This is a genomic window from Paenibacillus sp. KN14-4R (genome assembly GCF_052180255.1).
GTDB lineage: Bacteria > Bacillota > Bacilli > Paenibacillales > NBRC-103111 > Paenibacillus_AM.
Map to the genome: position 1 here is coordinate 3180981 of NZ_CP197466.1, position 230686 is coordinate 3411666.

Here is a 230686-nt window from a genome sequence, read left to right on the forward strand (position 1 = left end):
CCATTCAGAGCTTAGGAAAGTGGACAGCCACCTGCCAATTCCCATGGACATGTAAATAATAAAGCCGGAGAAACAGGAAATAATGGCGATGGAAAGCAAGCCGATACGGATTTTACGTAATCCATACATCATACCCACACCAAATCCATCAAGTGATACGGCAATGGCAAGCACAAAAAGTGACAAGATAGGCAACATAGATACATCCCCCTAAAGAAAGCATTTCAGCATTTCTCTCTATCTTATGGAGGTTCATTTGTCCATGGTGCCTATTTTTCGATTATTTCTGGCAGTTTGTACAAATATGCGTGCCACGACCAGCAACCACATATTTGGTAATCGGTGCTCCGCATTTTTTACATGGTTCGTCTTTACGACCATATATTTTGAACTGATGCTGGAACATGCCCATCTCGCCCTGTCCATTCACGAACGATTTAATCGACGAACCACCTACTTCAACAGCATGTTTGAGCGTTTCAACAATTGCCGTGTATAAAGCCTTCCGTTCATCAGAGCTTAAAGATTTCGCTTCACGTTCAGGGTGAATCCCCGCTAAGAATAACGATTCATCCACATAAATGTTGCCGATGCCAACAATGCGTTCTTGATTCAGCAGCAGCGGCTTGATCTTGGTGGAACGATTCGCGATTGCATGGGTGAAAGCCTCTAGTGTAAAAACATCCTCAAGAGGTTCTAGTCCCAGTTTATTAAGTGGAGGCTTCACAAATTCCTCACCCTTAGGAAATAAATGCATCGTACCGAATTGACGCACATCTTTATATCGAAGCTCGGTTCCATCTGTGAACGTAAACAAGACATGTGTGTGCAATTCCACAGGTTCATCCTTCGGATACACGCCATATCTCCCCTCCATCCGCAGATGAGACACGAGTACAAAGTCATCAAAAATAATGCGAAGAAACTTCCCTCTGCGCCCGACTGCTTGGATCGTCTGTCCTTGCAGCAAAGCAGCGAATAGCGCCGGGTCATCGGGTAGCTGGATAATGCGATTCAGACGAACTTCAACAGAAGCAACCGTCTTGCCTACAACAAGCTCGGTGAGCGTTCTTCGTACGGTTTCAACTTCAGGTAGTTCTGGCATCGGGTCACCTCACCAATTCGTAATCATGTGTTCAAAATTTAGTCGTTACAGAGAAAAGAAGCACTTTCGGCCGCTGTTGAAATCGTGAATTTTGATTAGGTTAAATAGGGTATTCACTTTTTCAAAGGCGAACGCTTCGCTCCTACAGTACTTCTATTCTCTTCCACTTTACGTTTGTAAACTTATTCCTTATTTAGCTTCGTACCAATTCAGACCGAAACTGACGTCAGCTTTGAGTGGTACATCTAGTTTTAATGCGGATTCCATCACTTCAGGTACGATTTGTTTCATGAGCTCCAATTCATGCGGCGGCACTTCGAATACCAATTCATCGTGTACCTGTAATAGCATGCGAGATTCGAGTCCTTCTTCACGCAGTCTTGCTGCCATGTTTACCATCGCGAGCTTAATAATGTCTGCTGCTGTACCTTGGATCGGTGTGTTCATCGCGGTACGCTCTGCAAAAGAACGAAGATTGAAATTCGATGCATTAATTTCTGGTAAAATACGGCGTCTTCCAAGCATGGTCGTCACATAGCCATTCTTACGAGCTTCAATAACCACATCATCCATGAATTTACGAACCCCGCCGAATACAGCAAAATACTGCTCGATAAACTTCCCAGCATCTTTACGTGTAATGTTCAAGTTCTGCGATAAACCATAATCAGAAATACCGTATACGATACCGAAGTTAACAGCCTTCGCTGAACGACGCATGTTGGAATCCACTTGATCCTGCGATACGCCGAATACGTCCATCGCTGTTTTCGTATGAACATCTAGGTTATGTTGAAATGCTTCAATTAATTTAGGATCTTGCGAGATATGGGCAAGCACACGCAGCTCGATCTGCGAATAGTCTGCAGCAAGTATGGACCAACCCGGTTCAGAAGGGACGAACACTTTACGAATTTGGCGTCCTTCTTCCATACGAATCGGGATATTTTGCAAGTTCGGAAACTGTGACGACAATCTGCCTGTTGCGGCAATCGTCTGTCTATAGTACGTATGCACTTTGCCTGTGCTGGTACGCACTTCCTTCAGCAGTCCTTCTACATAAGTCGAGAGGAGCTTGGACAATTGACGATAATGTAAAATAAGCCCGATCGCATCGTGATAAGGTGCTAGTCGTTCCAATACTTCCGCATCGGTGGAGTAGCCGGTCTTAGTCTTCTTTTGAACAGGTAAGCCTAACTTTTCAAAAAGAACTTCACCTAACTGCTTCGGTGAGTTGATGTTAAATTCTGTACCCGCAAGCTCGTAGATACGGTTCATGATCTTGTCCAACTCAGCAGCGAAGCCATCGCCGAGCTGCTTTAATGCAGCAGTATCTACCTTGATACCCTGCTGCTCCATACCGGCAAGAACGCCTGTAAGCGGTAGTTCCAGCTCATGGAAGAGCGGACCCATGCCGCTGCTTGCGAGGGCTTCGCTCATCAGCCCTGCTAGATGAGCGGTCACCTGCGCCTTGCGACACAAATGTGACGCAAGGGCTGCTTCTTCCGGCAAGCGGAACTTGGTTCCCTTGCCGTATACATCTTCATCGGCGCGCAAAGCAAGCGCGCCGTAACGGGCTGCCATGCCGCTAAGCGTTAGACTCGACTCTGTCGGGTCGAGCAAATAAGCGGCAAGCAGCACGTCTTGCGTCACGCCGCGCAGCGTGACGCCATGCCAGTGCAAGGCGATGTCAGCTCGGTGAAGGTCGCATACGACCTTCGCCGCATTCACATCGCCGAGCCAGGCGCGCAAGCCTTGCGCGCCATCCCCTTCGCCGCACAGCGCCGCGAAAGGCACGTAAAAGCTCATCGCCGCAGTGTGGAGCGCGGCGCCCAGCACTTCCCCTTGGTGAGGGTTGTCACCAATCACCTCAATATGCAGCGCTTCTACTTGCGGCAGCGCCGCAAGTAGCGCTTCGAAATCTTTTTCGCTGGAAACGATCGTAATCGAAAGTTCTTCCATGCTATCTAATGAAGCTTCGCTTTCTGCATCTGAGAAATCGAGCTTCGCAAGTAGCGATTTAAATTCCAACTTGCTGAACATATCCTTCAGCGCTGTACCTTGAAAACCGTCAAACTGCAGGCTTTCCCACTCCGCTGCCATCGGAACGTCTCTGTAAATTGTTGCAAGCTGCTTACTCATCCGGGCATCTTCCGCGTGAGCTGCAACCTTTTCACCAATTTTACCTTTGATCTGGTCAGCATGAGCAAGGACTTCTTCCACTGTGCCGTATTCATGTAAGAACTTAAGCGCTGTTTTCTCTCCTACACCTGGAATACCAGGAATATTATCCGATGTATCTCCCATTAAACCCTTTAGATCAATAATTTGCTTCGGTGTTAATCCATACTTCTCCTGAATCTCCACAGGTCCAAAACGATCTACCTCAGAAATTCCCTTACGTGTAATCGCCACAGTGACATGATCAGAAGCAAGCTGCAGCATATCCTTATCTCCGGATACGACAAGCACCTTTTTCCCTTCTGCATCCGCCTGACGTGTTAACGTACCAATAATATCATCCGCTTCGAACCCATCAAGTTCATATTGCTCGATCCCGAAAGCTGTAATTAATTGTTTCAGAACTGGAAATTGTTCAGACAGTTCAGGTGGAGTTTTCTGTCTGCCACCTTTATATTCGGTATATTCTTTATGTCGAAATGTTACTTTACCTGCATCAAAAGCAACTAGGAAATGTGTTGGTTTTTCTTCTTCTATTAAACGCAGCATCATTGTTGTAAAGCCAAACAATGCATTCGTATGTAAACCACTTGAGTTGCTCAACAAAGGCAATGCAAAAAAAGCACGATAAGCAATACTATTTCCATCAATGATGATTAATTTTTCCATTAGGAGCACCCCAATTTATTCATACTATGTCCATCATAGCATAGCTGAAGTAAATCCCAAAGCAGACATTGATGCCCAAAGTTCTTCATAAACATAATGTAAGAAAAATATTTCGGTATAAGATAGAGGAGGAGCTTCGATGGGCCCCTTTTTTACCCAGAGTGGCAAAAAAGTTGTTTTTTTTGACATGAACAATACGTTAGTGGATCGCCGTAAATGCTTTGACATGGCTTTTCATGAGGTGCTTCAAGATTTTACAGGCAGATGGAAAGATGGAAATGCAAGTTGGAATCCCAACGATGTGCTTCAAGTGTATAAACTGGAATGGAGCAAACACCGGAAATCCCACATTAAAGGTTCCTCCCAAGCTGAGGATATGCGAATGCAGTGCCTAACTAAGGCACTTGAGCCATATTCGTTTAAACTTACTCCTACCTTTATGAAGGCATTCTTTAATGCGGTTGATGATGCAGAGGAAAGTTATGTGACCTTATTCCCTGGTGTTGATGATACACTTCGGGCACTCTCGGAAAAATATACACTCGCCATCATCTCCAACGGTTCCCGCAAACGACTTGAGAAAAACTGGAGTCAACTTAAGCTGGGTAAGTGGTTTACTCATGAGCGTATCTTCTCCTCCCAGCAAGATGGCTACCGCAAACCGCATCCCGCTATTTATGAAAGTGCAATGAAAGCAATGAACTGCAGCCCCTCACATGCGATTATGGTCGGTAACTCTTGGAAGAATGACGTTCTTGGCGCAACAAAGTGCGGTATGGATGCCATCTGGATTCATCCCAATCATATGAAAAAAATATCACAGCGCAAAATTGGTAAGCAGCGCGTTATTATCATTCGTGCCCTCCGCCTCTTGACTCAAGTTCTATAAGTTTTACATTCCGTTAATGAAACTTTGCCTTGGAGTTAACATTTCATTGTTAAGATAACCCCTGTAAACAAAAAACAAGGGGGAACATTCAAATGATGTTCAAACAATCCAAAGTATTCGCTGTTTCAATGAGTATCGTATTATCCATGGGATTACTTGCAGGCTGCGGCGGCAAAGAAGAGGCTAAAAAGAATGAGTCCACTCCGACAGCAAAAGTTGAAGAAATTTCCGGTACAGTTACAGCTTCAGGTTCCAGCGCACTTCTACCACTTGTTAAACAAGCAGCAACTGAGTTCCAAGACAAAAATCCAAAAGTAACAGTTAACGTAACTGCAGGCGGTTCAGGTACAGGACTTAAGAACGTAGCAGACGGTACTTCTAATATCGGTAACTCTGATGTAGAATCTGGTGCTGAATATAAAGATAAAGGTTTAGTCGACCACATTGTTGCGGTTGCACCTTTCGCACTAATCGTGAACAAAGATGTAAATATTGAAAACTTGACGAAAGCACAAGCTGCAGACATCTTCTCCGGTAAAATTACAAACTGGAAAGAAGTTGGCGGCGCTGACAAAAAGATTACAATCGTGAACCGTCCAGACAGCTCCGGTTCCCGTAAACTTGTGAAGCAAATCGTTCTAGGAAGTGCTGATTTCGCAAAAGGCGGAGTTGAACAAGAAAGCAGCGGTGCTATGAAAACAGCAGTTGCTCAAACTACTGGTTCAATCGGTTATGTAGATTCACCATATATTGATGCTGAAGTGAAAGCATTGAAATTCGATGGCGTAGCTTACTCCAAAGAAACAATTAAAGACGGTTCCTACAAATTGTTCGGTATCGAGCACATGTATACAAAAGGTGAAGCAACTGGCGCAGTTAAAGCATTCATCGACTACATCCTAAGCCCTGACTTCCAAAACAAACGTATTGAAGAGCTTAAGTTCTTACCTGCTACATTCCTTAAAAAATAATCCGTAACTCCCTATAGCAAAAAGAGCAGTGGCCCCCCACCGCTCTTTTTTGCTGTATAGAAAAATCTTCATTGGAAGCGACTCAGCGTAATCTAAGTCATGGAGAGCGCAGCGGTCGCCTTTGAAACATGAGTCCCAACCTACCAATCCAATCTAAATCTAATCAATGGGACTCATTTTCAACAGCGATGGAAGGACTTAGATAACGCGTCGTCGCACTATCAGACATTTTTCGAAATTTAACACTCCGTTTACAAAACCTTAAAGTGTCGTTTACAAATATCTTTTATGATGTTCATGACATTAGCTCAATTAAATACATGAAAAGGGGGATTCCTGGTTGAACTCGATCTCAGAAAAGCACCACCAGCAGGGGACCACCACGAAATCCAAACGTTCACAATCTCAAACTCGCAACGATCAAATCATGCGATACATCTTTATTGGAAGTGCCATCATTGTATCTGCCGTCATTTTCTCCATTATTGGGTTTGTTGGCCTGCAAGGACTCAAAACATTCCAAGGTGTTTCACCAATTGAATTTTTCTTCTCAAAAGAATGGAATCCAAGCAACAATGAGTTCGGTGCCTTACCCTTCATATTCAGCACTTTGCTGCTTACTTTTTTATCAATCGTATTTGCTGTTCCCCTTGCCGTATCAGGGGCTGTGTTCATGGCTAAGATCGCTCCTAAGTGGGTACGTTCCATCTTACGTCCAGCAACAGATTTATTCGTAGGTATTCCATCTGTTGTGTACGGTTTAATCGGATTAACGGTCATCGTACCTTTTATCGGTAAAGTCGTAAACGGAACTGGATACGGGATTCTGCCAGCGGCAATCATTCTCGCCATTATGATTTTGCCAACCATTCTATCGATTTCTGAAGATGCGATCCGCGCATTACCACCCAGACTGGAAGAGGCTTCTCTTGCGCTTGGAGCGACGAGATGGCAGACTATCTGGCGCGTCCTTCTCCCTGCTGCAAGACCTGGCATTATTACAGGAACTGTTCTTGGTATTGGACGAGCAATCGGTGAGACAATGGCTGTATTCATGGTTATCGGTAACTCACCACAAATGCCTAAATCCTTAATTGATTCAACAACTGTGCTCACAACCGCGATTGTCAAAGACCTGGGAAATACGAATTATGGAACAACTTGGAACAATGCGCTCTATATGATGGCATTGTTGCTCCTTCTCATGTCCCTTGGACTCATTATTATCATTCGTGTTGTGGCCAAGAGGAGTGAACTGAAATGAAGAAGAGTAAACTAACGGATCGTATTGCGACCGCTTATTTTTGGGCAACAGGTCTGATTATCGCCTTTATTCTTGCTTGGTTCTTAATTCGAATCATCGGCGACGGGCTCCCTCACTTATCATGGAAATTTCTCACATCCAAGTCGCAAGACATTGTATCTGGCGGCGGGGTTGGACCACAGTTGTTTAACTCTTTCTATATCTTGTTCCTGTCCTTGCTTTTCTCCTTGCCAATTGGGATCGGAGCTGGTATCTATTTAGCTGTTTATGCACGAAACAATAAATTTACAGATCTCATTCGGATCTCTGTTGAAGCCTTATCTTCCGTTCCATCCATCGTTTTCGGTTTGTTTGGTTTCCTAATTTTCGTTAACTTGATGGGATTGAAAATATCCATTATAAGTGGTTCATTAGCCTTGTCACTTTTGAATTTACCTGTACTTGTTCGGGTGACGGAAGAATCTATTCGTACAGTTCCTGAATCATATTGGGAAGCTAGTCTTGCACTTGGTTCGACGAAATGGCAAGCCATTCGTAAAGTGCTATTGCCTGCTGCCCTGCCTAGTCTCATTACAGGTATTACACTTGTTGCAGGACGTGCACTTGGTGAAACAGCAATCTTAATTTATACCGCAGGTTTATCGACTTCACGGCATTTCCCGGATTTCAATCCGATGGCAATGGGTGAGACGCTTGCTACGCATCTTTGGTACATTCAATCCGAGGCGATCGTTCCCGATGCCAAACAGATTGCCCAAGGAAGTGCTGCACTATTGCTTCTCGTCGTTCTAGTCTTTAACTTACTCATCGTCATTCCTAGTCGAATCTACCAAAGAAGACTATCGGGAGGTAAATAATTATGTCTATTCATGTAAAAGATCTAAACTTATTTTATGGGGAGCATCAAGCCCTTTTTGATATCAATTTAAACATTCCTGATCAATCCGTAACCGCGTTAATCGGCCCGTCTGGCTGCGGTAAATCCACTTTCTTGCGGACAATTAATCGCATGAATGATCTCATCGATAGCGTTCGAATTACTGGCGAAGTAAATGTAGACGGTCATAACATCTATAACGCGGACACGGACATTGTATCGCTGCGTAAACGTGTCGGTATGGTATTCCAGCGTCCGAATCCTTTTCCAATGAGTATTTATGACAATATTGCTTACGGCCCGCGTATACATGGTATTAAGAAGAAAGCGGTACTTGATGAGCTTGTAGAACGCAGCTTGAAACAAGCCGCACTTTGGGATGAAGTTAAAGATCGCTTGAACAAATCGGCTCTTGGTTTATCTGGTGGTCAACAGCAGCGTCTCTGCATCGCCCGCTTGCTTGCGGTTGAGCCTGATGTCTTACTCATGGATGAGCCTACGTCTGCACTTGATCCGATCTCAACATTGAAAGTAGAAGAACTAACACAGACATTGAAAGATCGCTATACGATCATTATTGTGACGCACAACATGCAGCAAGCCGCACGTATTTCAGATACCACATCGTTTTTCTTAAATGGCATACTTGTGGAAACGGATCAAACGGATAAAATTTTCACCAATCCAAGTAATCAGAAGACCGAAGACTACATTACAGGTCGATTCGGTTAATAAAAGGGAGGTCCATCATGGATAACAGGTCTTTATTCCATCAATCGGTAGCTGATTTACAGTCACAATTGCTCAATATGGGCAGTGAAGTACAGCAATCCATTCGTCAAGCTGTCGATGCCTTAGCAAGATTGGATGTTGAACTCGCGAAAAAAACGATTGCACATGATGATGCCATCGACCAAACGCTGCTGAACATTGAAGAAGTCTGTGTTCGCCTTATTGCTCGTCAACAGCCGATGGCTTCTGACTTACGTATCATTCAAACGGCAAGAAAAATCGCAACTGATCTTGAGCGTATTGCAGATCATGCCGTTGATATAGCTAAGATCGTTCTCCGTCTTGCTGATGAGCAGCTCGTTAAACCGCTTGTCACAATCCCGCAAATGGCGCAGATTACAATTGATATGCTTCATGACAGTTTAAATTCTTACACACAGCGTGATGTGAATTTGGCGGCATCCCTTGCAGAGAAAGAAGAACAAGTTGATCGTCTTTACGCAGAATTGCTTCAAGAGCTTATCTTGATGATGGGCAGTGATTATGCACGCAATCGTCAACTCTCTCACCTCTCCTTCGTCGTTCATTACTTAGAACGTGTAGCGGATCATGTAACAAATATTGGCGAAGACGTGATTTATATGCTTACAGGCAAACGTAAAGACTTGAACATTTAACTTCTATTCGATAGCCGCTTGAGGATTCTTTCTTGGGATCTTTAAGCGGCTATTTATTTTTTATATTTCGTTTACAAATACCTTTATTTCCGTTGATCTTTTATTCGTACTATGAGTGGGAGTTATTTCATAATTGGATTAACATGAGGGGGAATTTGCTGCGTGCTCTTTTACAAACGAACATTAAAAGCACGAATGATTTGGAGTTCTTGCTTGATCTTGCTTATTATGGGTTGTGTTAGCTTGTTTAATCGAAGTCAATTTCTAACTCTGCAAGATACGATGGGACTACAGAATCACGAGAAAAGCAAACAGCAATTGGTCATGGAGCTTAAAGTGAAAATGAACGAGTTAGAGACAATCAAAAGCACCGTCATTATTACGAAAAATACGGAACTTGCTCCAAAATTCAACGATGTAAAAACCAAAATCGAAGAACTAATCAAGCAAATCTCACAAACCGCATCCAGTCAACAAGAAACGAATATGATCGCACAAATAACTGAAAACACGAATGAATATACGACAACTTTTGAAGCTGTGACTCGGATTCTGAAAAGCAACTCACTAAGTTCCCAAGACAAAGAACACGCATTAGAGAGTAACTTTAACTTATCTCAAATTCATAAGGAATATTTTTTCCAGATGATGGATAAATTTTATGCAATTTATTCAAATTCTGCTGAGCAAGCTCAACTCACTGCAGAGCATACCGTCAATGAAGCTATTTATTTTGCTATGCTTGCTTTTATCCTAGTCATCGTTGTCTCTAGCGGTATAACATTCTTACATATTCGCTCTTTCATGCGACCGATTCAACGGCTCCAGGCGGCAGTGAAACGGATTGCTCAAGGAGATCTTACCCATCGAATAAATAACGATTCCAAAGACGAGCTTGGCGATTTATCTCGCAGCTTCGATCTTATGATTGACCAAGTACGAAGCATGCTAAATCATACACAGGTAATCGCTTCATCACTTGCTGGACATGCTCAGACGTTTCATCATTTTTCACAAAGTACAGCATCTGCGAATGCCGATATTGTTCGCGCGATCCAAGCTATCTCTGTCGGCACTGACGAACAAGCACAGCATACCGAAACCACTTCACTAACTATCACAGACTTACAGCAAGATATACATAACATGACGGAATATGCACTCGATATGCAGCAAAAAAGCTATAGCGCCATTCAAACGACAGAACAAGGCTCTCAATCTGCAGAACATTTGCAGCAATCAACTCAACAAGCTAAACAAATTTTACAACAAATCATAGCCGTTATGGAGACACTTCATACCTCTTCAACTCAAATCGAAGTCATTGTAAATACGATTCAGAACGTATCTACACAGACCCAGATACTGTCCCTTAACGCAGCGATTGAAGCATCGCGAGCTGGTCAGCAGGGCCGTGGATTCTCCATCATTGCCGAAGAAGTCAGAATGCTCTCGATGCAGACCAAGGATTCGTCTCAAACCATAGTGGACATTATCCAAAACTTACAGCAACAAATTACCGAATTATCACAAACTCTTACTGACGCAGACCGTATTTCAAACATTCAACAAAATCATGTTCATGACTCCCTACAGTCATTTCATGCCATTCAACAAGTCATGTTGGGCATGTCGCAACAAATTGATCAAATGCAGCAACGCACACAAGATATTCGCATGAAAAATACATCCATTGTTGATGCAATTGTTCAAGTCGCAGGCATCGCACAGCAGACAGCTGCTGGAGTCGAAGAAGTCAATTCCACATCCTGTGAACAAGATTCAGCGATTAGACACATCGCCAAACAGGCTGAAGATATTTCATCGTTATCTGTGCAACTTTTCGATGAAATTAATAAATTTACAATTGTTGAGTCTAATCATAGAAAAGAAGCTGCAGATTAAACTGCAGCTTCTCTCTATTTTGTGACCCCTATTCCGTTACTCGCTTAACCTGATTTTGCACAATCAACTTATAGCCTACACCACGAATGGATTCAATTTGCACGGATTGCTGACTCATCTCCAGCTTCTTACGAAGTGAGCTTACATGTACATCCACTGTACGCTGACCGCCAAAATAGTCAAAGCCCCACACGATATTCATTAGATCGTCTCTAGATACGACAAACCCTGGTCGTTGAGCTAAGTATAACAGCACTTCAAATTCTTTGGGACGTAATGAAATCGACGTATTGTGCAGAATAACCTCATACTTCTCCGGATACACATAGAGATCCCCGATGATAATCACTTTATCATTGGATTTAGCTAAGTCATCTGACATCAATTCATCAGACTTTGTCCGTCGTAAGACAGCAGACACTCTAGCAAGCAGTTCTGCGACGCCAAATGGCTTGGTCATATAATCATCTGCACCATGCTTAAGTCCTTGCACCACTTCTTCTTCCGCATTACGAGCAGTCAGAATAATAACAGGTGTACGTACACCTTTTTGACGTAGCTTGGTCAAAATCTCAAACCCATTCATACCAGGCAGCATAAGATCCAATATAATTAAATCATGCGCTTGCTGCATGGCAAGTTGAAAGCCTTCCCCACCGTGCTCGACCACTTTTACCTCATAACCATCTTGCGTCAGATTATAGGAAAGAAGTCTAGCCAGTGTCGGCTCATCTTCAATTACTAATATTTTTGGTGTCATGGGATAATCCCCTAACTATTATTAATAGAATCTTCATATATATTGTCATCATAACATCTGAATGTAAATTTTGTGTAAACTGAATTGTAATCGTCATGTAAATAAAACATAGCTTTCCCTAAAAATACTAGTGTATAACTGGGAGCTCTATCGTAAATTTCGTTCCAATTCCAATTTCACTTTCCACTTGTATAGTACCATTATGCAACTCTACCAGATGCTTTACAATAGATAACCCTAAACCTGTGCCACCTGAACTGCGAGAACGTGCCTTATCCACTCTATAGAATCGTTCAAATACACGTGGCAGATCCTGTTTCGGAATACCAATACCCGTATCCGAAATCGTGATTCGTATACGTTCGTAATCCGATTCCTCCTCTTGCTCAGCTCGAACGGGCTCAGCTAGAATACGAACTTTCCCGCCTTCCATCGTATAATTTACTCCATTCGATAGTAAGTTGATTATGATTTGTCTTAAGCGGTCTTCATCCGCTTCTAAATAAAGATCCCCTTCTACGCGCATCTCAAGCTGAATCGATTTCTGATCAGCCTCTGCTTGCATCATGTGCATAGATCCTTCGACAACCGTCATGAGCGAGACAGGTGCGAGCTGAAGCGGAACACGCTTGGATTCAATTTTGGACAACTCTAGAATATCACCAATCAAACGGTTCAAGCGCTCCGATTCATCGTAGATAATTTTCAAAAATGCCTTCGCCGTATCTTCATCCTTCATCGCGCCGGCAAGTAGCGTCTCTGCAAAGCCTTTAACCGAAGCAATCGGCGTTTTTAGTTCATGGGACACGTTCGCCACAAATTCGCTGCGCATCTTCTCTAATCTACGAATCGCTGTGATGTCGTGAAGCACGATCAGGACACCCGACCAAATATCATCACCTTGAATGATTGGGATTGCATTCACTTCCAGGATACTTTCAGCTGGGTAGTAGAACACCATCTCTTCTCTAATCAGCTGCTGTTTCTCCATGCAACGTTCAATCAATTGAATCAGCTGTGCTTGCTGCTGTGCTTCATCATATCGCTTACCTAGAAGCTCTGAGGCAGCAAAACCAAGTATCGACTCCGCAGAAGGGTTTAAGAGCGCAATCCCTCCCTCACGATCCACCATCATGACACCTGCTGACATATTACCCAGCACGCCTTTCAGACGGCTTTCATTCTCCAGAATACGATTCATTTGCTGCTGTAAGCTGTCTGACATTCGATTCACCGCATGTCCAAGCTGCCCAACCTCATCTTTACTCCTTATGTTCACTCGAGCTCGATAGTTCCGATTCGTAATTTGCTGCGCAACCCGCGTAATTTTCTCAATGGGGCGAGTAATTCCCGCTGCAATTCGATACGAAATAAAACTCACGATAATAAACAAAATAACCATCCCAACGATGAGATAAACCCAAAGCTGATTAACCGTTGACTCCACCTCAGCTAAGCTCATTGCGATACGTAGAACACCAATAGATTCACCATTTGCTTGATCAACCGAAATAGCCGCATACAGCATGTTTTGTAGAGTGGTGTCACTGTAACGTTTGTAAAAACCGATCTGATGTGCAAGTGCATCTACAATTTCAGGCCGATCTTTGTGATTATCTAGCGTCCTCGGGTCTTTCTCTGAATCACCGAGCACTTTCCCATCTTTGCGTATAAATGTGACCCGTGCACCCGTATATTCACTTAATTTCTTCGTTTCTTCTGTATAAATACGGATGAGACTTTCATCATTTCCAGCCCGATTCCAGTTGCCTGTTATTGAAATCACTTTAAGCTCTCGAATGAGATTATTTTTCAGTTCACTAATATGAGATCTCTCAAATATAGTCGCCATAAAGACACCCGCGCACAGCATGGAAAAACCTATTAATACGATTAATAAAAGGGTCAGCTTCACACGGAATTTATTCATACTATTCAAGCTCCTTGGCAGTTATTTGTTTAAACCTGTAAAAAAATCTACCTATCATAGTAACCCGTGCATTTTAGTTTATCCAGTTAATTTTATGTAAATCATCTCAACTCAAAGGAAAACCCGACTGCATATGCAGACCGGGTCTCCTCAGCACTTCTTCTTTTATTTAAAAACAGGCTCTTTGAAGCTTGCCAACTTCTCTAGTGAATCTTTCTCTACATCAGCATGTAAGGAATTTCCATGGGAATCCATTGTTACAATCGCAGCGAACCCTTCTGTATCCAAATGCCACATGGCTTCAGGAATACCGAACTCCATGTAATCAACACCATCAACTTTCTTGAAACACTTCGCATAGAACTGAGCAGCTCCACCGATCGCATTCAAATATACAGCACCATGTTCTTGTAGTGCAGCAAGTGTCTTAGCGCCCATACCGCCTTTTCCGATAACAGCACGGATACCGAACTTACGGATAATATCACCTTGGTAAGGCTCCTCCCGAATGGAAGTTGTCGGTCCTGCTGCTTTTACCTGCCACTCACCTGCTTCCGTCTTACCCATTACCGGTCCACAGTGATAAATAACAGCACCATTCAGATCAACTGGTGCGTCGTGATCCATCAAGTACTTATGCAGTGCATCACGGCCTGTGTGCATCGTACCATTAATAATCACAACGTCTCCTACGCGAAGGTTACGAATATCTTCTTCTGAAATCGGCGTCTGCAACACAATTTCACGACGAGATCCAGCATCTGCTGACTCCGCCTGATCTTCAATAGCTGGACTAGATTGCATCGGTGTTTCTTGACCTTCTGGGTATACCCACTCTTGAATTTCACCTGTAACCGCATTCAAAATAACACCTTGTCTGCGGAACGCCCAGCAGTTATAAGCAACGGATACGAAGAAAGATGCCGGTAAACGGTTCATAACACCAATTTTACAACCTAGGAGGGTTACTTTCCCGCCAAAGCCCATTGTACCAATACCAAGCTTATTCGCGTTCTCAAGCACATACTCTTCAAGCTTACGCAAATCTTCATTTGGATTTACATCATCCGCCGTACGGAATAACTGGTGTTTTGCTAGCTCATAGCCGCTTGTGCGATCTCCGCCGACACCAACACCGATAAATCCTGCCGCACAGCCTTGTCCTTGTGCTTGGTATACTGCATGCATGATACACTTGCGAATACCGTCTAAATCACGGCCCGCTTTACCGATTCCTTCAAGCTCAGCAGGCAATGAATATTGAATGTTCTTATTCTCGCAGCCGCCGCCTTTAAGTATAAGCTTCACTTCAATATCGTCACGTTCCCATTGTTCAAAATGAATCACAGGTGTTCCCGGACCTACATTATCACCGGAATTAGCACCTGTTAGTGAATCCACCGAATTAGGACGCAGCTTGCTTTCCTTTGTTGCATTTTTAATTGCAGAAATGATCTGCTTTTTCATTTCAATTTGGTTTGCTCCAACTGGGCAGTGTATAATAAACGTGGGCATACCCGTATCTTGGCAAATTGGAGATATATTATTCTCTGCCATTGTAATATTGTCCGCAATCGTCGATAATGACAAGGCAGATCTAGTACCCTCGTCTTCCTTTAATTGAGCTTGTTGGATCACTTTACGAACGTCCCCTGGCAAATTCGTCGAAGTTTCCACAATTAGCTGATAAACACTTTGTTCAAAATGCTGCATAATTGCTGTTCTCCTCTCATTTACTACACTTGTGTTAGTTTTTGAACTGTTTTTAATTATAACATAATTCTCTCAAACCAAGACCGTCTTATACTAAAAAAGGAGTACGATTTCATGCGTAAAATGTTAGCTGCTGCTCTACTGCTTAGTATCGTCTGTATGAGCATTTTTACCACGCCTAGAGCGTCCGCAGGAGAACCTGCTGTGTATTATCAAGACCAAGTTGCTGTACTTATGTATCATCATCTTCACAAAGTTGACAAGAGCTCATCGACAATGACACCGGAATTGTTCGAACAACAGTTGGATTATTTACTTGCCAAAGGCTACAATTTCATTTCATTGGATGACTTTAAGCAATATCTCGATGGAGGAACCGTCCCAGATAACGCCGTTCTTGTTACTTTTGACGATGGATATGAAAGTTTTTACGAGTATGCCCTGCCTATCCTAGCCAAACGACATATCTCTGCCGTCAATTTCTTGATTACAGAAACACTTGCGAATCCGAAGGGCTATAATATTCCATTCTTGAATGTGCAAGAAAAAGAATACTTAGTCTCCAGCAATAATTTCATCTATACAGGTTGTCATACAGATACCATGCACATTAAGCTCCCAGATGGCGAAGCTTCTCTAATCGGCCGTGTTACAAAAGCCGATGGTACAAAAGAGACCGAAGCTGAATATAAAGATCGTGTTGTCAACGATATTAAGGGATGTATCAGTAAAGTAAACGACCCGCAGCATCGTGCGCCAGTTGATTATCTCGCGTATCCATTTGGTATTGTCGATGATCTTGCAGCCAGTTATGTGAAACAAGCTGGCATTAACTATGCATTCACGATCGTACCGGATATGGCGACAAGAGAGGCGGATCGCATGCATATCCCTCGGATCAATGCAGGAAGCCCGTGGATAACACCGCAATTGCTAGATTTTACAATTAAACAAAGAATTGTAGCGAAAGAGCAGCAAGAATACCAAGTGCCGCTCGCTAAATCCTTAACTGAACTTGGAGCAACTGTTCAAGATGATAACAGTGTGCTCACTGTCAAATGGAACGACCAGCAATGGACAATAAAAGCAAATAACACTTTCATCGAACGCGCGGATGGTACAAAGTTAAACCTACGTATGCCAGTTAACGTGAAGCAAGGTCATTTTATGATGGATTGGCGCGATGTCGAAGCGATGCTTGGCAAGCCCATAATGTATCACCCAGATAAGGAGCGCATTACCTTACGAACTGTACCGCAAATGTTAACTCCTTAAAAAGGATGTGGACTTATGACAAGTGATTTCTTAGCTTATATGTATCGTCTAAGATATATTGAACGATGGAGTCTGATGCGAAATGTCGTCAAGGAGAACGTGGCGGAGCATTCCTATCATGTTGCGACCCTGACACATCTATTATGTTCCATTGCCAATGCCGAATTCGGACGCAATCTTAACAGTGGCTTAGCCGTGTCCATGGCCTTATTCCATGATGCGACTGAGTCTTTCACTGGAGATATACCAACACCCGTTAAGCACCACAATCCAGATATGCTCAGCTCCTTTCGAGAAATTGAGCGCTTAGCAGCCGTCCGGTTGCAGGATATGATTCCACCGAAGCTTCAACCTATTTACGAGCCATTACTTACGCATTCAGGTGAAGATGAGGAATTAAGAGCTTTTGTAAAAGCAGCTGATCTGCTCGATGCCTACCTAAAATGTGTAACCGAATTATCTGCAGGTAATCGTGAATTTGGCACTGCGAAGAAACAAATCGAACAATCGCTTCACCAGCTCGATTTGCCTGAAGTCGACTATTTCCTCGAACATTTCGCGCCAAGTATGGAGAAGACCCTTGATGAGCTGTCGGAGTGAGGTAAGTGCATTTGCACTATAGATCAACACCGCTGCGCGAATAACATGTTCCTCCAATCGCTGTTGACCTCGTGTTCCTTGGATTAGGTTACGTTTGGTGGAACACTCGGTCAAAGGCGACCACTTCGTTTTTACGGAATCATGTTATTCGTTTCGCTTAGTACTTGTTGCAACAGTTTTCATCCTTTACTACTTGAATTGAAATGGCCCCTGCATGATTTTGCAGGGGCTTTTTGATTACCAGATAGACATTCCGTGAGAGACGGAGAACACGATTGCAACAGCAGACGGAAGAATATAGACGACACGCAGTCGCTTACCCACAACTGTCCTGTATCGCACCAAAAAGCCCCTGCATCAGCAGAGGCTTCTCATTTATCATTTTGTAAATTACAAAGTTACAACGGCAGTTACATTGCGAACGGATTGAGCAGATTTATCAAGCGCTGCTTTCTCTTCATCAGTCAATTCAAGTTCGAATACTTTTTCGATACCACCAGCACCAAGAAGTGTAGGAACACCCATAAACAGGTTATCATAGCCATACTCGCCTTCAAGAAGAGCGATTGCTGGGATAATACGTTTCTTATCTTTAAGAATCGCTTCTGCCATTTGTACAAGGGATGCTGCAGGTGCATAGTAAGCAGAACCGTTACCTAGCAAGTTAACAATTTCACCGCCACCCGTACGTGTACGTTGTACAATAGCTTCAATACGATCAGCAGGGATCAATTTCTCAATTGGGATACCGCCAACGTTGGAGTAACGAACAAGTGGTACCATGTCATCTCCATGACCGCCAAGAACGAAACCACGAATATCTTCAACCGAAACGTTAAGCTCTTGAGCGATGAATGTGCAATAACGAGCTGTATCAAGCACACCAGATTGACCGATTACACGGCTCTTATCGAAGCCAAGTGTGTTGTATGCTACGTAAGTCATTGCATCAACTGGATTGGAAAGAATGATAACGATTGAATCTGGGCAATATTTTTTTACATTCTCACATACAGACTTCACGATTCCTGCATTCGTGTTCACCAAATCATCACGGCTCATACCTGGTTTACGAGCAATACCAGCTGTAATGATCACGATATCAGAACCAGCAGCATCTTCATAATTGGATGTACCTACAATGTTGGAATCAAAACCTTGAACTGGGCTTGCTTCCATCATATCAAGTGCTTTCCCTTTAGTTGGGTTTTCCAATTGTGGAATATCAACGAGAACAACGTCTCCAAGTTCTTTTTGCGCAAGCATTAATGCAGTAGTTGCTCCTGTAAATCCAGCACCGACAACCGTAACTTTATTTCGACGAATAGCCATGTAAGAAACCTCCCATTGTTAACTGACTAATTAATATATTTATACTACATGTTTTTGATAATTTCGTTAGCGAACTCGGAGCATTTAATTTCAGTAGCGCCTTCCATTAGACGAGCGAAATCATAAGTAACTGTTTTGTTACCGATGGATGTGCTCATACCTTTATAGATCAGGTCAGCCGCTTCTTGCCAGCCTAAGTGTTCAAGCATCATAACGCCAGAAAGCGTTACAGAACCTGGGTTAACAACATCAAGACCTGCATATTTAGGAGCTGTACCATGTGTTGCTTCAAAGATCGCATGTCCAGTCAAGTAGTTGATGTTAGCGCCAGGTGCGATACCGATTCCGCCAACTTGTGCTGCTAGAGCATCAGACAAGTAGTCACCGTTCAAGTTCAATGTTGCGATCACATCGAAATCAGTTGGACGAGTCAATACTTGTTGTAAAGCAATGTCAGCAATCGCATCTTTCACGATTAGCTTGCCAGCTGCTTCTGCTGCTTTTTGAGCCGCATTCGCTGCATCTGTACCTTGCTCTTCTTTAATGCGATCATATTGTGCCCAAGTAAATGTTTGCTCGCCAAACTCAGCTTCAGCAAGTTCATATCCCCAGTTCTTGAACGCGCCTTCCGTGTATTTCATAATGTTACCTTTGTGTACAAGTGTTAAGGTTTTACGACCATGTTTAAGCGCATATTCAATTGCAGCGCGAACAAGGCGCTCAGAACCTTCTTTGGAAACTGGCTTAATACCGATACCAGATGTTTCTGGGAAACGGATTTTGTTAACGCCCATCTCATTTTGCAAGAAAGAGATCATTTTCTTAACTGCTTCTGATCCTTCTTGGTACTCGATACCCGCATAAATGTCCTCTGTGTTTTCACGGAAAATAACCATGTCAACAAGCCCCGGACGCTTCACTGGGGAAGGTACGCCATCAAAATAACGAACAGGACGAAGACATACATACAAATCCAATTCTTGACGAAGGGCTACGTTCAGGGAACGAATTCCGCCGCCAACTGGCGTTGTCAATGGTCCTTTGATCGCTACGATATACTCGCGGATTGCTTCAAGCGTATCGTTAGGCAACCAGCTATTATATTTATTAAATGCTTTTTCGCCTGCATAAACTTCGTACCAAGCAATTTTCTTCTCGCCGTTATAAGCTTTCTCAACTGCTGCGTCTAAAACGCGTTTGGATGCTGCCCAGATATCCGGACCTGTTCCATCACCTTCGATAAAAGGAATAATCGGGTTGTTCGGAACAACAAGTTGTCCATCCTTAATCGTGATTTGTTCGCCTTCTGTAGGCAATTCATAATTTTCAAACTGTGCCATGTAGGGTGCCTCCTCTAAATTTTCTAACTATTTGGTAGAGCTGTCTTGAAATTCGTGTCCCTGCATTCATTATAGTATAAAAGTACAGATTGCCAAGCCTATCCCTATACATAAAAGCGAAACTGCCCGTGAATAGGGTCAAAATAAATCTCTACCGATCTTCCATCGGTATGTAATGCTGATTCGATAATCCTGTATATTCAGCTCTTGGGCGAATCAAGCGGTTGTTATCATATTGCTCTAGGATGTGTGCTGTCCAACCGGATGCACGAGAAATTGCAAAAATCGGTGTAAACAAATCACGAGGGATTCCAAGTGATGTATAGCAGGAAGCCGAGTAGAAATCTACGTTTGGCTTAAGGCCTTTCTGACCTGTAACCAGTTCTTCAATATGAATCGACATCTCATACCAGGAAATATCACCTGTTAATTGGCCAAGTTGCTTAGACATCTTCTGCAGATGCTTCGCACGCGGATCACCGTTTTTATAAACACGATGTCCGAAGCCCATAATTTTTTCCTTATTATTCAGTTTATTATTGATATAAGAGTCCACTTGTGTAGGTCCACCGATTTCCTCTAGCATTGCCATTACAGCTTCATTGGCTCCACCATGCAAAGGTCCTTTTAAAGCACCAATTGCTGATGTTACCCCAGAGTACATGTCTGAGAGCGTTGCCACAGTTACGCGTGCAGCGAATGTGGAAGCATTAAGCTCATGATCCGCATGAAGAACAAGCGCTTTATCCAATGCTTCAATCGCAATAGCATCTGGTTCGTTTCCTGTCATCATGTATAAGAAGTTAGCCGCAATGGATGGATAGCCTTTGGAAGCAATCGGCTCTTTGCCTTCGCGAATACGATAGAATGCCGCAACAACTGCAGGCAATTGTGCTTGTAGGCGAATCGCCTTACGCACGTTAGCTTCCTTACTCATATCACCTGCTTCTGGATCATATAAAGCAAGACTCGAAACCGCTGTCCGAAGCGCAGACATCGAATTCGCATCTTTTGGATACGTTTTCATTTGATCGATGACAGGTTGCGGTATCGTGGAGCTGGCATTCAAATCGCTTTGAAGCTTATCAAGTTCAACCTGTGTTGGCAACTTACCGAACCACAATAAAAAAACAACTTCTTCGAAAGTTGCATTTTCAGCAAGCTCATCAATATCGATACCTCGATATGTCAATATTCCATCAATAATTGAACTAATGGAAGAAGTTGTAGCTACAATCCCTTCCAATCCTTTTGTTGCTGTCAAAGGAATCACTCCTATCTTTCGCTTAATAGGCAAACTTACGTTAAGTTAGTTATCACATAATATTAATAATAAAGTATTTCGAGCTTTCTGTGAATGCGTTTAACATAAATTTTCATTATCAGTGGCATAAATTTTGCTTCTAGCAGCAACAAATCCAATTATTTTCTGAAAAATAATTGGATGCGTCCATTCGAGATTCCCTTGCGAATGAACAATAGAATAAGGGCTTGAAAGATAGGCCGGGTTAGTGGAAATAACATCAATAACCCAAAGATATCTGAGATAAACCCAGGAATAATGAGCAAGATCCCCCCAACCAGAATACAGATACCTTCTAGAATGGATGAAGCAGGCATCTGTCCTCTGCTTAATTGCATACGTGCATTGAGCCAAACTTTTCTTATTTCACGTTTCACAAAATAAACACCAAATATCGCACTGAGCACGATTAGTAAGAAAGTCACACCCGAACCGATCCATTTCCCAACCCAATAAATACTAATTAATTCCATTACAGGCACAATAATCAGCCATACAAGCGGGACACGACGCATTAAAAATAAACCTCCTCCATATTATCGATTCATAAGTGCATATAGTTCAGGTAATTCCTTATCTAACCGTGCAGGTCGAAATGCCCGATTCACCCATACATGGCGCGTTACTCCGCTGACAAGAAGCTCTCCTATAGGCTCAATAGGTACATGCTGTTCTAGCTCTCTATCGGCTGTTAAATCCTCCGAGATTCGACGGATCTGACTGCTAAATTCCACTTTAATCGTTGTATACGATTGAATACGCGTATAGATTGCAATTCGATCATCGTAACGAGCTGGCGTGTGAAACTTCATTTCAGCCTCTACAACTGGGAGCAATAAACCCTTCTGTTCAACTATTTGATAGGGATAGCCCATTTCTCTGATAAGCTCCGTCCGACCGATCTCGAACCAGTTCAAATAGTTAGCATGATAGACAACCCCCATCTGATCTGTTTCTTGATAGCGTACCCTTTGTTCATGTTTAAACCACGGTATATCCATTTGATCTCCTCCACATATTTTTAAAAAAGAGCGAATACAGAGGAACTGCTCCTCTATATTCACTCTCCATTATCATGTCATTGCACGATTTCTCATGCTATTCACTTATAGTACTTTACAACGACCCGAGTAGATAACACCCAGTTCAGGGTACAACGTCACATCTTCTCCGTCTTTTAAGCAACTCATCACGTTGGCAACTCCAACGATAACAGGAATACCTAGAGACACTGCCACAACAGCAGCATGAGATGTAATGCCTCCTGCTTCAGTTACAAGTGCACTTGCTTTTTCAATTGCAGGCATATAGTCCTTATCTGTTGACGGTGCAACAAGAACATCACCTTGATTCATTTTGGATACAGCTTCAGCTGCATTTTGTGCAACACAAATTTTACCGCGGATGGACTTAGAACCGATTCCTGTTCCTTTTGCTACCATCTCGCCAACTTGGTGCACTTTCATAATATTCGTCGTTCCCGCACGTCCAACTGGAACACCTGCTGTAATAACAACGATGTCGCCTAGGGAGATACGACCTGCATTCAACGTATACTCCACTGCATTATCAAATAGCTCGTCCGTTGTGTAAACAGCAGGCGTTTGAATCGTCTCAACACCCCATACAAGTGTCAAACGACGCATAATACGCTCACTTGTCGTCACAGCCACGATTGGCGATTTCGGACGGTATTTGGATACCATGCGTGCTGTATATCCACTTTCCGTTGCCGTTACGATCGCACCTGCATTCAATTCAAGAGCAGAGTTAGCAACAGCTTGGGAAATGGCTTCTGTAACTGTTGTTTGCTGTGCTTGAGCTTGACGAATGAAAATTTCACGATATTCCAGGCTTGCTTCCGCACGTTCAGCGATTCTTGCCATCGTTTGAACAGATTCTACTGGATATTTACCAGCAGCTGTCTCACCAGATAGCATGACTGCATCACTACCATCGAATACTGCGTTGGCTACGTCACTTGCCTCAGCACGAGTTGGGCGTGGGTTGCGTTGCATGGAATCCAGCATCATTGTTGCAGTAATAACCGGTTTGCCTGCTACATTACACTTTTTAATCATTTGCTTTTGAACGATAGGCACTTCTTCAGCTGGAATTTCTACACCCAAATCTCCACGCGCAACCATTAGACCATCAGATACTTTTAGAATTTCATCTAAGTTCTCAACGCCTTCTTGGTTTTCAATCTTCGAAATAATTTGGATATGCTCCGCGCCATGTTTCTCAAGCAATTCACGAATTTCCATCACGTCGCTTGCTTTACGAACGAAAGAAGCCGCGATGAAGTCCACATCTTGCTCGATACCAAATACGATATCATTCGCATCTTTTTCTGTGATGCCTGGCAATTTTATTTGTACGCCTGGTACGTTAACGCCTTTCTTGCTCTTAATTGTACCACCGTTAGTAATTAAGCATTTGATGTCAGTTGCACTAATTTCAACAACAGATAGGCCAATCAAGCCATCGTCGATTAGAATCGTGGAACCAACAGAAACGTCTTTAGGTAGGTCTTCATACGTAATCGAAATACGGTTTTCATCACCCAGAATTTCTTCTGTAGTCAATGTCACGTACTGATCTTGAACTAGCTCGATAGGTTCTACTTTCAGCTTACCTGTACGAATTTCCGGTCCTTTAGTATCCAGCAAAATTGCTACAGTCTTGCCTACTTCTTTTGCAGCTTGACGAATGTTCGTGATGCGTGCTCCATGTTCTGCAAAATCACCGTGTGAAAAGTTCAAACGAGCGACATTCATGCCTGCTTCAATTAATTTTTTCAAATTCTCCAGGGATTCACTTGCCGGTCCGATAGTACATACGATTTTTGTTTTACGCATTATTTCCCTCCTGAGTAAATGTGTAACGACCGATTGATCTAAATTTCTCATATCGGTCTTCTTTTAGCTGCTCCTCGCTCATGTCAAGCAGCGGCTTTAGATGCTCTAGAATAGCTGATTTAACAAGTTCCGCCTGCTGCGCCAAGTCCTTATGAGCTCCGCCCTGTGGCTCAGGAATAATCCCATTTACGATAGTACCTAGCTTATAAATATGATCTGCCGTAATTTTCATCGCTTCAGCCGCTTGCAGCGACTTCGATGCATCACGATAAATAATGGATGCGGCCCCTTCAGGACTGATGACGGAATAAATCGCATTTTCCAACATGAGCACACGATTGCCGACGCCAAGCGCCAACGCACCCCCACTACCGCCTTCTCCAATAACGATACAAACAATCGGTACGCGAAATGAAGCCATTTCAAGCAAGTTGCGTGCAATCGCTTCACTTTGTCCACGTTCCTCAGCAGCATTACCTGCAAAGGCACCTTTCGTATCGATAAATGTAATGATCGGTCTCCGGAACTTGTTCGCTTGACGCATCAAACGAAGTGCCTTACGAAACCCTTCCGGATAAGGAGAACCAAAATTTCGGGCAATATTATCTTTTGTATCTTTGCCTTTTTGATGCCCAACAACTGTGATGGGCAATCCATCAAGTTTGGCCACTCCGCCGACAATCGCTAGATCGTCGCCGTATAATCGGTCACCATGCAATTCTACGAAGTCAGTGAATATTGCTCCAATATAATCAAGCGCGGTTGGGCGCTGGGGATGTCTTGCAATTTGCATTTTTTGAGAAGCTGACATATTTGCATAAAGATCAGCTTGAAGAACGACATAACGTTCTTCTAATCGTTTAATTTCTTCGGTAAAATCGATTCCCTTCTCTTCACCGAATTTTTTAAGCTCATCGATCTTCGATCGAAGCTCAGCTAAAGGTTGTTCAAAAGACATTTCTCCCGCCATGTTACTTGTCTCCCTTCAAACTATGCAAATCTAACAGCTTAGCTAGAGTAGTGCGCAAGTCTTTTCGATGCACAACCTTATCTACCTGGCCATGCTGTAAGTTAAATTCAGCTGTTTGGAAGTTGTCAGGCAACTTTTGGCGAATGGTTTGTTCAATTACGCGGCGTCCCGTAAATCCGAAGGATGTACCCGGCTCCGCCACGATAATATCGCCTAACATAGCAAACGACGCAGATACGCCACCAAATGTAGGGTCTGTAATAACAGAAATAAATAATCCATCTTGTTCATTTAATTTAGAGACAGCAGCACTTGTCTTTGCCATCTGCATCAAACTCAAAATACTCTCTTGCATTCTAGCTCCGCCAGAAGTCGAGAAAATTAATACCGGAACCCGATTTTCAATTGCATATTCAATCGTTCTCGTAATTTTCTCACCCACTACTGATCCAAGCGATCCCCCCATGAAATCAAAGCTCATTGCTCCAATTGCTACAGGGATACCATCAATTTCTGCTGCGCCCGTTACAATCGCATCACGCAGACCCGTGGCAGTTTGTGCTTTTTCCACCTTTTCCGTGTAGTCTGGGAACTCCAATGGATCTTCGGAAATCATAAAGGAATCTGACTCTACAAAGCTGCCCTCATCAACGGTCATCAAGATCCGCTCAAGCGCATTTAGCTTGTAGTGGAAACCACAGGAATTGCACACTTTCAAGTTCTTCTCTAATTCTTTGCTGTATTGAATTGTGCCGCACTGCGGGCATTTATTCATTAACCCTTCAGGAATTTCACGCTTCGTCCGCTCGGAAGGAATTGTCGCGTATTTTCTCTTTTGGAAAAGATCCTTTAACACATGGACACCTCACTGGATCAAAATCTGTAGAAAAATCATTATTACTCAGTACTCACGAAAAAGACATGTCTGAGGGTCAGACATGCTGCATAAATGACTATCTATGTAAGATGGAATTTAATACTTCCTGAACTTCTTCAAGTTCCCCCTCAGGAACTAAAATTTCAAACTGGTTTTTTGTCATGCTAATGGCACGAACCTGAACGAGGAAGCCTTCATTCATCAAATCTTGCTTTATACGCTCAGCGATTTTAGCCGTTGGAGCAATATAAATCACCGTCCACATTGCAAAAAACCCCCTCGTTTCATTCCCAACATCGTTCATCGCTCACCCAGCATAAGCTTGTTCATTGTCAATATAATAACATAATTTCTCTTTTTCCCGCAAGGAAGCAGCATGCTCGATGCGTAAGGGGAATAGTGGAAAAGGTCCTATCCGAGGGGGCAAACATAGGACTTATGCACTAATTTTCGGAATATTCTCGATCAATCGATAGCTAGCTAGAATAGTTCGCTGCACGTTCATTTTGATGTGCAATACGCGCGGATGCAGCAGCAGCAAGCGCAGCGACTAAGTCATCTAAAAATACATGAATGCTAGTCTTATCATCGTTTAACGTTCGAATGATTCCGATTTTCTCTTTATCCAAATAGCCAAAAGAAGTTAATCCGATCATTCCGTATACATGAACAATACCAAGCGCAAGTGTCTCATCAACTCCAAATAAACCCTCATCCACTTCCATGATGGATTGCAGCGGCTGTGGCAGCAACTTCTGTTCCGCCAGTTCGTCCAAGGCAATTCCTGTGTATAAAGAGTACTGCACTTCCCGTTTGGCAAGCACCGACATGACACTCTCAACACATGCTTCCAGCTGAAGCAAATCATTATAAGGTCTTTGTAGCTTGTACACAATTTCTGCGACCTCTGCCACGGTAACCCCTCGTCTACCGAGTAATTGTAAAATGTCTTCTTGTCCCATATAAAAGCCTCCCCACACGGCAAATAATTGTTTAGATTATAAAACTTATGCGGGAGAAAGGCTTTTTATTTCACGACAACACAGTCTTTACCTAAAATATTTTCGATCTGCTGAAACAAGCCCGGAGATGGCTTAACCCGGTAGTTCTCACTAAGAGCAAGTGATCGCCGGCTACTCTCATAAAATAAGATAACGGGTAATGGACCACTGTGCTGCTGAAGCAATTGCTTAAGAATTTCCAGCTGCTCAGGTCGTTCATGTATACTTGTAATTTTAATATACACCTTTTGCGATTTGATTTCCGTGGAGAACCTCACACCCGCCTCAGAAATTTGTGGCCTGGTTTGCTCAACAGCTGGTTTCGTCTGTGCTGCCAATTTGTTCGTTAATTCAGTTGGGCTTTTTTTATTATAAGATGGCTTCCACTGTTTCAAGCGTTGTATAGCTGCAGGATCGTCCAGCTTACAGACATCATCTGCAATAATTTTTATCTCATCCTCATCACCAAGCTGGAGCTTTCCTCTGACGAGAAGCAGATTGCCTTTCTGAACAGACGAAGCCGCTGCTTTCCAAGTGCGTGAGAAGAGAACTACCTCTATTTTTTCAACCCGATCTTCCAGTTCCATGAACGCCATTGGATCGCCTTTTTTCGTCATAATCGTCTTACTGGATGCGACCATACCCGCTACGAGAACATCTCCGTGGTCAGGATACTCTAGTAGTTGATGGAGGGGATCAACTTCCAGCTTAAGAAGCTCCTCCTCATAGGTATCAAGTGGATGGCCTGATAAATACAGACCAAGGAGTTCACGCTCAAACTCAAGTACTTGACCTTGCGTATAGGGCTTTAGATTGGGATACTCCACTTCCCAGTTCGGTTCTTCAATAAAGCCGAACAGATGAAGCTGCAGATCGTCCCGTTCCTTGCGCCATTTGATCGCCTGCTCCACGGTCTCATCGAGCATTGCGATAAGCTGTGCACGGTGCCCCGGCAAGCTGTCCATTGCGCCACTTTGGATCAGCGACTCAATCACTCGCTTGTTACACACACGCAAGTCCACCCGTTGACAGAAATCGAGTAAGGAAATAAAAGGCCCATTGCTTCGTTCCTTACGAATCGCTTCGATCGCCTGTGTTCCCACGTTCTTGATCGCAGCTAGACCAAAGCGAATCGCATTTTGCTCCGTTAACGGCGTGAAAGTCACACCACTCTCATTGACATCAGGCGGCAACACCGCAAGTTTCATCCGTCTACACTCATCTACATATTCTGCAACTTTACGATGACTGCCCATTACAGCTGTTAGCATGGAAGCCATGAACTGCCTTGGATAATGTGCTTTTAAATAGGCCGTCTGAAAAGCAAGTACACCATATGCCGTCGCATGCGCCCGCGGGAAGCCGTAATCGGCAAAACGAACAATCATATCGTATACATAATTCGCTTCATCCTCACGGTACCCTTGCGAGACAGATCCCGATACGAAATGTGCACGCTGTTCATCGAGAATTTCGCGCTTTTTTTTCGATACGGCACGCCGCAATAAATCCGCTTCACCTAGCGAGAAACCCGCCATCTTGGAGGCAATCTGCATAATTTGTTCTTGATACACGATAATGCCATACGTATCTTGCAAAATCTCGATTAAACTCGGGTGCGGATATTCTACCTCGATTAACTTATGTTTACCCGCAATATATTTCGGAATAAACTCCATAGGACCTGGGCGGTAAAGTGCAACCACAGAGATCAGATCCTCAAATTCGGATGGCTTCATATCTTTAAGGACGCGCCTTACCCCTGCTGATTCCATTTGAAATACGCCTGAGGCCTCTCCTCTACCGAGCATTGCATAGGTTAAGCTATCGTTATCCATGTCTACTTCTGTCCACTTCAGTCTGATTCCCAGCTCTTCCTGAATCCACTCCATCGTCCGTTCAATAATAGATAGAGTGCGAAGGCCAAGAAAGTCCATTTTGAGCAAACCAATAGCCTCTAAATACTCCATCGAATATTGGGTAAGAGGTGTTCCACCCGTACCTTCTTGCAGTGGAACATAATGTGTGAGTGGTTCTCTAGAAATCACCACACCAGCAGCATGCGTAGACGCATGTCGCGGCATACCTTCTACCTGCTTCGCCATATCCAGAAGCTCAGCTGTACGTGGACTTGAACGAGTCAGCTTTTCCAAATCTGAGCCGGGTACTAATGCTTCTTCTAGTGTAATACCAAGTGATCGTGGAATAGCCTTTGCTGCTTTGTCCACATCATTATAGGGCATATTTAATACACGCCCGACATCACGCACAGCCGCTTTGGCTGCCATCGTACCGAACGTAATAATCTGTGCGACATGCTGATCGCCATATTTATGAACGACATATTCAATGACTTCGTCTCGCCGCTCATCACTAAAGTCAATATCGATATCTGGCATCGTAATCCGTTCAGGGTTTAAGAAACGTTCGAATAGAAGCTTATATTTAATCGGGTCTACATCTGTAATACGCAGTACGTAAGCAACAAGGCTCCCCGCAGATGAACCCCTGCCCGGTCCTGTCATAATTCCTTTACGATGTGCAAAAGCGATAAAGTCCCATACGATTAGAAAATAATCCGAAAATCCCATTCGTTCGATAACGCCAAGTTCATAGGCAAGTCGCTCCTCTGCCTGCTTACGAAATGTTCCATCTTCTTCCGTCCACTCCGGCAATGTACCATAGCGGGTCACTAATCCACTTTGACATAACTGCTGCAAATACATCGCTGCATCCATGTCATCTGGAATTGGCTTAAAACTTGGTAAAATGGATTCCCCAAATTTCAATTCCAGATGACATTTTTCCGCTACTCGAATTGTGTTCGCGATCGCCTGCGGCACATGAGGAAATAAGCGGCACATCTCCTCTGAACTTTTTAAATACAATTGCGAACTTCCGAACTTTAATCGATTCTCATCCTCAACTGTCTTACCTGTTCCAATACAAAGCAATATATCTTGAACCTGTGCATCCGGTTCTCTAACATAGTGCGCATCATTCGTCGCAATTAAAGGAATGCCTGTTTCTTCTGATAACTCGATCATAGCCGCCATGACTTTCTTCTGCTCGAGCAGACCATGATCTTGTATTTCGAGATAAAAATCGTCCCCAAAAATCGCATGATATCGCTCAGCAGCAGCTTTGGCTTCATCCTTCCGATCATGCAGTAAATGTTGGGAGATTTCACTGCCCAAACAAGCACTAAGACACACTAATCCTTCTGAATACTGTGCTAAATGCTGTGGATCAATCCGTGGTTTATAATGAAATCCTTGCAAATGAGCGATGGAACAGAGCTTCATCAGATTCCGATAGCCCTGACTATTTTTTGCAAGCAAAATGAGATGATAAATAGGCTGTTCTTGCCGACTTGCTTTCACTGCAATAGAACCTGCCGTGTAGTAGACTTCACACCCAATAATGGGTTTAATTCCTTTTGCCACACAGGCTTTATAAAAGGCAATAGCCCCATACATGACACCGTGATCTGTGAGCGCAAGTGACTTCATCCCAAGCTCAGCAGCCCGGTCTACAAGATCTTGTATACGTGCAGCTCCATCCAACAGGCTGTATTCGCTATGTACATGTAAGTGCACAAATTCGCTCATTGTTCTATCCTCCGTAACTCAACCTTATCTTTCCTCTTATTTTATCATAATTGTGAACCCTCGTCCCATAAGATGATAGTATGAAACCAATCCATGGAGAAGGTGAACGAACATGTCATTCCTGACGAAAGTAATCGTCGATTTCTGTGTTGCATTTGGGGTCGTACTTGGCGGCTCCATGCTTGCTGGCATTGCGGCTGTGATAACCCTTCAATCGCCTACAGTCAAAATGCTTCTAATTGCTGAAAACATTAAAATTTGGGCGATGGTAGCAGCGGTTGGAGGGACGATTGATCCAATTCGTTATATTGAAAGCAATTTTCTTGAAGGCAACATCACACCCGCGCTCAAACAAATACTGCTTATCGTAGCAGCCTTTATCGGCGCTCACATCGGAACGACATTGATTGCATGGATATGCCGTGGAAGCGGGCAATCGTGAATAATCACCCTCCTATAAGTTGGAAATCACTACTTGCCTCTTTCAGCTTATTTGTATGTGGAACCATTATCGGAGCTGCTCTATTCATGAGCCTTCATCAATACAATTTCGATAAGCTTGTGAATGAGAACGATAGACTCCGTCGTGAAAATAAAGAGATCCAGGATGATAACAACAATCTAATGAAATATCAGAAGAACAACTCATTAATCAAGCTGATTAACGTGTATTACACAAATGATTCGAATGAGAAATTAAGCGACAATGTCCAAGAAGAACTAGAGAAACGCGTCAAGACAGAACTCAAGATCATCCGTGGGCAAAAAATATCATCGGCTAAAGGTGCCACACCTATCTATGAAAGGCTTATCTCTGATAAAACGTTCTATAACGTTTTTGAAAAGAACTATCGCGTGCATGTCAAGTTCATAGAGCTGATCGAAACGGAATTAAATGTATGGTTTACCGCCAAAGAAGCGCCTGTCAACCCACCTCGCTAATCGTGAAAATACGGTGACAACTAGTTGCAATTGTGAGATAAAAGCACTAGAGTAAAAGAAAAACACCAAAGGATGATCTTTGATGCTTGACGCCATTCGTATGATTTTATTCGTACTCATTATCATTACGCTCGTATTATCTGTCTATTATTCTTTCCGTTATCGTAGAAGTACAGACCCGAAGAAGCGCGGCATAAATGCTGCTCGAATGAATATTTGCATGGGTTTCATGCTCGTCCTCATCTCGATCACACAACTCTTCTTTTTTTCAGATACGAATGTACGCCGTATTTTCGGCTCTGTGTGCTTACTGCTCGGTTTGTTTAACTTATTCTCCGGCATCCGTAATCTCAACTACTTCAATCGTAATCAAGGTTAAGATTGATCGATAAATTGGGCAGTTAGTATCGCTTTGGCAACTAACACACCACTATGGTGGATCGCAACGTCGATCTTTCCAAATTTACGTGAAACTTCGATTATTGTTGGACGAATTTCAATTTCATCTTCAATTTGCAGCGGCCTCACAAAGTAACTCGACATATTGTCGAGTACGAGGTCGCCTTTTTTATATTCTTGCACAACACGATAAGCTGCTTGAGTCATTAACGACATGAGAACACCTTCTGAAGCGGTTCCAAGATGATTCGTCATCTGTGGCGTGATTAAACCGCTAAACACGAGGTCTCCCTTTTCATCCTGCTCCTCTTTAAATCCATCCCACATGAGCGCTTCGAATGTTTCCCCATGTTGAGGCTGCTTCTGCATGTGCTGCATCGCTTTGAGTACATCTTGTCTAGAGATCACACCAATAATTTTACGATGATCGTCAACAACAGGCAGCAGATCAATCCCTTCCCACACCATCATGTGCGCTGCTGATGCAACCGAAATATTCCTGCTCACCGTAATCGGATTGCGTGTCATCAGCTTATCCACGGTTTGATCACTACTGGCTCTAACCATATCCTTCGGTGTTACCATCCCGATAATGCGCTGTGATTCATCAACAACGGGAAAACGACTGTGTCCTGTTTCTTCTAATAAACGCTGCCAATCGCTGCGTGTTGAATGACTTTTTAGCGTATACAATTCACTCGGCGTACTCATTAAGATATCCTCTACTAACATAATCTTCTTCATGATGAGGCGATCGTATAAAGCTCTATTGATCATAGAAGCTACAGTAAAAGTATCATAGGAGCATTGAATAATTGGCAATTCCAATTCATCAGCCAGTCGTTTCGTTTCTTCAGAAGTCTCAAATCCACCTGTAATCAGGACTCCTGCCCCATTTTGAAGCGCTCCTGTGTGTGCCTTATAGCGATTACCTACGATAAGCAGAGAGCCTGGTTCAATATAGCGCATCATCGCATCTTGCTGCATGGCACCAATGACAAATTTATGCAGCGACTTTTCCAGCCCGCTTGCACCACCGAGTACTTCCCCCTCGACGATATTCACCACTTCACCAAAAGTCAGCTTATCAATATTGTGCCTCTGTTTTTTCTCTACACGAATGGTGCCAACCCGCTCCTTGGTTGACACCAGCCCGATATTTTCCGCCTCTTTAATAGCGCGATAAGCAGTCCCTTCACTTACGCCTAGGTATTTGGATATTTTACGAACGGAGATTTTACTGCCTAAATTTAAGCTATTTATGTATTGCAGAATCAATTCATGTTTGGTGATCATTTCTGGATTCTTCTCACTCATCTGTTACACCCCAATAATAATCTCTGTTCTAGTCTGTATGACCTATTATATCAAATCCTAATCATGATACTCTAACAAAAAAAGCAGCATTGCTGCTACTTTCGTACTTGAAGCATTTTTCTCTTTCCTAAAATCCGCTGTTCGGTTTGCCATTGCCTCATTTTGTGTATATTACGAACTTGTTTCTTTTTCTCATCCACTGCAACCATTTCCTGAAAATTGGCAGCGATAATAAGAAGAGCGAATAGGAGCCATACCCCATTAAACACCGTATTCAGTGTCCAACTCGCTTCAAATATCAAATGAGGAATCGCATAAAGCAGCATCCCAAGTGCTAAGCAAAAATAAATAACTCGCTTCAATCCTTTCATAACTTCCCCTCCCAACTGAACTTGTACACTTCTCATACTTGTACACTCCATTGTATGAAGGGAACATCCGAAACATGCTTTGGACTTAGGCGTGATGGACATTAAATCTTTCAATATGTAAGGTTAAAAAGCCAATCTCATCTTCAGCAACAGGTTGATGAAGACGTTTTTCAATAGCTTCCGACAAATGCTTTGCTTTTTCATATGAAACCGTATATTCTTCTTTAATTTTAGACAGTAAGGGGTTGTGAATCGTCTTCTGCTTGCGCACACGGTCAATTAAACTTTTCAGATGGGATATAAAACGAATCGTCGAGAAGCTGCTTTCAAAAAAGATCCCAATCGCCCTTGCTTCCTCAATGACCTGCGATACAAGGCGTACAAGTTCCAGGGAATCGACTGTTCTTGATTTAGTCCGAGAAGCATGGAAATGCATAGCGAGAAAGGCGATTTCATCATCTGGCAGCACGACATCCAATTGTGTATTCAAAAATACGACCGCTCGTTTGGCAATATCATATTCTTCACTATATAAATGCTGAATTTCATAGGCAAAAGGATTCGTGATCGCGATTCCTCGTTTTGTTCGCTCTACTGCAAAGTTGATATGATCAACTAGCGCAGCATGGATTGTTTCCGAAAACTCGCCTTCCAATTGGCCTTGGGCAAAAGCAATCACTTCTTCGGTCACCCCAATAATTTTGGAGTCGACCGCAGAAAGCACTTGTTCGTAATGTTCGAGTACTTCAGAAGTATGGATTAGAAATTCCTGCGAAATCTCAGATTCGTCAAGCTTCATCCCTGGAGTACGCTTAAACCCGATTCCTTTTCCAAAAACGATCGAATTTTTACCTGTAGAAAGCTTCGCCATCACGACATTATGTGATAACACATGTACAATTTTTCTCGTAATCATACAAGTCCCCCTACCCGATATGTAGACAACCTTTTTTCGATTCCATCCTTAATTAATTCCGAATCTGTCCCGAATACGATATGTAAATTACCTCTCCCCATCTGCATGACCCCGAAGGCTCCAGCTTTCTTCAGTTCAACTTCATGAACAATAACATCATATTTTAACCTCAATCGAAGTCTTGTAATGCAGGCTTCTACTCCCATAATGTTGTTCATACCACCAACTTGCTTCAGCACAATTGTGACTCGCTCCTCGGTTGTATAAGCTCTCTGCTCAGCAGGTATTTCTTCCATGTTTGAATCCTCCGCAAATTCCCGTCCTGGTGTTCTGAAACGAAATAATTGAATGAGTACACGAAATACAAAATAATAAACAACGGCATAACATATTCCTACTAGAAGTAATATTGCCGTATGGCTACCTAAATTCCAATTCAACAATAAATCGATAAGTCCTGCTGAAAATCCAAAACCAAGTTTAATTTCCAACAAATAGACAACTACCATCGAAACCCCTGTTAGAAGGGCATGAACTGCATATAAAACAGGCGCCGCAAACATAAATGAAAACTCAATGGGCTCCGTCACACCTGTAAAAAATGATGTTAATCCTGCACTTAGTAAAATAGGAACGACCACTTTACGTTGGTTCTTATGTACGAACTTCATCATAGCAAATGCTGCTGCAGGCAGACCGAACATCATCACAGGGAAAAAGCCTGTCATAAACATCCCTGCACTGGGATCTCCCGCAAAAAATCGTGTCATATCCCCATGAACAATTTCACCGGAAGTATTCGTATAATCACCAATCTGAAACCATGAGATCGAATTAATAATATGATGAAGTCCTGTTGGAATAAGTAGGCGATTTAGTAATCCATAAATAAAGACGCCCAAACCACCTGCTGACAAGATTTCCATACTTAATAAGCGAATCGCGTGTTGAATCGATGGCCAGATGAATCCCATACCGACACCAACCATAACCATCGTAAGAGAAGATATGATCGGAATGAACCGTTTCCCTCCAAAAAAACCAAGAACCGCAGGTAGTTTAATATTCTTATAATTCCGATAATAGTAGACGACAATAAGTCCGGTCATCATACCTCCGAGAACACCCATGTCCATGCGTTCGACCACTTGACCATCTGCACCTACGATATCGAAACTGGCTAATACTTTACTAAATACTAAATATCCCACCGTTGCAGATAAAGCTGCAATTCCATCACCAGCAGCGAAGCCAATCGCAATCCCAATCGCAAAAAGCAGGGGTAAGTTATCAAAAATAACCTCTCCTCCTGCATGACATACTTTTACTATTTGCTGCAATAAGCCGTTCTCGAACGTCATTCGACCTATTCGCTGTAAAATGGCTGCTGCAGGCAGCACAGCAATTGGAATCATTAGCGACCTAGCAATCGTCTGTAAAAACCCTAATATTCTCAATTTAATTGTCATAAGCTGCCTCTCACTTTTCTTACTTCACAGCTCCAGCTGTAATACCGCCTGCGATTTGTCGTTGGAATAACACGTAAACGATGAATACCGGAATCATCGAGATCACAAGCGCTGCAAATAAAGGACCATATTCAGTCCGATACTGCATCTCCACCTGCATCACGGCAATGCCTACGGGTAAGGTGTACTTTTCTGGACGACTGACGAGTACCACCCCATAAATGTATTCATTCCAGATGGTTAAGAAGTTCATAATGGCTACAGACATTAGACCTGGCTTCGATAAAGGTAGCATAATTTTGAAAAATGTTCCATACAAAGAAGATCCATCAATCGATGCTGCTTCTTCAATCTCCCTTGGCAATGTTTTGAAGAAACCAACTAGAACAAAGATGCCAAATGGCAATTGATAGGCTGCATATACGAGAATGAGCCCAAACAACGTATTGTTCAAATTTAGCGAGCTTAATAGGAAAAATAATGGAACAAGTCCCATGATGAGTGGAATCATAAGTGCGGATACATACATCAGGAATAAAAAACCTCTAAGTTTAAATGCGAATCTAGCAATTACATAGGAAGTAGAAGCTGATAATATCAGGGCAAGCAATGTACTACACACCGTCACAATAACGGAATTAATAAGAAAATTACTGATGTTGTAGTTGTTCCACACATTCGCAAAGTTCTCCCATACGAGAGGAATATTAGGCAAATCCCAAGGTTTCCCTAGTACAAACTGCTGATTGTTTTTCAATGAACCCATCAAGGTCCAAAATAGTGGGTACAGCACCATCAGCGCCCAAAATGCTAAAAAGATATATAATATGCCTCGCAAAATTTTATTCATCCCAGCACCCCCCCATTACATCTCGTGAACTTCTCTGCGTAACAATCTAGATAGAATAGCGGTTGTAATCAGTGAAGCCAATAAGATCAGAACACCGATGGCAGCTGCATAACCCATATGGGATTGTCTAAAGCCCATTTGATATAAATAGGAACCCATAACTTGTGTCGCATTATCTGGTCCACCTTCAGTCATGATCCACACGATAACAATGGATCCATTTAATGTCGTAATCGTAATATGAAGAATCGATGTCTTTACTTGTTCCCAAATAAGCGGAAGTGTTACTTTTGTGAATTGCTTACCACCTGTCGCTCCATCAATCTCGCTAGCTTCATACAAATCAGAGGGAATCGATAAGATGGCGGCAATAAGCAGCACCATATAAAAACCAATTCCCGCCCAGATCGAAGGTATTAATAACGACCAGATCGAATGAGAATTACCGAGCCATACCGTATCTACAGGTTTAAGTGTAAATAGAGAAAGGAAGCTATTGAGAAACCCGAGCGATGGGTGATAGACAGCCCGCCACAATACAGCAATAACCGCTACGGAGATAATGTTCGGAATGAAGAAGATCACTCGAAAAAAAGAAGCTCCCTGCACACGCATACGTGTTACAGCTACAGCAAACAACGTTGCAAGCACCACAATTCCGATTACTTTTCCAATGACGAGAAAATAGTCATTCAGTAGTCCCGTGAGAATGATCGGATCACTTGCCATTTCCTTGTAATTATCAAATCCGATAAATTTCATACTCTCCGAACTACCCGACCAATCAAAGAAGCTAACATATAAACCGCGAAGCAATGGATACACGGTGAACACACAGTAAAAAATAAATGTCGGTAATAAAAAGATAGTCATAAACAACATACGATGCCGTTTGGCTGTCTTCAGGCTTGATTTCTTCGTTACCAGAAGCGTATTCTCCGCTGCTCCCATCTTAGGACTAGACATATCTTAACCTCCGGTTCAAATGGAATTAGAAGAGGATAAGGGAAAAATCGCCCTTACCCTCAAGCTATTGATTCCGCCTTATCAAATCTTATTTCTTCGCTTTATTAGCTACATCAACCAGACGTTTAATCACTTCATCCGCCGTAATTTTCTTGGATGTGAAAGCAACGAGCGCATCGTTACGCACTTTTTCATAGTCTTTATTTACTGCTATAACAGGTGCCACGATTGTATTCTTGTCATTGAAGGATTTAGCTGCATCTTTCGCCATGGATCCAGCTTTGGACGTTTCCAAATCTGCTTTTAAGTTCATTGGAACGCCAGATAGCTCCGCCCATTGAACAGCTGATTTTTCAGTAAAAATATACTGAACGAACGCTTTAGCAGCTTCTGGATTTTTCGCTTTCTTCGCAATTGCCATTTGACTTGTATAAGGAACAACAACAGATGGTTTACCAGCATCTTGTGTGATCGATGGAATAAAACCGAATGTGAAGCCTTGTGGAATGTTAGCCTTCATTTCATTCTCAACCCATAGACCGTTCGGAATAAATGCATCTTTGTGCTGCAAGAACAGCATTTGGGAATCCGTGTGATTAATACCAACAAATGCTGGATCGATAAGGCCTGCATCACGAACTTGCTCCAATTTTTTCAAAGCTTTCTTGTACGGATCAGAGGAAAATACAGTTGGATCAAGCGCTTCGATCTTCTTCAGGATAGAAGCATCGCCATTATTTTCCGAGATGATTGCTGAATCTAAGAAACCGCCACTGATGTAATACGGATACATGCCTGTGTAAATGTATGGATTCACGCCTGCACCTTTAATTTGCTTCGCCACTTCCAAAAAGCTTTGGAAATCAGTTGGTGTTTTCCATCCTTTATCTTTGAACCAAGCTTTATCATAGAATGTTCCCCAGGAGCCGAATACAAGCGGAATTGTGAATGTTTTACCGCTGTAATCAATCGGCTTAGCTAACAACAAGTCTGAAATTAACTTGCCATCTGTATTTTTAGCTCCCTTGAACCAATCTGTAATATCCAGGAGCTGATCGTCTTTTACCATTTGTGCTTCACTGGAACCCGCTCCGTCAATGTACACGACATCCGGTGGATCTCCTTGAATCCAACGAGGTTGCATTTGATCGTTGATTTTCGGACCTGCAGATTGTTTGATTTTCAAATTCGGATGCAATTTACCGAACTCTTCAACCATCTTCTTCCACCAAGCATCTCCATAACCACCAACGAAGTACTGAATCTCGAAGTCTCCTTTGAGGTTATCTGCCGCTCCAGTAGGTGTTGCAGCTGGCGTTGCAGCCGCTGTTGCTGCTGGTGTAGGTGTAGCTGCTGCAGATGTCCCAGGTGTTGAAGCGGCCTCTTTAGTACCACAACCAACACTAACAGCAAGCAAGGAAGCGATTACTGCCCCAGATAATACAACTTTTTTCTTTTGCATCTTTCTACTCATCTCCCTTTTATTCGAAAATTTGCTGTCACTCATACCGCCTCACATGGGTTCGTTTCAGTCAAAATAAACACAGAAAAAGGGCATAGTTAAGAAGAATAGTATTCTTCATAACTAATGCCCTTTCGGTAACATGTTATTGGTTTAATATGAATTTATCACGATCATACATGAAATATATGGAAGCGTCAACAAAATTATCAAACCCAAACCCTTATTATGCTAGATCCTGGAATGGAGCAGCAATGATCTTTTGTACATCTTCCATCATCACCGACAGGCGACGTTCTGCATCGAATAACTCTGCAATTACCGGATTAAGACCTACAACTTCGAACAATTTTTGAAGTTTTTGCATTTCCTCTTCCTCAGGCATCTGACCTGTCATCATTTGATTTTGCAATTCAGCTTGACGCGTTCTGAAATCTTCCAGCATCTTTTTAGAATCTGCATCCGCTTCTACCTTTTCTTTTGCCGCGTGCATGGCTTGGTACTCCGGGCACGATCTAATTGCTTTTGCTAGTTCATAAGCTTTGTCATGTAAATTCATTGTTAAATCCTCCTATAAAATAATTTGGATAACTCCAATTAAGCAGCCAAGTACGACACCGAGCCACGTAATTGCACGAAACTCTTTTCCTGATAGACTCAAGATGATCATCTCAATTCGCTCAATCGGAAAGTTGGCAACTTGTTTTTCCACAATCGCAGGTAAGTCAATCGCATGAATCACTTGATCCATTCTTGATTCTAGGAATAGAAGTGCTTTATCTACCATACCAGGGATTCGTGTAGACAGCCAATTCGTACGCTCTGGGGTGAGCAGATCACACACTTTCATATCACCTGCGCGATGAACCCATGATTCCCAAGGCATAAAGTTGTCCATCTGCTGCTTCGCCCAGTCTAGACCCTCCCCATTAGACAACCATTGCAATACAGATTCTACTGTCATTTCCTCGTAAGTCGTTATTTTGCGAAGCAGGAATTTCTGTATGCTCTCTTGCACAGAAGGTGCATCCAATTGCTCGAACAAGGCGGTACGTACCTTATTCATCATTTTGTCTTCATCCATAAACATACCCGCAAGCGCGCCTAAAAATCCGCCAGACTTCTCCAGAAATTGACCTGAAATACGACGAAGCATGCGTTCACCGTTAAGCGTATTCAGCTCTTTCTTCAATTCTTGAACAAGAGAAGTCACAAGCACTTTAGATATACCTAATTTGCGCTCTTCATCCCAATTCGGTACGCATTCCCGCAGCTGCTTATGCGCGATGCCACCTGATGACCATAACCGGTCTACAGCTTCATGAGTACGTCCTCTTAACCAACCTGCAAGCTTTTCCTCCCATGCTGCAACTTCCGCATCAGGCAAAAACTGCTGCGCAAGTTCACGAATGGTCCGTTCTTGCCTGCTGTATGAAGTAAGCCCCTCTGTTAACTTACGTTCAATCATCATTCGTAATTCAGGACTACGAAGCGCACTTTGAAGCCCTTCTGAGGTTACAAGATATTCACCTACTACATTACCAAGGGATTGTCCAATCTCATCCTTACGTTTTGGAATTAGACCTGGTGTAAATGGTAACTTGCGCCCAAATACGTAGATGGGATGACGTGGATGAAACAACATTTTAATTGCCAAATGATTGGTTACACCGCCGATGAACCCAGCAATTGCGATACTCGCTACATTTGTCCATAAAGGATTCATTTCATTTTTCCTTCTTTCTTCTACAAACACCCTAGGCGCGCCAAGCACAAAGGGATCTATGTCCTCATATGATGAAGGAGTAATGGGGCACTTATTCCCGCACCTTATTTTATCACAATACAAGGTGAGCTGCGAAACATGTCATTTGCTTCGAATGCTTTCAATCTACTTAAACGAGGTGGACCATGAAGTCTATATCTACAAAATTTACAAATCGACTTGTCGGTACCCTCGGTATTATGGCAGCTCAAAGCAGAAGTAGAAGATGTGACTTCCCTTTTGCCGATGGCACTTTTTACAAAGGACTTTCTATTCACAGTCAAGCAATCGGTATAAAAGCTTTCGTATTTTCACCACTTGATATTGATTGGAGTCACAAGCAGGTAACGGGATTTTACTGGGATACGCAATCACAAGCTTGGCAGGAGCAACAGTATCCATTACCTGAACTAATCTATGACCGCTGCTTTTACTCAACACGTCTTATTTACGAACAATATCAGGTACAACGCATGAAGCTTTCCCAACTACCGGGGATACGCTTCTTAAGTCATGGACTTCCAGGAAAATGGGAGATCTATCAGGCGCTCCTTCAAGATCCACAGTTTCATCCCTTCCTACCCACAACCGCTAAACTCTCATCTTCTCAAGATTTGTTTGATTGGATAATTACAAAAGGTGAAGCTTTTATGAAACCAAACGGAGGCAGTAAGGGGCGCGGCATCGTGCGGATCATAGCTACATCTGATATTCATCAATCGTTTTTAGTAACAGGGAGAAATTATCGCAATGACCTCTTAACTCATACTTTTTCGGACTATACTGCTTTATGGAAATGGATTCAATCATTCGTTGGTAAACGTGATTATTTAGTTCAAGATGCTTTAAGTCTACACACCGATGATGGAATCCCATTTGATGTTCGCTCCTTAGTACAAAAAAATGGTTGTGGACAATGGCAAACAACGGGGATGGCGATTCGATGCGGGGCAAAGGACAGCATCACGGCTAATCTGCACGGTGGTGGTAGTGCGATCGCACCAATTCCTTTTTTACGAGAACGTTATGGGATAAAGAAATCTCAACAGTTAATGAAACAACTTGCCATCTTATCCAATCGAATACCAGAACACTTAGAGCATTATTTCGGCAGATTAGCTGAGCTCGGTCTGGATTTTGGGATAGACGCAAACGGACACATATGGATCGTCGAAGCTAACTCCAAACCTGGGCGATCTGTGTTTACGCAAATACACAACAAAGAAGCGCAGGAACAATCGCTTGAGTGTCCGATTCATTATGCCCATTATTTAATGCATCAAAAAGGCAACACGCCTTGGAGATCGCATCAGATCGCAACAGTTAGTCGCTAATCGCATCATGTTTAGGAGGGTAATCTACAATGAGTTTGACAACCTGCACCATCCATACCACACTCAAGCCAAGCAAGATGGTCTACGTATCCAATGATCTAGCACGAACACTACATCTTACAAACTCTAAAAATATCCTCGTCCGATTCGGCTCTAAATCGTTTACCGCTCCCTTAAGGGTAGTGAAAAAAGCCGGACTACATTTATATCTGTCGATCTTAATGTTTAATACGATCAAAATCCCACGGACGGGGAACTGTTATGTGGTTTCTACGAATGGAAAAGAGATTAGTCTAGGTCCACTCATCGGAATATTCACTTCACATTCCGGCAATAGCTTATCACCTTTCGGAGGTAGAACCGCATTTATTCGTCAGATCATGCGCACAGGCAATGACAAGTCATTTTTTGTGGCATTCGGGCCCAATGATGTCGATTGGCAAAACGAGACCATAAACGGGTATATCATGCGTCCAAATGGCGCTTTTGTTCGTAGAACAGTCCCACTTCCCGATGTCGTCTACAACCGCCTTTCTTCACGTAAGATTGAAAAGCAACCCTCAATGGAAGGATTTAAAGAACGCTTCGAGCGACGTGACATCCCCCTATTTAACTGGAGCTTTTTTGATAAATCCGATGTCTATGCTTTGCTTGAAAAGGATGAACAATTTAAACATGTGCCTGAATCCGTCATTAATCCATCACCAAGTAAACTAAAAGAAATGCTGCAGATTCACCGATTTATCTATTTAAAACCATCTGCAGGATCACTCGGAATCGGGATATATCGGGTTACCTACCACCCACATCGCGGTTATTTTGTCCGGTATCGTAAAAATAACAAAAACATACTTCTTCGTTTCGCCAAATTCGATGACCTTGTACGGATGCTCGGCATCAATCGCGGCATGTTAGGTCAATACGTTGCTCAACAAGGCATTCGTCTCATTGAAATTGATAATTGTCCGATCGACTTCCGGTTTCATATGACCAAAAACATGGATGACGAATGGGTTGTAGCTGCAATTGGAGCTAAAAAAGCTGGAAAAGGAAGTGTAACGACCCACATCCGAACTGGCGGCTCGTTAATGACTCCCCAACAAGTATTGGAGCAGGTCTATGGAAATCATGCCGAATCCGTATTAAGTAATGCCAAGAGTACCGCAATTCGGCTCGCTGAAGCACTTGAACAAAATTATCAACATCGCTTGGGTGAACTGGGATTTGATCTAGGCATTGATCAGCGAGAACAGATTTGGATGTTCGAAGCGAATTCCAAACCTGGCCGATCCATCTTTAAACATCCGTCTCTCAAAGCGGAAGAAAGGGCATCGTTAACGAATATTTACGAACACTGCCTATTCCTAAGCAAATTCCGCGTAAGGAGGAATGAATAAGTGTCTGCAGACTCCTTACATGAGAACTCATCTACGCCAAAGATCGGTATTCTAACAGTTGGGGATCGATCCGATCAATTCCAAGGAAATCGTTCGAATTTTATCGATCTTATTCGAATTGGTCAATCCTATGGTGCGAAAGTATACGTCATCACTGCCGAGGATTTGAACCTTAGCAATTCTCGCATCCATGCTTTCTGCTATGATTTTCAGAATGAAGCTTGGTTTCGCCAGTGGATGCCGATGCCGCAAGTGATCTACAATCGAATTCCATATCGTCATCAAGAAATGCAGCTTGAAGTCCAACAAAAAATTCATGCCTGCACGAAGAATAAGCATCTTTATCTCTTTAACCCCGGATTCTTTAATAAGTGGTCGCTATATAAATGGCTTAGTGAATCCAATGAGACGAACGATTATATCCCAACTACACAACAACTAACTACTTCGAGCGAAATAGAATCTCTCATTAAATTGTTCCCGATCATCTATTTAAAACCGGTTCGAGGTAAAGCAGGTAAAGGAATCATGCGTGTAGAGCGTAAATCATTATATCCCATGGCGCCCTTATACAAACTCACCATTCAAGACCAAACGAAATCACAGCATTCGATGCATACATCAATGACAACACTCTGGAAAAAAATACAAAAGTATCAAAAAAAGCAGGAGTACATTATCCAACAGGGGATTGACCTAGCATGCAATAAAGAACGACCCTACGACCTGCGAGCCCTGATTCAAAAAAATTCTAAAGGAGAATGGAGTGTTACAGGGATTGGTGCCAGATTAGCTGGCGCATCGAGCATTACCACGCATGTGCCAAGAGGTGGCTCTATCGAAGATCCAGAGAAAATGCTGTCACAGACATTTGGCAATGAGCTTGCGCAAAGCATTTTGAAACAAATGAAATCAACAGCCCTATTCATCGCAAAGCACATTGAAAAAACAGCGGGGCAGCTGCTTGGGGAAATGTCCATGGATCTCGGGATCGATAAATCGGGCAAAACATGGTTCTTCGAGGCCAATTCCAAACCCATGAAATTCGATGAACCCCATATTCGTAAAAAATCGCTTGAACGCATCATTAGGTACAGTCTATTTTTAGCAAAAAAGAACAAAAAGAAAAGGTGATCACAGGGATGTCTGAACAAACGCTCGGCATTATCGCCGTTTATCTGGACGGACATAAACTTGAGGAAATGAGCTACTACAAAAAGCTGAGCATCTATGCCAATCAAATGGGACTTTCCATCGCCTTATTTACACCATTGGGATATTCTTCAACTAGACGTGAAGTTCACGCCTACGTGTATGATATCGATCACAAGAAGTGGACTCGTAAATGGATGCCTTTTCCTTCCCTGGTTTATGATCGCTGCCGCTATCACGGTGCAGAAAAGTATCGTATGCTGCTTGCATTTCGTAGTAAACATAAGCTTAATTACCTGGCGAAGCCCCTCGCAAATAAATGGACTTTACATCAAATTATGTCAGAGGATCCCTTCATCAGTGAAATGTTACCCCATACTAGACAATATTCCACGACCGCTGCTCTTCTCTCCTTCGTACTGAAACATAAGCTAATTTATCTCAAACCAAAGAGTGGAACTGGCGGTCGAGGTATTATCCGAATCGAACTTAAAGATAATCATACATGCGTAATTGAGGGTAGAAACAAGAACCGTACGATTATGACTCCACAGCGTATTACAATCAAAGAGATTGCGAGTAAACTGACACCTTGGAAATTAGATGATCGTTATGTGATGCAGCAAGGAATTGACCTACGACTTCAAGATGGTAGAGTTCATGACTATCGGCTGCTCATTCAAAAAAATGGAGAAGGTCGTTGGGATATAACGGGATGTGCAGGTAGAATCGGTCCTCATCGCAGCATCACATCGAATCTACATGGCGGTGGTACGGCAATAGCGATGGATAAATTACTAGAACAGCGGTTTGCTTCCAGGGAAAAAATAAACGAGATCAAAAATAATGTGTATGAATTAGGTTATCAGACAGCTGAGTTTCTAGAGAATCGGTTCGGTCGACTTTGTGAACTTGGTATTGATATCGCAATTGATCCAGATGGTGGTGTCTGGTTGCTTGAAGTCAATCCAAAGCCTTCGCGTGAAGTGTTTTCCCGGATTGGCGAGACGAAGACATACCAAAAAGCTGTCAAACGACCACTGGAGTATGCAAAGATGCTGCTTTCAGAGGGGCCTTTTATTGAAAACTAACGATCAAAACAAAAATCCCACTTCATTATTGAAGTGGGATTTTTTCAAACCCTCTTAGAAAAACTTTGAGCCTTCAAAGTGGGATCTATGGTAATATATTTATTTTTCAAGATGAGTCAAAATATCCTTAAAGTCATGAATCCGCATATGAGATCCATCAAGCTCGCCAGATGAACGGAAAGACGCATAATCACAAGCAACAACAGTCAGTTCATTTTTAAGCCCTGCTTCCACATCGGACGAGCGGTCTCCAACCATCCATGCAGACTTAATCTGATGCTTGTTCAATAAATGTGCAACAAGATCAACTTTCGTAGATGTCATGTATTCACCCGCACTATAAAGGTCATCGAATAATTCCGCAATCCCTTTCGCAGCTGCGACACCGCGTACGTAATGCTCCTGCCCATTCGATGCGATAAATAACTTGATTCCGCGATTGCGAAGCTCCTTTAGAGTCTCCTCTACGTGATCATAAAGCTTACCGTCACCTTCTGCCAAACCATCTAATTCATACTGGCCCATCAATTCCAGAGCACGTGCACGTGTAGCTTCTGATGCGCCTGGAAGCACTTTTTCCCAGATATCATCTAGAATCATACCTAGACAGCTAAGCATAATTTCCACTGGTGGCGTTGGCCCTTCAAACATTCCTTCACTGCGAAGCGTATCAAAAATCCTATGATGAACTCCGACGAGTAGTGTTTCCGTCTGAAATAAAGTTCCGTCCAAATCAAAAATCATAGCTTCAGGCGTTGCGTGCTGACTAGTCTGCATAAGTTAAGGCTCCTTTATATAATCTAATTTTGTTGCCTGTCTTCTTCTCCTCCTTTATCATGTCGGTTCCCCGTATTCTTGTCAATCCCTTCCATGGATATATTGAACTTTAGAACGAAATAAGGTATTATTATTTATGAAAATAATTTTCTTTTTTATTTAAAATAATTGTAAAATCTTTTCTCGGGTCAGGTGCCAATTATGTCTTCAATATTGACTGCAATTCAGGAAAAACACGAAGGATTGAACCGTCAGGAGCAAAATCTAGCTCGTTATATCCTCGATCATTCTCAACAAGTTGTATCCATGGGAATTACAGATTTAGCTGAACAATCTCAGACGAGCACGGCCACGATATCGCGGTTTTGCAAAACGTTTCATTTTCAGGGATTTACTGATTTCAAAATGAAACTCTCAACCGAGCTTGCTCAATTACCGAGCGGTGGGTCTTATCAAGACATCGTTGCAGGAAATCCCATTGATCGGATCGTGAATGCCGTAGAAGCCAATCATTTACGCTCCATCTCAGATACGACAAGACTGATCGATTATAAACAGCTTCAGCTCGCTGTCGATGCCTTAGCCAATGCCAATCAAATTGATTTATACGGTGTAGGTACTTCGTCCATCGTTACTCAGGATTTCTATCAGAAACTGGCACGCATTGGAAAACGTTCATCCGCCTTTCCTGACCCACACATGCAAGTTACCTCTGCTTCTGCTTTAATGCCAGGTGATGTTGCGATAGCGATTTCTTATTCAGGCGAAACACCAGAGACCATTCATTCTTTGCAATGTGCACAAGAACGCGGGGCTACTACTATATCGCTTACCAAGTATGGATCGAACACTTTGAATAATATTTCCGATATTCGCCTCTTTTCTTCCACATTGGAAGAAGGTATGCGACGCGGGGATATGGCGTCACGTATCGGTCAATTGCATGTAATCGATATTATTTTCACATGCTTAGTAAGCGAGCATTTCCATGAGTTAGTACCCACCTTAGAACGGTCCTATCAAATGGTTAAAAAATATACAAACAAAGGGAGAGACAACAAATGATTATCCACATTTTTGACAGTCAGCAAGAACTAAACCAAACAGGTGCAGGTATTATTACAGCACTTATCCAAACAAAACCAAATGCTGTTCTAGGTCTAGCTACTGGCGGTACTCCTGTTGGAATCTATGAGGAACTTGTTAAAAATTATAATCTTGGACGTGTTTCCTTCAGCCACGTAAAATCGTTCAACCTTGATGAATATGTTGGTTTGCCGGAAGATCACCCTGAGAGCTACCGTTCTTATATGAATCATCATTTGTTCGACCACGTTGATATTCAAAAGGATCAAACTCACGTCCCTAACGGTAATGCTGCTGATGTTGATGCGGAATGTGAAGAATACGATGCAAGAATGGCAGACGTAGGTCAAGTAGATTTGCAGATTCTAGGAATTGGCCACAATGGTCACATTGGATTTAATGAACCAGACCGCGAACTAACGGCTGGCACACACCAAGTGGAGCTTAAAGCAGAAACTCGTCAGGCAAATGCTCGTTACTTCCCTTCCATGGATGATGTACCTACGCACGCGATTACAATGGGTGTAGGTTCCATTATGAAAGCAAAATCGATTATACTGATTGTACGTGGTGCGGATAAAGCAGAAATTGTGAAACGTGCACTTTACGGTCCAATCACAACAGACTGCCCGGCAAGCTTACTTCAAACGCATCCGAATCTTATCGTATTGGTCGATAAAGAAGCTGGGAGGGCTTTAGTTGAGTAACAATCGAGAATGGTGGATCATTAACGCAAATGTTGTTTTGGAAGAAGAGGTTCTCAAAGGCGGTGCAGTAAAAATCGTCGGCGAGCGAATTGCTGGTGTTTACCGCAAAGGGGATGCTGCAATCGCTTCTTCTTCACAGGAAAATCGTATAGATGCTAATGGAAGCTGGTTGCTTCCTGGATTTATTGATGTTCACGTGCATGGTGGATATGGGGCTGACTTTATGGATGCGAAAGCAGAGTCTCTGGACACGATTACTCGTTTCCACAGTTCACAAGGAACAACTTCCATTGTTGCAACTTCAATGACAGCTCCACGTGAAGCAATTTCGGATGTTCTTGCTTCTGTTCATGCTTATAGACAAAATGAAATGCCTTATGCACAAGTTGTAGGTGTGCATCTGGAAGGTCCTTTTATTAACCCGAATAAAGTCGGTGCGCAAAATCCAGAATTTGTCGTTTTGCCGCAAATTGAATGGATGGAAGCTTGGCACGAGCAATACCCTGGACTAGTCAAAATCCTGTCCCTTGCCCCAGAACGTGAAGGCGCACTGGAGATGATCACTTGGCTGCGTGATCATGGCATTGTCGCTTCAGCTGCACATACAGAAGCAAATTATGAAGAGATCGAAGCTGCTCGTCTACATGGACTTAGCCACTCCGTTCATATGTATAATGCGATGAGTCCTCTTCATCACCGTGAACCAGGCACTGTAGGTGCCATTCTAACGATGAATGATATATCTGCTGAAATTATTGCAGACGGTATTCACGTACATCCAGCTTGTACTCGTCTTCTCGCTGCAATGAAGCAGCAAGATAACTTACTCATGATCACTGATGCGATGTCAGCAGCTGGTTTAGATGATGGTATTTATCAACTAGGTGGTCAAGATGTTCTCGTAAAAGGCGGCGTTGCGCGTCTTAAAGAAGGCGACTCCTTAGCAGGCAGTACGTTGACAACAATTAGAGGGTTCCGTCATCTCGTTGAAGATGTAGGACTAACTGTACCAGAAGCAAGTCGCAGAGCGTCTGGTAACCCAGCCAAGCTGCTTCGCTTGAATGATACGATTGGATCTATTCGTGGCGGTAAGCTAGCTGATCTCCTGCTCGTATCGGAAGATTTAGAATTACAACAAGTTATTATTAAAGGAAACAAAGTGCACGGATAAATAGAAGGCAAAACAAAGAACCGTTAATGACTGAGCAAGATCATGTCATAACGGTTCTTTGTTTATTCATTGCCGTTATTATTCTTATTGATACTGCTGTCATCTTTCTTTGTGCGAAGAGCATCTATCGCTTTTAGCAAAATGGGAGGTATAGGCACGCCAACCTTCGAGCTATTATCCGCAATTAAGATCCAACCATTAGCTAAATAATAATAAATGCAGCCGGTCATAATAGCATCTTTAGTTCCTAGTAAGATGTCGAGATTGTGAGCCATAATAATGATCAAGATTACAATTACATTTTGAAAAAAAAGTCTGCTATCTAAAAACGATCTCCAACCCATCTTCTGCTTCAATAAAACGATGGTTTGTGTCGTGTATTCTGCAAACATCGTAAATAACAAGAATTGTAAAAGGAATGACCACTGACCAAACCAATCTGTCATAACAATTCCAAAAGCTGCAGCAATACTATTAAAAATAATCATATACATGAATCATCCCTCCTTCTACTTTATACGAATAGAATATGAGGAAATCCTTTGATTGCGCCAACGCTTGTACATTATATGAAGATACAATTTCCGTCTCTTATATAAAAAAGAAGCTCAGCATGACGCCGAACTTCTTCCTTCATAGGCTTTATTAGATAAGGATTATGACAGGACATAAACCTCTACGTTCTGGAACCCGAATTTTTCCGCAATCGAAGATGAACCTGGTATATAGATGTCAATGCGGTTTCCTTTTATCGCACTGCCCATATCAGCTGCTTTAGCAATCATCCCTTTACCTGGTAAACCGCTGGATGAATATCCTGTAATATACACGGAAGAGCCTAGTGGAATCACATTTGGATCAACTGCAATCGTGCCCAGTCTTAATGGATTACCGAAATAATCCACAGGACCCCATTGTCCATTTTCTTTCAGATCTGCAGAGTAAGCAGTTGCGCGAATGGAAAGTCTTTTCTTATATTTCTTATCGCCATTTGGAGTGGAAATCATATTGGATGATGTTTTTCCTGAATTTTTTGCTGATGCAGTTGATACTTTTGCTTTCTTTTCTACCGGCTTGTTTTGTTTTGGGGCAGGTGTTGCTGCTGCCTTTACAGAAGGCGTTGGCTCAGGTGTAGGTGTAGGTGCTGCTGCAACAACAGCAGTAGCCGCTAATTCTTCAGCGTGTGCAAAGTTCAACTTTTTCAAAAATAATGAGGCAAACACATCTAACACACGATCATTTTCTACTTGGATGCTATGTATTTGCATCGTTGGATCATTTTTCAGGCTAGCCAGCAGCACATCATCTGTTTCGGCCTTTACAGGTGTGCTCGTTGCTATCAATGATGCACCTAATGTCAAACTAAGAATCGTATTTATAATAACCTTTTTCATACTCTATCTCTCCCTTTCTTGTCCCTACGAGGTTAGTTGTCGGGTTCGGGCTCAAGGAGTCGGCCCTGTGATCTATGGATCACTTCACCCCAAACGATTAACGAATCTTTCGATCGATCATCGTATAAAATCATCCCCCGCACTTTCGTTAAATGAAAGTTTCGGTGAATACAAACTAACATATATGTCAGAGAGAGGAAATACACAGGAAATGGAAATTTTACTTTCTTAATAAATGATGAAAATGCAAAAAAAGCAGTAAGGACAAGGGCTCCCCACTGCTTATTGTAAAATTATATATCTGCCAGATAACTTAAAGTTTCAGACTATACTCACGGTTTACTCAGGTCATTCTCATCATTCTCTAATGTTAGATAAACTAGTTGTATTCGCACCGCTTCATATTAGAATACTTTCTGCTGATCTCGATCTCCCTTTAAAAGCTCAACCGCTTCACGGAATCGCAATGAATGTACAATCTCACGTTCACGAAGAAATTTTAATGAATCTTGTAGATCTACATCATCCGTCATATCAATTAACCACTGATAGGTAGCTCTGGCCTTCTCTTCTGCTGCTATATCCTCATAAAGATCGGCAATCGGATCTGCTTTAGCTGCAATATACGAAGCCGTCCATGGTACCCCAGAAGCATTCTGATAGAATAGGGCTCGATTGTGATTGGCATAATGATCACCAAGCCCGGCTTCCATTAATTGATCTACTGTCGCATCTTTGGTGAGTTTATACACCATTGTAGCAATCATCTCCAGGTGTGAGAACTCTTCCGTTGCAATATCAGTCAGTAATCCAATGACTTTATCCGGAATCGTGTATCGCTGATTCATATATCGAAGTGCTGCGGCCAATTCTCCATCTGCACCTCCATATTGTTCGATCAAATATTTAGCCATGCGGGGATCACATTTGGAAACACGTACTGGATACTGCAATTTCTTTTCATATACCCACATTCAGTGTCCTCCTCTAACATCAATAAGAGATCCCACTCACACTTGCCAAGGCCATGGAGGCTCTATCCACTGCCATGACTCATATCCTGCTCTTTGGCCAAATGGATTGAGTGGACCAAACTCAGCTTCGAATCTACGCGCAAGTTCCATCCGATTTTGACTAAACTGCCGAATTTGATCAATCGCCTGTTGATCACAGGGATGCGTGTCTAGATAAAGCGTTAATTCAGTAATAACGAAATCAACAGCCTGTAAATCTTTAAGCATGATGTAATACTTATCAGGAAGCTCCCTTGTCATATGGTGCGCTCCTTTCTCCTAATCTCATGTCTGACTGGCCTCATAACCCGAATACAAGTCTGGCCACAGTGTGCCACGCTTCAGCGCTTCATAAGGGGAGAACTGCGGCAACCCCGGAGGTTGAAACGGAATAAAGAGCTGTGGCGGTGTGTAGAATTTCTTCTCAAGAATCGGGGGGCATGGATCAAAAGCCGAGATGAACGGTCGATATGTCCTTACTTGTGAATTGATCACAATAAAATCCTCCTTACTTTATCCCACTATCACATATATAAGCGTTTGACCGCCAACTTATGACAAAAACCAACTTGTACCACCAAAATAAAAGAACCCGCTTCTCGCCATGTGACAAGTAACGGGTTAAATCATATAAGCAAGGTTAAGGTTTAAGAATCGATATCATTCGGTAACGGCTTGCTTTCAGCGGGGTGAGTCACTTCTTTAATATACACACGCATAATGCGCAAATGATCGGACTCCCCTACTTCAAAAATGTGATTGCCATAAGTAATCTTTGTTCCTTTGACCGTCAATCCTTCCAGCTTTTTAAACAACCATCCACCAATCGAATCGACTTCATCATCTTCAATTGTCGTACCTAAAAGGTCATTTAATTCTTCTATAAGCAGACGGCCATCAACGGAAGTTAGATCACCGCGCACTTCCATAATAGGGCGTTCATCGATATCAAACTCATCGTGAAGTTCACCGACAATCTCCTCTAAAATATCCTCAAGTGTCAATATCCCTGCCGTACCACCATATTCATCGATAACTATGGCAAGTTGTGAGTGCTTACGCTGCATGAGCTTGAGTACACGACTGATCTCCATTGATTCAGGGACGCTCAAGATCGGACGAATATAATGACGCATATCTTGCTCTTCATCAGGATCAGCTGTAAGCAGATCAGTAATATGTACGAATCCGACAATGCTATCCTTGTCATGCTCACCGACTGGATAGCGTGTGTGCTTCGTTTTATAAATCATACTAAGATTATCTTCAAATTTATCATCCAGCAATAAACAATCCATATCTGTCCGCGGCAGCATCACTTCACGAGCGATCCGATCGGAGAATTCAAATATGTTATCAAACAAAGCCAGCTCATCCTTATCAATCATACCGCTCTTTGCGCTTTGATTCATTAGAATACGAATTTCTTCCTCTGTATGTGCCGCGTCATGCTCATTAACTGGATCTAGACCAATCCAACGCAATAACATATTAGCAGCTCCATTAAGCAGCCAAATGGCAGGCAAGAAAAGCTTATAGAAGAAGAGCAGCGGACCAGATAACCAGATAGAGGTTGCTTCCGAACGCTGAATCGCAATCGATTTGGGTGCGAGCTCACCCATTACAATGTGAAGAAAGGTGATGATCCCAAAGGCTAATATAAATGAAATCGTATGAATAACAGTTGGAGATTCAATATGAAACGTATGCAACAGTGGTTCAATGAGCAGCTTAGAAATCGCTGGCTCCCCAATCCAACCAAGTCCAAGTGAAGCTAATGTAATACCTAGCTGAGTAGCAGATAAATAAGCATCCAGCTTTTTCGTTACCGCTAATGCATATTTGGCTTTTGCATGGCCTTCATTCACCAACTGTTGCAGACGAGATTCACGTACTTTGACCAATGCGAACTCTGCAGCTACGAAAAAACCGTTAAGCAGAACAAGCCCAATTACAATAAACATGTTAAGTAATATAAGTCCAAGGTCAAATGTAGTATTGCCCAATGAGGTGTTCTCTCCTTTATGATGCTAAATTACAGCTTGGCGTTGTTTGAAATCTACACCTTGATAATATGCATGTGCGACTAATAAATTCGGACCGCAGCAAGATGCCGCCTCACAATAACAGTTTACCATTTGATTCAAAGAATGACTCTCCCAACGCGAGAAAATTTCATCCAGTGACTCCTTATAAATATTACCTTGTGCAGGTAAATCTGCAAAATCAGTAATATACACATCACCCGTAAATAAGTTCACATTCAAGCGATTACGTCCATCCGGATCATTACGAACCGTTACATTACGCTCACTGCGCAATCTTTTAATAATTTGGTAATCCTGCTCATTCGTGCTGCAAGCATAGAACGGAAGCGTTCCGAACAGCATCCACATTTCTGGATTGCGAGCATCAAGAAGTTCATTCATACTGCTTCGAATCTGATCCAAGTTAATCAATGGTAAATTAGCTGCAAAAGAGCTTGGATACATCGGATGTACTTCATGACGTTTACAGCCCATCTCATCAATCAGTTTATGAATACCGGCTAACTTTGTATATGTCCGGTAGTTGATCATCGTTTCAGCGGAGATGTACATTCCTGCTTTACTTAGTTCAATCGTATTCTCCACCATGCGATCGTACATCTTAGAAGCAGTATTAAGACTTACCTCATGATTGGCACGGACAAATCCAACAGCATGGAAGTCCTCCGCATTTAAGTAGTTGAATGAAATGTGCATCACATCTAAGTAAGGTGCAATTTCTTCGTAACGAGCAAGATCCAGCGTCAAGTTGGAATTAATTTGAGTGCGGATCCCTCGGTCAGAAGCGTATTTTAAAAGTGGCACAATATATTCTGTTACTGTCTTCTTACTGTAAGTTGGTTCTCCGCCAGTAATCGAGAGGGTCTCTAAATGTTCGACCTCATCTAATTTCTGAAACAATATGCTTAGCGGCAGTTTTCCAGGCTCACTCATCGTCAATGTATCCCCTACCGCGCAGTGCTCACAACGCATGTTACACAGGTTGCTCATTGTAACCTCAACAGAGGTTAGGACATGCTTTTGATGCATGCTGTAAGATCGAATCGGATCCCATGGATCATAAATCGTCGATATTGGTTGTTTGTTATTTACTATTTGCGAGTTTAATTTCATTTTCATTCACATCCGATTTTTTCTGATTACTATTTCTATATTTATTCTTTTTATTGTACCTAATGCGAGGTAAAAAATAAAATAAGCTATTTTTCAGACCGGCGAAGCCATTTGGGCGCCCACCAATTCGCCTTTCCCATCAATTTCATTAATGCGGGTACTAGAAGGATACGAATGATAGTCGCATCGATTAACACAGCAAGTCCGAGTCCAATCCCTACCGCCTTCATAATTTCGATATCTGTAAAAATAAAAGAACCCACGACCACAATCAATATAAAGGCAGCGCTCGTTATTAAGCTTCCAGTCTTTTTCAAGCCTTCCGCCGTACTTCGATCATTATCACCCGTAGACTCATACTCCTCTTGTATACGAGAAATAAGGAACACTTCATAATCCATCGATATACCGAATACAACACAGAAGATGATAACAGGTAGCGTTGCATTTATACTGCCAATCGCTGTGATTTGAAACAGATTAGCTAAATGACCTTGCTGGAAAATAAGCGTTACAATTCCTAAGCTTGCACCCAAGGACAATACATTCATTAGAACAGCTTTGATTGGCAAGACGATTGAACGAAATGCAAACATCAATACAAGAAATGTAACTGCAAGTACGCTGCTCACGACGAGTACAAGCTTGCTTTGAATCCGATCAATCACATCATATCGATAAGCAGGTGAACCTGTAACAATCGTTTCTAGTCCATCTTGAGATAACGCTCTTAGAATTGGGACAAGACCTTCCGTCTGTGCACCCGGTTCTGTATTGGGTACTACAACTATAAGCATCAGATTGCCCCGCACTAGCTTTTGCGCTTCTAGCTGTTTCTGCATCTGGGGATTACTCAGTGCGAATACGGCATCCTTGTCCGACATCCCCTTAACAGTCTGAATGTAGCTGCGGACTTCCTTCACATCTGAATTCTTTTCTATTTGATCCACATACGCTCGAACTTGATGAATGGTTTGTTCATCCCAATAGTTATTCGTTGCCTTGACGATAATTTGAAGTGCATCTGTTTCCTTCATATCATAAGTAGACTTCATTAATTCAGAGCCATATCTGGAACCATAAGAAGGTGGCAGCACTTCCGCTGTCGGCACCCCCAGTTTTGCTCCTGCAAGTGGTGTAATGGCATAAATAAGCACCGATGCAATAACAACTGTCAATAGAATTGGACGCTTCATAACGCCATATGCAATCTTCTCCCAAAAAAGAGAAGGTTTCTTCCTGCGCCATACACTAGGTATGATCTTCAACTTATTGATCCGATGTCCCAGCACAGCAAACAGTGCCATCAACATCGTATTAGCCACGAGGACAGACATGGATACCACAATAATTCCACCAAGACTTAAACTACGGAAGAAATTCATGTCAATGAATAGCATGCCTAGTAAACCGATTAATACCGCGATACCTGAAAAAAATATCGACTTCCCTGCAGTCTGGCAGGTCATTGCAACAGCTTCACTAACCGTATCCTGACGTTTGAGTTCCTCCCGAAACCGACTAACCATAAAGAGTGCATAATCAATTCCTACCGCTAACCCTAGCATGGATACAAGATTCGGTAAAAAGTTAGATAATGCGTACCCTTGTGCGATAAAATATGTAATTCCAAGTGTCATCGACACACTTACCATTCCAACTGCAAGCGGAAGCAGAGCACCTGCAACTGTCCCGAATACAAGGAGCAGCACAACAAATGCAATTGGTAATCCGATCATCTCAGCCTTGACAATATCACTTTGACTTGCTTTTTGCATATCATAGAGCGATGCAGTCCCACCAGTAACATAAACATTCATTTGATCAGGTGCTTTGACTAGCGCTGTGAGATCTGGGTAATGCTCGAGAACTTCTTCTGTTTGTAACCGCAGCATGACATCGACGGTCTGAACGCCTTTCTTGTTCATTCCTTCCTCACTACGCGGAGTCTGAGAAAACTCGATATTTTCAACATAACTATTTACCCTTAGATCAGACAAGTTACTCATAATTGCCTGCTTCTGTTCATCTGTTGTCAGATCTAGTGACTTACTTTCGTAGACCAGATGAAGAACTGAACCCGGGAAACCAAAATCATCTCGTAGCGATTTAATTCCGATGTCAGACTGACTTCCAGTTGGTGTAAAGCCATTATCTTTAAGTAAACCAGGAGCTTGTACCGCAAATATAGCGGATACTCCGAGTAATACAATCCAGAAGCTCAGCACAAACCATCTGAACTTATACATCCAATATCCCCACTGCCAAAATTTACCCTTAGCTGCTGTTTCTCTCACGGTATGCCTCCATTACATGAAGTAAATCACGTTGTATTTACTTAGGTTTGATCATTTATCTAGTAGTGGACAAAAAAACCTGGTTGCCCAGGTTTTCGAATGATTAGACAATATTATGCCATTTGTGGATTAACTTCTGACACCATAACAGACAATTTTTTCGATAAGTCCACTTCATAAATTTGAGTCACTGGCTGCCCATACTCATCAAAAAGCACACGGACAATTGGCCGCTGAGGAGAATCCGTATTTAAATCGGCAACTACTCCCACTTCACCAGATGACAATTTCAAAGTTATACCGATTGGATAGATCGCAACCTTTTTCCTAAAAAGATTCACCTTCGTGATGTCGTATAACTTGCTTGCATCTGAAAGAATAATTTCCATTGCAACATGGGGAAGCATCGCTTCACGATACACACGCTGGGACGTTAATGCATCATACGAATCTGATATTCCGATCCACTGAGCAAATTCGTGGATATCCTTACCTTCTAAATTACGTGGATACCCGCTTCCGTTCCATCGTTCATGATGCTGAAGCGCACAATGTGCTGAAAGCAGTGGAATATTCGGTTCATCCTTCAGTATCTGAAAGCCGAAAATCGTATGCTTCTTCATCTCTTCATATTCAAGATCCGATAGCCTTCCTGGCTTTTTCAGTATTTCCTGGGGAATTTTCGTCTTACCAATATCATGTAGTAGTGCACCTAGCCCTAGTGTCTGAAGTTCTTCGCGATTGTAGCCGTAAGCCAGCCCAAGCATTGTAGAGTAGATACAAACATTCAATGAGTGTTGGAACAAATATTGATCCGTTACACACATATTTGTCAGCATAACCATAGCATTATTATGGCTGCTTAGATCATCAAGAATCGAATTCATTAGCCCATTAAACGATTTACCCAAGTGATAATAAGGTAACTTCGCGTTGCCATCCATATCATTCATCAAATTCCGAAACGTTTGGCGAATTTCACTAAGGGCTTTGGCTTTTAGCTCTGGCTGAAGCATTTCACTTACCATAAGGTCTTCGGTTAACGGATCTTGAATATAAAGGTAGTCAATTCCATTAACCTGAAGTCTATTCAGTAGGCGTTGTGTTAACTCCACATTCTCAGCGAGTAAGACGATACCTTCCTCATTATAAATGCTTTGGCTGAGCTTCATGCCTGGTTGACACATGCTAATTGGCATCAATCTCATTTCCTAACCCCCACGTCCAATTGATTCTTTCTAACTTAGAGTAACGGATTAGATGGGGAAAAATCAATACGAAAACCGTCACTTTTCGACAACAGCAGGACTAAGTTCCTACCTTACTTCGTTACAAATAGATAAATGATAAAGAAAGCTGCTAATGCAAAACGATAATAGGCAAAATAAGTAAGCTTCATTTTACCTACTAACTTAATAAAAGTCACAACTGCAAGTAACGCTACAATGAAAGAAACGATAAATCCAACTCCGAAAAATCCGATCCAACTTGTATCAAATTCTTTCCAGCTTTTCAGCAATGAATAACCCGTAGCTGCGAACATAATCGGAATAGCCATAATAAATGTAAAATCTGCAGAAGCTCTGCGACTTACTCCGCCTAACATCCCTCCTGCGATGGTGGAACCTGAACGGGAGAACCCTGGCCAGAGTGATACAATTTGCCATAAACCAATTTGGAAAGCTTGCTTGTATGATAATTCATCAATATCATCAATAAGAGGTTTTGTATGTTTCTTGTTCTCACCGAGGATTAATAAGATACCTCCGAGAACGAGACCGACGATTACGGTATACTTCGAGAATAAATACTCTTCAATAAAATGATTAAAAATAAATGCCAATAACATAACCGGAACGATACCTGCTAAAATATGCAGTAAATTCATTTTTTTCTTTTTGTGCTTCTGCACGCCAACACGGATACCGAATAAATCTAAAATTCTTCTCCAGTAAACGAGCACAACAGCCAAAATCGCACCAAGCTGGATCACGATTTCGAATGTTTTCATCATTTTCTCATCCTCAGAAATGCCAAGCAATGCTTGCGCGAGAATCATGTGACCCGTGGATGAAACAGGTAAAAATTCAGTTAAGCCTTCTACGATTCCAATGACCACCGCTACCCAATAATCTAACATTCTCTACCTACCTCTACCCTCAAATAATTTAGATTTGTACTCCGTTCTTAAACGTACCATATTTTTGAAAATAGTACAATTTGTCAAGGACTAAGATTTATCCATCCAGCGTTTCGTAGAAGCTTGTGAAATTTCATCTGATAACTGCAGCTGTGAACAGAGCACATCCCGTAAAAATTCAGGTAATAAATATTGGATATTCGTGCCCCTGCTTAGCGATAAATAGCCAACTCCAAACGTAAACATATCAATGGTTCCGATTGTATAAACTTTCTCTAATGAAAAAGATTCGCCTCCAACTCGTATGTCCGTTATTCGCTCCATAGGAGGCCTTGTCGAATCGTATTTTACATTTATTCCATCCAGACACAACATGCCAAGCACTTCGCCGCGGAATCCAAAGCCTCGAATTGGTTTGTGCGTAAATTCAGATAGAAGTGATTGTTCCAAGGCTTCAAGTAAATCATTTCCAGTTAATAAAAGACAACAAGGATTGATCGGACCCGGGCAAATATCTAGCAGATCTCCTTTTGTAACCACACCTGCTGGAAGCCCCCTTAGAAGCTGCCCCGCATTTACAATCCCAATCTCAGCACCCGTCCAACGTCTGAGTCCTGCAGCAAGTAAGTTACCAAGTGTTGATTCCTCATACCAATTGATATCCAAAGATTGTGAAAGTTTAGCTGCTTCTCGCTCTAGTACACTTCTTGCGTCAATTCCAGCTTGTTCAATAATAGCTGCTATCTCAGCATCATCGTCCAGATCAGCAGTGTCTTGTAAACGCCCAGTAACATGCACAATTTTACGAGTCACTTGATCGAATGATACATGAACCTCACCGATATATTCTCCGAACTTTCCTGCTGCACATAAATAAGTTGAACCAATGAGTCTTGGCTCTTCAATGACATGGTGGGTATGCCCGCCTAGAATGAGATCGATGCCCTCTACCTCTTGTGCTAAACGCTCATCATGACGAATGCCCAGATGAGACATGACAACGAGAAGATCTACTTGCGGACGCAAGACTTGAGCCCAATGTGCAGCACTTTCGAATGGATCATCAACCTTCCATCCCAATTCCTCATAGAAAGCCGTAAAATTAATTGTAAGTCCAACAAGACCAATACGAATACCATTCTTAACAATTATCATATAAGGAACCATCCAAGCTGGAATTTCTCCACTCTTCATTTCCTTCATATTACTTCCAATGACTGCAAACTCCGCATGCTCTTCATAGCAAGCTTGTAAATCAGCTCTCGTAAAGGTTAGCCCTTCATTATTACCGAGCACGGCCGCCTCATAATGAGATGCATTCAGCACCTCTATATTTGATCTTCCGGATGTACCCTCCGTCTGTGGGAACATGCGATCCATATGATCCCCAATATCTAGCAGCAGTAAGCGTTCTGTGCCTATGCGCTCACGCATCTCCCTCACATATTGAGTGATTTTTGGCATTTGTTCGAAGTGACTATGTAGATCGTTTGTATGTAAAATAACTAGCTTCGAAATGTCTTGTGACAATGCTATTCACCTCCGTAAATCTAGGCTCATTATACCATCTCCATATCAATTATGCTTCTAATTGTGTTATGCTCACATTGTTGGAAATATGCAACAATAAATGGTTTGGAGGAGCATACGGACATGGAAATCCCACCACGTTATTCCCGTCATATTCGTTTTCAACAAATAGGTGAAACTGGTCAGCTGAAATTAATGCATGCCCGGGTTGCCATCGTTGGGATGGGGGCACTCGGTACAGTTTTAGCTAATCATATGGTGCGTTCAGGAGTTGGCTATATCCGATTAATTGATCGAGATTTTGTAGAAGAGAGCAACCTCCAACGTCAAATGCTCTACGATGAGGAAGATGCACGGCAAAACATACCGAAAGCAATAGCCGCAGCAAATAAACTTAGCAAGATTAATTCCCTTGTTCAGATTGAACCGCATATTGCCGATCTCAATCCTACTAACGCTGAAAACTTATTAACTGGGGTCGATCTCATCCTAGATGGCACGGACAATTTCACGGCGCGTTTCTTAATCAATGATGTCGCTGTCAAACATCAGATTCCATGGATATATGGCGGAGCCGTTGCATCACGTGGCGTATCCTTTACAATCATTCCTGATCGAACACCATGTTTAAGATGTCTATTTCATAGTGCACCATCTGTTGGAACAACTGATACCTGTGATACAGCTGGGGTTATAGGACCTATCATTCATGTGGTCGCCTCTTTCCAAGCTGCAGAAGCTACGAAGCTGTTGGTAGAAGCAACCGATCATCTTCAATCCAAAATGAATCAATGGGATATGTGGGAAAATCATTTTAGCAGTATAGACGTAACGAAAGCAAAGAAAGCGGATTGTCCTGCATGTGGCGAAAAAAAATTCGAGTATTTGGATGCTATTATGGAAGAAGAGTGGATCCAAACCTTATGTGGCCGTGACTCCGTGCAAATTCATCCGATACATGCTGCTGCCCTTTCACTTGAGAAGATCGAACAGAAATTAAAGCACTTGGGTACGACTACACGCAATCGATTCCTATTGAAGTTTGCTCCTAATGATCATATAAGAATGATGATTTTCCCTGATGGTAGAGTTATGATTCAAGGTACTGACAACATTACACAAGCAAAAAGCTTATATGCCAAGTATTTAGGTATGTGAGACTTGATTCTACTTTCAAAGTTAGCTCATTATTACATCTAATAACTTATAAGAAATACATTGCTAGAAGGAAAAAGAACTGTTATTCTTGAATATGTGATAAAATGTTAAAACTATTCAGAAATTACAGAAGGTGAACCGCTTGAGGATTCCTGTATTCGATCTACATATCGGAGATCAACTAACTGAAGATATTTATAATTCATTTGGTCTTCATTTATTATCAGCCAAAACGACAATTAATTCGAATGATATCGCTTACCTTCTAAAGCATAACATTGATATGGTAAGTATTGAACCTCGTGTTAATTACTCCGAAGATCAAGATGTTGTATCAGAGATTGCTGACTCTAGCCAAACTGATATATTCATCGACAGCACGTATACCGATCATAGTTCATACTTCACTACTGCAGCCTTTGAAGAAGCGATTTCTGGAATCAAGGATCTTTTTGAACAGACAAGCCTTCATAACCATCTGGATGCTTCAAGTGCTGATGCCTCCTTCATCCCCTTAATCACAACGGTTAAAATGGAAAAAGATGTCGTTGCACTCCTTCTTTCCTTAAACAGCGATGATGATTATACCTTCCAACATAGTGTACAAGTGGGATTAATCTCTTACTTCATAGCTACTTGGATGGGTAAGACGGAAAGTGAAGCGAAGCATATCAGTAAGGCCGGCTACTTGCACGATATCGGGAAAAGTAAAATATCAAAGGATATCTTGATAAAGCCTGGCAAGCTCACAGATGAAGAATATGAGGAAATGAAAAATCATACGGTCTATGGATACGAGCTCATCATAGGTTCAATGGACGACGAGGAATTAGCTATCGCTGCTTTGGAGCATCATGAACGTATGGACGGCTCAGGGTACCCACACGGTAAGAAATCATCAGAAATTAACCCGATTAGCAACATTGTCGCTGTGGCTGATATTTATAGCGCAATGATCTCTAATCGTAGTTTCCAGAAGAAAAAAGACTTATTGTATGTACTTAAAGAACTATATCGCATGAGTTTTGGACAACTTGACCCTTATGTGGTTCACGTGTTCATCAAGAACATGGTACCAAACTTTATTGGTAAAAAGGTAACATTGGAAACCGGCGAAATCGGTACGATTATCATGATTAATCAGACGGATTTCTTCAGACCGCTTATTCAAATTAATAACGAGTTCATTGACTTAACGCAGAACCGAGAATTAGAAATCCAAATGATCCATATGTCTTAATAATAAAGCCCTGCTAATTTATATTAGCAGGGCTTTTATTTGGAACTAAGCTTAACCGATCGAACCTTCCATTTCGAACTTGATGAGACGGTTCATCTCAACTGCATATTCCATTGGTAATTCTTTTGTAAATGGCTCAATGAAGCCCATAACGATCATTTGCGTAGCTTCTGCTTCTGTTAATCCGCGGCTCATCAAGTAGAACAATTGGTCCTCAGATACTTTGGATACAGTTGCTTCGTGCTCAAGTGTAATGTTGTCGTTCATGATTTCATTGTAAGGAATTGTATCAGATGTGGACTCATTATCTAAGATTAGAGTATCACATTTGATATTGGACTTCGAACCCTCTGAGTTACGTCCAAAGGAAGCAAGACCACGGTAAGTTACTTTACCACCATGCTTGGAAATCGACTTGGAAACAATAGTTGAAGTTGTGTCCGGAGCTAAGTGGATCATTTTCGCACCAGCGTCTTGATGCTGATCTTTACCTGCAACCGCAATGGAAAGTACGGAACCTTTAGCGCCGCGACCTTTCAATACAACTGCTGGATATTTCATCGTTAGCTTGGAACCAATGTTACCATCAACCCATTCCATCGTCGCATTTTCTTCAGCAACCGCACGTTTTGTAACCAAGTTATAAATATTCGGTGCCCAGTTTTGAATCGTTGTGTAACGAGCACGAGAATTCTTTTTACAAATGATCTCTACAACTGCAGAGTGCAGGGAGTTCGTAGAGTAGACAGGAGCTGTACAACCTTCTACATAGTGAACGAAGCTATCTTCATCCGTAACGATAAGTGTGCGCTCGAATTGACCCATGTTCTCGGAGTTAATACGGAAGTATGCTTGAAGCGGAACTTCACATTTCACACCTTTTGGTACATAGATAAAGCTACCGCCAGACCATACAGCAGAGTTAAGTGCTGCAAATTTATTATCTGTTGGTGGAATGACAGTACCAAAGTGCTTTTTAAAGAGCTCCGGATATTCGCGAAGTGCAGTGTCAGTATCTGTAAAGATAACACCCTGATCTTCTAAATCTTTTTGCATGCTGTGGTATACAACCTCAGACTCATACTGAGCGGATACACCAGCAAGGAATTTTTGCTCAGCTTCAGGAATACCTAGTTTATCGAAGGTCTCCTTAATTTCCGTCGGCACTTCTTCCCAAGTCTTACCCTGCTTCTCAGATGGTTTTACGTAATATTGAATGTCATTGAAATCAAGATCATTCAAATCACCGCCCCAGTTCGGCATAGGCATTGCAAAGAATTGCTCTAGTGATTTAAGACGAAAATCGAGCATCCATTGCGGTTCGCCTTTCATTGCAGAAATTTCAGCAACGATTTCGCGAGTCAATCCCTTACCAGACTGAAAAATCGATTTATGCTCATCTCTAAAACCGTACTTATAATCTTCCATTTCAGGCATTGATTTAGCCATCGGTTTAACCTCCTATTACGTTATTATATTCACCAATGTTCGGCTTGTTTACTACTCTTGTGATCGTTCGATTCCTTTGCGAAGTGCATTCCAAGCAAGTGTTGCACACTTAATACGTGCCGGGAATTTATTCACACCTGATAAAGCAGCGATATCTTCATACTCAAACTCAATATCCTGACCCTTCATTAAGCCTGAAAAATTATCCGCTAAAGCAATTGCTTCCTCAAGTGTTTTACCACGCACTGCATCAGTCATCATGGAAGCAGAGGACATCGAAATGGAACATCCTTCTCCATCGAACTTCGCTGCTTTTACAATGCCATCTTCGATCTGCATTTGTAGAGAAATTTTGTCACCGCATGTCGGGTTGTTTAAATCAATTGTTACTACTTCGCCATTTTCAAAACGACCACGGTTATGTGGACGCTTGTAATGGTCCATAATCACTTGTCGATATAAATTATCTAAGTCCATGATCGAAGTACTCCTTTGTGTGAAGTAAGGCTGATACGAGTCGATCAATATCTTCTTCTGTATTGTATAAATAGAAACTTGCACGTGCTGTAGAGGAAACACCCAACCAGCGCATTAACGGCTGACAGCAATGATGCCCTGCACGAATTGCAATTCCAAGTGAGTCAACAACAGTAGATAAATCATGCGGATGCACATCATCTAAATTAAAGGTAACTAGACCCGTACGATTTTCTTTTGGACCATAAATGGTGATTCCTTCGATCTCAGAAAGACGATTCTGTGCATAAAGCGCAAGTTTACGATCGTGTGCTGCAATGTTATCCATCCCAATTTGCTCAAGGAAATCAATTGCTGCACCAAGTCCCACTGCACTTGCAATCATCGGTGTTCCCGCTTCGAAACGACTAGGCGCATCTTTCCAAGTGGAATCTTGAAGATCAACAAAATCAATCATTTCACCGCCAAATTCGATTGGCTCCATGTTGTTAAGCAGCTTCTTCTTTCCATACAATGCCCCAATTCCAGTAGGTCCACACATTTTGTGTCCAGAAAACGCATAAAAATCACAATCAAGTTCTTGAACGTCTACTTTCATGTGAGGTGTGCTTTGAGCACCATCTACAACCATTACAGCCCCATGACGGTGTGCAATCGCTGCAATTTCACGAATTGGATTCGTTAATCCAAGCACGTTAGATACATACGTAACCGATACAACTTTCGTACGATCTGTTACTGTTTTTTCTACATCATCAAGTGAAATAGAACCATCTTCTTGCAAAGGGATATACTTTAATGTTGCCCCCGTTGCCTTCGCCACTTGTTGCCATGGGATCAGGTTAGCATGATGCTCCATCGGTGTAATGACGATTTCATCACCCTCACCGCACACACTTCTCGCATACGAACCTGCAACTAAATTCAGTGCTGTAGTCGTACCACGAGTAAATACGATCTCTTCTTCAGAGGATGCGTTCAGGAACCGTGCTACCTTTGCGCGGGCTCCTTCATATGCTTCCGTTGCACGAGATCCTAATGTGTGCACACCACGATGTACATTGGAGTGATCGAATTCTTCATAGTGCTTCATCGCTTCAATCACGGAAATGGGCCTCTGTGAAGAGGCGCCACTGTCCAAATATACAAGCGGATGTCCATTTACTTCTTGATGCAGGATGGGGAACAACTTACGGATTTCCGAAGTGTTCATTGACCCAACTTCCTCTCCACCGTACGTTGTAATTCTTCCTCGATCACCGCAATAGGAACTTCAGATACAACCGGCGCAAGGAAGCCGTAAATGATTAAGCGTTGTGCTTCAGCTTTTGTAATACCACGTGACATCAGATAGTGAACTTGTTCTGGATTCACTTGACCTACGCTCGCTGCGTGACCCGCTTTTACATCATCTTCATCGATAAGTAGAATTGGGTTCGCGTCGCCACGAGCTTTCGGACTAAGCATCAGCACTTTTTCCGTCTGCTGACCATTACATCCTGTTGCCCCTTTTTCAATCTTTGTGATACCGTTGATGATCGCAGTTGCGCCATCTCGCATAACAGCACGCGTAATCATATCACTATTGGACACTTTACCGAAATGCACGGCACGTGTTGTAATGTTTAATTTTTGCTCATCTGAACCTACACAAATGACTTTTGTATCGGAATTTGAGCCATTTCCTTTAAGAATAGCTGTTGTATCGGACATCGAATTACCGCTGTTCATTTCACCAACTACGAAATTCACAGTTGCATCATTCTCAACAATAGATCTACGGTAAGTCAAATCTGTCACATGAGCACCTAGTGCATGAATCGATGCCACATTTACAGTAGCACCAGACTTAACAATAACTTCGACAACACCATTTTGAACCATATTACGGCTGCTGCCGATGGACTCAAAGTTTTCTACATAGGTAACAGAAGAATTTTCTTCCGCTACAATGAGAACGTGAGGTACGAAGTTTGCTTCACTATCGTCTGTTACGAATAAAGCTTGCAACGGAACTTCAACATTCACGTTACGAGGAACGTATAAGAATACGCCACCGCTCCATAATGCTGCATGAAGTGCTGTCACTTTATTCTCGTCTTTAGCCACAACGGACATAAAGTGTTTCTTCACGATATCACCATGAGATTGTAAAGCCGATTCTAGGTCTGTAAAAATAACCCCTTGTGCAGCAAGTTCATCCGCAACTTTATGATAAACAGAAGCGGAGTTACGTTGGATAATTACGTTATTACCCGCTGCTAATGCTTGTAGAGACTCTGGCAGCTCTTGAATGGAAGCAAGCGGAGCTGCAGATTTATGAGTACCGTAGGAGGAAACCTCCCAACGATCGATTCTTGTTTTTTCTAAAACGGGTAGTTCCAATGTTCCAGCCAACTCTAAAGCTTCAACACGAAGGGTTGTCATCCATTCCGGTTCGCCCTTAGCTTGAGATAAGTCGATTACGGCTTGGCGGTCGATTGGAAGAATAGTTTGTGCAGTCATTTTCTTTTCCTCCAATTTAACTGTACTTCGGTGCTGTTGTGTTCATTGGTACTTTGAACTCTTCTTCTTCTTGTCCAACTGTTTCGTCTTCGATTCCGAGTTCTTCTTTAATCCAATCATAACCATCTTTTTCTAGACGTTGAGCAAGCTCAGGACCACCGGATTTCACGATGCGACCTTGCATCATGACGTGTACGAAATCTGGTGTGATGTAATCAAGCAAACGTTGGTAATGCGTAATGATCAAGAATGCACGATCTTCGCTGCGCATTGCGTTTACACCATTAGCAACAATACGAAGCGCATCGATATCTAGACCTGAGTCAATCTCGTCCAAAATAACAACGCTAGGCTCTAGCAATAGCATTTGCAAAATTTCGTTACGTTTCTTCTCACCACCGGAGAAACCTTCATTGAGGTAGCGGTGCATGAATTCGCTATTCATCTCAAGATCTTTCATTTTCCCTTCCATTTGACGAATGAATTTGATCAATGAAATTTCGTTACCTTCTTCGCGGCGAGCATTGATAGCAGAACGCAAGAAATCTGCATTTGTTACGCCTGTGATTTCACTTGGATATTGCATCGCAAGGAAAAGACCTGCACGTGCTCTTTCATCTACAGCCATTTCAAGGACGTCTTCACCATTTAAAGTAATCGAACCTTCCGTTACTTCATATTTAGGGTGACCCATCAGCGTAGAAGCAAGTGTACTTTTACCTGTTCCGTTCGGGCCCATGATCGCATGGATCTCTCCACCCTTAAGTTCTATATTTAAACCTTTAAGAATTTCTTTTCCTTCAATTGTTGCTTTAAGGCCTTCTATCGTTAATGTGGGTGCTTTTCCCATTGTGTAACCTCCAGCTTTTAAATTAGTGTTATTTGATAATCATTATAATTTGATTCTCAATGATTCTCAACTATTAAATATTATTATATATCCAAGATGAAAAGCAATAAACGTTATTTTTCACCTATTTTTGACAAAGCTGCCTCGATTGCTTCTACTTGCCTTGAGAAATCATCATCTGATAAAACAGGCTCTAATATTGAACCTTCCTCTAGATGGTCGAACTCAATCCACGACTTGCAACCCAGGAAATCAGCGGATACAGATAATTTAAGCGGTACTGCCAACTTGTACACGCGCAGTAACAATAGATGAAGCGGCTTACTTCGCTTCCATCTTAAACGTTCCTCTGCAAAAGCTTCGGTCCATATATGAAATGGAAGCAGTCGAGAAAGTAAATCATCGTCCATGATCTCAATATCTTTTTCAACTTTAGCCAAACATGTAATCTGCACTTCTTCTTTCTCTGTCTGCATGCCAGCTAGCGTGTTGTCTATCCGATCTTGATAAGTAGCTTTGAGTAAATGTTTGCGCTGATGCTCGAAGGTTGGATACAAATAAAACATCTCTGATTTCACTTGGAATTCTCTCGTTTCCTCTGCAATTCCGCCCTTACGCATCAAACAAATTTGCTCACCCGACTCCAGAGCAGAAATAACTACAGCCCACTCTTTGAGGGCGATTTTTTGGGACATCCAACCACCTCCAACGTGATTACTTTCATAGTTTCATACCGCAGATTTATGTATCTCTTATTATACTTGTCTACTCAACTTCATAGCAAATGACAGCTTGGCATTTTTATTCTATACTATGATTTAAATCATTTTTTATATGAAGGGGAGGAATTATAGGTGACTCAATATCATCCTTTATCAGAGTCTGATGCCATTTCTTTTGCAAAATGCTTGTCAAACATTTTCCCATCCGATTCTGAACTTGTATGTCACGAGATCGGAGATGGAAATTTAAATTTAGTTTTTCACATCACTGACACAAAATCAGATAAAAGTGTGATTATTAAACAAGCGTTACCCTATGCTAAAGTTGTAGGTGAGTCTTGGCCTTTGACGCTGGATCGTGCACGTATCGAAAGTGAAGCGCTCATCGCTCAAGCCCAAGTGTGTCCGACACTCGTCCCAGAAGTGTATGCGTATGACCCTACACTTGCTGTGACCGCAATGGAAGATTTGAGTGATCATGTTATTATGCGCAAAGGATTGATGCAAACCGTACGTTATCCGCTGTTTGGTGAACATATCGGAACTTTCCTTGCTCGTACACTCTTCTACTCCTCTGATCTCGGAATGAATCAGCAAGATAAGAAACGCCAAGTTGACAACTTTATTAATCCTGACTTGTGTAAAATAACTGAAGATTTAATCTTCGATCACCCTTATACAGATGCCGATACGAATAATTATGAACCTCATCTACAAGATGAAGTGGATCTTATACGTAATAATGAAGCTTTACTCCTTGAAGTTGCTATCCTTCGCGAGAAGTTCTTAACGTCCAGCCAAGCCCTTCTTCATGGTGATCTGCATACGGGTAGTATTTTCGTAACTCCAGAATCAACGAAAGTCATTGATCCTGAATTTGCTTATTATGGTCCGATGGGATTCGACATTGGTGCGGTATGTGCGAATTTAATGCTTAACTTTGCTGCACAAGAAGCTTGGAGTGCAGATTCAGATGCTTGCAAGAATTATCGCAGTTACTTAACGGATACAGTGAAAGAAGTGTGGACGGTGTTTGAACGAGAATTCCGTGCCCTTTGGACCGAACATGGTGTAGATCGGATAGCAAGAACGACTGGTTACCAAGATCATTATATGCTGCAGCTACTGCGTGATACAGTTGGATTTGCAGGATGCAAAATGGTTCGTCGTGTCATCGGACTTGCCCATGTTGCAGATATTGACCAGATTGAAAATTCAGAAGTGCGCGAACGCGCGCAGCGAATTGCCCTTCATCTCGGACAACAGTTCATTCTTCACCACCGTGAAGCCAATTCCATTGACGATATTGTTGAACTTGCATTAAAATGCGTGATATTAGAAAAAACCGTCTCTTAAGTTACGGCAAAAAAGGAGATTCATACGATGAGCACAACACCAGAGGAACATCTCTCTCAAACTACAGCTTTGCAATCCCTGATTTGGACTGGTGAGAAGCTGGATTTATTAGATCAACGTCTACTACCAGAGGAAATTGTGTATTTGCCCCTTACAACTGCAAATGAAGTGTGGGAAGCCATTCGCCATCTTAAGGTACGTGGTGCACCAGCTATCGGCATTGCTGCTGCATACGGTGTATATTTAGGTGCACAAGGCTACACGAGCCAAGATCCTAACGGGCAAGATCGTGCTGCCTTTTTCCAACATACCCTTCAAGTCATTGAAGAGCTCGCAACTTCAAGACCTACAGCAGTCAATTTATTCTGGGCCCTTGATCGAATGAAAGCTCATGCTGCACAAATGCATGATGCAGGGAATTCAATTGCGGGTATGCTCACAGGTCTATTATCTGAAGCTATTGCAATCCATGCTGAGGATGAAGAAACCAATCGCAAAATTGGTGAGTTCGCACTAGAACTTTTTGAAGATGAAATGGGCGTTCTTACGCACTGTAATGCAGGTGGACTTGCTACAGCAAAATATGGCACTGCTCTAGCTCCTTTTTATCTTGCACATGAAAAGGGATGGAAGATTAAAGTCTATGCTGACGAAACACGACCTGTACTCCAAGGCGCACGCTTGACCGCATTTGAACTTCAACAAGCTGGTGTTGATGTCACATTAATCTGCGATAACATGGCAGGCGCGATCATGGCCAAGGGTTGGGTTCAGGCTGTTATTGTGGGTGCAGATCGAGTAGCTGCCAATGGTGATGTCGCAAATAAAATTGGAACTTATTCTGTCGCTGTTCTTGCCAAGGCGCACGGAATTCCATTCTATGTCGCTTGTCCACTATCCACAATCGATCTAAATACGAAGACAGGTAAGGACATTCCAATTGAAGAGCGTCCAGATGAAGAAATTACGCAAGGATTCGGTAAACGTACTGCACCTGCTGGAGTGAAAGTATTCAATCCGGCATTTGATGTCACACCCAATGAATATGTAACGGCTATTATTACGGAAAAAGGAATCGTGCGCGCTCCTTATCCGGAGCAGCTTGCTGCCCTTTTTAATTAGCATACAAAGCGCCTAGATAGGCTGCTAGCAGTCTGAAATAAAGACAGCAAGCAAAATCTAGGCGTTTTTTTCATGAGTATACGTGTGATCACCCTTCATTCTCACTGGCTAATAATAACTTAACCGCATCACGTCCACTCATGCCTGCAGTGATGCCCATTGCCTCTGCAGCATAAGTGACAGATTCCAAGGGTGCACGAAGTAAATCTTCAATCGTTCGAACACCAACAGCCCTTCCAGCAAGAATATGTCGGTCTTTCAACTTTTCATTCAAGAGTCCAACATCTAGTGCCCCACACATAATATATCCTGTTTGAGTTGACACGACTAGGAGTGTTGTTTTTGGTAATTGAACTTCAATCGCGATTGCTGTGTGTCCATCAAAATCAAGGGGGTCCATACGAACCATTAATGCACCACGTCCTTTCGAGCAGTTTCAGTGCATTATATGTTTGTCGGGTTCAATCGGTTAAATCCCTACTTTATGACTATCTTTCCTACTAAAGTTATAGTTAATCTCTATATATAGTTCGAAGGTCATGTTATATTAGATATGCTAAAGAGAATAAGATATAAAAGGATGTTGTTTGAGTATATGGAACCAGCTAACAAAGATCATTCAAAATCACTCCATCTATTTACCGTTGAGATTTTACTTGAAGCACCTAATAATCACATCGCTGTAGAACAACTGCTGCATGTATTGAATCAAGCAAGTTGTGTACATGATTACAAGGTGCAATCTGGGATAAAAATCGGGGATTTGGTTGAACAAATTCGACCACAGAACACCACATATCCAACTTTACCCCTTTCAAAATCAACAATTATGTCCAAAATCTCCAACCAAGAACAACAGACATCAATTCTAAATAAAATTGATCAATTAAAGCAAAACAACACCCTTGTCCGATTCTCGATTATTAAAGAAAAAGGCGTTAAGTTAAGTCTTCCCTGTCGAATTCTTAATTACGATCCAGAACTGCAAAATATTACAGTCTATCATGTGGATGAAAAGAAAGTATATCTACTACAATTAAACGAAATTGATGATTTTTCCATTGTCTCATAAAAAAGCAGGTACCCTTTTAAAATCAGGGTACCTGCTTTTTTATGACAATTGCTTCAATTCTTGTTCCGATGAAAGGAGTGAGGCCAAATGCTGCTGCAACATAAATCCCATTCGTTCAGCAGTGATTGGTGGGGAGAACCAGTAACCTTGAACCTCATCACAATGATTCTCATGTAAGAAAGTTAACTGTTCTTCGGTCTCGACACCCTCAGCGATTACTTTTAAATTTAAATGACGAGTCATCGCAATAATTGTAGATACAATGGCTGCATCATTCGGGTCCTCCATAATATCTCGAACAAATGAACGATCAATTTTTAATTTATCTATTGGGAATTTCTTTAGATAATGAAGCGAGCTATAGCCCGTTCCAAAGTCATCTATAGCCACCGTGACCCCCAGTTTTTTGAGTTCCAATAAGGAAACAATCGCATTCTCCACATCCATTGTCATACTTTCAGTTATTTCTAACTCCAAATATTTAGGTTCAAGTCCTGATTGCCCAAGAGCTTGTGCAATCTTTCCTTTAATATTGTGCTGTAGGAATTGTCGCATGGACAAGTTAACGGATACGGGAACATGAAGAAAACCTTTATCCTGCCATTCTTTATTTTGCCTACAAGCCTCGAATAGAGCCCATTCACCAATCGGTACAATTAAACCCGTCTCTTCCGCAAACGTAATAAATTCCCCTGGAGGAACAATTCCTTTCTCCGGATGATTCCAACGAATCAAAGCCTCAGTACCTATAATTTGCCCACTATCGATATCAACCTGCGGCTGATAATGAAGTACAAATTCATCTTGAACGAGTGCTCTGCGCAAATCACTTTCTAATTTCAAACGTTGTAAAGAGAATGATTGCATATCAATATTAAAAATAACAATCCCGCTCTTCTCTTTTTCCTTCGCCCTTGTTAATGCAATATTCGCATTTTTCATTAAATTCTCTGCATCATCGTCATATGCGTTTTGTAGCACAATGCCAATAGAAGCTGTAATATGTAATTCTAGTTCTTCCAAAGAAAATGGCTGTTCAAGGACCTTCTTAATACGATCCGCCAATTCGAGTGCATGTTGGCTGTCCTGAACATTCGCATAGTAAATCGAGAATTGATCCCCTTCAGACCTTGCAAGGAAATCCTCATCTCCTATACATCTTGTGAAGCGTTCCGCAAGCTGAAGCAGCAGCATATTACCATACTCAAACCCAAAACCTTCGTTGACTAAGCGAAACCCATCAATATCTACAAACAAGACCGCCAACTTCTCATGTGTTTGTTTATTGGCCTCAAGCTTGTTGAACAACTCTTCACGGAAAAGTCTCCGATTAGGTAACCCCGTCATATCATCGTAAAATGCCATGTGACGAATCTGTTCACCAGCACGTTTACGATCAGTACTATCTTCACAAATTAAAAGAAAGCTATGTACGACATCTTTTAAAAGGACAGGAACAGCTCGTGTTATCATATCACTACGATAACCTGTCTTATGTAATAGAGCCGTTTCGAACGTTTGTATAACCCCTTCACTTGCTCTAACTAATGAGCTTTTCGTTACCTCACGATATTCACTAGCAACATAAGATAAAAAAGAGGTGCCAGTTAAATACTCTGTTGGGTATCCCAAAACTTGTTCAGCTGCAGGGTTGACCTGTAACAACTGGCCTTCCACACTACATAAACCAATTGCATTCGGACTGTTTGAAAGCAGTGAATGAAACAACTGCTTTGTCTCTTCATAACCACGATCAGCTTCTGAATGGTTTACTTGTTCATTGGATTCCTTCTTCCTTGGAACCAAAAGTAAGATGGCAAGTGCACATGAGGCAAACGCATAAACTAAAGCTGCCTGGGGCTTGAAGAAGAAAGAGCTGACTACTACTACCAGAACATAGCAAGCTCCATAGAACCATTTCATCGTTATACCTCCTATGGCTGATGTAAGTGCTATATAAAATTGCAATCTCGATAAGCGAGAAGCACATTTGAAGTTAGATGAAATGAATATTGTAAAAATACGAACTTATCCTTGCTTAATTTGTAATATTAATTCTACGCATCCATTCTATCTCCTGCTTTATTTATCGAAAAAATTCAATGAAACGTGTAAAAAAGTCGAAAATTGCCGAAAAACTAACAACTTTCGACTTATTTCTACGTGATTCGCCATTTATTTCTTCTTCCAAGCAGCGATCGTTAGAAGTGTCCATCCTAGCAGGAAGAGTACACCACCGACAGGTGTCAGGAAGACAAAAAAATGAATTTCTGTCATGCTGTATACGTACAGACTCCCTGAAAAAAGAATGATACCTGAGAGTATAGACCAACCCGCTGCAGGTACAAGCTTGCTTTTACCCAGTTTTTCACAAGCAAATGCAATCGCAAGTAGTCCCAGTGCATGAATCATATGATAGTGCACACCCGTTTGAAACGTTTCCATCAGCTTCTCAGAAAGTTTCGATTGCAACCCATGTGCACCAAATGCGCCCAGCGCTACTGCTAAAAATGCATTAATCGATCCTAATAGGATAAAAATTCTAAACATTACTTTACCTCGCTTTGTTGATAAATTAATCCCACATCATGCTGTCCAACAATAAGCTTAATCGGTTCAAGTATGACTCTGGTTATTTCCGGTTTACTTAATAGATCAATTTCAATATCGACTACTTTATTGCGGGTTTGCTTACCTTCGCGCGTGTCGTTAACGACTTCAAATTGTTTCAAGCCAAGCCCATGTGTCACGACAGAGCTGCCCATCATAATAAGAGGTGTATCAATCTCACCATGTTCGAACAATACCTCACTAATAATCTCATCATCCATATCGACAATTTTCACCCATTGGCAAATACGACATTTCATCATTATTCCTCTCCTAACCTATAAGCTTATGATTTTTTATCCCCACTTATATGTTCTCTAAATGTCGAAAATTCCCTGCTAGTTCACGAATGACACACCAGCTTTTCAATTTTGATTCTATTGAGACTGTATGTGCAGGGCTTGATGAAGGAAGTTTATGCAACGTGAGGCCATCTAAGTTCAGATCTACATGCTTATTAAATAAATCATAGGCCTTGCTGCCATTGAAAATAAGATGACGAATCTTCGGGTATTGTGTTAGTAAACCTGCAAAATCATTTGGGATCGGTTTTTGAATGTTTACATCCAAGCTTCCTACCCGTTCACAATGACTTAAGACATCCCAAAGCGCGATACCTTGGGATCGAATAAATGCAAGCCTGCCCTCGTAATTTCCAGCATCCTCCTCACCAAACATACAAAAGATCATTTTCCAAAAATGATTCCGTGGATGTGCATAATACTGTTGTAATCGAAGTGATTCTGCACCTGGCATCGAGCCTAGAATCAGTATGGAGCATTGTTCGTGAATAATAGGCGGAAATGACGAGAGCATAGCTTGAGCCTCCTTGGAGTCATAGGTTACTCGAATTTTTTCATGGCTTCTTTCAGTGCATCTCCTAAAGACGAAGATAAGGTTGTATTATCGCTGTACTGCTTAATGAGCTTGGCTTGTTCGTTCTTTTTCACACGTCCGCTTTGCTCACCTAACATTTCAATCACATTACACTTCCGGCACTGCACGTATTTACCAGCTTTACCTGTGTGCAGTTCCATCTTCTTACGGCACTGTGGACAGCGCTTGTTGACGACTGGCGCTTCTGCCGCGCGACGGTAATCACAAGTACGACTGGAGCATACGAGTGTCTTGCCGCGCTTGCCGTTACGTTCTAATAAAAATTCTCCGCACTCGGGGCATTTGGAATGAGTAAGATTATGCGGTTTATAATCGATGTCACTATCCTTAACTTCCTGCACAAGTTCTCTTGTCTGATCTCGAATGCCTTGGATGAATTGTTTGCGATTTCCTTTGCCCTTAGCAATACGCTCCAGTTCTTGCTCCCAATCGGCAGTAAGTTCAGGGGAACGCAATTTGGCTGCAACTAATTCAATCAATTGCTTCCCCTTACCTGTAGGCACGAGATTATTTATTCGACGTTCAATCGTATCACTTGAGATGAGTTTCTCAATAATATCAGCCCGCGTAGCTGGTGTTCCTAGATTATGCTTTTCCATCTGAGATAAAAGTGTAGCTTCTGTAAATCGACCTGGAGGCTTGGTTGATTGCTCGGATGTAGAGCATGATTTTACATTAAAATTCTGACCTTCTCGAAGTTCAGGAAGCTGCTGTCTCGACGTGTGGCGGTCATCCGAATCAAGCTCCTCATCATCGCTAGAATCCGAGTCTTGTGCATTTCCATAAACCTCTTTCCAGCCGCTGTCCTTTTGTACTTTACCTTTGGCATAGAACTGCTCACCCGCAGCGCTGATCGTGAGACTTGTCTCTTCATACCGATAAGAAGGATAGAATAACGCAATAAAGCGACGAACGATCAGATCATATAGCTTTCTCTCTTCCGCGCTTAATGCATTCAGGTTCACAAATTGCTCCGTTGGAATAATTGCATGATGATCCGTCACCTTACTATCATCTGCAATTCGCTTCGTTACTTGAAGTGGCTTACGGAGAACCGCTCTAGCTAATGTTGCATACGGTCCAACTGCCACACTTTCGAGTCTACTCTTCAGTGTCGGAACCATATCTGATGTAATATATCTGGAATCCGTCCGAGGGTATGTCACAATCTTATGTTGTTCATATAGCCGCTGCAGCACATTCGACGTCATTTTAGCAGAGAATCCAAGTCGCTTATTCGCATCTCGCTGCAATTCAGTTAAATCGTATGCTAGGGGATGAGGCTCGGATTTCTCTGTTTTCGTTAATTTACTTAAAGAAGCCGATACCTTGCTTGTATGACTTACGATCGCATCTGCTTTTAATTTATCGAATATGCGCGCATTACCCTTCCCATCACGCCACTGCGCTTGTACATTACCTAAATCAACATTTACAGTCCAATATGGAATCGATTTGAAGTTGTTAATCTCTCGCTCTCTTTCCATGAGCATCGCAAGCGTTGGTGTTTGTACACGACCAGCTGATAATTGTGCGTCATAGCGACAAGTTAGTGCACGCGTAACATTAAGCCCAACGATCCAATCCGCCTCCGCACGGCATACTGCCGATGCATACAAATGGTCGTAATCACGTCCAGGTTTTAAATGTGCAAAACCATCACGAATGGCTTTATCCGTCTGAGAAGAAATCCATAAGCGTTTAAACGGCTTGCGCCATCCTGCCATTTCCATAATCCAGCGAGCGACTAACTCACCCTCACGTCCTGCATCCGTAGCAATAATCAGCTCAGCAAGATCAGATCGTTTACATAACTGAGCTACCGCTCGATATTGATGCGACGTTTCTTTCATGATCTTCAGTTTCATTTTATCCGGCATGATCGGAAGGTCTTCTAAGTTCCAGGTCTTATATTTCGAATCGTAATCCTCAGGCGTAGCTAGTTCAATTAAATGACCCAGTGCCCAAGTCACGACATAATTCGGTCCTTCTAAATAGCTTTTATTCTTCTGATTACAACCCAGAACGCGCGCAATCTCCTTCGCTACGCTCGGTTTTTCACATAGTACGAGTGATTTCATAAGATCTCCTTGTTATGTTCAAGTTCATTGCTTTTACCCAAAGTCCATTATAACACAGACCTACAATTCGGCAGATCATTTGAAACGCGCTAAAAAGGAATTAAAAAGCACCTGCTCGCAAGACGATTAGTTGGATACTAACCTTTGCGAATAGGTGCAGTACATTCGAATGCTCCAATTTGATGCTTCTACCTTCTCTTACTTTTCTTGGTCTTCATCCTTGACTGATCCCAATCTCTCCAGCGGTGCTTCCTCTACATGAACACGAGGTGCGAATTTATAACCACATGTTGGACAAAAATTAGTATCTACTGGAAGAGAAGCGCCACAAACGCAATCTTTTTCATTCTTCAGTTCTTTAATTTTCTGTTCAAGTGCTGTTATTTCCTGATTCACATCCGTAATTTGTCTACATAACGCAATAACCGATGGTTCCGAACTTAAAAAATCCTCAGATAAATAAGCTTGGAAGACAGTTTCTCCAATACTTTGATTCAACTTATCAATTTCTTTCTTTTTCGAACTAATTTGGGCACTTAGACGAGTTAGCTCTACTGTTTCTTTTGCCTTCTCAGCTGCTTTAGCAGCTCCCTCTTTCACTTTACCGAAAAAACTCATATGATTTCCCCCTCTTATTCTGATCTTGCAAAAATCAATTATATATTAATTTAAATAATAACCGATGAAAAATCCATCCTCTCCCGCTCACATAACCCCCTTAATCTTGAATATATTGAATAACAAGTCATGCTATGCCATGAATTATAGGGAGGTGCACCGTGATTAAGCCGCTTTTTACCGTTTCTCGCGAAGATTGGTCGCTGCATCGTAAAGGGTATCAAGATCAAACACGTCACCAACAAAAAGTACGCGAAGCCATTAAGAAAAATTTACCCGATCTTGTAACCGAAGAAAGCATCATCATGTCCGACGGAAAGCAAATCATTAAGGTGCCAATTCGTTCATTAGACGAATATCGTCTTCGATACAACTACAACAAAAGCAAACATGTAGGTCAAGGTGATGGTGACTCTCAAGTAGGCGATGTGCTTGGCGTTGATCCAACACCTACTCCTGCATCCGGTAAAGGAAAAGGGGAGGCTGGTGATCAAGCAGGCGAGGATTATTTTGAAGCAGAAGTGCCACTTGAGGAGCTCCAAGCAATGCTTTTTCAAGAACTGGAACTGCCTAATCTCCAAAACAAAGAAAAAGACAACATTCAGAACCTCGACATCGTCTTTAATGATATTCGAAAAAAAGGAATTATGTCCAATATCGATAAAAAACGCACGATTCTTGAAAACCTCAAACGTAACGCAAGTTCCGGTCAACCGGGCATTCATGGTATTTCCCCTGATGATCTTCGTTTCAAAACGTGGGAAGAGACCGAGAACCCGCAATCCAACGCACTTATTATTGCGATGATGGATACTTCAGGATCGATGGGTTCTTTTGAAAAATATATTGCTCGCAGCTTTTTCTTCTGGATGACGCGCTTCCTGCGGACGAAATATGAACATGTCGAAATCGTGTTTATTTCTCACCATACCGAGGCGAGAGTTGTATCGGAAGAAGAATTTTTTACAAAAGGGGAAAGTGGTGGGACGATCTGTTCATCTGCTTATCAGACTGCTATTGATCTGATCGATCGCAAATACCCACCTGCAAAGTACAACATTTATCCGTTCCATTTCTCAGATGGAGATAACTTAACCTCAGATAACGATCGCTGTGTCAAATTGATCACCCAACTTATGGAGCGATCAAATATGTTCGGATATGGAGAGGTCAATCAATACAATCGTTCTTCCACTTTAATGTCCGCTTATCGCAACATCCATAATCCTAAATTCCTACACTATATCATTCGTGAAAAGGGAGAAGTGTACAAAGCGCTTAAAACGTTCTTCTCTCCTAGTAAACTGGGGGTGTGACATGTCTACAAACGGAATCAATGACTTGGAACAAGCAATTGAAAATATAACCGACATCGCTGCCAATTTCGGACTGGACTTTTACCCCATGCGCTATGAAATATGCCCAGCAGAAATTATTTATACCTTCGGTGCTTATGGTATGCCTACCCGCTATTCGCACTGGAGCTTCGGTAAAAATTTTCATCGAATGAAAATGCAGTACGATTTTGGATTAAGTAAGATCTATGAGCTTGTCATTAATTCAGATCCCTGCTACGCCTTCTTGTTAGAAGGAAATTCTTTGATTCAAAATAAATTAATCGTCGCACACGTGCTCGCGCATTGCGATTTTTTCAAAAATAATGCTCGCTTCTCGAAGACAAATCGGAATATGGTGGATAGCATGGCTGCCACAGCTGAACGCATTCGCCAATACGAAATTGAATACGGTGCAGAGGAAGTTGAGCAGTTTATTGATGCCGTGCTGGCGATTCAAGAACATGTTGATCCAATCTTAACAAAACCCTACTTGGGAGAGGCAGAACTTCGTAAGCAGCGTCATCGTAATGGCAGGCATACAACGATTAAGCCAATTCCAGAACGGCAAACAGGGTATGAGGATTTATGGAATATTGATAGTTCTACCAAGAAAGAACCGGATAATACACCTGTGAAAAAACAATTCCCAGCATCACCAGAGAAGGACCTGCTCCTGTTTATCCAAGAATACGCCCCTGATCTCTCCGATTGGCAGCGTGACATTATGACCATGCTTCGTGATGAAATGCTCTACTTCTGGCCACAGATGGAGACGAAGATCATGAATGAGGGCTGGGCATCCTACTGGCATCAGCGCATTCTCCGTGAATTGGATCTGACAGAGGAAGAAACCATTGAGTATTCAAAGCTCAATTCGTCCGTCGTCATCCCCTCTCGGAACAGTCTGAACCCTTATTACTTGGGTTTAAAAATATTCGAGGACATCGAAAAACGTTGGGATCGAGATAAGATTTTTGAAGTGAGAGAGGTCGAATCGGATAGCTCATTTATTCGAAATTATATGACGAAGGAACTTGTTGATGAATTAGACCTTTACATTTTCGAAAAAAAGGGTCCTGAATGGAAAATAACCGACAAAACGTGGGAGAATATTCGAGATCAGCTCGTTTACTCCCGTGTAAATGGCGGTTTCCCTTATATTGAAGTCCTTGATGGTGACTACCAGCGTAACGGCGAATTGTTTCTCGTTCATTCTTATGAAGGAATGGAGCTTGATTTGAAATATTTAGAAAAAACTTTACCTTACATCCAGCAGCTATGGGGAAAGACTGTCCACTTGGAGACAATGATAGAGGAGAAGAAAGTGCAGTTTACCTTCGATGGAAAGAAACATCAACGGAAGTTTGTTTGAGTGGTTTGGAACTGTGTCTCATTGTTGAGCACAGTTTTTTTGTTTTGACAACATATTAGTTCATTCATATATCAAAATATACATTGACTTTCCATATATTGAGTATTAATCTATTAGTAGATTCATAGATTTCCAAATTACATATTTTATCATATTGATAAAGGCAAACCCACTGAAAAGTGGCGACGCAAAGCTATAGGGACTAAGGCGATTTTCGCTATGTCAGCCAGTTACCGGTATTGAGGTTTAACGTTTATTACGTTATTACAACCCTTCTTTACTAGGTAAAGAGGGGTTTTTTGTTTGTTCTAAGACTCATATTGATAAGGGCAAATCCATTGAAAAATGGAGACGCAAAACTATAGGGGCTAAGACGGTATAACCGTTATGCCAGCCAGTTGCCGGTATGGAAGTATTACGTATATGCGTAATTTCAAACCTTCCGTTCGGCGAAGATTTTCTATAAATCTAGCAAAATCGGGAGGTTTTTTATATGAAACGTGTTATTGTCGCAGCTTGTGCTGCTATTGTACTCTTAAGCAGTGTGACTGCAATTAAACCTGTCAATGCTCAAAGTGACGCATTCGCCCTTGTGAATGATATCGTTACATTACCTACAGATAAATACGATACCAAAGAAGCAGATAATATGAAGGAAAGACTAGCTAAGATCCCTGCAACACTTTTACAAGGCTTAAAGGATAAATCGGTAAAAATCAAACTGGTTAACGGTAAAATTACGAATGAGCCAGAATTGGCTCAATATAAAGGAGTTACACCAAGAGGTTGGGAACAAACTGGACTCACTTGGGATGACGTTCCAGGCGTGAGCACGAATAACGTGATCGTTCGCATTGGTTTCAGTAACAAACATAAAGGTCATAATAGCCAGAATTTAGAGCTTCATGAAACCCTTCACGCTGTTGATCGTATGGCGCTAGGTGAAGTGAGTGCAAGTAAAGAGTTTAATAACATTTTCAAAAAAGAAGCTGACATTAACTATAAAGGTGATGGATACGTATCGGTTTATCCAACGGAATACTTTGCTGAAACAGCTACACTTTATTTATACAGCAAAGCAACACGTGAAAGCCTACAAAAAGACATGCCATTAACTTACGATTTCTTGGACAAGCTTTTTAACAAATAAGGCCTCTTATAAATAAAGAAGTTCCTCTTCATCCTTGTAGGGTGGGAGGAACTTCTTTTTATCTTTTTAGATTAAGGATAAATGCGATCTGGTTTAATTTCTTTCCAAACTTCAGAATCATTATCACGCGTGTAGTCATGATTATTCGTAGCTTCTTGTACATCTCTGTAGTACCATTTGTCTACTAGATTATCTGGCCATTTCTTCGCGTTTTGGTGAATACCTTCGTTTTTCACTTTACGATTTAATACACTATTGATAAATGCCATCGCTTCTGCACGAGTAATATACTGATCTGGCTTGAACGTTTTGTCATCATAACCTTTGATCCAGCCTTTATTTGCTGCAGATGCGATATATTTTTCAGCCCAATGACCTGTGATATCAGTGAATGAATCATTATCTCTTTCATCGAGCTTATCAAACTTAGATGCGATCGTTGCAAACTCTGCTCTAGTAATTTGAGTTCCTGGTTTGAAAATACCACCTGGGTAACCACTAATCACACCAGCGTTGCTCATTGTCGCGATAAATTTATTCGACCAACGTGCGCTTTCTACATCTGTGAAAGATTGTTTAGTTGAGAAATACTCTTTACGGCTGTTATCTTCCATCAATCTGTAGAAAATAGTCGCTACCTCTTCACGGCTAATGTTATTCTCAGGACGAATCGTACCGTCTGGATAGCCTGTTACATAATCAGCATGAAGATCTTTCTCCAGCTTCGGTGGCAATGGTGGTAATGGCGGTAATACTGGTACTGGCGGTAAAGGAGTCACTGTATTATTGCCATTGCCATTTCCGTTACCTCTGTCCGGGTCCGGATCTGGTCTAGTTTGATTCTTCGTATAGAAGAAGGTGTAGCTTTGTTGATCCTTGTCCGTTACCACGTATGTTGCACTTGCTTGAGTCGCTGTATAACCACTTATCGAAGGCGCTATAAGTGTGAATGGTTTTCCAACTTCACCTGATACTTGAGTTGATGTAGCTAATTCAATATTAGTTCCGCTTTCTAGGTACTTTACAGTTACTTTGTGAGTAACAGGTACTACAACATTTTTCGTGTAAAAGAAGATAAACTCTTGTTGCTCTGAATCAGTTACTGGATATGAATTACTTGGTGTTTTAGGTGTATAACCAGTAATCTGCTTAGCAGTAAGTGGAATTGATTTACCTACTTCACCTGGTACTTGAGTTTGTTCAGCTAGTTTCTCGTTTGTACCACTTTCAAGGTACTTCACAGTTACATTACGAGTAACAGTTTTATTCGCTGTATAGTAGAAAGGATATTCTTGGTTTTCCACATCAGTAATCAAGTACGAAGCACTTAATTGTATAGGTGTATAACCATCTATTGCTACTGCCTTCAACTCAATTCTCTTTCCAACCTGATCCTCTACCGGAATTGATAATGATAATGATTTATTAGTTCCTTCTTCTAAGAACTTTACTATTACTGTAGCGTACTTAATTGTTGGTTCTTTCGCTTTGTAGAAGAAAGTGTGCTCACTCCCAGCTCCGATTGTGAAGTTATGCGTCGGTTCTTGTGCTACGTATCCTTCAATTGTTGGTGCTACTAACTCAATCACTTTACCAACTTCGTCAGTTACTGTTGTTGGTTCCATTAATTTTTTATTAGTTCCAGCTTCCAGGTAATTTACGGTCACTGTTCCTTTGTCTTTCTCTTTTGTTTTGTAGAAGAAAGTGTACTCACTTCCAGCTCCGATTGTGAAATTATGCGTCGGCTCTTGTGCTACGAACCCTTCAATTGCTGGTGCTACTAACTCAATCACTTTACCAACTTCGTCAGTTACTGTTGTTGGTTCCATTAATTTTTTATTAGTTCCAGCTTCCAGGTAATTTACGGTCACTGTTCCTTTGTCTTTCTCTTTTGCTTTGTAGAAGAAAGTGTACTCACTTCCAGCTCCGATTGTGAAGTTATGCGTCGGTTCTTGCGCTACGTACCCTTCAATTCCTGGTGCTACTAACTCAATCACTTTACCGACTTCGTCAGTTACTTTTGTTGGATCCATTAATTTTTTATTTGTTCCAGCTTCCAGGTAATTTACGGTCACTGTTCCTTTATCTTTCTCTTTCGCTTTGTAGAAGAAAGTGTGCTCGCTTCCAGTACCGATTGTGAAGTTATGCGTCGGTTCTTGCGCTACGTACCCTTCAATTTCTGGTGCTACTAACTCAATCACTTTACCGACTTCGTCAGTTACTGTTGTTGGTTCCATTAATTTTTTATTAGTTCCAGCTTCCAGGTAATTTACGGTTACTGTTCCTTTGTCTTTCTCTTTCGCTTTGTAGAAGAAAGTGTGCTCGCTTCCAGTACCAATTGTGAGGTTATGCGTCGGTTCTTGCGCTACATACCCTTCAATTCCTGGTGCTACTAACTCAATCACTTTACCGACTTCGTCAGTTACTGTTGTTGGATTCATTAACTTTTTATTAGTTCCTGCTTCCAGGTAATTTACGGTCACTGTTCCTTTGTCTTTCTCTTTCGCTTTGTAGAAGAAAGTGTGCTCGCTTCCAGTACCGATTGTGAAATTATGCGTCGGTTCTTGCGCTACGTACCCTTCAATTCCTGGTGCTACTAACTCAACCATTTTACCAACTTCGTCAGTTACTGTTGTTGGTTCCATTAATTTTTTATTAGTTCCAGCTTCCAGGTAATTTACAGTCACTGTTCCTTTGTCTTTCTCTTTAGCTTTGTAGTAGAAGATATGCTCGCTTACACTTCCGACTGTAATACTTACAGTCGGATTTTCCGCTATATAACCATCGATTGCAGGTGCTTTTAATTCGATTGTTTTACCAGCCTCAGCACTTTCAGTTGTTGGTTTTTGTAACTCTTTATTTGTTCCAATTTCCAGATACTTCACTGTTACTGTTTTTATTACGGGATTAGCCGTAAATCCAAACCATACAATTTTAGAAGGGTTCGTGGAAGTTAGTTCAACTTCTGTTGGATTTTTTCCTTCTTTAAAAGTATAACCTTTAACTGATGGTGCAGGAACAGTGTAAGTTTTACTTAAATCCAGTGCTTCTTGTCCATTTGGTTTAAAACTTTCACTATAAACCTCATGTGCCTTATCTGGTGACTCGACTGGTTCACCTGTTTCATTTACTGGTTTACCATCAGCATTAACCTTGTAACCTTTTACAAGGATTGATCCTTTTCCGATACTTACTTTCGGTACTTCAAACTCCTTTTTGGTTTGAGTAACAGTAGCATCATTATATGTGATTGTTGTCGTTCCATTAGTTGGATACAACTTACCTGATTCAGGATTTTTCTTTGGATCCATTTTTACTGTATAAGTTAACTGCGCTGGTGCGCCTTCAATTATGTTTCCGACTTTCCATGTAAATGTTTCTTTCGATGCGTCCCACACTAGTGTTCCTTGTGAAGTTGTATAATCGGATGCGGTAAGTTCTTTACCCTGCAACTTCAGATTGAAGAATTCCCCCATTGGATCAACAACGACTGCATCAGCTGCTGCATATACGCTTTTACCTGCTAGTTCGGTAAATACTTTATCTAATTCCGAGCTATTGGATGGATAGTAACCATCACTTTGAACATTCTTTAATACATAAGTAGCGTCCTCATTTCCATTTACTTCAAGACCTACTGTATAGATTTTTATTTTCGAATCTTTTACCATTTTAGCTTCTGATATCGTTCCAATTCCATGATCTTTAATTTCATATTTTTCATCAGGAACCCATACTGGCCACCAGCCTGAATTATCCCAATATCCAGGCTTCTTTATAATGCTGTATCCAGATGTCGAATAACTTTTACCTGTACCAATTTTGTTTTTGTAATTAAAATTAGACAATATAAAATTATGTTTACTACCGATCCATTGTGTGTAGTCAGCAGCTTTACTTGCTTGGTAGCTATACGTTGGTTCACCATCACTTAAAAGTACAATCGCTTTATTTTTAGCACTACTTTTTGAAAGCAACTCATTCGCACGTTTTATTCCTGCTTGGATGTTTGTGCCGCCTTCAGCTTCTATTTTATTAATTTGTTTTTTTAAACCTTCAGCTCCTGATGCACCAACAAAACCAGATACATCTTCTACATTCCCTGAAAATGATACTACTGCAACATTCGAAATCGATCCTTTACCCAACAACAGATCCACAAATTTGTTAGCAGCTTTTTTTGCGTTATCCATGCGTGTGCCTTCCATACTTCCAGACCGATCGATTACAATCACAACGTCTGAGCCAATCTTTAAATTTTTCCCCTCAGCTGTAAGTGTGACTTTCCATTCGTCTTTAATTGAAGTTGGCTCTGCTTTTTTCGTCAGGTTAATTGCTCCTGGATTAGGCCAGATAGGACCGTTACTAGGTGCAGTCTCTGCATAACTTTGAGAAAGTGTCCCTGGTAAAAGTCCCAATAGAATTGCAACCGTGCATAACCAAGTTACTAATCGCTTAAATACTAGTTTCATTGCTTTGTTTCCACTCCTTTAATAAATCGAAATAATCTTTTTACAAACAAAAAAATCCGATTGCAATAACATGATGTTATTTGCAACCGGACGATCATTAGTCAATTGACTTTTAGACTCCTGGCTTTGCGACCTAATCTTTCGAGTTAGTGTGCCTATTCAGTTGTGAATTCATGGACTAACAAAATAAAAAAGCCCCGCTGCATCAACATAAAAGTTCGTTAAATGCAACCGGACGATCATTAGTCAATTGACCCTTAGACTCCTGGCTTTGCGACCTAATCTTTCGAATTAGTGTGCCATATTTAATATTTTGTTCATAGTTTTACAAGTATTGCCAACCTATTCTCTACTATATTTTTTAAGTAGTATTTTGTCAACACCTTATTTTCGATTTTGACAAATAAACACCCTTCAACTCCAACGAGTCGAAGGGTGTCATTTTTACAAGATATATAAGTTACTTCCCATAAGCCCCATTTGCAAATGTGGATGGATCATACCATTTATATCCGCCCGACGGTTGTGACCATGGCTCATTTTTCGGTTCGATTGAATTCTGAGGAATTTCATTCTCAGGTCCTGCAGTAATAAGCTTTGTTTCTAGGCTCAGCTCTAGACCTTGCACTTGATCGAAGCTCTTGTACGTTTCATGTTTACCGAGCCAGTTCATGAGATTAATGAGTAGAACCCCGTCATCGCCTTCCTTAAATCCATCGTATGTCGTTTTGACTTTTCCATTACGCTCGTCTTTATACTTCGGTGTGGCATCTTCAACCGCAGAGGAGTCTCCGATAAAAGCCGCTTTTCCTAAACCGACTTTTGCCACTGCAACATATGGGCCTTCTTCAATTCCACCGCCTGCATAATTGCCTTTATCTACTTTATTCCCCCATACCGATGTCGTCTTTGGTAAATAGACAATTCCTTTGGCTTTATTCGGATCAAGGATAGCAAGCGTGCTGCCCGCATGCATCTCAACCGTTTGGACACCTTTCGTAATTCCGAAAGCCTGTGCAGGCTTCTCAACGATAGAAGGTGTTGTAATATCACCAAGAGCATTGTAGCGAAAACGAATGCCAAAATTCTGCCCGAGCCAATCTGAGCTTTGTACGTCTTGCATAGCTGCTGATGCTTTTTCACCTGCATTCATACCTTTGGTTGGATCGTTCCACGCTCCTCTACGGTAACCGTTAAACGATTCATTCCCATCCCAGCGGTTCATATTACGATCTGCGTTATAGTGATCCCCGATGAAAAAGATGCTTCCCCCTTTTTGCACATATTCCAGCATGGCAGCTTGCTCTGTCACTTTAAATGGAATATTAGCTTCGGGAATTACGAATACATCATATTCTTTCAGGTCGTCATACGTAATAGGTGCTGTCTTACGAAGTTCAGAAACAAAATTCCCTTGCTTTGCAACTCCATTCGCAAAATCCGAGAACCCACCATCAATGACCCAATCCGCTGAACCTGCGGTCTGACCATGTGTATTATCGAACAACACTTTTCCTTTTTGCGTACCGACAGCTGCAATTTTTGGAGCAGGATCTGTTGCTTTCTCGGCCTGTGCAGGGACTAAGAATAGGGCTCCTGCTAAAGTGAGGGAGACAGCTAGAGATATGATCGCCTTCCGTTTTTTTGAAAATAGTACCATGTCCAGACCTCCTTATTTACGAATTGTGATATCGTCGAAATTTATTCTTTTATTGTTTGCGCCTGTCACGCTAATTTTGAAACGAACATTGCCTGTTTCATTGATGGTAAAAATATGTGGAGTTAGTGTACTCTCACTCTCATTAACTAAAGCTATCTCTGTCCAAGTTGAACCCCCATCTGTTGATTTAAATAACTTCCATTGAGACCCTGAATCTGCCCCATAATTTGCGGAGTAAATTTCAAATGTGCTGGCACCCGCTACATCAAAATTCATACTCATATTTCCACCCGTTTTAACACGAGCCGAGTTAGTGCCATTTTTCCTGTCATTACTATCATTTGAAGCCATCGCATTATCCATCGTCCAGATTCCAGAGCTCAATGTCACATTAGAACTTGCGTAACCACCTTTAAAATTGCTATTGAAGCCTTCCACCATCACAACCACTGGATCTGGGTCTGGTTTTGGATCGGGATCTGCACCCTTCACTGCTGGTGTAGCTGCACTTTTCACAGCAATACCTTGAGAAATACCAGCTGAAGCAATAGGTGTAATTTCGAAAGTAATGGTTTTACCCAATTCATTTCCTGTAAGAACATAGCTCGCCTTAACAGCTCCAGCAATTTCAACATCATTCGCATACCATTTGAAAATAGAGATGCCTTCTGGATCATTATCTGCATCCTCATACAAATAGCTACCTGTCAGTGTCTGACCGACAATTGTTGATCCCATTACTTTTACATTCTTGGCCACAGGTGCTGTATTCGGTGTAGGTTTAGGATCTGGCCCTGGATTGGATAACACCTCAACGCCTGTAATTACTTCAAGCGATACAACGGCATTGTAATCATCAATTGTACCGGAGATGCGAACCTGTGAATCGATAGATGCATTATCCAAAATCGTTTTCAGACTTGCCGGAGACCAATATTTAGTAGCGTTAGTCGGCACTTGAATCGCATTGCTCGCTTTAAAGTCTACAACACCTTTTTGATCTGCAATAACAAAAACTTCATTCGCATTGCTCAAGGCGTTTTTCGAAGTTAAGATGCCTACAATTGTAACTGGGGTTCCCTTAGCCTTTGTTCTTGCTTCCGCAACTGTAAGCCCTGCAATTGGCTCTGTGACCGTTAAGGTCAACTGTACCTTCGGTGCATAACCACCAACAGTTCCTTCAAAGCTAAATGTGCCTACTGTGTTTGTATCAGCAGTAGCTGGAGTCCATGCAACATTCATCATCTCAGTTGTTCCATCGTTCATTGTAGCTTTCACTTGTGCGGGTAAGGAGTAGGCAGATCCTTTGACAGTACTAGCTGTGATCAGATCAATCTTGGCAATCTGACGATCTTCGGTCATTGCTTTTACTGTTACTACAAAATTCTTCGTACTCGAAGCTGCGCCTCGTTTAACCGTCGCTGTCAGTGTAACGACTGCATCCGGCTCAGTATTTAAAGGACGCTTAATTGCACCATTTATCTCAACGACTAAAGGATTGCTGGAAATCCATGATACGGTTGTGCCGTTCACACCCGTTGTTGGTAATTGGAGTGCTCCTATTACATGTTGTAAATTTACGTTATCTTTCTTGACTATCTCATCTGTCAAAGCCACCAAAGCACCGTTCACCGCGTCTTGATCGGTCATGACTCCTGCCTCAAGTACGAGTACATACACCGCTTCACTTGCATAACCTTCGTCTGTTTTCACTGCTTTAATTTCAAGCACTGTACCCGCTTCTTGCGGTGGAATAGATACGGAGAATACACCTGTCGCAGGATCCGCAAGCCCTGATCCAAGCGTCAACAAGCCTGTTCGTACCGTGACGGTTGAACCTCGTTTTGCAGTCCCTTTTACATTTGAGTCGCTCTCCGTTACGCCATTTACTTGAATTGGGCTTGCATCCACCTTAAATACTTGAATCGTGTATTCTTTTACCGTATCCGTGCCATTCAAAGTGAACGTTGCAACCAGCACCACATTAACATTTTGAGGAAGTCCTGCTCGTGTGATTTGACCATTCGATACATTCACAATGGAAGAATCCGAGCTATTTTTTAACGTCCATGTAATCTGGGTGTTATTTAAGCCTGATGTAGGCAAATGAATGGAAGGTGCCGTTCCATCATAAGAAATACTCACTTGAGCTGCCGCTTCATCAAGCATATCTTGAACTGATTTCGTCTGAGCTAAGACCGTCAATGTAAATGTTTTTTGTGCTTTTGCAATTCCTTTGGTTAATGTAGCTGTCAATTGGACTTTGGCACCAGGTTCGCCCTTGACAGGTCGAGTCACTTTGCCCGCGTCCGTAATAAACGCTGGTAAATTGGAGCTCCATGTAATACTGGAACCATTTTCGCCTAGATTTGGCAATGCCATATCAGATGTGATGCCTGTCGACTCATCAAGGGTAAGTGAAGTTTGATCATGCGCTACAATTTCAGCATCACTTAGTCCTCCAGTACTGATAAGATCCGTAGACAAGCGAGGATACAACTGCGGTTTATTACTAAATACACCAACGATTCCGGTTACAGAAGCGATGTCGCCATTTTTCAGGGTAGTTGGCACACTATATTTTTGTAAAAACACATCGTAACTCGCACCCGACTTCGTCACCGTAAATTTCTGAACTGTCACATTGGAGACCGTGACATTCTCAACCGTTACTAACTCTCCATAATGAGCTGTAAGTTGGTCGAATGTAACGATTTTTGCTGTAGGAGCAGTTTCTGAACTCAGCTTGGTAACCGCTGACTTATCCAGTTCTACCTCTCCCTGATACGTTAATACTTTTCCGCTTATTTCTACTCGATCTCCTATCGACAGAGTAGTTCCACCATCCACCGTAGGTGAGAATGCCAGCAGCCCCCCGGTGTCGTCTTGCACATAGAAGCTTCCCTTAGCTGCATTGGTACTTACAATTGGTGTCGTTGTAACAATTCCTCGTATCTTAGCGGATGTACCATCTGTAAGTTGACGTACTTTCGCAATCGTTAGCAAAGATGGATCTGGATTCGGATTGCTGCCGCCATCATCTTTTTTAATACGTCCCTCGACTAGATAATTGATCGGATTGTTAAAGCTTTTCACAAAGCTTACGAGTGCCTCAAGGTCCTCTGGGCCTGTTACCGGATTATGACCTAGCTGTCCAATTGGTGCATACTTAGCACCTGTCGCAGTATACATAAAATTATTTACAGCTAATGTATAAGTGCGATCGGCAATAATTGGAGAACCATCTAGGAATGTGATCGAAGTCACCTTATTCTGATCGGGATGATACACATATTTGAACCCGCTAATACTGTAATCTGGGCCATACTGCTTGCTTAATTGCGCATTAACGATCTTCGTTAGATCGGCACCTTTAATATCTACCTTCATCACAATGTTGTTAAATGGCAAAATATTATACAGCTGCCCCCAAGTGATGTCCCCCGCACTTAACTTATCTCGAATTCCGCCACCATTCATAAGTGCAAAATCGGTGTTCATCGCAGCCCGCATACTATCTGCAATCAAGTTACCTAACGCGTGATCTCCATTATTCGTGTAACTGCCTTCCATGGCGTTAACGGTATGACCAACCTTTTGTTCCAATTGTGGGCGAACTTTGTCTGTATATTTTGTGATAATTTCATTTACTTGCTTATCTGGTGTCTGCTTGCTGTGATCCGTGTACACGATCTCTGCTTTTTTCTGAATGATATCTTTCGTAACAGGATCAATGAGCAAATCAATATCTGTAAAAGCTTTTCCATACTCCCATGCTTGCACAATCAATTTGTTATTGACTGTTCCATTGGCTAATTTATGGCTATGCCCTGCCAAAATAACGTCAACTTCATTGTCCAAATGCATAGCCATCGTAGCAGCTGAACCAGTTACTTTATCACCCATGCCTTCTGCATCCATATGCGCAAGCACGATGATCGCTTTGACACCTTGCTTTTTCAGTACTTCGGTGTATTTATTTACAGCGTCTGTTTCATCCGTAAAATCAATATCCTGAATACCGGCAGGCATCACCATATTGGCTGCACTGCGAGTCACGACACCAATAAAACCGATCTTCACGCCATCTATTTCTTTTATCGCATAAGGATCTAATACAAGCTGACCGTTATCTTTATATATAACGTTAGCAGCTAATATTGGAAAATGAATTCCATTATAATTCGGTGTCCCTTTGCCTTGTGGATGCACGCCGCCTTTAATCATGCGAAGCATCTCTGTCGTTCCCTCATCAAACTCATGATTACCAACCGTACCCACATCGAATCCGATTGCTTCCATGGTTTCAATTGTTGGCTCATCTTGTAGGAGTCCAGATACAGGGGAACTGCCACCCCATGCGTCACCTGTCTCTACGAAAAGAGTATGCGCTGGATCTAATGCTTTTATCGTTTTAAAATAACCAGCAAGTACATCCATTCTGCCCACAGTTATGTCGGGGATTTTATCGCCATTCAAATCTTCGCTGTAAGTTTGATCAATTTTGCCATGAAGATCGTTAAGCCCTAACACCCTAACGTGGAACGGTGTAGGTACTGGCGTTGGTGTTGGTGTTGGCGTTGGTGTTGGGGTTGGTGTCGTCGTTGGGGTTGGTGTCGGTGTCGTCGTTGGGGTTGGTGTTGATGTTGGTGTCGGTGTCGGTGTTGGTGTTGATGTTTGTGTCGGTGTCGGTGTTGGTGTTGATGTTGATGTTGGTGTCGGTGTTGATGTTGGTGTCGGTGTTGGTGTTGGCGTTGGTGTGCTTGGGGTCCAAGGTGATCCCGAGCCTGAGCTTGATGATGGAGGTGTTGTAGATGGTGTTGCTGAAGTGGAATCCTTTACCTCTTTGTCATTCACAAGCGTTGTAATACCGGATGACAATGTTAATGCTGATGGTGCCGTGGTGAAGCTTACACCTTTTATATGAACAAAAGCATGACCGATCTTACCACTGCCTTTAATTGTTACAGGGGAATGGAATACGGCATTACGAATCATTGCATTCGCATTCATATCAACGATACTCTGCCAAGCTCCTGAATGCATAGTTAAGCTCTCAATCGCAGCACCATTGTTTAATTCGATAATGACTTGTGGTGCATAGACTTGCAAGTTATCAAAGCTACCTGTTAATCGGATTGTGGATTGTGGGGGGGTGCCAACTTCAACCGATACCCTGCCAAATCCACCTTTTGTCAGACTACGTTCTTCAAGTGTACCTCCAGATAACATATGAGTATGACCTACTGAGGTTGTACCTTGAGCTATTACGCGAACAGCACCATTGTTCTTACGAACTTCTACGTCGCCAAGCTGTGAATCTTCCAGAACAATGCTGTTAGGTCCACCGCCACGAATGATCGTTTTTCCTTTTACCGTGACACCTTGTAAGTGAACATTACCTTCCCCCACACTCTCAGCAAGGATGAGATTACCGGGAATCGTAAGTTTATTCAACTTAACTTCGCTGCTTGTCACAATGAGGTTGTCACCTGTAAATGTGCTAAGCGTACCCGCTTGACCATATACGACCGTACGACTTGTTATTTGTTGGACACGATCTAATGTCGAGACTGCCTCGGCACGTGTAATGTAAGTTGTCGGTTGAAATGAACCATCTGCGTAGCCGGTCATGTAACCTTTACTACTTACAGCTCCAATTGCATCTTTACTCCATTGTGGAATAGACAATTCATCTGTGAATGAACGAACTGATTTGCTGCTAGCAGCATCGAGACGAAGGATAGACTTCATGACCACCGCAACTTCTTGCCTGCTTATAAAAGCATTTGGTCGGATCTTCCCATCTTTATCCCCACTTAAATAACCTGCTGCTTTTGCCTTAGCGATATCTGATGCATACCAATCTTTTGCGCTAACGTCGCTAAACACCGCATCAGACTGTGTTTGAAAATCAAACACACGATTTACAAGAGCAAAAAACTCAGCGCGTGTTACATTCGTATCCGGCTGCATGGCTCCATCCGCGTATCCACGCATCAGACCGAGCTCTGCCCATACCTGCATTTCTTTTTCTGCCCAATGCCCCTTGGTGTCAACCGTGGAAGCATGAGCCCAATAAGGTGCCCCTCCTCCAAAGAATAGACTTACTACAATCGTTAGAGCGAGCAAACATCGTGAGGCTTTACGTAGGAACATCTTATTTTCCTCCTAAAAATGAATCTTGTACGAACAGGACAATCATCCTCATCCTACCGTCATTTTATTAGGACATGATCAAATGCATGTAAATAATTTATTTATTTTTCTGATAATAAAAGCGGCATATTTAACATCATGGATTTTTCAAAACATCCACATGCCAAACATGCCGCTTTTTTATCCTATTTTTCACATCACGAAGATAGATAAAATAATTTCATTAATGATCATCCGCAGGCGGTATGAGTAGATACCCTTCATTTAAGGCATCTTCTTCATTCGTTATAAACGTATGCATGCCCATCATCCATGCTGATCCTTCAATGCGCGTTAACACTGCAGGCAATCCGCCAACTTCACTTGTTCCTACAATTACAGCCCTGAATATAGAACCAACTATACTCTCATGCACGAACTCCTTATTCATCGCAAGCTCACCTTTACTGTATAAGGTTGCAAGCTTCGCAGACGTCCCTGTTCCACACGGAGACCGATCAATTCCACCGGGTGGAACAATAACGGTATTCTTCACATCCGCTTCGGGATGCGTAGGGTCTGTGAAAAATTCAATATGAGTCAGTCCCCTAATCGATGGAATTTCAGGGTGCACAATATCTACCTTATGATTAATCGCTTTGCGGATCCGAATAGCAGTCTCCACAATGGTCGAACCATTCGATGGTATAAGTTCAAGATCAATTTTACGAGCATCTATAATCGCATAAAAATTACCGCCATAAGCGATGTCGCAATACACACTGCCTAATCCTTCAACCTCAACTTCCATACTTGTCAAAAGGAATGCCGGGATATTATGAAAAGCAACCTTCGTCGCCTTCCCATCCACAACCGTGATCGCTGCCTCTACTAATCCGGCTGGCGTGTCGAGCTTGAGAGTTGTTATAGGCTCTGATACTTGAATCATACCCGTCTCCACCAGAGCTGTACACACCCCAATGGTATCATGTCCGCACATTGGCAAATAGCCACCCGTCTCAATATAGATGACCCCAATGTCAGCCTCAGGATGGCATGGTTCAACAAGCAAGGCACCTGACATCACCTCATGCCCTCTTGGTTCATACATCAGAATGCGACGAACATCGTCATGCTCACGCTTCATATAGAGCATTTTCTCCATCATGGTATTGCCAATTAACTTAGGAAGTCCGCTAATCACCGTTCTTGTTGGATTGCCTCCTGTATGTGTATCCACGGTTGTAAATGTCTTCTTTGTTCTCACTACATGTTCACCCTCTCTTTAAATCGCTCGAATCGAAGTGGCTCAGGAGAGATCACCGTCTGTGACTGCTCTGTTATCATTTCACTCATTAGCTTACCTGTTACTGCTGCAAGACTAATGCCATCACCCTCATGACCAGCCGCAATATAAAATCCTGGTAGTTCCTTCACTTCCGACACAATCGGCAGATGATCACTCGTCCACGGTCTTAATCCGGTATAGGTTCGCACAATGTTAAAGTCATTTAATTTTGGATAAAAACGCAATGCCCGCCTTGCCATACAGCGAACGACTTCCATATTGCAAGAGGTATCAAAACCGACAAACTCCCGGCTGCTGCCGATCAAAAAGTTCTGGCTCTCCGTCGGCTCAAATACGAGTGCAACGCCGTACTTTGCCGTTAGTTCGTCTACCTTTCGCTCTCCGCCAAACTTCGAGATCAAATACCCGAACTCCATCACTTTACGCATCCCCACTGGCATCTGTCGCGATGCGACAATGAGATGTCCTTTTCGGGGAACAATCGGAATATCGATACCAACCATCTGACCAATGTGCGGAGCCCACACACCCGCTGCATTCACGATCTTCGAGGCCGTCACATCCCCTTCACTCGTATGAATCGTATAGCCATTAGCAGCTTTATTTCGAGTAATCCCCTTAACTTCCGTCCGTAAGTGAATATGGACACCATACTTCTCGGCGGCATCCTCAAATAATGCATAAGTCAATAAATAGGGATTCACTGTTGAATCTGTCGCACATTCTAGGCCACCTGGCAGATCATCTGCAAGATACGGAGACTCAGCACGAATATCTTGTCGATCTAGCATACGAAATGGTAGACCGAGTGCTTTCTGTCTATCCACCCACTGTTTGGCTGCATCCATCTCCTCATCCGTCTCACATACTAAGATGCTTCCTGGTGCCCGATATTCAAAAGAACAAGTCAAATCCTGACTCAGTTCACTAATGATTTGCTGACTGACCAATGACATTTGACTGTCGAATCCAGGATCTTTATCAATAGCAAGTATATTTCCATCACATCTAGATGATGTGCCGCTTGCTAGCTCCCCTTTTTCAATAACGGTTACATCAATACCCTTCTTCCCCAAAAAATACGCAATCGATGATCCGACGATACCGCCGCCTATAATTGCAACTTCCGTATGGATGACATTCATTATTTTTCCCCTTTGCACAAGTTAAGATTTCGTTATGATTGTTAATTGGATAGGATGCAAAATTGATGCCAGTGGTTTCACCGCTATTTGTTTACTTTCCCCGACTTAAATGTATAAATAAATTTACACTTCTATATATAATGTGTATAATTTATTATTATCATATTATTCTGATAAAAATAAAGGGGTGTAATCAATGAAACACAAACTACCTCATTTATTGAGTCTTCTTCGTACAAATTTTACTTACACGGTTGATAACAGCCCTAAGCAGCCATTTAATCCACCCATTCTCGATATGACTACTCTTAACTGTGAGATGTCTGTCCATTTCTATCAGAATGGAAAGCAGCTCTATTATTGTGATTGTAAATCTATTACACCCTCGATAGCAGATCCAAGATTAGCTTGGCGAGCATCTGCAAGTGTAAGTGAGACTGAATCCATTAAGTCTATTATACAACTTTTTCATGAAAACGATTACATTCTTGTTTATAACGAAGCAAACAAGCCACTTGGATTTCTAGCTTCCCACGATATGATGCAAGCACTATACCAATCACATCAACGCCTAGAGGCGTATTTTGAAGCGATGATCGAGACGATGGATGCATCGATCTCCATGATTGATGAAGATGAACGTACAGTCGTATGGACGAAGGGTGCCGAGCAAATTTTTTCGATAAAAGCGCAGAATATTATCGGCAAGCCGATTTCTGACTTCTTCCCGATCCACATGCTACAAACGCTTCGGGCACTAAAAACAGGCGATTCGGTATTCCGTAAGCTGCATCAGCCAAGACCTGATCTCTATGTTCTCATTAATTCGAACCCCATTATGCTCGATGGTCAAATTATTGGTTCAATTGCCGCTGAAAAAGACATTACGAGTGAGGCACGGCTCAACCAAGAACTATTCAATGCAACAGCCAAAGTCCATCATCTCCAGCAGCAAATGGCTCAGCTCATGCCGTCCGCCGATCCATTCATCCACATTAAAGGAACGAGTCGCGCAATCAAGCATGCTATTGAGATGAGCAGTAAGGTCGGATCGACCAAAGCAACTGTGCTAGTTCTAGGGGAAAGCGGCGTTGGCAAAGAACTATTCGCCAAAGCCATACACGACACCCGGGAGAAATCAGATGCCCCTTTTATCGCCATTAATTGCGGTGCAATTCCGCCATCCTTATTTGAAAGTGAGCTTTTTGGTTATGAAAAAGGGGCCTTCTCAGGCGCAGATCACAATGGCAAGAAAGGAAAAATTGAGCTTGCAAAGGGCGGGACTTTATTCTTAGATGAAATTGGTGAAATGCCACTGGATATGCAAGTCAAACTGCTGCGAGTCCTGCAGGAGAAGAAGTACTATTCGGTCGGCGGGACCAAGCAGCTTGAAGCGGATTTCAGGGTCATAGCTGCAACAAATCGGGATCTCGAGCAGCTTGTTAAAAAGGGCCTATTCCGAGAGGATCTCTACTATCGCCTCAACGTCGTTACTGTGGATATCCCACCTCTTCGTGACCGAAAAGAAGATATTATTGAACTTACGCACTATTTCTTATATGAATTCTCAACCAGCTATAACAGGCTAATTCAAGGCATTCCACAGGAAGTCATGCTTGATCTTATGCAATACGATTGGCCGGGAAATATCAGGGAACTTCGTAATACGGTGGAGAGAATCGTCGTATTTTCTGCGGATGGTTCGGTTAAACGTGAGTACCTGCCTTTGTCCATTTATTCACGTAAAAAATCCGAAGATTACGAAGAACAAGAGCATTTTCCAACGGCAGTTGTCACTCTGCAAAAAGAATTAGAAACCCATGAGAAGCAGATCATTCTTAAGGCTCTTGATCTTGAAAAAGGAAATAAGCAAGCCGCCGCCAAGCGTCTGGGCATGTCCCGGGCAACGCTTTATAATAAAATGAATAAGTTGGGGCTTGGAGAATGACTTAAGAGCGTTTGTTGGTAAAAGTCTGGGCACTACGGAGAAAAGAAGCACTTCCGGTCGCTGTTGAATCCGTGTCCCTTGTTTAGATTGTAGGGTGGGGACACTTCTTCAAAAGGCGATCGCTTCGCTCCTACAGTATGACTTTTCTCCTTCGTTCGACTTTTTGAGCTACCTCTTAATCATTTCACAAGCCTTGTGAAAAAACGATAAGTAACATACAAAAAGCATCCCAAAACGGATGCTTTTTGCTTTTGATACACTTATTACCTTCTGAATCTTATAAATTAACATGCTGTCCAACACCGGCTTGCACCGCTCGATCATACAATACTTTCGCTACGACCACGTCCATTGCAGCTAGTCCCACTGATTTAAACACTGTGATCTCTTCATCATGTTCACGACCTTGCTTGATTCCGCTTACAATCTCGCCAAGCTCAGCATGAATCTCATTAGGCGTAAATACGCACTGCTCTATGGGAATGAGTAGATCTCCCGTCTCGTCTAGTGCCGTTTCAATCGATTCGACCACCACTTTATGCGCCTGTACAATTAATTCGGTTGGCAGCTCCTGCATATGAGGTCGGAAGGAGCCAATTGCATTCACATGTAAACCCGATGTTATCGCTGCTGCCGAGAACACAGGCTCACTTGAATTGGTAGCTGTGATTACAATATCTGCACCTTGCACGGCTTGATCAGCTTCGCTTACGACGTTAATCCGTAGCCCTTTACTTCCAACTTCATTCCGAAGCTCCTCTGCTAACGTATGTGCCTTATCCAAATTGCGATTGTATAGACGAATTTCCTCAATTGTCCGCACACACCTCACTGCCTCGATCATCCCTCTTGATTGAGCACCTGTACCAATTACCCCTAGCACCTTCGCATTCTCACGCGAGAGCAGCTTGGTTGCAAGGCCTGAAGCAGCTCCTGTCCGAATAACCGTTAAGTACGAGGCTTCCAATATCGCCAGCGGCTCACCCGTCATCATATCAGAAAGCACCATCAAGCCATAGATCGTCTTTTTGTTAATCTGCTTGTTATTTGGGTACACCGAAACGAACTTCACACCAAGACTTTTTGCTCCAGCAACAAATGAAGGCATGAACAGCGCTGTTCCATTCCCTTCGGCAACAGGAATGAATGTCCGTATCGGTGCAATTGCCCGCCCACTTGAATATTCAGCTAAAGCCATACCTACTGCTTCAATGACCTCATCCATTTTTACAAGCTGCGCTTGATCTGCAGCGGTTAATACTAACATAAGTCCATCCACCTCATCTATTCAGGAACCCTTAGCTCAGTAAAAATCCATCAGCAAGTGGGTCCGTTGGGTCAACTACAAATTGGTGCAATCCTGTAATAAACGCTTTACCTTCTATTTTAGGAATAATAGCCTTAAATTGTGCAACTTCCGTCTGTTCAATCACTTGAGAGATAAACTGACTGTTCATAATCCCTTCATGAACGAACAATTCACCATTTTCATATTGACCACGTGCATGAAGCGCAGCTAGTCTTGCACAAGTCCCTGTGCCGCATGGAGAACGATCAATCTGCTCTTCGGCAAAGATTGTCACATTTCTTAAATGCGAAGAAGCAATCTGAGGTTCATCGGAGATAATGACACCATAAATATCTCGAAGTTCATGCTCGATTGGATGCTGAACTAGCATCTGGCTCTCGATATTTTCTTTAATCGCGCTTCCTATCTTTTGTAATTCAGGTAAATGCTCGATATCTACTTTCACACCAAGATCTGCAGCATGAACAATTGCATAGAAAGCACCGCCAAAGGCAATATCTACACGCAACTGGCGATTATCAGGTAATGTGACCAACACATCGGATGCGAAGACGAACGAAGGAACATTTTCAAAAGAAACGGATTTCACTTCATTTCCTTCAAGTTGTGCATGGGCGATGATCTTACCTGCGGGACTATCAATAATAATAGTTGGATGATCCCCTTCAACTTGCAAAAATCCAGTCTCGATAACAGCCGTCACAACCGCAATAATGCCATGACCACACATCGAACTATACCCTTCGTTATGCATGAACAGAACACCAAAATCCGCATCAGAACTCACAGGTGGTGTAATGACACAGCCATACATCCCATGATGTCCACGCGGTTCATACATCAGCACCCTGCGGATATGATCCAAGTGCTCGCGGAAGTATGCGCGTTTCTCCAATATCGTATTCCCTTTTAACGGCGGTATCCCACCTGTAATAATACGCAAGGGTTCCCCACCCGTATGGGCATCAATCGTCGTAAATAACTGTTTAATTTGCATCGTTTATCCTCCTTTTTGATGTAACTCCCTTTTTTACAATTTACCTTCATATCACTCACCATTATGCATGCAAGTTATGTGCCACATTCTACCCTCGCATTATGGACTAAATGTCTAATCTTTTTTACACGGAATACAAAAACTGTATAACAAATTACGTTTTTCTTTTTACATAGTCACGTTACTTAGCAAAAGTACCATCCGACGTAATGTGGCATTTATTTTGCATAGATGAAATAAGTGAGTTTACATGCAAATGAGGAGGTTGACACATGCAAATAAGAATTGATGATTTACGTGTGCAGTTACGAGAGCAACAGTTAGATGGTTTGTTAATTACAGGTGGATCGAATCGCAGGTACATAACTGGTTTTACGGGAAGTGCTGGTGTTGCACTTGTCACATTGGATCAAGCCATACTCATCACAGATTCTCGATATACCGAGCAGGCAGGGAAACAAGCTCCCTCATTCGAGATCATTCAATTCAAATCTTCATTTACGGAGCAAATTGGGATTGAATGCGAAAAACATGGCGTACAGAAGCTGGGATTTGAACAGGATCATATGACATTCACCAATTATTCAGCTTACAAAGACCACGTCAAAGCTGAACTTATTCCTGTATCCGGTTACATTGAGAAAATTCGGATGGTGAAATCTGAAGAAGAAATCCAATTCATTCGTACTGCTGCCGGAATTGCAGATGCAACCTTTTCACACATTTTGAACTTTATCCAACCCGGTAAATCTGAGAAGGATGTCGCCAATGAAATGGAAATGTTCATGCGTAAGCAAGGTGCGGATTGCTCTGCTTTCGATATTATTATCGCATCGGGTTATCGCGGCGCTTACCCTCATGGCGTGGCAAGTACAAAACTAATTGAAAACGGCGATATGGTTACACTGGACTTTGGTGCTTACTACCGTGGTTATCGCTCTGATCTTACACGTACAATCGCAATTGGAGAGCCACTTGCGCAATTGCAAGAAGTGTATAACATCGTGCTGGAGGCGGAACTACAGACGATTGCCCTGCTTAAACCCGGTGTTCCTTGCAAAGATATTGATACATTTGCCCATCACTACATTGACGAGAAGGGATACGGCAAAAACTTCGGTCACGGGACTGGGCATGCGATTGGCCTCGATATCCATGAAGAGCCATTCTTCTCAACCAAGTCTGAGAAAGTACTCGCTGCTGGCATGATTATGACCGTGGAACCTGGCATTTATCTCCCAGGTATTGGCGGTGTACGCATTGAAGATGATGTACTAATCACATCCACTGGCTCTGAAGTTTTAACACGTTCACCTAAAGATCTCATTATTCTTTAATATCCACATTCTGAAAGGAGGCGATGCGCCACTCTTCGTTCATTTTGAAAGCAGCTTGGTACTACTTACAGATGCGGGTATCCAATAGCAAGTCAAATTAACGGAAAGCAAAGGTGAACCGACAATGAAAAAAAGAGGGTCATTAAGTGTGTCCTTACTCCTTGCATTCAGCTTGGTATTCTCAGCTTGCAGCGGTGGGACGAAAACAGCAACAGATACAAATACGCCAAGTCCAAGCCCAAGTTCAGGAGCTGCTACGGCGGCGCCTAAAGATGGAGCTAAGGAACCACAAATCCTTAACCTTACAGCAGGGCAAGATATTGTAACATTGAATACATTGGGTAACGTCGACAACCCGGCAACCATTGTACAAAACAACATACTTGAAGGACTTTATCGTCTAGATCCGAAGAACTTGCCAACACCAGGTATTGCTAAGTCCCATGAAGTGAGTGCAGACGGTAAAACGTACACGTTCCACTTGCGTGATGCTAAATGGAGCAACGGTAAGCCGATCGTGGCAGGCGATTTTGAATATGCTTGGAAAAAGGCACTTGATCCAAAAACAATCTCCCCTAACTACGCTTTCTTATTGGATGTAAAAAATGCAGCCGATATTAAAGATAAGAAGAAAGACCCTTCTGAGCTTGGTGTTAAAGCAATTGATGATCACACGTTCCAAGTTGAATTATCCTCACCAGTTCCTTACTTCCTGAGCTTAATTACGCACCCGCTCTTCTACCCAATGAACAAAGAGTTCGTAGAAACACAAGGTGCAGCTTATGGACAAGAAGCGAACACCATGATTTACAGTGGTCCATTCGTTCTAGATTCTTGGAAACATGACGATGGCTATGTATTAAAGAAAAACCCTAATTATTGGGATACTGCAAACGTGAAGCTGGAACAAATTAACTTCCGAATTGTAAAAGATAACGGGACTCGCATTAACTTGTATGAAGCAGGTCAAATCGATATTACAGGTTTAACTTCCGAATTCACTGAAAAATACAAAAGCAGCCCTGAATATAAAACTTTCTCTGATCCAGAAATGACTTTCCTTAAAGTCAACGAAAAGAATAAATACTTAAGCAATGTAAACATTCGTAAAGCTCTTAGCTTCAGCATTAACAAAGAAGAATTGACTGGCATTATTATGAACAACGGTGCCAAACCAGCTAACTTCATTGTTGCAAAAGAGTTTACATTTGGACCAGACGGCAAAGACTTCCGTGAAAAGTATGGTGAGTTCAAAAAAGAAGGTTTAGCAGAAGCTAAAAAATATTGGGAGCAAGGTATAAAAGAGTTGGGCGAATCAGCAATCAAGCTCGAGCTCTTGAACTTTGAAGGCGAAACTTCCAAAACAATGGGTCAGTTCTTGAAAAATCAATGGGAGAAAAACCTTCCAGGATTGACAGTTACAATTAACGTTCAACCGCAAAAGCAAAAACTTGCTCTTGAGAAAAAGCTGCAATACGATATCAACAACACAGGATGGGGCCCGGATTATCAAGATCCAACAACATACCTGGATATTTTCCTAGCTGATTCTCCTTACAATGCTTCTGATTATAAGAGTCCAAAGTACAATGACTTAATGAAGAAAGCTAAAGAAAATGCGACAAACCCAGCTGAGCGTTGGAAATTCCTCCAAGAGGCTGAGAAAGTACTCATTGAAGAAGATTGTGTAATCCTTCCACTTTATCAAGCAGGCGTTGCTAGAATGACGAAGCCTTACGTGAAAAACTTTGTTACTCACCCATTCGGTGTATACACAAGTTACAAGTGGACTTCCATTGAAGGCAAAAAAGCAAAATAAGATGACATAAACAATTGCCCCTCTTACATGTTATACGTAAGAGGGGCAATTTTGTTTTGAAATATTAATAAACCCAAGCAAGCGATATCAGATACATGCCAATAAATAAAAGCCCGCCTGACCACAGGAAAGGGTATGTCACAGAGAACTGCAACAATGGACGTGTCTGCACAGCTTGTGGAGCAACTTGCTCGACATATTGTCCAATCTTATCTTTGTGACGATTAAACATCTTAAAACTGCGAATCGTACGATCTAGCATACCACTTTGCAATATCCATAAACTAGCCCCAATCATAAACAGCGCTAAAGACACAAGTGAGGCAATATTAATAAATGTAAACCAAAGTGGTGCTTCTCGAAGCCATGATGCAATAAAGGATACAAGGCTAACACAGATCATTGTAACTGCTGTATGCTTCACATGCTTACTCATGGTGCCCCTCCCAACTCTTATGCCCGATATTTTTGCGAGGAACTGGCTAGATTATAATCATCATCTGTACAATTAACCCAATGACCTGGTTTTACTTCTCTAAAAGAACGACGTTCCTCTTCTCGATTATACAGCGCTTGATCAAAAATAATACGTTTCCGTTTTCTTTCTTGTACCGGATCTGGCAGCGGAATAGCGGAAAGAAGTGATTGTGTATAAGGATGTAATGGATTTTCGTAGAGTTCCGCACTGCTTGCCAGCTCAACAATTCGGCCTTTATACATGACACCAATTCGATCACTAATGTGCTTCACCATAGATAAGTCATGCGCAATGAATAAGTAAGTAAGTCCCTTTTCACGCTGCAGCTGTTTTAACAAATTGACAACTTGGGCTTGAACAGACACATCGAGCGCTGAAATCGGTTCATCTGCAATTATGAATTCCGGATTTACAGCAAGAGCTCGCGCGATCCCAATGCGCTGACGCTGACCGCCACTAAATTCATGCGGATAACGGCTTGCATGCTCCCGGTTAAGTCCTACGGTCTCCAATAATTGATAGACTTCTTCAAGGCGCTGCTTACGATTATCAAGCATACCGTGAATGTCAATTCCTTCTGCGATAATATCCGCTACCGTCATACGAGGATTGAGCGATGAATACGGGTCTTGGAAAATCATCTGCATCTTACGATTCATATGGTTATGCTTGTCTTTACGTCTTATCTCCTGCAAATCAACACCGTTATAATGTACTTTACCTTGTGTAGCCTGATACAATCCGATCATCGTTCGTCCTGTAGTTGACTTTCCACAGCCCGACTCTCCTACTAATCCGAATGTCTCGCCCTTATAAATATCAAAGGTTAATCCATTTACTGCTTTATGGATCATCCCTCTTCCAAGCTTAAAGTGCTTATGTAGTTCTTTCACTTCTACTAATTTTTCTTTGGGGGCAGAATCCTGTTTTGTATGCGTAGTTGAAGATGTAAACAATACTTTACGATTCATTTCTACATTCGGACGAGTAACTGGAGGAGCAAAATCATGCAGTAACCAAGTCGCTGCATAATGGGTATCCGAAATTTGGAACATCGGCGGCTCTTCCATAAAATCAATTTTAAGTGCGAATTTATTCCTTGAAGCGAACGCATCTCCAACCGGCACACGAAGTAAATTCGGCGGTGCCCCTGGAATCGAGTATAAGGTATCGCCTTGAGCGTGTAGTCCAGGCATTGAACCTAATAATCCCCATGTATATGGGTGTCTAGGATCGTAGAATATATCGTCTACAGTGCCCATCTCAATGGTCTTGCCAGCATACATCACGATGACTCGATCTGCCATACTTGCCACGATTCCTAGATCATGCGTAATAAAAATAATCGACATGCCCATCTTTTTCTGTAAATCTTTTAGCAAATCGAGGATTTGTGCTTGAATCGTTACATCCAGCGCCGTTGTCGGCTCATCCGCAATGAGAATTTTCGGTTTGCAAGCCAGTGCAATCGCAATTGCTACACGCTGCCGCATCCCACCGGAAAATTGATGTGGATAGTGCTTGATTCGAATCGCAGGCTCTGGGATGCCGACTAGATGCAGCAGTTCAATGGCCTGGTGCTTTGCTTCGGACTTCGACAATTTTTGATGTTTTTGTACACATTCCATAATTTGATTGCCAACTGTCATTGTCGGGTTCAAGGAAGTCATTGGATCTTGCGATATAATCGAAATTTCGGAGCCCCTAACGGATTGCATTTGTTTTTCAGTGAGTGATAGGATGTTCTGATCATCAAGCCAGATTTCACCATTCTTTATGGTACCAACGGATTTCTGAATCAGACGCATGATACTTTTGACCGTGACGGATTTACCTGATCCTGATTCACCTACAATTGCCAATGTCTCGCCCTTATTTAAATCGAATGAAACACCGCGTACGGCTTTCACTTCGCCAGCATATGTGTTAAAAGAAACCTCTAGATCTTTAACAATAAGGCTTTTGTCCATATGGTAATCCTCCTTTACATTCTTTTGTGAAAAATAGTTCAACATCCAGATTGCAGTCTCACGTTAGCGTCGCATTTTAGGATCTAACGCATCGCGTAAACCGTCACCAAGCATGTTAAAACTAATCATGATAAGGCTGATAACGATGGATGACATAATGAGCATGTGCGGGTAGATTGTCATCATTTTGTGGCCATCATTAATAATGGTTCCAAGTGATGCAATAGGAGGCTGTAGACCTAGACCAATAAAACTTAAGAACGCTTCGGTAAAAATAGCCCCAGGAATAGTAAACATCGATGTGACAATAATCGGTCCTGCTGTATTGGGAATGAGATGTCGGAATAACAGCCTTTTATCCTTAGCGCCAAGGGTTCTTGCAGCCAAGACGTATTCTTGATCGCGAAGCTTCAGAATTTGTCCCCGTACGATACGAGACATCCCCACCCAACCAGTCATTACCATCGCAAGTACAATCGTTAGGATTCCTGGTTTTAGCACCAAGATGAGAAGAATGACGATGATCAAATTCGGTATCCCGACAAGAACCTCACAGATCCGCTGCATGACATTATCAACTTTTCCCCCATAGAACGCGGAGATGGCACCATAAGACACACCGATAATAACGTCAATTAAAGCCGCAAGTATGGCAATTAATAATGAAATTCGTGTCCCTTCCCAAATACGCGTCCATAGATCGCGTCCTAATTCATCCGTACCGAACCAGAAATAATCCGTGACGCCTTTTTTCGCATACTGATCCACACCCCGTATATCATAACCATTGAACCCAAGCCATGGAATATTTTCTAAAATAGGTACTTTTGGCGGAAGCTTCGCACGTGTTAATTGCTGGTCATCAAAACCAAATTTGCTCATGTAAGGACCGAATATGGACATTAATAATAGGAAAAGAATGATAAAAAGTCCGATTAAGGCTACCTTATTTTGGCGGAAACGAATCCAAGCATCTTGCAAGGAGGTGAGCGATTTATTCGTAATTTTCTCTGGGTCGATCATACTCGCATCAGCTGGTACGAATACTTCCTGACTAAATTCTTTCAATTGCGTACTCACAGTTGTTTCCCTCCCGTTAAACGTATTCTTGGATCAATCAGACCATATAAAATATCAACGACAAATATGATGGCAATAAATAAGAAGCTATAGAATAAAGTCGTTCCCATAATAACGGGATAATCATTGGTCATAATCGACTTTGTGAACTGCTCACCAAGCCCAGGAATACTGAAAATCCGCTCGATAACAAGTGATCCGGTCATCAGGCCGATCGCCATCGGTCCAAGCAAAGTCAGAATGGGAATCATCGCATTGCGTAGTCCATGCCTGAACAAAATCGCCATATTACCAAGTCCCTTTGCTCTTGCCGTACTCATATAATCCTGGCCCAGAATATCGATCATTTCTGTGCGCATAAAGCGCGCCATAGTTGCAATAACGAAAACTGACATTGAGATTGTCGGCAATATCGTATGCTTAAAACTATCCCAGAATGCAATAGGCAGCCATTCCAGCCTCACCCCAAACCAATATTGGAGCATCCCCGCAAAGACAAAAGAAGGAATAGATACTCCTAGAACCGAAAATATCATCGATCCATAATCCCAAGGTGTATTATGTTTTAGTGCCCCAATCATGCCTAGCAGCAGGCCAATAGTGACACCGACCACTAGCGCCTGAGCTCCTAAAACGGCAGATGGACCAATTCGTTCACCAATAATTGTTGTTACGGGACGATTTTCAAATTGAAAAGATTTGCCCAAATCGCCTTGTACTAAATTCGTCATGTATTTGACATATCGAATTGGAATAGGCTTATCCAAGTCGTATCTCTCGTACAAAATTTTCTTCTGATCTGTCGTGAGCTTTAGGTCATTAAACGGTGATCCTGGTAGCGTTTGCATTAAGAAAAACGTCAAAGTCGAGATCACTAAAAACGTGACAATCATGTAACCCAGTCGAGTCGCAATGTACTTCACCATACTCACAGCACCCCCATGTACAGTTTTTTTATTTTTGTTATCGCTTTCAAAAAGGCTAACCACCTTTCTACTTAGCAATAGAATATGCAATTTCTATGCCATAACCATTTAGTCATCGTTCCTCCTCTTCCAATTTCTGATGTCAAATTTTATATACACATTGTTTACAGATACATAGACACATTCAGCCATTTTTCTTTGAAATAGACACAAGATTCGACATTCACTCAAGCTGAGTTTGGCTCGCTTTTTGCAATGAACTCATTATGATATTTTGTATGAAAAGGGGAGTCCAATGGATCAGTCATCAATTATTATTTGTCGGTGTGAAGAAATTAGCCTAGGTCAAATCGTCGATACCGCCAAGGAGTATCAATGTTCATCTCGGGAAGTTAAGCTCCGGACACGAGCAGGAATGGGTTATTGCGGGGGCAGAACTTGCCGTTTATTAGTCGATAAAATCATTCAACAAGTATCAGATGCAGCAATTCCACACGAAACAACACTGAAGTATCAGCCACCTGTCCGACCCGTTTCTTTTCAAAATCTGGGAGGTGAACATTCATGAGTTTCGGACGTATTGAAAACCACCCTATCCTTGGACAAATGCGTGATCGTCAAAAAGTAAATATCCTTTTCGATGGAAGATCGTATCAAGGCTTCGAAGAAGAAACCATTGCAGCGACACTGCTGGCTAATGGGATTCGAACGCTACGATATCACGAGGAGAAGGGAACACCGCGCGGAATATATTGCAATATTGGACATTGCTTCGAGTGTCGAGTAACCGTAGATGGAAAAGATGGTGTTCGTGCGTGTATGACACCGATACGTGATGGCATGGACATACGGACAAGTCAATCGCTCCCTACCCCATTTAGGAAAGGAGCGCACAAGTGATGATAGATGTTGTTATTATTGGAGCTGGTCCTGCAGGACTGTCGGCTGCCATCGTATGTGCAGAATATGGGCTTCAGGTAAAAGTAATTGATGAATTCATGAAACCTGGCGGGAGACTGCTTGGACAACTTCATCAAGAACCTTCGGGAGAATGGTGGAACGGGATTGAAGAAGCGAAGAAGATGTATGACCGGGCTATCTCCCTATCCGTAGACATTACACTTGGCACTTCCGTCTATGATGTGAAGCAGGTGGAAACAACTTGGCGCATATACACTTCTGATCAAATCCTAGAAGCATCCTCCTTACTTATTGCGACCGGAGCTGCTGAGGTTGCTGCACCTGTACCTGGCTGGACATTACCTGGGGTTATGTCCATTGGTGCTGCTCAGGTCATGACGAATGTTCATCGTGTACGTGTCGGAAAACGCGGCATTATTATTGGACTGAATGTTCTATCTGTTGCTATCGCCAGAGAGCTTCAGCTTGCTGACATTAATATTGCTGCCATGATGCTTCCTCCTAAAAATGTCGTTACCCAAGACGCTGCATCACCCGCAAAAGTTATGAAATCGTTATTGCGTGTAGCGCATCTTGCCCCGTCTGCCCTACTCCGTTTTGGGAGTAGACTGATGAAATTCGAGCCGCTTCAGCGTCTTGGACTTGCCCTTTACCCAAGTGGTTTATTTAAAATGTGGGGCATTCCAATTGAATTAAAAAAGGCCGTTATCGAAATTTGTGGAGAGACACAAGTGGAAAGTGTTCGGATTGCAACTGTGACAGCAGATGGAGAAATCGTTCCAGGTTCAACTCGTACGATACCTGTGGATTTTGTTTGTATCGCTGGAGATTTATATCCGCTTGCCGAGCTTGCTTCTGTCGCAGGTTGTCCACTGCGCTACGTACCCGAATTAGGTGGACATGTACCATTACACAACGCCAATATGCAAACTCCCCTTAAAGGACTCTACGTTGCAGGAAATATTACGGGTATAGAAAGTGCGAAAGTAGCTAAAGCCCAAGGAAAAGTGGCAGGACTTTCTATTGTCCAAGGATTTAAAGAACAGAATCCAATGATTATTAAAGAACTGGACCTAGCAAAACAACTAGTAATCGAGACTCGCGAGCAAGCGCTCATTCAATTCCATCCTCACGTTGCTGATGGACGAGAAAAACTCGTACAAATGGCAAATAAAGCGATGGAATAGACAAATTGCCATCATCGCCAAAGATCAACATACGACAATGGCAATCATTGCAGCATCAGCTGAAGAACTTGATCGGATGGTCCAGCAGCTCCATCAGGAAACAGGAAAATTTACTATCTAATCTTTCATTCACAAAAAGCTATCCACCTCGTCGTGTCTGACGAGGTGGATAGCTTTTTTCTAATTATTAATTATATTTAATTGCACATGTCTTGATCTCACTATAAAAATCAAGAGCAGCTTGACCTTGCTCTCTTGTATGCGAGCTCGACCATTTAGTTCCACCAAACGGTGCTTGATATTCAACGCCAGCTGTTTCTTGATTCACGCGAACCATACCGACCTCAGCATCGTCCAAGAACCGTAATGCTTGATTCAAATCCTTCGTAAATACAGAAGCGCTAAGACCAAATATCGTTGCATTGCATAGAGCAACAGCATGTTCATAATGATCTGCTTCTAACACAACAGCAACTGGACCGAATATTTCTTCCTGTACCAACGGATGATCGCTGCTTACTCCAGACACAACAAGCGGGGTAATAAAGTAGCCCTCATCTTCCGACACTTTAGCTTTACATTCCGCTAAGACTTGTGCTTGCTCGCGTGCCATCGTCACATAGGCCATTACACTATCATACTGATACCCAGAAGCAACAGGACCAAGATAAGCTTTAGAATCGAGTGCTGGTGCCACAACGATAGTTTCCATTGCTGCTTGCAACGCTGCTGTAAAAGCCGGCATGATCTCGCGCTCTACAATGATACGACTCGTTGCCGTACATTTCTGTCCTGCCGATCGGAATGCACCACTAAGGATAGCTGGGATTGCTAGATTTAGATCTGCATCTTTAAGTACAACAGCTGCATTCTTTCCGCCCATCTCAGTCTGATACTTGATATTGCGTCTAGCGCATATCGAGGCTATTCGTTGTCCTGTAGAAGTTGATCCGGTGAATGAGATTGCATTCAAATTACATTGTTCTAGCAATACATCCCCGATCTTACTTCCTTTACCGATTACTAAATTAATGATGCCTGCAGGCAATCCAGCTTGTGCGAATATTTGTATCATTTTCGTAGCTGTTAAGCATGCATACTCCGCAGGCTTCCAGACGATCGTATTTCCGCACAGAAGCGCAGGTGCTATTTTCCAAATCGGAATTGCAACTGGAAAGTTCCACGGTGTAATAATGCCCACAACACCAAGCGGCACTCGCTTTGTATATTGCAGTACACCCGCTTCTGATGCTGGAATCACACTGCCATTCGCACGCACACCTTCTGCCGCATAATATTTAAGCAAATTGACGCCACGCATCACTTCGCCTTTCATTTCGGTAATGGGTTTCCCCATCTCACGACTCGCGAGAATTGCTAGCTCTTCTAGGCTTGACTCAAGTGCTGACGCCAGACGACCTAGCACATCGCCACGCTTCGCCTGACTCATTCCCGCCCAATTCGGCTGAGCCATTCTTGCAGCTTGTTCGGCTTGGAGCACTTCACTTGCACCTGACAAATGAATAACACCAATTTGTTCCTTCACATTCGAAGGGTTATTCACGATGAGTTCACCATCAGTAGGAGTAGACCACTCCCCACCAATCCAATTCTGACTATGCATCATTTGCAGGCATCCCCAATCTTTGAATTAATTCGTGCTAATCGCAAGGTTCGATTTTGTTGCATATTCAAAAGCAGCCTTAATTGCCACTTCCTCTTCAGGCGTCAAACCTAAACGTGGTGGGCGACAAGGACCTACAGGACGTCCTACAAGCTCCATCGTATATTTAATAGCCTGAACCAGCCTTGGACCTGCATCATAATGGAATAATGGTACGAGACGACGGAACAGCTCTAACGCCTCTGTTAATTTTCCTTGTTGGGATAATTCAAATACCTCTACGCTTTCTCTAGGCATTGCATTAACAAAGCCTGCAATCCAGCCCGTCGCACCGGCGATTGCACCTTCCATCGCCAAATCATCCACACCGACCATCAATTCAAGATCCGTCTCACGAATAACGTCATGCATACGGCGAATGTCACCCGAGAATTCTTTTACAGCAACGATATTATCGAATTCAGCTAATTTCTTCAAAATACGCGGAGTTAAGTCTACTGGGTAGTCGTGTGGGTTGTTATATACGATAACTGGCAAACCTACATTCGCTACTGCTTCATAGTGTGCAATCACTTCTGCTTCACTTGGCTTATAGTTAATTGGTGGCAATGCCATAACACCTGCTGCACCTTTTTCCATCGAAAATCTTACCCACTCCGTCGCTTGCTTCGTTGATGGAGCAGCTGAACCCACAACAACTGGAACACGACCAGCAGCAGCTTCGATCGTCGTTTCAATGACTTTCGCGCGCTCTTCTCTAGTAAATGTTGCATATTCTCCCAATGAACCTGTCGGGATAATACCGTGCACACCTTGCTCGATCAGCCAATTGATATGATCATGTATTCCTCTGTAATCAACCTCATAATCATTTGTAAAAGGGGTAATCGTTGCTACATAAACGCCTGGAAACTTTGCCATCTTGTCATTCTCCTCTCAATTAAGTGGTAATACCTCACTTCACTTTATTGCAAGAATCGTACCTACTTTTTCAAATTGCCTTCATTTTCCGTAAAGAAGAAGATAATATTTTTTCTTCCTCCCGGTACTTTGCAACTGTACGACGTGAGATTTCAATTCCTTTTTTCTGCAGCATATTAGCTATAATCTGATCTGACAGCGGCTTTCGCTTGTCTTCTTCATGGATATAAGCTCGAATCGTACTTTTCACAGCCCTTGATGAAATATCCTCACCCTCTGCGGTCTGAATCCCATTGGTAAAAAAGTACTTCAGTTCATAAATACCCTTCGGTGTATCAATAAACTTATTCTTGATCGCCCGACTTACCGTTGATTCATGAATGCCGAGCATATCGGATAAATGTTTCAAATTCATCGGTCGTAAGCTGCCATTCTCACCTTCAAAAAAGGACATCTGCTCCTGAACAATCGCATAAATCACTCGAAAAATCGTATCATTCCTATATTCCAAGCTGCGCATCAGCCACTGAGCCGACTTCAATTGTTCTTGAATGTATATAGCAACTTCATCGCTATGAGCGCCTTTGACAAGATCCACATATTCTCGATTGATCGTAACTTTGGAGAACATATTACGCTTCATCTCAATGACTAGATTGTTATTTTCAAAAGAGATTTCCGCGTCCACAATAACATTCTGACGTTCATGTTGAGCGCATACGAGACCCGGATGTGGATTCAAAGTTCGTATATATTCTAAAATATTAGACACATTTCTCTCATTTATGTTTAATTCTTTAGATATTCTGTCGTATTTTCCCTTAGCTAGTTCAGTCAGGTAGCCCATTACAATCTCCATAGCACCTACTGGAGCCTCATTATCACGCTTAATTTGAATAGCCAAACATTCCTGCAAGTTCCTGCCCCCAATACCTGCTGGATCGAAGGTGTGAAGCTTTTGGAGAGCGTCTTCAACTTCTTTATGCGTTAAATAAAGAACCTGGGCAGCTTCCTCTAGCGTAACGGTTAGATATCCGGCATCACTTAAGTTCCCAGCAAAATAGGAAATGGCTTTGAATTCTGCAGCTGTATAGGGTGTCATTCGCAGTTGCTGCATGACCCAGTTTTCCAGTGTATCGACATGGATAGCTAAGCTGTTGATGGTATCCAATTGATCATAGCGTTCATTAAAGCGCTTACTTTTTGTTGAAAAAGGATTCTGTTTCCACTCCACTTCGATTAATGGATTCTCACTGGCCCGTTCTTGCAAATATGAATTCAATTCCGCGTTTGAGAGCTGAAGAATATGAATGGATTGCTTTAACTCAGGGGTCATGTATAGTTTGATCTGCTGCTCCTGATTCAAGCTGTAGGTCATGTTCATGCGAGCTCACCCTTTCTCAGCGATAGATGATTTTATTATATGCAATTATCGTGCCAAGTTTAACCAATTTTTTATAGAAAAAGAATTCGTTGTAGTAGTGACTGCGAGTCTTCTCTTTGCAGGTAGCGACTGCGGGTCGTCTAAGTCCTTCCACACGCTGTTGAAATTGTATTCCTCTGATTAGGTTGGAAGGCAGGAATACAATTTCAAAGGCGTGCCGCTCCGCTTTCCATGACTTAGACGTCCCTCCATCTTACATGGGAGAAGTTGCAGCCACCATTCCCCCCATAGACACAAAAAAGCAGCCATTACGGAGACAAATTCATGTCCCGTAATGACCGCTTTTTTTGCAACTATCTTGCTAAGTAGCAGACAAGAGGTTGCTGCAAATGTTTTCTCCTCGTGCGATCTTCAAAGAAGGAGCACAATTCCTACATCAGAGAAGTTACCTTCACTATGCCTCCCTCCCAAAGTGGAAGGGGAGCGGAGGAGAAAGGAGGTACTGGAAGAGCGAAGCGCTCGCCTTTGAAATCGTGAATACACCAACCTAACCTAATCAACTATTCACGATTTCAACAGCGACTGAAAGCACCTTCTTTCTCCGCAGCGCCCACTCCCACTCCCACCTACCTCAGCAACCGCAATCCGTTCAAGATAACAAGAATCGTGCTACCCTCATGTCCAATAACCCCTAATGGAAGCGGTACACCGATGACAAAGTTGGAAATAATCAGCGATGCGATGATCGTCAGCGCGAACACCATGTTCATCTTCACAATCTTCTTCAAACGTCTGCCCAGCACGATCGCTTCATGGATTTTTTTCAGATCATCATTCATCAGAATCATATCCGCAGTCTCCAGAGCAGCGTCACTTCCCATAACACCCATCGCAATACCAACTGTCGCTGTTGCTAGTGCGGGTGCATCATTGACACCATCGCCGACCATGCCGACTTTACCATGTTTGTCTTTCAATTGCTTAATCACATTCAGCTTATCTTCAGGCAGTAATTCGGCGAATACCATATCGTTTTCAATGCCCACCTCTTGCGCAATCGCATGTGCGGTCATTTTCTGGTCACCTGTTAGCATCGCAACCCGAACGCCACTTTCTCTTAGCTTCGCAATAAAGCTTTTTACCTCAGGTCTTACACGGTCCTGCAAACCGATAATACCCGCAATTCCTTGTGAGTTTTGCAGTACAATAACGGTCTTACCTTGTTTCTCAAGATCGTGAATCTGCAAAGCAACCTGCTGATTCTCTTTCAAATCCTCTTCAACAAAACCTGGCTTACCAATTTTCCATGAATCCACGCAATAACTAGCTTCAATTCCCCAACCTGTGTGAGATTCAAAATCCATCGGTCTTCTTATTTCTAACGACATTTCACTCGCTTTTTGGACGATTGCTTTCGCAATTGGATGTGCGGACAAGCTTTCAAGGGATGCTGCAATTTGAATAAACTGCTCCTCCGTGTATCCTTGGAAAGTTCGTATATCGGTTACAGCTAGTTTTCCATGCGTAAGGGTACCCGTTTTATCAAAAGCAATAACTTCGACCTGCGCTAAGTTCTCAATATGCGCGCCACCCTTAAACAACATACCTTTCCTAGCACCATTCGAAATCGCAGACAGTACGGCTGGCATAATGGAAGCAACAAGTGCACAAGGAGACGCGACGACTAAGAATACCATTGCTTTATAAAAAGTTTCATTCCAGCTCCATCCAAACACAAAATGCGGTAAGAACATCAGTACAGCAGTGACAAGTAAAATGACTCTAGCATAAATGCGTTCGAACTTTTCCATAAATACTTGCGATTTCGGCATTTCACTTTGTGCTTCTTGCACCAGACGAATGATTTTAGAAAATAAACTTGATTCACTGCGTTCTTTCACTTCAATGAATAAAGCCCCTTGCCCATTAAGCGTTCCTGCAAATACTTCACTACCTGCCGTTTTATCAACCGGAATGGATTCGCCCGTAATCGAAGCCTGATCAACTGCTGAAATTCCTTCTTTAACAGTACCGTCCGCGGGAATTCGTTCACCTGGTTTTACGATTACAACATGACCAACCTCTAAGCTTTCAATCGGAACTTCAATCTCTTTCCCTTCTTGAAATAAAATAGCCGTTTCAGGCTTCATTCCCATTAAAGCAGACAAGTCTTTGGAACTACGATTCATCGTAAACGTTTCAAGCGCACCACTTAATGCAAAAATAAAGATAAGCATCGCACCTTCTGCCCAGTACCCGATACATGCAGCGCCCACAGCAGCAAGCAGCATTAATAAATTGACGTCCAGATCCTTTTCTTTAAATAAAGTAATTAGACCTTCCTTTGCCTTGGCGTAGCCGCCGATGATATATGCAGCCAAGTACATGAGGTAAACAGGTCCATCCGTATAATGTCCCCAGATCCAAGCAATGGCCATGAGAACACCACTTATTAATGCTCCTGTGATTTCTCCATATTGTTCTATAAAATGAACCCACTTTTCTTTCTTCAACGATAAAGATTGTGTCGATGTTTTTGTATGACTGATTGATTGACTCATTGAGTAACACTCCTTTTAAATGAATTTGACTGTGAATGATAATCGTTATTATTGCCCTTAAAATGGCTCATGCTGTTCCCCCGAAAGGGAACAGCATGATTGAGAATGATATTCATTTTTACTTTAGGCATAATTTTTGTATTCAGGAAACTTTATAATAATTATAATAATTTAAAAATTAATCTAAATCAATATGCGATCGCCTATTGCCTTGATTTATTTGCTCCCCTTTTTCATAATTATAATGATAATCATTATTACTTCCCTTAAAATGGCTCATGCTGTTCCCCTAGATGAGGAACAGCATGAGTGAGAATGATATTCATTGTTGTCTTTATACATAAGTTTTGCGTATAGGCAATTTATAATGCGATTATATGCGATAACCATTTCCAAGTCAATCAAAAAAATCAAATAAATCACGATAGATATGAGATCATATGTTTGCTATAATGGATTGTTGCTGAATCATGAATTGTTACAGCTTAGATCAACTTGGAGGATCATTTCATGCTACAAAAAACCCATAGCCTTGCTGGATTACTTGCTGCAGAGAGTGTTGTCTTATCGATGAACCAACCGCTATTATCATGGGAAGCCGCTGCTGCACTTATGATTGGCTGTATCGCTGGTCCACTGGCTGACATAGATAAACAGGGCTCCACAATGGCCAAAATCTTGTTCCCGTTATCTGCTCTGCTTCGAATTTTGAAAGTGCGCCACCGTACAATGACTCATTCTATCCTTTTTCTCATCGTATTAGGTTTGCTGCTTTCTCCAGTACCAAGTCTTTACAAGTGGTCATTTATTATCGCCTATGCTTCACACCCCTTGATTGATCTACTAAATGTTCAGGGTGTTGCGCTCTTATGGCCATTTAAGTTAAAATTCCGTCTACTGCCGAAATATCTCGCAATAGAAACGGGTTCATCTGGGGAGCTTATCGTTCGTGGTATTCTTATTGGATTCATGGTGTGGAAGGTGGTTGAAATCTTATGATAATGAATGAGAAAATTAAAGCATCTGAGGTCGTACTAACGGGTGTGAATGGTGAGGATTTAGGTATAGTTGCAACCCAAGAGGCGCTGCGTCTTGCCAAAGAATTGAAAGTCGATCTGGTCTGTCTTTCTCTTACCTCAAGTCCCCCACCTTGTAAGCTCGCTAGTCGAGGAGACGTTAAGAATGAGAAAAACAAGGAAAAGCAGCAAGAACGTAAAGCAGCAAAAGGGATGAAAACCAAAGAAATTAAGCTTTCCCCTTCGATTGAAGATCATGATTACGATACGAAAAAACGTCAAGCAGAGCGTATATTAGCTGCCGGAGATGCCGTTCAATTGACCGTTCAAGTTGACAAAAAAAAGACAGAACCCGCTAAGATTCTAGCTGAGCAGCTTCTGCAGGATTTATCTACTTATGGTAAGCCCGAAACGGGCCTACAAATAAACGGAAAACATGTCATAATCGTCATTAAACCGACCTAACAAGTAATTTACAAAGATTGACGAAGCCGAGTATCAGCTGTAAACCATAAGCGATAGCTAAGCATGCTTAGAATAATACTCGCAATTGCAGCTGATGCTGATAGGCTGAAGACGATAAGAATTTGATACCGTACCGCTTCAACAGGATTCGCTCCCGCTACAATCATCCCGGTCATCATCCCAGGTAATTGAACAATTCCGACTGTTTTCATACTATCAATAGTTGGGATCATACTAAATTTCACGGATCGCTGCAAAACAGGATGTACCGCTTGACGCACTGTTGCGCCGAGTGCGAGATACGTCTCAATTTCCCCTCTCATACCTGCGACTTCACGCTTCATCTGATTCAAAAATAGACCGCATGCAACCATTGCGTTTCCAATTATCATTCCACTTAGTGGAATCATATATCGTGCTGTTGGCTCAATAATATGTAAGAGGAGAAGTAGTCCAAGCGTAACAATTTCAGTACAGACAATGGATAAAACAATCCGCCAGAATACTCCCGCTACACCTTTGGCACGCTGGCCAGCATTCCATGCCGCAACTAAGATCATGACCGCAATAATACATCCTATTAATAGAACATGCTGCGTCGCAAAAACAAACTGAAGTACATATCCAACAGCGAGCAGCTGTACAGTCGCTCGAAGTGTTCCGATGAGAATATCCTTCTCTAACCCCAGCTTCTGCTTCATCGAGAGCAGGATCGTAATCCCTACGAATGTAAGTGTTAACGCCAAAGCAAGATTAGACAAGACACTATCCCCCCTCTGATCGTTCTGCCTGTACCCGTGTATACCCTAAGAACTCCCTACCCGCCTCTGTTATTGGCGATGAGTAAAAATTCTCTGTCCGCTGATCCTCAAGCAAAGTTCCTTCTGCCAGAAACCATAGCCGATTACTGCACTGCCTTGCTTGTTCCATATCGTGGGTCACCCAGAGCAACGTTGTTCCTTCTTCTCTGTGCCATTCCAATAGCATATCTTCAATGAGCTGCTTACTATGCATATCCAAGGAAGAAGTCACTTCATCTAGTAGTAAGATAGCAGGCTGAAGCAGCATCGACCGCACAAGTGCCACTCGCTGCTTTTCACCCCCGGACAAATCACTCGCCGGTTTACTCCAAGCCATTTCACTCATACCAGCCCGCTGCATCAAGTGAGTTGCTCTATCTTTTTCGAATGGTCTTTGATGCAGCCTGCTGACAGTGCGTAAATTATCTTCAATCGTCCCAGCCAGCATGACCGGCTGTTGAGCGACATAGCTAGCTTGCTGACGCCATTCACGAGGCACCCACTTGCTCTTATCCTTATTTTGCAAAAGAACTCGCCCCTGATCCTCACAATCCATATAGCCCAATATTCGTAAAAGCGTGCTTTTTCCTTGTCCTGAAGAGCCAATCATACAGATAATCTCTGGCTTCTCTATGGATGCAGAAATCTTAGAAAATAGCACACTCTCCGGCTGGCTTGGATGCATCTTGGCAAGCTGATCCAATTGTAGAATCAATTTAATTAACTCTCCTGTCCTATTTCCCTGAAAATGGGGTTAGACCATCTTCACCATGTGTGTGTATTCATGCTCGCATACCATGAGCTTACCGTCAGCACAGTACCCCATTTTCTCATAAAGTGCATGAGCACCATGATTTTCTTTTTCCACAATAAGAGCGACTTTGTCATGACCTTCGTCTGCAGCTCTTACTTCGAAAGCTTTCATTAAGGCTTTGCCGATCCCTTGACCTTGATATCGATCATCAACCGCAAGTGAATCGAGGTAATACTCGTCTTCACGGGTTTCCTTTTCCAAATACACATCTTTATTGCCTGTTACTTTAATCAAGTGGTCAATAATTGGCTGATCTAACTCGTCCTGTTTACTGCCGTCATACGATAATACGAATCCGACAACATTCCCATCCACTTCTTTCACTATTGTGTTCGTATAACTAAGACGATTGCCTTCACTTTCAAAAAAGGAAGTCAATGCCTCGTACATTCGTTTCACATCATCATATCCGGAAAGTTTATTCGCAATATTATCGATTGCGGTATGCATAAGCGGGATTACAGATTTACTATCAGCTGCTCTTGCTGCACGTATCATGTTGCCATCACTCCTGTAGTATATTCTGAATCATAGCTGGATCTTCGACCATATCAGCCAGTGTATATTCATTAAGCTTCTTTAAGTATACCTGAAGTGCTGATGCAAGTACGTGCTTAAGTTTACATGAAGGCGAGAGTCTGCACGTATTTACTTTTGGATCAAAGCATTCTACAAGATCAAAGTCTTTTTCCGTCTTACGGACAATATCCCCAATGCGAATAGATTTAGCATCTACGGCAAGCTTAATGCCTCCTCCGCGGCCACGCGAAGTTGCGATAAGTCCTAACTTACCAAGCTCATGAACACACTTAATCAGATGATTTTCTGATATTCCGTATGATTTTGCTATATCCCTAATACTTGTCTTCTGTCCTTCTTCCAACACAGCTAAATACATTAGAACGCGAAGTGAATAATCGGTATAATACGTAAGTCTCATTTGTCATTCCTCCACTCTTCACATCTATAAGCCATTGCATCACATTACACAAATTGTAACACATTTGCCACAAAAAGATATATTCACGATCTATCTTTAAAGATGCATTAGTGATATAACTTTAAATGTAAACCCATTACAATCGTACGGAGGCGAATATTCATGTTAGATCAACAAACACGTAACATTATTAAATCGACCGTTCCAGTACTTGAAATGTACGGCAATGAAATTACGAAAACTTTTTACAAACGACTATTTGAGAAGCACCCCGAACTGCTTCATATTTTTAATCAAACGCATCAAAAAGTAGGCGATCAGCCAAAAGCCCTTGCTAATACGGTGTATGCAGCGGCCGTTCATATCGATCAATTGGAAACTATTATCCCCGTCGTCAAACAGATTGCTCATAAGCATGTCTCGCTAGGCATTAAAGCTGAGCATTATCCGATTGTAGGCGAAAACTTGCTTGGCGCTATCAAAGAAGTGCTTGGTGATGCAGCAACACCAGAGATTATTGATGCTTGGGGTAAAGCCTACGGTGTCATTGCAGATATTTTTATTCAAACCGAACAGAATATGTATGAAGAATCCTTGCATAAAGACGGCGGTTGGAGTGGATTCCGACCGTTTATCATAGATCGTAAAGTGAAGGAATCAGCGAACGTTTACTCCTTCTATTTGAAGCCACAAGATGGCGGAGCTATCGCAAAATTCCTGCCCGGTCAATATATATCAGTCAAAATAAACGATGGCAAATATGACCAAATTCGGCAGTATTCCCTCTCGAGCTGTCCTTGCGACGGCTATTACCGAATTGGAGTAAAACATGAGGAAGGTCATACACATGCTGATGGTGTCGTCTCCAGCTTCCTTCACCAACAAACGAATGTTGGCGATGTCCTCCTGCTTACTCCTCCACAGGGAGACTTTGTACTGGATAAGGAAAGTGAACGCCCCGTTCTCCTTCTAGGTGCAGGTATTGGAATCACACCGCTGTTATCCATGCTTCGTCCACTTGCTAAGAAATCAAGGGCGGTCACGATTGTTCATGCCGTACTGAACGGCGCTTATCATCCTTTTGCCGAAGAAATCAAAGACTATGTATTCAAGCATTCAAAAGCAGAAGCAATCACGCTTTATGAAAAGCCGCGCCAAGAAGATCTTGCTTTCGATTATGAGGGAAGGATCAGAGCTGAAGTTCTAAAGTCCGCGCTACCTACAACGGACGTCGAAGCTTATATTTGCGGTCCAGTACCTTTTATGGAAGAAGCTTGTGCCTTGCTCAAGCAATTAGGTGTTCCATCCGATCAAGTTCATTACGAGGTATTCGGTTCTGCTCAAGCACTGGGCGACTTACGTACACAAACGCTTGCTAACTCGGAAGTCTAGACGCTTTCTTCGATATTGTAAACACACCCCGTATTCCCAAGCATGTGATCATGAGGAATACGGGGTGTTTATATGCTAGGAGATCCCTTTTAAGTTCTCAAGATCCGATGTAACGCGTTCGATCATCTCTACAAATGAAGCCAATTCTTCCGAATGTGCAGCCTGGTTCCTTGCGTTGTTAGCTGTTCCTTCAGATTCCACTTGAACTTGTGCTAGCAAGGACGTGATCATTTCCAACTTATCTTCTATTTCCGTCAGTGCTTTTTTGGAATGCTTCGCAAGCTTACGAATTTCATTGGCAACAACTTCAAATCCTCGCCCTTCAACACCTGCTCTTGCCGCTTCAATAGCCGCATTCAATCCTAACAAATGGGTTTGATCAGAGATTTCTCTCATTAAATCACCCATTTCATGAATATGTCCGACTTCATCATTTAGTGAAGTAACGAGCGTATTCGCTTTATCCTGGGACTCCGCTGTACTCATCGCTGTTGTTGCAATAGAATGTGTGCTTTCATTCAACTCTGCCATCATGGATGCCAGTTCTTGCACAGCAACAGAAATGCCGCTTAACATATTCTGCTTTTGATCCGCGATCTTTTGGATTTTATGCTTTTCATCACGCTCATACGCTTCTAATACGAGCTGAGAGTCAAGGTTAAACATTTTTGTCAAGGAATGGATAACACTTGTCCATTTCTCAGGTAGCAATTTCTTAAATTCAGTAATGGAAATATCCAGATAAATCATGTATGTACCTAGATACCAATCTGTTGTCAGACCAATATGAGAATGAATTTTACCAATATGCAGCCTGTGCTCAATAAAAGAATCGTCGATACGGCCCGCAGTCATCGAAAGATAATACCAGACTTGCGTTTCTTTTAGACGATCCAGAGTGCTGTGTTTTTCAATAATCACACGTAGTTCATCGTTCTGAATGATTTTTACATATAGCTGATCCACTACAGCATTCACGATCTTTTTAAAAGAAGCTTCATGCTCCTGTAACAACTGTAAGTCTTGATTGGTAATGCCGATATATTGCAATTGCTGCATTCTTTTCTGTTCAGTAATTGAAATCATTATGACTTAAAGCCCCCTATTCATGTTGTTTACAAAATTTTAACAACACTTTCATTGTAATTCAGAACAAGGGTTTATCCAATCCTAAAACCTATTGATTTTCCACTTGTTTTTGAAAATATTATGAAGATTTCGGAGAAAATACAAATCAATTATACTTTCTATCCCAAATCGCGTAGACACGGGCTTTTGATCGAAGTACAATTGGGCTATATACACGAATTTTCGAATGAAAGGGATGTTAACTTTGCAAGCTGCAGTCATTGATCCATCGATTACAATGCCGCAATTTTTCATCATATTAGTGTTCGTAATGTTGATCGGTTCACTCGTTTCTTTAGGAATTTTGAAGTTTTTCCAAGTAAAGAAACGTTCGGGGACGACCTTCTTAGGATTATCGGTTGTAAGTATGGCTGTGTTTATATGTGTACTGAATTTCTTTTAAAAAAACACCCCTTTGAATGTCATTGGATCACCGAAAGGTTCGCTCCAGTTTCAGATCAAAGGGGTGCTTTTTTTGTGTGATCCTGTTTTTTCCACTGCGATCACTTAGCTCTTATTCGACAGTTGAATGTTTTTATTGGTAGAATGTTTGGAGGGATTCGTGTTCTTCACACGCTTGAGATGTGCCACGATGATGAAAGATACAATAACGAGCAGAAACCATGAAGATATTTTGCTAATCGAGACAAAGTGCCACACTTTCTGTTGATTTGGATACTGCCATGCGCCTAGCGCAGTTGCTATATTTTCGCCAATCCAGATAAAGAAGCCGATGCAAAAAAAAGAAGCTACGAGCGGCATTCGCAATCTCGTCTCGCCCAATTGAAACGTGACATAAGTGCGCCAATAGATGATGAATAACAAACCCGTCAACCACCAACGTAAATCCCATATCCAATGGTGGGTCATGAAATTCAAATAAATAGCAACAGCAAGCGATACTGTCAATAAGGGATTCGGATATCGGTGCAGCTCAAGCTTTAAGAGCCGCCACGATTGGCACAAGTAACTAGCAACCGAAGCATACATAAACCCACTGTAGAGAGGAACACCTCCAACTTTGGTCCAAGCTTCCTGTGGATAAGCCCATGATCCCATCTGGATCTTAAAAAGTTCAAGCGCAAGCCCGATCAAGTGAAACATACAGATAACTTTGACTTCATCCCAAGTCTCAATACCTGTACGAAACAAAATATACTGTGCAAGTAAACAGACAATCAGCATGAGATCGTAAGTCGCAATATAAGGGATATGGATAAACTTAAACACAAGCAAGGCACTAAAAATAATGACAGCAAACAAGCAGGACTGCGCTTCCAGCTTCGTAAATAACATCAGCTGCTTAAATCGATGAGCCATGTGCTTCACGCACCTCTTTCTGGAATTCAAATCAGATACCTATCATGAATTCAATAATAGCTTATACAAGGAGCAAGTAACATGAAAAATAATCAACGAAGAATAGCAATTCTATCCGGATTACTCGCATTATCAGTCGCATTAAGTGGATGCTTTGGTGGTTCATCGTCTAAAGAAGATGGCTCTCAAACATCCAAGAGTGTAGATTCAGTCAAGCCTGACAAGTTGAAAGATTTAAAAATAGCAAATGAGATCGTAGTAAGCCCGGGTGCTGAGCAGGCTCTTCTTGTTGAGGGTATTATGAATAATGACAAGATCGAAAACATCAGTCAAGCCAAGGGAATTACTTACCAATCAAGCAGCCCCGATCTCGTGTCTATTAACGAAGCTGGAATGATGAAAGTTGCTGCCAAGGATTCGAACGGTAAAGCTGTAACAATTACGGCTGCTCTTCATGGTAAAAGTAAGCAAACACTTGTAACCATTAAGGCATCACTTGAAAGCTCAGCCAAATTAAATGGAAATGTTACAGTCGTTACGAATGAAAACGACCGCATGGTCGTCATAAATAAGCAGCGCGCACTGCCAGATGGCTATACACCGCCCGATCTTGTGTATCCAAATGTACCTTTTTCCTTCAAAGATAAGATCGAGAAAAGAATGATGCGTAAAGAAGCAGCTGATGCGTTAGAGCGTCTTTTTGCCGGTGCTGCTAAGGACAACATCAAACTTGTTGGTATTTCTGCCTATCGCTCGTATGCTACACAAAAAGTTGTATTTGCAAACAATGTGAAGACGCAAGGCGAACAGAAGGCTGCTCAATTCAGCGCCAGACCAGGACAAAGTGAACACCAGACAGGTCTTGCCATCGATGTATCGAGTGCGAGTGCTAAATTCCAAATTGAACAATCGTTCATCGATACGAATGAAGGTAAATGGCTTGCCCAGCATGCGCATGAGTACGGCTTCGTCATCCGTTTCTTACAAGGCAAAGAGCAAATAACTGGTTATGCCTATGAGCCTTGGCATATTCGTTTTGTCGGAATCGACGCTGCCAAAGACATTTTTGCAAAAGGAATAACACTGGAAGAATATTTCCAAGATGCTGTACCTGTTCAAGGTAGCAAGTAACCACCCTATCCATACATTCCACAAAAAAGAAGACTTGCCACACTTCTAAGGTTCTCCGTGACCTTAGCCATGTAGCAAGTCTTTTCTTATTGTACAAGAAATTTCACCATTTAAAGTTAGTCCATGAGACATAGGTATTAGTGACCAACAGACTATATAAACACCCTTACTTTGCCTATAAAATGAATAAGTTACCACTTACAGCATGTCTATCGACTCACAGCAACTATTTAAGGAGATGAAACCACTTGAAAAAAATACTATCATACATCATGCCGATAATCCTTGCTTTGTGCATAGTAACCCCTGCCTCTGCGGCGAGCAACGACTCCATTTTTAAATTACCGTCCATTTTTTTAGATGTATCCGACACACACTGGGCGAAATCCTACATTAACCAAGCGTACATGGATGGGTACATTATCGGGTATAAAAATGGAGAATTCCAACCTGAAAAAACAATAAGTAAAGCTGAATTTATGAGTATTTTATCAAGAATCAACAATACAAAAGTGAATGATTCTCAAGAGTTAAAAGAAGTGTCCGGACACTGGGCAGAAAAAGACATGCTTGCGCTGCTTAATAACGGTATTCTTGTTGATCTTGACCTCCTTCATGGATTTAAACCTGATGATCCGATTACGCGTAAAGATATGGCGAAGCTGATCGCAAAGTCACTTGCTTTTAATAACAACACATTCATTCGAACTTTAGATAGCTTTAAAGACTCTTTTGTCCCTTTGAAGGATTATCAGAAGATTCTAGTTGATGATTACAGCCCGTACATCTCGATTGTATTTGGGACAGGCATTATGGTCGGAAAAAATGATAGCAAATTCGATCCAGACGGATTTGTAACCCGTGCGGAAGCTTCCAAGGTCATTACAGATTTTGTGAAAGCAAAAGGAAAGAACATGAACGAATTCCCTAATCTGTTAGATTTAAAACAACTTAACGATATTCTCAAAGGCAAATCTCGTTTCGATAAAGATGACAGCAGCGAGACATTGAAACAATATATGATGTTCGCATTTAATGAAGCAAAATTAAAATAAACACAATAAAAATGGTTGAGCAGGCGACGATCCTGTTCAACCATTTTTTCATTCAGCTTCATTCTTTTCCATCCTTTAATAGGGGGTAGCGGTAGGATAAGGACATAAATAGTTCTGGTTCGGGTACGGGCATGGATAATAAGGACATAAATAGTTCTCGTTCGGGTATGGACATGGATAATAAACAGGAGGATAAGATACATAGTTCGGTTGGTTATTATAAAGAAACGGGGTTAATAAGAGTAGTGGAACTAAATGACCCAACCCTCCATGATGCCCAAAATGACCTTCTGGATGTCCTGCAGTTCCTGGGTGTCCTACGCCTCCTGGATGTCCTACAGCTCCTGGGTGTCCTACGCCTCCCGGATGTCCTACACCTCCTTGGTGTCCCATACCTCCCGGGTGTCCTCCACCATGCATGCCTCCAACAGGTCGCTCATCATACATGGATGACTCAACTGCTGGCTGTTGATAATCTGTATGATCCATCCTCATTGATGTATTAGGTATTTGCTGATTTGCGTTCGTAATTGCCACGAATGCCTCATTCCTTTCCACTTAAGCTGGTCTTTCCTCATGACCATCTTATGTGCACTTGCCCAGTTAGGTGAGCGCCTAGTGGAAAAATGGGCGAGACAAGCTGCTTAACGATTCAACAAAGATCCAACATAACGAAGCAGTTCGTTCGCACAAGCAGGGCAATATCCATGCTCATCTATGAGCTGCTTTGTCACATCATTAATTCGTTTCAATTGTTTCTCATCTGGAGTTTTGGTCGATGTCGTGATCTTCACAATATCCTTGAGATCAGTAAATAGCTTCTTCTCAATAGCCTCACGCAGACGATCATGTGAGCTGTAATCAAATTTACGTCCCTTACGGGAGTATGAGGAGATACGAATTAGGATTTCTTCACGGAATGCTTTCTTCGCATTTTCCGAAATTCCAATCTGCTCTTCAATCGAGCGCATCAATCGTTCGTCAGGGTCCATATCCTCTCCTGTTAATGGATCTGTGATCCTTCCCCAATTGCAATACGCTTCAATATTATCCAAATAATTATCAAACAACGTTCGTGCAGACTCTTCAAACGAATAAACGAACGCTTTTTGCACTTCTTTTTTCGCAATCTCGTCATATTCCTTACGTGCTGCCGAAATAAAATTCAAATAACGTTCTCGTTCTTCCTTCGTAATGGAAGGATGTTGATCCAGACCATCTTTAATCGCCCGCAGCACATCCAGCGCATTAATACATTCCAGATCATGCCGAATCAAAGCACTTGAGATGCGATTGATGACATAGCGAGGATCGATGCCTGACATCCCTTCTTCAGCAAATTCATTTTGCATTTCTTTTAGATCAGATTCCTTATATCCTTCAACAATCTGACCATCGTACATTTGCATTTTTTTGAGCAGATCCATCCCTTGTTTCTTGGAATCTTTCAACCTTGTCAATATGGAAAAGATCGCTGCTGCCCGAAGCGCATGCGGTGCAATGTGTACATGCGACATATCGCTTTGCAAAATGAGCTTGCTGTAGATCTTCTCTTCTTCTGAAACTTTGAGGTTATATGGGATCTGCATGACGATGATCCGGGATTGCAGCGCTTCGTTCTTTTTGTTGGAAATAAATGATTTGTACTCCGACTCATTCGTATGCGCAATGATGATTTCATCTGCTGAGATGAGAGCAAACCGACCTGCTTTGAAATTACCTTCCTGTGTCAGTGACAATAAATTCCACAAAAACTTCTCGTCACACTTCAACATTTCTTGGAACTCCATGATACCTCGGTTTGCTTTGTTTAATTCACCGTCAAACCGATACGCACGCGGATCAGACTCGGAACCAAATTCTGTAATTGTAGAGAAATCAATCGAACCTGTCAGGTCAGCAATATCCTGCGACTTCGGATCGGACGGAGAAAAAGTTCCGATTCCAATCCTTGCTTCTTCTGACACGAGCACCCGCTCAATTTCTACCTTTTCAATATCTCCGCCATATTCCATCTTCAAGCGAATTTGGCAAGAAGGACATAGTGTACCTTCAATGCGAATGCCCAAAACAGCCTCAACTTCAGGGCGCAAATCTTGGGGAATTAAATGAAGGGGCTCTTCATGCATCGGACAACCTTTGATCGCATAGACGGCTCCATTTTCTGCTTTGGAGAACGCCTCCAGTCCCCTTTTTAGCATCGTAACAAGTGTTGATTTACCACCACTTACTGGACCCATGAGCAGCAAAATCCGCTTACGCACATCGAGACGCCTTGCCGCCGAATGAAAATACTCCTCCACCAGTTTCTCAATGGAATGGTCCAGACCGAATATCTCCTGATCAAAGAACTTGTATTTCCGCTGTCCGTTATCCTCTTGAATACCATGCGACGCAATCATCTCATAAACACGCGAATGAGCAGTCATCGTCAAGCTCGGATTGTCGCGAACCATATCAATATACTGGGCAAATGTCCCTGACCATGCCAGTTTTTCTTTTTGGTCACGATGCTCTGCGACTCTTTTGAAAATGTCCATGGGTTCCTCCTCTCGCCTGCTGCAATGTGGAATGGGTCTGGCTTGTGATAGCCCTTGCTTGTGTATTACATACCTATGCGCTAATGCGGATGAAGTTTCTCAAAATTTTATATAAATCCAAGCTAAAAAAGGCGAACATCGCCACTCCCCCTAGAGCCCAAACGGTTTGACCGATCAACTATGGTATAATGGAATATAGGAATCAAAGGGGATTGTAACAAATGAGAGCAGGTGAGTCAGGTGGGGATAAGCAGTGAAACGGAATTGTATGAACCGATCAAGCGCTTCTGGGAAGAACGCGGATACGAAGTCAAAGGGGAAGTCCGACATTGTGATGTTGTTGCCGTCCGCGGTGAGGAACCACCTGTCATTATCGAATTGAAAAAGAGTTTGAACATCCCCCTGCTCGTGCAGGGAATAGATAGATTAAAGCTATCTCCGCTCGTATACGTCGCTATCGAGCTTCCGCCTAAGGGACGGGCGCCGCATCGCGTAAGCTGGTCCGAGCTGCGCACGATGTGCGGCTTGCTCGGTCTTGGGCTGCTCACGGTTCGCTTCTACAAGACAAGGCGCGAGCCCCTTGTCGAAGTGGTGTGCCACCCGCCAGCGATGAGCACGGCGGGTGATGCTGCTAGCCCCGTCCCCGAAGGGCGGGACGCACAGGCTGCTGCGCAGGCCATAGCCAGCGCAGCGGGGCAACCCCCTACCGCAAGCAGCGCAAATGCGCTGGCTTGCGAAGCAACGCTTACGCGCCCCCGTGGCAAGCGGGTGCGCGTAAGCAAGCGGGCCGCCGACCGACTGGCGGCCGAGTTCAACAACCGCCACGGTGATTTCAACGTGGGCGGCTCTACCCGCGTTAAGCGAGTGACCGCTTATCGGGAGCGAGCCCTGCTGCTCGCCTGGACGCTGCACGAGCATGGTCCACTCCCGCTTCGCAAGTTGCGAGAGCAAAGTGCCTGCTCAGATGCAACAAAAATGATGCAGCATAATTACTATGGCTGGTACGAACGACACCAGCGCGGTGTCTACGGCCTCACCCCCGCTGGGGAAGCTGCCTTAACGACATTTGCTCATGTCGTTGAGGTCATTCGCAAACAGCTTCCCTCTCAAACCCAACATTCGCAACCCGCCCCCTAAACGCAACAAGGCAAGCCCGTCCACACAGACGAGCTTGCCTTTACTTTATTCGTGTACTATTACCCAACCATTACTCCTATCGGCTATTCCATATCCTCATTTTCAGCCACATTTGTCAACGCATCCGCCTCTTCCGATTGATACTGGGATTCCCCATCATTCAACGCTTCCGCGCGACTCTCTGCATCCAGTTCCGCATTGGTCACGAACGTATTCAAATCTTCCTGCTGCACTTGATCTTTATCCATCACTTGCACCCCCTTTTCACAGTCTATCCTTCTATGTAACCACTCTAGTATGAGCCTTCGGTACCTTCTTTATGAATCCTTCGACAATTATTTTGTCACTCTACTAAAGGATGATGTATACTATTTTTTAGGATATTGGATAGCAAGGCATGATACGAATGAGGTGAACGTCAAAATGAATACGCCTATCGGCGCTGCATCTTCTGAAGCGATGCACACTCGAAATGCCCCGCAAACGCGGGTCAAAAAAAATACATACCGTAAGCTGTTTATAGCTTGGATCGTCCTGATCTTAAGCGGTGCGAGTTTAACCTTTCTATATACCAATTATTTGAAAAACCAAGTCGCCCGTGATATTGCGCATCAAACCGAGCAGCAGCTTCAAATTGTCCAGCAAGACTACCAGAAGCAGGTCACAACGCTGAAAGAAACGATGCAAGCAGATATGACTCGTATGCAAGCAAAGGTAGATTCGCTTAATGAATTGCTAGCCTTCACCAAAGACAGTGCAAACTCCAAAACAGACAATTCAAATCAACTTTACACGCAACTTGCCGAAGTAAAAAAACAACTAGATGAGCTAAAAGCCAACTTGGACGTGCTCAAATGATTAACCGCGTACAAGGATTAAATCGTGTGATGCTGCTCGCATGTGCCCCTTTTCTCGGTATGCTCATCTTCCTGCTTTTTGCAACATTTTCTGTGCAAGTTCCGATTTCCTACACACAAGCCGAGCTGAGATCAGTCAATCTAGAAAGCTCAGAACTGGAAAATAAATTGGTTACGGCTAACTTAGAAGCCGTCCAAACCAAAAGCATTATTGAACGGTTCCATCAGTTGTATCAACAAAGTACTGCCGATGTCACACAAATGCTCAAAGTTGCAACAGACAATGTTATGCGACCTGCCGCGATTTATGATGATCGTATTACATCAAAGCTCGGGCGAGTTTCCAAACACGCTTCTTCGGCTAATATCGATTTGAAGCTGTTCCCGATCCAAGAAAACAATTACCACGGCTATGCCATGAAAGTAACCCTTAAATCCGACAAAGCCATGCGGATGGCTCTTGGTAAAGACAAGCTTGGCAGCTCCGAGACTACATTAGAAGCGACACGCCGATATGGGGCTTTCGCTGGAGTGAATGCTGGGGGATTTGCGGATGAAGAAAGTACACATAAGCGATTCCCACTTGAGACCACGATGATTGGTGGTAAATACGTATATGGCTTCTTTCCAAGCCGTGAAGATCTAACCTTTATTGGTCTTAGTAAAGATCGTAAGCTGATCGGTGGGAGATTCGGTTCCCAAGCTGAACTGGACAGTAAAAACCCGCTATTCGGGGCTACATTCGTTCCTACATTACTGAAAAATGGTCAAAAGACATCAATCCCAAGCAAGTGGCAGTCTACACCTGCTAGGGCTGCTCGAACGGTAGTCGGGAATTATAAAGACGATCAACTGTTATTCATCGTGACAGATGGGAATGTTGAGAGTGGCAGCTCTGGCGCAACTCTTGCAGAGCTTCAAAACAAGCTGCTCGAATTTGGTGTACGTGATGCTTATAACCTAGATGGTGGCGGGTCGACATCGCTCATTTTTGGTGGTGAAGTCATTAATCGTCCCTCAGATGGCAAATTGCGACCACTGGCTACAAACTTCTTGTTTTTCAAATGATTGTGAGTTATGAGATAAATGTCACAGTAAATTCGCTTTTGTTCATTTTCTTTTCATCAGGTGTTCGATATAATGGGTGTATCAAATTTTGGATGCGATTACCTTGTAGGAGGGTCTTACATGTCAGCAACTTTCTGGATTATGATAACTATATTTCTTATTTTTATCGTTGCGATTCTTACATCATCTTACAACGATGACAAGACAAAGGGCTTGTAAAATCGATTTATTGCACAGTGTAAAAAGCAAACAGGCTGCGAATCCCTAAGGATCCGCAGCCTGTTTTGCATGGACGAGCTACGCTCGATCTTTTAAATCATGCATTTGTTCTAAGCATTCTACACAAATATGGCGTTCTTTAAAATCACTCACGTCACTCATCGTCCCGCAGAACACACATTTCGGACGGTATCTCTCCAAAATAATGTGGTCTCCTTGTACTAAAATTTCAACAGGATCGCCTTCGTTCATCTGATAACGTTTGCGAAGCGATTTCGGAAGAACAATCCTTCCAAGTTGATCCACTTTTCGTACAACTCCAGCCGGTTTCATCATAACCGTTCACTTCCTCCCAAAACATAAACCTTAAACACATAATCGTCTTATTCGTCAAAATTTTTGCAATTCCTTCTTTTTTTGACACGTGTTTAAAATTGTTTCACAGGTTTGAAGATCTGGTGAACTTTTTGTCTTTTTTCTAAAAAACCCTTGTCTACTGCACTATTCCAATCCTGGAAAATCAACTTGACGCAATGCTTCATACACGGTTATTGCGGCAGCATTCGACAAATTCAGCGAACGCACCGCATCCGACATTGGCATACGCATGAGTGTGTCTGGATGCATATCCAGAATTTCTTTGGGTAGTCCCTTTGTTTCCTTACCAAAGACAAAAAAATCGCCATCGCGGAATTCAAAGTCGCTGTACCGCTTGCTTGCTTTCGTCGTTGCACAGAAGAAGCGGCTGCCTGGATATTTTTGCATAACTTCTTCAAAAGAATCGTGATATTCAAGCTTTACGGAGTGCCAGTAGTCTAGACCTGCACGCTTAAGCGTACGATCATCCGTATCAAAACCTAATGGGCGAACCAAATGTAAATGAGTTCCAGTTGCTGCGCATGTTCGCGAAATGTTTCCTGTGTTCGCCGGAATTTCCGGTTCAACGAGTACAATATGAAAAGCCATGATGTATCTTCACCTCTATTTTCATCCTATTATAATTAAGCACCAAAATCAAAAACTTCTATGCTTATTTTTACATCCTTTTAACAAAAAACGAATATTCGCATGATAGATACACGCCATAATTAACTTATCAGAACAAGCAAAGGAGTGCGGCAATTATGAGTCAAAAAAAAATATTAGTCGTTGACGATGAACCTTCCATTTCGATGTTGATTGAATTTAATCTCAAGCAAGCGGGCTATGAGGTCCAGTGTGTATTTGATGGGGAAGCTGTTTTTGATAAGATTCAATCATTCCGCCCTGACTTGATCGTTCTGGATCTCATGCTACCCAAAATGGATGGCTTTCAAGTATGCCGTAAGCTTAGAAAACAGAACAATCTTGTCCCCATTATTATGCTTTCTGCGATGCAAGAACTGTCCGATAAGATTGCAGGCTTAGACCACGGCGCTGATGATTACATGACCAAACCATTTTCCCCACATGAACTTATCTCTCGCATTCAGGCCATTCTGCGCAGATTGAGCACACTTCCTGAAGCCATTGATCATACTACAATTACCCTTGGAAGTATTGTCATCTATCCCGGTCAACGCGAAGTCACGCTTCACGGCAATCCCATCGAGCTGACGCCTAAGGAATTTGAACTGCTCCTATTTCTATGCAAACACCGCGGCAAAGTGCTCAGCCGCCAACAGCTGCTTGTTGGTGTGTGGGACTATCATTTTCTCGGTGATACCCGCATCGTAGACGTGCACATTTCCCATTTACGCGATAAAATCGAATCCAACACACGTACACCTGAACATATTATTACAATTCGTAATGTTGGATATAAGTTAACCGATACCAGCAGGAAAGAATCCTCGCTCGCATAGTCTTCATTCTCATATAAACAACCCTCGTCCAGATATGGAGAGGGTTGTTCTATTCTAACCTCAATCTTAATTAGCTATTGCTCTGGCGAAATTCTTCCATAAATTGTGTAAGTGCCTCACATGCCTCATAAGGAACAGCATTATATGTGGAAGCACGGAGCCCACCCACGCTGCGGTGACCTTTTAGTCCAACAAAACCCTTTGCTTCGGATTCTTTGATGAATTTCTTCTCAAGCTCTTCATTTGCTAGACGGAAAGTAATATTCATCTTAGAACGGCTCTCTGGATCTACACAGCCTTGGTAGAAACCTTCGGAGTTATCAATTGCGTTATAAATTAAGTTCGTTTTATCCAGATTGATCTGTTCAACAACAGCCAGTCCACCTTGATCACGAATCCATTTAAGTACCAAATTCACCATATAAACGGAATAAACAGGAGGCGTATTGTACAGGGAGTTATTATCCGCATGAATACCGTAACGCATCATGGTTGGGATACTCTTCGGTAGATCTTGCAGCATATCTTCACGCACAATGACAACTGTAACACCAGATGGGCCTAGATTTTTCTGAGCCCCTGCATAAATCATGCCAAACTTAGACACATCAACAGGACGACTAAGAATATCAGAGGACATGTCGACAATTAGCGGGACTTTCCCTGTGTCCGGGTAACTTGTAAATTGCGCACCACCAATTGTTTCATTGGATGTTACATGCACATAAGCTGCATCTGGATGAATTTGAATTTCATTGAGAGCTGGAATCCGCATAAAATTGTCTGCTTCTGAGCTTGCAGCTTCATGCACTTCACCGAACAATTTCGCTTCTTTCATCGCTTTCTCTGCCCATGCACCCGTATTCACATAACTGCCGACTTTTCCAGGACGCAAAAAGTTCATTGGAATCATAGCAAATTGCGAGCTTGCTCCACCTTGTAGGAATAGCACTTTATAGCCATCTGGAATTTGAAGTAGTTCTTTAAGAAGCTGCTGCGTTTCTTCATTCAGCGCCTCATATTCTTTGCTGCGGTGTGAAATTTCCATAATTGACATACCAATCCCTTGATACTCCACCAATTGCTCTTGTGCTTGCTGCAACACGCTCAGCGGTAATGCTGCTGGACCTGCGTTAAAATTGTATGCTCGGTTACCCATCTTTCTCCCACTCCCTTATTTTTTATTTATATAATCATTTTTGTATTATCGCTTATAATAGCAAGTTTATGAGATGGCTTCAAGCTTATTCTGAATGATAGAACAATCTCAGAACACGATCAAATGTGTTATAGTATGGAGATGTATATATCTTATAGAGGGGAAAAATGTATGAGAAAAACCAAAATTCAAGAAATTGAGTGGATGCGAGCCTTTGCTTTCTTAGCCGTTGTCATGCAGCATGCGATTGGACATTATACGTATGTGCCTGAAACCAAGCTTGAAGATGGGGTCATTTTCGCATTGCTATTACTACTTTCTAAATTTGCAGTCCCACTTTTTATATTTATATCAGGTTTATTACTCTTCTATAATTATGATGGCAACATCCCATATATCGGTTTTATCCGCAAGCGATTCAAAGATATTGTAATGCCTTTCCTACCATGGGCTGTGCTTTATGCCATCATGTTTCATGGCCTTGATTTAAGCACACTCGCTTCTTGGCAAAAGCTTGGCTTACTCGTGTTCACAGGCACAGCGTGTTATCATCTATGGTATGTCGTCATGACGATGCAGCTTTACTTGATATTCCCTTTCTTACAGCGAGCAAGTATGCGACTCAGACGCGTTTCTGGCCGCATTACGCTGATCCTAACCGTAATATTAGGTGTGCTTTACATCGCTATGCTAGCGCGTTCAGGATGGATCTATGAGACTGCGTATCGCCTTAACATTCCCATACTAACTGACTTTTTCACCGAATATCTTGACCGAAATGCACTCATGTTCCTCTTTTACTTTATTATGGGAGCCGCAGTGGGCATGCATCTTGAGAAGTGGCGAGCATGGCTTATGAAATATCGATGGATCCTAATTAGCATTTATGCAGCGATGGTGCTGGGGATGCTGTATAAAGTGATTGCAGGCTTCAAATTGAAACCTGAACTTGCCATTAACTATAACGATACATTGCTTTTGCAACCTTTGATGGCCATATTCCTCATCATCTCTGTCTTGGCCATGCATGTGATCACGATTCATCTAAGCGCAAAAGCCAATCCTTTTATAAGTAAAATCATCATGATCATCGGTTCTTACTCCTATGTGGCGTATCTCGCACATGCCCTTATGCTCAAATATGCCTATCCGATTGCCGATAGCATATGGCCCGCGAGTGCAGTTACAGCAAGGAACCTTACAACGTTCATCTTAGCAACGATCGCTTCCATAGCAGTTGCCTTTATCATTCGACTTGTTGTTAAACAAGTGACCAACTTGCGGCGTAAACAGCATACTTCGGCTTAAGACAAACAGCGGTTTGTAGATTGATCTACATAACCGCTGTTTTTTACTATTTTTCTAAGACCAGAAGCTGATCTCTTTCTTTTTCCTCACACAAAAAGAAAACCGTCGAGCAAATGCCCAACGGTCTCGATATAGAGTATAAGTACTATCAATTAGCAACCAAAGTACAAGGAATACTCATGCGGATGAATACGGATCGATACTGCTTTTGCCTCATCACGCTTCAAATTAATGTAGTTCTCGATGAAATCCGGTGTGAATACGCCACCTTCAGTCAAGAATTCGTGATCAGCTGCTAGAGCATCAAGAGCCTCATCTAATGTACCTGGAACGGAGCGAATTTCTGCTTTATCTGCATCAGACAGATCATAGATGTTCTTATCGACCGGGCCATAACCAAGTGCAACTGGATCGATCTTGCGCTTAATACCGTCAAGACCCGCCATCAGCATCGCTGCGAATGCAAGGTATGGGTTAGCTGTTGAGTCTGGTGTACGGAACTCAATACGACAGCCTTTAGCCGTTACAGCAGCTACTGGAATACGGATTGCTGCAGAACGGTTACCCTTGGAGAATACAAGGTTAACTGGTGCCTCATAGCCTGGAACTAGACGCTTAAACGAGTTTGTGGATGGGTTTGTAATCGCTAAGAGTGCAGGTGCGTGGTACAAGATCCCTCCAAGGTAGTGCATGGCAAGCTGGCTCAAGCTGCCATAAGCGCCTTTTTCATAAAATAAAGGTGTATCGCCATTGAAGATGGAGGAGTGCACATGCATCCCACTGCCATTGTCGCCAAATAGCGGTTTCGGCATGAATGTCGCTACTTTTCCAAATTGGCGTGCCGTGTTATGAACGATATATTTGTATTTCATTAAGTTATCAGCTGTTTTTGTTAATGTATCGAAGCGGAAGTTGATCTCGCCTTGACCTGCTGTTGCCACTTCATGATGGTGACGCTCAATGCGAAGTCCGCTCTCCATCATAATACGACACATTTCAGAACGAATATCTTGTTGTGTATCAACCGGTGCAACTGGCACGTAGCCGCCTTTTACTGGGATCTTGGAGCCTAAGTTACCGCCTTCTTCTTTGCGGCCTGAGTTCCAAGCGCCTTCATCCGAATCAACAGCATAGTAAGAAGTGTGCATATTGCTCTCATAACGAACATCATCAAAGATGAAAAATTCTGACTCTGGAGCGAAAAATGCATCCGTACCGATTCCCGCACTTTGCATGTAGCCTTCAGCTTTTTGTGCAATAGAACGTGGGTCACGCTCATAGCGCACGCCGTCTGGTGTATAAATGTCACTCATTACGATAAGTGTTGGATGTGCTGTAAAAGGATCAACGTATACCGATTCAGGATCTGGCATCATGACCATGTCGGACTCTTCAATACCACGAAAACCTGGAATTGAGGAACCATCAAATGCTACGCCGTTCACAAATGTTTCTTCATCAACTTCGACAGCAGGCAATGAAATATGGTGTGCTTTTCCACCAAGATCTACGAAGCGAAAATCAACCCACTCAATGTCTTTTTCCTTCATTAAACTTAAAACGTCCTGCACTGACATCGTTAAGCCCTCCTATTTCCGAACATTAATTTAAATATTATCCGAAATGTTTGTATTCTTCTCTTTAATATTGAAGTTATTATAAATCCATTCATTTCTTAGTGTCAATACTTATGTTAGGTATTTTCTAAATTAATGTCAGGTAATCTAACATTGGTTTTAATAATTGATTTTAATTAACAAAAAAAGCTGGATTCCCTCCTCTTGAGAGAACCCAGCTTTTCACTTTTAGCTCCTATTCGTAACGATTATGGTTACGCCATTACAGGTTGTTTGGGTGTATCAAATTTTTTACCGCAAATCGGCGCAAGCTTCTCAAGATCAACAAGCAATTTCGCAAATTGGTCTGGGAATAAAGATTGGACGCCATCTCCTGTCATTGAGTTATCTGGATCGGTGTGCATTTCAATAATTAAACCATTCGCACCTGCTGCAACAGAAGCCTTTGCCATCGGCTCAACAAGCTCACGACGACCTGTTCCATGGCTTGGATCGGAGATAACTGGAAGATGACTCAGTGATTGCAGCACAGGAATTGCTGACAAATCTAGTGTATTACGCGTGTAGGTCTCGAATGTTCGGATACCACGTTCACATAGCATTACGTTCGGATTTCCACCTGCAAGAATGTATTCCGCTGCATTGAGGAATTCATCGTATGTCGCACTGAATCCACGCTTCAACAGAACCGGAGTCTGAATCGTTCCAAGCTTACGAAGCAAGTCAAAGTTTTGCATATTGCGTGTACCCACTTGAAGTATGTCTGCATGCTCCGCACATACATCCACATACTCAGGCGTCATAACTTCTGTAATGGTAAGCAGTCCGTGTTTACGACCTGCCTCTGCCATCATCTCTAAGCCTTCCACCCCGATACCTTGGAAGCTGTATGGGCCTGTTCTGGGTTTAAATGCACCCCCGCGCAGCACTTGGCCACCCGCTGCTTTAACTAGGCGAGCAATTTCATCAATTTGCTCCGGTGTTTCAACAGCACATGGACCGCCCATGATGACGAGATTCTGTCCGCCAATCTCTACACCTTTTATACGTATGATGGTATCCGCCGGATGGAATTCCCTCGAAGCCATCTTGTACGATTTCGAAATCTTCACAACCTGTTCCACACCTTTCATCTGCCGTAACTGATCTGCAAGCTTCGGGTCCACCTGTCCAATAATACCAATGACTGTATGTCCTTCACCACGAGAAATATGTGCCTCGGCACCATTCTTTTCAATGAACTGTAGCAAATCTTGAATTCTATTATCTCCAATTGTGTTCGATGTAATGACGATCATGATTCATTCTCTCCTTTTCCACTTTTATACTTTTACGCTTTTAAGCTTCTACGCTTTTATTTGTTAAAGTTACTATACAGAGTCTTTCCCTAATCGTCAATAGTATTTTATAATAAATGGAAAAATGGTAAATATGTATGAAAAAGAATATCCATCGCTAAAGAAAAAAGGACCCCGTAAGGTCCCTTTTTTCATTCAATTATCATATCCGCAAGTTCTGCCTTGCGCTGACGTCGTTTTTCTTTTCTACGATCCGCGGTCGATTTCAGCATAAACACCACTGGAAAATAAAATAGGACGCCTAATAGAAGACCATCGGCCATACCGCCAACGATTAATTCTAATGAAAATCGGGTAAAACTCGCTAAGAAAGAGGGAAGATGATCCACTAAATAAAATTTGAATGAAGACGGAACAAGCCAAGCTCCCACGATTTTATTCAAGAAGGACATCGGAATGTAAATCACTTTGCCAAAAACAAATCCAATTAATGCGCCAACGAGGGAACCCCTTAGCAAATAAATCAATGGGAAAATGAGAAAAAAGGCGAGTCCTAGCGTCGGAAGAGTAAACATCTCAACCGCAAGTCCAATTGAAAAACCAATCGCTACATACGCAGGTCCATTCTTTGCCCGCTGCAGCTGCATCCATTTGTACTTAAACCAACGCTTCGTAGTTGCCCACGTATATTTGCGCTTCTTCATTACGAATTCCTCGGGCAGCATGCGACTTCCTCTTTCTTCGACCGTAATTATATTTCAGTCTGTTTCTTTTTAACTGCTGGTATTAATTTATCCATATTTACCGTACGTATGATTGGCCAAGTTGCTTCATCTTTTGAATCGAAATTTTCTAAATAGGTGATGACTTCTTTCGTAATTGGTGTTGGTGTTGAAGCACCCGAAGTCACTGCTACCCTACGCACGGAGAGTAACCACTTCTGTTGCAGTTCTGAAATATCGGCAATACGATACGCCTTTACTCCTGCGATCTCTTCCGACACTTGTGCAAGCCGGTTCGAATTGTTGCTCTTCGGATCTCCGACCACAATTACAAGATCTGCTTCTTTCGCTTGTTCGGACACGGCTTCTTGACGAATTTGGGTCGCCAGACAGATCTCATTATGCACTTCCGCATGTGGGAAGCGCTCAAGCAGCTTTTTCATAATATGCTTAATGTCCCATTGGCTCATCGTCGTCTGATTTGTGATGAGAATACGCTCCGCACTTAGATCAATCGCATCGACTTCCTCTGGCTTTTCAATCAAATATACGTGCTCAGGGGCAATACCAACCGCACCTTCTGGCTCCGGATGACCCTTCTTACCGATATAAATGACTTTATACCCCTCACCTGTCTTCTCACGAATGAGATCATGTGTCTTCGTCACGTCAGGACATGTTGCATCGACGATCGTAAGTCCTTTTTCCCGTGCACGTCTGCGGACTTCAGGCGATACACCGTGAGCGGTGAAGATAACCGTACCTTTTTCCACTTGTTCCAATATTTCAAGACGGTTCTCACCGTCTAATGTAATCACATTTTCTTTTTCAAAATAATTCGTAACATGAGCATTATGCACAATCATGCCTAAAATATATATGGGCCGCGGTAAATCCAAATTTTTGGCAGTTTGCATGGCCAGTGCCATTGCATCAACGACGCCATAACAGTAACCCCGCGGAGATATTTTAACCACATCCATAGGTAGTACACTCCTCTTCGCTTAAACCTATCTTATCATTGCCTCTTTATTATATCCTATTGCTCGATGACGGGAAAGGAAAGTGGAAGCCAGACGACAAATGTACTACCTTCATTTTTGCGTGTGAGCACTTCAATGGACCCCTGATGTTCATCAATAATCCATTTGGCGATGGAAAGACCCAGCCCTGTACCTGCTGTTACACCACGGGAGACATCTGCACGATAGAATCGATCGAAGATGAGCGGCACTTCTTCTTTATCCATCCCCATACCCGTATCCGCTATACAAATACCGATTTGATCATTATGTTGCTGGACTTCAAAACTTACAACACCCTCTTCGGTGTATTTAAATGCATTTTCAATGAAAATAAAGAGCAGCTGCTGCAAGTAATCTCGATTTCCTTTGATATAAATATCTTGTGCTTCTTCAAAGCTGCTCGTATGCCATTCTGCCGTGCGAGGAAGCATTTGTGCCCGTCTAGCCACTTCATCGAGCAATGGTTTAAGCTCGATATGCTTCATCTCCATCTGGAATCCAGCATCTGCACGAGCCAGTGCCAGCAAGTCATTGACGAGCCTACTCATCCGCTGCGCTTCACCAGCAATATCCTGCATCGCTTCAAGCGACATGCTTACTCTTTCTTCACTGTCCAGCCCATCTGTCTGTTCAGGATTTTGCATGCTTTTCCACATTTTTTCGAGCAAATCTACATTGCCTCGAATCGTCGTTAGTGGTGTACGCAGTTCATGTGATGCATCCGAGACGAATCTTCTTTGTGCGCGATAAGCCTCATCCAACTCGGAATACATCGTATCAAGCCGTCCGAGCATGCCATTGATTGTCTCGACTAAACGACCTACTTCATCTCGCGGTCCCTCATACGGAATGCGCTTATTGAGGTCCGTCCCTGTGCCGATCTCATTGGTTGTCTTGATGACCTGATCAATCGGTTTAAGTGCCTTCCGTGATAAAAACATACCGATGCTAGCAGCAAGCAAGATGCTGATTCCACCTAATGTGAATAGTATGTTTTTCAAAGCAACTAAATCAAACGGGCTAACAACGGCACTTTGAAGCACTGCAGCAGGACGTCCCATTTCATCCAAAAGAGGCAATGGCGTGTAATAAACATAGAGTACATTGCCCGCCAACGTCACTTTTTTACTAAATTGCTCACCTTGCTGGATTCGTTTGATGTCATCATCAGTTACCGGTAATTTTTGATCACTTTCAAGTAAGACTGGTGAGAGGCTATATCGCTTTGTCGATAAATTATAGACTTGAAATAGCTTATCGATCTCCCGTATATCTTTAAAGTTATATCTTAATTCAACCTCTGTTTCCATCTTCTTCAAATTGTAATTATAGCTCAGATGTTGAGCCATTTTGGCTGTGCTTTCTATTAAGCTTTTCTCAACTACAGCAGATATATAATAATTAAGGAATAAATAGAGTCCCATTCCGAAAATGAGCAAAGTAATCGCCAAGATGCTGGAATACCATAATGTTAGTCGCAGACGCAAGGACATGTCCTAATGCTCCCCTCTTAGTACGTAACCCGCTCCCCGCACAGTTTGAATTAGTCGCTTGTGGCCATACTCCTCCGTTTTTTGACGAAGCAGTGCAATATACACCTCAAGAACATTCGACTCCCCACTGTAATCATAACCCCAGATTTTTTCCATAATGATGTCACGGGAAAGAACCCGCTTCGGATTCTGCAAGAATAGATGCAAGAGATCGAATTCCTTCGCTGTCAATTCAATCAGCTGATTCTCACGAAATACTTCTCGCGTATCCACATCCAAGATCATATCTTCATAACCAAGCTGCTGTGTCTGGTTCTCCACATGCTCACTCCGTCTTCTAAGCAGCACACGAACACGTGCCAATAGCTCTTCCAAGGCGAATGGCTTGACCAAATAATCATCAGCCCCCATATCGAGCCCCTTTACACGGTCATTAATTTCATCCTTTGCTGTCAGCATCAGAATGGGCAAGTCGCTACCACTCTCACGTACACGCCGGCATACTTCAAGTCCATCCACGCTAGGCATCATCACATCTAGAATGAGAAGATTAGGCTCTTCTATCATCATTGCTTTTAAGCCTTCCATTCCATTATTAGCTATTGCCACTACATATCCTTCAAATGCCAATGCGCGACGAAGCATAGCAGTAATTTTATGATCATCATCTACGACTAATATTTTTTCTCTCAATCCCAACACCGTCCTCTATACTGAAAAATAATAGGTCCATTCACATGTTACATTTACTATGCTAATTGTAGCATTAATGCTCTTACACAAAAAGAAGCAGAGACGACAAGGCATACGATCTGCCCCTTCGCTCCGCTTCCCTTGCCTATTAAAATTCACGAGAGACTTCGTGATTATTCAGTAGCTTCTACAGTATTTCTATCTCCAATTTCAATGGATACGTCAATCTTCTTGCCGTCACGCATCAAGCCGAGTGTAATTTTTTCCCCAACTTTGAAACTTTTGATCTTCGTTTGCAGCTCAGCACTATTCTTGATCTTATTTCCGTTAATATCGACTACAACATCATAAGGTCGGATTCCAGCTTTGAACGCAGGACTCTTACGAGTCACATCTGCGACAATAGCTCCATCTGTGCTGCTTAGCTTAAGCTCACTTACCCAATCCTTATCAATATCATTCATGCTAATACCAACGAACGGAACTGGTTCTTTCGGAATTTTCACGTTGTTCTTGAGGTTATCAAGAACGGAAGAGATGATCGATGTTGGAATCGCGAAACCAATCCCTTGTGCCTGCTGACTTACTGCTGTATTGATACCGATCACTTCACCTTTGGTGTTCAGCAAGGGTCCACCTGAGTTACCAGGGTTAATAGCCGCATCCGTTTGAATCAGGTTTTTGTATACATGTGTCGTCTTGCCATCTGAAATCGGAATCTCACGACCTTTAGCACTATATACACCAACCGTTACAGTATGATCGAATCCGTAAGGGTTACCAATTGCAATAACCGAGTCACCAGGGTTCATCTCATCCGAATTACCGATTGGGAGTGTTGGGAAATCTTCCGTTCCTTCAATTTTTAAACAAGCGAGATCAAGCTCTGGTGAATTACCAAGCAGCTTCGCTACGAAAGGCTTGTCATGACCTTCTACGACGATGCGAATTTCATCAGCGCCATCAACTACGTGCTGATTCGTTAAGATATAACCTGATTTCTCAAAAATAAATCCAGTTCCCATCCCTGCCTTTTGTAAAGCGCCACCAGCATTATCTTGTTTTTTCTGTTGACCAGAATTTGGAGTCTCACCACCGAAGAATTGCTTGAACCAAGGATCATCCGCAAATGGATTCCCTCCACCTTGGGAGGCTTTAGGCTTCGTCCATGATTCCACCATGACTACAGCAGGTTGAGAATCTTTTACAATAGATGAAATGTTATTCGGTCTTGAAAGATCTACCCCAGCAGGAATGTTATTACCAGATCCATTACTAGCACTTGTATTATTCGATGAGAGGGGCTTATTTGTACCACCTGTAAATAAATTCATCTTATCTGCTGTAAACATCAATGCACCAGATACGAGTACTCCGACCAAGAACACCGCCGCATAGCTGCGGAAAGAAGATTTCTTCTTCGGTGGTGTCCATGTGCTGTATGGAGGCATTCCGCCACCGCTTGCACCTGCATTGCCTGAATGATTATTACTAAGTAAAGGAATTTGACGCATTGATTGTGGTGGAGTCACTTCCACCGGTGTTGGTTGTTGATTGTTTTTATAAGGTCCATAAGAATAATAAGCAGAAGATGATGCTTCCGCATTTACTTCTTGATCTCCATTATTATTGCGATCTTCTTGTTTCCCTTCATCCGATCCAGGTGTATGAAAAAAATCGTTATAATCATTTCGTTCGTTACTCATGATTGTTTCCCCCCGATTGTGAGTGCTGTGTGCATCACTTGTTTTGTCCTATGTCTATATATTGCACCTCTAACCTTAAGTGTACCTTAAAAATGTCTAAATGGAACCTAAAAAGTAGGTAGCAGTCTAACTTAGCATTTTCCATTTCCAAATAAAAATAACCCTATCCACCTTACTCTCGGTGTCTAGGGTTATTCTGCTTACTAACTATTTAGTTGTATTTTGGTTTTGTGTACCTTTTGCATTGTTCTTTCCTTGTGCTGCTTCAGTAGCAAACTCCGTGTCAGCTGCTGTAGAGCGATTACGATTTTGATTTTTATTCTTAGCCATGTTGAATCACCTCCCCTAAGGAGTATGATTCTCTGTTATTTCCCTTTTTATGACGAAAGTTATGAGGGTTTGCCGTTTACTAAATTACTTGGTGTAAACATCTCCACAGCTAAATCATTAAATGCTTGTTTGCTAAGCGATCCTGTCCCCTGTTTTACAATGAACACACGGACATTCTTTTTGCCCCACTCACTGAATACTTGGGATTTGGTATCGTAATATAAATCAATCTTGTTTCCTTTAATTGCACTACCCGTATCCGCAACTACGCCATAACCATAACCAGGCACATACAGCACCGTTCCTAAAGGAAACACGCGTGGATCAGCAGCAATGGTAGACAAGCCACGCTCATCACGCACCACTTTAAGTCCTGAGAATGTAATCCCATATTCGGGATGTTTCGGCCCTTTACCTGTCGATTCTCTTCCAGCGTAATAACCCGTCGCAACGACCTCCATGGAAGGCAATTGGCTAAGCTCATGGTTAGAACTTGGAAAAGATTTATAGCTACTACGAGTTGGCCTCGAATTGTTAGGAATGGAATGTGATTTAATCGCAGGCTTCTCATTTAACGCCATCACAGGACGATCGTTCTTACTATCTAGTTCATCATTATTCGATAAAGCATCATTTTGTTGAGCTTGTTCGGCTATGCCTTTGTATGGTGTCATACTTATCGGCTCAGCTATTGAGCTTGAGCTCCATTCACTGCTATACGGAAGCACTTCCAACTTGGTTACACTTTGCTCCGAATGCGTCTGCACAACTTGATTGGTGTTTGCAACTTGTTGATTTAGATCTATATCCGTTGTGTCCACATCATGTCCACCCATAAAAACTAACGATTTCATAATTGTTAATACTTGTATCCACATAAAATAAAACCTCCCCCTTCATCCAAGTGTGCCCAATAGAATCTTCTATTAAACATTTTTGGTTATTTTAGTAAGGGGGAGGTTTATGCTTTTAAATTTATTATTATTCCGTGCGACCTTTACGCTCAATGTCTCCTAGGATCATTGCAATCACTTGTTCTACGCTTTGTGAACCTAGATCACCTTCACCACGTTTACGTAGGGAGAATGTACCTTCGTTCATTTCATTTTCACCTACAACAAGCATGTATGGAATTTTTTCAAGCTGCGCTTCACGAATTTTGTAACCAAGCTTCTCGTTACGTGAATCGGATTCTGCACGAATTCCTGCAAGCTGAAGACGTTCCGCCATTTCCTTCGCATATGCTTCATAGTTAGGAGAAACCGGTAATACACGTGCTTGAAGTGGTGATAACCAAGTTGGAAGTGCGCCCGCATAATTTTCTAGCAAGTATGCAGTCATGCGCTCCATAGTTGAAATAATACCACGGTGAATAACGACTGGACGGTGCTTCTGACCATCTTCACCTGTATATTCTAACTGGAAGCGTTCTGGAAGTAAGAAGTCCAGTTGCGCTGTAGACAATGTTTCTTCTTTTTTCAGCGCAGTCTTGATCTGAACGTCAAGCTTCGGACCGTAGAACGCTGCTTCACCTTCTGCTTCATAGAATGGCAGATTTAGTTCCTCTACTACCTCACGAAGCATGCGTTGGGACATTTCCCACATTGCATCATCTTGGAAGTACTTCTCTGTATCTTGCGGATCACGGTAAGACAAGCGGAAACGGTAATCTGTAATTCCAAAATCTTCATACACAGTCGTAATTAATTTTACAACGCGTGCGAATTCTTCTTTAATTTGATCCGGACGGCAGAAAATATGTGCATCATTAAGTGTCATCGCACGCACACGGTGTAAGCCAGTTAGTGCACCAGACATCTCATAACGGTGCATTGTACCTAATTCGGCAATACGTACAGGCAGATCACGGTAAGAGTGCATCTCATTCTTGAACACCATCATGTGATGTGGACAGTTCATCGGACGAAGGACAAGCTCCTCGTTATCCATTTGCATCGGTGGGAACATATCCTCCTGGTAGTGCTCCCAGTGACCCGAAGTCTTATATAGTTCTACGTTCGCAAGAACGGGTGTGTATACATGTTGGTAGCCTAACTTTTCTTCCAAATCTACAATATAGCGCTCAAGTGTACGACGAACAGTCGCACCATTCGGCAGCCATAGTGGCAGACCTTGACCTACTTCACGATTGAAAGCAAACATTTTAAGTTCTTTACCGAGTTTACGGTGGTCACGTTTCTTCGCTTCTTCTAACAGTACCAAGTGCTCATCAAGCTGAGCTTTTTTCGGGAATGCTGTTCCGTAAATACGTTGAAGCATCTTGTTCTTGGAATCGCCACGCCAGTAAGCACCCGCTACGCTAAGAAGCTTAAATGCCTTGATACGACCCGTTGACGGCAAATGCGGTCCGCGGCACAAGTCAAAGAACTCGCCTTGATCATAAATGGATAACACAACATCCTCTGGAAGGTCATTAATCAAATCCAATTTAAGCGGATCTTCTAAATCGGTAAAAATAGCAAGCGCCTCTTCACGCGAAACTTCGCGACGTGAGATCGGTAAATTCTCACCTGCAATACGAGTCATTTCCTTCTCGATCTTCACGAGATCCTCAGGTGTGATCGAAGTCTCCATATCAATATCGTAGTAGAAGCCATCCTCAATAACAGGACCGATTCCGAGCTTCACTGCTTTTTCGCCATAAATACGTTTAATGGCTTGCGCCATTAAATGCGCCGTGGAGTGACGGTACACTTCAAGACCCGCTTCGGAATCTACTGTTAAAATTTCAACATCTGCGTCACTGTCCAATTTATAGCTAAGATCAACGGCTTTACCGTTCACCTTTCCAGCAATCGCGTTTTTCTTCAGCCCCATTGAGATGGATTCTGCTACACCTTCAATAGTGGTCCCTTGCTCATACTCTCGAATCGAACCGTCTGGTAATTTTACTTTGACTGACATGCTACTTCCCCCTAATTTTTTGTGATTGAATATATGAATGAGTTGTATTCAAAAATGTTACGAAAAAGAAAGGAAATACCGTAGAAGCGAAGCGTTCGCCTTTGAAATCGTGAATATACCTTACAATCCAATCAAAATTCACGATTTCAACAGCGATCGGGAGGCATTTCCTTTCTTGGCAGTGACATTACTTTTTGAATCTGCTCACATATTTAAATACAAAAAAAGCGCATTTCATCCCTATAAAAGGGACGAGCGCGCTTTGGTCTCGTGGTTCCACCCTCGTTCAATTTACTACCGTAAATCCTCGTTGGCATTCGTTAACGGGAATGATGCGGTCCTATATTTCCACAGGACGGCTACAAAGTGGTAAATTCACTTGCAATCTGAAGGAGCTCTCAGCCAAGTCTCCTCTCTCTTTTACAGCTGCAATGCAAACTCATGTCTTTGATTGTTGCCTCTACCCCTTATTATAGCGGGGCTTGGCTTATTTATCAAGTTACAGCCCGTCTTGTTTAATCCGCTCTCCAAGCCAGTGATGACAGATGCGACAAGATGAACAAACCTGGGTACGATCTTCGAAAATTTGTCGGATGGTCTTAATGATCGATAAATCTGGTTCCCTTGTATGAATAAAAATAGAAGCTGGTGAAACTGTAATTAAAGTCGACACGATCATATCTTCAAAATTCATATCTTTCTCTAAATGTTCCATCGTCAGCGTGGATTCGAAATCTGCAGGATTAATGGGCTGCATCAATTCATTGAGTATGTCGAACTCATGCCCTCCCTTGTGAATTAGGTGAGCAACTGGTACTTTTGCCTCTTGAATATAAACAAAATATTTGAGTAAAGAAATAAATTCCTGATACTGCTGTTCCATCGTATATTCGTCGATCGCATATTCCACAATTTCACGCAGCTCTTCCATATACTCACCAAGACGAAATCGTGTATAGCCATCCAAGTTCAGTGTAACGTGTCGCTCAATATATTCGTATAAGGCCGCACTCAATTTTGCTTTACGTCGTTTTCTAGCCTCTGCTGAGGTCGCTGCAGTTTCTGTATGTTCTCCATACAAAAATTGTTCGCAATATTTCTCAATGGAATCAATGTCTTTCGTTTCTTGATAATGATATTCCTTACGGATCATGTCTTTAAGAAGATGAGGCTCTACCTCTACTAATAAGTGCTCCGTAATCGCATTTGCAACTGCATGATACACGCCTGATGACATTTGAAGAAGCTGAAAACCAGGCAGCATCGCCCGGATTGAAATTTTGACATCGGAATTCGCTTGTTGATCCTGACCGGTGATTTGAAGCTGCACGCCATCTTGCCCATTATGTAAATCGCGAAGCTCAGACTTCATACGTTCGCACAGATTTCTGACATCGTTTTCGGACCGTGATTTAATATATAGCGACAACAGCTCCATACGCTCACATCCTTTCGGCCAAAATGTTCATTGTTTATTTAAAGTATATGGCCGTTAGGAAACGGATATACAACGAACAATTTGGCAAAAAAGACAATACGACTTTTCCACAGGAAAATGTCGATACAACTTTTCCAAAAGAAAATGTTACTTATCAAGCATGTTAGATTTGGTTAGTCAAAATAATAGGTCCATCTTCAGTAATCGCAATCGTATGCTCATACTGTGCAGATAAACTTCCATCCACGGTTCTTGCTGTCCAACCATCGGCATCCACCTTGGAATGATATTCCCCAATGTTAATCATTGGCTCAATTGTTATAACCATTCCTTCTTTGAGACGAAGACCACGGTTTGGCGGTCCAAAGTGTGGAATTTGTGGATCTTCATGAATCACTTGACCGATCGCATGTCCGACAAAATCGCGCACAACTGAGAAGCCTTCTGCTTCTGCATACGTTTGAATCGCATTTGATATATCTCCAACGCGGTTGCCTACCTTCGCTTGTGCAATTCCTCTATATAAAGATTCTTTCGTTACATCAAGTAATCGTTGTGCTTCATCTGATATTTGACCTACTGCATAAGACCACGCAGAGTCAGCGAGCCAGCCATTTAAATTGACAACCATATCAATCGTAACAATATCCCCTTCTTGAAGCGGCGTTTTACTAGGAAATCCGTGGCAAATGACATCATTAACCGAAGCACAGGTTGCGAATTGATAGCCATTATAGCCCTTCTGCTCAGCTGTCGCGCCATGCTTAGCTAAATATTTTTCAACGAATTGATCAATTTCTAAGGTTGTTACACCGGGTTTAATCATCTTGGATAATTCTTTATGGCAGCTAACGAGTAATTCACCCGCTTTTCCCATTAGTTCAATCTGTTCTTTCGTCTTGATCGTAATCATAGTAGCCCCCCATTGTATCTGTATGTCATAACAACTTTCTATGTCTCTGTTAACAGATTATACACTAATTCGTAAAATCGATTCCAACTTAGATCGAATTTACATCGTTTTAGCAGTGATTTTGTAAATTGGTTATCCGCTGACTTACTCGATTTAAGATTCGTATCAAATCCGTCATCTGGAAGGAAATCTGTCGATAATGAAGACTAGAAACTAAGAAAAATTTACGCCAATTGATATAATCACCGTGATTGGGAATCTGAAATCGCCCATTAATAATGAGCGTATCCCCGCCCCATAAATGAGCAAAGCAATAGTAAAGAGCTTCTGCGGATAATGCAATATCACAATCTTCGCGATAAACATCTATTCGCTGCAAGCCATGTTGAAGTCCGAACTGATATGAAAGTTGATTATCTGTCAAAAAGAGGGTCGTCGGGTGCTGCAGCAAATAATTCGTCACACTTGGATCATTCAACTGGATAAGGGAATCAGAAAATTGCTTCGCAATCTTAGACAACAATTCAATATCGAATGATTGATTCTGGACCAGCTTCGGTCTGTTTAAGATATGATGATAATCTCTTTGGTATCGTGTAATAGCCGATCTTGAATCATGATGTTGATCCATCTCCCATGTATCACCAGGATACAGCACAACCGGCTGCACCATCGTTTCCTGCTTAATTCGTCTGACGACATCCTCGATTTGATTCATCTCTGCATTTAAATAATAATTCTCTTCATGACAGAACCAGACATAGCTTGCAAAAGGAATGACATATCGTGGCTTTAACAAATTTGTTTGCAGTAAAAAGGTATTCATTTTCTCGCGGGCCATATTCGTCCTATACCTAATATCCGCACGGTTTCCTACCCAATTCGCATACGAAAACTGTGTCAACAAAACATCTATTGGACCTACTAATTGATACATCTTAAGCACATCCTCTTTCGTATGCACATTACAATCATTCAAATTGAGAATCGTTTGGCCGCCCACACGCATACAAAGCCAAGAATCCCCATAAATAGGTGTACACCTGACTTGAAAATCATCGGTTAAGTCGTACCCATGTTGCTTATCGAGCTCTATGACCTCATGAAAGCCAAGACTGCAGCAATAATCACGTACCTTCTTGTCCTCTGTCTTCTGATATAAAACCGTAATCTTACTTCTAAATTCACTTGGAATAAATCGTAAATTCGGCGTATTAAAATGATCAGGATGTTCATGTGAAAACCAAATATGTGTAATGTTGGCGAAGTCTGAATAAGTAAATGAGGATGGAGATAAAAGTGCCCATCCTTGATCAAAGACTGTGCCTTCTATCCAAGGGTCAGATAGGAGCCGAATCGGGCCATGCTCGATAATAAAAGATGCGTGATTCACCCATTCAATCCTCATTTACACCAACCCCCTCCTAATACAACCCCTTTTAATAAGATATCGCTCATAGAGAAAGAATGTTCCAAGACATATGGTTCAAAAATAAGTACAAACTAATCTATGAACACTGACATAAACTACTATGAGCATCACTGGTCCTATAAAAACAAAAAACACCGCTCCTCCCCTCTCTTGTTAAAGAGTAAGATGAATCGGCGTTTCTCGCGTATCACATGTTTAATTCTGCATCACGAAATCGCGTGCCACTTTATCTGTATCACCAAACGTACGGATGATATTATATTTCGTATCACGCTGAGCTGGAATCTTACCCGCTTCACGAATTAATTTAAGAATCAAATCAATATTCACTTTATGTGTTGTACCTGCAGCAGATACTACATTCTCTTCCATCATCGTAGAGCCAAAGTCGTTACAGCCGTACTGTAAGGACAGCTTGCCCACTTCTGGACCCATCGTAACCCACGAAGATTGGATATTCGGAATGTTATCGAGCATCAGACGCGAGATCGCAACCGTCTGTAAGTACCTCTCAGGCGATATTTTTTCGCCCTTCATGTTTGTATTCTCAGATTGGAATGTCCATGGAATAAACGCTAAGAAGCCTTTTGTATTCCATCCGTTTAGTGCCACGTCATCTTGTGCATCACGTACACGAAGCAAGTGAAGCGCGCGTTCTTCGAAAGATTCACCAAAGCCGATTACCATCGTAGCTGTTGTGTTCATTCCTACTTGATGAGCAGCTTGCATGACGTCCATCCAATCACGCCACGAACCTTTAAGGCGAGAGATTTTACGGCGTGTACGATCGTCTAGAATTTCTCCGCCGCCACCTGGAAGGGAATCAAGACCCGCTTTGTTCAATTCACGCATCACTTCAACCAGTGATAGATCTGGAGAAATCTCCTTCATCTTCATGATCTCTGCAGGTGAGAAGGAGTGCATGGTGATATTGAAACGCTTCTTAATTTCTCTAAGCAAATCCGTATAGTAAGTGAATGGAAGATTCGGGTTAACCCCACCTTGCATTAAAATTTCCGTTCCACCTACATCAATAGTTTCTTGAATTTTTTGGAAAATAGCTTCATCGGGAAGGACATATCCTTCAGAAGAACCAGGCGTTCTATAGAAAGCGCAGAACCGGCAGTATACATCACAAATATTCGTATAATTAATATTACGGCCAACAACAAATGTTGTAACAGGCTCTGGATGCAGCTTTTGCATGACTTGATTAGCAGCATGTCCAATTTTTTCAATCTCATCAGACTCATATAAAGTTATACATTCTTCTACGTTGAGTCGTCCCCCAGAGACGGCTTTGTGTAAAATGCGGTCGATGGCATTCATCGATCCAACACCTCTTTTCTATATATTCACTATGCTTACATAGAGGTACTTTTATTATCCATCGTAACATAAACAGATGCCTATCGCTATAATGACACTTTACAGGCCAAGCTGAGATTATTTCACCTTCATAATTTAAGCTAATGCTTGCTCCAAATCCGCAATCATGTCTTCAACATCTTCTAAACCAACCGAGTAACGGACAAGTCCATCTGTAATTCCACGAAGTGCCCGTACTTCACGCGGCATCGACGCGTGGGACATCATCGCAGGGTAGGATAAGATACTTTCCACTGCTCCAAGGGATACCGCAACTAATGGAATGTGTACGGCACCAAGAAGCTTTCGCGCGCGTTCTCCTGAACCCACATCAAACGATACAACCGCTCCGTAACCTTTGGACTGTCGCTCATGAACTTCACGACCTGGATGATCAGCAAGCCCAGGATAGTAGACAGCGGCAATGCTGCTTTGATTTGCGAGCCAGTGTGCTAGCTTCTGAGCGGACTGCTCGGATGCTTCCATACGAACCTTCAGCGTCTTCATTCCTCGCATGAGCAGCCAAGAATCTTGCATGCCTAGTACATTCCCCATACCATTTTGAATGGCTTTAAGTCGATTACCTAATTCCTCGGTAGCAACAACAGCAAGTCCAGCAAGCACATCACTGTGTCCACTTAGAAACTTCGTAGCACTATGCAATACAACATCTACACCTAGTTCGATTGGGCGCTGATGATAGGGTGTCATGAATGAATTATCTAACATTGTTATCAAATCATGTTCCTTCGCCCAAGCTGTAATCGCCGCTACATCGGTAATCCGCAGCGTTGGGTTCGAAGGTGTCTCCATAAAGACAGCAGCCGTATTCGGTCTTCGTGCTGCACGTACTTGCTCGATATCCGTCATATCGACGAATGTGGTTTCAATATTCATCCGCGTCATAATCGTGCTCAGGAGTCGATAAGTTCCACCATATACATCCTCCGTGCAGATCACATGATCTCCTGCTGATAGCATCATAAATGCAGACGAAATTGCTGCCATCCCGGAGGAAAATGCAAACCCCCGCACACCACCTTCAAGTGCGGCAATGTAGGATTCTACCGCTTCACGAGTCGGATTACCCGAACGTGTATAATCATGCTTGGGTGGTTGGTCCAGATCAAAATGATGGAATGTCGATGCTTGATAAATAGGTGTTGACGAAGCACCTGTTACTTCATCAACCGCTCCTTCATAATGCAACAGTTTCGTTCCAAAGCCTACTTCCTTACCCGCTTTACTCATGCTTTCACGCCTCCTGCTAGCTCCGAAGCAGCCGCATCAAATGCACGAGCTAGATCCGTCATTAAGTCATCTACATGCTCAATTCCTACCGAGTAGCGCAATAGACGATCATCCACACCAATTTTCTCCCGAATTTCTAGCGGAATATCTGCATGGGTTTGTACAGCTGGATAAGTCATAAGTGACTCCACACCACCTAGGCTTTCAGCAAAAGCAATCAGACGAATGTGTCGCAAAATCGTCTCAATGGCGCGGGCATCTTTCATCTTGAATGAGAAAATACCGGTATTACCGCTTGATTGCTTATTCTGAATCTCATAGCCGGGGTGAGACTCCAATGCAGGATAGAATACTTCTGCTACCATTGGATGCGTCTGCAGCCACTTCGCAATTGCCGTTGCATTCGCTTCATGACGCTGCATACGCAGTGCAAGGGTCTTCATCCCACGCATTAATAACCACGAATCTTGAGGTCCTAACACCGCGCCAATTGAATTGTGCAGGAAGAACATTTTTTCAGATAGTTCCCTGCCCTTCGTTACAATTAATCCTGCAAGAACATCGTTATGTCCGCCCAAATATTTCGTTGCAGAGTGAATAATAATATCAGCACCAAGCTCGATTGGACGCTGCAAGTAAGGCGTAAGTAGGGTATTGTCTACAATCGTAAGAACTCCCTTACCCTTTGCCCAAGTCGCTACAGCTTCAATATCTGTTACCATCATCAGTGGGTTCGTTGGTGTCTCGATCAAGACCGCTCTCGTGCTCTCACGATAAGCCTGTTCTAACGCAGCAAGATCATTCGTATCGACATACGTCGCAGATACACCAAAACGGGACATGATCTGCTCAAGCAAACGGTAAGTCCCCCCATATAAATCCAAGGAGACAATCAAGTGATCCCCTTGTGAAAATAGTGCAAAGATCGTCTGCAAGGCTGCCATGCCGGATGAACAAGCAAAACCAGCGTCTCCAGATTCTAGCTCAGCAATTGCTTCTTCAAGCACACTGCGTGTCGGATTTTTCGTACGGGAATAATCAAATCCTGTACTTTGACCAAGTTTCGGATGACGGAATGCTGTGGACTGATAGACTGGAAAAGAAACTGCTCCTGTAACTGGCTCGGAGATCGAACCAATTTGCGCCAACCGACTCTCGATATTCATGATTTCGAACCTCCGTCTTTTGATTTTTTATGAACTGCTGATAGATCATATGGCGTTTCTTGATAGACATAATAGTTCAACCAGTTGGAGAAGAGAAGGTTCGCATGCGCTCTCCAAGAAGTCATTGGGTACTTAGTCGGATCATCATTCGGGTAATAATTTTTCGGAATTGCAATTTCAAGTCCTTTATTCACATCACGGTCATATTCCCATTTCAGTGTGAGCGGGTCATATTCAGAATGTCCGGTTACGAAAATTTGCTTGCCCTTATCCGAAGCGACAATATATACGCCCGCTTCTTCCGACTCTGCCAAAATTTCTAACTCCGGCTTATTCTGAATGTCTTCACGTCGTACTTCGGTATGTCTGGATTGAGGAACATAGAACACTTCATCAAACCCCCGGAGTAACTTAACATTATCTTGATTTAAGGAATGTGGGAACACGCCAAACATTTTCTCATCTAGTGTGTACTTCGGAATGCCAAAGTGGTGATACAAGCCAGCTTGAGATGCCCAACAGATATGAAGCGTTGACGTGACATGATCCACACTCCAATCCATAATCTCCTTCAGCTCTTCCCAATACGTGACATCTTCAAATTCCATTTGCTCAACTGGAGCCCCTGTGATGATCAAGCCATCGAACTGCTCCTTTTGAACGTCTTCGAATGTTTTATAAAAAAGAGACAAATGCTCTTGTGATGTATTTTTAGAAGAATGTGTCTTCGGATGTAATAATACAAATTCGACTTGTAGTGGGCTATTCGATAGCAAACGCAAAATTTGAGTTTCCGTAGTTTCTTTAATCGGCATTAAATTTAATAGCAAAATTCGCAGTGGGCGAATATCTTGATGATACGCAACAGATTCATCCATAACGAAAATATTTTCCTGAGTCAAAACTTCCTTTGCCGGTAAATTGTCCGGAATTTTAATTGGCATGCAGCACCACTCCTTTAATAAAAATAAAAATGACCTTTCCCATACAAAATGAGAAAGGCCACGTAAAATGATACCTAAATGTGTCCTCTCTCATCTGTCAAAAGCGTCAAACGCGCTTCCGCAAGAATTAGCACCGTGCATTTCCTTTCGGAAAGTGCCGGTTGCCGGGTATCATCGGGCTAGTCCCTCCACCTGCTCTTGATAAGAGTAAAAACAATTAATTTTCAGTTATATTACTATCAATGTAATCGAACCATGCTGCTTTCGTCAAGCATATTTATCCAATGATTTACCTCATTTTGTAGCTTGAACTGTGGAAAATGTAGGTATATACTATACAAGTAATTCACAAGGTATAAGGGGGGAGAACGTATGGACGGTGACCCAAGCAGTCGCATTAACATTTTAAACTTCATATATAGCGAAAGCGCAGCGGTCGCATGTACAGTCCATCATTCTCTGTAACTTAGGGTTGGATGACTTGCCTCTGCCTTTCGATAAGAAAGGGTGGTATTCATGAAAACACGCCTTGTACAAAATGGCGTATTTACGATTATCGATGACGTCACCCTCGCTTTGACCCCTCCTGAAGAGGGCTTTTACTGGATTGATGCGACAGTGGATGAAATTGATATTCTTCAATCTTTGTTTCACCTTCACGATCTGGCAGTAGAGGATACACTAAGTGAGGAAGAACAACGTCCTAAGCTTGAAATTTATGATGGTCATTATTTTATTGTAGTTAATTCTATTCGATTTGATGACGAGGAGATTTTCCTCCGAGCACTTAATATTTTCTTAGGCAAACATTTTATCATTACAGTAACCAAACAAAAAATTAATGAAATTCGTGTACTTAAGCCTCTTTTATGGGAAGAAGAAGTAAATTCCTGCGATCGGTTTCTGTATCATCTCATCGATCTGGTTGTCGATAATTACTTTACTGTCGGTGATCGTATCGAGGATAAGATTGAGAAACTCGAAGAAGACATTCTGATGCACACGAAGAAAACTCACCTCAATGAGATCATTGGACTTCGAAGTGAGATTTTATGGCTCAAAAAGGCGCTCGTGCCGCAGCGTGATGTTGTAGGCGTGTTAAATAAACGAGATCTCAAGCTGATTTCTACACCACTCCAAAAATATTTTGGCGACATTTATGAGAATGCGGTCAAAATTGTAGATACGTTCGATACCCTTCGGGATTTGATGGGAAACTTACGAGAAGCTTATCAAGCCGCGGTCGCGAACCGTGCGAATGAAATTATGAGAATTTTTACAGCTATGACGACGATCTTTATGCCACTGACATTGATCACAGGGATTTACGGGATGAACTTTCCGGACATCGTAGGCATGTTAACCTGGGAACACGGTGACCTGTACGCTCTTGGATTTATGGGACTGCTTGGTATTCTGATGTTCGTCTTGTTCAAGAAAAAAGATTGGCTGTAACTATTAAATAGATGACACAATCAGCAACAGCTCTCCATTCGCAGGATGCGAGAAGCTGCTGCTTTTTTTGAAAAGAGGTGTTTATTGATGGAAAAAGATCAAATCCCCACCGTCAAAAATCCGTCCAAGTGGTTTGGTTATGGCGTACAAGCCTTGGTCTATCTAGCTAAGCTTGAAGCCAAGCATTGTTGTCCAAGTGGAAATATCGCGGAAAATATTCATTCACAAGCCACCCTGCTGCGGCGAATTCTTGCAGCTTTGGCCCGGGCAAATATTGTCCATGCGCAAGAAGGTCGTGTAGGCGGCTATCAACTAGCTAAGCCTGCTTCTAAGATATTGCTTTCGGATGTTTATAACGCCTTACACATTCGGGGACCGCTCTTTACCGGGCTAATCGACACGTTACCAGATGACCGATGCGGACAAGCTCTGCAAATGCCTTTTGAAGATATCGTTGAGGGTGCGGATGATCTGCTCTTGGGCTATTTAAGCACAATCACGATTGAGGATTTGGTAAACAAGGCATTGAAGAAATGAGTAAAAAAACATCGTAAACTACGTTTGACAAAAGCACAGTTTAAGGATTATACTGTGCTTAATAATAGCACAAATTAAACGACTAGCGAGAGCCGTACAATTTTGGGGGAATACTACTTTTGGGGCGACGACGAGTCATTCATATCCTTCCATCGCTGTTGAAAAAATGTTCCTTTATTGAATTTATATTATTTATGGTGGGAACATTTTTTCAAAGGCGAACGCTGCGCTTTTCAGGACATGAATGACTCTCTGTCTAACTCAGGATGTTCACACAATTTGTACCCTCTCGCTCTTACACAAGAAAGGATGTTCCAATATGAACGTTACACAAGAACAGATGCTCGCTGAAGAAGTCATGCGCGCACGTCATTCCGTTAAACATTATGATTCCGAATACCAAATGCCTGAGCAAGATTTGAAAGAGATTCTAGAGCTTGCGACGCTTGCTCCATCCTCTAACAACTTACAGCACTGGCGTTTTCTCGTGATCACAGATCAGGAAGTGAAGCAAAAAGTGCTTCCTATTGCTTATGGTCAAAGACAAGTTGTGGATTCCTCCGCAGTCGTTGTTGTACTTGGTGACCTAGAAGCAGGTCAATATGTAGAGACGATCTACGGTCCAATCTTAGAATCCGGCGCGATTGATCAAGCTATGTATGACCGTTTAGTTGGCGGTGTTAAATCCCTTTACGACAATCCGAACAACGCGGGTGTGGTGCGCGATGAAGCGATTCGCAATTCTTCCCTAGCTTCCATGCAGCTTATGCTTGCAGCAAAAGCAAAAGGCTATGACACGTGCCCTATGATGGGTTTTAACTGGAATCAGTTAAAAGAAGAGCTCAACATTCCAGATCGTTATGTACCATCGATGATGATTACAATTGGTAAAGCGAAATTGCCGGCACGTCAATCAATCCGCTTCACACTCGAGCAAGTTGTCACACATAATACATTCTAATTGCATTCGAATGAAACATAAGATGACCGCGGTCCAAGTTCAGGCTTGGGAAGCGGTCATCTTTTTTGAAACCATTATATAGTTGATATCGTTAAATAAATATCAACGAAATAAAGAGGTGCATTTCATGTTCAAAAAGATCATTGTCATTGTTTCAAGCTTAGTCGTACTCGCGGGGTGTAATATCGATACAAAAGATAGTCAGCCAGGAACGCAACAGCCAACACCAACCACAGCCCCAACTACTTCCGTTTCACCTACAGCCACACCTGTTCCCACTCCTACTTCAGACGAAGTATCTGTTGATTCCTTAAAAATATCACTTAAACAAGGTCTAACGAAAGATGAGGTTGAAAAATTACTTGGCCGTGCTTACATAGAATTAAAAGGAGAAGATGGTCCGATTTGGAGGTATGATTTTGCAATAGAAAACTACAAGTTCGAGCCTAACAGTATCCTCGTTGATGAAGTGGATATGAATGGTTTGAAAAAGGGATCTATGAAAAAACAATATTTCTTCCACTGGCAAGATAATCAATTAACTAGCTTTGCGCTCTATTATCGCAACAAAGATAATAAAGTCGAAGAGTATAATGTTTTCGGAAAAGGGACCGTAAAAACAACGCCATTTAACTAAATGAATAGGAATTGAAATAAGGTGACCGTCACCCAAGCTCATCCTTGGTATTGCGGTCACCTTTTTATAGGGGAAAATGGAGGAAATCATTCGAGGTTTGTTAAGAATATTAGGGTAACGTTAGCTCGCAGCCGTAATGTTATCCATCTCCTGCACTTCTATTTCCAATAGTCCGGCCTTGGATTTGCGGAATCGAATTCGCAGGAGGCGCAGCCATTGATAGGTTCGTTCAAGGTCCAGATCTTTACGATCATCTGCTGAAAACACAGCTTCCATCACCGGTTTCAAATAGCGATCACCCAGTTCCTCGAACTTTGTCCAAGCCTGCTCTTTCAGCTCTTCTGTCACATCAGAAAGTTCATTATCAATCAGCGGGCTCACATCATACCCATCTGCATCCAGCTCTTCAACCATCATAACCGTGTCTCGACGAGACAACGATAGCATCGAACGCATCTCCTCAAGGGGACTTCCCTGCCAAATGGCCTCCAACATATTACGTTTTCTCGCATGACGTTCGAGTTCGGCCTTTGCTTTTCGCTCATTTTGGTCCATCAGCCATTGTTGAAAGCTCACTCGATCAATAAAGTTTAGGACCCAATCAAGCGGGAATTGAGTGACGCGCTCAAAGGTACGGGTAATCGCAAATATCCCCTCTCCATACTGACTTACCTTCCCTACTCCAAACCCTGGAATCTGCTTGAGCTCTTCTGCATGTTGTGGCATATAAGCTGCAATCATCTCCAACATCCGATTCGTAGCAAGCAAGTACGGAGCCCGACCTTCCTTCGCAGCACTCTCTCTTCGCCATTTGCGCAGCTGCTCCAATAACTCGTGATTCGTATGTCGTTCACTGTAATAATGCAAGCTATGTACCCATTTGGCCTTATCACTCAAGGATTCGATTGGATTATTTAGCGAGATGCTAACTTGCGGTATATACCCCTCAGCCAGCTTGGATAACATATGGTTGCGAAAACAGCTCAATACTTCGTCCCAGTGCCTCCCTTCATACAAGTAATCTTGCCTTGCTTGTCCACCTTCCATCTCGACAGTCCAGATGATCTGCCAAATGCCCTTGCTCTCACCGATGCAAATTTGTGCCGTCTGCACACGCTGCTCTTCGAGCTTTTTTTCCAAGGTGTTCATAAAAATGATGTTCAGAAATTTCACCTCTCTCATTCAGATCTTAGTATCAAAAGAAACAAAAAACACCTCATCTGCGATTTACACGCAAATGAGGTGCTTCCCCGTTTCCTTCAATTACCCAGATAATACCATGCAGTTTCATTCATTGTCAACACCTTCTCTACTCGCTTATAATAGCGATAGCCACAAGAAGAGAGGAAGAGATAGACATGAACGAACTCGACTATTTATATGATCATAAAGAAGATACAACGACCCGCTTTGTCTGCTTTGTCGGCAACTGTATGCGCCGTTTTGATCTTGCCCTCGTTTCAACCAATCGTTTTTTCGGTAAAAAAATTGTGATCGATCTACAATCCGGTCGAAGTGCAATTATTGGTCCAGACGACTTGAACGAAGAAGGTTACTTGGAATATGTGTATAAAATTACAGAAGAAGAAGCGCAGGAACTGAATGGTTTCCTCAGTGAGGTCATCGGCACCGTTCATTTTACAGATATTTAAGATTATTTTTCAATAAACTCGATCCACAGAAGGGGTGCTCCTTGCACACCTTCTTTTCTTTTTTGTCATCCGGCAATGAAGAAAAATGTGAAGATCGCTGTCGATGTACCTAGCACGCATCCGGCTAGACAGTCCGTCGGGTAATGCAGCCCTAGATAAATTCGTGAGAAACTAACCAAGAATGCAATCGGGAGCAGCAAGCATGCAAGCCATGCAGATAAGAATAAGAACGGTGTAATCACAGAAAATATGGCTGTCGTATGACCGGATGGAAATGATGCATCAAGCAGAATTTTCTTGCCTGTCTTTACTTCGGATAAAGCTAGAAACGGTCTGCGTCTACGAAATTTCCGTTTGATCAGGGCCACAATTACATGACTGACAGTAAGAGCGATGAGACTCTGCCAACCGATTCGACTCAGGCTGTTAGGCGCAAATAGCGCAATACCTAATGTACAGGTAATCGTAAAGGTCGCCCCACCCAAATGGGTGAGTACCTCAAATATTCGATCCAGCAAAGGTGCCTGAATAGCCCGATTGCACCAGTAGAACAATCTTTTTTCAAGTGGAAGTACTTTATTCGCATAATATTCTTTCATCCGCACCACTTCCATTTCTTCCAAAAATATCTTTACACCTTTTAGTTTACACAAATCTTATTCCGAACAGGTGTATTTTTTTGTAAAGATATCCTGAAGAATTTCTGAAGAAGTGGAATGATGATCAAGTGCGTAGGCATACTCTAGTGGAAATTGACCCCATCTTCACCCGTAGAGCTAGAAGTGTCTGTAAGCCTCGATTGGAGTTCAAGTCTCTTATCTGCAGATTGTTCAATTCCAGTGCTATCTAGTCCCTCCACAACTAGGTCCGTGAACATATCGCGTACGTTTACACCATATTTCGCAAGCAAAGGTAATGTGGTAAACAAAGAACTACCTCGAATACCTAGCATTCCTAAGGATAGTGCCCCCCGCTCCAAAATTTGTGGTTTTGGCATGACATGATTCAGCATATAATCCGCAGCTTGCAGAAGAATGCGCTCCTGCACACCTGTTTCATAGCCCATTTTATGTAGAGCTGCAACCAGTACTTCTGTTGGCGCATTGCCTGCTCCAGCACCGAATCCAGATAGACAGCCATCCACAATATCAGCACCTTCTTCTACCGCAACTAATGTATTCCCGACACTAAGACCCAGATTGTTATGACCGTGAAATCCAATGCGAACGGAGAGATGTTGACGCAGCAAGCTAACCTTGGATCGGACTTCATCTAATGCCATTGCGCCCGCTGAATCAACGATATACACCGTACTTGCACCGTATGACTCCAATTTTTTAGCTTGCTCAAGCAGTTGTTCCGGCGACAACATCGAACTAAGCATCAGAAAACCGAATGCTTCTAAATGGAGGGAATTCGCTGCATGGATGTACCGCTTTGCCAGCTCTGCTTCGGGCGAAACTGTGGCGATACGCACGGTATGTGCGCCTGCTGCTTTTGCCTCTTCAAGATCCGCTATCCGTCCTACACCCGGCAGTAATAACGTCGTTACACGAGCTTGCGGAGCAGCAGCTTGAACCGTACGGATCGCTTCTGAATCTGTTAGACGACCTTTGCCAAAATGCAAGGAGGAGCCACCTAGACCATCACCATGAGATACCTCCATATAACGAATATTCGCTTGTCCCAAGTACGATGCAATGACTGCTAACGTATCTGCCGAATATTGATGGGAAAGCGGATGACAACCATCTCGCAGCGTTGCATCGAACACTTCCACCTTACGTTTACTTGTCATCTGAATGCCCCCTTTCCTGCTGCTCCACAAGTTGTTCTCCTGCTCGAATGGCAGCTGTAACCATGAGGTCAATGTGTCCCTCTGAGGGCGACAATCCTTCACTCCAAGCTTGAACTTCTATAACAAACGTGAGGACTGAATTCGAGTAAACAGGTGCATATTTTAATTGATAGCCTGGAAAATAGTTAGTCATCTCTGATGCTTTTGCTGCTAGAAGGTTCGTTATTGCAGCAGTATCCTCTATAGCCTCTATTCTTAAATGCACGATATATCGATTTACCGCTGCTTCCTCATCAGGATTGAAGAATACCATGGATTTCGCTTGAACTGCCCCTCCATAATGAATAAGGGCACGTTCCGTATTCGTTATATACTCGTCTAGTTGTTCGCGGAAATAAGCATCAGCTGCCGAACTTGGGATATCGCTAACGACCTCAGCTTCTTGAATGAACACATGCTCGGATAAAGCTGCTATTAACGGTCCAATTGCTTGAACAGCGGGAGAACCTAGGCTTTTCAGTGGATGATCCATATATACCGAATCAAGCACCGTAATATAGTTGTCTTCGCTTGTTAACCGTTCTGGTGTCAGTTGAATATAACCGTATCTATTCTTATCGTCATATTGGAACGCGGCATTCGAACCCGCATAAAACACCAGATGAATGGGGGAATCATGATCAATATCAGTGAAAAAAGCTTCCTCAGTACGATCCTCATCTCTTGAATCCATCCCATCGTCATCCTCTGGCACATGTACATAGACCAAGTCAAAGCTGCTAGATTCTTGTAGTAATTTAGCCAAAAGTGCCCTTCCTAACTTCCCTCTGCCGATCAGCGCTGTTTGAATTTGCATTTGAATTTGATCCTCCCTTTCTTATCCCTACAATAAGATAAGCTGAGCAGCTTGTGCTCAGCCTACTTCTTTTTTCACTTCGTAATCGACTAGTTTTTTTTCGTAAAAGCAGCTACGAACACATCACGGTAGCCATCGACTTGATCTGGCAATATGGAACTAACCCCATGCATCACGTTTTGATCATCCGCAAAGATAAGATCTAACGGCTGCAGCGTCACGTCGATAAGCGGGTTGCGTGCATTATCGTATATTGTGCTTTCTCCGCCTACGATATTTTCCCGTGCGATGACCATCATCATGATATACGTAACACCATCACGATGAACGCCTTCCGGTGTCGGCTCGCCCTGTTCATTCGTTCTTGCAAGCACCCGAATTTGATGAATCGTCGTCTCCCAATCGCTCGGTCCTTCTAGTTGCTCAAGCGTGTTGTACGCCCACTGTAAGAGCCCTCTTAGGAATTGATTACCTGCCACAAGCGTTTCTTCTGCTGGATCAAAATGTCTAACTATGCCACCATTAAGTGCATTAATTTCTTGTGGTTGATAGTAAGGACGGTCAAGGAAATAGTTCAATGAGCGATCCGCGCTTGAATACTCAAGTGTCGCAAATCTGCGCAGACGATATGTGCCGTTGTCTTTCATATATTTATCAATTGCTAAACGATTAAAGCTGTCCGCAAAATCGTTCCAATCTTTTTCGGAATAAAAATCAGCTTGTTTAAAAAAATCACTTCCACAAAAGCAGAAACCCTCTGCCTTTACCTTAGATGCAACTGTGCCTACCTCAAGTGATGTTAGAAATCCTGTATTGGTTTGTTCCATTGTCATCTTCTCCTTATCGATTAACATCTAATTAACATCTCTTTCAAAATAGCCGCTAAACGCGGGATGCCTTCGCGAATCTTATCCTCCGACATGTTCGAGAAGTTCAAGCGCAGTGCATTCTCTCTACCCCCATTCGGGTAAAAAGATCCTCCGGGTACGAACGCGATACCGCGTTCCAGACTCTTCTCAAGCAGTTCACGTGTGTTCACCTCTAACGGCAGCTCGACCCAAATGAACAACCCCCCGCCAGGTAACGTGAACTTCGCTTCTTTCGGGAACTCAAGGCTCATCAGTTCGAACATCAAATTTCTTCTTGCTCGATAGACATCTTTAATTCGTTTCACATTTTCATCTAGATCATACAATTCCATATAGGTATGCAGGACACGCTGGCAATACGTTGAAGAATGCGTATCTGCCGCTTGTTTGGCCATCACATACTTCTCCATGAGCGCCGGCGCTGCGTACAGCCACCCAATGCGAAAACCGGGACAGAAGATTTTGGAGAAAGAGCCTAAGAATACAACCTGCCCTTTCATATCCATCGAAGCAAGTGACGGTAACATTTCACCCTCATACTTCAGTTCCCCATATGGATTATCCTCGATCACGACAATATCGTATTGACTCACAACACGCATGAATGCTTGGCGACGTTCTAGCGACCATGAACGACCTGTCGGATTCTGAAAATCCGGAATCACATAGATCATCTTTACTCGATCTGTCGTCTCCAGAATACGAACCAGATCTTCCAAAATCATGCCTTGATCATCTGTCTCTACTTCCATAAATGTCGGCTCGTAGACACGAAGCGCTTGAAATGCTCCAAGAAAGGACGGGTTTTCACAGAGCACCACATCACCTTCATCTAGAAAAAGCTTTCCTGACAGCTCGATCCCTTGCTGAGCCCCGGTTGTAATTAAAATGTCATCGACCGTACATGACTTTGCGAATTTAGTTGCCATGCGGTTCGTGATATGTGCTCTTAATGGGCCATAACCTTCCGTGATGGTGTACTGCAAGGCCTCTTTACCAAATTGGCTCAACACCTGAGATGAAGCTTCTTGAATTTCCTGTGTTGGAAATAACTCCGGCGCTGGCATTCCCCCTGCAAACGAGATCATCCCGGATTGCTCCGTCATTTTCAAAATGGCTCTAATGTCTGAGCCTTTCAGTTGCTCCATTCGCTTGGCAAATTTCACAGCAATCCCTCCTTATGCGCATGTTGCGTTAGTCAAAAAATGCGGGATATTATATCGATATGGTTGCGCCTTCATTTGTGTGCCCCCGAACAACAATAAAACCCCTCAACTCTAAGAATGATTACATCCTTATTGTAAGGGGCTTAACATAAATTGGTAAAATATACAAAACGCATTGAAACTATTCCATTAAGTTATAGCTATCGGACAATAGGTAAATTGGCTTGGATATAGGAAATAAATGCTCGCGCTGCATAAGACTGATAGCGATCTTTGCGATAAATAAGCGCCCAATCCCAAGCGATATGAGGTGTCGAAATAGGAATCGAATGCACCCGGTGATTGTTGAGCCGTGCGGCCATCGATTTAGGAACGAGTGAAATCCCAAATTGGGTGGCTACCATCTCGCATACTAAGTCCCACATCGAGGTCATATAAGCGACTTTAGGCTCGAATCCTGCCTGTCGACAGGCTTGCATGGCCACATCATGAAGTGCAAATTCTTCGGAAAATAAAATAAACGATTCATCTTGACATTCAACTAATGAAATGGATTCATGTTTGGCAAGCCGATGCTCGCTGTTCACAATGACGACAAGTTCTTCTGCATGCAAGAAAACGGTTTCAAATAAGTGCGAATCTACTGGCAGCACAGTGACACCGAAGTCTATTGTACCTTTTGCTACTTGGGCTTCCACATGCTTGGCGCTGTATTCCTCCATTTGAATGTCAATGCGAGGGAATTCTTTTTTAAAATTCGCCATGATCCTAGGAAACAACAATGCGCCCACTGTCGGCAGCAGTCCCATCTTCACTTTGCCTCGATTCACATGGACGAGTTCATTCACAGAGGTGGATAAATCACTCATGGATTGAATGATACGAACCGCTTGTTCATACACGAGTGCGCCTGCATCCGTCAGCTCAACTTCCCGCTCCGCCCGATCCAACAATTGAACACCAAGCTGTTCTTCCAAGCTCTTAATCATTTTGCTAATTGAAGGTTGAGAGACAAGTAAGGTTTGTGATGCTTTGGTAAAGTTCTTCTGTTTGGCTACTTCCACAAAATATTGAAGTTGTCGAACATCCATTATGCTAACTCCATCCATCCATATTTGGGTTGACTACTCATTTGAGTATAACAACCTTAGCTGTGGATTGCACCGTAAAATGTGAATGAGAGCGTTATACAGGGAGATGAGGTCATGCATAGTAGCTTTCATTCATACTTAAGTGAAAAATAAAGAAATAAAAACCCGATTAAAATAGGAATTGATATCCCTATCAAACTAAAAATAGCAGTCTTTAGCCAGAATTTATGTTCTTTAATAAACTGCCATTCTTTCTTATTCGCTAAAGCGACACCATCGATCTGAATCAATGGTTCCATAGTAGTAGCAACTATATGAAGCGTTGTGTTTCTTGAATTAAAATAATTTTCAATAATTTCTTTATATGCTTCACAATGCTCGCTTTTATGAAAAATATTCAAATTTCGAATGTTTCTAGCTTCCACGCCTGCCTCTTTAAAAGCATGAATAAGGTGATCAAGCGTTTGATTTAATTGAAGCTCAGGATCTTCCTCTTCCTCACCTTTTTCCATAGGAGGAGTTGGACCAAGAATAAAAACCATCCCATTAATTTTAGTAATTTGAAAATGAATCTGCTTATTTTCCATGATTAGCACCAGATCCCTTTTGATTTGTTTTCATCACCCATATCCACATTATACCATAATAGGAAATCAAGATCGCTTTCAGAAAAAACAAACGACCGCTCCCAGTGGAATACCAGGAAACGGTCGTAGTTTTATATGTCTTGTCAGTAAGTTACTACTTCATGTGTGTAGCTTAAGTGGGACCTTCGAGCCATTTTGAATTGCAGTTTGCCTCTGAAACGATTCTGTTCTATGCATAATCTAGGATTAGTGGCTATAATTCGCTTTTAAATAATCAACCCAAAGACTGTGTAATTCTGATTTGCTGACGCCAAATATTCGGTTATATTCCTCTGGGTGCCGAATGAAGTCGTTTAATTTCTCATATCCATATTTAAGTACCAAAAATTCCACGATCGTATAGGAATATGGATACCCGTTCCTATACACGAATGCTGGCCCATTTATCTCGTCAAAGCTAGGTATTTTACCAGCAGAAACCAAGATTGGGAGCACTATTTTGGCATTAAGATCCGTATTCCCCAAATAATTGGCAACTCCTTCTTCCAGCCACGTAGGTCGTTTACTGTCAATTTGAGACAGCACGACATGTGTAAATTCATGAATGCTTGAATTTAATATAGAAGACCGGTTTTTCGGTGATAAGATAAATAGTGCGTCATCACTAAATACGCCTAATGACCAAAAATTAGAAAATAGCCCCAACGAATATACCAGATTGATTTGATTTGAAAAAACGGTTACTTTTGACTTCGTCTTTGGCTCTGTTTTAAGTAAGCCAATGATACGCCCATAATGCTGTTCAAAATTGTCAGCAAGCTTTACAACCTCTGAATAATCCGCTTTCGAGCTGTAAAAGATGAAGTGATCCGTTTCCTTCTGATTCTTGTAAAAACTGGATTGTAAGGCAGTCACGTTCAAATAAATAAATATAAAAGAGGTCACGATGATGATGGTTAGAGTCGCCATCTTGCCTATTTCGTCTGGAAATACAGGACTTCCATATGTTTTTTTAATTAATCGATAAGATGCGAAAATAAAAAATGGCATCCACATTAAACCGAAAATTGTCAATGCTTTATAGGAATCCCCGAGCCAGTAAAATACGAAATAAGACATAGTAGTCAACAGACAAGTTACGGTCCCAACCAAACTCGATCCTTGCGATTTCCAGATCCACAACGACAGCAAGCCAGGTATTACTAAATTCGCGACAATTAAATCAATTATCAACGTGACATCCTCCCAGAATGTTATAGAGTTAGACAGATAAGGTGACGCTCCGTTTTTCTCTCTCTTTCTCTCTTTCCTATGGCAAAGACTACTCCCATGCCAAGATCAATAAAGCAGCCTTCGCCAATCTTTACGTTAGGATGGATATCCACGCCCGTTAAAAAACGATTGAAATAAGCGGCCATTCTTGCTATCAGTTTCAACTGATTTGTATGTTCTACTATATTTTATTATATCAAAATGAAAGAAAGGTTGGTTGAGAGGATGAACGAAGTGGCACGGTTCACAAAGTCTGTTTTCCCCTCTATATAAACTTCGATTATCAATTGTTGCACGATCAGGTGTAGCAGGCGGGCTGAACCATGAGTTATGATATAAAGGAAAATAAGAAAGGAGAATTTTGGATGTCTTTAAGCGAGCTTTCAAAAGACAAGCAGCAGGAGCTGATTTAACATGAATATTCTAGCAGTGAATCTTCACTCCACTTATCCAAACAAGAGAGATTGGGAAGCTCTTATCTCTTTCATGGAGCCTGATGTACAAGTCAAAATCCGCAAATTTTATAAACCCGAAGATCAGCTGCGGACACTTTGCGGCGAGCTTCTTTTTCGCAGCTATGCGATGGAACGTTGGAACTTGGCACCTACTGAACTGATTCGGACCGTAAACGATTTTGGAAAACCCCAGCTGGCTCATTACCCATCTTATCATTACAATATCTCTCATTCAGGTGACTGGGTCGTTGCAGCATTCGATACAAAGGTTGTCGGGATCGATATCGAGGCCATTGCTCCCATCGAATTATCCATTGCAGATCGCTTCTTCACAGCTTCCGAGGTAATCATGCTCCGAAACCAAAAGGATGAGAATCAAACACCGTTTTTTTATAAGTTGTGGACGCTTAAGGAAAGTTACATAAAAGCTGAGGGAAAAGGAATCTCTATCCCGCTGGATTCTTTTTCTTTTCAGATCCATGACCATAAGGTTGAAATGTATCTGTCAGGCCGCCAAGACACCCGTTGGTCCTTTTGCCAATATCATCTTGATCCTGGCTATGCCCTGTCAGTTTGCGGACTAAGCCCGGTTTTTCCGGAGAAGATGGAGCTCGTGAGTTGGAATGACCTGGCGTCTACATTTAAAAAAGCAATGAGCTAATCCCACTTCCTGAAAATAAAGTAATTCAGAGACAAAAAAAGACGCTCTTCCCATAAAATGGGCGGCGTCTTTTCTTTTGATTAATGAGTTTTGACTTTTCAAACCCTTATCCATTAACTGCCTCACCGAAAATCTTGACAAGACCACCAAATTCTAATTCCTCAAATTTACTGTGTACACGTGTGGTATCAACCGCCCATTCACAACTATCCAGTTCACATTCAAGCGGAACGTCACAGCGAATTCGAGCTAAGTCACGACATAAATGAAGCATATCCAGTTCAGCTTCAATCTTACCGCGAACTCCTTTTGGAAGAAGGTGAATATTCTCAAGTAAACCTTCAATAGTCGCATACTCCTGAATGAGTTTGAGTGCCGTTTTCTCCCCGATGCCTTTAACCCCAGGATAATTGTCACTCGTATCCCCCATTAAGCCTTTCATATCAATGACTTGCAGAGGTGTAAGTCCTTTATCTTCTAAGAGGAACTCCGGTGTGTACACCGCGTAGTTGCCTTGACCTTTTTTCATAATGATGACATGTACGTTATCGTTCACAAGCTGGAGCATATCATGATCACCTGTCAAAATACGTACTTGTGTATGTTCTCCATATCGACCTGCGAGTGTGCCGATACAGTCGTCTGCTTCAAAACCATGTACGCCGACATTGGGAATACCAAAAGCATCTACGACTTCTTTTACAAGATCGAACTGCGGAATTAACTCTTCAGGGGCGCTCGGACGATTCGCTTTATAACCATCAAATTTCTCTGTACGAAACGTGCTGCTTCCCATATCCCAACAACACACGACGTGTGTCGGATTGAATTGATTAATCGCATCCATAAAATAGCGAATAAAACCGTATACCGCATTCGTCGGTAATCCTGTGCTTGTCTTACGAATAAAGCCGCCATAGGAATTCGCATAGAACGCACGAAACAGCAGCGCCATGCCGTCAACTAGCAGCACGGATTGTTTATTATCAGTCAAAATCGATCTCTCCTTCGTTAACCTGACCCTATTATATCATAAGCAAGCGGCAGACTACCTTAGAAGAAATTCCAAGTAATCTGCCTTCTCATCATTTGTCAGCGTTCAAAGATGTGTCTTGGGATGCAGCAATGCGGCTAATCTTCGTAAAGTCTTTCAAGAACAACGAGATGATGATCGCCACTACCAGTAAAATGAACGGCACAGCGCTGATCAAATAGCGGAAAGTCGCTTCTGGGTTCGGGCCTGGTTGCTCGCCGCTTACATAACCGAAAATCATACCGACAATCCAAAAGGCCAACACAGAGATTAGCCCACTGGAACGTGTAATAAAACCGCCAACGGCGACGTAAATGCCCTCTCGGCGCTTTCCGGTCTTTTCCGTGTCCTGATCGATGATTGTTCCGGTTAAAACAGGCGGCGTCACCAGAAACCCAGCAAGACCAAAGCCAACGCAAATTCCTGCGACGATTCCGGTAATCAGATCCGAACTAAACCAGAGCGGAATAACAGAAATCGCATAGACAACGATAGCCAGACGCCAGCTTCTGTACCCACCGAGCTTTTTAATAATCCAATACCATACGAATACAAACGGGATGACCGACACGAATACTGCCGCTAGCAAATATGTTATTTCACCTTCCGAGATACCGAGCACGTATTTGCCCCAAAATGGGATTGTCGCGCTGAGCAAACCATTAACCGTCTGTGCGAACGAGTTGGAGATATTGAAAATCCAAAACTCCTTGTTTTTGAGTGTTTCGCTAAAGCCCTCCACAAACTTGATTTTGGGCTCCTTTATCGCTTCTGGATCTTCTTTGATTGAAGAGATGAACCATAGCATAAAAATCGCGAACAAAGCAGCAAACACGACGGACATATTACTATAGCCGATACTTTCCACAAGTGGCATGGTCAAAATGGAAGCCACTAGTATCGCAACAATCTGGAATCCATTTTGAACGGCTGACGCCTTTGCACGAATGCGATCACCCTGATACAGTTCAGGAAGAAGCGCTCCGTAATTGACCCAGATGATCGTCGCGATCGCTTCGAACAATACTATAGCAACTAGAAACCATGCGAACATGCCTGTATTCGACATCCCACCCGGTACCGAGAACACCATAATGAACGAGAGCATCAATAGCGGGACCGCACCAATTAGCCATGGCTTACGCCGGCCGTATTTGGTTCGCGTGCGATCCGAGAAGTATCCTGCAAGCGGTTGATTAACCGCATCCCAAATGGTATACACCATGCGCGCGATCGTTGCAAATACGAGGCTGAGCCCCATCACATCGGTATAAAAATAAACATAAAACGTGCTAAACGCCTGACTTGGAATCATCATAGCGAACATGCCAAGCGCATACATGACGGTTGAATTTTGAAATCTTTTTCCCATCAATATTCCTCCAATGATCAAATTGGAAACGTTTTCATTTATCACTTTCTATTTTAATCCAAAAATTCCCTTTTTAAAAGCAGGCATAGCATAAAAAGGTGAGTCCGCAATGAAGCGTAACTCACCTTTTCAAGTTGAACATCTTTAGAAGAAATTCCAAGTCGGCAGCCAGCGCAGCCAAGTACTCGAATAGCTCTTATCAATAACAAGTCCAGACAAAATCGGATAGAACATTAGGAACAAGATAAATGCAAGTGCAAGAATACCATAAGCCAGCCAGCGACGCTGTTTACTTTGTTCTGTCCATCGTCCGATAAAGTAGGTCAACATGAGCGTTAAGAACGGAATCGTAGCAAAATAATGGTAGATAAACGTTAAGCGTGGTACTCCAACCCATGGCAAGTATTGTGCACCGAAGCAGACAAGCAGGAAGGCAAGCTTCTTACTTCTCTGTTTAATCGCAAAGTAAGCTGTTGCAACCAAAGCAATAAATCCGCCCCACCATACGACTGGATTACCGAATGAAATGATCGATGATAGCTTGCCTTCTGGTAGGAAATGTCCTGCGTAGTACCAAATTGGCATCACCATAAACGGCCATTCGTACCAAGGCGAACCGAATGGATGTGTCGCCACGAGCTTACTGTGATAGTCATACATATGTTTCTGGTAGGAAATTACATCTTTCAGTCCATGTCCTTCTCCAGGAACCATCATGAACGGAATATAAGAAGCTAGATAAATAAGTGCTGGAACAATCACGAACCAAATGACACACCATCCGAGTGTTATTAGCGTTGGCCGCCAGTAAGATCGTGCAGCTTGTTCTAGGTCTGCCCGCTCTTCTTCTGTAAGGCGATCTTCGTTCGCTTCTGCCGCAATCCATACATCTTCACTCGCAAGTCTAAGCTTCGCTCTACGATGCTCCATATAACGTTCAATGAGTACAAAAAGTAAAAGGAACGCAAGTCCTATACCGCCGTAAATGACGATCCACTTAGAAGCCGCGCCAATACCGAAGAATAGCCCTGCAAGACCAAGAGGAATCAGTGTCTTCCACAACTTATCCCGATAAAAATTCATTTGCATGTACCGATACATGAAATAGAACATCAAGATGATGAAAAAGACGCCATACACATCAATCGTTGCTATCCGTGTTTGGGCAAAATGCATAAAATCAAAAGCGAATAAGAAGGCTGCAATGAAGCCATATCTGGAGCGACCAAACAACCTTTTACCAAACGCATACATGATTGGAATCATGGCAATCCCGAACAATGTTCCGACAATACGCCAACCGAATGGATTCATCCCGAAGATGGCAATACCTGCTGAGATGAATACTTTACCAAGTGGCGGATGTGTATTCTCATAGGGTTCGATTTTGTGTAAATGCTCATACGCCGTACGCGCATGATAAATTTCATCAAAATAAGTGCCATCCATGTAAGTTGGTGAGTACGGTACAATATCTTGTTCATCAATGACCGAATCTGGTTGACCCTCATCCTCTGGAGATAAATCGTTGCCTACAATGCTTTGAATCGGGAGGGGCTTGTCTGAATTCCCATCAAAAAAAAGCAATTTCATGTACCGCAAATCCCGACTGAATCTGCTTTACCGTGAACTTGACATAACGAGCTTGCACAGACAGCTCCTTCACATTCCAGACGAACACTTTCGTATGATCCGATTTCACCTCAAAAGGTTCATTCCACTGCACACCATCATTGGAAAAAGCATACTCATAATCGCCATGACCAGGTCCAATGAACGTATGCACACGATGAAGTGATGCAGGTTGACCTAGATCAAATACGAGTGAGGAGCCCGCGGCATGCGGTTTCCAGAACGTTTCTGGTGCTTGATGAGAACCCAAGTTAAACAATGCAAATACAGAGTAAACAAGCGTAAGCCCAAGCGATAAATACCAATCCTTTTTCTTGAACAAACGGCCTGTCAGACTTGATGCAGCAGCTACTTCTTTTGCAGAAGGAAAAGATAACCGAATCCCTTCATGAACACCAAATAGCTTTCCACCAAGAATAACGCCATAGATGACTAGTCCAACATTCATCGCTGAAATAAACAGCATAAGCACGTCCCATTGCGGGATAAAGTTAATGCCTTTCCACGTCTGGTTCAGAACATAGGCAACATTCACAAAGTGTGTAAACGAGAAGCACACGAATAATCCCAACAGACGTCGATCTCGAACATAGATCCATGTCATTAATAGCGGAAGCAACGCGTAGAACAAGTAGCGCTCATGCATCTTGATCCCAAATGTGAACACAGCAGCTAAGAATAGAAAAGAGAAATAAAAGGCCGAACCCTTGATACCGCTGCTTTTAAAATATGTAAACATACCATAAATGAGCGCTGCGATCATTAGCAAAGCTCCACATGCTTGGTAAGGGAACCCACCTCCTTCAAGTGCTGCGAAGTTTCCTCCTAATAGCGTCATGAGATTAAATGCATTTAGCGAGGCATAGTTATATTGACCAAGCGTATTGAAATATAGCTTGAACACCCATGTAACCCCACTTCCCAACATAAACGGAAGCAAGAGTGCAACAACAAGCGCAGCGCCGCTAAGTACACTTTTGAAAAAAGTCACCCAGCTGCGAGTTCGAATGACTGCGACGAGTAAGAACGGACCGAACAAAAGACCTTGAGGTTTTAATAATATCGCAAGTCCAAGTATGACGGCTGCAAGAGATAATCTCCCTTTTTGCAAGATATATAAGAATACAGCGATGACTAGCATAAAGATCGAATCCACTTGCCCCCATACGGCGGAGTTCACAAGTACCATCGGATTAAGGGCATATAAGGCGGCTATGCCAAGTGAGACATTCTCTGACACATATTTTCGTGCTAATCGATAGAGAACGTATGAAGTCACCAGATCAGCTAACATAGCCGGCAGTTTGAACAAGATCAGTGTTGCCGAACTGTCCCAAGCGAGTCCGAATAAATCACGAATAGCAGCTAACGTATACAAGACATACATATAACCCGGTGGATAATCCAAAAAGGCTTGCGTCTCATATAGATGTGGCAATCCCCCTGTGTATGCCATGTTTGCCCATGCCATGAAGGTCTGCACATCAGGTTCGTACCCTTTCCAAATCGGTGCTAAGATCAAGCGGATCACAAGTCCGAAGAGGAGTAATAGCCAGAGCAGTGTGCTGATCTTAGGTTGCTTCTGGAGCTGAGTTTGCTTCGTATTTTGCATTTTCCGTTGTTGTTTCACGGATTTAGCCATTCGTTGCTTCCCCTTTTCTCATTCATTTCCAGTACTTTTCCTACTTCCTAATATACCAAAGCTTTCGTCTTCTGCCAAAAGCTGTTTGTTCGATACAGTTTCCATCTAAAAATAAATCCCCGACACTTCTGTCAGGGATTTATGCAGGCTCTTTTCTCCAAATGAAGATTAACTATTCGTTTTCTTAGCGTCATTATTCTTCTTAATACCTTTACTTTTATAAGGCTTTGGAGCGCTCTTCGCTTTATTGGCACTAGCTTGCCAGCGGTTCCAACCCTTCTTGTCCGTACCTCTTCCAGTTCCCTTACCTTTACTCATATCATCAACTCCAATGCTCCATGAAATATACAACATCCGAAGCCCTATGTACAGTGAAAAGCTCATCATCTTCAAAAAATGCAAAAAAGGAAGTACACCCTAAGTATACTTCCTTTACAAGCAATTTATAAAAATCTATGCCATCGAAGCTAGATCACCGCCTGCGGTATCGACACCTTCAAGCAGGAATTTAACTAACTTACTATGTTTACGCAACGATTTCTCATGAATTAAATTCATTTTACCGTTATCCTGGGCACCAAAAATGTAGAGTAGCTCCTCATTCTGATGCGACCAGTCGAATCCATCCAAAATTCGTAGACAGCTTAGCCAATCCGGATTGAACTCCCCATTTTTAAACAAGAATTGATTGGCATACAAGGCGATACTCTCCTGCATCACGCGAGAAGCAGAGATGTATTGCGACAATCCCGGCTGTTCAGGCATTAATGGCAATAAAGTGTTAAAGAATCCGTGCAGAACTTCCACATAAAAAGGCAGTTCCTTACGAACATTGCGCATCAACTCATAAGACGGCTGCATTCTGCCCGAGAATAACATCGTCGTAATGGAATACATCCAAGAATAGCATGTGAAATTACGATTAAATGCTGTCAATGAGTTGCGTTTCTCAATGCCTGCTTCTTTCAATAATGGATTGTGATCGCCGATTTGTTGGATGACCAGATTAAGCGGATCGATTGAATCGAATGAATGACCAAGCTCTTTAGAAACAAGTTGTACCTTAGAATTAATATCCCCGAACAACTGCTTCTCTTCTTCTTCATTCAGTCCAATATAGATTTGAACTGCAAGCTCGGTCTCCATTAAAGCAAGTCGACGCGCTTCCAATTCTTCGATTGATCCTTCCAACTGCTCGATTTCCCGAACCATCTCTTCTGAATGTCCATCTTTACGCATTTGCAGCTTGAGCGTCACCACTCGTCTAGAATATCTCCGTGCTTCCTTGGTCATTTGCTCGCCAACATAGCCAAGCGCAAGAATGCGATGCTGACCATCCAGAATACTGAGTTTCGAGCCTTGACGCAGAACCAAATCTTCATCATCTCTTGCAAAAGAACTCACATCCCGCAGCGACAAAGTCACTGGCCCGAAGAACACTTGATCCAGTTCTCGCTCTTGCAAGTAATTCGCAATTTTTCTACGCTGCATCATACTTAGTTTACGCTGTACCATCGGATCGATTGTCGTATAATCAAGCAAATCGCGTACTTTTAAAGCAACAGTCGTTAAACCAAATTTTTCACAAAAAGGATAAATCGTCATTTGCAAACGAAGTCCGTTCATTAGCCAACATCCTCCCCATCTTGAATTAGGAACATATGCTGATCCTGATAAAATCTTGTTAGATGCTGATACGCCTTCGTGATCCTCGAACGTCTTGGCAAACGATCTTTCTCCTCACCTTGGTAAATGCTATCCCAGTCGATATGAGGTAATATCCGCATGGCATAATTCATCGCATAGCGATTAAATTTCCCTGTTTTTGTCGCTTCCTGATGGATAAATAACGCGATCGCAATTTGAATATTTTCCGACCATGGCAGCGAGCCTTTGACAGGCTCAGGCAAATACTTCAGCATGTTTTGAAAATATTCCGTAGCTAACGCATGATGGTCTTCCATCGTCTTTTCTTCATATCGATACCCATTTTGCCTTGCGCTCGATTTCATCCGTCCCTCGAATAGTCCAATCACAATCTCAATTAACAAATGGTACGTAAATAAAAATTCTGGTCCTTTACCCCGTTCGGAAAAAATATCTACCGGAATTCGCTCCGTCAATGCTTGCTTCTGTACCAGCTCTGTTGCCATCACATGGTAATAACGACGTTGGTCACGCAGTACCGCAAGGTTTCCACCAATTTTGCGAGGTAATTTATTAATATCAGAGAACAACTGACGCTCCTGCTTCGCATTAATGTCCATGTATACCATAACGGATGCCGGAAATGCGTATAATCGTCCAAGTTTCTGCGAAATCTCTTCCATTTTTTCATATTCACGGCGATCCTTGGCTCTTGCCATCTGGCTCTGCAAGCTTTCCATCACCCTACGAAATGCTGCAAGACGATGCTGACCATCCACTACATACAACTTCTCAATTGGCTGCAAGCGATATGTCTGCGACTCCTCATCAAAGTGACCCGCTCCACGTGCCGAGAAAATAATCCCCGGGAAATAAATGGGTTGATTATCCTGCAAATACAATTCAATATAATCAATGAGCTTCGAAAGGTTACGAGGGTTAATGGAACGCTGCACCTCAAGATCCACCTCATATATCGAAAATAGCTTGCTCATCGGCAGTGTCGCTGTCAGTGTTTCTTGTCCAAACGTACGCCCTAGCACACCTGGAATCTCCACATAATTGCTAGCCCGCCCCCTTGTCCATAAATCCGATAAAGAAGAAATAGAATCCATTGCTCTTGCCTCCTTCTTGTATTCCAAAATACCTATATACTCTCATTCTGAACAAAAATGTGATTCTTAAAACATACCGCCCCTAGTATTTAGCTATTTTTGTATAAAAAAAGACTGCCTCGTTCATTCAGACGAATCTGATATAAACGTAAGCAGTCTATCTATGTTCTATATTTTTCCCGTTAATTGATGGACATAAGTCATCATAACACCGAGAAATGCAGCAAGTCCAATATAGGCTATTCCGTACTTCCAACGTGTGGAACTCGGCACTTCGTAGTATCGATCATTCATATGGGCACTTAGCGCAACGGTAACAACAACCCTAACGACATACTCGCCATCTGCATCTTGGACACGAGTGAAATGAGACGCATACACATGATGGATAACAGATGAAATTTGCAGTTCAATATTTTCTTTAAATCCGATACCTTCCCACTCTACCGTCACAATTTGAGTGCCAGCATTTTCACCAGTTAATACGGTATAGGTTGTAAAATCAAGCTCTTTACGATGCGCTTCACCTGGAATAAAGTAACCGTTAGCGTCAAAATATTGTTCTGGAATCAAAAATACGGCTGAAGCTTCATGCTGTTTATCCTGCAAGCTCTCTTTGTAACGAATTTCTTTGTATTTCTTATACAAGTCCCAAGCTGCAAATAGCCAAAGAATACCGAACAAAATGCTCTGTAAATAAAGAATGACCGGAATGGCAACTACAAGTCCAATTGGCCATAACCATCTTGTTACTGCTGCAGATATTTTACCGCCATCTAGCATTTGAAGCGGCAGCAAATTTATCAAATTAAGTAGAAAACCGATATAAGCAATCGAGTAAAACCCGCGATGATCCTGCCATATTCCAAGTCCAAATGCAATCAGTGCTCCAATCGTACCGATAAGAGGCCCACCAAATGCAATATAGGCCTCTGTAACCGCATCTCTTGGGTTACGCTTCATCCTTACCATTGCACCAATGAACGGGATGAAAAACATACCTGACACTGGCATTCCTTTACGTTTAGCAGCAAAGACATGCCCCAATTCATGAATCAATAACATAGCTGCAAGTCCAACGGCAAAATAGAACGGGAAAATGTACGCATAAACACCGATATATAACCCCATACTCAAAAGCGCACTGCCGAATTTACCATACTTCAATAACGCGAGTACGACTTTACCTTTAGCTAGAATAAAACCGCCAATCGCAACGAGAAAAAAGAATGGATTCTTCCCACTTTTCTTCTCTTGATTTGTTTCCAAACCTGGACCTCCCGGCCTTCCACTCATTCCCATTCAACTCCCATACCTATTACGTCATTTAACCCCATACCGTTTCATAATCAACTTCTTTAAATCCAACCGTAACCTTGGTTCCATCTGTTACAATCGGACGCTTGATCAATCTGCCGTTAGAAGCAAGCAGCGCCAATTTCTCATCTTCTGTCATTGTCGGCAATTTATCTTTCAATCCCATTTCCTTATAAACTTCACCCGATGTATTGAAAAACTTCTTCATGTCCAGCCCGCTCAAGGAAATCAAATTGCGCAGCTCGTCCACCGTCGGAGGCTGCTCAAAAATCGGTACAGCTGTCACCTCGTGACCATGTGCCTTCAACCATTTCAGTGCATTGCGGCACGTTCCGCATTTGCTATATTCATAAACGGTAAGTTTCATCTATAATTGCTCCTTTACTTGTTCAATTGCTTGTGACATATCTTCTGGCAGAGGAGCCTCAAACTGAATCCATTCTTTCGTTCTTGGATGTACAAAACCAAGCTTGGCTGCATGCAACGCCTGACGGTCAATGAGCGATTGGTCGGACGCAGCTTGTCCACTATCCGTGGACAGTGCCTCTGCCTCAGGTCCGTACATTTTATCACCAAGCAGTGGATGTCCAAGATATTTCATATGAACACGAATTTGATGCGTTCGGCCTGTCTCTAGACGAAGCCGAACAAGCGTCATATCCGCATAACGTTCTTCCACCGTATAATGTGTCACAGCTCGGTAACCCGATTCGATGACTATTCGAACGTGGGGCTGCTCAGGATCACGGTCAATCGGCGCATCAATCGTTCCATTATCACCCTCGACCACACCATGAACAAGAGCCAGATACTCCTTCTTTACCTCATGGACGATCATCTGCTCCGAAATTTGCTGATGAACGAACGCATTTTTGGCAATCGCTAACACCCCTGAGGTTTCTTGATCCAATCGATGAATGGGACGAAAACGCACAGTCTCCCCTTTTTGCTTCCAGTAGTGGACGACCCCGTTCGCAATCGTATTCACGTAATGACCATGTGTCGGATGCACGATCATGCCCGCTTTTTTAGCTAGGATCAAAAGCTCATCATCTTCATAAATAATATCCAAAGGCATTTCCTGCGGCATGATGTCTTCCGACTCTTCCAGCTCCATTCGAACTTCGATCAGGTCGCCTTCCGAAACCTTAACAGAAATATATTTACGCTCTCCATTGACCATAATGCCTTGCTCAGTCAGCTTGACGCGGGATAACAGCTTGCGGGATACCCCTAATCTTTTTTGTAAAATCGTCTTTAATAAAAATCCTTCTTCTTCTGACGGCACAACATATTGCAGTGGTTTATAATAACTCATGGCTTTGAACGAAACACCTCGGCAGATCGAATATATTCTACATCACTTTGGCCTTCACGGAAATTCGCAGTACGAGCAATCGTGAAGAACAGATCAGAAAGTCGGTTTAAATAACGTAATACTTCGTGATTAATTTCCTGTGATCCAGCAAGTGTTACAACACGGCGCTCTGCTCTACGGCATACGGTTCGGCATACATGAAGAGCTGAGGACGCCTGACTTCCCCCCGGCAAAATAAACCGTTTAATATCGGGTGTCTCTGAGTCGTATTTATCAATCCAAGGCTCAAGAGCATCAACCATGGCTGCCGTCACTTTATAGGGTCTTAACTCCGCTTTTAGAAGGGCAAGGTCTGAACCGCAATCGAATAGTTCATGTTGAATCTGTAATAAATCGGCTAACAAATCTGCGTATTTCGTCTGATCTAGTAATCCCATCGCTACACCGACAAAACAGTTCAACTCGTCCACCGTACCATACGCCTCAACGCGAATGTCGTCTTTATTGACACGTCCCCCAATCACACCTGTTGTCCCTTTATCCCCTGTACGTGTATAAATCCTCATGCCTTCTCCTCCGTTTCACATGATTGATTTTAAGCCCATCATCTCATAAATTCGAGTGAGGTCCAAATGTTTTCTAACATGGTCAGCAAGCCGATCAAATGCCGCTTCACGATTCTCTTGAAAACGCAAATTCGCTTCGAGTGGCTTTAAGCCTTTGCTGGCACGAATCGTATTGATCCAATTGCGTCTAAAATCATCATTATGCAGAATGCCATGAATATAGGTCCCGAAAATTCGACCATCGTGTAAGGCGGCGCCATCTTGAACCTCCGCACTTATTGCAAAAGGTCGATCCACAGCTTGTTCATAATCCGTACGCCCCATATGAATCTCATAACCAACGATTGGGGTTAGCACCGAGGTTGCTGAAGGAGATAGGGCCGAGCTGGCTGCAAATAATTTTGTTTCTCCACTCACACGGACAGTACGCTTCTCCCCTGCGAAAGTTGTTATTACTGGTAAGATTCCAAGACCTGCGAGCTCAGTATGCATAGACTCCACTTGTTTCGGATCTAGCAGCCTGTTCCCTAGCATTTGGTAACCACCGCAAATCCCTACAACGAATCCAGACTCTTTCTCCGCATACTGAACAATCCGTTCTGCTAGCCCCGTTTCTCGCAGATAGATCAAATCTTCCGACGTATTTTTACTTCCTGGCAAAATAACTGCGTCTGGATTGCCCCATTCGCTAACGTGCGTCATATAGCGCACTTCCAAATCTTTTTCCTCAAATAAAGGGTCCATATCTGTAAAATTCGAAATACGTGGGAAACGAATAATGGCAATATCTAGTCGTTCACTTTCGTTATCAACTGTAGTTGATGAAGATTTCTTTATCACTTGACGCTTTGAATCTAGTGACGCCGAATCTTCATCCTCAATACCGAGCATCGGCAAGTAAGGAATCACACCTAACACAGGCTTGCCCGTACGTTCTTCCAACCAATCCAAGCCCGGCTGCAGCAAAGAAACATCCCCACGGAACTTATTAATAATAAAACCACCAACACGTGCGCGTTCCTCTGGCTCCAAGATCTCCATCGTCCCTACAATCGACGCAAATACCCCTCCACGATCAATATCAGCAACGAGCACGACAGGAGCATCACCCCATTTGGCTGCATTCATGTTAACGATGTCACGAGACTTCAAGTTAATCTCAGCAGGACTGCCCGCCCCTTCCATCACAACGACCTCATAGTTCTTACGTAACCGATTGAGTGCATCCTTCACAATTTTTTCAGCAGTCGGCAAATACGATTCTCGATACGCACGCGCTTCTAAATCTGCATAAGGAACCCCATGAACAACAACTTGGGAAGTCATATCGCCTTTCGGTTTAAGCAGGATTGGATTCATATCGGTCGTTGCTGCAATGCGGCAAGCATCTGCCTGCACGCCCTGTGCTCTGCCAATTTCTTTGCCATCTGGTGTTACGTAAGAATTATTGGACATGTTTTGCGATTTAAAAGGAGCCGTCCGCCATCCATCTTGGGCAAAAATACGGCATAACGCTGCTGTCACAATACTTTTCCCTACATCAGATGCGGTACCCAATACCATGAGGGTTTGGCCATTTTGCTCGTTGCTATGATCATGACTTGATTGATCCGTGCAATCTTTACTGCTCATGAATGGTGCCCCTCCTTCATGATTTGCGTAAGCCCTGCAATCAATCTTTCATTGTCCTCCCGCAAACGAATTGCAACACGACAATAGCGATTATCCAACCCAGAGAAAAGGGAAGCATCTCGTACGAGAATACCTAGCTGACCTAGTCTGTTCTGAGCTATTTTCACATTCATTTCTTCCGATTGCTTAAAGGCAAACAAAATAAAATTCGTATCACTCGGTACAACTTGAAGTCCCAAACCTGTTAGTGACTGGGTGAGCCACTGCCTTTCTTCCTGCAACCACTTGTGAGTACGATCTGCAAAATCCGTATCTTGCAGCACGGCTGTCCCAATTTCTTGCGCTAGAAAGTTTACACTCCACGGGATTTTATGCTGCTTTATTGTATGAATGTGGTCGGGATGCGCAACAAGAAAACCGAGTCGGATACCGGGTATCGAATAAAATTTAGTCATGGATCGAATGACGAATACATTCCGATTGATAGCTGCCTGACGGATACGACTTATTTCCTTTTCATTAGGCAAAAAATCCACAAATGCCTCGTCCAGAATAAGCGGATGACACGCCGTCGTAATCGTATCAATCACATCACTTGGCACAAGTCTCCCCGTTGGATTATTCGGATGTGCTATAAATAGAGCATCCGTCTGCTGAATCGCAGCCTCCACATCTGCTTGCTGCAGCACAAACCCATCACGCTCACGAAGCGGTATGTCCACAATCTGGCTGCCTGCTTTCTCAGCAGCTTCTTCATATTCACTAAACGATGGACGAGCAATACCTATAACATTGGGCTTCAGCACACGAACTAGTAGATCAATCAGTTCCGCTGCTCCGTTCCCAATTAGAATGCTCGCCTCCGGAATGTCATAATGTTGAGAAATCGTCCGAACAAGCTCCCTACACACGGGATCTGGATAACGAATAACGTCCATCCATTTGTCGCGAACAATGTCACCCACACAAGCTGGAGGACCAAGTGGATTCATATTTGCTGAAAAATCGAGAAACTGCTCCTTACCCAATCCAAACGACTCTGCTGCGGTACGTAGATCTCCACCATGCCCATATCGCTCTAGCATCTCATGTCCTCCTGTCTAGTATTGAAAAACGATTATAGCTGTAAAAAGCCCTGCCACTTCCAGTAATTCGATCAAGGCTCCGTATGTATCGCCCGTGAGTCCACCAAGCTTATGGTTCAAATATGCCGCAATGGCCCACCCGACAATAAGAATTGAAGCCGGAATGACAAGGAATGGATACCAACCATCGTTCATGAACGTGTTGCCCATGATACATAACAACCCCGCACTTAAACAGATTGCAAGTCCAATCGTAAGCCATACATACAAGATGGGTGTTCCTTGAAAATAACTCCCAAGCCCGGATTCTTTTCGAGCATAAGGCCACCCTTTCATCGCTATCGCCATGAAACAGCGGCTCCAACATAAGCTTAGTACAAGTGCAGCACAGGTGATCTCCCAACCTAATGGAAGCAGTGTTGCCAATAGCGCAGCTTTCATCATTAAATGAAGCACACATACGATGACTCCCATTGCACCAACTCGGCTGTCTTTCATAATTTCCAGCATCTGCTCCCGAGGTCTATGGCTTAGAATGCCGTCTGCTGTGTCCATCAATCCATCCAAATGCAGACCCCCTGTAAGGACCGTCCAGATCACAAGAATAATGATGACAAAAGGAAGGAGCGGCAGTACGTCTCTAAGCACAATGCTGCATAAAGTAAGGATGAACGCCACGATGACTCCTACCAAGGGATAAAAAGGAACACTGCGACGAAATACATCATTGTTGTATGGAATTGTAATGGGTAAAGGCAGCCGTGACAAAAATTGAAAGGCAGCAATAACCCCATGCAGCCAACCTTTTAATGAAGCACCCATGCGCATATTAAGCCTCCTATCGTAAGGAAAGTCGCACCATACATCATCTGCACAGCTAACTGAATGTCTGTTAAATTTAGTTCGCGCAGGGGCCAACCCATTCGAGCTCGCTCCTGTGCAATGCCGCCATAAATGTTCAATCCACCAAGTTCAATGCCCAGCGCACCTGCTACTGCAGACTCTGGAATGCCACTGTTCGGACTTGGATGCTTGCTTGCAAATTTAAAAATCGCTTTGAGTGATCGTACAAAAGAACATCTCGGCATAAGAAGTGCTGTCAGAGCTAATAATCCGCCTGTTATACGTGCTGGAACCCAATTCATAACATCGTCCCAACGTGCTGAAGCTCGTCCGAAATACAGATACTTTGCATTGCGATAGCCAACCATAGAATCCATCGTATTGGATACCCGATACAGCATCGCTAGCGGAGCGCCACCAAGTAAGGCATAGATGATCGGAGAAAATACCGCATCCACCGTATTTTCTGCGACCGTCTCAACGACAGCGCGAGATAGTTCACTTTCAGGCAAATCTCCTGTATCTCTACCTACTATGTAACCTGTATATTTACGAGCATCTGCTAAATTCCCATCCCTTAATGGACGCAGCACGAGGTAGGCTGCGTCTTTGAGCCCTTTGACAGCGATCGTGGTCGAGATGAACCAAACACTCACCACATACCCCAACCATTCATGAAGGTAATCCGCCAGAAACCAGATGCCATACATCAAGCTGGTAACGAATAATAGGGTTAGCCCAGTTAACACAAGGCCCCGCAGCAGTTGGGCTCGGGGCTTAAAAGTAACTTGGGGTGGCAGCAGTTTTTTCTCTAGCCATGTGATCCACCGCCCCATCCAGATGACAGGATGCGTCGGCCACTTCGGGTCACCGACCAACAGATCGACGATAATTGCAGCTAATACAATCCCGATAATTTCTTGCCATGTATACAAAAGCATGTGTTTCTTCGCTTCCTTTGTTTGAATGATACAAATTAGTTGCGTAAATCTAAGCTATCAAGCTGAAAGGCAATGCGCTTTAGCTCAATTGGGATACCTGCCGTCACCAGAAATACATCCGAGCAGACTGCTGCGAGCTGCTGATTGAGTCGACCGGCTAGATCACGGAATAGCCGGCCAAGCGGGGACGGTGGCACGACCCCGTCCCCCACTTCGTTCGTGACGAGGATAAGCGGATAAGGGTACGCGGCCACAGCCGCTACCAGATCCGCAATGGCTGCTGTCACGGCAGGGATTACCTCCGGTGAGCCTTCGGCATACCGGAGAAGCGCATTGGACAGCCACAAGGTGAGGCAGTCCACAAGCACCACGACTGCCGCGCCTTGCGGTTCGCCACCGCGCTCAGCTAAGCGGCGCAGGAGCGCTGCCAGCGCGTAGGGCTCTTCCCGTGTCATCCACGGGAAGGAGCCGCTTGCGCGCTGCGCTTGATGCGAGGAGACGCGATCACGCATCTCCTCGTCATAGATTTGGGCTGTCGCAATGTACAGCCCAGAACTACCTAACTTTGCCGCCAATTGCTCGGCAAAGCTGCTTTTGCCACTTCGCGCACCACCCGTTACTAATATCGCCACTGCTTCTCTCCCCCTAATCACGCTCTTCTAGCATCATCATCCTCTTATTCTCCGCGCGACACGCCGGCACTCTCAAAAGTAGCCATCTCCGACATAATCTTTCCTGCCGCATCAATAAGCGAAAATGCTAGCACCGCACCCGTTCCTTCACCCAAACGCATATCCATATGAAGCATCGGTATAATTCCCACTGCTCCAAGCATGAGGGCATGTCCTTGCTCCATCGATTGATGCGATCCAATCATATAACCAATCGAAGCCGGAACAAGCTTACTCGCCACAAGCGCTGCTGCTGAGGAAATAAATCCATCAATAACAACTGGGCATCTGCGGCTAGCAGCTCCAAGGATAACGCCTACAAGACCTGCGATTTCAAGTCCTCCAACTTTCGCTAGCACATCAAGTGGATCGTCTACTTGTGGGGCATTGACTGCGATCGCACGTTTTACAACCTCGATTTTATGAGACAAACGCTCATCATCAATCCCTGTTCCTCTGCCTACTGCTTCTTCAGCCGAAATTCCACCCAACACGCACAATAGCGCAGCACTTGCTGTCGTGTTTCCTATTCCCATCTCACCTGTTGCAAATAAGGAATAGCCCTTATCAACCAGCTCGTCTACAAGTTGAGCACCTACCATTATCGCCTGCTCTGTTTCTTCACGCGTCATTGCTGCACCAACTGCCATATTCGCAGTTCCCATCCGCACCTTTCGCGAGACCAGATCAGGATGTGATAATTCCGCATTCACACCTATATCCACACAGACAACATCTGCCCCTACATGACGTGCAAGAACATTCACGGCAGCACCGCCACTAAGGAAATTCATGACCATTTGCGGCGTTACTTCCTGTGGGAAAGCACTTATCCCTTCTGCACACACCCCATGATCGCCAGCCATAACGATGACCGATTTCTTATGAAAAACAGGCTTTATCTCGCCTGTAATACCTGCTACTTGACGGGCAATGTTCTCAAGCTTACCTAAACTGCCCGGTGGCTTTGTCAGACTATCCAAATGTCTCTGCGCAGCCTCCACTTGTGTCTCATCAATTGGATTGATGTTCATAAGCACTTCCTGTAAATTCTTCATCCGAATACCCACTCATTTCCTATTGGTTATAATGCTATCGCTATTCGCCCATACCCGGTTGCAGTAAAATCTGTGGCAAACCACTGCTTGGATGCGGCAATACGACAGGAACTGTCCCATATACTCGCTGCACAAGCTCAATCGTCAAAATATCATGTGGCGACCCATCCGCAACAATAATGCCATCATGCAGCACAAGCAGTCTTGTACAATATTGGGCTGCCAAATTCAGATCATGCAGTACCGCTACAACGGTCATTCCACACTCATCCTGCCACTTGCGGATATAATCCATCATTTGCAGCTGATAGCCAATATCCAAGAAAGTCGTTGGCTCATCCAACAACAGAATCGAAGGCTCCTGTGCCATTACTTTCCCAAGTGCAACCCGCTGACGCTGCCCGCCACTTAGCGCATCGACCGTGCGTTCACTTAATTCCTGCAATTGCAGTTTCTCTATAATCGTCTCCACCAATTGTACCCCACTGCCCGCTTCCTCTCCAAGCCAATTTTGAAAAGGATACCTGCCCATCTCGACGATTTCACGCACTGTAAAACCAACAGGTGGCAGCGCATCTTGCGACAGCACAGCTAAAAACTGAGCTAATTCTTTGCGAGGATAACTCGTTACTCTTTTATCTCGAATCTTGATTTCACCCGCTTCAAGCGGATCAACTCCCGAAATCAAGCGTAATAACGTCGTCTTCCCACTACCATTCGTTCCAATAATCCCGACAAACTCGCCTTGCTGGATCGTGAAGTTGACATCTCGCAATATCGTCTGCTCACCAAACGATTTTTTCACATGTTCGACCTTGATCATGTTATCCTCCTCACAGCGCACGCTTGCGCTTTTTCAGTAAGTAGGCGAAGAATGGCGCCCCAAGAAATGCAGTCACAACCCCGAGCGGAATCTCCGTTGGACTAAGCGCTGTACGAGCAAGCGTATCTGCAAGTAAGACGTAAATTCCGCCACCAAGAGCAGACAATGGAATGATAAGGCGATAATCTGGACCCACGATCAACCGAATGAGATGCGGAACGATCAACCCTACAAAGCCAATTACTCCTGCAACGGATACAGCTGCAGCAGTTAGAAGCGTCCCAACTGCAAGTACGATATACTTCGTCCGTTCCACCCGCACACCTAAGTAAGCTGCTTGGCGTTCACCAAGTGCGAATAAATTCAAAGATCGGGCATAACCCATTAGAATGATGAATCCGATGAGAAAATAAGGTGCAATAACCATCGTATAAATCCAACCCCGCATCGCAAGTGACCCCATTAACCAGAACAAAATTTCGTTCACAACCTGCTTGGACATTGCGACTAAGAAGGAGACAAAGGCACCTAAGAATGCCTGCATCACGACACCAGATAAAATCAGCGTTTCTTTCTTTAGCTTGCCATCCACTTGTGCAAGCTGTAGAACGAGCCATAGCGAGATTAGTCCTGTAATAAATGCAACCACGGGTACCGTCCATTGTCCCAATATGGCAAACTGCAATCCAAAATAAATAAGCACAGCTGCACCCACCGACGCTCCAGAAGACACGCCTAATGTATATGGATCAGCGAGCGGATTGCGCAGCACCCCTTGAAACGCTGCACCTGCAACAGATAGTGCCGCCCCTACAAAAATACCAAGTATCACCCGAGGCAGCCGAACGTTCATCATAATTTGCTCCGATGAAGCATCCCAACTCGCAGTCATGCCATCGCCTATATATGGGAGCTTGCTAATGAACATTCTCATAATATCAATGGGTGAAATATAGGTCGTACCGATCATAACCGATACCAGAATGGAAAGAAGGAGGAGCAGTCCCCCTGCGCCTCCCCATAACAATAGTTTTCTTTTCATCTATTATTTTACCAAATCTGGATAAATGGCTTTCGCAATCTCAAGCAAAGCATCTGTCAAGCGCGGACCTGGACGAGAAATCATATCGTTGTCGACCCCGAACATTTGCTTTTTCGCAACTGCATCCATTTGGCTCCAGCCTTTACGTTCACTAATGATAGATTCCAACGTTTTCTTCGTTTTATCGTCAACAAGACCTTTTGCGAACAAGATCACATTCGGATTCTTCGAAATAATAAGCTCTTCGTCAACTTTGCTCCAGCCTTTTACGCCTGCTTCGGAAGCAACGTTAATCGCACCTGCAGTTTGAATCATTTCATCTAAGAATTCGCCACTCCCTACTGTCCAACCTGGTGAGAACTCTAGATATACTTTTTTCTTCGCATCTGCTTTTACGCCTTTCACAGCATCCGTTACTTTTTGGCGGTCCTGTTTCATTTTGTTCACGACTTTTTCAGCTTGTTCTTGTTTATCTGTAATTTGACCGTATAGCAAAATGTTGTTCATGACATCATCGAGTGTTTTCGGCTCTACTTTGAACATTTTTACGCCAACATTGCGCAACTCTTCAACGGTTGGTGCTTTCATGGAGATGCCTGTGAATACCACATCCGCCTTTGTGCCAATTACTGCTTCAACAGTTGGCTTCGTAATGCTGCCCATCTTCGGCTTCGATTTTGCCTCTTCAGGGTACGTATCGTAATCGGATACCCCAACAATTTTATCTCCTAATCCAAGTGCAAACAATGCTTCCGTTTCAGCAGGTGATACGGATACAATGCGCTCTGGCGCTTTTTCAAAAGTAACTTCTTTGCCTGTTGCATCCTTAACCGTAAGCGGGTAAGTTGTTTTCTTCGCCGTTGGTGTTTGTGTTGCCGGTGCTGCCGTTGCTGGAGATGTTGCAGCAGGACTTGGGCTTGCGCTCTTATCTCCGCACCCCGATACTGCAATTACCGCAGCTAAAGCAAGTACGCCTAATGTTGACTTCTTCCATGCATTTCTGACCATTTCATATCTCTCCCTTTGTTCCCATTTGAAGGAGAAGCTTGAGTTCTCTTTACCTTTTCTACACGAAAACCCCTCTGCTTCCAAATACGAAACAGAGGGGACGATAAATACGGATCAAAGTCGCATTGCAAATATAGCTTGCAATACTTCCGTTTTTAGCGCGATCCTCTCCTCGAAGGATTTCGTTAGCCGAGTCAATAGGCAGGTTTCCTGACTTCCCAGTCTACATAATCGCTTTTCTTCGCCTTCCCCTCTTTTTTTATAAAAAGAGAGTGGCATCTTGAAGATCAGCTCCCAGGTTACAGTGGCGGGACCGTGCCGGAATTAAACCGGCTTCCCTTTTAACCTTGAGTTGAAGTATATCCTTCACTCCAAGGCACCCATTGGCTAAGGTATTCAATTGTATTGTATATACGACATCGTTCAAGCTTACCTCTACTTGAGAATTATATGCAACGCGAAGGGCTTTTACAATACATATATGAAAAAATGAGAGGAAGGGCTGAGGGAGGAGAAGCCTTTTTACCCTTCTTGGGGGCGGTTTGTCTAAGTCCTTCCACTTGCTGTTGAACTTGTATTCCCTTGATTCGGTTAGAGGGTAGGAATACAAGTTCAAAGGCAAGCCGCTCCGCTTTCCAGGACTTAGACAAACCTTTGCATCTCAAGGTGCAGAGCAAGAGACGGAGGCTTAGCGGTGTTCTGGAGAGCGAAGCGGTGATCCTTTGGAATCGTGTTCCAACCTTCCTAACCTAATCCAAGGAACACGATTTCAACAGAGCACGGAAGAATACGGCTAACACACAGTCTCCTCCACCACACACAAATAAAACCCGCTCCTACTAGGAACGGGTTTCTTTATTCATATATTCAATGATTTTTAAATCTAATTGCATACTTGTTTCAATCACTTCGCATGACGTCATTTCAAGGCCTTCTTGAACGAGCTTTTCAAGTTTCCGACGCAGCTTATGAATCTGATCTTCTAGTTCCTGTTGGGTGGTTGTGTGAATGGTTTTTTTGAACAACCAACGTTTCTTTGAATCTGCATCGCGAACAAAATTATAACCCGACGACTGTGAAAGTTGATATTCTAAAAATGCCATCTACGTTCCCTCCGAACTTTCTTTTCTATCATTTTCTTACAAATTATTTAATTTCATATTACCATTTATTAGTGGGTTTGAAAACTAGCTGCACTATATTTCACAAATTTGTAAGAAACTTCCCGATTCTATCAATTGCCTCATTCAGCTGACTAACCGATGTCGCGTACGAGCAGCGGATGAAGCCTTCGCCACCATTTCCAAACACATCGCCCGGTACAGCCGCGACTCTGCCTTCAAGCAAGAGACGTTGTGCAAAATCATTGGATGTAAGACCTGTCGACGCAACGGATGGAAATGCATAAAAAGCACCCTGCGGTTCATGGCAAGCAAGTCCCATTTCACGGAAGCCGTTGACGACCAAGCGACGACGCTGATTATAAGATTCGACCATTTTATCTTTCTCTTCCATTCCATTACGAAGTGCTTCTAGAGCAGCAACTTGACCCATGATTGGGGCACACATAACGGTATATTGATGAATTTTGAGCATCGCCGCAATCAGTTCCGGGTGACCACATGCATACCCCATTCTCCAGCCTGTCATTGCAAATGCTTTAGAGAACCCGGATACAAGAATGGTACGATCTTTCATTCCTGGCATTTCAGCAAAAGAAACATGCTTCTGTCCATACGTGAGTTCTGCATAAATTTCATCTGAAATCACGATGAGGTCATTTTCCTCAACAATTTTTGCAATGGGCTCCCAATCCTCACGCGTCATGATGCCGCCTGTTGGATTACTTGGATAACACAAAATAAGCACTTTTGAGCGAGGGGTAATTGCGGCTTTTAGTGCTTCTGGCGTCAGTTTAAATTCGTCTTTTGCGAAAGTTTCAATTCCAACTGACTTCGCTCCGCTAATCGTCGTAATTGGTGAATATGAAATATAGCAAGGCTCTGGAACTAAGATCTCGTCACCTGGCTCAATTAAAGCACGCAGTGCCAAATCGATCGCCTCTGAACCGCCTACTGTAACTATAATCTCGTTGGAAGGCTCATAATAGACATGAAATTGACGATGCAAATATGCCGCAATTTCCTCCCGCAGCTCAAGTAAACCAGCATTAGGCGTATAATACGTCATACCACGCTCAAGAGCGTATACACAGGATTCCCGCACATGCCACGGGGTTACAAAGTCAGGTTCACCTACACCAAGTGAAATAATATCTTTTGAACCTGCTGCTAAATCAAAAAATTTACGAATCCCTGATGGTGGAATGTCTCGAACAAGCGGAGACAGGTAATCGCTCATCGCTTTCGTCTTGGATACGGTTTGATCCATGTTCATTTTCCACCTTTCCCTATGGAGTTATAAGCATGCGGTGATCATCTTCTTTATCCTCGAAAATGATGCCGTTTTGTTTATATTTTTTTAAAATAAAATGCGTCTTGGTTGATAATACGCGATCAATTGGAGATAGTTTATTGGAAACAAATGATGCTACTTCATTCAAGGTACGTCCTTCAATTTCGACTAGCAGATCATAAGCACCTGACATGAGATAAACCGATTTTACTTCTGGAAATAAATAAATGCGCTCAGCAATTGAATCGAATCCATGCCCGCGCTCAGGTGTAATTTGAACTTCGATCAAGGCAGTTACCTTGTCCTTGTCCACTTTGCCCCAGTTAATCACTGATGCATATTTAACGATAACTTTATCATGCTCCAGCTCACGAACGGCTTGCGTAACCTGTGCCACAGGTACATCCAACATGGTCGAGATGACCTCGGAGCTATGTCTAGCATCTTCTTTCAAAATATCCAGAATCTTGTGTTTTAAATCTTCCATCATTGTTCCTCCTCGTACACGCATACAGTAGCCAAAAATATTTAACTTCAATCCTGTTTAGATGTTTTTATTATCTTACAACGGTTACTCTTTCGATTCAACAAAAGCTTTTGGAAGCGCTTTATATAGCAAAAGCCCCGCTCAAGGCGGGGCTTCAAACACCTGCATGGACTTAAAATACGTCCATGCTTAAGTACCGCTCGCCCGTATCAGGGGCGATGCAAAGCACGCGCTTGCCAGCACCAAGCGCGCGGGCTACTCGCAGGGCGGTCCACACGGACGCGCCTGCGGAAGGGCCGACGAGGATGCCCTCTTGACTCGCAAGCCTGCGAGTCGTCTCCAGCGCATCCTCATCGGCTACTTGCACGACCTCGTCGTAGACGGTCGTGTTCAAGATCGTCGGCACGAAGCCCGGGCTCGTGCCAACAAGCTTATGCGGCCCCGGCTGGCCGCCTGATAATACCGGTGAACCTAGCGGTTCGACAACATAAACCAACACACCTGGAATCTGTGCCTTCAACGTTTCGCCAGTGCCTGTTATCGTTCCGCCTGTCCCAGCTGTCGCCACAAAAGCATCTAACCGTCCATCCATCTGCTTGATGATCTCCACAGCTGTCGTGCTGCGATGAATATCTGGATTAGCCGGATTTTCAAATTGCTGTGGAATGAAGCTGTGTGGAATAGACTTGCTCAACTCAATCGCCTTGCGAATCGCTCCAGGCATCCGCTCGGCTGCCGGCGTTAAGACAACTTCTGCACCATATGCACGCAGCAAGTTAATCCGCTCACGCGTCATGTTATCTGGCATAACTAGGATTGCACGATATCCCTTGGCAGCTGCACTCATCGCAAGTCCAATTCCCGTATTCCCACTCGTCGGTTCAATAATAGTAGCTCCTGGCGAAAGTAAGCCAGCACGTTCAGCTTGTACGATCATATTGTAAGCAGCACGATCTTTTACCGAACCACTAGGATTGAAATATTCCAGCTTTACATACACCTCAGCATCTTGCTCGCCAACCAACCGATTCAGACGAACTGCAGGGGTATTACCGATAAGTTCTGTAATGGAACCGTACATTTTACAAGTTGACATAAAAGATGATCACTCCCATTCGTTATCTTTGATAATAATTTATCGAACCGCCATCCAGTAACCAAATAACGCAAGGATAACAGATCCAATAAACACCGACACAGGCACTCTCCAACCTGCTTTACGAAGTGCTTGCAGTGGAACGCCTAAGCCTAAACCTGCCATACCCATTCCCATTAAAAAATAAGAAGCACTGATGAGCATTGCAATGCCGCCCTCACTTAACCAACCAAGGGAACGTATGCCACTTACCGCGGCAAAACCGACGATAAACCACGGAATAGGTAGATTACGCACAATCCCCCACACGCTGCGACTATTTTGCTTCAATTCATCCTTCTGCTCTCGACTTCGCTTCAGTCTAATACCTTGAACAATCGTAATAAGAAGAACAACAGGTACAAGCAGCAGCACACGTGAAAGCTTGGTTACAACTGCCATATCTAACGCCTCTGAGCCAAAGGGTTGAGCGGATGCCACCACATGAGCGACTTCATGCAAGGTTGAGCCTGCAAATAAGCCGAATTGCATCGCATCTAATCCCAATACAGGTTGTAGTAAGGTATACATCACTGTAAACAACGTACCCATTAACGCAATCATCACGACCCCAACAGCAACATCTTCTTCCTTCGATTTCAACTGAGGCGCAACGGCAGCAATCGCTGCAGCTCCACAAACCCCAGTTCCAATTGAGGTCAGCAAGGCTAGCGGTGCCTGAACACGTAACAATCGGCTGACGATAAATACAGCAAGGATTCCCGTACAAACCGCTCCTGCTGCTGGTAAAAATACCTTCGCTCCAGCATGCCATAAATCGACAACGTCTAATCTAGCACCTAGTAAAATAATACCCGCGCGAAGCACATATTTAGAAGCAAAGCCAGTACCTATTCGCAATCTCTCATTTACTCCGATTGTTGCCCGCCAGCTAATCCCGAGTACAATGGCAGTAACCATCGGCCCTACAATGGTTACATAAGGGATCTTAGCTAAATATGTTGCAGCAATCGTCAATAAAACAGCAAGGGATAATCCACTCGCACAATTCTTTGCCCATGACCAGAATTGTTCCAAACGTGTATTCGCCTTGCCGCTGCTCTCTTTTACAGTTCCATGATTCGGTTCATTTATTTTTAATTGGAGTCCCATCTTATTACTTCCTCTCTGATGACTTATGACCTAGTAAAAGTCCCTTAAACCTATTGTAAGTCCTCGCTCAATGGATTGGAAATCCGACTATTTGATATGCTTCATAAGGAAACCTTATAAATAGATGACGCAAAAAAAGCCAATTTCGTGCCGGCTCACCCCAACAAGAAATTGGCTTTCCTCTACTATTTTTGTTCTTTTTTCAAAGTTAAACGATCAATCATCGTCTTGCGGTCCTGCTCACTAAGCAAGTGTTCCACTCGGAAGCAAGAAGGACACACATATACATGATACTCAAAAGGGCCGCTTAAGAATGGAACACCTAGCGCTTGAGGGACTACAGGTGTAAAATGCTTGTTTTTCACATTTTGCGTCCCAGCAAACAACATAAGCTCACGGCAAGCTGCGCAATCTGGCGCTTCTAACTGCGTATCCATACATTGATTAACCATTTCTCTATATGCATCTTCACTCTCTGGCTCATCATCCCACAGGTCATCATTGCTCAATTGCTTGCCAACATCAGAAGCTGGTTCTTCGTCCTCAACCTCATTATCTCCATCGGAAACAGCAATTTTCAGACTGCGATAATCGCTCAATTCATTGAAACAATGTGGGCATTCTTCTTCAGGTCCGATCTCCGGGTCCCATACAATCTCTGTTTGACACCATGGACAAAATGTATTTTCGTTCTCTTCCATTTCGTAAACAACTCCTCTGTTCTATCATGATCCGATTAAGGCTATTTCATAACATAATAAATACCAACTATCATAAATATAGCTGCTAGCGCAAATAAAGATCCCCATAAATACTTCATGCTACTTCTCTCCTATCTTACCATTCTAAGATACAGATACGCACGCTCCAATTACAAAAGAGACCGAGACAGAGAGTATCATAGATAAGAATCCTACCGCACGATTATCTCTCTGAATTTCATCATCTATCTTAAAATAAGGAGTCAAAAATTCAAAAATAAAATAACAAGCCAGCAATAATACAAAACCAAAGCAAGACCATACAATCGACTTCCCGAATGTATCATGATTCTGAATCGCATATCGAATAATATTGCAAATCCCAAAAATTTTACCTCCTGTTGCCATTGCAACGGAGACATTCCCCTTCTTGATTTCTTCCCAATCGTTATATTTGGTCACGACCTCAAATATCGTCAAGAACACAACAAGTAATATAACGGTTACTGAAAAGAAACCGATGGTCGATAAATAGCGGTTTTCCATCCAAATATTGATGTTATCCACGACACTTACCCTACCTTCCTATTGTAATTCAACGACAGTCACACCCGTGCCGCCTTCATTGTAGTTACCGATTCTAAACGATTTTACACGTCTATGACGACGTAAATAATCTTGGATACCCGTACGAAGTATGCCTGTCCCTTTACCATGAATGAGATAAACTTGTGATAAGTTCGACATAATCGATTCATCTAGGAAACGGTCTGCCTCTACTAAGCCTTCTTCCACGTTCATTCCACGCATATCGAGTTCCATGCGTACATTCTCATCCCGTGAACGTTTAATGCTTGCGGCTGGAACATGTGCGCGCTTTTGCTGAGCAGCTTGTGTGGCTACAAGCTCAAGATCAGATTTCGCTACTTTAAGTTTCATTAATCCAAGCTGTACGAACACTTCTGTTTTGGATACAATCTCAACAACATGTCCTTTTTGACCTAGATGGATGACACGAACTTCATCTCCAGCAGCAATCTCAGCCGATTTAGCTGCTGATCTTGTCGGACGTTTCTTTTCACGTAATTGCGGACTTGCTTGATCTAGTCTACGTTTAGCATCAATAAGCTTGTGATCTTTGATCTGTCCGGCTTCTTCCCGAGCCATTCTTCGAAGTTCACTAATGACCTCATCTGCCTCGCGTCTAGCTTTCCCAACAGCTTCTGCTGCTTCACGTTCAGCCTTCTCCAGCATCTTATCGCGCTGCTGTTCGAATTTATCCTGTTGAGCCTCAAGCTCCTTCTTCATCTTCTCGACTTCACGACGCAATTCTTCCGCGCTTTGACGCTCCTCTTCAGCGATTAAGCGGTTCTCCTCTAAGGAAGCGATCATGGATTCAATATGTTGATCCTCTTCACCCACATGTCCGCGGGCTTGGTCAATAATGCTGCGTGCAAGTCCAAGACGCTCTGCAATAGCAAACGCGTTACTGCGACCTGGTACACCAACAAGCAAGCGGTACGTTGGAGATAGAGTTGCAATATCAAATTCCATGGACGCATTGATAACCCCGTTGCGCTCAAATGCATAAGCTTTTAATTCACTATAATGCGTTGTCGCAATAATACGACAGCCCATTCGGTGAATATAATCTAGGAGTGATATTGCCAAAGCAGAGCCTTCTGCAGGATCTGTACCTGCCCCTAATTCATCGAAGAGAACAAGGCTTTTCGGTGTCATATCACGTAAGATCGAGATAATATTCGTCATATGGGAGGAGAATGTACTTAAATTCTGTTCAATACTTTGCTCGTCCCCAATATCAGCATATATCCCATCAAACACACATAATTCAGAGCCTTCCTCGGCAGGGACAAACAAGCCTGACATCGCCATTAATGAGAGCAAGCCCACTGTTTTGAGTGAGACTGTCTTTCCTCCCGTATTGGGTCCGGTCACGATAATGGACGTAAAATTACTGCCAAGCTCTAAGTCGAGCGGTACAACAATATCAGCCGCGATAAGCGGATGACGCCCTTTTTTCAATTTAATATAGCCTCGATCATTTAATACGGGAAGCGTCGCTTTGAGTGAGCGTGAAAGGCCTGCTTTTGCAAAAATAAAATCAAGCTGCGCAATAATTCCAACATCCGATAATAACAGCTCTGCTACATCCGCTACATCTGAAGTGAGCATGGACAAAATACGTTCGACTTCAGCCTCTTCTTTAAGCTTTAATTCCCGAATTTTATTATTTAAAGTCACAACCGCTTCCGGTTCGATGAAGAGTGTTGCACCAGATGCCGACTGATCATGAACCATGCCGCCAAAATGACTACGATACTCCGCTTTTACCGGAATAACATAACGATCATTACGAATCGTAACAAGGATATCCTGCAGCATTTTTTGTGTAGAGGAGTTGCGAATCATATCCTCTAAGCGCTCACGTACACGCGCCTCGCTGCTTTTAAGTTCACTGCGGATTTTGGCAAGGGCCATACTTGCACTATCTACAACGTAAGCATTATCGTCGATACAGCTCTTAATCCGATCTTCAAGACCTTTTTGGTCGGTTATTAATTCGATCATTCCAGCAATGAGCTCAATTGGGAACTCTTCATGCACGGTCATTAAAAATCGTTTTAATCTCCGTCCACCATAAATGGTGTTCGCTATTTCCAGCAGCTCTGTACTCCCCAGCATACTGCCGATTCTTGCTCGATGTATACTCGGTTCAATATCACGTATACCTCCAAATGGTACACTTCCCTTTAGCCTTTCAACATCAACGGCTTCACTTGTCGCTTTTAGGCGACGCGTTACCTCTACAAAGTCACCACTTGGGAGCATTGCAAGTACGGTACGCTTTCCAAGTGACGTTTGGGCATGATTTTCTAATTTATGGATAATTTTCTGATATTCAAGTGTTTTTAAAACTTTCCCCTTCAAAACTTTCACTGTCCTCTCGTTCACAATATCATTATTATACCCAAGGAACGCATAAGATGCGAACCCACATCTTACTCCTTTAGGCATGGTGATAATTCCCTTCGTACTTTCATAAAAACAGGACACATTATGTAGTATTACGCATCTTGATAATACGCTAAGGAGGTCATAAATCAATGAGTTTTTTAGGAACTATCGTCCGCTTTGTTGTATCTGCTTTTGTTCTTCTTTTCGTTTCCTGGATCGTCAAAGGATTCGTAGTCGGCGGCTTTATGAGTGCGCTTATATTAGCACTTGCTATCGCCGTTATTGCTTTCATCATTGAAAGTATCTTTGGTAATCGAATAACTCCTTTTGGCCGGGGAGTCGTTGGCTTCTTGACAAGTGCTGTCATCATCTGGATCGCACAATTCATCGTACCCGGTGTAACCACAACTGTGCTTGGAGCCATATTATCTGCTTTGGTGATCGGCTTGATCGACTTGTTTATCCCAATGAAAACCCCGTTTGAAGTGGGTGACCAATGGTCAGGTAAAAATAAGGAACCTCATAAGTAAGTGTACTCCCCCCCATTCGTAGCCACTGCATCCGATCACACTTGATCGGTGTAGTGGCTTTTTTCTTATTCATGCTGCAGTTTCACTTGATCGACATACCACAAATGATTGGAACATGATAAAATACATAATAGTTAAATAAGTATAAAACAGGGGGGACTATCAGTTGAAAAAAATATTTGCTTTACTCGTTGGAGTTGCAATGCTTATTTCTTTAACAGCATGCGGTGGAGAAAGTGGATCGAATACATTCGCAGAAACCCAGGAGACAGCTAAACAAGAAGTGAAGATCGTGGCTACCAACTTCCAATTCGATCAACCTGAATATCACGTAAAAAAAGGTGAAGCTTTCACTTTGACTTTAGATAGCAAAGAAGGTATTCACGGTATACGTCTTGAAGGATTGGATGCAAGCTTATCCAAAATGAATAACACCAAGACAATCGTTGCCAATAAAGCAGGTACGTACAGCATTATTTGTAATGTTTCTTGTGGCACTGGACACTCAAAAATGAATGCAAAATTAATTGTAGAGTAGTCATACAACCTTCGGTAACAAATAAGACCGCTAACTCCCTAACATAGCTAGGTTGTTAGCGGTCTTTCTATGGGTTTCTATGGCTTTGAATTCCCATCCTGGGATACAACGAGCTCTATCCACTCATTATACTCCGTTTGCAGTTTCGAATACTCATCCTTGAGCTTTTCGTAATCCTGTTTTACCTGCTCAAACTCTTGATTATCCTCTTTACTTGCACTGGCTTGATTATAAGATGCCCTCAAACTTTCACGAAGCGTTTCAATCTCTTCATCCTTTTGCATCGATTGTCGAAGAACTTTATCGAAAGCTCTTTGCTGATCATTTAGTCGCTTATCAATCACAGTAAATTCAGCAGCAGCTTGCCCCGACACTTGGACTAACGCTTCAAGCTGTGTACATGCTGCATCGCGTTGTTCTGTGATCTTATGTACATGTTGGCGCTCTACATCTAATTGGGTCAATGCTTGGTCTAGTAAACGCTGAGCAGTCTGTGCCGAAATTTGCAAAACTTCCTGCTCTTGAATTATGACGTCGCGCTCTTGTTGTAAAGCATCATGTTGATCTTGTAATTGTACGAGCTTAGCTTGATGGCCCTCATACTTATTCTTAAGATCCGCTATATCGCCAAGTAATTCAGCCTGAATAGCTTCATCTTCTTCACGAACATTTATTAGCTCAGATTGATGCTGCTCCCCTGCTTGCATAAGCTCCAAACGATGCTGTTCACGCAGCTTGCGAACGGTGCCTTCCTGCTGGTCACGTTGGTGTCGAATAGCGACTTCGTGGTCTTGTTTAAGCTTCTGTATTTCCTTTTCATGTTGACTATTAAGATCTGCTTCCACCTGGATGTGGTTATCCCACTGCTCCTGCAATACACGAACTTGCTCTTCATCCGCTTTGCGTTTGGCTTGGATTGATTCAAGCATTTGAGCATGATTAGACTGCAATTCTGCTAATTCTGCAGCGTGACGCACCTCTTGATCCAGCAAAGCAACTTCTTGATTGGATTGCTGTTCTTCCAATACGGCTATTCGGCTCGCTTTCTCCTCTTCCAGAGCAGCTTCGTATTGGAACTTCAGGTCTTCTAAGGCAGACTCATAAGTTGTTTTTTGCTCTTGCAAAGCAGTGGAATGTTCGTCACGTAACTGAAGAATAAACGATAGATGATCTTCTTCAAGCATTTTCATCATCGTATCGTTGTCTTCCTTCACCTGAAGCAAGTTAACTTGAAGTTCATCTTTCAAAGCTTGCAATACAGAATGATGCTTATCTTCGACTTCTACAAGCTGCGCCGCTAGCTCAGCTTGCTGCTGTTTCAAGATCGATTGTTTCTCTTGCTCAGCTTGAAGAACAACCGCATGTTCCTCACGCAGCTTCCGTAATGCAGCATCCCTTTTTTCTTGTTCTTGTGCGAATGCACGGCTATGCTCATCTTGAGCTTGTTTGAGCGAATTTTCTGCCGCAGCTTGTCGCTCCTCAACTTTAAGTAAATCTGCTTCATGCTGTTTGCGTTCGGACTGCAACTGTGTTTCAAAATCAGCTAACTTGCTGTTGAACTGCGACTCGAGCTTCCCACGCTCAGACTTCACGGCTGCATCCCTAACTTCATTCATCTTGCTAAGGGAAGCATCACGTTCTTCTGTCAGCTTCAAAATAGTAGTATCTCGCTCTTCTTGCAGCTGTTTAAGCTCCGCTTCAAATCGCACTTGCTGCTTCGCAAATTGATCTTCCTGATTCGCTTTTATTTCGTCATATTCTTGTTGGAGTGTATTCAATTGCGCCTGCAATTGTTCACCTTGCTGCTGACTTAATGTCTTCGCTCTTTGCAGCGGCTCAATCTCCGAAGCTAAACGGAAATTTTGATCCACTACATGAACAGCGGTGAGAACCGCTATGCGCTGTCCATCGAGACGACTGTTATTCGAAGCAATGTGCTGCATCTGATCATTGACTTCTGCAGCAATTCTTTTTACATAACTAGGACTTGTGTTTCCATCTGCTGTAATCTTGTACTGACTTCCATATATGTCAACTGTAATTCGTGTCCGATCTTCGCTCACAGTATCATCCTCCCCCTACATAAGAAAAAAAGGCTAGTCGTATCAACCAACATTTCGATACGCCCAGCCTCATTTCCTGCTGCTGAAGTTCTTTTCTAATAATTACCTATACAAAATTATTTTCGAAGTTCAGCACCAAATGTTTCTTGCAATACTTCGACTACTTTTCCATGGACTGCAGTCACTTCTTCATCTTGCAAAGTACGCTCTGGGTGACGATATACAAGAGCCAATGCAACGCTCTTCTTCCCTTCGCCCAAGCGTTCGCCTGTATAAATATCGAACACACGAATCGATTCAAGCAATTCGCCAGCTGTCTCACGTGCTTGCTGTTCCATTAAACCAACTGGTACTTGCTGATCCACAACTAGTGCCATGTCACGGCCCATTGCTGGGTAACGCGGAAGCATAGAATAAGCAATTGTGAAATCAGCCATTTCGATTAGCGGCTCTACTTCAACCTCAAGAACATACGTATCTTCCAGATCTTTTTGATTCTGAAGGGATGGGTGCAATTGTCCCATACGACCGATTACACGTTTCGTTTGTTCCTTATCTACTACTGAAATTGCAGCAGTACGACCTGGGTGGAACCCTTCTGGCTGTGCAGCTTCGAACTGAACACCTGTAATCCCAAGGTAAGAGATCACACGCTCGAATACACCTTTCAAATCATAGAAATCAACTTTAGCCGGTTTTTGCATCCAGTGATCAGCATGACGTTTACCTGTCATAACAACAGCTAACATTAACTTCTCTTGAGGTAATGAAGTTAGCTCCGACTCATCCGTAACGAATACTTTACCCATTTCGAATAGAGACAAGTCATCATTGTTACGATTACGGTTATAAACGACTGTATCAAGCAAATTCGGTAATAATGACGTACGAAGCGTTGATCGATCTTCACTCATCGGCATTGCAAGCGGAATATGTTTAGCCGCTGGGTACATTCCAGGAAGTTGTACGTTCTGGTCTGGATGTGCAAGTGAGTATGTGATCACTTCATCTACACCGCTTTGTGTCAAAATGTTACGCATCGTGCGACGAATTTGCTGCTCACGTGTAAGTGAACCTGGTGTAGTCACACCCGACATCAATGTAGTTGGGATGTTGTCATAACCATAAAGACGCGCCACTTCCTCGATCAAATCAACATCACGTGTGATGTCGCCACGGCGGCTTGGTACATGCACGAGGATCGACTCGTTACTTGTTTCATCATAGGAGAAATGCAAACGTCCCATAATTTCTGTTACTTGAGCAAGTGTTAATTCCGTTCCCAAGTATCCATTTACTTTACTTAATGGAAGCTCAATGGATACGGGTTTATGCTCCGTTGTGCGTGCCTCAGCGATTCCTTCGGCAGCATTTCCGCCTGCAAGCTGTGCGATTAACGCAGTTGCACGATTCAAGGCCGGAATAACGGCTTCTGGATTCACTTCTTTTTCAAAACGTAGACTTGCTTCCGAACGCAAGCCAAGCTGACGAGATGTGCGGCGAACAGAACTGCCCGAGAATTTAGCGGATTCCAGTAAAATGCGTGTTGTGCCACTGGATACTTCGCTATTTGCGCCACCCATTACACCTGCAAGCGCAATCGGCTTCTCAATATCTGCAATCAGCAGCATATGCGGTTCTAATTCACGTTCTACATCATCAAGTGTCACAAGCTTCTCACCTGGTTGAGCCAAGCGAACATCAATACGATCACCTGCGATCTTATCCGCATCAAATGCGTGTAGAGGTTGACCGTATTCAAGCATGACATAGTTCGTAATATCTACGATTGTATTGATTGGACGGACACCAGCAGCCATCAAGCGATTTTGCAGCCAAAGCGGAGAGGTTGTTACCTGAACACCTTCGATTAGGCGAGCTGTGTAGTGTGAGCATAGCTCATCTGAACCAATCGTTACTGCAACTTTCTCAGCCGTTTTTACATGACTTGAACAAGCTGCACCCTCAGAACGAGGAAGTTTCACTTCACGACCGATAATTGCCGCTATTTCATAAGCTGCTCCAAGCATACTTAGGCAATCTGAACGATTCGGTGTAAGATCAAGTTCAAGCACCTTATCATCAATAGCAAGTACATCTAGAATGGATGCACCGACTTCTGTATACTCAGGTAATACAAGGATGCCTTCTTGTTGCTCTTTAGGAAGCATCTTCTCGTTCAAACCAAGCTCTTTCGCCGAGCAGATCATACCTTGTGACTCCACGCCGCGCAGCTTGGCACGCTTGATTTTGAAATCGCCAGGCAATACAGCACCCACAACCGCTACAGGTACTTTTTGTCCGGCATCCACGTTTTTAGCACCACAGACGATTTGTAGATCTTCTCCTTGGCCAACATCTAGCGTACATACACTAAGTTTATCTGCATCTGGATGCTTCTCTCTCGTTTTGACATAACCAACAACGACACCTGTCACACCTTGATTGCGATTTTCTACAACATCGACTTCAACACCAGAGCGTGTAAGCTTCTCCGCAAGTTCTTCTGCCGTATATCCACTAACGTCCACATACTCCGACAACCATTTATATGATACTTTCATGCTTCTACTCCTCCCCGATCCTATAGATGTACGAACTGCTTCAAGAAACGCAGATCATTCGTATAAAAATGACGGATGTCCTCGATGCCATATTTCAACATCGCAATACGCTCTACACCCATACCAAATGCAAAACCGCTATATTCTTTCGGGTCATAACCCGCCATCTCAAGTACACGTGGGTGAACCATACCGGAACCCAAAATTTCTAACCAACCCGTTTGCTTACATACGCGGCAGCCTTCACCCTTACACATGCAGCATGTCACATCAACTTCAGCACTTGGCTCTGTGAATGGGAAGAAGCTCGGACGCAGGCGAATTTCAGTATGTTCACCGAACATTTCACGTACGAATTGAAGTAGTGTACCTTTCAAGTCGCTCATCCGAATGTTACGGTCAATTACAAGACCTTCAATTTGCGTGAACTGATGGGAGTGCGTTGCATCGTCATCATCACGGCGATATACGCGACCTGGACAAATAATTTTGACAGGAACCTCACCTTGAAGCTTCTCCATTGTGCGAACTTGAACCGGTGATGTGTGTGTACGAAGCAGTACTTCATCTGTAATGTAGAATGAATCCTGCATATCACGAGCAGGGTGATCCTTCGGTAAGTTCAACGCTTCAAAGTTGTAGTAGTCACGCTCAACCTCTGGACCCTCAGCAACTGTATAGCCCATTCCAATGAAGATATCCTCAATTTCTTGAATCACTTTATTCAGTGGATGAACCGCACCTTGTGTGGACGGTCTGCCTTGCAATGTAACGTCAAGCGTCTCCGCTTGTAGTCGACCTTCTGTCTCTAAACGCTCGAAGTACTCGGATTTCTCAGCGATAATCGCTGCAATCGCTTCACGGACTTCATTGGCTACTTGACCAATAATCGGACGCTCCTCCGCACTTAAGCTCCCCATACCACGCAAAATTTCGGTAAGTGGACCCTTTTTCCCTAAATACTTCACCCTTAGATCATTCAATTCTTGAGGGGTTACTACTTCCGATAAAAGTTCTAATGCAGCTACTTTTAACGCCTCTAAACGTTCCTTCATACAATTCCCTCCTCTAAAAATACACCTCTATATCACACAAAAAAGAGCTCACACATCCCTAAATAGGGACGAGCAAGCTCGCGGTACCACCCTGATTAGACGCTTCTCCATAAGCGGATCAACATCTCTCTTCATTCCATCATTCATAACGGATTGTCATCCGGTTCCCTCTAATAAAGCACATTTCCAACATGCTCATTCAAAGGTCTGCTCAGGAGTGAACTTGGGCAGCCTGTTTCCCTGGGTACGCTCTCAATCTGTGGCGTAACCTCCCTGTGGGGATGTACTGCTTACTCTTCTCCGTCAACGCATTTCTTAAATATTTAATTAAATGTTATTATATGCAAAAGGATTGCAGGAATCAAGCCAAGAATCAATCAGAAAAATTAACCAATTTGTAATCCTTCTCAGATGTAAAAGATTCATAATAAGACCATCAACCACAATTTGGAGGGAAAATGATGAAAATACCATTCAAGTTATTATCACTAAGCCTTGCAGGTTGCTGTCTACTCGCTTCTGCATCTACAACAACATGGGCAAGCAGCACACCTCCGGTATCCGAACAAAAAGCCGTCACACCAATTTCGGCAAAAGAGCAACAACTCGTCAAGGTTACGACTAAATCCATCAAAGAAAAAACAGATAAATTTGAAGTCAATCTGAGTGTCCCTGTTATTTCCGGGATGAAAGATAAAAAATATCAGGATCAACTCAACGATATTATTGAACGTACGGCAATGAAAGATTTGGAAAGTTTGAAGAAGCAAGCAGAAACTGATTTTGCCGATTTTGCAAAGGAAGGCTTGAAAGTGCGCCCTTACACCTTGGATTCAACCTATGAGGTTAAATCTGATGGAAATCAAGCCGATCAGAGCATTCTCTCCCTTCGCTTGCTCACAAGTGTGTATACGGGCGGTGCCCATGGTTTGCCGCGAATTGATACATACAATGTTCTAAATGCAGACGAAGCTAAGCGACTCGAACTTAAAAACCTATTAAGCGACAATTACAAGCAAGTGGCAGATCAGCATATCAAAGCGGATATTGCTAAAAATCCTGAGAAATATTTTGCAGGAGATCTAGGATTTAAAGGTATTACGGATACGACATTATTTTTCGTGAACAAAGGCGATGCTGTGATCACATTTAATGTATACGAAATCGCGCCTTATTCGTCAGGCACTCCTGAATTCCGCATTCCAATTGCCAAACAATCCGCAGCAAAAGTTATTACAGTAAGCGGCAAGGAGCTTGCCTTGGACGATGCATCCATCTTCACCAACGAAAAAGGCGTGACGATGATTCCACTTCGCGCTGTTGCTTCCAAGCTCGGATTTGCGATTAATTGGAATGAAGAAAAACAAAGCGTCGATCTTCATAAAGATGCGATCTGGACTTCCATAACCGTCGATAAAGATCAATATTTCATTGCAAAAATGGCTGCATTTCCACTTGGAACAGCACCAACCATTCAAGAGGGTAAAATGTACGTGCCACTCGCTTTCTTCTCTGATGTATTGAAGGTTGATGTTAAAGTGAATGGCAGATCGATTAGCATTATGTAAGAATAATAATTATGGCAAGGTTCCCATTTAAAAAGAGGTTGTTCTTCATTAGCGTAAAGCTAGCAAGTAACAACCTCTTTTCCCATATAAAAATGCATAAAAAAAAGCCCCATCGCTGAGACTTGTCGGTTACAATTATTGGAGCGGGTGATGGGAATCGAACCCACGCTATCAGCTTGGAAGGCTGAAGTTCTACCATTGAACTACACCCGCATATAAAATGCGTCTAACAGATACGAAAGTGGTCGGGACGACACGATTTGAACATGCGACCCCCTGGTCCCAAACCAGGTGCTCTACCAAGCTGAGCTACGTCCCGTAAATAAAATCTGTTATGTATTGTGAAGACAAAAAATATCTTAACATGAATTCATTCGTTACGCAACACTTATAATGCATCCAAATTATTACAACTTGATTTTGACAGGCTTACCTAATTAGCGTTTAATGAACATAGAATAAACCAGAAGGAGTGGTAATATGATCTTTCGTAGACTCGGTAAAACACAATTAAAAATCTCCGTCATCGGAGTAGGCACATGGCAATTTGGCGGCGAATGGGGACAATCTTTTTCTCAAGATGAAGTAGATGCTATTCTCGACCGTGCTGGGGAACTTGGTATTAATCTGATCGATACGGCTGAATGCTATGGCGATCATTTATCGGAGAAGCTGATTGGTGACTATTTATCACGCCGCAAACGTGAGGACTGGGTCGTAGCAACGAAGTTTGGGCACCATTTTACAAACTTATTCGAACGTTCACAAGAGTGGTCCTCCACACAAGTGCTTGAACAACTCGATGCTTCCCTACTTGCCCTGCGTACAGATTACATTGATCTGTATCAATTCCATTCTGGCACAGATGAAATGTTCAATAATGATGAGCTATGGACCATGCTTGATAAACAAAAGCAAGCAGGCAAAATTCGTCATCTCGGCACGTCTATCGGCAGTAACGATAATCTACACCAAACAGCAGCTTCCACAAAAGTTGGTTCTGAAGCGATCCAAGTTGTCTATAACCGTCTGGATCGAGTACCTGAGGAGCGTGTATTCCCTTCCAGTCAGGAACAGGATCTTGGCGTACTAGCTCGCGTTCCACTTGCAAGTGGATTCTTAAGCGGCAAATACAAGCCGGGAACGGTGTTCGACAGCTCCGATGTTCGTAATCGTAAGGATGCCGAACTGGTTAATCGTCAATTACAGCTTGCAAAGGAAGTGCAAGAGCAAGAAGTGCCTGAAGGTATGGATATGGCAACTTGGGCATTGGCATGGTGCTTGAAGCATCCTGCTGTAACCGCGGTAATTCCAGGCTGCAAGAATCCCGCTCAAGTCGAGGCCAATGCAGCTGCAGCCAAATATGTAGCAGACAACCACCCTCAAGCTTGGAAAGAATAGACGAAGCAAACAACACTGCTGTACGTCATAAACTCCTTTGCGCTAGATCACCATTGATGTGACGTAAAAAGGAGAATTCCATTGAGTCAGCAACTATTCCTGATTTCGATATTTACAATGATGGTTCACGCGATTGATACCTCATCTTATGCAATCCGCCTGGCAGGAATTCGAATCGGCAAAATTGCCGTTTCGCTTTCCTTGGCGGGCGTTGTGGTTATATTGTCACGTACTTCTAATTTGTTCCAAGGCATACTAACTGCAGGCATTATTGATGATGCCAAGCATGGAAGAATCGATGATATCGTCCTGCCGCTGCGTACGATTCTTTTCTCCGCTTCAATCGGAACACTACTCGCTCTGCTACTTTTCCCAACACTTGTGTTCATATCAGCTAGATTAATTGCCAAACTCGAACTAACAGGTTCGGTTTTTGAGATGATTCGCCATACTGTCACATTCGGGAATATCAAGCGTATGAAAAAACATATTCGAATACCCGGATTGAACATGCTCCTTCGATTACGAATCGGTGGTTTACCGAAGCGATTGCTGCTGCTCAACTGCATTGTTACTGCCATTTATACCGTTGGTGTTTTGGCTGCCATGTACACAGGACTCCTTATTCCTGAATATCAAACGACAGCAAACATGTCATCTGGACTTGTAAATGGCGTTGCGACAATCATCTTTGCCATGTTCGTCGACCCTCAGCTAGCAGTTGCCACGGATCGTGCACTTACAGGTAAGACAGATATCGAAACTTTAAACAAAATGTTTGGGCTCATTCTTATTTCTCGATTAGCAGGAACTTTACTTGCGCAGCTTTTGCTGACTCCATCTGCCCTCTTATTGAAATGGTTTATTCTTACCTTTTTTGCCACTAATTGAAGCGTCGTCACTTGATCTTTCATGTTATTCTAGTATTCTATAAACGTGGTATGTCGTTTTTAGATGAGGAGGCATCTAGCAATCATGGAGATGGCGCAAGGATTTTTTACAGAACAAAATTTTCAGACTCTCCTAGAGAGCTACCGTTCCTTTGGACCTTTCCCAGCACTATTAGCTGGTTTTCTTAAAGCATTTGTTCCTCCGCTACCCTTATTTGCACTTATTGCCTTTAATGCTGCTGCATTCGGGTTATGGCAAGGGTTCATCTTTTCATGGATCGGAGCGATTGGTGGAGCTTTTGTCGGATTTCTTATCTTCCGAAAGTTAGCTGGACATCGTCTGATTCAAAAAATTGCACAAAAACCTAAAGTTCAGAAAAGCATTCACTGGATTCAGCAAAATGCATTCAGCTATGTGTTCATCTTATGCTGCTTCCCAATTGGACCTTCAGCTACGATTAATTTTGCAGCCGGTATTGCTCGAATGCCTGTACGCTCATTTCTGATCGCGATGACATTCGGAAAAGCCGTAATGGTCTTCATCGTCTCGTATGTAGGTGCAGATATTATGAATTTATTCCATAATCCTTTAAAAATCGCCGTCATTTTTTTGCTCGTAGCTACACTGTGGTTCACTAGTAAAAAATTAAATACTCTCCTTGCTCCAAGGTAAGAGCATTTTCTATACTTTCATCTATCAAAAAAAACCTTCTGCAGCGCAGCCACGAAACCGTGAACTTGCGATGATGAAGGTTTTTTGATGTTCTTGCGAACTTATTTATTTTTGAAGGCAAAATTTACGATTTTAATAACTAATATCTAATATTCGTGATTGGTGTTGCTCCACCATCACTTTGCGCAAGGATCTTACGAAATTTCATGAAAGAAGCAATTCGCCAAGGTACAAGATAGCATACCCCCATAAGTAACACGACGGCCATGAAGTTTTTCGGGTCCATGCCTTGAATATAATTCCGAAGGAAGAAGCGAAGTGACAATATCGCTAAAAAGGTGATGAAGAACGCCGCACTTTTCTTTGCATAAATATGGCCGTCCGATCGAATCTCATAGCTAGTTGTAAGAACAAGTGGAATTGACATCACCAAACCAATTAGCGCAGGAAATACAATTTCATTCACACTTAAATTTGCAGAAGAACCGATTACAAACAATAAGCCAGGAATTAAAAATAGTAATGGAGTAAGCAACCTAATAGGGTTCCTTGACATTGGCTTATACATCGCTTTCGTTCTTCTCCATATGATCAGCACCGCTACAACTACAATAATGCTTATCGACGTACTCCCCATCATGCTTGAGTCAAATTGAACATCATCCACTTTCAACACTCCGCTTCCTTTTTTTTCTTATAGCTTGAGTATAATCAAGATGAACAATATTTAATACATGATGAATTTCACTTCTTCATATGATATTTTTCATATTTCTAATTGACACGTGTTTCCTTCTGATATACCTTCTCATCATCTGTCGCCCGCATGACACGAATTTCAAGCTGCCATTTTCCGCGGAAAGGTAAATACGCCCCAACGGCTTTGTAATCATATCGCTTGAACTCATCAAACACCTCAGCAGAAGATGGATCTGTAAACGGCTCAAGCGGCACTTCGATTGCAGGTAAGTCGGGTTGATCTAGATTATGAAGCAGCATTTGAACTTTCTTTGGAGCTCCTTCATCCTCTGGGATCCATACTTTGGTTAGGAACGTGTTATCTCCAACATGAAGTGGTGATATGCGGCTTGACATATGAATCGTCGCTCCCATTTGATGCCAATTGAGCGGTTTGGTCGTAGGCGTAGGTGAAAGATACGTAATAAAGCCAACTAGCAGAACAATAATTAACATGAGACTAAAGTCAATCTTAAGCCAACGATACTGTGCATGTTCTTGTGACTTACGCATCGTGATACGAATGATTAATGCCGTCACAGCTACAAGGAGCACAACAGCCGTTTTGATCAACATCAGAATACCCCATTGGGTGTATGTCACATATTCAATACTCGGTAAAAATAGAGCAACTGAACTCAGACCTGTAATTGCAAGCAATACAAAGGATACAAAGGCAAATGTTGAGAAGGATCGTAAATATCCCACCATTTCTTCACGTGCTTTCTTCCAAATGACAAGAGCTAGGAGTAATCCACCCGCCCAGATCGATGCAGCCATCAAATGAACGAAGTTAAGCCCTACTGTTACCCATTTTAAATCCATTGCAGCAGCATGACCTGTTAAACTTTTGCCAAAAAGGAAAGCGATAATCCAAAGGTAATCCAACCACGCCCAGCGTCCTATAACAAGTAAACCGATTAGTGAAAGTGCAAGTGCAGCTAGCCAGAACAGACCAATGCTTGTTGAGAAGAACACTGCGAACAATTGATCCAACCCACTATCACCCAACAAATCTTCCAAATGTGTAAAAATAACGACTAACGTGGATAGAAATAATACACGTTGTAAATTTAATGTCCAGCTCGATAACTTCGATCGAAGACCTGCCCGAGCGGCAAATGGAGTCCGTAACCAGAAGATCCATCCCATGGTCAAGAGAATCATCAAGTACCAAAATCCACGACTTAGAAATATGCTTAGCGTTGAGACACTCATATCAGATGAAATTTCCATCTGATGTCCATTCATCGTATCAATTGTACCTGTACCATCAGAAGTGCCTGACCTCGCACCTATCGTAAAGGGGAAACTTCCCCCAACTGGATGACCATCTGCCGAAATGACATGATAGGATACTAGATACAGTCCGTCCGTAAGTTTAGGTGCATCCACCTCAATTCCTGTATGATCGCCATTCATTCTTGGCTTGTTCTCGGATACGACCTTCCCTTGACTATCGAGCAGCTTGATATAATATGCTCCATCTTCCAACCGCTCGTTAAAAGTAATTGAAATGACGGGAGGCGATTGTTCAAGCTGAACATTCGATTCTGGGACCGTCTTTAAGACAACCGCATGAGCCGATACACTTTGTGGAATCGCCATGCCCAAGCATGTCAACATGAGCAGGAGAACCGCACACTTGATCCAAGCGGTATACCCTTTTTTATAATTCGATTTATTCACAAATTTTCCCTCTTTTCATATTCCATTTACATCTCTGGTAATCTTCTTCGCCCTGCAAACCCATCTTCTTTACTGTGATAAAAAGAAATACGCTGCTCGCCCCGACGCCAACACAATAGAACCTCTTCTCCATCTATCTTAGCCGGAAAATCAATTAATCCATGATCAACATCCTTCACTTGGACTCCCAATCGATAAAAGTTATCCATATAAGACATTGCTTCAATCTGAATGAACTCAAGCTCGCACTCGAGTCTAAATTGCTCGTCATATCTTGCTCCCGTTTTCGGTGTTACAATTGCCGTTAACCGGCGCAGTTTAGTGTATTTCACTCGAAATTCATCTTTCATACTTTGAAGATATGCCAACTGTTTGTCCAACTCTGGAAGCAAGTCATTTGCTTCTTGCAAAGTAAAATATTTAGTTCCCACCTCGGTATCACCTTTCTTCAATGGTGCTGTGGCATCATTTTATCAAAAATTAAACAGAGAAGCGAAATAGAAAAGTGACAAATATGATACAATACTTTTGTAACCATACAGCAATTTTATTGTTTGAATTGAATGAGGAGGATGAATCTTATGATGATCGCAACAACGGAAAGTCTAGCCGGATATGAAGTAGTTGAAGTCCTAGGAACAACTTTTGGTGTAGTCGTTCGCGCACGTGGATTAGGTGGAGATATTATGGCATCGCTCAAAGGTCTAGTGGGGGGCGAAGTAAAACAGTACACACAAATGATAGAAGATGCGCGCAGACAAGCTGTTGATCGCATGGTTGAAAATGCAGCAGCTATGGGTGGTAATGCTGTCATCATGATGCGCTTTGATTCTGGCGACATCGGTCAAAACATGAGTGAGATTGTGGCTTATGGCACAGCGGTTAGAGTGAGAAAAGCTTAATATGACATTTTTTTGGAGCTGGATTTTCCTTTATCCCCTTATCGCAGGGATTTGTTTAATTTTATTAGGATGGCTCGTATTTGATAAGCGGTATAAGAAAACGAATAATTTACAAGAGAAACTTCCTTTTGATTTCCAACCGACGAAAGAAGTTTTCATTGATCCCAAAGATGGACTTAAATATCGAGTCTATTATAATTCTTCAACCGGGGAACGCCGTTACATACAAGAGGATAAGAATAAATCTGAATAAAAATGCGGTTGAACGAGGGATCATCCTGGTTCAACCGTTTTTATTTGTAGATTTTGATATAATGGGAATTACGATTAATTGAGATCGATGTAACTATAGAGAGGAATACCTGAAATGTCCTTAAGAATGATGAAGCTGCTTACCATGCTGCTCCCTCCCCTGTTAATTGGGGGCTTTGAATACATTCGTCATGAATTCCTGCTTAATTATTTGTCGATGGAAGCAGGTAACTTCTTTATGACGCTCCTCACCCTTGTGCTCTCCTTTGTGTTTGCAACCTGGATGTTCAGATCGATTGAGGCATCTAGAATCAAGCTTGCTGAAGAGCAATCCAAACGCGCTGTCTACGAGGAGCGTGAACGACTTGCAAGAGAGCTTCATGATAACTTAGCGCAAACCTTATTTTTCCTGAATGTCAAATTAAAACAAGGACAGCTCGATGATGCAAAAGAAGCCGTGTCAGACATCGATAACCATCTAAGGCAAGCCATATTTAATCTGAGAACCCCTCCTGAAGAAGGAACATCCTTCGTAGAACGTTTGCAAAAGTGGTTACGAGATTGGGAGAAGCTTACGGAGATAGAGCTTACGAGCACGATTCAAGTTCTTGACGGGCAGTTTACTCGCAGTGAAGAAGTCAATTTATTCGGTATTATTCAAGAAGCTTTTACAAATATCCGAAAGCACTCGCTTGCTGAATCTGCCACGATCGAACTTCAAGTCGATTCTAATAGTTGGAATTTGATGATATACGACGATGGTAAGGGAATTGCAGACGCGAACGAACAGCATATGAAATATGGCATTAGCCTCATGCGTAAACGTGCACATGAACTAGGTGCAACGATGGAACTGCAACCCGATCCTCTTGGCGGCACTAGACTGACCATGATATCTACAAGGAGGAAGACCCCATGACAAAACCCAATTACCGGGTACTCATCGCTGACGATCATCCACTCGCACGTAAGGCTGTGCAATCCATGCTTGCTGTTGATTCCGCATTTTTCGTGATTGGTGAGGCTTATGATGGAAGTGAAGCCATTCTTCTCAGTGGAGAACTACAGCCTGATCTGATTCTAATGGACATCCATATGTCTCCCATTGATGGTCTGGAAGCGACCCGTCAAATAAAATCTTTATATCCTCAAATTCGAATTGTCATGCTCACGGTATCGGATGATGTGGCGGACCTGTTCACGGCCATTCAATTTGGCGCACAAGGCTATCTTCTAAAAAACATGGACCCCGACGAATGGCTCAGTTATCTGCATGCGCTGCTCGACGATAATTCCGATGTTGCGAGGCAAATGGCAGATTCCATGTTCAGGCGGTTTCGATCAACAAGCGCAGCACCTTCACCATCTCAAGTGGAAGGACATCAAGCGCAGCTTACTACACGGGAGAAGGAAATTGTACGACTCGTATCAACAGGTGACAATAATCGAGTAGTTGCCGAAAAGCTGCTTATTTCCGAAAATACAGTTAAAAATCACATGAAGAATATTTTGGATAAATTGCACTTGGATAATCGAGTCCAACTTACAGCTTATGCCATTTCACATGGCTTGACACAAAACGAACATACTTCTTAGACGAAAATAGCCCAATAGGGCCATTTAGCTTGTGACTTTTTTCATATACATTTAGAATACGATTTTAGGATTGAGAGAAAAGGAAGGTTCGTACCCATGAAAAAAATGACACTCAGCTTCTTCACATTGATGTTATGTACGCTATTGTTTGCAGGCATTGCAAGTGCGCACGTAACCGTATTACCGAACACATCTACTCAAGGGGCATATGAAAAATTCACTGTTCGTGTTCCTGTTGAAAAAGATATTCCGACTACTAAAGTCGAAGTTAAATTCGCATTAGACTCTGTATCGATCTCTCGCTTCGAGCCGAAGCCAGATTGGAAATATGAAGCAACGAAAGATGCTTCCGGTAAAATCACTGGCGTTACTTGGACAGCAACAGGTGAAGGCATTAAAAATGGAGAATTTACCGAGTTCAACATGCAAGGTAAAGTGAGTGATACTGCAACTGCGATCACTTGGAAAGCTTATCAGACCTATAAAGATGGTTCAGTTGTTGAATGGACAGGAGCAGATGGTTCGGACAAACCCGCTTCTGTGACAAAAGTAAATGCAAAACCTGCTAATGCTGGCGCTGATAGTCATGGTCATGTGACAGCTGATACAAAAGCGGATACGAAAGCAGATACAAAAACAGCTTCATCAGATCAAGAAGCGTCTCAGCTTCCACTTTATCTTTCCATCGCAGCACTGGTGCTTGGCGCTCTAGCGTTCATCATGACATTGGTTCGTAAAAAAGCATAAACGTAATTGAAGACAAAAAAGCTCGACACGTGAATGTGCCGAGCTTTTTTTATGTTTACCTGCTTATGGATTCACACGCTCGTACACTTCAAAGAAATAATCATAAGGATTTTTCTCATCCTTTACACCTTGTTCGCTACTCGTTAAGCGCCACTGTGCTGCATCAAGTTCTGGGAAAAACGTGTCCGCTTCAAACTCATGTTCAATGCGTGTGATGTACATTTTATCTGCATCAGCCAAAAATAAGTTAAATAACTCAGCACCACCGATCAGGAACAACTCATCCTTCTCCCCATAGCGCGCCTTTACTTCTTCAACTGTATGCACGATTTCGCAGCCTTCTACTGTATATTCACGATTTTGTGTCATGACTACATTCGTGCGTCCAGGCAGCGGCTTTCCGATCGATTCGTATGTTTTACGACCCATAAGGATCGTATGACCCAAAGTCGTCTTTTTAAAAAATTTCAAATCTGCAGGCAGATGCCATGGCAGCTTATTCTCATGACCAATCGCCCGATTGCGATCCATCGCTACAATATAAGATAAGATCATACTGCGACTACTCCCTTGATTCCAGGATGCGGATCATAACCAGAGAGCGTAAAGTCTTCATATTTGAAATCAAAAATAGATTGCACATCTGGATTAATCGTCATGGTCGGAAGTGCCCGCGGCTCACGACTTAATTGCAGCTCAATTTGCTCCATATGATTACTGTAAATATGTGCATCGCCGAACGTATGAACGAAATCGCCTGGCTCAAGCCCACATACTTGCGCAAGCATCATGGTTAGAAGTGCATAGGAAGCGATGTTAAAAGGTACACCCAAGAAAATATCCGCACTACGTTGGTACAGCTGACAAGATAGCTTGCCGTCTGCCACATAAAATTGGAATAAACAATGGCAAGGTGCTAACGCCATCTCAGGTAGATCCGCAACATTCCAAGCACTAATAATCATCCGGCGGGAATCTGGATTATTCTTAATTGTCTCCACTAGCTCCGTAATCTGGTCAATGACTCCTCCATTTGGAGCTCCCCACGAGCGCCATTGCTTACCATAGACAGGACCTAAGTTTCCGTTTTCATCTGCCCACTCGTCCCAGATGCGCACGCCATTTTCTTTTAAATACCCAATATTCGTGTCCCCTTGTAGGAACCACAACAATTCATGAATAATTGATTTTAAATGCAGTTTTTTCGTCGTTACAAGTGGAAATCCTTGCGACAAGTCGAATCGCATTTGGTAACCAAACACGGATCTTGTACCTGTTCCTGTTCGGTCTTGTTTATCTGTGCCATGTTCAAGTACATGCTCACATAATTGTAAATATTGCTTCATTCAATAAACCCCCAGCAAATCAGCGTAGTATGAAACATTATATCACTTATTTTATTTTGCTGTAATTAACGAAGCGAATTCTTAAAATTTGGATCAAAATCTGCAACTACAAGCACATCCATATGTCTTGCCGCTCGCAGCACATTTTGCACAACAGATCCTTTATAGAGGCGATCCTTCAAGCTTCGCTTGGACTGTCCAATAATAATTTGAGTGCTCTTATATCGGTTCGCCTGCTCCATAAGTAGAATCGGAATTTGTCTTTCATGCTGCGCATTGATAACCTCGAAAGTTCCTCCAAGTCGTGTGGTAATCTCACGGATCGCCTCCATCCTTTTACGAAGATCATCCCCCTCGGGCTCTCCCGGGTTTACGTACGTCACATACCAGGACGCTTTCAATCGATGGGCAATCCGAAATCCGCGGCGAATCAATCGTTCTGCATTGGAGCTCGTCGTTACCCCGACGAATATGACTTCTTCCCTACGCCAAGGCCCGCGAAGCGAGTTTTTACGCTCCCACGCTTCAAGCCGTTCATCCACTTCATCTGCGATTTCGCGCAGCGCTAGTTCACGAAGGGCAATTAAATTTCCTGTTTTGAAAAAATGTCCAAGTGCTTGTTCCACTTTATCCATCGCATAGATTCGACCCTCTCGCATTCGCTGCTGAAGGGATTTCGGGGCGACATCAATCAATTCAATATCATCTGTCAACCGCAGAATACTATCAGGGACAGTCTCTCGTACACGGACACCTGTAATTTGCTCCACCGCATCATTTAGGCTTTCTAAATGCTGCACGTTCATGGTTGAAATAACGGAGATGCCTGCTTCCAAAATTTCGAGTACATCTTCATAGCGCTTTTTATTTCGACTTCCGGGCATGTTCGTATGTGCCAGCTCATCAATTAAGACGACCTCTGGATTACGCTCGATAATCGCTGGAACGTCCATCTCCTCTAACGTCGCTCCTCGATAATCAAAGGTATAACGAGGAATGGTCTGAAGGGATCCAATTTGTGCAAAGGTTTCTTTACGCCCGTGCGTTTCCAATAATCCAATGACAACGTCGATTCCTTTTTTCAATAGATCATTGCCTTCTCGCAGCATCGTGTATGTCTTGCCTACACCCGGGGCAGCACCAATGTAGACCTTAAATTTTCCACGCTTGATTTGCTCGATCTTCTGATCCACTTCCTTACTGCTTAACCTGCGGTAAACGTCCTTATGCGGTGACTCTTTCCTCTTGGTCGGAAGAATACGCTCACCGTCATGGTCCGCTCGATCTGCAACGATGAACACATCAACATTTTGCGTCATTTTCAAAATCCCGTTTACAACAGAACCACGCCAAAACTCTTGCCATCTCGTCTGTTTCGAATGTCCAAGTAGAATACGTGTAACGTTGTTGTTAACTGCATAATGAACGAGTTGACGTGCGATTAATCGTGTGGATCGAAAAGGTAATTCTTCGAATGTACCTCCTACTTTATCCACCAGCTTCACAATAGAACGCTTGAATGTGGCACATTCTTTGGTGAGTGATTTTCGTGGATTTACGAAGCATACTACCATTAAATCTCCATTTAACCGCTTGGCAATCTGTTGACCGCGTCGCACATAGATCGAGCCGTTCCAATGGTACTGCGTCGATACAAGTACTCGCTCTGCTGCACCGGATGGACCGAGTAAGCCTTCCTCTTCACGGTGTTTTTCAAGCGTCTCGTTCACATCCTCGGCAACAAGGCGTAAAGCCAGTTCTCGAAGAACGCCAAGATTGCCACGTTTAAACAAAGCCGTGTCTTTGCGATCACCAAGATGCCCTTCCGAAAGCCGCTGCAGCACCGTCTCTGGGGACACATCAATTAACCGAACTTCATCAGCAAGTTCCAACGTTTCAAGAGGTACAATCTCCTCACAACCTACACCTGTCAGCTTCTGTGCAATTTGATGGAAACCTTCAAGCTCATACACATTTACCGTTGTGATAACGCTAATACCGTGACTCACCAAATGCTTGATGTCTTCTAGTCGAGTTGCAAACTGCGCCCCAACCCGATTGCGATGGGCTAAGGCATCAACAAGTACAACCTCGGGATTTCGCTCAATAAGTGCATCCAGATTCAAATCCTTCTGCTCAATACCGTTACGCGTCCAATGAATGCTCGGAACACGCTCCAGATCTCCCACTTGTTCTACAGTCTCCGGACGTTTCATCGTCGACACTGCGCAAATGACCACATCAATCCCTTGTTCCTTCAGCGCATGCCCTTCCCGCAGCATGTGGTACGTCTTCCCCGAGCCGCTTACCGCACCGATATAAATTTTAATCCGCCCTCGATGGAGCTTCGAGATGGACAGCAATATTTCCTCAGGTGTTTTCCGTTTAAAGCCCGTCACTTAGAAAACCTCCTTACCTCACAACACCCCACCCGATTGTATTCGGGCAGGGCGAAATAAGAAAATATACTACTTCAGCATAGACGAAAGCTCAATGTTCAGCTTCAACACGTTTACACGCTCTTCCCCAAACACACCCAAGTCTCTAGCCTCCGTATGTCGACTTACCAAATCATTGAGCTGTTTAGCAGTTAATCCAGTCAGCCCACTAATACGCGGAATTTGGGCTTTTGCCGAAGCTGGCGTAATGTGTGGATCCAATCCCGATCCCGAGTTCGTAATCAAATCAATCGGTAAGAGGTTAACTGGAACATCTGGATTAGCAGCTTTCCATTCCTCAATAGATGCTTGTGTCCGTTTCAACAAATCCGGATTGGAAGGCCCGTAGTTATTTGATCCAGATGCTTCTGCTTTATAATCAATACTGGATACCCTGCCGCTAAAATATTTAGAATCTGTAAACTTCTGTCCAATCAGTTCTGAACCCATCACATTTCCCTTCGCATCTTTAATCAAACTACCATTTGCTTGATTTGGCATGGCCACTTGTGCAATTCCTGTGCAAGCCAGCGGATAAATGATACCGCACAAAACAATCAAAACAACGCTCATTCGTACTATCGTCCATATATAGGAACCACCGCTTTGCGCAGCTGTATCTACCGAGTTTTTCATCCTTTTTCATCCTCTTTCTTCTATAATAAACCGTTAAACCTTAAATCCATATATGAACAATCAGGTCGATAATCTTAATACCAATAAATGGTATAACCACTCCACCTAAGCCATAGATGAATAAATTACGACTTAGCAGTTTACTCGAACTCATTGGTTTGTACGAAACACCTTTCATCGCCAGTGGTATAAGAAGCGGAATAATAATGGCATTAAAGATAAGTGCTGAAAGAATCGCAGATAACGGTGTGCCGAGCTTCATAATATTGAGTGCTTCCATCTGCGGGATTGCAAGAGTGAACATCGCTGGTATAATGGCAAAATATTTGGCGACATCGTTCGCAATACTGAATGTTGTAAGCGCACCGCGAGTCATTAATAACTGCTTCCCAATCGCAACAACTTCAATAATTTTGGAAGGATCTGAATCCAGATCCACCATGTTTGCCGCTTCTTTCGCTGCAATCGTACCACTGTTCATCGCCAGACCCACATCGGCTTGTGCAAGTGCTGGTGCATCATTGGTGCCGTCTCCTGTCATCGCAACAAGCTTGCCTTCTCCCTGTTCTCGGCGAATAACAGCAATTTTATCTTCTGGTGTACTCTCGGCAATATAATCATCTACACCCGCTTCTCTTGCAATCGTTGCAGCTGTTAAAGGATTATCACCTGTACACATAATTGTCTTAATTCCCATTTGACGAAGCTCTTCAAAGCGCTCACGCATACCTGGCTTTACAGTATCCTTCAAGTAGATCAAGCCGACGATTTCTCGATCAAAAGCGACTGCCAGCGGTGTCCCGCCTTGAGAGGCAATTTCATTTCCTTTGTGCTCCAGATCCGCAGGAATCTCTCCACCTTGTGAACTTACCCAACGTTTTACTGCATCAACTGAGCCTTTACGCACTTTCAAGCCACTTGCTAAATCGATACCGCTCATGCGTGTTTCTGCTTTGAACTCAATGAATTCAGCACCCTCTACCGACTGCTCGGAGTATGGTAAATTCAATTTTTTCATCAATTCAAGAACGGATCGTCCTTCAGGTGTTTCATCTTTAAGTGAACTAATAGCTGCCCACTGTCCAACTGTTGCTACATTCGATTGGCCCACAGGTACGAACTCACTTGCCATCCGATTACCGAACGTAATTGTGCCTGTTTTATCAAGGATCATCGTATTGATATCCCCTGCTGCCTCAACTGCTTTACCTGACATTGCAAGCACGTTGAACTGTGTCACCCGATCCATCCCTGCAATCCCGATAGCTGATAATAAGCCCCCGATTGTAGTTGGGATCAAACACACTAATAACGAAATCAACACCGGAATCGATAATTCGATCTCTAGATATTTCGCAATTGGAGCTAATGTCACAACGACAAGAAGGAAAATAATCGTCAATGTCGTCAGCAGCGTATTGAGCGCAATCTCGTTCGGTGTTTTTTGACGCTTCGCGCCTTCTACTAGTGAAATCATACGATCAATGAAAGATTCGCCGGGGTCACTTGTAATACGTACTTTAATTCGGTCACTGACTACACGCGTTCCTCCCGTTACAGAACTGAAGTCACCACCCGCTTCTTTAATAACTGGAGCAGATTCTCCTGTAATGGCAGATTCATCAACGGAAGCCAAACCTTCGACAATTTCGCCATCACCTGGAATCATTTCGCCTTGCGAAACAATAACATAATCGCCCTTGCGTAGTTCAGTAGAAGGAACAACCTTGATGCTGTCCCCGACTACTTTATTCGCCAAAATCTCCTTCTTCGATCTTTTCAAAGAATCTGCCTGCGCTTTACCTCTACCTTCGGCTAAGGCTTCTGCAAAATTCGCAAACAAGACTGTGAATAACAAAATAATAAATACCGCTATATTAAATCCAATCGTTTGTTCAGTTCCAAAATAATTAGGAAACAATGTCATCAACAAAACGACAAACGTTCCAACTTCTACTACAAACATAACTGGATTTTTCATCATGGTTAATGGGTTCAATTTAATGAAACTTGACTTCAACGCTTGACCCATCATTTTTCCATTTAAACTTGATTTTCGATTTTCACGCATCGTTTCCTCACCCTATTCATTAGCGAATTGTTAAATATTCTGCAATCGGTCCCAGTGCCAGTACTGGCAAGAACGTCAGTGCACCAATAATTAACACTGTTCCGATCAAAATACCCATAAACAGCTTATTATCCGTACGGAACGTTCCGATTGTCTCAGGCACCCACTGTTTGCGAACAAGTGAACCTGCCACACCAAGCAAGGCAATAATCGAGATATATCGTCCTAACAGCATCACAATTCCTGTCGTTATGTTCCAGAATGGTGTATTGTCACCCAAACCTTCGAAGCCTGATCCGTTATTAGCCGCTGAGGAGGTATATTCATATATAACCTGGGAAATACCATGGAATCCTGGATTACTAATCGCACCTTGCCCCAGATCTGTTAAGAAGGCAATTGCTGATGGCGCCAAAATAATAAGTGGATGCGCTAGAATCGCAATTGCGATTAACTTCATTTCCCTTGCTTCGATTTTGCGACCTAAGAACTCAGGTGTACGTCCAACCATAAGTCCAGCTAGGAACACACCTAGAATCGCATACATCAACATATTCACTAGTCCTACACCATCACCGCCGAACACACAGTTCAGCATCATAAGCGCTAGTGGAACCATTCCGCCAAGTGGTGTTAATGTATCATGCATGTTGTTAACCGACCCTGTTGTAGCAGCCGTTGTCACCGTTGTAAATAACGTAGACTGTGGAATACCGAAGCGAACTTCCTTCCCTTCCATACTACCTTGCGAAGCATCCATGCCCAGAGCGTTCATCGCTGGATTCCCAGCAGATTCGCTGTAATATGCTAAGGATAAGAACAGAACGAACAGAATGCCCATCGCCCCAAAAATAATCCAACCTTGCTTCCGATTGTTAGCAAATCGCCCGAACGTATAGGTCAGCGCTGCTGGTATACACCACATGCTCAATATCTCAATGACATTCGTCAGTGGACTTGGATTTTCAAAAGGGTGTGAGGAGTTCGCACCGAAAAATCCGCCCCCATTCGTACCTAAGTGCTTGATTGATACGAGCGAAGCTACAGGACCTGTCGCAATTTGCTGGGTTTCCCCTTCAAGTGTTGTGGCTTGAATCGTAGGATCAAGCGTCTGTGGGACTTTAAATGCAACGAGCACCAGCGTTATTATAATCGCAATAGGTATGAGTAATCGTGTGTGAGCCTTCACGAAATCAACGAAAAAGTTACCTAATGTCGTACCCTTTGAAGTAATCCCTCTAATAAAAGCAATCGCTACAACAATTCCTGTCGCTGCAGATGTAAACATCATCATCATGATGACTACCATCTGTGACAAATAACTAAGCCCTGTCTCCCCGCTGTAGTGCTGCAAATTGGTATTTGCCATAAAACTGATTACGGTATTAAAAATGAGCGTCGGCTCCATATTTTCAATCCCGTTTGGATTCAGCGGTAAACCTTTCTGAATTGCTAGAATAATAAAACCAAACGCAACCAGCACAATATTCGTAAGCACCAGTGTTAATGCGTATTTCTTCCACGTCATCTCGGAGCGATTTTTCACACCAATAATGGCGAATAACACTTTTTCAACCGGTCCAAATATGCGATCCGTACGATTCGGTTGATTAGAAAAAATATGGTAGATATAGCTGCCGAGCGGTTTTACTAACAGTACCAGCAGTACAATTACAATTGCAATTTGAATCATGCCCATCATGGCAATTTCCTCCCTGTACAACCTCATTCATGTTTTCATAAAATTAAAATTTTTCTGGATTAATAAGTGCATATACCAGATAAATAGATACAAGACTAGTAAGCACCAAAACGATTGTCATCAGCTTTCGCCTCCTGCCTCATCGACAATGCGTCCGCATCCGTATAAGAACCCAAGAAATAAGGCGAACATACCTGCTAATGCCAGAATCATATAGATGATCATCACCCGAAATCACTCCTCCAAAATCTCGCAATCTAACCATTTTCTTTAAAAATAGGCAACAAAAAAGAAGCCTTCGCGCGAAGAGGAACTCTTCTCGCGGGCTTCTTGGCACAGTGAATAACACCATGTCTAGCGCGACAATCGTTGCCTCTCTCCGTACGCTTACGAGGTTAGCTGTCGGATTCGGGCGCTTGAGAGTCGCCCTACCTTGCATAACACAAGGATTCACCCCATGAGACTGATTTGTGTTTCAGGTCTCGTTGGTTCCCCCGCTTCCTGCTCATGAGCAGGAACTCAGCGATAAAGACATTTATATATCAACTAATAAATTCATCATCCTCTCCCAGTCAACGCTTACGAGGTTAGCTGCCGGATTCGGGCGGTGAGAGTCGCCCTACCTTGCATAACGCAAGGATTCACCCCATTTGCAGTACATATCCGACTCTCACATCGGACATTTACCACTTGTTTGGTTCCCCCGTTTTCCTCATGGAAATTAAGCGATTCAGAACTGAAAACTGTTTAATTTCTAAATCATGAGACGAATCATACGCCTCACACAGTTTTTTGTAAAGCGTGGTAATTGCAAGAAAATGATCTTACTTTGCTAGAATAACGCTTACTTTCATTTCAATCTTCCAATATCTCCTTCAAGCTATGATTTTCATCGTTTTTTACTTATTTGATATCAATTTGCATTTTCAAGCAAGAAAGTCACATCATTACTATGGGTATGAATCACATAATTAGCACCCAATCCTTTATAAATAAGACGGGGTTGAACCTCTTTTGTAATGACATAGATCGGCTCACTCGTCCAGGAACGGCATATTTGAATAAATCTGCAGCATAACGGTAAACTTTGTTCAAATAAATAAATTTGGCTATACGCATGTGCGGGAACAATCCACGTGCTGAGTTCAGAAGTGTTGATCAGTACAATCTGCTCCACACCCGATTTTAACAGCCTTTTATACTCCGATTTATTATTCGTTAGCACAGCAAAGGGCTTATTCAACCTTTGTAATGCACCAATAAACTGTTCTGAAGCTTCCGTATATCCAACCACCAATATCAATTCATTCTGATTACCCATCTCTCTCTTCCATCCCCTGTCTCTAACTTTTGCTTACGGGGTTAGCTGTCGGATTCGGACGGTGAGAGTCGCCCTACCTTGCATAACACAAGGATTCACCCCTTAACCATACAAGAATCGGCTCTCACACCGAATTATGCATGATCATCTTATTGGTTCCCCCGTTCTCTCATTCTGGAGAGATTCAGCATCTTTCAGACAGAATACTACGCTCGCTCATTTTTTTTGTAAAGTTTCCCCAACTCTTGCATAGCTTCATATCAGTAGAAAAAGATGACCTTTTGCATACTCCATCTCTAAATTGCTCTTTCCATCACGCTAGTTCTTCAAATTTCCACATTATTTACACATTCCATACATCTACAATAGCTATGAACCTATCTCTTATGTTAAAATAAAAACTGTTGAGTTTTTTTGGAGTTTAAGATATTATCCTGACAGGTGGTGTAAAACATTGCAGAAAAAGAACTATATATGGTTATATGTGTCGATCATTGCGTTTATCATACTTTGCGCATTAGCATTTGTGTTCCAATCGATTTATTTTATTTATGCAGCTAGTGCAGTTCCTATTATTATTGTGTTATTCATGCCAGACATGAACGGTGTGCAATGGATTTCACCTAGTAAAAGTAAGAATAGACTGCTCATTTACAAGGTTCAAGCCAGTGATCCTTCCGACTCCGATATGTTGATCATTTCCTTTCAACCTGGTTATGTGAACTGGAATAAACGTTATTTATACTTCTCATTAGATAAAATACCAACATTACCTCAAGTTCAAGTTGAGGATTTTACAACGAACCTAGCTGTTCTCTCGTCCGATCTTCATATGCATAAGAGTAAACAAGGTTTTGTTGGCATCTCTGTACCAAATCTCATCGAACGCTCCAAACCGATGCCTTATACGACTAATGAAGTAAATCGTATGACTATTCGTATGGCTGATCTTCATCATGTTGCAACAAGTCGTAAGCTTAAAACATCAGTTGGTGCTAAAAAGTCACTCCGCGCTTAACTAAAATGTTCATAGATATAACAAATGCCGCCTTCCCAACTTGGGATAGGCGGCATTTTCTTTTAACCGGATTAGCCCCCAGCCGGAGGCGTATTAGTTGGTTTTTCCACTTGCTGGAGCATTACTTTCCCCATTGCCGTTATTATGCGA

At 42.7% G+C, this 230686-nt stretch carries 208 protein-coding genes, 2 tRNA genes, 1 pseudogene, 10 riboswitches and 1 other annotated feature (2 of these 222 only partly in view); of the genes and pseudogenes, 62 read left to right on the forward strand and 149 right to left on the reverse strand.

Annotated features, from left to right (window positions below):
- The 3 genes from ytaF to polA all read right to left on the reverse strand — a co-directional run.
- Positions 1–198, reverse strand: the start of a protein-coding gene (gene ytaF, locus ACSBOP_RS15640) for a sporulation membrane protein YtaF (RefSeq protein ID WP_442601451.1). The gene continues 495 nt to the left of window position 1, outside the view; 198 of the gene's 693 nt are visible here — the first part of the coding sequence; the start codon lies at positions 196–198; the stop codon falls past the left edge of the window.
- An 82-nt stretch (positions 199–280) separates the two neighbouring features.
- The gene (gene mutM, locus ACSBOP_RS15645; RefSeq protein ID WP_442601452.1) at positions 281–1105 is read right to left on the reverse strand and encodes a DNA-formamidopyrimidine glycosylase; all 825 of its coding nucleotides are present in this window, start codon (positions 1103–1105) and stop codon (positions 281–283) included.
- Between the two features lie 189 nt (positions 1106–1294).
- Positions 1295–3955: a DNA polymerase I gene (polA, locus tag ACSBOP_RS15650; RefSeq protein ID WP_442601453.1), complete on the reverse strand. Its 2661-nt coding sequence runs from the start codon at positions 3953–3955 to the stop codon at positions 1295–1297.
- Positions 3956–4094: 139 nt separating this feature from the next.
- Between polA and ACSBOP_RS15655 the strand changes: the two genes are divergently transcribed.
- The 7 genes from ACSBOP_RS15655 (at position 4095) to ACSBOP_RS15685 (ending at position 11270) form a co-directional block, all read left to right on the forward strand.
- Entirely contained in the window at positions 4095–4844 is a 750-nt protein-coding gene (locus ACSBOP_RS15655; RefSeq protein WP_442601454.1) for an HAD family hydrolase, read from the forward strand.
- A gap of 92 nt (positions 4845–4936) precedes the next feature.
- Positions 4937–5815 (forward strand): phosphate ABC transporter substrate-binding protein PstS family protein, encoded by an 879-nt coding sequence (locus ACSBOP_RS15660; RefSeq protein ID WP_442601455.1) that lies wholly within the window; start codon positions 4937–4939, stop codon positions 5813–5815.
- Between the two features lie 427 nt (positions 5816–6242).
- Positions 6243–7079 carry a phosphate ABC transporter permease subunit PstC gene (gene pstC / locus ACSBOP_RS15665; RefSeq protein ID WP_442604497.1) on the forward strand — a complete coding sequence of 279 codons (837 nt, stop codon included), beginning with the start codon at positions 6243–6245 and terminating at the stop codon, positions 7077–7079.
- On the forward strand, positions 7076–7936 hold the full coding sequence (gene pstA / locus ACSBOP_RS15670; protein WP_442601456.1) for a phosphate ABC transporter permease PstA: 861 nt from the start codon (positions 7076–7078) through the stop codon (positions 7934–7936). The genes pstC and pstA overlap by 4 nt, the downstream gene beginning before the upstream one ends.
- Positions 7937–7938: 2 nt before the next feature.
- The gene (pstB, locus tag ACSBOP_RS15675; protein ID WP_442601457.1) at positions 7939–8688 is read left to right on the forward strand and encodes a phosphate ABC transporter ATP-binding protein PstB; all 750 of its coding nucleotides are present in this window, start codon (positions 7939–7941) and stop codon (positions 8686–8688) included.
- A gap of 17 nt (positions 8689–8705) precedes the next feature.
- Positions 8706–9365 carry a phosphate signaling complex protein PhoU gene (phoU, locus tag ACSBOP_RS15680; protein WP_442601458.1) on the forward strand — a complete coding sequence of 220 codons (660 nt, stop codon included), beginning with the start codon at positions 8706–8708 and terminating at the stop codon, positions 9363–9365.
- 162 nt (positions 9366–9527) lie between these two features.
- Positions 9528–11270 carry a methyl-accepting chemotaxis protein gene (locus tag ACSBOP_RS15685; RefSeq protein ID WP_442601459.1) on the forward strand — a complete coding sequence of 581 codons (1743 nt, stop codon included), beginning with the start codon at positions 9528–9530 and terminating at the stop codon, positions 11268–11270.
- A 28-nt stretch (positions 11271–11298) separates the two neighbouring features.
- On the opposite strand, the gene ACSBOP_RS15690 is transcribed toward ACSBOP_RS15685, so the two are convergent.
- From ACSBOP_RS15690 to ACSBOP_RS15700, 3 genes are all read right to left on the reverse strand, one after another.
- Positions 11299–12030 carry a response regulator transcription factor gene (locus tag ACSBOP_RS15690; RefSeq protein ID WP_442601460.1) on the reverse strand — a complete coding sequence of 244 codons (732 nt, stop codon included), beginning with the start codon at positions 12028–12030 and terminating at the stop codon, positions 11299–11301.
- A 127-nt stretch (positions 12031–12157) separates the two neighbouring features.
- Entirely contained in the window at positions 12158–13960 is a 1803-nt protein-coding gene (gene pnpS / locus ACSBOP_RS15695) for a two-component system histidine kinase PnpS (protein ID WP_442601461.1), read from the reverse strand.
- Between the two features lie 165 nt (positions 13961–14125).
- On the reverse strand, positions 14126–15673 hold the full coding sequence (locus ACSBOP_RS15700; RefSeq protein ID WP_442601462.1) for a fumarate hydratase: 1548 nt from the start codon (positions 15671–15673) through the stop codon (positions 14126–14128).
- 114 nt (positions 15674–15787) lie between these two features.
- Between ACSBOP_RS15700 and ACSBOP_RS15705 the strand changes: the two genes are divergently transcribed.
- Both ACSBOP_RS15705 and yfbR read left to right on the forward strand, forming a co-directional pair.
- Complete coding sequence (locus ACSBOP_RS15705) at positions 15788–16948, forward strand: polysaccharide deacetylase family protein (protein ID WP_442601463.1); 1161 nt, start codon at positions 15788–15790, stop codon at positions 16946–16948.
- A 15-nt stretch (positions 16949–16963) separates the two neighbouring features.
- Entirely contained in the window at positions 16964–17548 is a 585-nt protein-coding gene (gene yfbR / locus ACSBOP_RS15710) for a 5'-deoxynucleotidase (RefSeq protein ID WP_442601464.1), read from the forward strand.
- A gap of 390 nt (positions 17549–17938) precedes the next feature.
- On the opposite strand, the gene mdh is transcribed toward yfbR, so the two are convergent.
- The 11 genes from mdh to ACSBOP_RS15765 form a co-directional block, all read right to left on the reverse strand.
- Entirely contained in the window at positions 17939–18880 is a 942-nt protein-coding gene (gene mdh, locus ACSBOP_RS15715; RefSeq protein WP_442601465.1) for a malate dehydrogenase, read from the reverse strand.
- A gap of 44 nt (positions 18881–18924) precedes the next feature.
- The gene (icd, locus tag ACSBOP_RS15720) at positions 18925–20220 is read right to left on the reverse strand and encodes an NADP-dependent isocitrate dehydrogenase (protein ID WP_442601466.1); all 1296 of its coding nucleotides are present in this window, start codon (positions 20218–20220) and stop codon (positions 18925–18927) included.
- A gap of 151 nt (positions 20221–20371) precedes the next feature.
- The gene (citZ, locus tag ACSBOP_RS15725) at positions 20372–21484 is read right to left on the reverse strand and encodes a citrate synthase (RefSeq protein WP_442601467.1); all 1113 of its coding nucleotides are present in this window, start codon (positions 21482–21484) and stop codon (positions 20372–20374) included.
- A 158-nt stretch (positions 21485–21642) separates the two neighbouring features.
- Positions 21643–22038: an FxsA family protein gene (locus ACSBOP_RS15730; RefSeq protein ID WP_442601468.1), complete on the reverse strand. Its 396-nt coding sequence runs from the start codon at positions 22036–22038 to the stop codon at positions 21643–21645.
- A gap of 21 nt (positions 22039–22059) precedes the next feature.
- Entirely contained in the window at positions 22060–22524 is a 465-nt protein-coding gene (locus tag ACSBOP_RS15735) for an acyl-CoA thioesterase (RefSeq protein ID WP_442601469.1), read from the reverse strand.
- A gap of 105 nt (positions 22525–22629) precedes the next feature.
- Positions 22630–24384 carry a pyruvate kinase gene (gene pyk / locus ACSBOP_RS15740; protein WP_442601470.1) on the reverse strand — a complete coding sequence of 585 codons (1755 nt, stop codon included), beginning with the start codon at positions 24382–24384 and terminating at the stop codon, positions 22630–22632.
- A complete protein-coding gene (gene accA, locus ACSBOP_RS15745) occupies positions 24377–25354 on the reverse strand; it encodes an acetyl-CoA carboxylase carboxyl transferase subunit alpha (protein WP_442601471.1) in 978 nt (325 codons plus the stop codon). The genes pyk and accA overlap by 8 nt, the downstream gene beginning before the upstream one ends.
- A gap of 1 nt (position 25355) precedes the next feature.
- Positions 25356–26210: an acetyl-CoA carboxylase, carboxyltransferase subunit beta gene (accD, locus tag ACSBOP_RS15750; RefSeq protein ID WP_442601472.1), complete on the reverse strand. Its 855-nt coding sequence runs from the start codon at positions 26208–26210 to the stop codon at positions 25356–25358.
- A gap of 97 nt (positions 26211–26307) precedes the next feature.
- Complete coding sequence (locus tag ACSBOP_RS15755) at positions 26308–26496, reverse strand: glutamate decarboxylase (RefSeq protein ID WP_442601473.1); 189 nt, start codon at positions 26494–26496, stop codon at positions 26308–26310.
- Between the two features lie 211 nt (positions 26497–26707).
- Complete coding sequence (locus ACSBOP_RS15760) at positions 26708–27193, reverse strand: phosphatidylglycerophosphatase A family protein (protein WP_442601474.1); 486 nt, start codon at positions 27191–27193, stop codon at positions 26708–26710.
- Between the two features lie 65 nt (positions 27194–27258).
- The gene (locus ACSBOP_RS15765; protein ID WP_442601475.1) at positions 27259–30843 is read right to left on the reverse strand and encodes a DNA polymerase III subunit alpha; all 3585 of its coding nucleotides are present in this window, start codon (positions 30841–30843) and stop codon (positions 27259–27261) included.
- 112 nt (positions 30844–30955) lie between these two features.
- Here ACSBOP_RS15765 and ACSBOP_RS15770 point away from each other — a divergent pair, with 112 nt between their 5' ends.
- The 3 genes from ACSBOP_RS15770 (at position 30956) to ACSBOP_RS15780 (ending at position 32164) form a co-directional block, all read left to right on the forward strand.
- Complete coding sequence (locus ACSBOP_RS15770) at positions 30956–31285, forward strand: YtrH family sporulation protein (RefSeq protein ID WP_442601476.1); 330 nt, start codon at positions 30956–30958, stop codon at positions 31283–31285.
- Positions 31282–31785: a hypothetical protein gene (locus tag ACSBOP_RS15775; protein WP_442601477.1), complete on the forward strand. Its 504-nt coding sequence runs from the start codon at positions 31282–31284 to the stop codon at positions 31783–31785. Before ACSBOP_RS15770 ends, ACSBOP_RS15775 begins: the two co-directional genes overlap by 4 nt.
- Positions 31786–31867: 82 nt before the next feature.
- Complete coding sequence (locus tag ACSBOP_RS15780) at positions 31868–32164, forward strand: YtpI family protein (protein WP_442601478.1); 297 nt, start codon at positions 31868–31870, stop codon at positions 32162–32164.
- On the opposite strand, the gene ACSBOP_RS15785 is transcribed toward ACSBOP_RS15780, so the two are convergent.
- The 9 genes from ACSBOP_RS15785 to ACSBOP_RS15825 all read right to left on the reverse strand — a co-directional run bounded on the left by ACSBOP_RS15785 (position 32161) and on the right by ACSBOP_RS15825 (position 41261).
- Positions 32161–33501 carry a DRTGG domain-containing protein gene (locus ACSBOP_RS15785; protein ID WP_442601479.1) on the reverse strand — a complete coding sequence of 447 codons (1341 nt, stop codon included), beginning with the start codon at positions 33499–33501 and terminating at the stop codon, positions 32161–32163. The two genes, ACSBOP_RS15780 and ACSBOP_RS15785, sit on opposite strands and share 4 nt — an antisense overlap.
- A gap of 95 nt (positions 33502–33596) precedes the next feature.
- Positions 33597–33872: a hypothetical protein gene (locus ACSBOP_RS15790; RefSeq protein WP_442601480.1), complete on the reverse strand. Its 276-nt coding sequence runs from the start codon at positions 33870–33872 to the stop codon at positions 33597–33599.
- An 85-nt stretch (positions 33873–33957) separates the two neighbouring features.
- Entirely contained in the window at positions 33958–34788 is an 831-nt protein-coding gene (locus tag ACSBOP_RS15795) for a PRD domain-containing protein (RefSeq protein ID WP_442601481.1), read from the reverse strand.
- Positions 34785–36239 carry a PTS transporter subunit EIIC gene (locus tag ACSBOP_RS15800; RefSeq protein ID WP_442604498.1) on the reverse strand — a complete coding sequence of 485 codons (1455 nt, stop codon included), beginning with the start codon at positions 36237–36239 and terminating at the stop codon, positions 34785–34787. The genes ACSBOP_RS15795 and ACSBOP_RS15800 overlap by 4 nt, the downstream gene beginning before the upstream one ends.
- A 37-nt stretch (positions 36240–36276) precedes the next feature.
- The gene (locus tag ACSBOP_RS15805; protein WP_442601482.1) at positions 36277–37107 is read right to left on the reverse strand and encodes a carbohydrate ABC transporter permease; all 831 of its coding nucleotides are present in this window, start codon (positions 37105–37107) and stop codon (positions 36277–36279) included.
- A 15-nt stretch (positions 37108–37122) separates the two neighbouring features.
- Positions 37123–38073 (reverse strand): carbohydrate ABC transporter permease, encoded by a 951-nt coding sequence (locus ACSBOP_RS15810; RefSeq protein WP_442601483.1) that lies wholly within the window; start codon positions 38071–38073, stop codon positions 37123–37125.
- A gap of 88 nt (positions 38074–38161) precedes the next feature.
- Positions 38162–39535 (reverse strand): extracellular solute-binding protein, encoded by a 1374-nt coding sequence (locus ACSBOP_RS15815; RefSeq protein ID WP_442601484.1) that lies wholly within the window; start codon positions 39533–39535, stop codon positions 38162–38164.
- 226 nt (positions 39536–39761) lie between these two features.
- The gene (locus tag ACSBOP_RS15820; RefSeq protein ID WP_442601485.1) at positions 39762–40094 is read right to left on the reverse strand and encodes a YlbF family regulator; all 333 of its coding nucleotides are present in this window, start codon (positions 40092–40094) and stop codon (positions 39762–39764) included.
- A gap of 12 nt (positions 40095–40106) precedes the next feature.
- Complete coding sequence (locus ACSBOP_RS15825; protein WP_442601486.1) at positions 40107–41261, reverse strand: DUF445 domain-containing protein; 1155 nt, start codon at positions 41259–41261, stop codon at positions 40107–40109.
- Positions 41262–41446: 185 nt separating this feature from the next.
- Between ACSBOP_RS15825 and ACSBOP_RS15830 the strand changes: the two genes are divergently transcribed.
- Genes ACSBOP_RS15830 through ACSBOP_RS15845 form a run of 4 tightly spaced genes read left to right on the forward strand, consistent with a single transcriptional unit; the run spans position 41447 to position 46274 of the window.
- A complete protein-coding gene (locus ACSBOP_RS15830) occupies positions 41447–42634 on the forward strand; it encodes a YheC/YheD family endospore coat-associated protein (protein WP_442601487.1) in 1188 nt (395 codons plus the stop codon).
- Positions 42635–42663: 29 nt separating this feature from the next.
- The gene (locus ACSBOP_RS15835) at positions 42664–44031 is read left to right on the forward strand and encodes a YheC/YheD family endospore coat-associated protein (protein ID WP_442601488.1); all 1368 of its coding nucleotides are present in this window, start codon (positions 42664–42666) and stop codon (positions 44029–44031) included.
- Positions 44032–45165 carry a YheC/YheD family endospore coat-associated protein gene (locus tag ACSBOP_RS15840; RefSeq protein ID WP_442601489.1) on the forward strand — a complete coding sequence of 378 codons (1134 nt, stop codon included), beginning with the start codon at positions 44032–44034 and terminating at the stop codon, positions 45163–45165.
- Between the two features lie 8 nt (positions 45166–45173).
- Positions 45174–46274 (forward strand): YheC/YheD family endospore coat-associated protein, encoded by a 1101-nt coding sequence (locus tag ACSBOP_RS15845; RefSeq protein ID WP_442601490.1) that lies wholly within the window; start codon positions 45174–45176, stop codon positions 46272–46274.
- A 99-nt stretch (positions 46275–46373) separates the two neighbouring features.
- On the opposite strand, the gene ACSBOP_RS15850 is transcribed toward ACSBOP_RS15845, so the two are convergent.
- The gene (locus ACSBOP_RS15850) at positions 46374–47051 is read right to left on the reverse strand and encodes an HAD family hydrolase (RefSeq protein ID WP_442601491.1); all 678 of its coding nucleotides are present in this window, start codon (positions 47049–47051) and stop codon (positions 46374–46376) included.
- 201 nt (positions 47052–47252) lie between these two features.
- Between ACSBOP_RS15850 and ACSBOP_RS15855 the strand changes: the two genes are divergently transcribed.
- From ACSBOP_RS15855 to nagA, 3 genes are read left to right on the forward strand one after another with little or no spacing between them, the layout of a single operon-like run.
- Positions 47253–48116, forward strand: a complete 864-nt coding sequence (locus ACSBOP_RS15855; RefSeq protein ID WP_442601492.1) for a MurR/RpiR family transcriptional regulator — start codon at positions 47253–47255, stop codon at positions 48114–48116.
- Positions 48113–48844, forward strand: a complete 732-nt coding sequence (gene nagB / locus ACSBOP_RS15860) for a glucosamine-6-phosphate deaminase (RefSeq protein ID WP_442601493.1) — start codon at positions 48113–48115, stop codon at positions 48842–48844. Before ACSBOP_RS15855 ends, nagB begins: the two co-directional genes overlap by 4 nt.
- The gene (gene nagA, locus ACSBOP_RS15865; RefSeq protein ID WP_442601494.1) at positions 48837–50015 is read left to right on the forward strand and encodes an N-acetylglucosamine-6-phosphate deacetylase; all 1179 of its coding nucleotides are present in this window, start codon (positions 48837–48839) and stop codon (positions 50013–50015) included. Before nagB ends, nagA begins: the two co-directional genes overlap by 8 nt.
- 62 nt (positions 50016–50077) lie before the next feature.
- Here the strand turns inward: nagA and ACSBOP_RS15870 are convergent, their stop codons facing one another.
- The 11 genes from ACSBOP_RS15870 to ACSBOP_RS15920 form a co-directional block, all read right to left on the reverse strand.
- Complete coding sequence (locus tag ACSBOP_RS15870) at positions 50078–50509, reverse strand: phage holin family protein (protein ID WP_442601495.1); 432 nt, start codon at positions 50507–50509, stop codon at positions 50078–50080.
- A gap of 162 nt (positions 50510–50671) precedes the next feature.
- Entirely contained in the window at positions 50672–51409 is a 738-nt protein-coding gene (locus ACSBOP_RS15875) for a 3D domain-containing protein (protein ID WP_442601496.1), read from the reverse strand.
- A gap of 6 nt (positions 51410–51415) precedes the next feature.
- Positions 51416–51586, reverse strand: a riboswitch (cyclic di-AMP (ydaO/yuaA leader).
- Positions 51587–51813: 227 nt separating this feature from the next.
- Positions 51814–52383, reverse strand: coding sequence for a manganese catalase family protein (locus tag ACSBOP_RS15880; RefSeq protein ID WP_442601497.1), 570 nt, complete (start codon positions 52381–52383; stop codon positions 51814–51816).
- A 36-nt stretch (positions 52384–52419) separates the two neighbouring features.
- Positions 52420–52683 carry a spore coat protein CotJB gene (locus ACSBOP_RS15885; RefSeq protein ID WP_442601498.1) on the reverse strand — a complete coding sequence of 88 codons (264 nt, stop codon included), beginning with the start codon at positions 52681–52683 and terminating at the stop codon, positions 52420–52422.
- A 24-nt stretch (positions 52684–52707) separates the two neighbouring features.
- Positions 52708–52914 carry a spore coat associated protein CotJA gene (locus ACSBOP_RS15890; protein ID WP_442604499.1) on the reverse strand — a complete coding sequence of 69 codons (207 nt, stop codon included), beginning with the start codon at positions 52912–52914 and terminating at the stop codon, positions 52708–52710.
- A 155-nt stretch (positions 52915–53069) separates the two neighbouring features.
- Complete coding sequence (locus ACSBOP_RS15895) at positions 53070–54386, reverse strand: hemolysin family protein (RefSeq protein WP_442604500.1); 1317 nt, start codon at positions 54384–54386, stop codon at positions 53070–53072.
- 66 nt (positions 54387–54452) lie between these two features.
- Positions 54453–55583 (reverse strand): radical SAM/CxCxxxxC motif protein YfkAB, encoded by a 1131-nt coding sequence (gene yfkAB, locus ACSBOP_RS15900; RefSeq protein WP_442601499.1) that lies wholly within the window; start codon positions 55581–55583, stop codon positions 54453–54455.
- 86 nt (positions 55584–55669) lie between these two features.
- Positions 55670–57880 carry an MMPL family transporter gene (locus tag ACSBOP_RS15905; protein ID WP_442601500.1) on the reverse strand — a complete coding sequence of 737 codons (2211 nt, stop codon included), beginning with the start codon at positions 57878–57880 and terminating at the stop codon, positions 55670–55672.
- A gap of 113 nt (positions 57881–57993) precedes the next feature.
- A complete protein-coding gene (locus tag ACSBOP_RS15910) occupies positions 57994–59088 on the reverse strand; it encodes an HD-GYP domain-containing protein (protein WP_442601501.1) in 1095 nt (364 codons plus the stop codon).
- 113 nt (positions 59089–59201) lie between these two features.
- Positions 59202–60020 carry an undecaprenyl-diphosphate phosphatase gene (locus tag ACSBOP_RS15915; RefSeq protein WP_442601502.1) on the reverse strand — a complete coding sequence of 273 codons (819 nt, stop codon included), beginning with the start codon at positions 60018–60020 and terminating at the stop codon, positions 59202–59204.
- A 90-nt stretch (positions 60021–60110) separates the two neighbouring features.
- On the reverse strand, positions 60111–61550 hold the full coding sequence (locus ACSBOP_RS15920; protein ID WP_442601503.1) for a bifunctional metallophosphatase/5'-nucleotidase: 1440 nt from the start codon (positions 61548–61550) through the stop codon (positions 60111–60113).
- A gap of 123 nt (positions 61551–61673) precedes the next feature.
- Here ACSBOP_RS15920 and ACSBOP_RS15925 point away from each other — a divergent pair, with 123 nt between their 5' ends.
- Both ACSBOP_RS15925 and ACSBOP_RS15930 read left to right on the forward strand, forming a co-directional pair.
- Complete coding sequence (locus ACSBOP_RS15925; protein ID WP_442601504.1) at positions 61674–62708, forward strand: ThiF family adenylyltransferase; 1035 nt, start codon at positions 61674–61676, stop codon at positions 62706–62708.
- 133 nt (positions 62709–62841) lie between these two features.
- A complete protein-coding gene (locus tag ACSBOP_RS15930) occupies positions 62842–63948 on the forward strand; it encodes an HD-GYP domain-containing protein (protein ID WP_442601505.1) in 1107 nt (368 codons plus the stop codon).
- A gap of 51 nt (positions 63949–63999) precedes the next feature.
- Here the strand turns inward: ACSBOP_RS15930 and sufB are convergent, their stop codons facing one another.
- The 6 genes from sufB to ACSBOP_RS15960 form a co-directional block, all read right to left on the reverse strand.
- Complete coding sequence (gene sufB / locus ACSBOP_RS15935; RefSeq protein ID WP_442601506.1) at positions 64000–65397, reverse strand: Fe-S cluster assembly protein SufB; 1398 nt, start codon at positions 65395–65397, stop codon at positions 64000–64002.
- A 51-nt stretch (positions 65398–65448) separates the two neighbouring features.
- The gene (sufU, locus tag ACSBOP_RS15940) at positions 65449–65874 is read right to left on the reverse strand and encodes a Fe-S cluster assembly sulfur transfer protein SufU (RefSeq protein ID WP_442601507.1); all 426 of its coding nucleotides are present in this window, start codon (positions 65872–65874) and stop codon (positions 65449–65451) included.
- A complete protein-coding gene (locus ACSBOP_RS15945; protein ID WP_442601508.1) occupies positions 65861–67087 on the reverse strand; it encodes a cysteine desulfurase in 1227 nt (408 codons plus the stop codon). The genes sufU and ACSBOP_RS15945 overlap by 14 nt, the downstream gene beginning before the upstream one ends.
- Complete coding sequence (sufD, locus tag ACSBOP_RS15950) at positions 67084–68379, reverse strand: Fe-S cluster assembly protein SufD (RefSeq protein WP_442601509.1); 1296 nt, start codon at positions 68377–68379, stop codon at positions 67084–67086. The genes ACSBOP_RS15945 and sufD overlap by 4 nt, the downstream gene beginning before the upstream one ends.
- A 16-nt stretch (positions 68380–68395) precedes the next feature.
- Positions 68396–69229, reverse strand: a complete 834-nt coding sequence (gene sufC / locus ACSBOP_RS15955; RefSeq protein ID WP_442601511.1) for a Fe-S cluster assembly ATPase SufC — start codon at positions 69227–69229, stop codon at positions 68396–68398.
- 113 nt (positions 69230–69342) lie between these two features.
- Complete coding sequence (locus ACSBOP_RS15960) at positions 69343–69924, reverse strand: DUF1802 family protein (protein ID WP_442601512.1); 582 nt, start codon at positions 69922–69924, stop codon at positions 69343–69345.
- A gap of 159 nt (positions 69925–70083) precedes the next feature.
- Here ACSBOP_RS15960 and mtnK point away from each other — a divergent pair, with 159 nt between their 5' ends.
- Both mtnK and mtnA read left to right on the forward strand, forming a co-directional pair.
- A complete protein-coding gene (mtnK, locus tag ACSBOP_RS15965) occupies positions 70084–71307 on the forward strand; it encodes an S-methyl-5-thioribose kinase (RefSeq protein ID WP_442601513.1) in 1224 nt (407 codons plus the stop codon).
- Positions 71308–71334: 27 nt separating this feature from the next.
- Complete coding sequence (gene mtnA, locus ACSBOP_RS15970) at positions 71335–72429, forward strand: S-methyl-5-thioribose-1-phosphate isomerase (RefSeq protein WP_442601514.1); 1095 nt, start codon at positions 71335–71337, stop codon at positions 72427–72429.
- An 88-nt stretch (positions 72430–72517) separates the two neighbouring features.
- Here mtnA and ACSBOP_RS15975 read toward each other — a convergent pair whose 3' ends face one another.
- A complete protein-coding gene (locus ACSBOP_RS15975) occupies positions 72518–72838 on the reverse strand; it encodes a YunC family protein (RefSeq protein ID WP_442601515.1) in 321 nt (106 codons plus the stop codon).
- Between the two features lie 186 nt (positions 72839–73024).
- Between ACSBOP_RS15975 and ACSBOP_RS15980 the strand changes: the two genes are divergently transcribed.
- On the forward strand, positions 73025–73501 hold the full coding sequence (locus ACSBOP_RS15980; protein ID WP_442601516.1) for a hypothetical protein: 477 nt from the start codon (positions 73025–73027) through the stop codon (positions 73499–73501).
- A gap of 39 nt (positions 73502–73540) precedes the next feature.
- Here the strand turns inward: ACSBOP_RS15980 and ACSBOP_RS15985 are convergent, their stop codons facing one another.
- The 6 genes from ACSBOP_RS15985 to ACSBOP_RS16010 all read right to left on the reverse strand — a co-directional run bounded on the left by ACSBOP_RS15985 (position 73541) and on the right by ACSBOP_RS16010 (position 79707).
- The gene (locus tag ACSBOP_RS15985; protein ID WP_442601517.1) at positions 73541–75424 is read right to left on the reverse strand and encodes a putative bifunctional diguanylate cyclase/phosphodiesterase; all 1884 of its coding nucleotides are present in this window, start codon (positions 75422–75424) and stop codon (positions 73541–73543) included.
- Between the two features lie 252 nt (positions 75425–75676).
- Entirely contained in the window at positions 75677–76051 is a 375-nt protein-coding gene (locus tag ACSBOP_RS15990) for a DUF423 domain-containing protein (RefSeq protein WP_442601518.1), read from the reverse strand.
- The gene (locus ACSBOP_RS15995) at positions 76051–76374 is read right to left on the reverse strand and encodes a hypothetical protein (protein WP_442601519.1); all 324 of its coding nucleotides are present in this window, start codon (positions 76372–76374) and stop codon (positions 76051–76053) included. Before ACSBOP_RS15995 ends, ACSBOP_RS15990 begins: the two co-directional genes overlap by 1 nt.
- Positions 76375–76417: 43 nt before the next feature.
- Entirely contained in the window at positions 76418–76927 is a 510-nt protein-coding gene (locus ACSBOP_RS16000; RefSeq protein ID WP_442601520.1) for a DNA-deoxyinosine glycosylase, read from the reverse strand.
- A gap of 26 nt (positions 76928–76953) precedes the next feature.
- Positions 76954–79089 carry a DNA topoisomerase III gene (locus ACSBOP_RS16005; protein WP_442601521.1) on the reverse strand — a complete coding sequence of 712 codons (2136 nt, stop codon included), beginning with the start codon at positions 79087–79089 and terminating at the stop codon, positions 76954–76956.
- Positions 79090–79287: 198 nt separating this feature from the next.
- The gene (locus tag ACSBOP_RS16010) at positions 79288–79707 is read right to left on the reverse strand and encodes a zinc ribbon domain-containing protein (protein ID WP_442601522.1); all 420 of its coding nucleotides are present in this window, start codon (positions 79705–79707) and stop codon (positions 79288–79290) included.
- Positions 79708–79868: 161 nt separating this feature from the next.
- On the opposite strand from ACSBOP_RS16010, the gene yhbH reads away from it, so the two are divergent.
- The 3 genes from yhbH to ACSBOP_RS16025 all read left to right on the forward strand — a co-directional run bounded on the left by yhbH (position 79869) and on the right by ACSBOP_RS16025 (position 83566).
- Positions 79869–81023, forward strand: coding sequence for a sporulation protein YhbH (gene yhbH, locus ACSBOP_RS16015; RefSeq protein ID WP_442601523.1), 1155 nt, complete (start codon positions 79869–79871; stop codon positions 81021–81023).
- Between the two features lies 1 nt (position 81024).
- The gene (locus ACSBOP_RS16020) at positions 81025–82416 is read left to right on the forward strand and encodes a SpoVR family protein (protein ID WP_442601524.1); all 1392 of its coding nucleotides are present in this window, start codon (positions 81025–81027) and stop codon (positions 82414–82416) included.
- Between the two features lie 152 nt (positions 82417–82568).
- A riboswitch (cyclic di-GMP riboswitch) is annotated at positions 82569–82654 on the forward strand.
- Between the two features lie 80 nt (positions 82655–82734).
- Positions 82735–82822, forward strand: a riboswitch (cyclic di-GMP riboswitch).
- 87 nt (positions 82823–82909) lie between these two features.
- Positions 82910–83566 (forward strand): anthrax toxin lethal factor-related metalloendopeptidase, encoded by a 657-nt coding sequence (locus tag ACSBOP_RS16025; RefSeq protein WP_442601525.1) that lies wholly within the window; start codon positions 82910–82912, stop codon positions 83564–83566.
- Positions 83567–83637: 71 nt separating this feature from the next.
- On the opposite strand, the gene ACSBOP_RS16030 is transcribed toward ACSBOP_RS16025, so the two are convergent.
- The 5 genes and pseudogenes from ACSBOP_RS16030 to ACSBOP_RS16050 form a co-directional block, all read right to left on the reverse strand.
- Positions 83638–88038 carry a MucBP domain-containing protein gene (locus ACSBOP_RS16030; RefSeq protein ID WP_442601526.1) on the reverse strand — a complete coding sequence of 1467 codons (4401 nt, stop codon included), beginning with the start codon at positions 88036–88038 and terminating at the stop codon, positions 83638–83640.
- A gap of 78 nt (positions 88039–88116) precedes the next feature.
- A riboswitch (cyclic di-GMP riboswitch) is annotated at positions 88117–88204 on the reverse strand.
- A gap of 57 nt (positions 88205–88261) precedes the next feature.
- Positions 88262–88349, reverse strand: a riboswitch (cyclic di-GMP riboswitch).
- Positions 88350–88504: 155 nt separating this feature from the next.
- Positions 88505–89698: pseudogene (locus ACSBOP_RS16035) on the reverse strand (DNA-binding protein); the annotation flags it as partial.
- A gap of 12 nt (positions 89699–89710) precedes the next feature.
- Positions 89711–95857, reverse strand: coding sequence for an immunoglobulin-like domain-containing protein (locus ACSBOP_RS16040; RefSeq protein WP_442601527.1), 6147 nt, complete (start codon positions 95855–95857; stop codon positions 89711–89713).
- A gap of 223 nt (positions 95858–96080) precedes the next feature.
- Positions 96081–97103: a proline racemase family protein gene (locus ACSBOP_RS16045; RefSeq protein ID WP_442601528.1), complete on the reverse strand. Its 1023-nt coding sequence runs from the start codon at positions 97101–97103 to the stop codon at positions 96081–96083.
- On the reverse strand, positions 97103–98290 hold the full coding sequence (locus tag ACSBOP_RS16050; protein WP_442601529.1) for an NAD(P)/FAD-dependent oxidoreductase: 1188 nt from the start codon (positions 98288–98290) through the stop codon (positions 97103–97105). The genes ACSBOP_RS16045 and ACSBOP_RS16050 overlap by 1 nt, the downstream gene beginning before the upstream one ends.
- Positions 98291–98588: 298 nt before the next feature.
- On the opposite strand from ACSBOP_RS16050, the gene ACSBOP_RS16055 reads away from it, so the two are divergent.
- Positions 98589–100238: a sigma-54 interaction domain-containing protein gene (locus ACSBOP_RS16055; protein WP_442604501.1), complete on the forward strand. Its 1650-nt coding sequence runs from the start codon at positions 98589–98591 to the stop codon at positions 100236–100238.
- Between the two features lie 277 nt (positions 100239–100515).
- Here ACSBOP_RS16055 and ACSBOP_RS16060 read toward each other — a convergent pair whose 3' ends face one another.
- Together ACSBOP_RS16060 and ACSBOP_RS16065 are read right to left on the reverse strand one after the other, a co-directional pair.
- Entirely contained in the window at positions 100516–101505 is a 990-nt protein-coding gene (locus ACSBOP_RS16060) for an ornithine cyclodeaminase family protein (RefSeq protein ID WP_442601530.1), read from the reverse strand.
- Positions 101506–101536: 31 nt separating this feature from the next.
- A complete protein-coding gene (locus ACSBOP_RS16065) occupies positions 101537–102544 on the reverse strand; it encodes a proline racemase family protein (RefSeq protein ID WP_442601531.1) in 1008 nt (335 codons plus the stop codon).
- A 272-nt stretch (positions 102545–102816) separates the two neighbouring features.
- Between ACSBOP_RS16065 and ACSBOP_RS16070 the strand changes: the two genes are divergently transcribed.
- Positions 102817–103881: a M24 family metallopeptidase gene (locus ACSBOP_RS16070; RefSeq protein ID WP_442601532.1), complete on the forward strand. Its 1065-nt coding sequence runs from the start codon at positions 102817–102819 to the stop codon at positions 103879–103881.
- 124 nt (positions 103882–104005) lie between these two features.
- Positions 104006–105700: a peptide ABC transporter substrate-binding protein gene (locus tag ACSBOP_RS16075; protein WP_442601533.1), complete on the forward strand. Its 1695-nt coding sequence runs from the start codon at positions 104006–104008 to the stop codon at positions 105698–105700.
- A 64-nt stretch (positions 105701–105764) separates the two neighbouring features.
- On the opposite strand, the gene ACSBOP_RS16080 is transcribed toward ACSBOP_RS16075, so the two are convergent.
- The 4 genes from ACSBOP_RS16080 to opp3b all read right to left on the reverse strand — a co-directional run bounded on the left by ACSBOP_RS16080 (position 105765) and on the right by opp3b (position 110154).
- Complete coding sequence (locus tag ACSBOP_RS16080) at positions 105765–106136, reverse strand: DUF3899 domain-containing protein (RefSeq protein WP_442601534.1); 372 nt, start codon at positions 106134–106136, stop codon at positions 105765–105767.
- A 17-nt stretch (positions 106137–106153) separates the two neighbouring features.
- On the reverse strand, positions 106154–108148 hold the full coding sequence (locus ACSBOP_RS16085; protein ID WP_442601535.1) for an ABC transporter ATP-binding protein: 1995 nt from the start codon (positions 108146–108148) through the stop codon (positions 106154–106156).
- Positions 108149–108211: 63 nt separating this feature from the next.
- Entirely contained in the window at positions 108212–109228 is a 1017-nt protein-coding gene (gene opp3C / locus ACSBOP_RS16090; RefSeq protein ID WP_442601536.1) for an oligopeptide ABC transporter permease, read from the reverse strand.
- The gene (gene opp3b / locus ACSBOP_RS16095) at positions 109225–110154 is read right to left on the reverse strand and encodes an oligopeptide ABC transporter permease (protein ID WP_442601537.1); all 930 of its coding nucleotides are present in this window, start codon (positions 110152–110154) and stop codon (positions 109225–109227) included. Before opp3b ends, opp3C begins: the two co-directional genes overlap by 4 nt.
- A gap of 295 nt (positions 110155–110449) precedes the next feature.
- Here opp3b and ACSBOP_RS16100 point away from each other — a divergent pair, with 295 nt between their 5' ends.
- Genes ACSBOP_RS16100 through ACSBOP_RS16110 form a run of 3 tightly spaced genes read left to right on the forward strand, consistent with a single transcriptional unit; the run spans position 110450 to position 112262 of the window.
- The gene (locus ACSBOP_RS16100; protein ID WP_442601538.1) at positions 110450–110722 is read left to right on the forward strand and encodes a (2Fe-2S)-binding protein; all 273 of its coding nucleotides are present in this window, start codon (positions 110450–110452) and stop codon (positions 110720–110722) included.
- A complete protein-coding gene (locus ACSBOP_RS16105; protein WP_442601539.1) occupies positions 110719–111054 on the forward strand; it encodes a (2Fe-2S)-binding protein in 336 nt (111 codons plus the stop codon). Before ACSBOP_RS16100 ends, ACSBOP_RS16105 begins: the two co-directional genes overlap by 4 nt.
- Positions 111054–112262, forward strand: coding sequence for an NAD(P)/FAD-dependent oxidoreductase (locus tag ACSBOP_RS16110; RefSeq protein ID WP_442601540.1), 1209 nt, complete (start codon positions 111054–111056; stop codon positions 112260–112262). The genes ACSBOP_RS16105 and ACSBOP_RS16110 overlap by 1 nt, the downstream gene beginning before the upstream one ends.
- A 187-nt stretch (positions 112263–112449) precedes the next feature.
- Here ACSBOP_RS16110 and ACSBOP_RS16115 read toward each other — a convergent pair whose 3' ends face one another.
- From ACSBOP_RS16115 to ACSBOP_RS16130, 4 genes are all read right to left on the reverse strand, one after another.
- The gene (locus ACSBOP_RS16115; protein ID WP_442604502.1) at positions 112450–113886 is read right to left on the reverse strand and encodes an aldehyde dehydrogenase family protein; all 1437 of its coding nucleotides are present in this window, start codon (positions 113884–113886) and stop codon (positions 112450–112452) included.
- A gap of 27 nt (positions 113887–113913) precedes the next feature.
- Positions 113914–114807, reverse strand: coding sequence for a dihydrodipicolinate synthase family protein (locus ACSBOP_RS16120; RefSeq protein ID WP_442601541.1), 894 nt, complete (start codon positions 114805–114807; stop codon positions 113914–113916).
- A gap of 70 nt (positions 114808–114877) precedes the next feature.
- On the reverse strand, positions 114878–116191 hold the full coding sequence (gene rpoN, locus ACSBOP_RS16125; RefSeq protein ID WP_442601542.1) for an RNA polymerase factor sigma-54: 1314 nt from the start codon (positions 116189–116191) through the stop codon (positions 114878–114880).
- Between the two features lie 626 nt (positions 116192–116817).
- Complete coding sequence (locus ACSBOP_RS16130) at positions 116818–118752, reverse strand: heavy metal translocating P-type ATPase (RefSeq protein ID WP_442601543.1); 1935 nt, start codon at positions 118750–118752, stop codon at positions 116818–116820.
- Positions 118753–119262: 510 nt separating this feature from the next.
- Between ACSBOP_RS16130 and ACSBOP_RS16135 the strand changes: the two genes are divergently transcribed.
- Both ACSBOP_RS16135 and infC read left to right on the forward strand, forming a co-directional pair.
- The gene (locus tag ACSBOP_RS16135) at positions 119263–119751 is read left to right on the forward strand and encodes a metal-dependent hydrolase (protein WP_442601544.1); all 489 of its coding nucleotides are present in this window, start codon (positions 119263–119265) and stop codon (positions 119749–119751) included.
- Entirely contained in the window at positions 119748–120233 is a 486-nt protein-coding gene (gene infC / locus ACSBOP_RS16140; RefSeq protein ID WP_442601545.1) for a translation initiation factor IF-3, read from the forward strand. The genes ACSBOP_RS16135 and infC overlap by 4 nt, the downstream gene beginning before the upstream one ends.
- 8 nt (positions 120234–120241) lie before the next feature.
- Here infC and ACSBOP_RS16145 read toward each other — a convergent pair whose 3' ends face one another.
- From ACSBOP_RS16145 to ACSBOP_RS16160, 4 genes are read right to left on the reverse strand one after another with little or no spacing between them, the layout of a single operon-like run.
- Positions 120242–120994: an ABC transporter permease gene (locus tag ACSBOP_RS16145; RefSeq protein ID WP_442601546.1), complete on the reverse strand. Its 753-nt coding sequence runs from the start codon at positions 120992–120994 to the stop codon at positions 120242–120244.
- A 4-nt stretch (positions 120995–120998) separates the two neighbouring features.
- On the reverse strand, positions 120999–121748 hold the full coding sequence (locus tag ACSBOP_RS16150; RefSeq protein WP_442601547.1) for an ABC transporter ATP-binding protein: 750 nt from the start codon (positions 121746–121748) through the stop codon (positions 120999–121001).
- Positions 121749–121787: 39 nt separating this feature from the next.
- Positions 121788–122345, reverse strand: a complete 558-nt coding sequence (locus ACSBOP_RS16155; RefSeq protein ID WP_442601548.1) for a GNAT family N-acetyltransferase — start codon at positions 122343–122345, stop codon at positions 121788–121790.
- A 7-nt stretch (positions 122346–122352) separates the two neighbouring features.
- A complete protein-coding gene (locus ACSBOP_RS16160; protein WP_442601549.1) occupies positions 122353–122787 on the reverse strand; it encodes an Rrf2 family transcriptional regulator in 435 nt (144 codons plus the stop codon).
- A 162-nt stretch (positions 122788–122949) separates the two neighbouring features.
- On the opposite strand from ACSBOP_RS16160, the gene hmpA reads away from it, so the two are divergent.
- Entirely contained in the window at positions 122950–124179 is a 1230-nt protein-coding gene (gene hmpA, locus ACSBOP_RS16165; RefSeq protein ID WP_442601550.1) for an NO-inducible flavohemoprotein, read from the forward strand.
- 75 nt (positions 124180–124254) lie between these two features.
- On the opposite strand, the gene ACSBOP_RS16170 is transcribed toward hmpA, so the two are convergent.
- Entirely contained in the window at positions 124255–125265 is a 1011-nt protein-coding gene (locus ACSBOP_RS16170; protein WP_442601551.1) for a protoglobin domain-containing protein, read from the reverse strand.
- A 229-nt stretch (positions 125266–125494) separates the two neighbouring features.
- Between ACSBOP_RS16170 and ACSBOP_RS16175 the strand changes: the two genes are divergently transcribed.
- Positions 125495–125710 (forward strand): hypothetical protein, encoded by a 216-nt coding sequence (locus ACSBOP_RS16175; RefSeq protein ID WP_442601552.1) that lies wholly within the window; start codon positions 125495–125497, stop codon positions 125708–125710.
- 104 nt (positions 125711–125814) lie between these two features.
- Here the strand turns inward: ACSBOP_RS16175 and ACSBOP_RS16180 are convergent, their stop codons facing one another.
- A complete protein-coding gene (locus ACSBOP_RS16180) occupies positions 125815–126627 on the reverse strand; it encodes a DUF817 domain-containing protein (protein WP_442601553.1) in 813 nt (270 codons plus the stop codon).
- Positions 126628–126708: 81 nt separating this feature from the next.
- On the opposite strand from ACSBOP_RS16180, the gene ACSBOP_RS16185 reads away from it, so the two are divergent.
- Positions 126709–127758, forward strand: a complete 1050-nt coding sequence (locus ACSBOP_RS16185; protein WP_442601554.1) for a M15 family metallopeptidase — start codon at positions 126709–126711, stop codon at positions 127756–127758.
- A 248-nt stretch (positions 127759–128006) separates the two neighbouring features.
- Positions 128007–128813 (forward strand): S-layer homology domain-containing protein, encoded by an 807-nt coding sequence (locus ACSBOP_RS16190; protein WP_442601555.1) that lies wholly within the window; start codon positions 128007–128009, stop codon positions 128811–128813.
- A gap of 75 nt (positions 128814–128888) precedes the next feature.
- On the opposite strand, the gene ACSBOP_RS16195 is transcribed toward ACSBOP_RS16190, so the two are convergent.
- Positions 128889–129350, reverse strand: coding sequence for a hypothetical protein (locus ACSBOP_RS16195; RefSeq protein WP_442601556.1), 462 nt, complete (start codon positions 129348–129350; stop codon positions 128889–128891).
- A gap of 107 nt (positions 129351–129457) precedes the next feature.
- Entirely contained in the window at positions 129458–131353 is a 1896-nt protein-coding gene (locus ACSBOP_RS16200; RefSeq protein ID WP_442601557.1) for a PrkA family serine protein kinase, read from the reverse strand.
- Between the two features lie 231 nt (positions 131354–131584).
- On the opposite strand from ACSBOP_RS16200, the gene ACSBOP_RS16205 reads away from it, so the two are divergent.
- Positions 131585–132490, forward strand: coding sequence for a DUF2161 family putative PD-(D/E)XK-type phosphodiesterase (locus ACSBOP_RS16205; protein WP_442601558.1), 906 nt, complete (start codon positions 131585–131587; stop codon positions 132488–132490).
- 83 nt (positions 132491–132573) lie between these two features.
- On the opposite strand, the gene ACSBOP_RS16210 is transcribed toward ACSBOP_RS16205, so the two are convergent.
- Positions 132574–132738: a hypothetical protein gene (locus ACSBOP_RS16210; protein ID WP_442601559.1), complete on the reverse strand. Its 165-nt coding sequence runs from the start codon at positions 132736–132738 to the stop codon at positions 132574–132576.
- Between the two features lie 175 nt (positions 132739–132913).
- Here ACSBOP_RS16210 and ACSBOP_RS16215 point away from each other — a divergent pair, with 175 nt between their 5' ends.
- Both ACSBOP_RS16215 and ACSBOP_RS16220 read left to right on the forward strand, forming a co-directional pair.
- Positions 132914–133348, forward strand: coding sequence for a hypothetical protein (locus ACSBOP_RS16215; RefSeq protein ID WP_442601560.1), 435 nt, complete (start codon positions 132914–132916; stop codon positions 133346–133348).
- Positions 133345–134415 carry a phosphodiester glycosidase family protein gene (locus tag ACSBOP_RS16220; RefSeq protein WP_442601561.1) on the forward strand — a complete coding sequence of 357 codons (1071 nt, stop codon included), beginning with the start codon at positions 133345–133347 and terminating at the stop codon, positions 134413–134415. Before ACSBOP_RS16215 ends, ACSBOP_RS16220 begins: the two co-directional genes overlap by 4 nt.
- Positions 134416–134712: 297 nt before the next feature.
- Here the strand turns inward: ACSBOP_RS16220 and ACSBOP_RS16225 are convergent, their stop codons facing one another.
- Together ACSBOP_RS16225 and trmL are read right to left on the reverse strand one after the other, a co-directional pair.
- Positions 134713–134967 (reverse strand): AbrB/MazE/SpoVT family DNA-binding domain-containing protein, encoded by a 255-nt coding sequence (locus tag ACSBOP_RS16225; protein WP_442604503.1) that lies wholly within the window; start codon positions 134965–134967, stop codon positions 134713–134715.
- Positions 134968–135135: 168 nt separating this feature from the next.
- On the reverse strand, positions 135136–135600 hold the full coding sequence (gene trmL / locus ACSBOP_RS16230; protein WP_442601562.1) for a tRNA (uridine(34)/cytosine(34)/5-carboxymethylaminomethyluridine(34)-2'-O)-methyltransferase TrmL: 465 nt from the start codon (positions 135598–135600) through the stop codon (positions 135136–135138).
- Between the two features lie 158 nt (positions 135601–135758).
- Here trmL and ACSBOP_RS16235 point away from each other — a divergent pair, with 158 nt between their 5' ends.
- The gene (locus ACSBOP_RS16235) at positions 135759–136478 is read left to right on the forward strand and encodes a response regulator transcription factor (RefSeq protein ID WP_442601563.1); all 720 of its coding nucleotides are present in this window, start codon (positions 135759–135761) and stop codon (positions 136476–136478) included.
- Between the two features lie 70 nt (positions 136479–136548).
- On the opposite strand, the gene serC is transcribed toward ACSBOP_RS16235, so the two are convergent.
- Positions 136549–137637, reverse strand: coding sequence for a 3-phosphoserine/phosphohydroxythreonine transaminase (serC, locus tag ACSBOP_RS16240; RefSeq protein ID WP_442601564.1), 1089 nt, complete (start codon positions 137635–137637; stop codon positions 136549–136551).
- Positions 137638–137808: 171 nt separating this feature from the next.
- On the opposite strand from serC, the gene ACSBOP_RS16245 reads away from it, so the two are divergent.
- Complete coding sequence (locus tag ACSBOP_RS16245) at positions 137809–138945, forward strand: acyltransferase (protein WP_442601565.1); 1137 nt, start codon at positions 137809–137811, stop codon at positions 138943–138945.
- A 152-nt stretch (positions 138946–139097) separates the two neighbouring features.
- On the opposite strand, the gene glnA is transcribed toward ACSBOP_RS16245, so the two are convergent.
- From glnA to metA, 17 genes are all read right to left on the reverse strand, one after another.
- Positions 139098–140522 carry a type I glutamate--ammonia ligase gene (glnA, locus tag ACSBOP_RS16250; protein WP_442601566.1) on the reverse strand — a complete coding sequence of 475 codons (1425 nt, stop codon included), beginning with the start codon at positions 140520–140522 and terminating at the stop codon, positions 139098–139100.
- A gap of 254 nt (positions 140523–140776) precedes the next feature.
- Complete coding sequence (gene aroF, locus ACSBOP_RS16255; RefSeq protein ID WP_442601567.1) at positions 140777–141820, reverse strand: 3-deoxy-7-phosphoheptulonate synthase; 1044 nt, start codon at positions 141818–141820, stop codon at positions 140777–140779.
- A gap of 191 nt (positions 141821–142011) precedes the next feature.
- On the reverse strand, positions 142012–142545 hold the full coding sequence (locus ACSBOP_RS16260) for a DUF2062 domain-containing protein (RefSeq protein ID WP_442601568.1): 534 nt from the start codon (positions 142543–142545) through the stop codon (positions 142012–142014).
- A gap of 26 nt (positions 142546–142571) precedes the next feature.
- Positions 142572–143525: a 4-hydroxy-3-methylbut-2-enyl diphosphate reductase gene (locus ACSBOP_RS16265; protein ID WP_442601569.1), complete on the reverse strand. Its 954-nt coding sequence runs from the start codon at positions 143523–143525 to the stop codon at positions 142572–142574.
- A gap of 56 nt (positions 143526–143581) precedes the next feature.
- Complete coding sequence (locus ACSBOP_RS16270; protein WP_442601570.1) at positions 143582–145060, reverse strand: sensor histidine kinase; 1479 nt, start codon at positions 145058–145060, stop codon at positions 143582–143584.
- A 3-nt stretch (positions 145061–145063) separates the two neighbouring features.
- Complete coding sequence (locus ACSBOP_RS16275) at positions 145064–145753, reverse strand: response regulator transcription factor (RefSeq protein ID WP_442601571.1); 690 nt, start codon at positions 145751–145753, stop codon at positions 145064–145066.
- Between the two features lie 173 nt (positions 145754–145926).
- Positions 145927–147459, reverse strand: coding sequence for a S1C family serine protease (locus tag ACSBOP_RS16280; protein ID WP_442601572.1), 1533 nt, complete (start codon positions 147457–147459; stop codon positions 145927–145929).
- Positions 147460–147666: 207 nt separating this feature from the next.
- On the reverse strand, positions 147667–147789 hold the full coding sequence (locus ACSBOP_RS16285; RefSeq protein WP_442601573.1) for a hypothetical protein: 123 nt from the start codon (positions 147787–147789) through the stop codon (positions 147667–147669).
- A 59-nt stretch (positions 147790–147848) separates the two neighbouring features.
- Entirely contained in the window at positions 147849–148667 is an 819-nt protein-coding gene (locus ACSBOP_RS16290) for a 3D domain-containing protein (protein WP_442601574.1), read from the reverse strand.
- A gap of 103 nt (positions 148668–148770) precedes the next feature.
- The gene (gene thrS / locus ACSBOP_RS16295) at positions 148771–150714 is read right to left on the reverse strand and encodes a threonine--tRNA ligase (protein WP_442601575.1); all 1944 of its coding nucleotides are present in this window, start codon (positions 150712–150714) and stop codon (positions 148771–148773) included.
- A gap of 499 nt (positions 150715–151213) precedes the next feature.
- Positions 151214–152152, reverse strand: a complete 939-nt coding sequence (gene ytxC, locus ACSBOP_RS16300; RefSeq protein ID WP_442601576.1) for a sporulation protein YtxC — start codon at positions 152150–152152, stop codon at positions 151214–151216.
- Between the two features lie 163 nt (positions 152153–152315).
- Complete coding sequence (map, locus tag ACSBOP_RS16305; RefSeq protein WP_442601577.1) at positions 152316–153065, reverse strand: type I methionyl aminopeptidase; 750 nt, start codon at positions 153063–153065, stop codon at positions 152316–152318.
- A gap of 109 nt (positions 153066–153174) precedes the next feature.
- The gene (locus ACSBOP_RS16310) at positions 153175–154473 is read right to left on the reverse strand and encodes an MBL fold metallo-hydrolase (RefSeq protein WP_442601578.1); all 1299 of its coding nucleotides are present in this window, start codon (positions 154471–154473) and stop codon (positions 153175–153177) included.
- Between the two features lie 219 nt (positions 154474–154692).
- Positions 154693–155826, reverse strand: a complete 1134-nt coding sequence (gene mqnC, locus ACSBOP_RS16315) for a cyclic dehypoxanthinyl futalosine synthase (protein WP_442601579.1) — start codon at positions 155824–155826, stop codon at positions 154693–154695.
- Positions 155827–155961: 135 nt separating this feature from the next.
- A complete protein-coding gene (locus ACSBOP_RS16320) occupies positions 155962–157116 on the reverse strand; it encodes a trans-sulfuration enzyme family protein (RefSeq protein WP_442601580.1) in 1155 nt (384 codons plus the stop codon).
- The gene (locus tag ACSBOP_RS16325) at positions 157113–158282 is read right to left on the reverse strand and encodes a PLP-dependent transferase (protein WP_442601581.1); all 1170 of its coding nucleotides are present in this window, start codon (positions 158280–158282) and stop codon (positions 157113–157115) included. Before ACSBOP_RS16325 ends, ACSBOP_RS16320 begins: the two co-directional genes overlap by 4 nt.
- Positions 158279–159226 carry a homoserine O-acetyltransferase MetA gene (gene metA, locus ACSBOP_RS16330; protein ID WP_442601582.1) on the reverse strand — a complete coding sequence of 316 codons (948 nt, stop codon included), beginning with the start codon at positions 159224–159226 and terminating at the stop codon, positions 158279–158281. Before metA ends, ACSBOP_RS16325 begins: the two co-directional genes overlap by 4 nt.
- Before the next feature lie 87 nt (positions 159227–159313).
- Positions 159314–159434: riboswitch (SAM riboswitch) on the reverse strand.
- A gap of 308 nt (positions 159435–159742) precedes the next feature.
- On the opposite strand from metA, the gene corA reads away from it, so the two are divergent.
- The 4 genes from corA (at position 159743) to ACSBOP_RS16350 (ending at position 162816) form a co-directional block, all read left to right on the forward strand.
- Positions 159743–160681, forward strand: coding sequence for a magnesium/cobalt transporter CorA (gene corA, locus ACSBOP_RS16335; RefSeq protein ID WP_442601583.1), 939 nt, complete (start codon positions 159743–159745; stop codon positions 160679–160681).
- An 87-nt stretch (positions 160682–160768) separates the two neighbouring features.
- Positions 160769–161218, forward strand: coding sequence for an RrF2 family transcriptional regulator (locus ACSBOP_RS16340; protein WP_442601584.1), 450 nt, complete (start codon positions 160769–160771; stop codon positions 161216–161218).
- 319 nt (positions 161219–161537) lie between these two features.
- The gene (locus ACSBOP_RS16345; protein ID WP_442601585.1) at positions 161538–162179 is read left to right on the forward strand and encodes a nitroreductase family protein; all 642 of its coding nucleotides are present in this window, start codon (positions 161538–161540) and stop codon (positions 162177–162179) included.
- 127 nt (positions 162180–162306) lie between these two features.
- Positions 162307–162816 carry a hypothetical protein gene (locus ACSBOP_RS16350; protein WP_442601586.1) on the forward strand — a complete coding sequence of 170 codons (510 nt, stop codon included), beginning with the start codon at positions 162307–162309 and terminating at the stop codon, positions 162814–162816.
- Between the two features lie 120 nt (positions 162817–162936).
- Here the strand turns inward: ACSBOP_RS16350 and ACSBOP_RS16355 are convergent, their stop codons facing one another.
- Positions 162937–163989 (reverse strand): HRDC domain-containing protein, encoded by a 1053-nt coding sequence (locus tag ACSBOP_RS16355; protein ID WP_442601587.1) that lies wholly within the window; start codon positions 163987–163989, stop codon positions 162937–162939.
- A gap of 185 nt (positions 163990–164174) precedes the next feature.
- On the opposite strand from ACSBOP_RS16355, the gene ACSBOP_RS16360 reads away from it, so the two are divergent.
- The gene (locus ACSBOP_RS16360) at positions 164175–164468 is read left to right on the forward strand and encodes a DUF3055 domain-containing protein (protein ID WP_442601588.1); all 294 of its coding nucleotides are present in this window, start codon (positions 164175–164177) and stop codon (positions 164466–164468) included.
- 65 nt (positions 164469–164533) lie between these two features.
- On the opposite strand, the gene ACSBOP_RS16365 is transcribed toward ACSBOP_RS16360, so the two are convergent.
- From ACSBOP_RS16365 to ACSBOP_RS16400, 8 genes are all read right to left on the reverse strand, one after another.
- On the reverse strand, positions 164534–165067 hold the full coding sequence (locus ACSBOP_RS16365) for a phosphatase PAP2 family protein (protein ID WP_442601589.1): 534 nt from the start codon (positions 165065–165067) through the stop codon (positions 164534–164536).
- Positions 165068–165210: 143 nt separating this feature from the next.
- A complete protein-coding gene (gene dmpG / locus ACSBOP_RS16370; protein ID WP_442601590.1) occupies positions 165211–166266 on the reverse strand; it encodes a 4-hydroxy-2-oxovalerate aldolase in 1056 nt (351 codons plus the stop codon).
- A complete protein-coding gene (locus ACSBOP_RS16375) occupies positions 166256–167122 on the reverse strand; it encodes a hypothetical protein (RefSeq protein WP_442601591.1) in 867 nt (288 codons plus the stop codon). The genes dmpG and ACSBOP_RS16375 overlap by 11 nt, the downstream gene beginning before the upstream one ends.
- Before the next feature lie 89 nt (positions 167123–167211).
- Positions 167212–167949, reverse strand: coding sequence for a 2OG-Fe dioxygenase family protein (locus ACSBOP_RS16380; protein WP_442601592.1), 738 nt, complete (start codon positions 167947–167949; stop codon positions 167212–167214).
- A gap of 20 nt (positions 167950–167969) precedes the next feature.
- A complete protein-coding gene (locus ACSBOP_RS16385) occupies positions 167970–169157 on the reverse strand; it encodes an aminotransferase-like domain-containing protein (RefSeq protein ID WP_442601593.1) in 1188 nt (395 codons plus the stop codon).
- 200 nt (positions 169158–169357) lie between these two features.
- A complete protein-coding gene (locus ACSBOP_RS16390; RefSeq protein ID WP_442601594.1) occupies positions 169358–170248 on the reverse strand; it encodes a LysR family transcriptional regulator in 891 nt (296 codons plus the stop codon).
- A gap of 128 nt (positions 170249–170376) precedes the next feature.
- Positions 170377–170835, reverse strand: coding sequence for a Rid family hydrolase (locus ACSBOP_RS16395; protein ID WP_442601595.1), 459 nt, complete (start codon positions 170833–170835; stop codon positions 170377–170379).
- Between the two features lie 246 nt (positions 170836–171081).
- Positions 171082–172068 (reverse strand): peptidase MA family metallohydrolase, encoded by a 987-nt coding sequence (locus ACSBOP_RS16400; protein ID WP_442601596.1) that lies wholly within the window; start codon positions 172066–172068, stop codon positions 171082–171084.
- Positions 172069–172521: 453 nt separating this feature from the next.
- Between ACSBOP_RS16400 and ACSBOP_RS16405 the strand changes: the two genes are divergently transcribed.
- Complete coding sequence (locus ACSBOP_RS16405; protein WP_442601597.1) at positions 172522–173223, forward strand: 4'-phosphopantetheinyl transferase family protein; 702 nt, start codon at positions 172522–172524, stop codon at positions 173221–173223.
- 106 nt (positions 173224–173329) lie between these two features.
- Here ACSBOP_RS16405 and ACSBOP_RS16410 read toward each other — a convergent pair whose 3' ends face one another.
- The 28 genes from ACSBOP_RS16410 to ACSBOP_RS16545 form a co-directional block, all read right to left on the reverse strand.
- The gene (locus ACSBOP_RS16410; RefSeq protein ID WP_442601598.1) at positions 173330–174217 is read right to left on the reverse strand and encodes a 5'-3' exonuclease; all 888 of its coding nucleotides are present in this window, start codon (positions 174215–174217) and stop codon (positions 173330–173332) included.
- Positions 174218–174308: 91 nt separating this feature from the next.
- The gene (locus tag ACSBOP_RS16415) at positions 174309–175628 is read right to left on the reverse strand and encodes an MFS transporter (RefSeq protein WP_442601599.1); all 1320 of its coding nucleotides are present in this window, start codon (positions 175626–175628) and stop codon (positions 174309–174311) included.
- Positions 175629–175772: 144 nt separating this feature from the next.
- Complete coding sequence (locus ACSBOP_RS16420; protein WP_442601600.1) at positions 175773–177221, reverse strand: glycosyltransferase family 39 protein; 1449 nt, start codon at positions 177219–177221, stop codon at positions 175773–175775.
- A complete protein-coding gene (locus ACSBOP_RS16425) occupies positions 177202–178902 on the reverse strand; it encodes a glycosyltransferase 87 family protein (RefSeq protein ID WP_442601601.1) in 1701 nt (566 codons plus the stop codon). Before ACSBOP_RS16425 ends, ACSBOP_RS16420 begins: the two co-directional genes overlap by 20 nt.
- Positions 178903–179070: 168 nt before the next feature.
- Positions 179071–179220 (reverse strand): DUF3934 domain-containing protein, encoded by a 150-nt coding sequence (locus ACSBOP_RS16430; RefSeq protein WP_442601602.1) that lies wholly within the window; start codon positions 179218–179220, stop codon positions 179071–179073.
- A gap of 135 nt (positions 179221–179355) precedes the next feature.
- A complete protein-coding gene (locus tag ACSBOP_RS16435; protein WP_442601603.1) occupies positions 179356–180528 on the reverse strand; it encodes a DNA sulfur modification protein DndB in 1173 nt (390 codons plus the stop codon).
- On the reverse strand, positions 180528–181664 hold the full coding sequence (locus ACSBOP_RS16440; RefSeq protein ID WP_442601604.1) for a DNA sulfur modification protein DndB: 1137 nt from the start codon (positions 181662–181664) through the stop codon (positions 180528–180530). Before ACSBOP_RS16440 ends, ACSBOP_RS16435 begins: the two co-directional genes overlap by 1 nt.
- Positions 181665–181832: 168 nt before the next feature.
- The gene (locus ACSBOP_RS16445; protein WP_442601605.1) at positions 181833–182933 is read right to left on the reverse strand and encodes a site-2 protease family protein; all 1101 of its coding nucleotides are present in this window, start codon (positions 182931–182933) and stop codon (positions 181833–181835) included.
- Positions 182934–182991: 58 nt separating this feature from the next.
- Positions 182992–183348, reverse strand: a complete 357-nt coding sequence (locus ACSBOP_RS16450; protein ID WP_442601606.1) for an arsenate reductase family protein — start codon at positions 183346–183348, stop codon at positions 182992–182994.
- Positions 183349–184299, reverse strand: coding sequence for an RluA family pseudouridine synthase (locus tag ACSBOP_RS16455; protein ID WP_442601607.1), 951 nt, complete (start codon positions 184297–184299; stop codon positions 183349–183351). It lies immediately after the preceding gene.
- On the reverse strand, positions 184296–184865 hold the full coding sequence (locus tag ACSBOP_RS16460) for a cob(I)yrinic acid a,c-diamide adenosyltransferase (RefSeq protein ID WP_442601608.1): 570 nt from the start codon (positions 184863–184865) through the stop codon (positions 184296–184298). Before ACSBOP_RS16460 ends, ACSBOP_RS16455 begins: the two co-directional genes overlap by 4 nt.
- Before the next feature lie 15 nt (positions 184866–184880).
- Positions 184881–186497 (reverse strand): cobyric acid synthase, encoded by a 1617-nt coding sequence (locus ACSBOP_RS16465; protein WP_442601609.1) that lies wholly within the window; start codon positions 186495–186497, stop codon positions 184881–184883.
- The gene (gene cobD, locus ACSBOP_RS16470; RefSeq protein ID WP_442601610.1) at positions 186494–187582 is read right to left on the reverse strand and encodes a threonine-phosphate decarboxylase CobD; all 1089 of its coding nucleotides are present in this window, start codon (positions 187580–187582) and stop codon (positions 186494–186496) included. Before cobD ends, ACSBOP_RS16465 begins: the two co-directional genes overlap by 4 nt.
- Before the next feature lie 15 nt (positions 187583–187597).
- Positions 187598–188404, reverse strand: coding sequence for an adenosylcobinamide-GDP ribazoletransferase (gene cobS, locus ACSBOP_RS16475; protein WP_442601611.1), 807 nt, complete (start codon positions 188402–188404; stop codon positions 187598–187600).
- The gene (gene cbiB, locus ACSBOP_RS16480) at positions 188389–189366 is read right to left on the reverse strand and encodes an adenosylcobinamide-phosphate synthase CbiB (RefSeq protein ID WP_442601612.1); all 978 of its coding nucleotides are present in this window, start codon (positions 189364–189366) and stop codon (positions 188389–188391) included. The genes cobS and cbiB overlap by 16 nt, the downstream gene beginning before the upstream one ends.
- A 35-nt stretch (positions 189367–189401) precedes the next feature.
- A complete protein-coding gene (gene cobU / locus ACSBOP_RS16485) occupies positions 189402–189998 on the reverse strand; it encodes a bifunctional adenosylcobinamide kinase/adenosylcobinamide-phosphate guanylyltransferase (protein ID WP_442601613.1) in 597 nt (198 codons plus the stop codon).
- Positions 189999–190042: 44 nt separating this feature from the next.
- Complete coding sequence (gene cobT / locus ACSBOP_RS16490) at positions 190043–191095, reverse strand: nicotinate-nucleotide--dimethylbenzimidazole phosphoribosyltransferase (protein ID WP_442601614.1); 1053 nt, start codon at positions 191093–191095, stop codon at positions 190043–190045.
- A 40-nt stretch (positions 191096–191135) separates the two neighbouring features.
- Positions 191136–191918, reverse strand: coding sequence for an ABC transporter ATP-binding protein (locus ACSBOP_RS16495; RefSeq protein WP_442601615.1), 783 nt, complete (start codon positions 191916–191918; stop codon positions 191136–191138).
- Positions 191919–191928: 10 nt separating this feature from the next.
- Positions 191929–192960 (reverse strand): FecCD family ABC transporter permease, encoded by a 1032-nt coding sequence (locus ACSBOP_RS16500; RefSeq protein WP_442601616.1) that lies wholly within the window; start codon positions 192958–192960, stop codon positions 191929–191931.
- A 3-nt stretch (positions 192961–192963) separates the two neighbouring features.
- Complete coding sequence (locus ACSBOP_RS16505; protein WP_442601617.1) at positions 192964–193968, reverse strand: helical backbone metal receptor; 1005 nt, start codon at positions 193966–193968, stop codon at positions 192964–192966.
- Between the two features lie 183 nt (positions 193969–194151).
- Positions 194152–194367: riboswitch (cobalamin riboswitch) on the reverse strand.
- A gap of 440 nt (positions 194368–194807) precedes the next feature.
- Positions 194808–195071 (reverse strand): aspartyl-phosphate phosphatase Spo0E family protein, encoded by a 264-nt coding sequence (locus tag ACSBOP_RS16510; protein ID WP_442601618.1) that lies wholly within the window; start codon positions 195069–195071, stop codon positions 194808–194810.
- 100 nt (positions 195072–195171) lie between these two features.
- Positions 195172–196359, reverse strand: a complete 1188-nt coding sequence (locus ACSBOP_RS16515; RefSeq protein WP_442601619.1) for an aminotransferase class I/II-fold pyridoxal phosphate-dependent enzyme — start codon at positions 196357–196359, stop codon at positions 195172–195174.
- A gap of 19 nt (positions 196360–196378) precedes the next feature.
- Entirely contained in the window at positions 196379–196870 is a 492-nt protein-coding gene (locus ACSBOP_RS16520) for an Lrp/AsnC family transcriptional regulator (RefSeq protein ID WP_442604504.1), read from the reverse strand.
- Positions 196871–197042: 172 nt separating this feature from the next.
- Positions 197043–197966 (reverse strand): cysteine synthase A, encoded by a 924-nt coding sequence (cysK, locus tag ACSBOP_RS16525; protein WP_442601620.1) that lies wholly within the window; start codon positions 197964–197966, stop codon positions 197043–197045.
- A gap of 39 nt (positions 197967–198005) precedes the next feature.
- A complete protein-coding gene (locus tag ACSBOP_RS16530) occupies positions 198006–199118 on the reverse strand; it encodes a YeiH family protein (RefSeq protein WP_442601621.1) in 1113 nt (370 codons plus the stop codon).
- Between the two features lie 185 nt (positions 199119–199303).
- Positions 199304–199819 (reverse strand): hypothetical protein, encoded by a 516-nt coding sequence (locus ACSBOP_RS16535; RefSeq protein ID WP_442601622.1) that lies wholly within the window; start codon positions 199817–199819, stop codon positions 199304–199306.
- A 144-nt stretch (positions 199820–199963) separates the two neighbouring features.
- The gene (locus tag ACSBOP_RS16540) at positions 199964–200365 is read right to left on the reverse strand and encodes a DUF350 domain-containing protein (protein WP_442604505.1); all 402 of its coding nucleotides are present in this window, start codon (positions 200363–200365) and stop codon (positions 199964–199966) included.
- A gap of 39 nt (positions 200366–200404) precedes the next feature.
- A complete protein-coding gene (locus tag ACSBOP_RS16545) occupies positions 200405–202771 on the reverse strand; it encodes an endonuclease MutS2 (RefSeq protein ID WP_442604506.1) in 2367 nt (788 codons plus the stop codon).
- A 176-nt stretch (positions 202772–202947) separates the two neighbouring features.
- On the opposite strand from ACSBOP_RS16545, the gene ACSBOP_RS16550 reads away from it, so the two are divergent.
- A complete protein-coding gene (locus ACSBOP_RS16550) occupies positions 202948–203328 on the forward strand; it encodes a phage holin family protein (RefSeq protein WP_442601623.1) in 381 nt (126 codons plus the stop codon).
- Between the two features lie 166 nt (positions 203329–203494).
- The gene (locus tag ACSBOP_RS16555) at positions 203495–203866 is read left to right on the forward strand and encodes a cytochrome C oxidase subunit II (protein WP_442601624.1); all 372 of its coding nucleotides are present in this window, start codon (positions 203495–203497) and stop codon (positions 203864–203866) included.
- A 77-nt stretch (positions 203867–203943) separates the two neighbouring features.
- On the opposite strand, the gene zapA is transcribed toward ACSBOP_RS16555, so the two are convergent.
- The 3 genes from zapA to pheS form a co-directional block, all read right to left on the reverse strand.
- The gene (zapA, locus tag ACSBOP_RS16560; protein WP_442601625.1) at positions 203944–205929 is read right to left on the reverse strand and encodes a cell division protein ZapA; all 1986 of its coding nucleotides are present in this window, start codon (positions 205927–205929) and stop codon (positions 203944–203946) included.
- Between the two features lie 116 nt (positions 205930–206045).
- Positions 206046–208493, reverse strand: a complete 2448-nt coding sequence (gene pheT / locus ACSBOP_RS16565; protein WP_442601626.1) for a phenylalanine--tRNA ligase subunit beta — start codon at positions 208491–208493, stop codon at positions 206046–206048.
- A 20-nt stretch (positions 208494–208513) separates the two neighbouring features.
- Entirely contained in the window at positions 208514–209548 is a 1035-nt protein-coding gene (gene pheS / locus ACSBOP_RS16570) for a phenylalanine--tRNA ligase subunit alpha (RefSeq protein ID WP_442601627.1), read from the reverse strand.
- A 61-nt stretch (positions 209549–209609) separates the two neighbouring features.
- Positions 209610–209864, reverse strand: a binding site (T-box leader).
- 142 nt (positions 209865–210006) lie between these two features.
- On the opposite strand from pheS, the gene ACSBOP_RS16575 reads away from it, so the two are divergent.
- Positions 210007–211116: a stalk domain-containing protein gene (locus tag ACSBOP_RS16575; RefSeq protein ID WP_442601628.1), complete on the forward strand. Its 1110-nt coding sequence runs from the start codon at positions 210007–210009 to the stop codon at positions 211114–211116.
- A 139-nt stretch (positions 211117–211255) separates the two neighbouring features.
- Here ACSBOP_RS16575 and ACSBOP_RS16580 read toward each other — a convergent pair.
- Both ACSBOP_RS16580 and ACSBOP_RS16585 read right to left on the reverse strand, forming a co-directional pair.
- Positions 211256–211329: transfer RNA gene (locus tag ACSBOP_RS16580), tRNA-Gly, on the reverse strand.
- 29 nt (positions 211330–211358) lie between these two features.
- Positions 211359–211435: transfer RNA gene (locus ACSBOP_RS16585), tRNA-Pro, on the reverse strand.
- A 161-nt stretch (positions 211436–211596) separates the two neighbouring features.
- On the opposite strand from ACSBOP_RS16585, the gene ACSBOP_RS16590 reads away from it, so the two are divergent.
- The 3 genes from ACSBOP_RS16590 (at position 211597) to ACSBOP_RS16600 (ending at position 214080) form a co-directional block, all read left to right on the forward strand.
- Positions 211597–212517: an aldo/keto reductase gene (locus ACSBOP_RS16590; protein WP_442601629.1), complete on the forward strand. Its 921-nt coding sequence runs from the start codon at positions 211597–211599 to the stop codon at positions 212515–212517.
- An 81-nt stretch (positions 212518–212598) separates the two neighbouring features.
- Positions 212599–213408, forward strand: coding sequence for a lipid II flippase family protein (locus ACSBOP_RS16595; RefSeq protein WP_442601630.1), 810 nt, complete (start codon positions 212599–212601; stop codon positions 213406–213408).
- A gap of 84 nt (positions 213409–213492) precedes the next feature.
- The gene (locus ACSBOP_RS16600) at positions 213493–214080 is read left to right on the forward strand and encodes a TVP38/TMEM64 family protein (protein ID WP_442601631.1); all 588 of its coding nucleotides are present in this window, start codon (positions 213493–213495) and stop codon (positions 214078–214080) included.
- Positions 214081–214219: 139 nt separating this feature from the next.
- On the opposite strand, the gene ACSBOP_RS16605 is transcribed toward ACSBOP_RS16600, so the two are convergent.
- The 3 genes from ACSBOP_RS16605 to ACSBOP_RS16615 form a co-directional block, all read right to left on the reverse strand.
- The gene (locus tag ACSBOP_RS16605) at positions 214220–214747 is read right to left on the reverse strand and encodes a CcdC protein domain-containing protein (RefSeq protein WP_442604507.1); all 528 of its coding nucleotides are present in this window, start codon (positions 214745–214747) and stop codon (positions 214220–214222) included.
- Between the two features lie 107 nt (positions 214748–214854).
- A complete protein-coding gene (locus tag ACSBOP_RS16610; protein ID WP_442601632.1) occupies positions 214855–216507 on the reverse strand; it encodes a copper resistance CopC/CopD family protein in 1653 nt (550 codons plus the stop codon).
- A 26-nt stretch (positions 216508–216533) separates the two neighbouring features.
- Entirely contained in the window at positions 216534–216938 is a 405-nt protein-coding gene (locus ACSBOP_RS16615) for a DUF2203 domain-containing protein (RefSeq protein WP_442601633.1), read from the reverse strand.
- 150 nt (positions 216939–217088) lie between these two features.
- Between ACSBOP_RS16615 and ACSBOP_RS16620 the strand changes: the two genes are divergently transcribed.
- The 5 genes from ACSBOP_RS16620 (at position 217089) to ACSBOP_RS16640 (ending at position 220004) form a co-directional block, all read left to right on the forward strand.
- Positions 217089–217409: a YbjQ family protein gene (locus tag ACSBOP_RS16620; protein ID WP_442601634.1), complete on the forward strand. Its 321-nt coding sequence runs from the start codon at positions 217089–217091 to the stop codon at positions 217407–217409.
- A 1-nt stretch (position 217410) separates the two neighbouring features.
- Positions 217411–217662, forward strand: coding sequence for an HD family phosphohydrolase (locus ACSBOP_RS16625; protein ID WP_442601635.1), 252 nt, complete (start codon positions 217411–217413; stop codon positions 217660–217662).
- A gap of 114 nt (positions 217663–217776) precedes the next feature.
- On the forward strand, positions 217777–218580 hold the full coding sequence (locus tag ACSBOP_RS16630) for a sensor histidine kinase (RefSeq protein WP_442601636.1): 804 nt from the start codon (positions 217777–217779) through the stop codon (positions 218578–218580).
- A complete protein-coding gene (locus tag ACSBOP_RS16635) occupies positions 218577–219257 on the forward strand; it encodes a response regulator (RefSeq protein ID WP_442601637.1) in 681 nt (226 codons plus the stop codon). Before ACSBOP_RS16630 ends, ACSBOP_RS16635 begins: the two co-directional genes overlap by 4 nt.
- 96 nt (positions 219258–219353) lie before the next feature.
- Positions 219354–220004 (forward strand): YcnI family copper-binding membrane protein, encoded by a 651-nt coding sequence (locus ACSBOP_RS16640; protein WP_442601638.1) that lies wholly within the window; start codon positions 219354–219356, stop codon positions 220002–220004.
- Positions 220005–220067: 63 nt separating this feature from the next.
- On the opposite strand, the gene ACSBOP_RS16645 is transcribed toward ACSBOP_RS16640, so the two are convergent.
- From ACSBOP_RS16645 to ACSBOP_RS16680, 8 genes are all read right to left on the reverse strand, one after another.
- A complete protein-coding gene (locus ACSBOP_RS16645; RefSeq protein ID WP_442601639.1) occupies positions 220068–220559 on the reverse strand; it encodes a dihydrofolate reductase in 492 nt (163 codons plus the stop codon).
- Positions 220556–221350 (reverse strand): thymidylate synthase, encoded by a 795-nt coding sequence (locus ACSBOP_RS16650; RefSeq protein ID WP_442601640.1) that lies wholly within the window; start codon positions 221348–221350, stop codon positions 220556–220558. Before ACSBOP_RS16650 ends, ACSBOP_RS16645 begins: the two co-directional genes overlap by 4 nt.
- Positions 221351–221415: 65 nt before the next feature.
- Positions 221416–223749: a universal stress protein gene (locus ACSBOP_RS16655; RefSeq protein ID WP_442601641.1), complete on the reverse strand. Its 2334-nt coding sequence runs from the start codon at positions 223747–223749 to the stop codon at positions 221416–221418.
- Positions 223750–223818: 69 nt separating this feature from the next.
- The gene (kdpC, locus tag ACSBOP_RS16660) at positions 223819–224424 is read right to left on the reverse strand and encodes a potassium-transporting ATPase subunit KdpC (protein WP_442601642.1); all 606 of its coding nucleotides are present in this window, start codon (positions 224422–224424) and stop codon (positions 223819–223821) included.
- 40 nt (positions 224425–224464) lie between these two features.
- Positions 224465–226495: a potassium-transporting ATPase subunit KdpB gene (gene kdpB, locus ACSBOP_RS16665; RefSeq protein WP_442601643.1), complete on the reverse strand. Its 2031-nt coding sequence runs from the start codon at positions 226493–226495 to the stop codon at positions 224465–224467.
- 19 nt (positions 226496–226514) lie between these two features.
- Positions 226515–228194 carry a potassium-transporting ATPase subunit KdpA gene (gene kdpA / locus ACSBOP_RS16670; protein ID WP_442604508.1) on the reverse strand — a complete coding sequence of 560 codons (1680 nt, stop codon included), beginning with the start codon at positions 228192–228194 and terminating at the stop codon, positions 226515–226517.
- A 46-nt stretch (positions 228195–228240) separates the two neighbouring features.
- Positions 228241–228318: a K(+)-transporting ATPase subunit F gene (gene kdpF, locus ACSBOP_RS16675; RefSeq protein ID WP_442604509.1), complete on the reverse strand. Its 78-nt coding sequence runs from the start codon at positions 228316–228318 to the stop codon at positions 228241–228243.
- A 247-nt stretch (positions 228319–228565) separates the two neighbouring features.
- Positions 228566–228732: riboswitch (cyclic di-AMP (ydaO/yuaA leader) on the reverse strand.
- Between the two features lie 26 nt (positions 228733–228758).
- A riboswitch (cyclic di-AMP (ydaO/yuaA leader) is annotated at positions 228759–228935 on the reverse strand.
- A 175-nt stretch (positions 228936–229110) separates the two neighbouring features.
- Positions 229111–229518, reverse strand: coding sequence for a hypothetical protein (locus tag ACSBOP_RS16680; protein WP_442601644.1), 408 nt, complete (start codon positions 229516–229518; stop codon positions 229111–229113).
- A 15-nt stretch (positions 229519–229533) separates the two neighbouring features.
- Positions 229534–229718, reverse strand: a riboswitch (cyclic di-AMP (ydaO/yuaA leader).
- A 254-nt stretch (positions 229719–229972) separates the two neighbouring features.
- Here ACSBOP_RS16680 and ACSBOP_RS16685 point away from each other — a divergent pair.
- Positions 229973–230536: a hypothetical protein gene (locus tag ACSBOP_RS16685; protein ID WP_442601645.1), complete on the forward strand. Its 564-nt coding sequence runs from the start codon at positions 229973–229975 to the stop codon at positions 230534–230536.
- A 93-nt stretch (positions 230537–230629) separates the two neighbouring features.
- Here the strand turns inward: ACSBOP_RS16685 and ACSBOP_RS16690 are convergent, their stop codons facing one another.
- Positions 230630–230686, reverse strand: the 3' end of a protein-coding gene (locus ACSBOP_RS16690) for an anti-sigma-I factor RsgI family protein (protein WP_442601646.1). Its footprint extends 1113 nt past the window's final position; the window shows 57 of its 1170 coding nt (coding positions 1114–1170); its start codon lies off the right edge, out of view; the stop codon is at positions 230630–230632.

Excerpts from the sequence above, each read along its gene's own strand:
- mutM (WP_442601452.1), bottom strand. The coding sequence starts at position 1,105 with ATGCCAGAACTACCTGAAGTTGAAACCGTACGAAGAACGCTCACCGAG.
- polA (WP_442601453.1), bottom strand. The coding sequence starts at position 3,955 with ATGGAAAAATTAATCATCATTGATGGAAATAGTATTGCTTATCGTGCT.
- ACSBOP_RS15655 (WP_442601454.1), top strand. The coding sequence starts at position 4,095 with ATGGGCCCCTTTTTTACCCAGAGTGGCAAAAAAGTTGTTTTTTTTGAC.
- ACSBOP_RS15660 (WP_442601455.1), top strand. The coding sequence starts at position 4,937 with ATGATGTTCAAACAATCCAAAGTATTCGCTGTTTCAATGAGTATCGTA.
- pstC (WP_442604497.1), top strand. The coding sequence starts at position 6,243 with ATGCGATACATCTTTATTGGAAGTGCCATCATTGTATCTGCCGTCATT.
- pstA (WP_442601456.1), top strand. The coding sequence starts at position 7,076 with ATGAAGAAGAGTAAACTAACGGATCGTATTGCGACCGCTTATTTTTGG.
- pstB (WP_442601457.1), top strand. The coding sequence starts at position 7,939 with ATGTCTATTCATGTAAAAGATCTAAACTTATTTTATGGGGAGCATCAA.
- phoU (WP_442601458.1), top strand. The coding sequence starts at position 8,706 with ATGGATAACAGGTCTTTATTCCATCAATCGGTAGCTGATTTACAGTCA.
- ACSBOP_RS15690 (WP_442601460.1), bottom strand. The coding sequence starts at position 12,030 with ATGACACCAAAAATATTAGTAATTGAAGATGAGCCGACACTGGCTAGA.
- pnpS (WP_442601461.1), bottom strand. The coding sequence starts at position 13,960 with ATGAATAAATTCCGTGTGAAGCTGACCCTTTTATTAATCGTATTAATA.
- ACSBOP_RS15700 (WP_442601462.1), bottom strand. The coding sequence starts at position 15,673 with ATGCAGCATTTTGAACAAAGTGTTTATCAGCTAATTGTGGAAACTTCG.
- ACSBOP_RS15705 (WP_442601463.1), top strand. The coding sequence starts at position 15,788 with ATGCGTAAAATGTTAGCTGCTGCTCTACTGCTTAGTATCGTCTGTATG.
- yfbR (WP_442601464.1), top strand. The coding sequence starts at position 16,964 with ATGACAAGTGATTTCTTAGCTTATATGTATCGTCTAAGATATATTGAA.
- mdh (WP_442601465.1), bottom strand. The coding sequence starts at position 18,880 with ATGGCTATTCGTCGAAATAAAGTTACGGTTGTCGGTGCTGGATTTACA.
- icd (WP_442601466.1), bottom strand. The coding sequence starts at position 20,220 with ATGGCACAGTTTGAAAATTATGAATTGCCTACAGAAGGCGAACAAATC.
- ACSBOP_RS15730 (WP_442601468.1), bottom strand. The coding sequence starts at position 22,038 with ATGCGTCGTGTCCCGCTTGTATGGCTGATTATTGTGCCTGTAATGGAA.
- ACSBOP_RS15735 (WP_442601469.1), bottom strand. The coding sequence starts at position 22,524 with ATGGATATACCGTGGTTTAAACATGAACAAAGGGTACGCTATCAAGAA.
- pyk (WP_442601470.1), bottom strand. The coding sequence starts at position 24,384 with ATGCGTAAAACAAAAATCGTATGTACTATCGGACCGGCAAGTGAATCC.
- accA (WP_442601471.1), bottom strand. The coding sequence starts at position 25,354 with ATGGCGGGAGAAATGTCTTTTGAACAACCTTTAGCTGAGCTTCGATCG.
- ACSBOP_RS15755 (WP_442601473.1), bottom strand. The coding sequence starts at position 26,496 with ATGTGGACGGTGATTTATATTGCTCCAACGGCTAAAATCGCTGAGCGT.
- ACSBOP_RS15760 (WP_442601474.1), bottom strand. The coding sequence starts at position 27,193 with ATGGGACAAGAAGACATTTTACAATTACTCGGTAGACGAGGGGTTACC.
- ACSBOP_RS15765 (WP_442601475.1), bottom strand. The coding sequence starts at position 30,843 with ATGAGCGAATTTGTGCACTTACATGTACATAGCGAATACAGCCTGTTG.
- ACSBOP_RS15770 (WP_442601476.1), top strand. The coding sequence starts at position 30,956 with ATGTCATTCCTGACGAAAGTAATCGTCGATTTCTGTGTTGCATTTGGG.
- ACSBOP_RS15780 (WP_442601478.1), top strand. The coding sequence starts at position 31,868 with ATGCTTGACGCCATTCGTATGATTTTATTCGTACTCATTATCATTACG.
- ACSBOP_RS15785 (WP_442601479.1), bottom strand. The coding sequence starts at position 33,501 with ATGAGTGAGAAGAATCCAGAAATGATCACCAAACATGAATTGATTCTG.
- ACSBOP_RS15790 (WP_442601480.1), bottom strand. The coding sequence starts at position 33,872 with ATGAAAGGATTGAAGCGAGTTATTTATTTTTGCTTAGCACTTGGGATG.
- ACSBOP_RS15795 (WP_442601481.1), bottom strand. The coding sequence starts at position 34,788 with ATGATTACGAGAAAAATTGTACATGTGTTATCACATAATGTCGTGATG.
- ACSBOP_RS15805 (WP_442601482.1), bottom strand. The coding sequence starts at position 37,107 with ATGAATAAAATTTTGCGAGGCATATTATATATCTTTTTAGCATTTTGG.
- ACSBOP_RS15810 (WP_442601483.1), bottom strand. The coding sequence starts at position 38,073 with ATGTCTAGTCCTAAGATGGGAGCAGCGGAGAATACGCTTCTGGTAACG.
- ACSBOP_RS15815 (WP_442601484.1), bottom strand. The coding sequence starts at position 39,535 with ATGCAAAAGAAAAAAGTTGTATTATCTGGGGCAGTAATCGCTTCCTTG.
- ACSBOP_RS15820 (WP_442601485.1), bottom strand. The coding sequence starts at position 40,094 with ATGAATTTACATGACAAAGCTTATGAACTAGCAAAAGCAATTAGATCG.
- ACSBOP_RS15825 (WP_442601486.1), bottom strand. The coding sequence starts at position 41,261 with ATGAATCCTTTATGGACAAATGTAGCGAGTATCGCAATTGCTGGGTTC.
- ACSBOP_RS15830 (WP_442601487.1), top strand. The coding sequence starts at position 41,447 with ATGAAGTCTATATCTACAAAATTTACAAATCGACTTGTCGGTACCCTC.
- ACSBOP_RS15835 (WP_442601488.1), top strand. The coding sequence starts at position 42,664 with ATGAGTTTGACAACCTGCACCATCCATACCACACTCAAGCCAAGCAAG.
- ACSBOP_RS15845 (WP_442601490.1), top strand. The coding sequence starts at position 45,174 with ATGTCTGAACAAACGCTCGGCATTATCGCCGTTTATCTGGACGGACAT.
- ACSBOP_RS15850 (WP_442601491.1), bottom strand. The coding sequence starts at position 47,051 with ATGCAGACTAGTCAGCACGCAACGCCTGAAGCTATGATTTTTGATTTG.
- ACSBOP_RS15855 (WP_442601492.1), top strand. The coding sequence starts at position 47,253 with ATGTCTTCAATATTGACTGCAATTCAGGAAAAACACGAAGGATTGAAC.
- nagB (WP_442601493.1), top strand. The coding sequence starts at position 48,113 with ATGATTATCCACATTTTTGACAGTCAGCAAGAACTAAACCAAACAGGT.
- ACSBOP_RS15870 (WP_442601495.1), bottom strand. The coding sequence starts at position 50,509 with ATGTATATGATTATTTTTAATAGTATTGCTGCAGCTTTTGGAATTGTT.
- ACSBOP_RS15875 (WP_442601496.1), bottom strand. The coding sequence starts at position 51,409 with ATGAAAAAGGTTATTATAAATACGATTCTTAGTTTGACATTAGGTGCA.
- ACSBOP_RS15880 (WP_442601497.1), bottom strand. The coding sequence starts at position 52,383 with ATGTGGGTATATGAAAAGAAATTGCAGTATCCAGTACGTGTTTCCAAA.
- ACSBOP_RS15885 (WP_442601498.1), bottom strand. The coding sequence starts at position 52,683 with ATGACAAGGGAGCTTCCTGATAAGTATTACATCATGCTTAAAGATTTA.
- ACSBOP_RS15895 (WP_442604500.1), bottom strand. The coding sequence starts at position 54,386 with ATGTTTATTGTAATTGGGCTTGTTCTGCTTAACGGTTTTTTCGTAGCT.
- yfkAB (WP_442601499.1), bottom strand. The coding sequence starts at position 55,583 with ATGAAATTAAACTCGCAAATAGTAAATAACAAACAACCAATATCGACG.
- ACSBOP_RS15910 (WP_442601501.1), bottom strand. The coding sequence starts at position 59,088 with ATGAGATTGATGCCAATTAGCATGTGTCAACCAGGCATGAAGCTCAGC.
- ACSBOP_RS15915 (WP_442601502.1), bottom strand. The coding sequence starts at position 60,020 with ATGTTAGATTATTGGGTAGCGGTGGTCATTGGAATCGTAGAAGGCTTA.
- ACSBOP_RS15925 (WP_442601504.1), top strand. The coding sequence starts at position 61,674 with ATGGAAATCCCACCACGTTATTCCCGTCATATTCGTTTTCAACAAATA.
- sufB (WP_442601506.1), bottom strand. The coding sequence starts at position 65,397 with ATGGCTAAATCAATGCCTGAAATGGAAGATTATAAGTACGGTTTTAGA.
- sufU (WP_442601507.1), bottom strand. The coding sequence starts at position 65,874 with ATGGACTTAGATAATTTATATCGACAAGTGATTATGGACCATTACAAG.
- ACSBOP_RS15945 (WP_442601508.1), bottom strand. The coding sequence starts at position 67,087 with ATGAACACTTCGGAAATCCGTAAGTTGTTCCCCATCCTGCATCAAGAA.
- sufD (WP_442601509.1), bottom strand. The coding sequence starts at position 68,379 with ATGACTGCACAAACTATTCTTCCAATCGACCGCCAAGCCGTAATCGAC.
- sufC (WP_442601511.1), bottom strand. The coding sequence starts at position 69,229 with ATGGGAAAAGCACCCACATTAACGATAGAAGGCCTTAAAGCAACAATT.
- ACSBOP_RS15960 (WP_442601512.1), bottom strand. The coding sequence starts at position 69,924 with ATGTCCCAAAAAATCGCCCTCAAAGAGTGGGCTGTAGTTATTTCTGCT.
- mtnA (WP_442601514.1), top strand. The coding sequence starts at position 71,335 with ATGAGCACAACACCAGAGGAACATCTCTCTCAAACTACAGCTTTGCAA.
- ACSBOP_RS15975 (WP_442601515.1), bottom strand. The coding sequence starts at position 72,838 with ATGGTTCGTATGGACCCCCTTGATTTTGATGGACACACAGCAATCGCG.
- ACSBOP_RS15980 (WP_442601516.1), top strand. The coding sequence starts at position 73,025 with ATGGAACCAGCTAACAAAGATCATTCAAAATCACTCCATCTATTTACC.
- ACSBOP_RS15985 (WP_442601517.1), bottom strand. The coding sequence starts at position 75,424 with ATGAAATGGTTCTATGGAGCTTGCTATGTTCTGGTAGTAGTAGTCAGC.
- ACSBOP_RS15990 (WP_442601518.1), bottom strand. The coding sequence starts at position 76,051 with ATGTTTAGAATTTTTATCCTATTAGGATCGATTAATGCATTTTTAGCA.
- ACSBOP_RS15995 (WP_442601519.1), bottom strand. The coding sequence starts at position 76,374 with ATGATGAAATGTCGTATTTGCCAATGGGTGAAAATTGTCGATATGGAT.
- ACSBOP_RS16000 (WP_442601520.1), bottom strand. The coding sequence starts at position 76,927 with ATGCTCTCGTCATTTCCGCCTATTATTCACGAACAATGCTCCATACTG.
- ACSBOP_RS16005 (WP_442601521.1), bottom strand. The coding sequence starts at position 79,089 with ATGAAATCACTCGTACTATGTGAAAAACCGAGCGTAGCGAAGGAGATT.
- ACSBOP_RS16010 (WP_442601522.1), bottom strand. The coding sequence starts at position 79,707 with ATGAGTTTTTTCGGTAAAGTGAAAGAGGGAGCTGCTAAAGCAGCTGAG.
- ACSBOP_RS16020 (WP_442601524.1), top strand. The coding sequence starts at position 81,025 with ATGTCTACAAACGGAATCAATGACTTGGAACAAGCAATTGAAAATATA.
- ACSBOP_RS16025 (WP_442601525.1), top strand. The coding sequence starts at position 82,910 with ATGAAACGTGTTATTGTCGCAGCTTGTGCTGCTATTGTACTCTTAAGC.
- ACSBOP_RS16030 (WP_442601526.1), bottom strand. The coding sequence starts at position 88,038 with ATGAAACTAGTATTTAAGCGATTAGTAACTTGGTTATGCACGGTTGCA.
- ACSBOP_RS16040 (WP_442601527.1), bottom strand. The coding sequence starts at position 95,857 with ATGTTCCTACGTAAAGCCTCACGATGTTTGCTCGCTCTAACGATTGTA.
- ACSBOP_RS16050 (WP_442601529.1), bottom strand. The coding sequence starts at position 98,290 with ATGAATGTCATCCATACGGAAGTTGCAATTATAGGCGGCGGTATCGTC.
- ACSBOP_RS16055 (WP_442604501.1), top strand. The coding sequence starts at position 98,589 with ATGACTACTCTTAACTGTGAGATGTCTGTCCATTTCTATCAGAATGGA.
- ACSBOP_RS16060 (WP_442601530.1), bottom strand. The coding sequence starts at position 101,505 with ATGTTAGTATTAACCGCTGCAGATCAAGCGCAGCTTGTAAAAATGGAT.
- ACSBOP_RS16065 (WP_442601531.1), bottom strand. The coding sequence starts at position 102,544 with ATGCAAATTAAACAGTTATTTACGACGATTGATGCCCATACGGGTGGG.
- ACSBOP_RS16070 (WP_442601532.1), top strand. The coding sequence starts at position 102,817 with ATGCAAATAAGAATTGATGATTTACGTGTGCAGTTACGAGAGCAACAG.
- ACSBOP_RS16075 (WP_442601533.1), top strand. The coding sequence starts at position 104,006 with ATGAAAAAAAGAGGGTCATTAAGTGTGTCCTTACTCCTTGCATTCAGC.
- ACSBOP_RS16080 (WP_442601534.1), bottom strand. The coding sequence starts at position 106,136 with ATGAGTAAGCATGTGAAGCATACAGCAGTTACAATGATCTGTGTTAGC.
- ACSBOP_RS16085 (WP_442601535.1), bottom strand. The coding sequence starts at position 108,148 with ATGGACAAAAGCCTTATTGTTAAAGATCTAGAGGTTTCTTTTAACACA.
- opp3b (WP_442601537.1), bottom strand. The coding sequence starts at position 110,154 with ATGGTGAAGTACATTGCGACTCGACTGGGTTACATGATTGTCACGTTT.
- ACSBOP_RS16100 (WP_442601538.1), top strand. The coding sequence starts at position 110,450 with ATGGATCAGTCATCAATTATTATTTGTCGGTGTGAAGAAATTAGCCTA.
- ACSBOP_RS16105 (WP_442601539.1), top strand. The coding sequence starts at position 110,719 with ATGAGTTTCGGACGTATTGAAAACCACCCTATCCTTGGACAAATGCGT.
- ACSBOP_RS16110 (WP_442601540.1), top strand. The coding sequence starts at position 111,054 with ATGATAGATGTTGTTATTATTGGAGCTGGTCCTGCAGGACTGTCGGCT.
- ACSBOP_RS16115 (WP_442604502.1), bottom strand. The coding sequence starts at position 113,886 with ATGCATAGTCAGAATTGGATTGGTGGGGAGTGGTCTACTCCTACTGAT.
- ACSBOP_RS16120 (WP_442601541.1), bottom strand. The coding sequence starts at position 114,807 with ATGGCAAAGTTTCCAGGCGTTTATGTAGCAACGATTACCCCTTTTACA.
- rpoN (WP_442601542.1), bottom strand. The coding sequence starts at position 116,191 with ATGAACATGACCTACAGCTTGAATCAGGAGCAGCAGATCAAACTATAC.
- ACSBOP_RS16130 (WP_442601543.1), bottom strand. The coding sequence starts at position 118,752 with ATGAGTCAATCAATCAGTCATACAAAAACATCGACACAATCTTTATCG.
- ACSBOP_RS16135 (WP_442601544.1), top strand. The coding sequence starts at position 119,263 with ATGCTACAAAAAACCCATAGCCTTGCTGGATTACTTGCTGCAGAGAGT.
- infC (WP_442601545.1), top strand. The coding sequence starts at position 119,748 with ATGATAATGAATGAGAAAATTAAAGCATCTGAGGTCGTACTAACGGGT.
- ACSBOP_RS16155 (WP_442601548.1), bottom strand. The coding sequence starts at position 122,345 with ATGATACGTGCAGCAAGAGCAGCTGATAGTAAATCTGTAATCCCGCTT.
- ACSBOP_RS16160 (WP_442601549.1), bottom strand. The coding sequence starts at position 122,787 with ATGAGACTTACGTATTATACCGATTATTCACTTCGCGTTCTAATGTAT.
- hmpA (WP_442601550.1), top strand. The coding sequence starts at position 122,950 with ATGTTAGATCAACAAACACGTAACATTATTAAATCGACCGTTCCAGTA.
- ACSBOP_RS16170 (WP_442601551.1), bottom strand. The coding sequence starts at position 125,265 with ATGATTTCAATTACTGAACAGAAAAGAATGCAGCAATTGCAATATATC.
- ACSBOP_RS16175 (WP_442601552.1), top strand. The coding sequence starts at position 125,495 with ATGAAAGGGATGTTAACTTTGCAAGCTGCAGTCATTGATCCATCGATT.
- ACSBOP_RS16180 (WP_442601553.1), bottom strand. The coding sequence starts at position 126,627 with ATGGCTCATCGATTTAAGCAGCTGATGTTATTTACGAAGCTGGAAGCG.
- ACSBOP_RS16185 (WP_442601554.1), top strand. The coding sequence starts at position 126,709 with ATGAAAAATAATCAACGAAGAATAGCAATTCTATCCGGATTACTCGCA.
- ACSBOP_RS16200 (WP_442601557.1), bottom strand. The coding sequence starts at position 131,353 with ATGGACATTTTCAAAAGAGTCGCAGAGCATCGTGACCAAAAAGAAAAA.
- ACSBOP_RS16210 (WP_442601559.1), bottom strand. The coding sequence starts at position 132,738 with ATGGATAAAGATCAAGTGCAGCAGGAAGATTTGAATACGTTCGTGACC.
- ACSBOP_RS16215 (WP_442601560.1), top strand. The coding sequence starts at position 132,914 with ATGAATACGCCTATCGGCGCTGCATCTTCTGAAGCGATGCACACTCGA.
- ACSBOP_RS16220 (WP_442601561.1), top strand. The coding sequence starts at position 133,345 with ATGATTAACCGCGTACAAGGATTAAATCGTGTGATGCTGCTCGCATGT.
- ACSBOP_RS16225 (WP_442604503.1), bottom strand. The coding sequence starts at position 134,967 with ATGAAACCGGCTGGAGTTGTACGAAAAGTGGATCAACTTGGAAGGATT.
- trmL (WP_442601562.1), bottom strand. The coding sequence starts at position 135,600 with ATGGCTTTTCATATTGTACTCGTTGAACCGGAAATTCCGGCGAACACA.
- ACSBOP_RS16235 (WP_442601563.1), top strand. The coding sequence starts at position 135,759 with ATGAGTCAAAAAAAAATATTAGTCGTTGACGATGAACCTTCCATTTCG.
- serC (WP_442601564.1), bottom strand. The coding sequence starts at position 137,637 with ATGGGTAACCGAGCATACAATTTTAACGCAGGTCCAGCAGCATTACCG.
- ACSBOP_RS16245 (WP_442601565.1), top strand. The coding sequence starts at position 137,809 with ATGAGAAAAACCAAAATTCAAGAAATTGAGTGGATGCGAGCCTTTGCT.
- glnA (WP_442601566.1), bottom strand. The coding sequence starts at position 140,522 with ATGTCAGTGCAGGACGTTTTAAGTTTAATGAAGGAAAAAGACATTGAG.
- aroF (WP_442601567.1), bottom strand. The coding sequence starts at position 141,820 with ATGATCGTCATTACATCGAACACAATTGGAGATAATAGAATTCAAGAT.
- ACSBOP_RS16260 (WP_442601568.1), bottom strand. The coding sequence starts at position 142,545 with ATGCTGCCCGAGGAATTCGTAATGAAGAAGCGCAAATATACGTGGGCA.
- ACSBOP_RS16265 (WP_442601569.1), bottom strand. The coding sequence starts at position 143,525 with ATGGATGTGGTTAAAATATCTCCGCGGGGTTACTGTTATGGCGTCGTT.
- ACSBOP_RS16270 (WP_442601570.1), bottom strand. The coding sequence starts at position 145,060 with ATGTCCTTGCGTCTGCGACTAACATTATGGTATTCCAGCATCTTGGCG.
- ACSBOP_RS16280 (WP_442601572.1), bottom strand. The coding sequence starts at position 147,459 with ATGAGTAACGAACGAAATGATTATAACGATTTTTTTCATACACCTGGA.
- ACSBOP_RS16285 (WP_442601573.1), bottom strand. The coding sequence starts at position 147,789 with ATGGCTAAGAATAAAAATCAAAATCGTAATCGCTCTACAGCAGCTGAC.
- ACSBOP_RS16290 (WP_442601574.1), bottom strand. The coding sequence starts at position 148,667 with ATGTGGATACAAGTATTAACAATTATGAAATCGTTAGTTTTTATGGGT.
- thrS (WP_442601575.1), bottom strand. The coding sequence starts at position 150,714 with ATGTCAGTCAAAGTAAAATTACCAGACGGTTCGATTCGAGAGTATGAG.
- ytxC (WP_442601576.1), bottom strand. The coding sequence starts at position 152,152 with ATGGAGCTGTTGTCGCTATATATTAAATCACGGTCCGAAAACGATGTC.
- map (WP_442601577.1), bottom strand. The coding sequence starts at position 153,065 with ATGATTACGATCAAGACGAAAGAACAGATTGAACTAATGGGAAAAGCG.
- ACSBOP_RS16310 (WP_442601578.1), bottom strand. The coding sequence starts at position 154,473 with ATGAGGATTGAATGGGTGAATCACGCATCTTTTATTATCGAGCATGGC.
- mqnC (WP_442601579.1), bottom strand. The coding sequence starts at position 155,826 with ATGAATGCCATCGACCGCATTTTACACAAAGCCGTCTCTGGGGGACGA.
- ACSBOP_RS16320 (WP_442601580.1), bottom strand. The coding sequence starts at position 157,116 with ATGAGTAAAGCGGGTAAGGAAGTAGGCTTTGGAACGAAACTGTTGCAT.
- ACSBOP_RS16325 (WP_442601581.1), bottom strand. The coding sequence starts at position 158,282 with ATGAATATCGAGAGTCGGTTGGCGCAAATTGGTTCGATCTCCGAGCCA.
- metA (WP_442601582.1), bottom strand. The coding sequence starts at position 159,226 with ATGCCAATTAAAATTCCGGACAATTTACCGGCAAAGGAAGTTTTGACT.
- corA (WP_442601583.1), top strand. The coding sequence starts at position 159,743 with ATGAAAACACGCCTTGTACAAAATGGCGTATTTACGATTATCGATGAC.
- ACSBOP_RS16340 (WP_442601584.1), top strand. The coding sequence starts at position 160,769 with ATGGAAAAAGATCAAATCCCCACCGTCAAAAATCCGTCCAAGTGGTTT.
- ACSBOP_RS16345 (WP_442601585.1), top strand. The coding sequence starts at position 161,538 with ATGAACGTTACACAAGAACAGATGCTCGCTGAAGAAGTCATGCGCGCA.
- ACSBOP_RS16350 (WP_442601586.1), top strand. The coding sequence starts at position 162,307 with ATGTTCAAAAAGATCATTGTCATTGTTTCAAGCTTAGTCGTACTCGCG.
- ACSBOP_RS16360 (WP_442601588.1), top strand. The coding sequence starts at position 164,175 with ATGAACGAACTCGACTATTTATATGATCATAAAGAAGATACAACGACC.
- ACSBOP_RS16365 (WP_442601589.1), bottom strand. The coding sequence starts at position 165,067 with ATGAAAGAATATTATGCGAATAAAGTACTTCCACTTGAAAAAAGATTG.
- dmpG (WP_442601590.1), bottom strand. The coding sequence starts at position 166,266 with ATGACAAGTAAACGTAAGGTGGAAGTGTTCGATGCAACGCTGCGAGAT.
- ACSBOP_RS16375 (WP_442601591.1), bottom strand. The coding sequence starts at position 167,122 with ATGCAAATTCAAACAGCGCTGATCGGCAGAGGGAAGTTAGGAAGGGCA.
- ACSBOP_RS16380 (WP_442601592.1), bottom strand. The coding sequence starts at position 167,949 with ATGGAACAAACCAATACAGGATTTCTAACATCACTTGAGGTAGGCACA.
- ACSBOP_RS16390 (WP_442601594.1), bottom strand. The coding sequence starts at position 170,248 with ATGGATGTTCGACAACTTCAATATTTTGTGGAAGTAGCCAAACAGAAG.
- ACSBOP_RS16395 (WP_442601595.1), bottom strand. The coding sequence starts at position 170,835 with ATGGAAAATAAGCAGATTCATTTTCAAATTACTAAAATTAATGGGATG.
- ACSBOP_RS16405 (WP_442601597.1), top strand. The coding sequence starts at position 172,522 with ATGAATATTCTAGCAGTGAATCTTCACTCCACTTATCCAAACAAGAGA.
- ACSBOP_RS16415 (WP_442601599.1), bottom strand. The coding sequence starts at position 175,628 with ATGGGAAAAAGATTTCAAAATTCAACCGTCATGTATGCGCTTGGCATG.
- ACSBOP_RS16420 (WP_442601600.1), bottom strand. The coding sequence starts at position 177,221 with ATGAAATTGCTTTTTTTTGATGGGAATTCAGACAAGCCCCTCCCGATT.
- ACSBOP_RS16425 (WP_442601601.1), bottom strand. The coding sequence starts at position 178,902 with ATGGCTAAATCCGTGAAACAACAACGGAAAATGCAAAATACGAAGCAA.
- ACSBOP_RS16430 (WP_442601602.1), bottom strand. The coding sequence starts at position 179,220 with ATGAGTAAAGGTAAGGGAACTGGAAGAGGTACGGACAAGAAGGGTTGG.
- ACSBOP_RS16435 (WP_442601603.1), bottom strand. The coding sequence starts at position 180,528 with ATGAACGGACTTCGTTTGCAAATGACGATTTATCCTTTTTGTGAAAAA.
- ACSBOP_RS16440 (WP_442601604.1), bottom strand. The coding sequence starts at position 181,664 with ATGGATTCTATTTCTTCTTTATCGGATTTATGGACAAGGGGGCGGGCT.
- ACSBOP_RS16450 (WP_442601606.1), bottom strand. The coding sequence starts at position 183,348 with ATGAAACTTACCGTTTATGAATATAGCAAATGCGGAACGTGCCGCAAT.
- ACSBOP_RS16455 (WP_442601607.1), bottom strand. The coding sequence starts at position 184,299 with ATGAGTTATTATAAACCACTGCAATATGTTGTGCCGTCAGAAGAAGAA.
- ACSBOP_RS16460 (WP_442601608.1), bottom strand. The coding sequence starts at position 184,865 with ATGAGGATTTATACACGTACAGGGGATAAAGGGACAACAGGTGTGATT.
- ACSBOP_RS16465 (WP_442601609.1), bottom strand. The coding sequence starts at position 186,497 with ATGAGCAGTAAAGATTGCACGGATCAATCAAGTCATGATCATAGCAAC.
- cobD (WP_442601610.1), bottom strand. The coding sequence starts at position 187,582 with ATGCTAGAGCGATATGGGCATGGTGGAGATCTACGTACCGCAGCAGAG.
- cobS (WP_442601611.1), bottom strand. The coding sequence starts at position 188,404 with ATGGGTGCTTCATTAAAAGGTTGGCTGCATGGGGTTATTGCTGCCTTT.
- cbiB (WP_442601612.1), bottom strand. The coding sequence starts at position 189,366 with ATGCTTTTGTATACATGGCAAGAAATTATCGGGATTGTATTAGCTGCA.
- cobT (WP_442601614.1), bottom strand. The coding sequence starts at position 191,095 with ATGAAGAATTTACAGGAAGTGCTTATGAACATCAATCCAATTGATGAG.
- ACSBOP_RS16495 (WP_442601615.1), bottom strand. The coding sequence starts at position 191,918 with ATGATCAAGGTCGAACATGTGAAAAAATCGTTTGGTGAGCAGACGATA.
- ACSBOP_RS16500 (WP_442601616.1), bottom strand. The coding sequence starts at position 192,960 with ATGAAAAGAAAACTATTGTTATGGGGAGGCGCAGGGGGACTGCTCCTC.
- ACSBOP_RS16505 (WP_442601617.1), bottom strand. The coding sequence starts at position 193,968 with ATGGTCAGAAATGCATGGAAGAAGTCAACATTAGGCGTACTTGCTTTA.
- ACSBOP_RS16510 (WP_442601618.1), bottom strand. The coding sequence starts at position 195,071 with ATGGCATTTTTAGAATATCAACTTTCACAGTCGTCGGGTTATAATTTT.
- ACSBOP_RS16515 (WP_442601619.1), bottom strand. The coding sequence starts at position 196,359 with ATGGATCAAACCGTATCCAAGACGAAAGCGATGAGCGATTACCTGTCT.
- ACSBOP_RS16520 (WP_442604504.1), bottom strand. The coding sequence starts at position 196,870 with ATGGAAGATTTAAAACACAAGATTCTGGATATTTTGAAAGAAGATGCT.
- cysK (WP_442601620.1), bottom strand. The coding sequence starts at position 197,966 with ATGTCAACTTGTAAAATGTACGGTTCCATTACAGAACTTATCGGTAAT.
- ACSBOP_RS16530 (WP_442601621.1), bottom strand. The coding sequence starts at position 199,118 with ATGGGACTCCAATTAAAAATAAATGAACCGAATCATGGAACTGTAAAA.
- ACSBOP_RS16535 (WP_442601622.1), bottom strand. The coding sequence starts at position 199,819 with ATGGAAGAGAACGAAAATACATTTTGTCCATGGTGTCAAACAGAGATT.
- ACSBOP_RS16540 (WP_442604505.1), bottom strand. The coding sequence starts at position 200,365 with ATGGAAAACCGCTATTTATCGACCATCGGTTTCTTTTCAGTAACCGTT.
- ACSBOP_RS16550 (WP_442601623.1), top strand. The coding sequence starts at position 202,948 with ATGAGTTTTTTAGGAACTATCGTCCGCTTTGTTGTATCTGCTTTTGTT.
- pheT (WP_442601626.1), bottom strand. The coding sequence starts at position 208,493 with ATGAAAGTATCATATAAATGGTTGTCGGAGTATGTGGACGTTAGTGGA.
- pheS (WP_442601627.1), bottom strand. The coding sequence starts at position 209,548 with ATGAAGGAACGTTTAGAGGCGTTAAAAGTAGCTGCATTAGAACTTTTA.
- ACSBOP_RS16575 (WP_442601628.1), top strand. The coding sequence starts at position 210,007 with ATGATGAAAATACCATTCAAGTTATTATCACTAAGCCTTGCAGGTTGC.
- ACSBOP_RS16590 (WP_442601629.1), top strand. The coding sequence starts at position 211,597 with ATGATCTTTCGTAGACTCGGTAAAACACAATTAAAAATCTCCGTCATC.
- ACSBOP_RS16600 (WP_442601631.1), top strand. The coding sequence starts at position 213,493 with ATGGAGATGGCGCAAGGATTTTTTACAGAACAAAATTTTCAGACTCTC.
- ACSBOP_RS16620 (WP_442601634.1), top strand. The coding sequence starts at position 217,089 with ATGATGATCGCAACAACGGAAAGTCTAGCCGGATATGAAGTAGTTGAA.
- ACSBOP_RS16625 (WP_442601635.1), top strand. The coding sequence starts at position 217,411 with ATGACATTTTTTTGGAGCTGGATTTTCCTTTATCCCCTTATCGCAGGG.
- ACSBOP_RS16630 (WP_442601636.1), top strand. The coding sequence starts at position 217,777 with ATGTCCTTAAGAATGATGAAGCTGCTTACCATGCTGCTCCCTCCCCTG.
- ACSBOP_RS16635 (WP_442601637.1), top strand. The coding sequence starts at position 218,577 with ATGACAAAACCCAATTACCGGGTACTCATCGCTGACGATCATCCACTC.
- ACSBOP_RS16640 (WP_442601638.1), top strand. The coding sequence starts at position 219,354 with ATGAAAAAAATGACACTCAGCTTCTTCACATTGATGTTATGTACGCTA.
- ACSBOP_RS16645 (WP_442601639.1), bottom strand. The coding sequence starts at position 220,559 with ATGATCTTATCTTATATTGTAGCGATGGATCGCAATCGGGCGATTGGT.
- ACSBOP_RS16650 (WP_442601640.1), bottom strand. The coding sequence starts at position 221,350 with ATGAAGCAATATTTACAATTATGTGAGCATGTACTTGAACATGGCACA.
- kdpC (WP_442601642.1), bottom strand. The coding sequence starts at position 224,424 with ATGAAAAACTCGGTAGATACAGCTGCGCAAAGCGGTGGTTCCTATATA.
- kdpB (WP_442601643.1), bottom strand. The coding sequence starts at position 226,495 with ATGCGTGAAAATCGAAAATCAAGTTTAAATGGAAAAATGATGGGTCAA.
- kdpA (WP_442604508.1), bottom strand. The coding sequence starts at position 228,194 with ATGGGCATGATTCAAATTGCAATTGTAATTGTACTGCTGGTACTGTTA.
- kdpF (WP_442604509.1), bottom strand. The coding sequence starts at position 228,318 with ATGACAATCGTTTTGGTGCTTACTAGTCTTGTATCTATTTATCTGGTA.
- ACSBOP_RS16680 (WP_442601644.1), bottom strand. The coding sequence starts at position 229,518 with ATGGGTAATCAGAATGAATTGATATTGGTGGTTGGATATACGGAAGCT.